This window comes from Mucilaginibacter sp. Bleaf8, from assembly GCF_018390515.1.
GTDB lineage: Bacteria > Bacteroidota > Bacteroidia > Sphingobacteriales > Sphingobacteriaceae > Mucilaginibacter.
Window position 1 is genome coordinate 576,161 of record NZ_JAHBBK010000003.1, and the last position, 230,686, is coordinate 806,846.

General features: G+C 44.9%; 206 protein-coding genes, 2 tRNA genes and 1 riboswitch (1 of these 209 only partly in view). Of the genes, 115 read left to right on the forward strand and 93 right to left on the reverse strand.

The genetic code is table 11. The annotated features are described in order from the left end of the window. A protein-coding gene (locus tag KHS38_RS16015; protein ID WP_213489552.1) for a 2-hydroxyacid dehydrogenase crosses the window boundary here: on the reverse strand, window positions 1–772 show its 5' portion. 155 nt of this gene lie to the left of the window's left edge; 772 of the gene's 927 nt are visible here — the first part of the coding sequence; it begins with the start codon at window positions 770–772; the stop codon falls past the left edge of the window. Between the two features lie 348 nt (window positions 773–1,120). Beyond that, window positions 1,121–1,903, reverse strand: a complete 783-nt coding sequence (rsmA, locus tag KHS38_RS16020) for a 16S rRNA (adenine(1518)-N(6)/adenine(1519)-N(6))-dimethyltransferase RsmA (protein ID WP_213489553.1) — start codon at window positions 1,901–1,903, stop codon at window positions 1,121–1,123. Window positions 1,904–2,117: 214 nt separating this feature from the next. On the opposite strand from rsmA, the gene pdxA reads away from it, so the two are divergent. From pdxA to pdeM, 17 genes are all read left to right on the forward strand, one after another. Then, window positions 2,118–3,173 carry a 4-hydroxythreonine-4-phosphate dehydrogenase PdxA gene (gene pdxA / locus KHS38_RS16025; RefSeq protein WP_213489554.1) on the forward strand — a complete coding sequence of 352 codons (1,056 nt, stop codon included), beginning with the start codon at window positions 2,118–2,120 and terminating at the stop codon, window positions 3,171–3,173. Window positions 3,174–3,276: 103 nt separating this feature from the next. Next, window positions 3,277–4,458 carry a DUF5009 domain-containing protein gene (locus tag KHS38_RS16030; RefSeq protein ID WP_213489555.1) on the forward strand — a complete coding sequence of 394 codons (1,182 nt, stop codon included), beginning with the start codon at window positions 3,277–3,279 and terminating at the stop codon, window positions 4,456–4,458. An 85-nt stretch (window positions 4,459–4,543) separates the two neighbouring features. Next, the gene (locus tag KHS38_RS16035; protein WP_213489556.1) at window positions 4,544–5,074 is read left to right on the forward strand and encodes a YceD family protein; all 531 of its coding nucleotides are present in this window, start codon (window positions 4,544–4,546) and stop codon (window positions 5,072–5,074) included. 6 nt (window positions 5,075–5,080) lie between these two features. Beyond that, the gene (rpmF, locus tag KHS38_RS16040) at window positions 5,081–5,272 is read left to right on the forward strand and encodes a 50S ribosomal protein L32 (protein WP_213489557.1); all 192 of its coding nucleotides are present in this window, start codon (window positions 5,081–5,083) and stop codon (window positions 5,270–5,272) included. 15 nt (window positions 5,273–5,287) lie between these two features. Continuing rightward, window positions 5,288–6,226 carry a phosphate acyltransferase PlsX gene (plsX, locus tag KHS38_RS16045; protein ID WP_213489558.1) on the forward strand — a complete coding sequence of 313 codons (939 nt, stop codon included), beginning with the start codon at window positions 5,288–5,290 and terminating at the stop codon, window positions 6,224–6,226. 12 nt (window positions 6,227–6,238) lie between these two features. Then, on the forward strand, window positions 6,239–7,228 hold the full coding sequence (locus KHS38_RS16050) for a beta-ketoacyl-ACP synthase III (protein WP_213489559.1): 990 nt from the start codon (window positions 6,239–6,241) through the stop codon (window positions 7,226–7,228). A gap of 74 nt (window positions 7,229–7,302) precedes the next feature. Further along, window positions 7,303–7,785 carry an acetyl-CoA carboxylase biotin carboxyl carrier protein gene (gene accB / locus KHS38_RS16055; protein WP_213489560.1) on the forward strand — a complete coding sequence of 161 codons (483 nt, stop codon included), beginning with the start codon at window positions 7,303–7,305 and terminating at the stop codon, window positions 7,783–7,785. Window positions 7,786–7,886: 101 nt separating this feature from the next. After that, window positions 7,887–9,227, forward strand: coding sequence for an acetyl-CoA carboxylase biotin carboxylase subunit (gene accC / locus KHS38_RS16060; protein WP_213489561.1), 1,341 nt, complete (start codon window positions 7,887–7,889; stop codon window positions 9,225–9,227). A gap of 78 nt (window positions 9,228–9,305) precedes the next feature. Further along, on the forward strand, window positions 9,306–10,181 hold the full coding sequence (gene tatC / locus KHS38_RS16065) for a twin-arginine translocase subunit TatC (protein WP_213489562.1): 876 nt from the start codon (window positions 9,306–9,308) through the stop codon (window positions 10,179–10,181). A 20-nt stretch (window positions 10,182–10,201) separates the two neighbouring features. After that, window positions 10,202–10,639, forward strand: coding sequence for a ribose 5-phosphate isomerase B (gene rpiB / locus KHS38_RS16070; RefSeq protein WP_213489563.1), 438 nt, complete (start codon window positions 10,202–10,204; stop codon window positions 10,637–10,639). Between the two features lie 89 nt (window positions 10,640–10,728). Further along, a complete protein-coding gene (locus KHS38_RS16075; protein WP_213489564.1) occupies window positions 10,729–12,276 on the forward strand; it encodes a M28 family peptidase in 1,548 nt (515 codons plus the stop codon). Between the two features lie 172 nt (window positions 12,277–12,448). After that, window positions 12,449–13,837, forward strand: coding sequence for a LutB/LldF family L-lactate oxidation iron-sulfur protein (locus KHS38_RS16080; protein ID WP_213489565.1), 1,389 nt, complete (start codon window positions 12,449–12,451; stop codon window positions 13,835–13,837). Between the two features lie 5 nt (window positions 13,838–13,842). Next, window positions 13,843–14,421, forward strand: coding sequence for a dihydrofolate reductase family protein (locus KHS38_RS16085; RefSeq protein WP_213489566.1), 579 nt, complete (start codon window positions 13,843–13,845; stop codon window positions 14,419–14,421). 102 nt (window positions 14,422–14,523) lie between these two features. Beyond that, window positions 14,524–15,849, forward strand: coding sequence for an APC family permease (locus KHS38_RS16090; protein ID WP_213489567.1), 1,326 nt, complete (start codon window positions 14,524–14,526; stop codon window positions 15,847–15,849). 19 nt (window positions 15,850–15,868) lie between these two features. Then, window positions 15,869–16,546, forward strand: a complete 678-nt coding sequence (locus KHS38_RS16095; RefSeq protein WP_213489568.1) for a hypothetical protein — start codon at window positions 15,869–15,871, stop codon at window positions 16,544–16,546. Window positions 16,547–16,617: 71 nt separating this feature from the next. Beyond that, on the forward strand, window positions 16,618–17,163 hold the full coding sequence (locus KHS38_RS16100) for a YciE/YciF ferroxidase family protein (RefSeq protein ID WP_213489569.1): 546 nt from the start codon (window positions 16,618–16,620) through the stop codon (window positions 17,161–17,163). A gap of 83 nt (window positions 17,164–17,246) precedes the next feature. Further along, window positions 17,247–17,903, forward strand: coding sequence for a ligase-associated DNA damage response endonuclease PdeM (gene pdeM / locus KHS38_RS16105; RefSeq protein WP_213489570.1), 657 nt, complete (start codon window positions 17,247–17,249; stop codon window positions 17,901–17,903). 72 nt (window positions 17,904–17,975) lie between these two features. Here pdeM and KHS38_RS16110 read toward each other — a convergent pair whose 3' ends face one another. After that, the gene (locus tag KHS38_RS16110) at window positions 17,976–19,115 is read right to left on the reverse strand and encodes a TlpA family protein disulfide reductase (protein ID WP_213489571.1); all 1,140 of its coding nucleotides are present in this window, start codon (window positions 19,113–19,115) and stop codon (window positions 17,976–17,978) included. 173 nt (window positions 19,116–19,288) lie between these two features. Here KHS38_RS16110 and KHS38_RS16115 point away from each other — a divergent pair, with 173 nt between their 5' ends. From KHS38_RS16115 to KHS38_RS16125, 3 genes are all read left to right on the forward strand, one after another. Beyond that, complete coding sequence (locus KHS38_RS16115; protein ID WP_213489572.1) at window positions 19,289–20,074, forward strand: succinate dehydrogenase cytochrome b subunit; 786 nt, start codon at window positions 19,289–19,291, stop codon at window positions 20,072–20,074. 32 nt (window positions 20,075–20,106) lie between these two features. Next, a complete protein-coding gene (locus tag KHS38_RS16120; protein WP_213489573.1) occupies window positions 20,107–22,041 on the forward strand; it encodes a fumarate reductase/succinate dehydrogenase flavoprotein subunit in 1,935 nt (644 codons plus the stop codon). A 93-nt stretch (window positions 22,042–22,134) separates the two neighbouring features. After that, window positions 22,135–22,932 (forward strand): succinate dehydrogenase/fumarate reductase iron-sulfur subunit, encoded by a 798-nt coding sequence (locus tag KHS38_RS16125; RefSeq protein WP_249665429.1) that lies wholly within the window; start codon window positions 22,135–22,137, stop codon window positions 22,930–22,932. Window positions 22,933–23,392: 460 nt separating this feature from the next. Here KHS38_RS16125 and KHS38_RS16130 read toward each other — a convergent pair whose 3' ends face one another. From KHS38_RS16130 to KHS38_RS16145, 4 genes are all read right to left on the reverse strand, one after another. Then, window positions 23,393–25,894: a TonB-dependent receptor gene (locus KHS38_RS16130; RefSeq protein ID WP_213489574.1), complete on the reverse strand. Its 2,502-nt coding sequence runs from the start codon at window positions 25,892–25,894 to the stop codon at window positions 23,393–23,395. 116 nt (window positions 25,895–26,010) lie between these two features. Continuing rightward, the gene (locus KHS38_RS16135; RefSeq protein ID WP_213489575.1) at window positions 26,011–26,499 is read right to left on the reverse strand and encodes a TlpA family protein disulfide reductase; all 489 of its coding nucleotides are present in this window, start codon (window positions 26,497–26,499) and stop codon (window positions 26,011–26,013) included. A gap of 1 nt (window position 26,500) precedes the next feature. Then, window positions 26,501–27,529 (reverse strand): Gfo/Idh/MocA family oxidoreductase, encoded by a 1,029-nt coding sequence (locus KHS38_RS16140; RefSeq protein ID WP_213489576.1) that lies wholly within the window; start codon window positions 27,527–27,529, stop codon window positions 26,501–26,503. Between the two features lie 123 nt (window positions 27,530–27,652). Next, complete coding sequence (locus tag KHS38_RS16145) at window positions 27,653–28,243, reverse strand: DUF4142 domain-containing protein (protein WP_213489577.1); 591 nt, start codon at window positions 28,241–28,243, stop codon at window positions 27,653–27,655. Between the two features lie 143 nt (window positions 28,244–28,386). Between KHS38_RS16145 and gcvH the strand changes: the two genes are divergently transcribed. The 5 genes from gcvH to KHS38_RS16170 all read left to right on the forward strand — a co-directional run bounded on the left by gcvH (window position 28,387) and on the right by KHS38_RS16170 (window position 32,363). Beyond that, window positions 28,387–28,767 carry a glycine cleavage system protein GcvH gene (gene gcvH / locus KHS38_RS16150; RefSeq protein ID WP_213489578.1) on the forward strand — a complete coding sequence of 127 codons (381 nt, stop codon included), beginning with the start codon at window positions 28,387–28,389 and terminating at the stop codon, window positions 28,765–28,767. Continuing rightward, complete coding sequence (locus tag KHS38_RS16155; protein ID WP_213489579.1) at window positions 28,767–29,156, forward strand: VanZ family protein; 390 nt, start codon at window positions 28,767–28,769, stop codon at window positions 29,154–29,156. The genes gcvH and KHS38_RS16155 overlap by 1 nt, the downstream gene beginning before the upstream one ends. 214 nt (window positions 29,157–29,370) lie before the next feature. After that, entirely contained in the window at window positions 29,371–29,589 is a 219-nt protein-coding gene (locus KHS38_RS16160; protein WP_213489580.1) for a FeoA family protein, read from the forward strand. A gap of 8 nt (window positions 29,590–29,597) precedes the next feature. Then, window positions 29,598–31,712 carry a ferrous iron transport protein B gene (feoB, locus tag KHS38_RS16165; RefSeq protein ID WP_213489581.1) on the forward strand — a complete coding sequence of 705 codons (2,115 nt, stop codon included), beginning with the start codon at window positions 29,598–29,600 and terminating at the stop codon, window positions 31,710–31,712. Window positions 31,713–31,748: 36 nt separating this feature from the next. Next, the gene (locus tag KHS38_RS16170; RefSeq protein ID WP_213489582.1) at window positions 31,749–32,363 is read left to right on the forward strand and encodes a SprT-like domain-containing protein; all 615 of its coding nucleotides are present in this window, start codon (window positions 31,749–31,751) and stop codon (window positions 32,361–32,363) included. Window positions 32,364–32,409: 46 nt separating this feature from the next. Here KHS38_RS16170 and KHS38_RS16175 read toward each other — a convergent pair whose 3' ends face one another. Next, the gene (locus tag KHS38_RS16175) at window positions 32,410–34,827 is read right to left on the reverse strand and encodes a S9 family peptidase (RefSeq protein ID WP_213489583.1); all 2,418 of its coding nucleotides are present in this window, start codon (window positions 34,825–34,827) and stop codon (window positions 32,410–32,412) included. A gap of 92 nt (window positions 34,828–34,919) precedes the next feature. Here KHS38_RS16175 and KHS38_RS16180 point away from each other — a divergent pair, with 92 nt between their 5' ends. The 5 genes from KHS38_RS16180 (at window position 34,920) to KHS38_RS16200 (ending at window position 38,706) form a co-directional block, all read left to right on the forward strand. Continuing rightward, window positions 34,920–35,432, forward strand: a complete 513-nt coding sequence (locus KHS38_RS16180; RefSeq protein ID WP_213489584.1) for a GNAT family N-acetyltransferase — start codon at window positions 34,920–34,922, stop codon at window positions 35,430–35,432. Between the two features lie 67 nt (window positions 35,433–35,499). Next, window positions 35,500–36,120 carry an HAD family hydrolase gene (locus KHS38_RS16185; RefSeq protein WP_213489585.1) on the forward strand — a complete coding sequence of 207 codons (621 nt, stop codon included), beginning with the start codon at window positions 35,500–35,502 and terminating at the stop codon, window positions 36,118–36,120. 209 nt (window positions 36,121–36,329) lie between these two features. Further along, window positions 36,330–37,022 carry an SIMPL domain-containing protein gene (locus KHS38_RS16190; RefSeq protein WP_213489586.1) on the forward strand — a complete coding sequence of 231 codons (693 nt, stop codon included), beginning with the start codon at window positions 36,330–36,332 and terminating at the stop codon, window positions 37,020–37,022. A 209-nt stretch (window positions 37,023–37,231) separates the two neighbouring features. Beyond that, window positions 37,232–38,014, forward strand: a complete 783-nt coding sequence (locus KHS38_RS16195; RefSeq protein WP_213489587.1) for an IclR family transcriptional regulator — start codon at window positions 37,232–37,234, stop codon at window positions 38,012–38,014. 32 nt (window positions 38,015–38,046) lie between these two features. After that, entirely contained in the window at window positions 38,047–38,706 is a 660-nt protein-coding gene (locus KHS38_RS16200; RefSeq protein WP_213489588.1) for a DUF1349 domain-containing protein, read from the forward strand. A 100-nt stretch (window positions 38,707–38,806) separates the two neighbouring features. On the opposite strand, the gene KHS38_RS16205 is transcribed toward KHS38_RS16200, so the two are convergent. After that, window positions 38,807–39,172, reverse strand: coding sequence for a DUF2200 domain-containing protein (locus KHS38_RS16205; RefSeq protein WP_213489589.1), 366 nt, complete (start codon window positions 39,170–39,172; stop codon window positions 38,807–38,809). A gap of 315 nt (window positions 39,173–39,487) precedes the next feature. Between KHS38_RS16205 and KHS38_RS16210 the strand changes: the two genes are divergently transcribed. Further along, window positions 39,488–39,964, forward strand: a complete 477-nt coding sequence (locus KHS38_RS16210; protein WP_213489590.1) for a VOC family protein — start codon at window positions 39,488–39,490, stop codon at window positions 39,962–39,964. 31 nt (window positions 39,965–39,995) lie between these two features. Here the strand turns inward: KHS38_RS16210 and KHS38_RS16215 are convergent, their stop codons facing one another. Further along, the gene (locus KHS38_RS16215) at window positions 39,996–40,928 is read right to left on the reverse strand and encodes an NAD-dependent epimerase/dehydratase family protein (RefSeq protein WP_213489591.1); all 933 of its coding nucleotides are present in this window, start codon (window positions 40,926–40,928) and stop codon (window positions 39,996–39,998) included. A gap of 79 nt (window positions 40,929–41,007) precedes the next feature. After that, a complete protein-coding gene (locus KHS38_RS16220; RefSeq protein ID WP_213489592.1) occupies window positions 41,008–41,613 on the reverse strand; it encodes a Crp/Fnr family transcriptional regulator in 606 nt (201 codons plus the stop codon). Window positions 41,614–41,756: 143 nt separating this feature from the next. On the opposite strand from KHS38_RS16220, the gene KHS38_RS16225 reads away from it, so the two are divergent. Continuing rightward, window positions 41,757–43,157 (forward strand): ATP-binding protein, encoded by a 1,401-nt coding sequence (locus tag KHS38_RS16225; RefSeq protein ID WP_213489593.1) that lies wholly within the window; start codon window positions 41,757–41,759, stop codon window positions 43,155–43,157. A 29-nt stretch (window positions 43,158–43,186) separates the two neighbouring features. After that, window positions 43,187–44,845 carry an NAD(P)/FAD-dependent oxidoreductase gene (locus tag KHS38_RS16230; protein WP_213489594.1) on the forward strand — a complete coding sequence of 553 codons (1,659 nt, stop codon included), beginning with the start codon at window positions 43,187–43,189 and terminating at the stop codon, window positions 44,843–44,845. A gap of 72 nt (window positions 44,846–44,917) precedes the next feature. Here KHS38_RS16230 and KHS38_RS16235 read toward each other — a convergent pair whose 3' ends face one another. Next, complete coding sequence (locus KHS38_RS16235) at window positions 44,918–45,916, reverse strand: hypothetical protein (RefSeq protein ID WP_213489595.1); 999 nt, start codon at window positions 45,914–45,916, stop codon at window positions 44,918–44,920. Window positions 45,917–46,138: 222 nt separating this feature from the next. Here KHS38_RS16235 and KHS38_RS16240 point away from each other — a divergent pair, with 222 nt between their 5' ends. Further along, window positions 46,139–50,047: a PAS domain S-box protein gene (locus KHS38_RS16240; protein WP_213489596.1), complete on the forward strand. Its 3,909-nt coding sequence runs from the start codon at window positions 46,139–46,141 to the stop codon at window positions 50,045–50,047. Window positions 50,048–50,139: 92 nt separating this feature from the next. Further along, on the forward strand, window positions 50,140–50,541 hold the full coding sequence (locus KHS38_RS16245; RefSeq protein WP_213489597.1) for a response regulator: 402 nt from the start codon (window positions 50,140–50,142) through the stop codon (window positions 50,539–50,541). 14 nt (window positions 50,542–50,555) lie between these two features. Here the strand turns inward: KHS38_RS16245 and KHS38_RS16250 are convergent, their stop codons facing one another. The 4 genes from KHS38_RS16250 to KHS38_RS16265 form a co-directional block, all read right to left on the reverse strand. Next, window positions 50,556–51,167, reverse strand: a complete 612-nt coding sequence (locus tag KHS38_RS16250) for an alpha-ketoglutarate-dependent dioxygenase AlkB family protein (RefSeq protein ID WP_213489598.1) — start codon at window positions 51,165–51,167, stop codon at window positions 50,556–50,558. Continuing rightward, entirely contained in the window at window positions 51,142–51,399 is a 258-nt protein-coding gene (locus KHS38_RS16255) for an Ada metal-binding domain-containing protein (RefSeq protein ID WP_213489599.1), read from the reverse strand. Before KHS38_RS16255 ends, KHS38_RS16250 begins: the two co-directional genes overlap by 26 nt. Next, the gene (locus KHS38_RS16260; RefSeq protein ID WP_213489600.1) at window positions 51,396–52,274 is read right to left on the reverse strand and encodes a bifunctional transcriptional activator/DNA repair enzyme AdaA; all 879 of its coding nucleotides are present in this window, start codon (window positions 52,272–52,274) and stop codon (window positions 51,396–51,398) included. The genes KHS38_RS16255 and KHS38_RS16260 overlap by 4 nt, the downstream gene beginning before the upstream one ends. A gap of 68 nt (window positions 52,275–52,342) precedes the next feature. After that, entirely contained in the window at window positions 52,343–53,206 is an 864-nt protein-coding gene (locus KHS38_RS16265; protein WP_249665430.1) for an AraC family transcriptional regulator, read from the reverse strand. Window positions 53,207–53,288: 82 nt separating this feature from the next. Between KHS38_RS16265 and KHS38_RS16270 the strand changes: the two genes are divergently transcribed. The 5 genes from KHS38_RS16270 to KHS38_RS16290 all read left to right on the forward strand — a co-directional run bounded on the left by KHS38_RS16270 (window position 53,289) and on the right by KHS38_RS16290 (window position 59,185). Further along, window positions 53,289–54,365 carry an SDR family oxidoreductase gene (locus KHS38_RS16270; protein WP_213489601.1) on the forward strand — a complete coding sequence of 359 codons (1,077 nt, stop codon included), beginning with the start codon at window positions 53,289–53,291 and terminating at the stop codon, window positions 54,363–54,365. A 132-nt stretch (window positions 54,366–54,497) separates the two neighbouring features. Beyond that, window positions 54,498–54,677 carry a BF3379 family histone-like protein gene (locus tag KHS38_RS16275; RefSeq protein WP_213489602.1) on the forward strand — a complete coding sequence of 60 codons (180 nt, stop codon included), beginning with the start codon at window positions 54,498–54,500 and terminating at the stop codon, window positions 54,675–54,677. Between the two features lie 192 nt (window positions 54,678–54,869). Next, window positions 54,870–56,477 carry a SusR family glycan utilization regulator gene (gene susR / locus KHS38_RS16280; RefSeq protein WP_213489603.1) on the forward strand — a complete coding sequence of 536 codons (1,608 nt, stop codon included), beginning with the start codon at window positions 54,870–54,872 and terminating at the stop codon, window positions 56,475–56,477. Between the two features lie 208 nt (window positions 56,478–56,685). Continuing rightward, on the forward strand, window positions 56,686–58,926 hold the full coding sequence (locus tag KHS38_RS16285; protein WP_213489604.1) for a glycoside hydrolase family 3 C-terminal domain-containing protein: 2,241 nt from the start codon (window positions 56,686–56,688) through the stop codon (window positions 58,924–58,926). Between the two features lie 184 nt (window positions 58,927–59,110). After that, a tRNA-Val gene (locus tag KHS38_RS16290) sits at window positions 59,111–59,185 on the forward strand. A gap of 123 nt (window positions 59,186–59,308) precedes the next feature. Here the strand turns inward: KHS38_RS16290 and KHS38_RS16295 are convergent. Both KHS38_RS16295 and KHS38_RS16300 read right to left on the reverse strand, forming a co-directional pair. After that, entirely contained in the window at window positions 59,309–61,732 is a 2,424-nt protein-coding gene (locus KHS38_RS16295) for a TonB-dependent receptor domain-containing protein (RefSeq protein WP_213489605.1), read from the reverse strand. Between the two features lie 87 nt (window positions 61,733–61,819). Continuing rightward, window positions 61,820–62,167 carry a hypothetical protein gene (locus tag KHS38_RS16300; protein WP_213489606.1) on the reverse strand — a complete coding sequence of 116 codons (348 nt, stop codon included), beginning with the start codon at window positions 62,165–62,167 and terminating at the stop codon, window positions 61,820–61,822. Window positions 62,168–62,282: 115 nt separating this feature from the next. Between KHS38_RS16300 and KHS38_RS16305 the strand changes: the two genes are divergently transcribed. Both KHS38_RS16305 and KHS38_RS16310 read left to right on the forward strand, forming a co-directional pair. Continuing rightward, window positions 62,283–62,840, forward strand: a complete 558-nt coding sequence (locus KHS38_RS16305; RefSeq protein ID WP_213489607.1) for an RNA polymerase sigma factor — start codon at window positions 62,283–62,285, stop codon at window positions 62,838–62,840. Continuing rightward, the gene (locus KHS38_RS16310; protein ID WP_213489608.1) at window positions 62,837–63,241 is read left to right on the forward strand and encodes a hypothetical protein; all 405 of its coding nucleotides are present in this window, start codon (window positions 62,837–62,839) and stop codon (window positions 63,239–63,241) included. Before KHS38_RS16305 ends, KHS38_RS16310 begins: the two co-directional genes overlap by 4 nt. A gap of 76 nt (window positions 63,242–63,317) precedes the next feature. Here KHS38_RS16310 and KHS38_RS16315 read toward each other — a convergent pair whose 3' ends face one another. The 7 genes from KHS38_RS16315 to KHS38_RS16345 all read right to left on the reverse strand — a co-directional run bounded on the left by KHS38_RS16315 (window position 63,318) and on the right by KHS38_RS16345 (window position 71,294). Beyond that, window positions 63,318–66,140 carry a bifunctional fucokinase/fucose-1-phosphate guanylyltransferase gene (locus tag KHS38_RS16315; RefSeq protein ID WP_249665431.1) on the reverse strand — a complete coding sequence of 941 codons (2,823 nt, stop codon included), beginning with the start codon at window positions 66,138–66,140 and terminating at the stop codon, window positions 63,318–63,320. Between the two features lie 179 nt (window positions 66,141–66,319). Continuing rightward, window positions 66,320–67,387 carry an SDR family oxidoreductase gene (locus KHS38_RS16320; protein ID WP_213489610.1) on the reverse strand — a complete coding sequence of 356 codons (1,068 nt, stop codon included), beginning with the start codon at window positions 67,385–67,387 and terminating at the stop codon, window positions 66,320–66,322. Between the two features lie 108 nt (window positions 67,388–67,495). Beyond that, window positions 67,496–68,089 (reverse strand): Crp/Fnr family transcriptional regulator, encoded by a 594-nt coding sequence (locus KHS38_RS16325; protein WP_249665432.1) that lies wholly within the window; start codon window positions 68,087–68,089, stop codon window positions 67,496–67,498. Further along, entirely contained in the window at window positions 68,090–68,680 is a 591-nt protein-coding gene (locus tag KHS38_RS16330) for an HPP family protein (protein ID WP_249665433.1), read from the reverse strand. A gap of 146 nt (window positions 68,681–68,826) precedes the next feature. After that, window positions 68,827–69,585 carry an SDR family NAD(P)-dependent oxidoreductase gene (locus tag KHS38_RS16335; protein WP_213489611.1) on the reverse strand — a complete coding sequence of 253 codons (759 nt, stop codon included), beginning with the start codon at window positions 69,583–69,585 and terminating at the stop codon, window positions 68,827–68,829. A gap of 16 nt (window positions 69,586–69,601) precedes the next feature. Next, on the reverse strand, window positions 69,602–70,348 hold the full coding sequence (locus tag KHS38_RS16340) for an SDR family NAD(P)-dependent oxidoreductase (RefSeq protein WP_213489612.1): 747 nt from the start codon (window positions 70,346–70,348) through the stop codon (window positions 69,602–69,604). A gap of 121 nt (window positions 70,349–70,469) precedes the next feature. Further along, the gene (locus KHS38_RS16345) at window positions 70,470–71,294 is read right to left on the reverse strand and encodes a helix-turn-helix domain-containing protein (protein WP_213489613.1); all 825 of its coding nucleotides are present in this window, start codon (window positions 71,292–71,294) and stop codon (window positions 70,470–70,472) included. A gap of 345 nt (window positions 71,295–71,639) precedes the next feature. Between KHS38_RS16345 and KHS38_RS16350 the strand changes: the two genes are divergently transcribed. Then, on the forward strand, window positions 71,640–74,132 hold the full coding sequence (locus tag KHS38_RS16350; protein ID WP_213489614.1) for a TonB-dependent receptor: 2,493 nt from the start codon (window positions 71,640–71,642) through the stop codon (window positions 74,130–74,132). 25 nt (window positions 74,133–74,157) lie between these two features. Beyond that, on the forward strand, window positions 74,158–75,447 hold the full coding sequence (locus KHS38_RS16355) for a PepSY-associated TM helix domain-containing protein (protein ID WP_213489615.1): 1,290 nt from the start codon (window positions 74,158–74,160) through the stop codon (window positions 75,445–75,447). A gap of 120 nt (window positions 75,448–75,567) precedes the next feature. Here the strand turns inward: KHS38_RS16355 and KHS38_RS16360 are convergent, their stop codons facing one another. Both KHS38_RS16360 and KHS38_RS16365 read right to left on the reverse strand, forming a co-directional pair. Then, on the reverse strand, window positions 75,568–76,431 hold the full coding sequence (locus KHS38_RS16360) for a DUF808 domain-containing protein (RefSeq protein WP_213489616.1): 864 nt from the start codon (window positions 76,429–76,431) through the stop codon (window positions 75,568–75,570). A 263-nt stretch (window positions 76,432–76,694) separates the two neighbouring features. Further along, window positions 76,695–76,769 (reverse strand) — tRNA-Val (locus KHS38_RS16365). A 168-nt stretch (window positions 76,770–76,937) separates the two neighbouring features. Here KHS38_RS16365 and KHS38_RS16370 point away from each other — a divergent pair. Together KHS38_RS16370 and KHS38_RS16375 are read left to right on the forward strand one after the other, a co-directional pair. After that, complete coding sequence (locus KHS38_RS16370; RefSeq protein ID WP_213489617.1) at window positions 76,938–77,174, forward strand: hypothetical protein; 237 nt, start codon at window positions 76,938–76,940, stop codon at window positions 77,172–77,174. 76 nt (window positions 77,175–77,250) lie between these two features. After that, on the forward strand, window positions 77,251–78,339 hold the full coding sequence (locus KHS38_RS16375; RefSeq protein WP_213489618.1) for an AI-2E family transporter: 1,089 nt from the start codon (window positions 77,251–77,253) through the stop codon (window positions 78,337–78,339). On the opposite strand, the gene recO is transcribed toward KHS38_RS16375, so the two are convergent. From recO to pepT, 4 genes are all read right to left on the reverse strand, one after another. Then, on the reverse strand, window positions 78,336–79,061 hold the full coding sequence (gene recO / locus KHS38_RS16380) for a DNA repair protein RecO (protein WP_213489619.1): 726 nt from the start codon (window positions 79,059–79,061) through the stop codon (window positions 78,336–78,338). The genes KHS38_RS16375 and recO overlap by 4 nt on opposite strands. Continuing rightward, a complete protein-coding gene (locus KHS38_RS16385; RefSeq protein ID WP_213489620.1) occupies window positions 79,051–79,419 on the reverse strand; it encodes a diacylglycerol kinase family protein in 369 nt (122 codons plus the stop codon). Before KHS38_RS16385 ends, recO begins: the two co-directional genes overlap by 11 nt. A gap of 5 nt (window positions 79,420–79,424) precedes the next feature. Continuing rightward, entirely contained in the window at window positions 79,425–80,201 is a 777-nt protein-coding gene (locus tag KHS38_RS16390) for an SDR family NAD(P)-dependent oxidoreductase (protein WP_213489621.1), read from the reverse strand. 97 nt (window positions 80,202–80,298) lie between these two features. Then, the gene (pepT, locus tag KHS38_RS16395) at window positions 80,299–81,546 is read right to left on the reverse strand and encodes a peptidase T (protein WP_213489622.1); all 1,248 of its coding nucleotides are present in this window, start codon (window positions 81,544–81,546) and stop codon (window positions 80,299–80,301) included. Window positions 81,547–81,624: 78 nt separating this feature from the next. On the opposite strand from pepT, the gene KHS38_RS16400 reads away from it, so the two are divergent. Further along, window positions 81,625–81,978, forward strand: coding sequence for an MmcQ/YjbR family DNA-binding protein (locus KHS38_RS16400; RefSeq protein ID WP_213489623.1), 354 nt, complete (start codon window positions 81,625–81,627; stop codon window positions 81,976–81,978). Window positions 81,979–82,025: 47 nt separating this feature from the next. On the opposite strand, the gene KHS38_RS16405 is transcribed toward KHS38_RS16400, so the two are convergent. The 8 genes from KHS38_RS16405 to pnuC all read right to left on the reverse strand — a co-directional run bounded on the left by KHS38_RS16405 (window position 82,026) and on the right by pnuC (window position 88,600). Next, entirely contained in the window at window positions 82,026–82,937 is a 912-nt protein-coding gene (locus KHS38_RS16405; RefSeq protein WP_249665434.1) for a helix-turn-helix domain-containing protein, read from the reverse strand. Between the two features lie 92 nt (window positions 82,938–83,029). Beyond that, window positions 83,030–83,848, reverse strand: a complete 819-nt coding sequence (locus KHS38_RS16410) for an SDR family oxidoreductase (RefSeq protein WP_213489624.1) — start codon at window positions 83,846–83,848, stop codon at window positions 83,030–83,032. A 214-nt stretch (window positions 83,849–84,062) separates the two neighbouring features. Continuing rightward, window positions 84,063–84,827 (reverse strand): TerC family protein, encoded by a 765-nt coding sequence (locus KHS38_RS16415; protein ID WP_213489625.1) that lies wholly within the window; start codon window positions 84,825–84,827, stop codon window positions 84,063–84,065. A gap of 88 nt (window positions 84,828–84,915) precedes the next feature. Further along, window positions 84,916–86,250 (reverse strand): hypothetical protein, encoded by a 1,335-nt coding sequence (locus KHS38_RS16420; protein ID WP_213489626.1) that lies wholly within the window; start codon window positions 86,248–86,250, stop codon window positions 84,916–84,918. Beyond that, a complete protein-coding gene (locus KHS38_RS16425) occupies window positions 86,231–86,797 on the reverse strand; it encodes a hypothetical protein (RefSeq protein WP_213489627.1) in 567 nt (188 codons plus the stop codon). Before KHS38_RS16425 ends, KHS38_RS16420 begins: the two co-directional genes overlap by 20 nt. Beyond that, complete coding sequence (locus KHS38_RS16430; RefSeq protein ID WP_213489628.1) at window positions 86,794–87,354, reverse strand: RNA polymerase sigma factor; 561 nt, start codon at window positions 87,352–87,354, stop codon at window positions 86,794–86,796. The genes KHS38_RS16425 and KHS38_RS16430 overlap by 4 nt, the downstream gene beginning before the upstream one ends. Window positions 87,355–87,420: 66 nt before the next feature. Further along, the gene (locus KHS38_RS16435) at window positions 87,421–87,954 is read right to left on the reverse strand and encodes an AAA family ATPase (protein ID WP_213489629.1); all 534 of its coding nucleotides are present in this window, start codon (window positions 87,952–87,954) and stop codon (window positions 87,421–87,423) included. Between the two features lie 37 nt (window positions 87,955–87,991). Beyond that, entirely contained in the window at window positions 87,992–88,600 is a 609-nt protein-coding gene (gene pnuC / locus KHS38_RS16440; RefSeq protein ID WP_213489630.1) for a nicotinamide riboside transporter PnuC, read from the reverse strand. A gap of 304 nt (window positions 88,601–88,904) precedes the next feature. Between pnuC and gmd the strand changes: the two genes are divergently transcribed. Further along, a complete protein-coding gene (gene gmd, locus KHS38_RS16445) occupies window positions 88,905–90,041 on the forward strand; it encodes a GDP-mannose 4,6-dehydratase (RefSeq protein WP_213489631.1) in 1,137 nt (378 codons plus the stop codon). A 20-nt stretch (window positions 90,042–90,061) separates the two neighbouring features. After that, window positions 90,062–91,693: a gliding motility protein RemB gene (locus KHS38_RS16450; protein ID WP_213489632.1), complete on the forward strand. Its 1,632-nt coding sequence runs from the start codon at window positions 90,062–90,064 to the stop codon at window positions 91,691–91,693. A gap of 51 nt (window positions 91,694–91,744) precedes the next feature. On the opposite strand, the gene KHS38_RS16455 is transcribed toward KHS38_RS16450, so the two are convergent. Beyond that, complete coding sequence (locus tag KHS38_RS16455) at window positions 91,745–92,080, reverse strand: hypothetical protein (RefSeq protein ID WP_213489633.1); 336 nt, start codon at window positions 92,078–92,080, stop codon at window positions 91,745–91,747. A 130-nt stretch (window positions 92,081–92,210) separates the two neighbouring features. Then, on the reverse strand, window positions 92,211–94,139 hold the full coding sequence (gene dxs, locus KHS38_RS16460) for a 1-deoxy-D-xylulose-5-phosphate synthase (RefSeq protein ID WP_213489860.1): 1,929 nt from the start codon (window positions 94,137–94,139) through the stop codon (window positions 92,211–92,213). Window positions 94,140–94,400: 261 nt separating this feature from the next. On the opposite strand from dxs, the gene KHS38_RS16465 reads away from it, so the two are divergent. From KHS38_RS16465 to KHS38_RS16480, 4 genes are all read left to right on the forward strand, one after another. Continuing rightward, complete coding sequence (locus tag KHS38_RS16465; RefSeq protein WP_213489634.1) at window positions 94,401–95,330, forward strand: hypothetical protein; 930 nt, start codon at window positions 94,401–94,403, stop codon at window positions 95,328–95,330. A 76-nt stretch (window positions 95,331–95,406) separates the two neighbouring features. Further along, window positions 95,407–96,156: a segregation and condensation protein A gene (locus KHS38_RS16470; protein WP_213489635.1), complete on the forward strand. Its 750-nt coding sequence runs from the start codon at window positions 95,407–95,409 to the stop codon at window positions 96,154–96,156. A gap of 31 nt (window positions 96,157–96,187) precedes the next feature. Next, a complete protein-coding gene (gene glyA, locus KHS38_RS16475; protein WP_213489636.1) occupies window positions 96,188–97,459 on the forward strand; it encodes a serine hydroxymethyltransferase in 1,272 nt (423 codons plus the stop codon). A gap of 14 nt (window positions 97,460–97,473) precedes the next feature. After that, window positions 97,474–100,602 carry a PAS domain S-box protein gene (locus KHS38_RS16480; RefSeq protein ID WP_213489637.1) on the forward strand — a complete coding sequence of 1,043 codons (3,129 nt, stop codon included), beginning with the start codon at window positions 97,474–97,476 and terminating at the stop codon, window positions 100,600–100,602. A 140-nt stretch (window positions 100,603–100,742) separates the two neighbouring features. Here the strand turns inward: KHS38_RS16480 and KHS38_RS16485 are convergent, their stop codons facing one another. The 4 genes from KHS38_RS16485 to rlmD form a co-directional block, all read right to left on the reverse strand. Further along, window positions 100,743–101,441: a ComF family protein gene (locus KHS38_RS16485; protein ID WP_213489638.1), complete on the reverse strand. Its 699-nt coding sequence runs from the start codon at window positions 101,439–101,441 to the stop codon at window positions 100,743–100,745. Between the two features lie 74 nt (window positions 101,442–101,515). After that, a complete protein-coding gene (locus KHS38_RS16490) occupies window positions 101,516–102,025 on the reverse strand; it encodes a phosphoribosyltransferase family protein (RefSeq protein WP_213489639.1) in 510 nt (169 codons plus the stop codon). A gap of 99 nt (window positions 102,026–102,124) precedes the next feature. After that, entirely contained in the window at window positions 102,125–102,514 is a 390-nt protein-coding gene (locus KHS38_RS16495) for a hypothetical protein (protein WP_213489640.1), read from the reverse strand. 100 nt (window positions 102,515–102,614) lie between these two features. Next, window positions 102,615–104,024, reverse strand: a complete 1,410-nt coding sequence (gene rlmD, locus KHS38_RS16500) for a 23S rRNA (uracil(1939)-C(5))-methyltransferase RlmD (RefSeq protein WP_213489641.1) — start codon at window positions 104,022–104,024, stop codon at window positions 102,615–102,617. A gap of 375 nt (window positions 104,025–104,399) precedes the next feature. On the opposite strand from rlmD, the gene KHS38_RS16505 reads away from it, so the two are divergent. Then, a complete protein-coding gene (locus KHS38_RS16505) occupies window positions 104,400–105,389 on the forward strand; it encodes a hypothetical protein (protein WP_213489642.1) in 990 nt (329 codons plus the stop codon). 3 nt (window positions 105,390–105,392) lie between these two features. Here KHS38_RS16505 and KHS38_RS16510 read toward each other — a convergent pair whose 3' ends face one another. From KHS38_RS16510 to kbl, 4 genes are all read right to left on the reverse strand, one after another. Continuing rightward, a complete protein-coding gene (locus KHS38_RS16510; protein ID WP_213489643.1) occupies window positions 105,393–105,974 on the reverse strand; it encodes a TetR/AcrR family transcriptional regulator in 582 nt (193 codons plus the stop codon). Next, the gene (locus tag KHS38_RS16515; RefSeq protein ID WP_213489644.1) at window positions 105,974–106,393 is read right to left on the reverse strand and encodes a Rieske (2Fe-2S) protein; all 420 of its coding nucleotides are present in this window, start codon (window positions 106,391–106,393) and stop codon (window positions 105,974–105,976) included. The genes KHS38_RS16510 and KHS38_RS16515 overlap by 1 nt, the downstream gene beginning before the upstream one ends. A 1-nt stretch (window position 106,394) precedes the next feature. After that, the gene (gene pheS, locus KHS38_RS16520) at window positions 106,395–107,429 is read right to left on the reverse strand and encodes a phenylalanine--tRNA ligase subunit alpha (RefSeq protein WP_213489645.1); all 1,035 of its coding nucleotides are present in this window, start codon (window positions 107,427–107,429) and stop codon (window positions 106,395–106,397) included. A 68-nt stretch (window positions 107,430–107,497) separates the two neighbouring features. Then, complete coding sequence (gene kbl, locus KHS38_RS16525; protein ID WP_213489646.1) at window positions 107,498–108,688, reverse strand: glycine C-acetyltransferase; 1,191 nt, start codon at window positions 108,686–108,688, stop codon at window positions 107,498–107,500. A gap of 133 nt (window positions 108,689–108,821) precedes the next feature. Here kbl and KHS38_RS16530 point away from each other — a divergent pair, with 133 nt between their 5' ends. From KHS38_RS16530 to KHS38_RS16540, 3 genes are all read left to right on the forward strand, one after another. Further along, window positions 108,822–111,338, forward strand: a complete 2,517-nt coding sequence (locus KHS38_RS16530; RefSeq protein WP_213489647.1) for a DUF5686 family protein — start codon at window positions 108,822–108,824, stop codon at window positions 111,336–111,338. 167 nt (window positions 111,339–111,505) lie between these two features. Further along, the gene (gene trhO / locus KHS38_RS16535) at window positions 111,506–112,465 is read left to right on the forward strand and encodes an oxygen-dependent tRNA uridine(34) hydroxylase TrhO (protein ID WP_213489648.1); all 960 of its coding nucleotides are present in this window, start codon (window positions 111,506–111,508) and stop codon (window positions 112,463–112,465) included. Between the two features lie 66 nt (window positions 112,466–112,531). Continuing rightward, complete coding sequence (locus KHS38_RS16540; protein WP_213489649.1) at window positions 112,532–113,335, forward strand: carboxylesterase family protein; 804 nt, start codon at window positions 112,532–112,534, stop codon at window positions 113,333–113,335. Window positions 113,336–113,338: 3 nt separating this feature from the next. Here KHS38_RS16540 and KHS38_RS16545 read toward each other — a convergent pair whose 3' ends face one another. The 3 genes from KHS38_RS16545 to KHS38_RS16555 all read right to left on the reverse strand — a co-directional run bounded on the left by KHS38_RS16545 (window position 113,339) and on the right by KHS38_RS16555 (window position 116,410). Then, window positions 113,339–114,400: a hypothetical protein gene (locus KHS38_RS16545; RefSeq protein WP_213489650.1), complete on the reverse strand. Its 1,062-nt coding sequence runs from the start codon at window positions 114,398–114,400 to the stop codon at window positions 113,339–113,341. Window positions 114,401–114,604: 204 nt separating this feature from the next. Beyond that, complete coding sequence (locus KHS38_RS16550) at window positions 114,605–115,330, reverse strand: YebC/PmpR family DNA-binding transcriptional regulator (protein WP_213489651.1); 726 nt, start codon at window positions 115,328–115,330, stop codon at window positions 114,605–114,607. A 123-nt stretch (window positions 115,331–115,453) separates the two neighbouring features. Then, a complete protein-coding gene (locus KHS38_RS16555; RefSeq protein ID WP_213489652.1) occupies window positions 115,454–116,410 on the reverse strand; it encodes an NAD-dependent epimerase/dehydratase family protein in 957 nt (318 codons plus the stop codon). 192 nt (window positions 116,411–116,602) lie between these two features. Between KHS38_RS16555 and KHS38_RS16560 the strand changes: the two genes are divergently transcribed. Continuing rightward, entirely contained in the window at window positions 116,603–117,610 is a 1,008-nt protein-coding gene (locus tag KHS38_RS16560) for an aspartate-semialdehyde dehydrogenase (RefSeq protein ID WP_213489653.1), read from the forward strand. Window positions 117,611–117,672: 62 nt separating this feature from the next. Here KHS38_RS16560 and KHS38_RS16565 read toward each other — a convergent pair whose 3' ends face one another. Next, window positions 117,673–118,818, reverse strand: coding sequence for a glycosyltransferase family 87 protein (locus KHS38_RS16565; RefSeq protein WP_213489654.1), 1,146 nt, complete (start codon window positions 118,816–118,818; stop codon window positions 117,673–117,675). 241 nt (window positions 118,819–119,059) lie between these two features. Here KHS38_RS16565 and KHS38_RS16570 point away from each other — a divergent pair, with 241 nt between their 5' ends. Both KHS38_RS16570 and KHS38_RS16575 read left to right on the forward strand, forming a co-directional pair. After that, window positions 119,060–119,953: a LysR substrate-binding domain-containing protein gene (locus KHS38_RS16570; protein WP_213489655.1), complete on the forward strand. Its 894-nt coding sequence runs from the start codon at window positions 119,060–119,062 to the stop codon at window positions 119,951–119,953. 106 nt (window positions 119,954–120,059) lie between these two features. Further along, a complete protein-coding gene (locus KHS38_RS16575; protein WP_213489656.1) occupies window positions 120,060–120,608 on the forward strand; it encodes a type 1 glutamine amidotransferase domain-containing protein in 549 nt (182 codons plus the stop codon). 486 nt (window positions 120,609–121,094) lie between these two features. Here the strand turns inward: KHS38_RS16575 and KHS38_RS16580 are convergent, their stop codons facing one another. From KHS38_RS16580 to KHS38_RS16600, 5 genes are all read right to left on the reverse strand, one after another. After that, complete coding sequence (locus KHS38_RS16580; RefSeq protein ID WP_213489657.1) at window positions 121,095–122,399, reverse strand: carbohydrate porin; 1,305 nt, start codon at window positions 122,397–122,399, stop codon at window positions 121,095–121,097. 131 nt (window positions 122,400–122,530) lie between these two features. Next, window positions 122,531–123,184: an HD domain-containing protein gene (locus tag KHS38_RS16585; protein ID WP_213489658.1), complete on the reverse strand. Its 654-nt coding sequence runs from the start codon at window positions 123,182–123,184 to the stop codon at window positions 122,531–122,533. Between the two features lie 44 nt (window positions 123,185–123,228). Next, on the reverse strand, window positions 123,229–123,504 hold the full coding sequence (locus tag KHS38_RS16590; RefSeq protein WP_213489659.1) for a helix-turn-helix domain-containing protein: 276 nt from the start codon (window positions 123,502–123,504) through the stop codon (window positions 123,229–123,231). Between the two features lie 106 nt (window positions 123,505–123,610). Beyond that, the gene (locus KHS38_RS16595) at window positions 123,611–124,117 is read right to left on the reverse strand and encodes a hypothetical protein (RefSeq protein WP_213489660.1); all 507 of its coding nucleotides are present in this window, start codon (window positions 124,115–124,117) and stop codon (window positions 123,611–123,613) included. Further along, window positions 124,118–125,290 (reverse strand): THUMP domain-containing class I SAM-dependent RNA methyltransferase, encoded by a 1,173-nt coding sequence (locus KHS38_RS16600; RefSeq protein WP_213489661.1) that lies wholly within the window; start codon window positions 125,288–125,290, stop codon window positions 124,118–124,120. A gap of 78 nt (window positions 125,291–125,368) precedes the next feature. On the opposite strand from KHS38_RS16600, the gene KHS38_RS16605 reads away from it, so the two are divergent. The 3 genes from KHS38_RS16605 to KHS38_RS16615 all read left to right on the forward strand — a co-directional run bounded on the left by KHS38_RS16605 (window position 125,369) and on the right by KHS38_RS16615 (window position 128,848). Continuing rightward, window positions 125,369–125,731, forward strand: a complete 363-nt coding sequence (locus KHS38_RS16605; RefSeq protein WP_213489662.1) for a DUF3127 domain-containing protein — start codon at window positions 125,369–125,371, stop codon at window positions 125,729–125,731. A gap of 214 nt (window positions 125,732–125,945) precedes the next feature. After that, window positions 125,946–127,298, forward strand: coding sequence for a M20/M25/M40 family metallo-hydrolase (locus tag KHS38_RS16610; RefSeq protein WP_213489663.1), 1,353 nt, complete (start codon window positions 125,946–125,948; stop codon window positions 127,296–127,298). 101 nt (window positions 127,299–127,399) lie between these two features. Continuing rightward, a complete protein-coding gene (locus KHS38_RS16615) occupies window positions 127,400–128,848 on the forward strand; it encodes a rhomboid family intramembrane serine protease (RefSeq protein ID WP_213489664.1) in 1,449 nt (482 codons plus the stop codon). A gap of 61 nt (window positions 128,849–128,909) precedes the next feature. Here the strand turns inward: KHS38_RS16615 and KHS38_RS16620 are convergent, their stop codons facing one another. Genes KHS38_RS16620 through KHS38_RS16630 form a run of 3 tightly spaced genes read right to left on the reverse strand, consistent with a single transcriptional unit; the run spans window position 128,910 to window position 130,809 of the window. Continuing rightward, a complete protein-coding gene (locus KHS38_RS16620) occupies window positions 128,910–129,695 on the reverse strand; it encodes an ABC transporter permease (RefSeq protein ID WP_249665435.1) in 786 nt (261 codons plus the stop codon). Window positions 129,696–129,703: 8 nt separating this feature from the next. After that, the gene (locus tag KHS38_RS16625) at window positions 129,704–130,603 is read right to left on the reverse strand and encodes an ABC transporter ATP-binding protein (RefSeq protein WP_213489665.1); all 900 of its coding nucleotides are present in this window, start codon (window positions 130,601–130,603) and stop codon (window positions 129,704–129,706) included. Continuing rightward, window positions 130,597–130,809, reverse strand: a complete 213-nt coding sequence (locus KHS38_RS16630) for a hypothetical protein (protein ID WP_213489666.1) — start codon at window positions 130,807–130,809, stop codon at window positions 130,597–130,599. Before KHS38_RS16630 ends, KHS38_RS16625 begins: the two co-directional genes overlap by 7 nt. 201 nt (window positions 130,810–131,010) lie before the next feature. On the opposite strand from KHS38_RS16630, the gene KHS38_RS16635 reads away from it, so the two are divergent. Further along, window positions 131,011–132,024 (forward strand): sensor histidine kinase, encoded by a 1,014-nt coding sequence (locus tag KHS38_RS16635; RefSeq protein WP_249665436.1) that lies wholly within the window; start codon window positions 131,011–131,013, stop codon window positions 132,022–132,024. 1 nt (window position 132,025) lies between these two features. Then, on the forward strand, window positions 132,026–132,763 hold the full coding sequence (locus KHS38_RS16640) for a LytR/AlgR family response regulator transcription factor (RefSeq protein ID WP_213489667.1): 738 nt from the start codon (window positions 132,026–132,028) through the stop codon (window positions 132,761–132,763). Window positions 132,764–132,856: 93 nt separating this feature from the next. On the opposite strand, the gene KHS38_RS16645 is transcribed toward KHS38_RS16640, so the two are convergent. Both KHS38_RS16645 and KHS38_RS16650 read right to left on the reverse strand, forming a co-directional pair. After that, on the reverse strand, window positions 132,857–133,600 hold the full coding sequence (locus tag KHS38_RS16645; protein ID WP_213489668.1) for a lysophospholipid acyltransferase family protein: 744 nt from the start codon (window positions 133,598–133,600) through the stop codon (window positions 132,857–132,859). Between the two features lie 79 nt (window positions 133,601–133,679). Further along, window positions 133,680–134,273, reverse strand: coding sequence for an NUDIX domain-containing protein (locus KHS38_RS16650; protein WP_213489669.1), 594 nt, complete (start codon window positions 134,271–134,273; stop codon window positions 133,680–133,682). Between the two features lie 154 nt (window positions 134,274–134,427). Between KHS38_RS16650 and gcvP the strand changes: the two genes are divergently transcribed. Then, window positions 134,428–137,337 carry an aminomethyl-transferring glycine dehydrogenase gene (gene gcvP / locus KHS38_RS16655; protein WP_213489670.1) on the forward strand — a complete coding sequence of 970 codons (2,910 nt, stop codon included), beginning with the start codon at window positions 134,428–134,430 and terminating at the stop codon, window positions 137,335–137,337. A gap of 83 nt (window positions 137,338–137,420) precedes the next feature. Here gcvP and treF read toward each other — a convergent pair whose 3' ends face one another. Continuing rightward, window positions 137,421–138,977 (reverse strand): alpha,alpha-trehalase TreF, encoded by a 1,557-nt coding sequence (gene treF, locus KHS38_RS16660; RefSeq protein WP_213489671.1) that lies wholly within the window; start codon window positions 138,975–138,977, stop codon window positions 137,421–137,423. A gap of 122 nt (window positions 138,978–139,099) precedes the next feature. Between treF and KHS38_RS16665 the strand changes: the two genes are divergently transcribed. Beyond that, window positions 139,100–139,696 carry a YceI family protein gene (locus KHS38_RS16665; RefSeq protein WP_213489672.1) on the forward strand — a complete coding sequence of 199 codons (597 nt, stop codon included), beginning with the start codon at window positions 139,100–139,102 and terminating at the stop codon, window positions 139,694–139,696. Between the two features lie 117 nt (window positions 139,697–139,813). Then, window positions 139,814–140,245, forward strand: a complete 432-nt coding sequence (locus KHS38_RS16670) for a response regulator (protein WP_249665437.1) — start codon at window positions 139,814–139,816, stop codon at window positions 140,243–140,245. Here KHS38_RS16670 and KHS38_RS16675 read toward each other — a convergent pair. Then, window positions 140,232–141,002 carry an MBL fold metallo-hydrolase gene (locus KHS38_RS16675; protein WP_213489673.1) on the reverse strand — a complete coding sequence of 257 codons (771 nt, stop codon included), beginning with the start codon at window positions 141,000–141,002 and terminating at the stop codon, window positions 140,232–140,234. The genes KHS38_RS16670 and KHS38_RS16675 overlap by 14 nt on opposite strands. Window positions 141,003–141,092: 90 nt before the next feature. On the opposite strand from KHS38_RS16675, the gene recJ reads away from it, so the two are divergent. The 3 genes from recJ (at window position 141,093) to KHS38_RS16690 (ending at window position 145,136) form a co-directional block, all read left to right on the forward strand. Continuing rightward, window positions 141,093–142,790 carry a single-stranded-DNA-specific exonuclease RecJ gene (gene recJ, locus KHS38_RS16680; RefSeq protein WP_213489674.1) on the forward strand — a complete coding sequence of 566 codons (1,698 nt, stop codon included), beginning with the start codon at window positions 141,093–141,095 and terminating at the stop codon, window positions 142,788–142,790. Window positions 142,791–142,871: 81 nt separating this feature from the next. Further along, on the forward strand, window positions 142,872–143,609 hold the full coding sequence (lptB, locus tag KHS38_RS16685; protein ID WP_213489675.1) for an LPS export ABC transporter ATP-binding protein: 738 nt from the start codon (window positions 142,872–142,874) through the stop codon (window positions 143,607–143,609). Between the two features lie 15 nt (window positions 143,610–143,624). Next, entirely contained in the window at window positions 143,625–145,136 is a 1,512-nt protein-coding gene (locus KHS38_RS16690; protein WP_213489676.1) for a GH3 auxin-responsive promoter family protein, read from the forward strand. Between the two features lie 68 nt (window positions 145,137–145,204). Here KHS38_RS16690 and KHS38_RS16695 read toward each other — a convergent pair whose 3' ends face one another. Next, a complete protein-coding gene (locus tag KHS38_RS16695) occupies window positions 145,205–145,696 on the reverse strand; it encodes a DUF421 domain-containing protein (protein WP_213489677.1) in 492 nt (163 codons plus the stop codon). A 141-nt stretch (window positions 145,697–145,837) separates the two neighbouring features. Here KHS38_RS16695 and KHS38_RS16700 point away from each other — a divergent pair, with 141 nt between their 5' ends. After that, window positions 145,838–146,182: a hypothetical protein gene (locus KHS38_RS16700; protein ID WP_213489678.1), complete on the forward strand. Its 345-nt coding sequence runs from the start codon at window positions 145,838–145,840 to the stop codon at window positions 146,180–146,182. Between the two features lie 19 nt (window positions 146,183–146,201). On the opposite strand, the gene folP is transcribed toward KHS38_RS16700, so the two are convergent. Continuing rightward, window positions 146,202–147,086: a dihydropteroate synthase gene (folP, locus tag KHS38_RS16705; RefSeq protein WP_213489679.1), complete on the reverse strand. Its 885-nt coding sequence runs from the start codon at window positions 147,084–147,086 to the stop codon at window positions 146,202–146,204. 63 nt (window positions 147,087–147,149) lie between these two features. Between folP and KHS38_RS16710 the strand changes: the two genes are divergently transcribed. From KHS38_RS16710 to KHS38_RS16720, 3 genes are read left to right on the forward strand one after another with little or no spacing between them, the layout of a single operon-like run. Continuing rightward, a complete protein-coding gene (locus KHS38_RS16710) occupies window positions 147,150–147,695 on the forward strand; it encodes a DUF1599 domain-containing protein (protein WP_213489680.1) in 546 nt (181 codons plus the stop codon). A gap of 23 nt (window positions 147,696–147,718) precedes the next feature. Then, window positions 147,719–148,924, forward strand: a complete 1,206-nt coding sequence (locus KHS38_RS16715) for a BT_3928 family protein (RefSeq protein WP_213489681.1) — start codon at window positions 147,719–147,721, stop codon at window positions 148,922–148,924. Between the two features lie 26 nt (window positions 148,925–148,950). Then, window positions 148,951–149,457, forward strand: coding sequence for a shikimate kinase (locus KHS38_RS16720; RefSeq protein WP_213489682.1), 507 nt, complete (start codon window positions 148,951–148,953; stop codon window positions 149,455–149,457). A 48-nt stretch (window positions 149,458–149,505) separates the two neighbouring features. On the opposite strand, the gene rlmN is transcribed toward KHS38_RS16720, so the two are convergent. Continuing rightward, complete coding sequence (gene rlmN, locus KHS38_RS16725) at window positions 149,506–150,573, reverse strand: dual-specificity RNA methyltransferase RlmN (protein WP_213489683.1); 1,068 nt, start codon at window positions 150,571–150,573, stop codon at window positions 149,506–149,508. Window positions 150,574–150,729: 156 nt separating this feature from the next. On the opposite strand from rlmN, the gene KHS38_RS16730 reads away from it, so the two are divergent. The 14 genes from KHS38_RS16730 to sov all read left to right on the forward strand — a co-directional run bounded on the left by KHS38_RS16730 (window position 150,730) and on the right by sov (window position 171,774). Beyond that, a complete protein-coding gene (locus KHS38_RS16730) occupies window positions 150,730–151,893 on the forward strand; it encodes an amidohydrolase family protein (RefSeq protein ID WP_213489684.1) in 1,164 nt (387 codons plus the stop codon). A 55-nt stretch (window positions 151,894–151,948) separates the two neighbouring features. Next, window positions 151,949–152,230 carry an acylphosphatase gene (locus tag KHS38_RS16735; RefSeq protein WP_213489864.1) on the forward strand — a complete coding sequence of 94 codons (282 nt, stop codon included), beginning with the start codon at window positions 151,949–151,951 and terminating at the stop codon, window positions 152,228–152,230. Between the two features lie 24 nt (window positions 152,231–152,254). Further along, a complete protein-coding gene (locus KHS38_RS16740) occupies window positions 152,255–153,739 on the forward strand; it encodes an oligosaccharide flippase family protein (protein ID WP_213489685.1) in 1,485 nt (494 codons plus the stop codon). A 2-nt stretch (window positions 153,740–153,741) separates the two neighbouring features. Then, a complete protein-coding gene (dut, locus tag KHS38_RS16745; RefSeq protein WP_213489686.1) occupies window positions 153,742–154,176 on the forward strand; it encodes a dUTP diphosphatase in 435 nt (144 codons plus the stop codon). Between the two features lies 1 nt (window position 154,177). Then, complete coding sequence (locus tag KHS38_RS16750; RefSeq protein WP_213489687.1) at window positions 154,178–155,890, forward strand: tetratricopeptide repeat protein; 1,713 nt, start codon at window positions 154,178–154,180, stop codon at window positions 155,888–155,890. Beyond that, window positions 155,868–156,656 carry a lipoprotein insertase outer membrane protein LolB1 gene (gene lolB1 / locus KHS38_RS16755; RefSeq protein ID WP_213489688.1) on the forward strand — a complete coding sequence of 263 codons (789 nt, stop codon included), beginning with the start codon at window positions 155,868–155,870 and terminating at the stop codon, window positions 156,654–156,656. The genes KHS38_RS16750 and lolB1 overlap by 23 nt, the downstream gene beginning before the upstream one ends. Window positions 156,657–156,676: 20 nt before the next feature. Continuing rightward, complete coding sequence (locus KHS38_RS16760; RefSeq protein WP_213489689.1) at window positions 156,677–157,993, forward strand: murein hydrolase activator EnvC family protein; 1,317 nt, start codon at window positions 156,677–156,679, stop codon at window positions 157,991–157,993. A 56-nt stretch (window positions 157,994–158,049) separates the two neighbouring features. Further along, window positions 158,050–158,373: a Sec-independent protein translocase subunit TatA/TatB gene (locus KHS38_RS22385; RefSeq protein WP_213489690.1), complete on the forward strand. Its 324-nt coding sequence runs from the start codon at window positions 158,050–158,052 to the stop codon at window positions 158,371–158,373. A 21-nt stretch (window positions 158,374–158,394) separates the two neighbouring features. After that, window positions 158,395–158,565 carry a Sec-independent protein translocase subunit TatA/TatB gene (locus KHS38_RS16770; RefSeq protein WP_213489691.1) on the forward strand — a complete coding sequence of 57 codons (171 nt, stop codon included), beginning with the start codon at window positions 158,395–158,397 and terminating at the stop codon, window positions 158,563–158,565. Window positions 158,566–158,656: 91 nt separating this feature from the next. Beyond that, the gene (gene gatA / locus KHS38_RS16775; protein WP_249665439.1) at window positions 158,657–160,096 is read left to right on the forward strand and encodes an Asp-tRNA(Asn)/Glu-tRNA(Gln) amidotransferase subunit GatA; all 1,440 of its coding nucleotides are present in this window, start codon (window positions 158,657–158,659) and stop codon (window positions 160,094–160,096) included. 55 nt (window positions 160,097–160,151) lie between these two features. Beyond that, window positions 160,152–161,480, forward strand: a complete 1,329-nt coding sequence (locus tag KHS38_RS16780) for a lytic transglycosylase domain-containing protein (RefSeq protein WP_213489692.1) — start codon at window positions 160,152–160,154, stop codon at window positions 161,478–161,480. 131 nt (window positions 161,481–161,611) lie between these two features. Next, complete coding sequence (locus KHS38_RS16785) at window positions 161,612–163,909, forward strand: NADP-dependent malic enzyme (protein ID WP_213489693.1); 2,298 nt, start codon at window positions 161,612–161,614, stop codon at window positions 163,907–163,909. Window positions 163,910–164,115: 206 nt separating this feature from the next. Next, window positions 164,116–164,700 carry a Holliday junction branch migration protein RuvA gene (gene ruvA / locus KHS38_RS16790; protein WP_213489694.1) on the forward strand — a complete coding sequence of 195 codons (585 nt, stop codon included), beginning with the start codon at window positions 164,116–164,118 and terminating at the stop codon, window positions 164,698–164,700. A 27-nt stretch (window positions 164,701–164,727) separates the two neighbouring features. Beyond that, window positions 164,728–171,774 (forward strand): T9SS outer membrane translocon Sov/SprA, encoded by a 7,047-nt coding sequence (gene sov / locus KHS38_RS16795; RefSeq protein ID WP_213489695.1) that lies wholly within the window; start codon window positions 164,728–164,730, stop codon window positions 171,772–171,774. Between the two features lie 38 nt (window positions 171,775–171,812). Here the strand turns inward: sov and KHS38_RS16800 are convergent, their stop codons facing one another. After that, window positions 171,813–173,588, reverse strand: coding sequence for a hypothetical protein (locus tag KHS38_RS16800; RefSeq protein WP_213489696.1), 1,776 nt, complete (start codon window positions 173,586–173,588; stop codon window positions 171,813–171,815). Beyond that, the gene (locus KHS38_RS16805; RefSeq protein ID WP_213489697.1) at window positions 173,578–175,488 is read right to left on the reverse strand and encodes a hypothetical protein; all 1,911 of its coding nucleotides are present in this window, start codon (window positions 175,486–175,488) and stop codon (window positions 173,578–173,580) included. Before KHS38_RS16805 ends, KHS38_RS16800 begins: the two co-directional genes overlap by 11 nt. 118 nt (window positions 175,489–175,606) lie before the next feature. Here KHS38_RS16805 and miaB point away from each other — a divergent pair, with 118 nt between their 5' ends. From miaB to KHS38_RS16845, 8 genes are all read left to right on the forward strand, one after another. Next, window positions 175,607–177,064 carry a tRNA (N6-isopentenyl adenosine(37)-C2)-methylthiotransferase MiaB gene (gene miaB, locus KHS38_RS16810; RefSeq protein WP_213489698.1) on the forward strand — a complete coding sequence of 486 codons (1,458 nt, stop codon included), beginning with the start codon at window positions 175,607–175,609 and terminating at the stop codon, window positions 177,062–177,064. A gap of 78 nt (window positions 177,065–177,142) precedes the next feature. After that, window positions 177,143–178,384, forward strand: a complete 1,242-nt coding sequence (locus KHS38_RS16815; protein ID WP_213489699.1) for a sigma-54 interaction domain-containing protein — start codon at window positions 177,143–177,145, stop codon at window positions 178,382–178,384. Further along, a complete protein-coding gene (gene lptE / locus KHS38_RS16820) occupies window positions 178,384–178,905 on the forward strand; it encodes an LPS assembly lipoprotein LptE (protein ID WP_213489700.1) in 522 nt (173 codons plus the stop codon). Before KHS38_RS16815 ends, lptE begins: the two co-directional genes overlap by 1 nt. Window positions 178,906–178,926: 21 nt before the next feature. Next, entirely contained in the window at window positions 178,927–180,069 is a 1,143-nt protein-coding gene (locus KHS38_RS16825) for a hypothetical protein (RefSeq protein ID WP_213489701.1), read from the forward strand. A gap of 8 nt (window positions 180,070–180,077) precedes the next feature. Then, a complete protein-coding gene (gene secG, locus KHS38_RS16830) occupies window positions 180,078–180,440 on the forward strand; it encodes a preprotein translocase subunit SecG (RefSeq protein ID WP_213489702.1) in 363 nt (120 codons plus the stop codon). A gap of 237 nt (window positions 180,441–180,677) precedes the next feature. Next, window positions 180,678–180,953 (forward strand): co-chaperone GroES, encoded by a 276-nt coding sequence (locus tag KHS38_RS16835; protein ID WP_158825270.1) that lies wholly within the window; start codon window positions 180,678–180,680, stop codon window positions 180,951–180,953. Between the two features lie 93 nt (window positions 180,954–181,046). Next, window positions 181,047–182,681, forward strand: a complete 1,635-nt coding sequence (gene groL / locus KHS38_RS16840; RefSeq protein WP_213489703.1) for a chaperonin GroEL — start codon at window positions 181,047–181,049, stop codon at window positions 182,679–182,681. 337 nt (window positions 182,682–183,018) lie between these two features. Next, window positions 183,019–183,864 carry a mechanosensitive ion channel family protein gene (locus KHS38_RS16845; protein ID WP_249665440.1) on the forward strand — a complete coding sequence of 282 codons (846 nt, stop codon included), beginning with the start codon at window positions 183,019–183,021 and terminating at the stop codon, window positions 183,862–183,864. 152 nt (window positions 183,865–184,016) lie between these two features. On the opposite strand, the gene KHS38_RS16850 is transcribed toward KHS38_RS16845, so the two are convergent. Genes KHS38_RS16850 through KHS38_RS16875 form a run of 6 tightly spaced genes read right to left on the reverse strand, consistent with a single transcriptional unit; the run spans window position 184,017 to window position 190,077 of the window. After that, the gene (locus KHS38_RS16850; protein WP_213489704.1) at window positions 184,017–185,363 is read right to left on the reverse strand and encodes a DUF58 domain-containing protein; all 1,347 of its coding nucleotides are present in this window, start codon (window positions 185,361–185,363) and stop codon (window positions 184,017–184,019) included. 3 nt (window positions 185,364–185,366) lie between these two features. Further along, on the reverse strand, window positions 185,367–186,344 hold the full coding sequence (locus KHS38_RS16855) for an AAA family ATPase (RefSeq protein ID WP_213489705.1): 978 nt from the start codon (window positions 186,342–186,344) through the stop codon (window positions 185,367–185,369). A 1-nt stretch (window position 186,345) separates the two neighbouring features. Further along, window positions 186,346–187,515, reverse strand: a complete 1,170-nt coding sequence (locus KHS38_RS16860) for a DUF4350 domain-containing protein (protein ID WP_213489706.1) — start codon at window positions 187,513–187,515, stop codon at window positions 186,346–186,348. Continuing rightward, the gene (locus tag KHS38_RS16865) at window positions 187,512–188,240 is read right to left on the reverse strand and encodes a DUF4129 domain-containing protein (protein WP_213489707.1); all 729 of its coding nucleotides are present in this window, start codon (window positions 188,238–188,240) and stop codon (window positions 187,512–187,514) included. Before KHS38_RS16865 ends, KHS38_RS16860 begins: the two co-directional genes overlap by 4 nt. Further along, window positions 188,241–189,131: a hypothetical protein gene (locus KHS38_RS16870; RefSeq protein ID WP_213489708.1), complete on the reverse strand. Its 891-nt coding sequence runs from the start codon at window positions 189,129–189,131 to the stop codon at window positions 188,241–188,243. Continuing rightward, complete coding sequence (locus KHS38_RS16875; protein ID WP_213489709.1) at window positions 189,115–190,077, reverse strand: stage II sporulation protein M; 963 nt, start codon at window positions 190,075–190,077, stop codon at window positions 189,115–189,117. Before KHS38_RS16875 ends, KHS38_RS16870 begins: the two co-directional genes overlap by 17 nt. Before the next feature lie 91 nt (window positions 190,078–190,168). On the opposite strand from KHS38_RS16875, the gene KHS38_RS16880 reads away from it, so the two are divergent. Beyond that, window positions 190,169–190,921: an RDD family protein gene (locus tag KHS38_RS16880; RefSeq protein ID WP_213489710.1), complete on the forward strand. Its 753-nt coding sequence runs from the start codon at window positions 190,169–190,171 to the stop codon at window positions 190,919–190,921. Here KHS38_RS16880 and KHS38_RS16885 read toward each other — a convergent pair. Both KHS38_RS16885 and KHS38_RS16890 read right to left on the reverse strand, forming a co-directional pair. Continuing rightward, window positions 190,911–191,306, reverse strand: a complete 396-nt coding sequence (locus KHS38_RS16885; protein ID WP_213489711.1) for a DUF2752 domain-containing protein — start codon at window positions 191,304–191,306, stop codon at window positions 190,911–190,913. The genes KHS38_RS16880 and KHS38_RS16885 overlap by 11 nt on opposite strands. A 3-nt stretch (window positions 191,307–191,309) precedes the next feature. Continuing rightward, entirely contained in the window at window positions 191,310–191,591 is a 282-nt protein-coding gene (locus KHS38_RS16890) for a CD225/dispanin family protein (RefSeq protein ID WP_213489712.1), read from the reverse strand. An 87-nt stretch (window positions 191,592–191,678) separates the two neighbouring features. Here KHS38_RS16890 and KHS38_RS16895 point away from each other — a divergent pair, with 87 nt between their 5' ends. After that, window positions 191,679–193,106, forward strand: a complete 1,428-nt coding sequence (locus KHS38_RS16895; protein WP_213489713.1) for an L-serine ammonia-lyase — start codon at window positions 191,679–191,681, stop codon at window positions 193,104–193,106. Between the two features lie 73 nt (window positions 193,107–193,179). On the opposite strand, the gene KHS38_RS16900 is transcribed toward KHS38_RS16895, so the two are convergent. The 3 genes from KHS38_RS16900 to dcd form a co-directional block, all read right to left on the reverse strand. Further along, window positions 193,180–193,461 carry an ATP-dependent Clp protease adaptor ClpS gene (locus KHS38_RS16900; protein ID WP_213489714.1) on the reverse strand — a complete coding sequence of 94 codons (282 nt, stop codon included), beginning with the start codon at window positions 193,459–193,461 and terminating at the stop codon, window positions 193,180–193,182. Between the two features lie 258 nt (window positions 193,462–193,719). Next, the gene (locus tag KHS38_RS16905) at window positions 193,720–196,446 is read right to left on the reverse strand and encodes a TonB-dependent receptor plug domain-containing protein (RefSeq protein WP_213489715.1); all 2,727 of its coding nucleotides are present in this window, start codon (window positions 196,444–196,446) and stop codon (window positions 193,720–193,722) included. An 88-nt stretch (window positions 196,447–196,534) separates the two neighbouring features. Beyond that, window positions 196,535–197,071: a dCTP deaminase gene (gene dcd / locus KHS38_RS16910; RefSeq protein WP_213489716.1), complete on the reverse strand. Its 537-nt coding sequence runs from the start codon at window positions 197,069–197,071 to the stop codon at window positions 196,535–196,537. 75 nt (window positions 197,072–197,146) lie between these two features. Here dcd and KHS38_RS16915 point away from each other — a divergent pair, with 75 nt between their 5' ends. Genes KHS38_RS16915 through KHS38_RS16925 form a run of 3 tightly spaced genes read left to right on the forward strand, consistent with a single transcriptional unit; the run spans window position 197,147 to window position 199,226 of the window. After that, window positions 197,147–197,788, forward strand: coding sequence for a 4'-phosphopantetheinyl transferase family protein (locus KHS38_RS16915; RefSeq protein ID WP_213489717.1), 642 nt, complete (start codon window positions 197,147–197,149; stop codon window positions 197,786–197,788). Between the two features lie 2 nt (window positions 197,789–197,790). Then, complete coding sequence (gene lipB, locus KHS38_RS16920; RefSeq protein ID WP_213489718.1) at window positions 197,791–198,522, forward strand: lipoyl(octanoyl) transferase LipB; 732 nt, start codon at window positions 197,791–197,793, stop codon at window positions 198,520–198,522. A gap of 59 nt (window positions 198,523–198,581) precedes the next feature. Continuing rightward, complete coding sequence (locus tag KHS38_RS16925; protein ID WP_249665441.1) at window positions 198,582–199,226, forward strand: SGNH/GDSL hydrolase family protein; 645 nt, start codon at window positions 198,582–198,584, stop codon at window positions 199,224–199,226. Window positions 199,227–199,293: 67 nt separating this feature from the next. Here KHS38_RS16925 and KHS38_RS16930 read toward each other — a convergent pair whose 3' ends face one another. Continuing rightward, on the reverse strand, window positions 199,294–200,355 hold the full coding sequence (locus tag KHS38_RS16930; protein WP_213489720.1) for a branched-chain amino acid aminotransferase: 1,062 nt from the start codon (window positions 200,353–200,355) through the stop codon (window positions 199,294–199,296). Window positions 200,356–200,479: 124 nt separating this feature from the next. Beyond that, window positions 200,480–200,547: riboswitch (Fluoride riboswitch) on the forward strand. 30 nt (window positions 200,548–200,577) lie between these two features. Here KHS38_RS16930 and KHS38_RS16935 point away from each other — a divergent pair. Then, entirely contained in the window at window positions 200,578–201,855 is a 1,278-nt protein-coding gene (locus KHS38_RS16935; protein ID WP_213489721.1) for a voltage-gated chloride channel family protein, read from the forward strand. Between the two features lie 79 nt (window positions 201,856–201,934). Further along, entirely contained in the window at window positions 201,935–202,417 is a 483-nt protein-coding gene (locus KHS38_RS16940) for a universal stress protein (RefSeq protein WP_213489722.1), read from the forward strand. A 52-nt stretch (window positions 202,418–202,469) separates the two neighbouring features. Here the strand turns inward: KHS38_RS16940 and KHS38_RS16945 are convergent, their stop codons facing one another. From KHS38_RS16945 to KHS38_RS16955, 3 genes are all read right to left on the reverse strand, one after another. After that, window positions 202,470–203,762 (reverse strand): HAD-IB family phosphatase, encoded by a 1,293-nt coding sequence (locus tag KHS38_RS16945; RefSeq protein WP_213489723.1) that lies wholly within the window; start codon window positions 203,760–203,762, stop codon window positions 202,470–202,472. A 106-nt stretch (window positions 203,763–203,868) separates the two neighbouring features. Continuing rightward, window positions 203,869–204,378 (reverse strand): hypothetical protein, encoded by a 510-nt coding sequence (locus tag KHS38_RS16950; RefSeq protein WP_213489724.1) that lies wholly within the window; start codon window positions 204,376–204,378, stop codon window positions 203,869–203,871. Between the two features lie 159 nt (window positions 204,379–204,537). Beyond that, complete coding sequence (locus KHS38_RS16955) at window positions 204,538–205,506, reverse strand: NAD-dependent epimerase/dehydratase family protein (RefSeq protein ID WP_213489725.1); 969 nt, start codon at window positions 205,504–205,506, stop codon at window positions 204,538–204,540. Window positions 205,507–205,578: 72 nt separating this feature from the next. Here KHS38_RS16955 and KHS38_RS16960 point away from each other — a divergent pair, with 72 nt between their 5' ends. Then, complete coding sequence (locus KHS38_RS16960; RefSeq protein WP_213489726.1) at window positions 205,579–206,766, forward strand: formimidoylglutamase; 1,188 nt, start codon at window positions 205,579–205,581, stop codon at window positions 206,764–206,766. Between the two features lie 62 nt (window positions 206,767–206,828). Then, window positions 206,829–207,983 (forward strand): TlpA disulfide reductase family protein, encoded by a 1,155-nt coding sequence (locus KHS38_RS16965; protein ID WP_213489727.1) that lies wholly within the window; start codon window positions 206,829–206,831, stop codon window positions 207,981–207,983. Between the two features lie 73 nt (window positions 207,984–208,056). On the opposite strand, the gene purD is transcribed toward KHS38_RS16965, so the two are convergent. Next, complete coding sequence (gene purD / locus KHS38_RS16970; RefSeq protein ID WP_213489728.1) at window positions 208,057–209,331, reverse strand: phosphoribosylamine--glycine ligase; 1,275 nt, start codon at window positions 209,329–209,331, stop codon at window positions 208,057–208,059. A gap of 233 nt (window positions 209,332–209,564) precedes the next feature. Here purD and secA point away from each other — a divergent pair, with 233 nt between their 5' ends. The 3 genes from secA to KHS38_RS16985 all read left to right on the forward strand — a co-directional run bounded on the left by secA (window position 209,565) and on the right by KHS38_RS16985 (window position 214,627). Then, a complete protein-coding gene (secA, locus tag KHS38_RS16975; protein WP_213489729.1) occupies window positions 209,565–212,864 on the forward strand; it encodes a preprotein translocase subunit SecA in 3,300 nt (1,099 codons plus the stop codon). Window positions 212,865–212,966: 102 nt separating this feature from the next. Further along, window positions 212,967–213,440, forward strand: a complete 474-nt coding sequence (locus tag KHS38_RS16980; RefSeq protein WP_213489730.1) for an SPOR domain-containing protein — start codon at window positions 212,967–212,969, stop codon at window positions 213,438–213,440. Then, window positions 213,437–214,627 carry a M20 metallopeptidase family protein gene (locus tag KHS38_RS16985; RefSeq protein WP_213489731.1) on the forward strand — a complete coding sequence of 397 codons (1,191 nt, stop codon included), beginning with the start codon at window positions 213,437–213,439 and terminating at the stop codon, window positions 214,625–214,627. Before KHS38_RS16980 ends, KHS38_RS16985 begins: the two co-directional genes overlap by 4 nt. A gap of 683 nt (window positions 214,628–215,310) precedes the next feature. Here the strand turns inward: KHS38_RS16985 and asnS are convergent. Next, entirely contained in the window at window positions 215,311–216,747 is a 1,437-nt protein-coding gene (gene asnS / locus KHS38_RS16990; protein WP_213489732.1) for an asparagine--tRNA ligase, read from the reverse strand. 235 nt (window positions 216,748–216,982) lie between these two features. On the opposite strand from asnS, the gene dnaG reads away from it, so the two are divergent. The 3 genes from dnaG to KHS38_RS17005 are packed head-to-tail and all read left to right on the forward strand — an operon-like array spanning window position 216,983 to window position 220,393. Beyond that, window positions 216,983–218,950, forward strand: a complete 1,968-nt coding sequence (gene dnaG, locus KHS38_RS16995) for a DNA primase (protein WP_213489733.1) — start codon at window positions 216,983–216,985, stop codon at window positions 218,948–218,950. Then, a complete protein-coding gene (locus KHS38_RS17000; protein WP_213489734.1) occupies window positions 218,950–219,318 on the forward strand; it encodes a YraN family protein in 369 nt (122 codons plus the stop codon). Before dnaG ends, KHS38_RS17000 begins: the two co-directional genes overlap by 1 nt. A gap of 10 nt (window positions 219,319–219,328) precedes the next feature. Further along, window positions 219,329–220,393, forward strand: a complete 1,065-nt coding sequence (locus KHS38_RS17005; RefSeq protein ID WP_249665442.1) for a glutaminyl-peptide cyclotransferase — start codon at window positions 219,329–219,331, stop codon at window positions 220,391–220,393. Window positions 220,394–220,498: 105 nt separating this feature from the next. Here the strand turns inward: KHS38_RS17005 and KHS38_RS17010 are convergent, their stop codons facing one another. Continuing rightward, window positions 220,499–221,080 carry a hypothetical protein gene (locus KHS38_RS17010; protein WP_213489736.1) on the reverse strand — a complete coding sequence of 194 codons (582 nt, stop codon included), beginning with the start codon at window positions 221,078–221,080 and terminating at the stop codon, window positions 220,499–220,501. A 48-nt stretch (window positions 221,081–221,128) separates the two neighbouring features. Between KHS38_RS17010 and KHS38_RS17015 the strand changes: the two genes are divergently transcribed. After that, the gene (locus KHS38_RS17015; protein ID WP_213489867.1) at window positions 221,129–221,986 is read left to right on the forward strand and encodes a transglutaminase family protein; all 858 of its coding nucleotides are present in this window, start codon (window positions 221,129–221,131) and stop codon (window positions 221,984–221,986) included. A 77-nt stretch (window positions 221,987–222,063) separates the two neighbouring features. Here KHS38_RS17015 and KHS38_RS17020 read toward each other — a convergent pair whose 3' ends face one another. The 4 genes from KHS38_RS17020 to KHS38_RS17035 form a co-directional block, all read right to left on the reverse strand. After that, a complete protein-coding gene (locus tag KHS38_RS17020) occupies window positions 222,064–223,173 on the reverse strand; it encodes a YbjQ family protein (protein ID WP_213489737.1) in 1,110 nt (369 codons plus the stop codon). Window positions 223,174–223,241: 68 nt separating this feature from the next. Beyond that, window positions 223,242–224,162 carry an alpha/beta hydrolase gene (locus KHS38_RS17025; RefSeq protein WP_213489738.1) on the reverse strand — a complete coding sequence of 307 codons (921 nt, stop codon included), beginning with the start codon at window positions 224,160–224,162 and terminating at the stop codon, window positions 223,242–223,244. Between the two features lie 303 nt (window positions 224,163–224,465). Next, window positions 224,466–225,558, reverse strand: a protein-coding gene (gene prfB, locus KHS38_RS17030; protein WP_213489739.1) for a peptide chain release factor 2 whose coding sequence is annotated in 2 segments (ribosomal slippage) — window positions 224,466–225,497 and window positions 225,499–225,558 — 1,092 coding nt in all. Because the reading frame shifts where the segments join, the coding sequence is not laid out codon by codon here. An 88-nt stretch (window positions 225,559–225,646) separates the two neighbouring features. Continuing rightward, window positions 225,647–226,030, reverse strand: coding sequence for a hypothetical protein (locus tag KHS38_RS17035; RefSeq protein WP_213489740.1), 384 nt, complete (start codon window positions 226,028–226,030; stop codon window positions 225,647–225,649). Window positions 226,031–226,338: 308 nt separating this feature from the next. Here KHS38_RS17035 and pgi point away from each other — a divergent pair, with 308 nt between their 5' ends. Further along, a complete protein-coding gene (gene pgi / locus KHS38_RS17040) occupies window positions 226,339–227,988 on the forward strand; it encodes a glucose-6-phosphate isomerase (protein WP_213489741.1) in 1,650 nt (549 codons plus the stop codon). 200 nt (window positions 227,989–228,188) lie between these two features. Here the strand turns inward: pgi and KHS38_RS17045 are convergent, their stop codons facing one another. Beyond that, complete coding sequence (locus KHS38_RS17045; RefSeq protein WP_213489742.1) at window positions 228,189–229,328, reverse strand: BamA/TamA family outer membrane protein; 1,140 nt, start codon at window positions 229,326–229,328, stop codon at window positions 228,189–228,191. Window positions 229,329–229,605: 277 nt separating this feature from the next. Here KHS38_RS17045 and KHS38_RS17050 point away from each other — a divergent pair, with 277 nt between their 5' ends. Next, on the forward strand, window positions 229,606–230,586 hold the full coding sequence (locus tag KHS38_RS17050; protein ID WP_213489743.1) for a deoxyhypusine synthase family protein: 981 nt from the start codon (window positions 229,606–229,608) through the stop codon (window positions 230,584–230,586). Window positions 230,587–230,686 lie beyond the last annotated feature (100 nt).

Consider the following 230,686-nt stretch of genomic DNA (forward strand, 5'->3'; position numbering starts at 1 on the left):
TTTCCAGCACGTCCAGCCCGGCACCTAAAATTTTACCTTGACTGATAGCATTCAATATGGCCTGTGTTTTTACTATTTTGCCACGGGCGGTGTTCAATAAAAATATCGGTTTTTTAAACTGCTGCAGGTACTCGTCATTTACCAGTCCGTTCGTTTCATCCGTTAATGGGATATGCAGGCTCAGGATATCACTTTGTTCAGTTATTTGCTGCATGGTGGCTTCGTGGGCGTAATTGTCGCTAAAACCGGTCTTGTATTTATCGTAGGCCAGTACATTTATCTCAAAGCCTTTGAGCTTACGGGCAAAGCTTTGGCCCATGTTGCCATAGCCTATAATACCCACTGTACGGCCTTTCAGTTCATAACCCCGGTTGGCTTCGCGCTGCCACAAACCCGCCCGTACCTCCGCATCGCCACGGTTCAGGTTGTTCATGAGCGATAACAGCATGCCAATGGCATGTTCGCCAACCGCATCGCGGTTGCCCTCGGGGGCATTGAGTAAAGTAATACCCTTTTGCAGAGCATAAGCCTCGTCAATATTATCCATACCGGCACCGGCACGGGCAATAAAGCGCAGGTTGGTAGCCGTATCCAGCACTGTTTTATCTACCTGAAACTTGGAGCGTATTACCAGTCCTTCGTAATCGGGCAGTATAGCTAAAACTTCGTCGAGCTTAATAGAGGGGCGATAATCGCAGGTATAACCCAGCGCTTCGGTTTGTTCTATAAAAATGGGGTGCAGGTCGTCAACAATCAGTAATCTGTTTTTCAACGTCTTTGTATTTGATTGGGCAAATGTATTGAATGCAGCTAATCTAAACAGTAAAACTGCGTAAGCTTTCTGTAAATTATATCAGTGTGCGTTATAATGCAGGTATTATTGTACACAGCATCACTATGGCGTTGAGTATCATGCCAATCTTATGAACCAAAGTCGATTTGTGCCTGAAGTAATCAATAAGCCATGCTATAGCGCCAATAGGTAATGTAAAAAACTCAACAAGAAATGATCCAGGTGGCGTATGGCTGTTACCGGAAAATCTTATACCTGCAATAATAGCCAGTGCAAAACATATAAAGTAAAAACTGTGATAAACAATTTCCCTGATGTTCATGACAATTAACGGTTTGCTGTTATCTTATTCGTCAGTTCTACAAAATCAGCTACCGTCAGTCGCTCGGCGCGCAAGTCCAGCATAGCCTCATTAGTCATCGCCTCTTTGTTAATTAAGGCCGATAACGCATTGCGTAGTGTTTTGCGGCGCTGGTTGAAACCGGCCTTTACCACCTGCCAAAACAGCTTTTCATCGCAAGGCAGTTCTTTTACCTCATTACGGGTAAGGCGTATTACGGCCGATAGTACCTTAGGCGGCGGATTAAATACACCGGCTTTTACGGTAAACAAATACTCTACTTTATAATAAGCCTGTAAAAACACGCTCAGTATGCCATACTCTTTACTGCCGGCTTTAGCCGAGCAGCGCTCGGCTACCTCTTTTTGGAACATGCCAACCGACTCTACTACCTGCTGGCGGTTATCCAGTATCTTAAAAAGAATTTGCGACGAGATGTTATACGGAAAGTTGCCGATGATGGCCAGTGGCCCGTTAAACACCTGGCCGAAATCCATTTCCAGAAAATCAGCATTAATAAGGCGTTCGCCCAGTTGCGGATACTTTTTTTGCAGGAACAGGTACGACTCGGTATCGATATCGATCAGGTAAGTTTGAAAATCTGTTTTTTGCAGTAAAAAATCAGATAACACACCCATGCCGGGCCCAACTTCCAGTACCTGTGTATAGGTATGTGCCGCCGGACGCAGGCTGTCCACAATTTTTGAAGCAATATTTTTATCGGTTAAAAAATGCTGCCCCAGGTGCTTTTTCGCTCTTACCAATGACATTATTTATGCAATTATTTGGCAAATTACGTCATATTTGCGCTTGGTTTGTAAACATTACTACCAAAAAATCTTTTTATTTGCATGAATTGATAAAAAGATCGGTGCTTGCTTGCGCTGATTTTAGAAGATTGATTTTACCAATGAAATTCAAATAGTATGGGAGTTGTAAAAGGCCTCAGCCAATTATTGGTAAAATCACAACACTGATGTAAACATGAGCGAAAAGCTAAAAATAGGTATCAGCATTGGCGATGTAAACGGCATCGGTCTTGAGGTAATTATTAAAACCCTGGCCGATAACCGCATATTTGATTACTGTACACCTATAGTGTACGGGCATACCAAAGTAGCCTCTTTTCATCGCCGTACAGTGCATGTACACGATCTGAATTTTAACGTAATTACCAGCGCGGCACAGGCTCACCATAAAAAAGCCAACATTATTAACTGCTGGGAAGAAGACGTAAAAATTGAATTGGGCATAGCCAACGAAACAGGTGGCAAATACGCCTTCCTGTCGCTTGAGCGCGCTACCAACGATTTACTGGCCGGTGAAATTGATGCACTGGTAACCGCACCCATCAATAAAGACAATATCCAAAGCGAAAGCTTTAACTTTCCGGGGCATACCGAGTATTTGCAGCAGCGTGACAATGCAGCTGACGTGCTGATGTTTCTGGTAAGCGATACTTTGCGTGTGGGCGTAGTAACCGGTCATATCCCTATTGCCCGTGTAGCCGAAAGCTTATCTGCCGAAAAGATACTGGCCAAGTTGCGGCTGATGGATGCCAGCCTGCGCAACGATTTCTGGATACGTAAACCTAAAATTGCGGTGTTGGGCCTTAACCCCCATGCCGGCGATAATGGTTTAATTGGCAGTGAAGAAAAGGACATTATTATACCGGCTATTGAAGAAGCCCGTGCTAATGATATACTGGCTTTAGGCCCATACGCTGCCGACGGCTTTTTTGCCAACAATACTTACCAGCAGTTTGATGCCGTACTGGCCATGTACCACGATCAGGGCCTGATACCGTTTAAACAAGTTTCGTTTGAATCGGGCGTAAATTACACGGCTGGGCTTAGCTTTGTGCGTACCTCGCCCGATCATGGTACCGCGTATGATATTGCAGGGAAAAATAAAGCATCCGAAACATCCTTCCGCGAAGCGTTGTTTGAGGCTATACATATCGTGAGGCGCCGCCGGGAAACTGCCGTGCTGAACGAGAACCCGCTGGCGTTTGCCAAACTGAGCCGCGACCGGGATTAATGACCAAAACATTGTTACCTGAAAAATAACAATGTTTCGGCTTTGCAGCCGTTACTTTATTACAGTAGTAGTTGCAGCATTTTAGTACATCTTCCAAATAATAATGAGTAATCCACTTCTCCGGGTACGGTCTATCGATGCGTTCCGCGCGGTTACCATGTTCCTGATGATTTTTGTAAATGATCTGGACGGCGTACCCGGCGTACCGAACTGGCTAAAACATGCCGGTGATACAGCCGATGCCCTGGGCATGGCCGATGTGATTTTTCCGGCCTTTTTGTTTATTGTAGGCTTGTCTATTCCGTTTGCTTTTCATAATCGCAAAAGCCAGGGCGGGCGTGTGCCTTACCGCATTGTAACGCGGTCGCTGGCCCTTATATTAATCGGTTTTTTCCATGCCAATATGGAAACTTACAATGAGGCAACTACAGCTTTGCCCAAACCGGTTTGGGAAAGCCTGGTTACCTTTGCCTTCTTCTTTATTTTTCTGGATTACCGCAACGTGGCATCGCTCAAAAGAAACCTGCTGCAAGGCTTCGGTTTTTTGCTGCTGGTGGCCATGTCGGCACTGTATCGCAGCAGCGATCCGGCGCATTCAACATGGCTGCATTTCAGTTGGTGGGGTATTTTGGGACTTATTGGCTGGTCGTACCTGTTCTGCGCACTTATCTATCATTACAGCAAAGGCGTTTTGTGGATACAGGCAGCCGCCTGGGTTATATTTGTACTCATCAACCTCGATTTTCATTTCGGCTGGCTGGCCTTTTTAAATAGCTGGCAAAGCTATATCTGGCTGGCAGGCAACGGCGCTATGCAGGCCTTTACCATGGCTGGCATTATGGTGTCGGTTATGTATATACGGTTAAAAGAAACCAATGAGTTGAAGCTGCTTTGGCCGGGCATGTTTTTGCTGGCCGTTATTCTGTTCAACCTCGGCTTTATTGTACGGTATGTAAGTGGCGGTATCTCCAAGGCTCATGATACGCCCTCATGGGTGCTTATTTGTACCGGTATCAGCCTGGTTGTGTATGCCCTGTTTATGTTTGTAGTGGATGTGAAGCAGCAATACCGCTGGTTTAAAATTATTGAGCCGGCAGGTACCAATACGTTTACCTGCTACCTGGTGCCTTTTATATTTTACCCGATTTACCAGATGACGGATTTAGGCTACCCCGAATACTTGAGCCAGGGAACAGGTGGCCTGATTAAGTGCGTACTCTTTTCGTTTGCAATGATATGGCTGGCGGGGCTATTAGATAAGATCAACGTTCGCTTAAAAATATAGCTTTCAGGGGCATAAATTTCTTATTTAAAAAAACACTTTACCATTACATAATAAATCCCTACATTTGCGGGCTAATTGTCGCTCATTGAAATCGTTAAGACCATATTCGATACCTTTTACCGGGCTGAAACTGGGCAAGCACCAGTTTGAGTATGTGGTAGACAGTGCCTTCTTCAGCGAGTTTGATTATTCGTTGGTGAAGAAAGCGAACTTACAATGCCAGGTGGAGTTGGATAAGCAGGAAACCATGCTGATCCTGAACTTCCACATCAGCGGTACGGTTGATTTAACCTGTGATCGTTGTGTAGCAGAGTATCCGCAGCAGCTTGACATACATGAACAGCAGATTGCCAAGTTCAGTGAAGAAGAGGTAGACGAAGACGCAGAAATAATAACCCTCAACAAAAATGATAATGAAATCAGTGTTGCAGGGCTCATATATGAATTTGTAACAGTTGCCGTGCCGTTTATTGCAAACTGCGGCAACGAGGGGAATACCCCTTATTGTGATAAAGATATGCTTGATCGTTTAAACAAACTTTCGGGCAGTGATGAACAAGAAAAAAGTGCAGATCCACGCTGGGATGCACTTAAAAATTTAAATGATTTAAAATAGGAAGTTATGCCAAATCCAAAACGTAAGTTCTCCAAATCAAGAACTGCTAAACGCAGAACGCATTATAAAGCTGAAGCGCCTTCATTAACCACTTGCGCTACTACTGGTGCAGTGCATTTGCCACACCGTGCTTATACTGTTGATGGTAACTTATACTACAACGGTAAATTATTAATCGAGAATACTGCTACAGCCTAAGCCTGATTTTCTGCAATGAAGATTGGCTTGGATATTATGGGCGGTGATTACGCTCCTAAAGCAGCGGTTTTAGGAGCAATCGAAGCTTATAAGGCTTTACCCGAAGAGCAAAAGTTGGTACTTATCGGTGATAAGGAAATAGCTGTTAGTATTCTTCAGGAAAACAATTTCAGTCCCGATCATTTCGAGTTTGTACACACAACCGAGGTGATAGGTATGGGCGAGCACCCTACTAAAGCCATTGCGCAAAAGCCTGGCTCAAGTATTGCTGTGGGCTTTAAACTGCTGAAAGAAGGATACATTCAGGCATTTTCATCGGCCGGTAATACAGGCGCTATGCTGGTGGGCGCTATGTTCAGTGTTAAAACCATTCCGGGCGTTATACGCCCTGCCATGACAGCAATTGTACCCAAACTGAAAGGCGGTTTGGGTATTTTGTTGGATGTGGGCGCCAATGCCGATTGCAAGCCCGAAGTGCTGATGCAGTTTGGCGTATTGGGCAGCCTGATGGCGCAATCCATATACCATATGGAAAGCCCGAGGGTTGGCCTGATGAATATTGGCGAAGAAGAGGAAAAGGGCAACATACTGAGCCTGGCTACTTACCCGCTGATGAAAGAAACACCGCTGTTTAATTTTGTAGGAAACGTAGAAGGTCGGGACCTGTTTACCGACACGGCAGACGTTTTTGTTTGCGATGGATTTACCGGTAACGTCATTTTAAAACTGGCAGAATCATTCTACGTTATTACACTCAAAAAAGGGTTCAAAGACGAGTTCTTTGATCGCTTCAATTATGAACAATATGGTGGCAGCCCCATTCTGGGCGTGAATGCCCCGGTGGTGGTAGGGCACGGAATCTCCAATCCCAAAGCCATCAAAAACATGGTGCTTTTATCCCGAGATGTGGTTGAAAGTGACCTGGTCAATAAAATCAAACAGGCTTTCGTATAAATAGATATAAGAATGCATAAAATACATGCTGCAATTACCGCTGTACATGGCTATGTGCCCGATTATGTGCTCACTAACCATGAACTGGAAAAGCTGGTAGATACGAATGACGAATGGATTACTACCCGCACCGGTATCAAAGAACGCCGCATACTGAAAGGCGAAGGCTTGGCTACCTCAGATTTAGCAGTACCCGCTGTTAAAACCTTACTCGAAAAACGCGGCATCGGTGCCGACGAAATAGACCTGATTATTTTCTGTACCACTACGCCTGATATGCCTTTCCCGGCTACAGCCAATATCTTAGCCGATAAAATAGGTGCAAAAAACGCATGGGGGTATGACCTCCAGGCGGCTTGTTCCGGCTTTGTGTATGGTTTGTCTACAGGAGCGTCATTTATTGAAAGCGGCAGGCATAAAAAAGTATTGGTAGTTGGCGGCGATAAAATGTCATCAATTATTGATTACAATGACCGCGCTACCTGCATCATTTTTGGTGACGGCTGCGGCGCTGCCCTGCTTGAACCTAATGAAGAAGGTTACGGTATTATGGATTCGGTATTGAAAAGCGATGGTTCAGGCCGCGAGTTTTTGCACATGAAAGCCGGTGGGTCATTACGCCCCGCTACGCACGAAACTGTATCTGCACGCGAGCACTATGCTTATCAGGAAGGTAAAACTGTATTTAAGTTTGCTGTAACCAATATGGCCGATGTTGCTGCCGAAATTATGCAGCGCAACTGCCTGGTAGCCGATGATATTGCCTGGCTGGTACCGCACCAGGCCAACAAGCGCATTATCGATGCTACGGCCAGCCGTATGGGCATCAGTGATGATAAAGTGGTTGTAAATATCGAGCGTTACGGTAATACTACCAACGGTACCATACCACTGTGCCTGTGGGAGTGGGAAAATAAATTTAAAAAAGGTGACAATATTGTGCTGGCCGCTTTTGGCGGTGGTTTTACCTGGGGATCTATGTATCTCCGGTGGGCCTATTAATTTGCAGCAACAATCTTTGTTCTATTTGTTATAACTTAGTTATTTAAAACATTTATCCAAACCAATTCACCATTATGGATATCAAACAAATTCAGGATCTGATTCGCTTCGTTTCTAAATCAGGTGTAAACGAAGTTGCTATTGAACAGAACGATTTCAAAATTACCATAAAAACCAACCAGGCGCCAACTATAGTTACTGCAACTATTCCGGGTCAGCAAATTGCTGCCGCTCCGGTTGCGCAGGCCGCCCCTATGGTTCCGGTGGAACATACTTCAGCTCCGGCCGAAGCACCAGCCGCTGCCGACGTATCTAAATACGTAACTATCAAATCGCCGATGATCGGTACTTTCTATCGCTCATCATCTCCTGACAAACCATCATTTGCTAACGTTGGCGATGAAATTAAATCAGGAAGCGTACTTTGCATCATCGAGGCTATGAAACTGTTCAACGAAATCGAATCTGAAGTATCAGGCCGTATCGTTAAAGTTCTGGTTGAAAATGCATCGCCGGTTGAATATGATCAACCACTGTTTTTAGTTGAACCTATGTAATTTGATGATTGCACCGGTTTTGTTTCTGTAATTAAGCGGATGGATTTATACCATCAGTTTGCACAGGAGCGTTAATCAGTGAAATCCCAAACACAAACTCTATGTTTAAAAAAATACTTATTGCTAACCGTGGTGAAATAGCCCTGCGGATTATCCGCACCTGTAAAGAGATGGGCATCAAAACGGTAGCCGTATACTCAACTGCCGATCGTGACAGTTTGCACGTGCGTTTTGCTGACGAAGCCGTATGTATCGGTCCGCCGGCAAGCCGCGATTCTTACTTAAACATTCCCAACATTATATCAGCAGCCGAGCTGACCAATGCGGATGCTATCCACCCTGGTTACGGCTTTCTGTCTGAAAACGCTAAGTTTTCGGCTATCTGTGCCGAGTATGGTATTAAGTTCATCGGCGCTACTGCCGATCAGATCAATGCCATGGGCGATAAGGCATCAGCCAAATCAACCATGAAAAAAGCCGGCGTGCCAACCATTCCGGGTTCCGAGGGTTTGCTTACCGATGTGAAAGAAGGTATACAGGTTGCCGGTAAAATAGGTTATCCTATCATACTGAAAGCTACTGCCGGTGGTGGTGGCCGCGGTATGCGTATTGTTTGGAACGATTTGGAGTTTGAACCAGCCTGGGATTCGGCCCGTGCCGAGGCCGGTGCTGCCTTTGGCAACGACGGTATTTACCTTGAAAAATACGTGGAAGATCCACGCCACATTGAAATACAGGTAGTGGGCGATCAATACGGCAGAGTTTGCCACCTGAGCGAACGCGATTGCTCTATCCAGCGTCGTCACCAAAAGCTGGTTGAAGAATCGCCATCACCTTTTATTACCGAGAAACTACGCCGTAAAATGGGCGAGGCTGCCATTAAAGGTGCTAAAGCCGTTAATTACGAAGGTGCCGGTACCATTGAGTTTTTGGTGGATAAACACCAGAACTTCTACTTTATGGAGATGAATACCCGTATCCAGGTAGAGCACCCGGTTACCGAAGAGGTAATCAACGTGGATTTGATCAAAGAGCAAATCAAGGTTGCTGCCGGTACACCAATATCAGGTAAAAACTACGAGCCTACCATGTGCGCTATTGAGTGCCGTATCAACGCCGAGGATCCGCTTAACAACTTCCGCCCGTCGCCGGGTAAAATCACCAACTTCCACTCACCGGGTGGCCATGGTGTAAGGGTTGATACACACGTATACAGCGGTTACGTTATCCCGCCAAATTACGACTCAATGATTGCGAAACTGATTTGCGTGGCGCAAACCCGCGAAGAAGCTTTGAACACCATGGAGCGTGCCTTAAGCGAATTTGTGATCGAAGGTATCAAAACCACTATTCCGTTCCATTTACAACTGTTAAAAGATCCGAACTTTAGAGCAGGTAACTTTACCACCAAGTTTATGGAGACTTTTGAGATTGTGGCTTAAGAAATATTTTACTACAAATAAAATTAAAATCAAATACCATTCGTATATCATACAGAATGGTATTTTTGTTTGCAATACATGAGCGATAATAAGATAGTAAAAGCAATAAAGGAAAAGAGTAAAGACCTGGAGGTCGAGATGTCGTTTTTTGACCATATTGAGGTTTTGCGGTGGCATCTGATACGGTCGTGCATAGCGATATTGGTATTCACTATTCTGGCTTTTGTTTATTATGATTTTGTTTTCGATCAGATCATCATGGGGCCCATGAAGCCCGACTTCTGGACCTATCGTATGCTGTGCAAGTTGGGTGATGCGTTACATCGTCCGGGCTTTTGTATCACATCCATTCCGGGCAAAATTATCAATACCGAAATGGCCGGCCAGTTTACCCTCGAAATAAATTCGGCCCTCATTATTGGTATTACCTTAGGTTTCCCTTACCTGTTATGGGAAGTTTGGCGCTTTATTAAGCCTGCGTTGCATGAAAATGAACGTAAAGCAGCATCGGGCTTTGTGTTCTATGCCTCATTCCTTTTTATATTAGGTATACTGTTCGGATACTTCGTGATTGCGCCCGAGTCGATCAGCTTTTTAGCTGGTTACAAAGTGAGCGATATTATTGAAAATACATTTACTGTTGATTCTTACCTGTCGTCCGTAGCTACACTTACCTTAGCAACCGGCGTGGTATTTCAGCTTCCTATTCTGGTTTATATCTTATCAAATATCGGCATCCTTACACCGAAGGTAATGCGGTCGGGCAGGCGTTATGCTGTTGTAGCCATATTGGTTATTTCTGCCGTGATTACACCAACGCCCGATATGATGACCATGATGATTGTGAGCTTACCGCTGTTTATATTGTACGAGGTAGGTATTAAAGTTGCAGCCGTGGTTGAAAAACGGAAGCTAAAAAAACACAATGAGCTGATGACCACCAGCAATAAATAATTGCATATCCTTTCTTCATCATGATTAATAAAGAACTCAAAATTGCTATTGGTTCAGACCATGCCGGCTTTAGCTATAAACAAGCTTTGCTGGAATGGTTGCCTAATGCCCTGGTAAAAGATTTTGGTACCTACTCAACCGATTCGACCGACTATCCCGACTTTGCCCATCCCGTAGCCGCTGCTGTAGAAAGTGGCGAGTTTGATTTTGGTATTTTGGTATGCGGAAGTGCCAACGGTGTAGCTATTACAGCTAATAAGCACCAAGGTATACGTGCTGCTATTTGCTGGCAGCAGCAACTGGCCAGCCTGGCCCGCCAGCACAACAACGCCAATGTGGTTTGTATTCCTGAGCGGTTCATTTCGTTGGATGAAGCCAAAAGTATTGTAGAAACCTTTCTGACTACCGAGTTTGAAGGTGGCCGCCATGCCAACCGGGTAAACAAAATGTCTTGCTGAATTTGATTTTGGCACATAATTGTTACGCCTGCATTAACAAATTAATTTGTATGTTGGCTACTGATTGAGATTATTGCTACGCAACCAAAATGAAGAAAACTTTTTTATGCAGTGCGGCACTGATAGCTGCGCTGGGGGCATGTGCCCAAAAAAATGCTACTGCCGTTAAATACGCGCAGTACATTAGTGTTGAAGACGCTAAAAAACACCTGAGCATTATTGCATCTGATGCTTTTGAAGGTCGCGAAACCGGTAAACCCGGTGCCGATAAAGCCGCCAATTACCTGGCAGCTGAATTCAAAAAAATGGGTCTGCAAGCCCCGGTTAACGGTTCGTACTTTTTAGACGTGCCTTTAACGGTAAGCTCTTTCAGCATCAAATCATTTGCCGTGAATGGCAATGCGCTGAGCTATGGTAAAGACTACCTGTCATTAGGTGGTGCAGGTACACAAACCGTTAATGCAAGTGAAGTAGTGTTTGTTGGTTATGGCAGCGAAGCTGAAGTAAACAACCTGGATGTAACCGGTAAAGTAGTGGTGCTGATTGGCGATGCCAAGCCCGGTGCCGAAGCTAACCCGCCTCAGCGCGGTGGCGGCTTTATCTCAGCAGCACAAAACCTGCGTCGTAAAAATGCAGGTTTGGTTATTGCTGTAATGAGCAGTAAACTGCAAGGCTCGCCAAGCAACAGCAGCGAGCGCATGACTTTAAAACAAGAGAACCCGCGCCCGATAGTTCCACGCCCGCTGATTGTAACCATCAATCCGGCTACTGCAAATCAATTACTGAAAAACAGCGGCAAAACCTACGAGCAACTGCAAACTGCTGCCGCTTCAACACAAGCGCCTCAAACTTTAAAAGCAGAGGTGTCTGTTAGTTACGAGTCGGCCAATAAAGATGCTAAAGCGGTAGATGTATTGGGCTTTTTACCAGGTTCCGATCCTAAACTGAAAGATGAAGTGCTGGTATTTTCGGCACATTACGATCATATTGGCATGCTACCGGAAGGTACTCCCGGCGACCGCATCAATAACGGTGCTGACGATGACGGATCGGGCACTACAGGCGTGCTTGAAATTGCCCGCGCCTTTACCAAAGCCAAAAAAGATGGCAAAGGCCCGCGCCGCAGCGTCCTGTTTTTGGGTAACGTAGGTGAGGAGAAAGGTTTATTGGGTTCGGAGTACTACTCTGAGCATCCGGTGTTCCCGTTAGCCAATACCATTACCGATTTAAATATTGACATGATTGGCCGCCGCGACCCATCGCATGATGGCAAGCCCGATTACTGTTACCTGATTGGTTCGGATAAATTGAGCACCACGCTGCACAAGATCAGCGAAAACGCCAATAATACCTACACCAAAATGGACATCGATTACAAGTACAATGATCCGAAAGATCCGGAACGTATTTACTACCGTTCAGATCATTACAACTTCGCCAAGCACAACGTGCCGATCGTATTTTACTTTAACGGTGTACATGCCGATTACCACGGTTTAGGCGATGAAGTAAGCAAAATCGATTTCCCGTTACTGGTTAAGCGTGCGCAACTGGTGTTTTACACCGGCTGGGATTTGGCCAACCGCGACGAGCGCCCGGCAGTGGATGTAAAAAACGACATGCCGTCAGAACGATAAAAGCAGGTACAATGCACCAACCATGCATTGATCAAATAAATGAAAGTTTAAAGCGTTATCCTAAATCAGGATAGCGCTTTTTTTGTTAACTGAACTCGTCATAGCTTGTAACTTCGCCTCGAAACAACAACTATGGATTATCAACTCAAGAAAAAACATTAATTTCGCCTTTATGGGAAGCACTGCCGAAAAGTTTTTAGCGGATTCAGAAGAGAAAGCATTTGATCAGGACCATCGCCGTATCATTAACTTTAATATGGGCCGTTATCATGCATCGGCAACCCGTGGCATTAACAGATTAACCAACCTGGAAAATGCCAAGCGTAAGGCGCACGTGAGCAAATGGCGGGTGATGGAAAACCTCGACAAATTTTTACTTGAATTTGAGGCCAACTTTCAGCGCCGTGGTGGTAAGGTGATCTGGGCTAATGATGTGGAAGAAGCCCAGCAGGAGATATTAAGTATTATTCAGCGCAGTGGTGGCCGCAAGGTGGTAAAATCAAAAACCATGGCTACGGAGGAAATTCATTTGAATGAGTTCCTGGAAAAAAACAACATCGAGTCGCTGGAGACCGATCTGGGCGAATACATTGTGCAGCTACTGGGCCAAAAGCCTTATCATATTGTAACGCCGGCCATGCACCTTTCCAAAGAAGATATAGCCCGCCTGTTTAACGAAAAGTTCGGTACCCCGATAGATGCCACACCCGAGCAGCTTACCCTCAAAGCCCGTGAACTGCTGCGCGAAAAGTACCTGCAGGCCGATGTGGGTATTAGTGGCGCTAACTTTTTAATTGCTGATACCGGCAGTATTGCATTGAGCGAAAATGAAGGTAATACCCGTTTGTGTACTACCTTTCCTAAAATACATATTGCGGTAGTCGGTATCGAAAAAATGATACCCTCCATTGCCGATCTGGATCTGTACTGGCCGCTACTGTCCACTCATGGTACGGGGCAAAACCTTACCGTATATAATACCATTTTGAGCGGTCCGCGCCAGGCCGATGAAACTGATGGCCCAGAGGAAATGTATGTGGTACTGCTGGATAATGGGCGTACTAATGTACTGGCCCAAAAGGATCAGCGCCAGGCTTTGTATTGCATCCGTTGCGGAGCTTGTTTAAATGCCTGCCCCATATACCAAAATGTAGGTGGCCATACGTATAACACTACCTACAGCGGCCCTATAGGTTCGGTAATTACACCGCACATGAAGGGTATGGAAGAGTTTAAGCACTTGAGCTATGCCTCCAGCCTATGTGGGCGTTGTACCGAGGTTTGCCCGGTAAAAATTGACCTGCATAAAATGCTGCTGCTTAACCGGCGCGATGCGGTGAAAGAAGGTTTAACTCCAAAATTGGAGCAGTGGGGATGGGCCGGCTGGAAAAAGGCCATGCTGAGCCGTAAGATTACCGATTTTTTTGGTGGTAAAACAAAGAATTTCCTGATGCAGCTTTTCTTTAAAAAAGCCTGGGGCAAGTATCGCGAAATGCCCGAAGTTGCCGAAAAATCATTTGCACAGCGCTGGGCCGAAGAGCAAAATAAAAAAGAAGACTAAGCCCGATGAGAAAAGTTATCCTGAACCTGGCCGTAAGCCTAGATGGTTTTATTGAAGACGCTAACGGCGCTTACGATTGGTGCTTTACTGACCAGGACTATGGCATGTCGGAGTTTTTCAGCAATACGGATACGATTTTCATCGGCCGGAAAAGTTTTGAACTCATTACCGGTATGGAGGATGAGTACTTTCCGGCTATTCAAAAGATATACGTATTTTCTGATACCCTGCAGGTAACCCTACACCCAAAGGTTGAAGTACTTAACCGTGATAATTGGGAAACCAAAGTTCGGGAACTGATTAATACCGACGGGCCGGATATATGGCTGTTTGGCGGAGCTGGCCTGGTGTCTTCCTTTTTGCAGAAACGTTTACTCACGGAGCTGTTGCTATCCGTGCACCCGGTGATATTGGGTGGCGGCAAGCCGCTTTTTAAGGATTTAAAAGAGCGGGTAAACCTCCTACTTACCGATACACAAACTTATGATTCGGGATTGGTGCAATTGCGTTATGTACTGAAACCGGTATTCGATTACAGTATTTTAAAAACCGATTACACCCACTCGGGAGAGGAAAGCGATTAACATAAAACTGTTTTATTGCGCTGCTTGGTGCATGTAAGCTAATTGCATATTTTATAGCAACGCTTTTACCCGAAGCCATCACATACAGGCCTATCACTTTTTATGCAACAAACCGGCATCCAAAAAAAAGTACGCCCTTTACAACTTATTGCCATCATCTTTTTCACGGTATCAGGCGGGCCATACGGCTTGGAACCGCTATTGAGCTATGCCGGCGAACATGCGGCTTTGCTGGTGTTGCTAATTACGCCATTGCTGTGGGACGTACCTGCCATCCTGACGGTGCTTGAACTGAACAGCATGCGGCCGGTAACCGGCGGCTATTACCAATGGGTAAAGCATGGCCTTGGCCGTAAGCTGGGCTTTTTTGAAGGCTGGTGGACGTGGATATACACTTTCGTTGACTTGGCTATTTACCCGGTATTGTTTGTGGAGTATGCCTCGTTTTTCTTTCCGGGCTTGCAGGCCTATAAAATACCGGTTTGCCTGGCTATCATCTGGGCTTCGGCCGGTTTAAATATATGGGGCATTATGCAGGTTGGCCGGGCATCCATGCTGTTAAGTGTACTGGTACTATTGCCGCTTATTATTTTGTTTATTGTGGCCGCTATGCACCATCAGGGTAGTTACAGCTTACCAGCACCGGGTTTGCACGGGGTAGGTTTCCCATCCTTAAGTATGGCACTGTATACCGTAATGTGGAACTGCTTGGGTTGGGACAATGTTACTACTTATGCACAAGAGGTTGAAAAGCCCGTACGTTCCTATTTGTTTTCGGTAACGGTAGCCTTTATACTGGTTATGGTAGTGTATACGCTGGCTATAGTTACTGCACAGCAATCCGGTATTAGTGCAGCTGCTTTTAACAATGAAGGTTTCCCGGCACTGGGCATGCGGATGGCGGGGTATTGGCTTGGTGCGCTTTTAGCTGCCGGCGGTATGGCCAGTACGCTGGGTATTTACGCTGCAGTTTTGTTATCCGTATCGCGCGTGCCAAAAGTTATGGCGGATGACGGATTATTACCCGCTATGCTCAATCGCACGCATCCGCGGTTCAAAACACCTTATGTATCTATCATAATATGCTCTGTAGTAGTTAGCCTGATGGTGCTGTGGTCATTTGCCGAGCTGTTGATTATCGATGTTACAGTTTATGGCGCAGGGCTGGCGCTGGAGTATGCAACGCTCATCAGGTTGCGTATCAAGGAGCCGCATGTTATCCGCCCTTTTAAAATACCACTAGGTACAGCCGGGCTATACCTGCTGTTACTGCTACCTGCAAGCGTATACCTGGTGGCACTGGCCGGTGCTTTTATATCCGAAGGGCAAGGCATTAAACCGGCCCTGTTTGCGCTCGGCGCACTGGCTACGGCAGAGGTAGCATGGCGTGTGGTGGTATGGCGTAAACCATTGCTCAAAAATTTTTAATTACAGCTATATTTGCGTCATGAAAAACCTTATCTACAGTTTGGCCGCCTTGTGCATGCTGCTGTTTGCATATAGTTCGGCAAGTGCACAATTTAATAGTCCGTTCAATAGGCCGTTCAATACCCCATTCAATGGTATGCCTCCCATAAGAGTTCCTCCAAACAGAAATATGCACGTCATCACGATCAGAGAAAGTGGCTTTTATCATGTTGCTGGTGGAGGGATTTCATATAGGTTTGAAGTTGAAATGAAAAACGGGAAAAAATTAAAAGTTAGCTCCCCCATATATACCGACACAGTTCGAAAGGCTACTTATTTAATTGTGCCTCGTGATTATGGCCTACCTAATGCCTACAAAGATCCTGAGAAGAGAATATACTGCAGGGAAACCAAAAGTATAGGCAGTGGTATAGCAACAGATAGCTGCTGGCTTTTTAAAGTTATTGAAGGTAAAATTAATGCTTACGGCCCTTTACCAGATGTTGACGTAAATGAATGTTTATTTGCCATACAGGCGGGTGATGGCCCAATTAAACAATTTACCGTACAGGCATTGGAAGAAATGATTAAGGATGATGCAGATGCTTGGAAGTACTTAAAAAAGAAGAAGTTCTCTGATGCTATTGGTACCTACAATTACAATCAGAAACGTAAGCAGGAGGAAGAGGAATATGCGGAAGCGACAAAAGGCTATTAACAAATGTTAACAATTAATTAAAACCTGTAAGCTGCCATCGTGTTAATCTCTTACATAAAACATCTACCATTATGGCAACTACAAAAGCAAAAAAAACAGAAAATACGGAGAACGTTGAAGAGTCGGCATTAAAAGAATTATTTGTTGACGAGTTAAAGGATATTTACTGGGCTGAAAAGCACCTGTCAAAAGCCTTGGTAAAATTAGCCAAAGCAGCTACTTCTGAAGAACTGCGTGCCGCATTGGAAACGCACAAAGAAGAAACTGACAATCAGGTAGCACGCCTGGAGCAGGTTTTTGAACTTATCGAAGAAAAAGCATCAGCTAAAAAGTGTGATGCGATGGAAGGTTTGATCAAAGAATCAGAAAGCATTGTTGAAGATACAGAAGACGGCAGCATGACCCGTGATGCCGGTATTATTTCAGCTGCTCAAAAATCAGAGCATTACGAAATTGCATCATACGGTACCCTGCGTACTTTAGCTAACACTTTGGGCTATACTGAAGCGGCTAAATTACTGGATGAAACTTTGGCCGAAGAAAAGAAAACTGACGACCTGTTAACCCAGTTAGCAGAAAGCGCTATCAATGTAACTGCTAAAGGCGAAAAAGCATAAGTAGCGTACAACTAATAATTTTAGCAAAAAGTCTGGCTGAATGAAGCCGGACTTTTTGTTTTTTATTAACTTTGCATTTACCGATGAGTGCAGGGTTGAACTTTAATTTATTGGGGCAGGAGCTGCTTTTACTGCCCGAAAAAGCCATTTACTGGCAGCAGCAAAAAGCCTTGATTGTAGCCGATGTGCATTTGGGTAAGGTTGGCCATTTCCGCAAATCGGGTTTTGCGGTACCGGCGCAGCTGGCCGGTGATGATCTGGTTTGCCTAACCCGCCTGATTGATAAGTGCCATCCTGAAAAGATATGGTTTCTGGGCGATTTGTTCCACAGCGATATGAATGCCGACTGGGATGCCTTTGCCGCTTGGCGCCGCCAGTATGATCACATCCAAATGCAGCTCATTGTAGGTAATCACGATATCATCGACGAAAAGCATTACCACGAGCTGGATATCTCCACGCACGATGAGTTGCAGGTAGGGCCTTTCTTAATGCTGCACCACCCGCAAAATTGCGATAGCCTTAATCAGCATAATCAATACGTGTTTTGTGGGCATATTCACCCCGGCGTAAAGCTGGTAGGGCGGGGCCGCCAGTCGGTTACGTTGCCATGCTTTGCTTTTGGTGAGCGACAGGTTATATTACCATCCTTCGGCAAGTTTACCGGCCAGGTATCCGTACGCCATGAGCGCACGGATAAAGTATTTGGGGTGTTAAAGGATCGGGTGATTGAGGTTTGATTGGTAAGAGAAAAGCCTGCGCTACTTTGTGTCAATGCTCAATCAGATTTACCATCAATCGGCGTATAAATATTAATGCTTCTTCACGTAGCTATCAATCGTAAACAGCAAGCGGTTATAATCCACATTGCGCTCAATGATATGCCATTGACTGTCTACTAAGTAATAAGATGGGATGGTAGTAATCATCCAATTTTTGGCATTTTCCGATTCGTCGCCTTTCAGGTCGGCGTACTGCGGCCAGGTCATGTTATCATCGGTAATGGCCTTGGTCCACCATTCGCGCTTGCTGTCTAACGATACGCTGATGATGCCGAACTGCCTGGCGTTCTTGTCTTTTTGCAATACATTAATCATGTCCTGGTGATTTACACGGCTCACCTGGTTGGCCGCCCGCCAAAAATCAATAATGTAACCTTTTTTGTTCAGGCCGGCTTTACTGAAAGGCTTGCCATCGGGTGTGTTACCTGCAATGGATGGCGCCTCGGCACCGGGTACCAGTTTAACCAGGCGTTGCAGTTTAGCGCCCAGCTCTTTACCATCATCAGTATTTTTGGCGGCAGCGCTTAGCTTTTGATAAATGTCGTTATACGCAACCGGGTCAACATCTACCTCCAGCTTGCTCATTAAATGGGCGGATGCCACGCTTTGCGGGTTTTTGCTTACAAAGGTTTTAAAGGCATTGATCTTAGCCTCTTCTTCGGCATCCTGTGCGGCATTCACCTTATCAATCAGGGCAATATATTCGTTTTTAGTTAGGGTAGTGGCCTTTTTACTGTTAAGCAGGGCCTCTGCTTTTAAGCGGTTCTCGTGCGAGGTAGCTACTACCTGCTCATAAATTTCATAATAAGCCGAAAGCTCTTTCTGTATGGATGATGAAGAAGTGATTTTAGGATAATGATCCAGCCGTGCCGCATCTGCTGCAATGGTATAAGCGCCCGACTCAAGATAAACCTCAAAATTGTTAGCCTCTTTACTGCCGTTTTTATTGATGGATAGCGTGCCGTAACCGGGGTTGTCCAGCTGGGCATCTACTTTAACGTTTCCGTTGTTTATATTTTCGGCTACAATGGTGGAGTCGGCAGCATCTTTCAAAAAGAAAGTTGCATCCGTAAGGCCGGCAATATTGCCGTTAAAAGTAACATGTGCAGGTTTGGTACAACCGGTAGCGGCCAGCAATGCGGCAGCCAAAAAAGTGTAATTGAATTTCATAAAAAGCGAATAAGGCTATGGTGACGAAGATAAAGGTTTCATTAAACAATAGTGTATGGGTGCAATCGATTTTAGAATGTTTCTAAATAGACAATTCCGTGACTATTGCGCCAAACTCGTGTTATCTTTTGGGTTATTATAAATATTTTTGCCTGATTTTAAATAATTATATAATGAGTGAATTAAAACAAACCTTTAACTCGTCGCTGGGAAAAAAGCTGATCATGGCTTTAACGGGCTTGTTTCTGTGTGTCTTTTTGATTGTACACCTGGGTGGTAACCTGCTGTTGTTCAAGCATGATAACGGTTACAGTTTTAATATGTATGCCAACTTCCTGACGCATTTTCCGCCGATTGAGGTTATTGCCTACATTTTGTACCTGTGCATTATCGTGCATGCTATCTACGCCTACATTTTAACCACCAACAACCGTCATGCCCGCCCGGTTGATTATGCGGTGCATACCAAATCGCCGGTGTCTTTTTCATCAAAAAACATGGGCCTGCTGGGTTCAATTTTATTGGTGTTCATTGTGATTCACATGGGCGATTTCTGGTACAAGTACAAGTTTACCCACAGCGTAGGCTACAAAGAGTACAGAACCAACCTGCTAACCAACCAAACCACCGTAACTGACTTTACACCGCAAACTGCTGATTTTGAACATTCGCAATCATTTGATGGTGATACCGAAATCATCCGGGTTAAAGATTTGCATAGCCGCATTGTTGCCAGCTTCAGTATCTGGTGGTATGTGTTAATCTATGTAATATCTATGGTGGCCTTATCGTTCCACTTAGTGCATGGTTTCCAGAGCGCGTTCCATACTTTTGGTTGGGTTCACCGTAAATACAAACCTATTTACGAGTTTATAGGTACCTGGCTGTTTGCCGTTATCATTCCGCTTGGTTTTGCCGCCATGCCAATCGTTTATTTTATTCAGAGTTTAAATAAATAAGCTGTACAGCTTACTAAATAAATATCATTCACATGATTTTAGATGCTAAAATTCCGCAAGGCCCATTAGCCGAAAAATGGAGCAAGCATAAATTCAATTTAAAGCTGGTTAACCCTGCCAACAAACGTAAATACAATGTTATCGTTGTAGGTACAGGTTTGGCCGGCGCGTCAGCAGCAGCATCATTGGCTGAGTTGGGTTATAATGTAACCGCTTTCTGCTTTCAGGATAGCCCACGCCGTGCACACTCTATTGCTGCACAGGGTGGTATCAATGCTGCCAAAAACTACCGTAACGACGGTGATAGTGTTTACCGTTTATTTTACGATACCATTAAAGGTGGTGACTACCGTGCCCGCGAAGGAAACGTTTACCGCCTTGCCGAAGTTTCTGTAAATATTATTGACCAGTGCGTGGCACAAGGTGTTCCATTTGCCCGCGAGTACGGCGGTTTGCTGGATAACCGTTCATTCGGTGGTGCGCAGGTATCGCGTACTTTCTACGCCCGTGGCCAAACAGGACAACAATTACTGTTAGGTGCTTACTCAGCACTTAACCGCCAGATACACGAGGGTAAAGTGAAAATGTATACCCGCACCGAAATGCTGGACGTTGTTGTTGTTGACGGCCAAGCCAAAGGTATTGTTACCCGTAACTTAAAAACCGGCGAAATTGAAACCCATGCAGGCCATGCCGTATTGCTGTGTACCGGTGGTTACAGCAACGTGTTCTACCTGTCAACCAACGCAGCTGGTTCAAACGTAACTGCAGCATGGCGCGCGCACAAACGCGGTGCTTTGTTTGCAAACCCTTGCTATACTCAAATTCACCCTACCTGTATCCCGGTAACCGGTACACACCAGTCAAAACTTACGCTGATGTCTGAATCATTGCGTAACGACGGCCGTGTGTGGGCACCAAAAACCGTAGAGGTTGCACAAAGACTGCGCAAAGGCGAAATTCGTATAGAAGACGTTAAAGAAGAAGATCGCGATTACTTCCTGGAACGTAAATACCCATCATTCGGTAACCTGGTACCGCGCGACGTGGCTTCACGTAACGCTAAGGAAATGGTTGACGATGGCCGTGGTGTAGGTGGTTCAGGTATCGCTGTTTTCCTTGATTTCCGCGATGCAATTGAGCGTTTGGGCGAAGATGCTGTAAAAGCTAAATACGGTAACTTGTTTGATATGTACTATCAGATTACTGATGAGAACCCATACAAACAGCCAATGCGTATTTACCCTGCGGTTCACTATACCATGGGTGGTCTTTGGGTTGATTATAACCTGAGCACCAACGTACCTGGTTTATATGCTTTAGGTGAGGCTAACTTTTCTGACCACGGCGCTAATCGCTTAGGTGCATCTGCACTGATGCAGGGCTTGGCCGACGGTTATTTTGTTATTCCTTACACCCTGGGCGATTACCTGGCTACCATCGGACCAAAGCCGGTTGATACCACTCACCCTGCTTTTGCGCAAACCAAGAAAGAAGTAGAAGCGCATGTAGCCCGTTTACTGGCACTGAAAGGTAACAAAACCACTACCGAATACCATCGCGAACTGGGCCACATTATGTGGGAGTACTGCGGTATGGCACGTACAGAAGAAGGCTTGAAAAAGGCCCGTGTACTAATTCAGGAACTGAAAGATGATTTCTGGAAAAACGCCATTGTAGTAGGTAAAAACGAAGAGATCAACAATGCGCTGGAGCGTGCCGGTCGTGTGGCCGACTTTATCGAGCTGGGCGCCCTGATGGTGGAAGATGCCTTGCATCGTCGCGAATCATGCGGTGGCCACTTCCGTTTGGAATCTCAAACAGAAGAAGGTGAAGCCCTGCGCCACGATGATGAGTACGCCTACGTTGCAGCCTGGGAATTTAAAGGTGAAAACCAACCCGAGGAACTGCACAAGGAAGAACTGGTGTTTGAAAATGTTAAGTTAACACAAAGAAGCTATAAGTAATAGAAGCAAGAACCAAGAGCCAAGAACCAAGACTTAGTAAGCATGGTTCATCTTGGTTCTTGTTTCTTGGCTCTTGACTCTAATTTCATAAATATGAGTAACGCAAACGGAACAATGAATTTGACGCTGAAAGTATGGCGTCAGCCAAATGCACAAACTGCTGGTAAGTTTGAAACATATAAGGCCGAGAACATATCGCCTGATATGTCTTTCCTGGAGATGCTGGATGTAGTGAATGAGAGCATTATTCATACTAAGCAAGATCCGATTCACTTTGACCACGATTGCCGCGAAGGTATTTGCGGTATGTGCTCATTATATATCAACGGCCGTCCGCACGGGCCAAAACGTGCTATCACCACCTGCCAGCTGCACATGCGTAGCTTTACTGATGGTGAAACCATCACTATTGAGCCATGGAGAGCTAAAGCTTTCCCGGTAATTAAAGACTTAGCGGTTGACCGTTCTGCTTTTGACCGTATTCAGCAAGCTGGTGGTTACATTTCGGTAAATACCGGTGGTGTACCTGATGCCAACGAGATCCCGATCCCGAAGGTAATTGCTGATGAGGCTTTCAACTCGGCTACCTGTATTCAGTGCGGTGCTTGCGTAGCAGCTTGTAAAAATGCTTCGGCTATGCTGTTCACCTCGGCTAAAATCACCCAGCTGGCGCTGTTGCCGCAAGGCCAGCCAGAGCGTTACCGCCGTGTACAAAGCATGGTGGCGCAAATGGATGCCGAAGGCTTTGGTAGCTGTACCAACACCGGTGCTTGTGAGGCCGAATGCCCGAAAGAGATAACATTGACCAACATTGCCCACATGAACTTCGATTTCTTCAGCGCGAAATTATTCCGCGAAGAAGAAGTACATGCTGAAAACCATGGTGGTTAATTAGTATCACGATACATGAAATAGAAAAGGCTTAAGAGAAATCTTAAGCCTTTTCTATTTTATCGTTTTCATCTATTCTCCCTACATACACTACTCATCGTCATGCTGAACTTGTTTCAGCATCCCACCGGACAAGTTAACTATAGGAAAGGCAAACGTGCCTCGAGCGATCTTAGAAATTTGCCATGGAAGCTATAGCGTGGTCATCCCATCTATGCTTAATATTATCTTCCTTACTCTGATAAAAGAAAACTACTGACAAGATCGTGTCACGAGTATAAATACCTGTACCAAACTGTTCCGGGTGTTCCGCTCTGTACCACTTATGCAAAAAGGCGTTTGCATGCTGCAAACGCCTTTTTAGCTGTACTAAAGTGTACCACCTGTACCGGAGTGTACCGGTTTGTTCCGCTTTGTGCCACTTCAAAAGTGGTACACCCGGGCGTGGTTATCATATAAATTACATACGCACATTAGGACCGCCCTGGCCGCCGCCCATATCATCAGGGCTGCCATTTTGGTCCTGCTGGCTGCCTTTGCGCTGGCGTTTAGGCTCTGAACTGCCGCCAAAGCGGTAGGACAGGGTAAACAAAATAGCCCGCGTAGCAAACCGGCGTTCAGATACCGAAGTGTATGGAATTCGCTGATTGGTATTGTTAATGATAGAACCGAATTTACGGGTATTAAATACATCGCGCACGTTCATGCTGGCATTCAAAGTTTTGGTGATATCATAGCGTAAACCGCCATCCAGGCCATACATGGGCTTACTGTACCCCTGCGCTATTACCTGCTTGCCCTGATAGTCGCCACGCAATTGTATGCCCAGCTTTTTAACCGGTTTAATGTTAGCCGTTAAGTTGCCGTTAAAAGCATAACCCGAGGTAGACTGTACACCAACCGACGGATCGCCATTGATGTTACGGTAGTATACATTCACGTTGGCCGTAATATCCCATAGTTGCGATGGCGACAGCTTGGCAATTAACTCATAACCTGCATTAGAAGCGTTTTTGATGTTTTGAAACTGGGTTAAGGTTGTAACCGAATCCAGCGCCAGGCGTACCTGCTGAATGTTATCATTGGTTAAGCGGTAATACACAGATGAGGTGAGCGTAAGCGCTTTCCAGTAGTTGATGTAACTCAGCTCAAATGAGTGGGTATCCTCTGGCAGCAGGCTCGGGTTACCCTGCTGGAAGTTCAGCGGGTCGCTCCGGTCCAGGAACGGCGACAGCTGCCTGTCACGCGGACGGCTTACCCGGCGGGTATAGCTCAATTGTAAAGTTTGGTTCTCCGTCAGTTTATCGGTCAGGAAAACGCTTGGATACACCCTCAAATAATCCTGTTTAAAGCGTTGTACCTGCGCTGTATCGGTAAGGCGGGTACGTATATGCGCATCTTCCAGTCGTAAGCCTACCTGTACGCCAAAATCGCCAAACTGCCGTTGGTAGTTGGTATACAAAGCATGTACCTGCTCCTGATAGTTAAAAATGTTGGATTGCATATTGTTACGTGTATACACCCCGCTTGATGCCAGCGTGTCTACCCGGTAATCGTTATTGTTGTTGTTGAAGGTGCTGCGGTACCCGGCTTCCAGCTTGCTGGTTTTGGACAAGGGTAGGGTGTAATCGGCCTGTAAGTTCCAGTTACGCTGTTTGCCATTGGTGTAGTTATTCTGCTCAAAAACTCTTGAGCGGTTATCGGTCAAAAAGCTATAGGTAGTTTTCAGGTTATCGGTACTGTTTTCCTTTTCTGATGAGTAACCCACGTTGGCTGTCAATTCTTCGCCTTGCTTCTTAAACTTGTGACTAAAATCGGCATTCACATCCAGGTTGTTGCCATCGTTGTACGATTGGTTGTTCTGCCCTACCGTTTGACTTAAAACCCCCAGCGGGCGTATGTTGGTGCTGCCATCCTGAAAACGGTCGCGCGAGCGCACGTTTAAGTTGCCTGATAAGCTCACAACCGTTTTAGGGTCCAGGTTATAATCAATACCGGCACGTATGTTATGCGAGTTGAATTTAAAAGTTTGGTTGGATATCTGGTCCTGATAGCTGGCGCTATCTGTACCCGGATACGTGATCCGGCTGTTTGAGCCATTGCCTATACGGTTGGCCCGGCGGTAGCTGTAATTGGTAAATACGTTTACTTTACCGGTTTGGTAGGCCAAATTCAGGTTGCCGTTCAGTGAGTTTTGATTACCTACCGATGCCGATGCCGAGCCGTTAAAGCCCACCTGCGCATTCTTTTTAAGGATGATGTTGATGATACCTGATTGCCCTTCTGCATCGTACTTAGATGATGGGTTGGTAATCACCTCGATGTTTTCAATAGCACTGGCCGGTATGGATTGCAGTATATCGCTCACACTACCGCCTGATATAGCTGAGGGCTTGCCGTTAACCAGCACCCGTACGTTGCTGGAACCGCGTAAGCTCACATTACCCTCCACATCTACCTGTATGGATGGCACGTTGCCCAGCAGATCGGTAGCCGAACCGCCCTGGCTCACCAGGCTCTGGTCAACACTGAATACTTTTTTATCTGTACTTAGTTTAATCTGGCTTTTCTGCCCGCTTATCACTACCTCTTTTAACAAGCTGGATTTGGAGGCGCGCATTTTAACGGTGCCTAACTGTATAGTTGATTTATTGTCGCTAATGCGGATGCTGTCTTTCATGTAGGTAAGGTAGCCTACAAAGCTGATGCGCAGCAGGTAATAGCCATTGCTGATATTGGTGAGTTTAAAATTACCGTCAAGGTCGGTTTGCATGCCTTTCACCGGCTTGTTATCGGCCTTGTTAACCAGGCTAACGCTGGCAAAATCGAGCGGTTTGCTGGTGGCAGCATCAATCAGCTTGCCTGATATTGTACCGTTGCCGGCAGGGCTTTGAGCAACAGCGTTAACAGCTGTTAAAAACAGAAGAGCAAATAGTAACTTGGTATATACCCGAAAATTCATCCGGCAAAAATCCGGCATTTGTAAGTTACATGCACTAAGGTACATGTAACTTTATTGATAGTGTGTAGCCTACAGAGGTAATTTTTTTATTACCAATATGAAACGGAGAGTGCCGGTTAGTTTAGCTTTTTTACCACAGCAATTAGTTCTTCCACCTTTGGCTGTTTAGGGAAGTCTTTCACCCAGTTACCTTTTTTATCGTAAATAACCACGTAAGGGGTGGTTTTTACATCATAATAGCGTTGTACGGTATAAGTGTACCCCTCAGTACCCACGGTAATGTTCGGGTAACGGGATATGCCAAAGTCGCGGTAAAAACCTTTAATCATGGGGTAGGAGGTAAAGGTGGCCATTACAATCTGTACATCGGCAAATTCCTTCATTTTGGGTTGCATCTCGTATATCAGGCGCTGGCAGTGGCCGCAGTCTGGCGAAAAATAGATCAGCATCACCGGCTTGTTCTTTTTCAATTGTGCCGGCGTTACGTATACGCTGTCGGTATTCAATAAGCGGTATGAAACCAGCTTTTTAGTTTTGGTGCTTTGGGCCTGTGTGCAGCCGGCTATTACAATGAGGCTTAAAAAAATGAATAGTAATTTTTTCATATCAGTTAGTTGCAGAGGCTTGCAGCAATTCCAGCTGCCATGCAATGTGTTCATGCGTTATGGGGTATAATGCGCCGTTAGTAAGGGTTTGGTAAACGGCTTCAAATAAGTGGGTATAATTGCCCTGATGGACAGGTATCAGTTCTGTTTGCTTTTGATTATTAATATCCATAATGGTCAGGCGGCCTTCGCAGCCTTCGGGCTCCTGTCCGTAAGCGGCATCTGTTGGCAGCAGGCCATTATCCAGCTGTGTTTCCTGTACATCGCAACGCGATTTGATATAGCTGCCCGCCGTGCCATGCACCACAAAGGATGGTAGCGGATCGGCCACCAGCAGGCTGGCGGTTACATAAACATTGAGCTGGTGCGGATAGCTCAGTTGATAACTGAAATAATCAGCAACTTCTGATGCGGGGCGGTGCGAAGCGGTTACTTTATGGTAAGCCAAAGGTCTGCCAAATAAGCTGATGATCTGATCCAGCAAGTGCGGGCCCAAATCATATACCAGGCCGTTTGCCTCATTCTTGCCGGTTTCTTTAAATAGTTTAGCGCTCAAAACAGGGCGATAGCGGTCAAAGCGGAAATGCACCTCAATCAGGTTGCCCAGCCGGCCGCTCTCAATCACCTCTTTTACCGATAGGAAATCACTATCCCAGCGGCGGTTTTGATAAATAAACAGGTGGCGGTTTGCCTGACTGGCCAAATCCTGTAGTTCCCTAAACTGCGGTAAGGTTGCAGTTGCTGGTTTTTCAATCAATACATGCTTGCCGGCCAGCAGGGCTTGCCTGGCATGCGCATAGTGCAGGTTGTTGGGCGTATTTACAACCACTAAATCAATTTCGGCATCGTTCAAAAGCTCGTCGATGCTGTTGTAGCTAATGATATCCGGGTATTGCAGTGCCGCTTTCTTTTCATGCCGTTCGGTTACGGCCTTTAACTTAAAGCCAGGATGCGTACTTAAAAACGGACCATGAAAAACACGTCCCGACATGCCGTACGATAATAAACCGGTTACTACAGGTGATGACATATATACAATTATAACAATTTACCACCGGGTACAATAACCGGCAAACGCAATTAAAACAGATTTTACAAAAAAAGGATCAGCCGTTGGGCCAATCCTTTTTATATAACGCTTTTTCAGCTATTCTTATTTCATGTTTTTCTGAAGCGCATCAATGTTTTCTTTGTGCATTTTAAGCACAGGCAAAGTTTTTGTAGCGAATGATTTTAATTCCGCATCCTTTGCATCGGTTGATGCTTTTTCGAACAATTTTACGTCTTTGTCGTGGTCAGTTACCATGGCATCAACATAACCTTTGTCAAACTCGGCGCCTGATTTTTTGCTCAGGTCGTCCATTACTTTTTGCTGGTCTGCACCTACGGTAGTAGGCAGGGTGATGTTTTTGGTTTTTGCCAAATCCATCAGCTCAGTGTTTGCTTTAGTGTGATCTTTAATCATCATGGCAGCAAACTCTTTTACTTTAGGGTTGGTTGCTTTGGTTTCGGCCAGTTTAGCCAGCTCAACTTCGGCCATGCCGCCGTTAGCTGCCTCAACGGCAAATTTTGAATCGTCGCTATCAACACCTATGCCACCGGTTGCAGCAGCGTTGGTTGATGTATCTTTAGTATAGTTGGCGCTATCGGCGTTAGCCTTGCTATCGTTCGATGCACCGCTGTTACATGCCTGGAATGTTAATGCGGCAGAGGCAATCAGTACTCCGGAAAATAATTTTTTCATAGTAGTTGTTTCAATATGGTTTAAAATTGATAACAATGTAAGGCCCTTATGGTTTTGTTTTGGTGATAATGCGCTATTTAGATAGTAAATTTGTACTAAACTTAAACGTTTTACTATTTTTGGGCACCAATAAAAAAGACGATATGAATTTTCCAGCCGAATTGAAATACACCAAAGATCACGAGTGGATCAGAGTTGAAGGTAACGAAGCCTACATTGGCATCACCGAGTTTGCACAGCGCGAACTGGGCGACATCGTGTACATCGATATCACCACTGTTGGTCAGGAAGTAAGCAAAGATGATGTGTTTGGCACTGTAGAAGCTGTTAAAACAGTTTCAGATTTGTTTATGCCGGTAACTGCTACCGTGCTGGAACTTAATCCGGCACTGGATACCCAGCCAGAGCTGGTAAACACCGATCCGTATGGCGATGGCTGGATGGTAAAAGTGAGCCTGAATGACGCTGCCGGTGTTGAAGGCTTATTATCAGCGGCAGACTACCAATCCTTAGTAGGCGCTTAATGAAATTATTTTTCAAATACCAAAAGCTCACATTATTGTGGGCTTTATTTGTTTTGGTGCTTTGCAACATGTCGTTAGGCGAGGTGGCCCAATCGCCCAGCTTTTTTCCTGGGTTTGATAAACTGGTGCATTGCGGCTTCTTTTTTGTGTTTACCACTTTGGCCTGCAATGGAATTATCAGGCAGCGTGGAACTTTAAGCTACTGGAATGCGTTTAAGGTACTGATAATAGCTATAGCCTTCGGCGCTTTGATTGAAATTTTGCAATCGCTGATTTTTACCTGGCGCAGCGGCGACTGGAACGATCTGTTTGCTGATACCGTAGGCGTATGTATGGCTATGTTTAGTGTATTGATAACGGTTTTAGCCATTAGAAATGAAAAAGCTTAAGTTTTTGAGTGTGTTGTTGATGAGTGTAGCGCTATCCTCTTGCGGAATTTTTAAAAAAGATTGCCACTGTCCGCATTTTGGCCAAGTTAAAACGTATACGCCGGTGCAGGGCAGGGCCTGATCATGCTTGGTCTGTTGCTTTAAGAAATGACAGAAAGGAAACATCTTCTTATTTGGATTTGTTTTAAATAAGCCCTATGTTTGCTGTCTATATATGAAGAAGCTCTCGCAACTGGAAATAGGTAAAAAAGCAATCATTAAAGAGTTTACCGATCTGGAAATGTCGGTAAAGTTGATGGAAATGGGCTGCCTTCCTGGTGAAGAAATCCGGGTTGAGCGTGTTGCCCCGCTTGGTGATCCTATTGCTGTAAATGTGTCTGGCTACATGCTGAGCCTACGCAAGCAAGAGGCTTCTACCATTATTTTACAGTAATTTGAACGTTGAAGGCTGAGATCAGAGTTGCGCTTGTAGGGAACCCCAACACCGGTAAATCCACACTATTTAACCTGCTAACCGGTTTAAATCAAAAGATAGGAAACTTTCCGGGAGTTACGGTTGATAAAAAGACCGGCTACTGCAACCTGCCCGATAATCGCCGGGCGCAAATTATTGACCTGCCGGGTACTTACAGCCTGTACCCCAAAAGCCGCGACGAGTCTATCGTTTTCTCCGTACTGGCCGATCGTGACAGCGAATTGAATCCCGATCTTATTGTTGTTATACTGGATGCTTCGAACCTGAAGCGTAATTTGCTTTTATATACGCAGGTGGCCGATTTGAAAATACCGGTTATTGTTGCCCTTAACATGATGGATGTGGCCAACAAAGAAGGCATCACCATTGATGTAAATGGCTTATCTAAAAAACTGGGTGTACCGGTTATGCCAATTTCGGCCCGCCGTAACGAAGGTATTGATGAGCTGAAAAAACAAATATCCTACGCCAATCAATTTGCCCTGCAACAGGATACTATCGACATTAAAGCCCTCGCGCCGCAATTGATTGACAGTATTGGCGAGGAAATGCAGGTGGACAATCCTTATTATGCGCTGCAACTGGCTCATCAGCACGAAACACTGAAGTTTTTGTCGCCCGATGAGAGTAGCCGTATCGAAGAACTGGAACTGCAGCACAGTTTCCACTCCCAAAAGGCGCAGGCTACCGAAACTATTGCCCGTTACAATTACATCAACGATTTGCTGTATGATACCGTTACCAAAAAGGCAACGGCTCATGAAGAGAATACCAGCAACCGGATCGATAAAGTTTTAACCCACCGGGTGTTTGGCTTTGTTATATTTTTTGCCATCCTGCTGTTTATGTTCCAGGCCATATTTTCGTGGTCGGAATACCCGATGGCGCTGATTGAGCAGCTCTTTATCTGGGCGCAGGAGGGGGTGCACAAATTGCTGCCGGCTGGCCCGCTTACTGATTTACTGGCCGATGGCGTTATTGCCGGGTTGAGCGGTGTACTGGTATTTATACCGCAGATTGCCATTTTGTTTGCCTTTATATCCATACTGGAAGACACCGGCTACATGGCCCGTGTTACCTTTATGATGGATAAGATAATGCGTAAGGTGGGGCTAAACGGCAAATCGGTGGTGCCATTAATAGGTGGTTTTGCTTGTGCCGTGCCATCCATCATGAGTACCCGTACCATCGAAAACTGGAAAGACCGAATGATAACCATCATGGTTACGCCGCTTATTACCTGCTCGGCCCGTTTACCGGTTTATACCTTATTGATTGCCCTGGTGGTGCCTAACCGTAATGTATGGTGGGTATTTAACCTGCAGGGGCTGGCCCTAACGGCTATGTATCTGCTTAGCTTGGTATCAGCCATTGTGGTAGCCTGGGTAATGAAACACATTTTAAAGGCGCGCGAACGTGGTTACTTCATTATGGAGCTGCCCGTGTACCGCATGCCACGGTGGAACAACGTACTGTTAACCATGTTTGACCGGGCCAAGACTTTCGTGCTCGAAGCCGGTAAGGTTATCATCGCTGTTTCGGTTATTTTATGGGTACTGGCATCTTACGGGCCGGGCGATCGCTTTAACCAGATCGAAAAAAAATATAACCAACCGCAATACGGGCAAAAAATGAAGCCCAGTGAAATCGAGCACGCCATTGCTTCCGAAAAGCTGGAAAGCTCCTACGCAGGCTACCTGGGTCATGCTATAGAACCCGCTATCCGCCCGCTGGGCTTTGATTGGAAAATAGGTATTGCGCTGGTTACCTCGTTTGCCGCCCGCGAAGTATTTGTGGGTACTATGGCTACCATTTACAGTGTAGACGGTAACGCTGATGAGATACAAACGGTGAAAGAAAAGATGGGCAACGCCCGAAATGCCAATACCGGACAGCCTGCATTTACATTGGCTGTGGCGCTATCTTTAATGATGTTTTATGCGTTTGCCATGCAGTGCGCCAGTACCGTGGCCGTGGTATACCGCGAAACCAAAGATTGGCGCTGGCCTTTTGTGCAGTTTGTTTACATGACGGTTTTGGCTTACCTGGCCAGCTTTATTACCTACCAACTACTGAAATAAACAAGCCTGCTGCTTATATTTGTGCTGAGGTAATTTGTGGATAAAGTAAAAGTTTTAGAGAAGTACCTGCCCGCCGAGGCCGCACCCCTGATTGGCCGCTGGATAGATCATTTCAAATGCGAATTCAAAATATCGCGTAGCCGCAACAGCAAGTTTGGCGACTATCGCCCGCCGTTTGCTGGCAAGGGGCACCGCATATCCGTTAATCACAACTTAAACCCATATGCGTTTCTGGTAACCACCGTGCATGAGTTTGCACACTTATACACCTGGAACCAGCACCAGCAAAAGGTAAAACCGCATGGTACCGAATGGAAAGATAATTTCAAAAAGATGATGCAGCCGTTTTTTGAGAAGCAGGTTTTTCCGCCCGATATTACCAGCGCTATTGTTAATTACCTGAATAATCCGGCTGCCTCCAGTTGCTCGGATCTAAACCTATATCGCTCGCTTCGCCGCTATGATCCTGTATCGACTACGGCAACTACGGTTGAAAAGCTGCCGTCCAAAGCGGTATTTAAAATTAAGGACGGGCGTGTATTCCGTAAAGAAGAGCAGCTGCGCAAACGCTTTAAATGTATCGAAATAAGCACCCGCCGGGTTTATCTCTTCAGCCCCGTAGCCGAGGTGGAGCTAATAGAGGTTCAGTAACTTAAAAAGCCCTCCCCGGAAGGGGGAGGGTTGGCATGGGCTGCCTTTATTTCAACGTTTCTTCAAACAGCTTAAATATTCGTTTATACTCATCCGTCCAGCTGCTGGGCTGTACAAAGCCGTGGTCTTCTACCGGGTACGATGCAAGTTCCCAGTTTTCTTTATGCAGTTCAATCAGCTTTTGGGTAAGCCGGATGATGTCCTGGTAGTTTACGTTCACATCTACCATGCCGTGGCACATCAGCAACCGGCCTTTTAAGCCGTTTGCAAAATTAATGGGCGAACTTTGCTGATAAGCTTTCTCATCATTAAAAGGTTCGTTGAGGATGTTGGCGGTATAGCCATGATTGTAATGTGCCCAATCGGTCACCGAGCGCAGTGCCGCGCCCGATGCAAATACATCAGGTTGGGTAAACAGGCCCATCAGCGTCATAAAACCGCCGTATGAGCCGCCGTACATGCCAACATGCTGCGGGTTAACACCATATTTTTCAACCAAAAACTTTACGCCGTCTACCTGATCGTCCAGATCCTTGCCACCCATATGGCGGTAAATGCCGGTACGCCAGTTGCGGCCATAGCCTGCACTGCCAGTATAGTCAATATCAATTACGGTATAACCGTTATCGGCCAGCATGTTGTTAAACATAAACTCGCGGAAATAGGAGCTCCACCAGTAATGCACGTTTTGCAGGTAACCGGCACCATGCACAAATACCACGGACGGGTGGGTAGCTGCTGGCGTTTTGGGTGCATATACGCGCGCATACACCGTGCTGCCATAGCGGTTTTTAAAGGTTACCATCTCCGGTTCGCGCCAAGGGTACGAGTTAAATTCGGCAGTGGTTGAAGTGGTAATCTTTTTAGCCTTTGCCCCCGGCTTATTGGGCTGTAAATACAGCTCCCAGGGTTTGTTGGCGTAAGAATAGCGTATAGCCAGCCATTTTTCATCGGGTGATAGCTCCACCTCGTTGCCGCCTTTCAGGCTGGTTAGCTTTACGGGCTGACCGCCGTTTACTGGCAGGCTGTAAAAATGCGATATGCCCGGATGCTCCATGTTGCCGGTAAAGTAAAAGGTCTTTTTATCGTTGGATAGCTGCAGGCCGCTCACTTCCCAATTACCGCGGGTAAGCTGCTTTTTAATGCCTGTATTTACATCAACCACATAAAGGTGCGAGTAGCCGGTAGCTTCGCTCTGATAGTAGAAGTGCGTGTTATCTACCCAGCCAACGCTACCGCCTGAATAGCTGCCGCCTATGCCAGGGCCGGCAATCCAAGCCTCGTCGCGCTGGCGATCCAGCAGGGTAAGCTGCCCGGTTAAGGGGTTCAGCTTCATAATCCAGCGGTCTTTATTATCCTGAGCGTTTACTACCACAACAGCCTGTTTGCCATCTTCGCTCCAGTAAGGACCCTGCACAATCACCTTGCGGTCTTCGTTCAGTTTGGTGCGGCTTTCCTGTGCTGCGGGGTAATCTTTCAGGTAGTCGGGCTGGTCTTTAATGCCCGGTATTTCTTTGGTGGATAGGGCATAAACCGTATCGAGTTGCCTGTCGAACACGTACGATTTGGACGAGGGCTGTGGGCTGCCCACCTTGGTGCGGTTCGGGATATCCTCGGTATAGCCCGATGCGGTTACATAGCTTGGCACTTGCGTGATTTTCGCTCCTTCGGCCATCGTAATCAGCCGATAAGTAACATACCGGCCATCGGGGCTCAACTGCACATAGCTTACCGACTGGTCGCCCACCGGTATTTCCTTCAATCGCTTAGGCTGCAGCGCACGGCGCTCAGATGCTGCAAATTGCTCGTCTTTTTCTTTCTGCCTGATTACCTCAAACAGCTCCGTTTGCTCTTTGCGCAACCATTGCTCCTGCGGGTCTCCCGAATTCAAGATTGCAGACTGCCCTCTGGCGCCGCTCTGTCGGTTGCCCCGCCCTGCAGATGGGAAAGACATACTGGCGGATAGGTGCGTAAAATTAGTAAGCTGCTGCAGTTCGCCGCCGTTCAGCTTAATACTGTACAGATTTTCGCTACGCATAAAAACAATGCGTGTTTCATCGCCATTAAAGGCGGGGTTGCTTTCCCGATCGGCGGTGTTGGTAAGCTGTATAACTTTACCTGCTTTAATATCGGAAAGGAACAGGTCGCCGTTCTGTTCAAATAGTTTCAATGAGTGTTTTTTATTCCAAACGCCATTGCCGGTTAAAGCCTTACGCTCCTGTAAAGTTATTTTTTGCGGTTGTGTGTTGCCGGTGGTTATACCGTATAGGCTGCTGCGTTCTGCTTTGTCGGGGTTCCAGGTAAAATATATCTTCTTGCTGTCATCACTCCAGCTAATGTTATCGGGCGAGGTCCCCATCCATTTTGGGTCGCTCATTATTTTTTCAATGGTTAGCTTTTCGAGCTTTTGCGCCTGGGTGCTTAGGCTGGCTGTAATCAAAAACAGGGTAAAGATTTTCTTCATATTTTGTACCGATGGGTAAGCGCCTTAAAGATAGTTGCATTTTTATAAGTAGCTAACATTCGCTTACTTTGATAAACCAATTGTTACACAACATGCAAATTGCCGGTGATGGATTTGTACTACGGGAGTGGTATCTGGAAGATGCTATATCCTTGCAGCAACAGGCCAATAACCCTAATGTGGCCGCCTGCCTGCTCGACAGGTTTCCCCATCCTTATACCTTAAGTGATGCAGTAGGCTGGCTCAACACCAAAATAAAGCAAAACCCTATGGTAAACTTTGCTATTGATGTGGATGGTAGCGCGGTTGGCGGCATTGGTTTGGAAATGCGGCAGGACGTTTACCGCAAAACGCCATTGCTGGGTTACTGGCTGGGCGAAGATTACTGGAGCCGTGGCATTATGCCTAAAGCTATCAGGTTGATTACAGAGTATGCTTTTGCGCAGTTGGATATCATTTGTATACAAGCCTGTATTCTGAGTAAAAATCCAAGATCTATGCGGGTGCTCGAAAAGGCCGGCTACCAAAAGCAAGGCATTCTGCAACGTTCGGTAATTAAGCACGAGCAGATTTATGATGAGCATGTATATGCCACATTTAAGTAAAGCCTGCGGCTTTTATCTGTAAAAGGTATGTACTTGCTATATGAATAGGCTACCTTTGCGCCACAATATGGACGCACTGAATCAACAAAAATATGATGCCCTGGTAAAAATAAGCCAGGATAATTTTAAAGCTTTTTTATACGATTGCGACGGCACCCTGGCCGACAATATGCAGGCGCATAAAGATACCTACATTCGCGTTGCCGCCGAGCAGGGCGTAGCTATTGAGGGAGATATTATTGACGAGCTGGCCGGATGGCCTATCATAAAGGTGGTAGAGCAAATTAACGAGCGTTACGGTTGCTCTTTTGACTCGGAAGAATTTAATGCCCTGAAATACAAGTTGTATTACAACGAATATATAGAGCGCACGCAACCAATTGAATATGTGGTTAATCACTTAAAAAACCATGCCGGGCAGGTTAGGATAGGCGTGGTATCGGGCGGCAGCCGCGAGGCTATACAGAAAACCTTGCAGGTGCTGGGAATTGACCACATGGTGGAGGTACTGGTTTGCGCCGGCGAAACTGAACATGGCAAGCCTTACCCGGATCCATTTTTGAAAGCGGCAGAGCAACTGGGCATAGCCCCCGAACATTGCCTGGTGTTTGAGGATGGCGATGCAGGCGTACAGGCTGCAGAGGCGGCCGGTATGCGTTGGGTGCGTATTGATAAGCTTATATCTTAGAGCCAGGAACCAAGAGCCAAGAGCCAGGAAGCAAGAGTTCGCATCAGAAGAGTATGGTTTTTTAATCTTGCTATCTTAGTTCTTGGTTCTCGGCTCTTGATTATATACTCTCTTCTTAAACTATTACCCTTTTTAGTTGTCAGATAGTTCAAATTGCCTGTTACACTTTGCCCCTTGGCATCGTCATGGCACATATAAACACAACGATCATGAAAAAACTATTGATGCTTGCAGCCTTCGTAACTTTAAACTTTGCTGCCTTTGCCCAAACCGTAGATTTACGCCGTAAAATTGAAGTAACCGGCAATGCCGAACAGGAAATAACTCCTGACATTTTGTATGTATCTATTTCGCTGAAAGAATACATGGATGGTAAAAATAAAGTGGATATTACCCAGCTGGAGCGCCAGCTGCAAAAAGCGGTTACCGAAGCCGGTGTGCCACGTGAGGATTTTACCATTAACAACGTATCGTCTTACAATCAGGTGGTACAAAAAAAGAAGAATCCCGACTTTTTAGCCAGCAAACAATACCGTATCAAACTGCACGATCTGAACAGTATCAATACTATTTTGAGTAAGGTAGATGACAAAGGCATCCAGTCAACCGGTATTGATAGCTACGATTACTCCAAGATCGACCAGCTGCGCCGCGAACTGAAAATTAAAGCCTTATTGGCCGCCCGCGAAAAAGCTACCTATATGTTAAGTGCCATTGGCGAAAAAGTAGGTGGCGCTATCGATATTCAGGATGTGGATAACGAACCTTTAGCACAGCCGGTATACAACACCCTGAGATTTAAAAGCGCTGTTGCCGATGAAGCAGCTCCGCAATCAGACATCGACTTTAAAAAAATCAAATTGAACTACCAGGTAAGAGCGGTGTTCGAAATTGTAAAATAATAAATGAAAGGCCCCGATGAAAATCGGGGCTTCTTTGTTTTATGTTAATTATTTCTCCTCAGTTATAACCTGCCCACTCCAGGTTTCAAGCTTCACAAAAGCAGTTCTTGCTTTGCAATTCACACAAAAAGAATATATTTGATACGCATATGTGCATTTAATTTACATATGTAAACATATATAATCGGTTATTCTTATTTGTGAATTTTATGGACAATGAAGAGTTAAAAGGCAACGCTTCCATGATCGAAAAGTCGATGGAAGTATTAGAACTGCTGGCTAATCATCCAAAGGGCTTAACCTTACAGGAGATGGTTACTTTGTTGGGCTACCCCAAATCATCCGTTTATAAAATTGCCAATACACTTTACAGTTTAAACTATTTGGGTAAGGAGCTGGATAGCCTTAAGTACTACCTGTCGCGTAAGCTGCTCAAGCTGGGCATATCGGCTGTGAGCGGCTATGATATTATTGAGCGTTCACAAGAACATATGAAACGCCTGCGCGACCAGATAGGCGAATCCATCATGATTGGCACGTTGCTGGATCAGGAAGCGCTTTTACTGAACCAGATTCAGGGCAGCATCGATTTTGTATTTACCCTGAAACAAGGTATGCGGTTTAGCCTGCACTCCACCGCACCGGGCAAAGTACTGTTGGCTTTTTTACACCCCGAAGCGCAAAAAGCCAAGCTGAACACCCTGCAACTGGATGCCATAAACGAATATACCATTACTGATAAAGAGCTGCTACGGCAGGAGCTGGATCGGATACTGGCACAAGGTTACGCCGCCGACGTAAATGAAACGGTAAAAGGCGTACACTGTGTGGCCGCACCCATTTTTGATGAAAGCAACCAGGTAATTGCCTGCGTATGGACATCGGGCCCTGCCGGTAGGCTACCCGAAGAACAGATACCGGCCATTGCCCGGTTAATAATGGATTGCGGCATGGCCATATCTTACAACATTGGCTACAAAAAAGAGAAATAATCAACCTTCAATTATATAATCAACCCAATTTCATGAAATCAACCAAAAAACTATTACTGAGTGCGCTTTCTTTATTTGCCGTACACCTGGCTTCGGCCCAAACCCTCGAAAAAATGCAGTGGTTTAACGAGCCCGAAAAATGGGAGATTAAAAATAATGCGCTTACCATGACCGTAACCCCGCAAAGCGATTACTGGCGCATATCACACTATGGCTTTACGGTAGATGATGCACCGTTTTTTTATACTACCTACGGCGGCGAGTTTGAAGCCAAGGTAAAACTAACCGGCAACTACAAAGTACGTTTTGACCAGATGGGCCTGATGATACGTGCCGACAACGAAAATTATATTAAAACCGGTGTAGAGTTTGTAGACGGTAAACTGAACGTAAGTACCGTAGTAACCCACCACACCAGCGATTGGAGCGTAACCAAACTGGATAAAATGCCGCCTTTTATCTGGATTAAAGTAGTTAGACGCCTGGATGCTGTGGAAATATTCTATTCGCTTGATGATGTAAACTACATCATGACGCGTAACGCGCCATTGAAAGACAACCAGCCGGTAATGGTTGGCCTGATGGCCGCCTGCCCTGATGGTAAAGGTTTTGAAGCCAAGTTTGAAAACTTTAAAGTAAAGCACCTGCCCGACCAGCGCCGGGTTGAATGGCTGAAGAAAAACGCCGAATAATTTAATAGGCCGGGGCCGGTTATAGAAATATAATCGGCCCTGCTTGTGTATACTGTACCCGGCTGGTAAATGAAAATTAAGTAGTCATTTATCCGTTACGCTAGGCAACCCGCATAATCTTCTCCAACTTACGCCCTTTTGCCAATTCATCCACCAGCTTATCTAAGTATCTTACTTGTTGTGTTAACGGATTTTCAATTACTTCTACCCTGTAACCGCATATTACACCAGTAATGAGGTGAGCATTGGGGTTTAATGCAGCCTTTTGAAAGAACGTTTCGAACGTTACTTTTTCTTCAATAAGTTGTTGCAAGGCTTGGGTGTCATAGCCGGTTAGCCACTCAATTACTTCATGCAATTCTGCTGTTGTTCTACCTTTCTTCTCAACTTTTGCAACGTAATGGGGATATATAGAAGCGAACGTTAAAGCTGCAATGCGCTCATCATGATTGTTACTGTTATTCATGCCAAGTATTTAACATTTAATAATACCCTTATCAGATAATTTTCTACCCATGCTTATGCAAAATTTCAGGTTAAGCGGTGGTGTATAACCCTGCATCAATTTATACATATAGATCAATGTGAAAATAAGGATAATTATTTAGTCAACAGTGTTTTAAGTGAAGATGAACATGTAGCGATTTTACGATATAATTAGCTGAGTATATGGTTTTAGATTAACCAATAAAGAGTACCAGCATTAGCACATAGTTGTAATGATTATAATTACAACGCATTCAAAATCAAAATGTATATTGTGTGGTATAAACCACCAATTATGAGAATGCTCCCCCAATTTACTAAACTTACTTTAAAAGCCACTGCCGGCCTGTTGCTTATTGGCACGCCGCTTATAAGCCATGCGCAAACAGTGGGTAAAGCAGTGTTTAACCATGCGGCGCTTTGTTCAAAAGATCTTAAAAGAAGCAATGCCTTTTATACTTCTGTTTTAGGCTTAAAAATTATACCCAATCCGTTTAAAGATACTATACACACCTGGTACAGCATAGCTCCCCATGTTACTATGCATGTTATACAAGGCAACTGCTCACCCGCGCCTAAGCTGATCGGCGATCACCTGTGCTTCAGCATGCCGTCAATCAATGATTTTGTTGCTATGCTAAAACAAAAGGGCATCGCTTACACCAACTGGAAAGGTGTACCCGGCCAGGTTGAACACCGTGTTGACGGCGTATCGCAGGTATATATTCAGGATCCGGATGGTTATTGGATAGAAATAAATGATGCAAAGTAAAGCATCAGCTTATTTCATCGTTTTTGATCACTCACTTGCCGGATTTAAACAGTGTTTGTGATAAATCCTTTACACCATCCTGGTAGGATGTTGGTTGCACGCCGAAAGCTTTTTCAAACTTGGAGGAGTTGAAGTTATAATTATGATCACATTGGTAATACATTTCAACGGTACCTTGTATTACTTTATTAAACATACCCGCCATACGCAGTATTAGTTTGTTTATTCTCATGTATTTAGCCGGTGCATCAAAAGTGCGGGCAGCCAGCTCAATAAACTGATGCCCGGTTAGGGGCGGGGCGGTAGGCAGGTGCCATATCTGGTTATCACTTTCGGGGTGCTGGCCCAGTATATACATGCCTCTGCCGCCATCGGGCACATAAGTAAAGTTGTGCAGTTTGTTAGGGTCGCCCATCCACTGTGCACGTTTGCCTTTTGAATAGTTGAGCAGTACCATGCTATCATAAAAGCTGTTCAGGCTTTCGGCACCGTAAAAATCGGCCGCGCGGGCTATACTGGCCTTCAAGTTGCCGGCTTTAACTTCATTCATTAAAGTGGTGGCTATCTGAGCACGCACTTCGCCTTTTACACTAATAGGGTTGTAGGGCGTGTCTTCCGTCATGGGGCCATCTACCAGGCCGTACATGTATACGTTATCGAAAAACAGTAGTCTGGCTTGGTGGTGTTTGGCTACATTGATTACGTTTTGCATAATAACCGGCCACTGCTGCTTCCATATGTCCTTATCATAAACCAGCCCGGCACACAGGTAAATAATGGTAGCGCCTTCGGTAGCCTGTTTCAATTGCTGGTAATTGAGCAGATCGGCCTTTTGCCAGTCCACATTTGGTGCGCTGATGTTTACCGGGCGGCGGCTCACCAGCCGGGTACGATGGTTATTGCTAATCAATTCGCGGGTAAGTGCATTGGCAATTGGTCCGCCGGCTCCTAAAATAGTGTGCATAAGCTTGCTTGTTTGTTGTAAGCAAAGCTACAGGGCTACCAAAAATAAAACCGTTAACAAAAGATAAGAAAACGGCCTGTTATACGGTTTGCAAAATGCGCTTGCGGATGCGCGATAGCGATACCGGCGTAATGCCCAGATAATTGGCAATGTAATGCTGCGGTATGCGCTGTAAAATGTTTCGGCCATTTTCGAGCAGTTGCATGTACCGCTCTTCTGGCGATTGCAGGATGAACGAGGCAACCCGGTCTTCATAACAGCAAATCAGGTATTCGGCAATCAACCGGCAAAAGCGATCAACCACATGGCTAAGCTGCGGCATGGCCTGCCATTGCTGCAACTGCTGGTAGGTGAAAGTAAGGATCATCGTATCTTCCAGAGCTTCAATGTAATTAAGGCTTGGCCTCTGTTTTAAAAAGCTGGTGTATGAGCTTACCCATTCATCTTCCATGCAAAAGTAACTGGTAATCTCCTCGCCATCTTTCATATGATAAAGCCTCACCGAGCCCGAAATAATATAGCCCACTGTTTTACAAACCTCTCCGGCTTCAATCCAGGTCGCTTTCTTTTTTAGCTTTTCGAGCCGCAGGCAGGGGCTCATCAAATCCCATTGCTCATCAGTGAGATTAATAAACTTACCCATCGCTTTACGGTAGGCCTCCAGATATTTGCCGGGAATTTCCATCTGCATAAAATTAAACTATTGCTTTATCATATCCAATTGCTGCAACCGCCGCGTATATTTTTTACCTTAGAAACGTTATTTATACAACGCGTTGCCGAATGTGTACTGCATTGTCAGCGTAATAAATGCTTAATTTACAAACCATGTCACAAGTAACAGTAGCGCAGCTGAAAGCTATGGAAACGCTAAAGGATGTTCCTGAAAGCCAGCTGCAATGGTTAATATCAGCAGGTACCGTACACACATTATCGGCAGGCGATGTGCTGCTTGAAATGGGCGCGCCTTTAAACATTACGCAGTTTATTGTAGAAGGTAAGCTGCGCATAGGTATAAAGCAGGGTAGCCAGTTTAAAGAAGCCGGTATAGCCGAAAGAGGCAAAGTATTAGGCTACCTGCCGTATTCAAGAGGTACCGAAGCAGGTGTACAGGTAGAGTGCATAACCGATTGCCTGGTGCTGGAAGTACCCGGCGATGAGATAAGAGGTGCTACCCGTACGCATTTTGAACTTACCGAAGCACTGGTACATACCATGACCAGCCGCGTGCGCTCTTTCACTACCCAGCAGCAGCAAATTGAAAAAATGGTGGCACTGGGTAAGTTATCGGCAGGGCTGGCGCATGAGCTTAATAATCCGGCGGCATCTATTGTGCGTAATGCGGCATTTTTAACCAAGTACTTTAACGAAAAGCCGGCGCTGTTTGAGCAGGTTGCCTCCTTAAACTTTGAGCCGCAACAGCTAAAACAGCTGCAACAAAAGTTACAAATTATTTTTACACGCCCCGAGCAACCGGCTTTGGGCATGATGGAAAAAGCCCAGCTGGAGGATGATCTGAACGATTTGCTGGCTGATAAAAATATTAACGATTATTGCCTGGCCGAAAGCTTTGCAGAAGAAGGACTACAGCTTGCCGAAGTAGAAGAGATCAGTGCGCTGGTACCGGCCGAAAGCCTGGCCGCCGTGCTGGGATGGATAAACAACCAGTTATCCATCAATAAAATGGTTAAAGATATTAAAGAAGCATCGGAGCGCATATCAAACCTGGTAAGCGCCGTTAAGGGCTTCAGCCATATGGATCAGGGTGCCGATAAACAGTTTGTAGATGTACACAAAGGTTTGGAAAACACGCTCACCATTATGGATTACAAGCTGAAAAAATCGGGCGTTGAGGTGGTTAAATCCTTTGATATGGAGCTGCCGCAGATTAAAGCGGTACCCGGCGAACTGAACCAGGTTTGGACTAACATTATTGATAATGCCGTTGATGCTATAGATGGTAAGCGTGGTGGCAAGCTCGAAATTATAACTGAGTACGATGCCCGCAATGTGTACATAACTATACGCGATAACGGGCCGGGCATACCAGAAGACATTCAAAGCCGTATTTTTGATCCGTTTTTTACCACGAAGGAAATGGGTAAAGGTACCGGCCTGGGGCTTGATGTGGTAAAGCGCATTGTAAGCCAGCACCAGGGAACGGTAAAACTTAAATCGGTTCCGGGTAATACCTCTTTTCAAATCTGTTTTCCGGTTAATGGTAAATAACAAACTATTACAAGCTACACTACACTGCAATGAAAGACCCTATCATATTTTTAGTAGACGACGATCAATTTGTACTTCGCGCTATCAGCCGCGATTTAAAAACGCAGTACCATGGCCGGTACCGGGTTTTAAGCACTACATCGGCTAATGAGGCGTTGGAGAACTTGCTGCAACTCAAAAATAAAGGCGAAGAGGTGGCCTTGTTTATATCAGACCAGCGCATGCCCGAAATGGAAGGTGTTGACTTTTTGTGCCATGCCGTTAACTACTACCCGCAGGCCAAGCGGGTATTGCTAACTGCCTACTCTGATACACCGGCTGCTATTAAAGCCATTAATGAAGTTAAGCTCGATTATTACCTCACCAAGCCCTGGGATCCGCCTCAGGAAAAACTTTACCCGGTGGTGGATGATCTGCTGGAAGATTGGCAGGCCGCCTATCGTCCGCAGTTTAGAGGTATCAAGGTAATTGGCTACAACTTTTCTCCCAAAACACACAATATAAAAGAGTTTTTAACCGGCAACCTGGTACCATACCAATGGATGGAAGCACACTCGGATGAGGGCAAGAAATTTATGCAAATCAACCAGTTGTGCAGTGCCGATTTGCCTGCTATTATTTTTGAGGATGGCAGCGTGGATAAAATGCCGGGCATCAGCAACATTGCACAAAAAATCGGATTAAGTCCGCAGGTTAAAAATGAGGTATACGATGTAATTATCATTGGTGCCGGTCCGGCAGGTTTGGCCGCTTCCGTTTACGGCGCATCCGAAGGATTAAAAACCCTGCTCATAGAGCGTAAGGCACCAGGCGGACAAGCGGGTACCAGCTCCCGTATCGAAAACTACCTGGGTTTCCCGACCGGTTTGAGTGGTGCCGATTTAACCCGCAGGGCCATTACCCAGGCAACCCGCTTTGGCACCGAGTTTCTATCACCGCAGGGGGTTAAGGAAATACGCCTGAAGGATGGTTACAAAACCGTGGTACTGGAGGATGACAGCACAGTAACCACTCGCGCCATTGTGGTTACCACCGGTGTGGATTACCGCAAGCTCGAAAACAAAGGGATAGAAGATTTTACCGGAGCCGGCATATATTACGGCGCGGCTACAACCGAAGCGTTATCCTGTAAAGATAAAGCCGTATACATTGTAGGCGGCGGCAATTCGGCAGGTCAGGCGGCTATGTATCTATCTAAATTTGCCAGGCAGGTACATATACTGATCCGCAGGGCCGATCTAACCTCTACCATGTCGGCTTACTTAATTGAACAGATCAAGCAAACCGAAAACATTAGCGTACATGGCGAATGTGAAGTAGCCGAGGCACAGGGCACCGAACGGCTGGAGCGCCTGGTAATCCGTTGTATTAAAGATGATACAACAGAAACGGTGGATGCAGACGCGCTTTATATATTTATTGGTACCAAGCCCTTTACCGAATGGCTGGGCGAAACCATTATCAAAAATGATAAAGGCTTTATTGAAACCGGCCGTGAGCTAAACCGCTACGACCACTTTAACGCCATCTGGAAAACCCAGCGCGATCCTTACCTGCTCGAAACCAGCTGCCCCGGCATTTTTGCCGCAGGCGATGTAAGGGCTGGAACCATGAACCGTGTTGCCTCGGCTGTAGGCGAAGGTTCTATGGCCATTAGCTTTGTACATAAGTATTTAGCTGAGGTGTAATACCTCGTTAGCATACTCACAAAAAAGGCAGCTCAAATATGAGCTGCCTTTTTTGTGAGTATGCCGAATAGTTTAATTGGTAAAACACTTAACTTTTAGCTTTAGCTTATAGTCGGGGTTAAGCGGCTCGTTGGTTTGAATAAGGCGCTGGGCACCGGTGTTGGCCGGGCAGGCAATAGCATTAGTGGCATCATACACCAGGCCGGGCTTGCTGTTGGCCAGTTCCTGTGGTACATATATCTGTGTTTTGGTAATGGCATAACCGCTTGGAATGTAACGGATATAATAGCCATCGGGATGCAATGACCACACGCCCGACGGGTACTCCCGGTCAATGGTGGGGGTTAAGCCCGCCAGCATAGCATAGCGCTCCATCTCTTCGTAAGTAGCCGTGCCGGATGCTGCCAGCCGGCGAATGTTATTTTCGGCCTCAAAAACTGCTTGTACTGGTGTGGGCAGTTGTGCTTTGGCTTTATCCATCAGGTTGGCCGGTAATATGCCCAGGGCGCCGCCTTCCAGTTTCATCAGGTCGGCAGGGCTTAACAGGGTTGTAGCAGTTAACTTAATCTCGGTGCCATAATCCACAAACCGGGTGCGCGCAATAATAGCCCAAAGCAGCATTTGTATATCGTGCTGCGTTACATTAGGGTGTGTTTCGGCGCTTTTTAAAATAGCAATTACCACATCTCTTTTAGGGCCTAATACAGGCGCAAGCATATAACCGTCGCCGTTGCTGGGGCCGCGGGTACCGGCATGCAGGCAATAGCTTTTATTGGTCATCTCATAAAAGCCGGCACATAGTTTATAACCGCCGCCTTGCGCCTTGGGTAACAAGTACAAAGGCTGGGCTGCTTCATCGGCATGAAAGGATGGCGGTTGTTTGCCTGTGCTGTTTACATCTTTAAAGCTGGTGGTAATGGCCCCAGGCTGCTTCAGTATTTTATTTAGCCCGGTGCTGCCGGCAAGTTCGCTGCCTTTTTCAAAAAGCGCTTTGCCCAAGCCGCCAAATTGTGCGTGTGAATGGTAAGCGATGCAAGTAAATATTGTTATCAATAATATTAGCTTCTTCATAGTGATAAGAAATGTGCGGCTAAATTATAAAAACGCAATTAACTATCCATTAAATACCATTTCAATTTGTTAAAAGGCAGCTGGCTGTTTTTAGGTAGTTGTATAATTATTTGTGTATGGGTTACTTGTATATAAGTACAACAAACCTGTTATATTTACGTATTACCGCTAACCAAGCAGCCCGACTATTTGTTAACCTGTTATATTTTTATTTTATAATTGATGCCTGATTCGCTGAACGAGCAAGGTAGATTACAAGCCTTGCATAGCTATAATATATTAGATACCCAACAGGAGAAGGAGTTTGATAAGCTAACCGAACTGGCATCCATCATCTGTAATGTACCTGTATCATTGGTAACCCTCATAGATGAGGACAGGCAATGGATCAAGTCAAAGGTTGGGCTTGATTTGAACGAAACCAGCCGTGAAACTGCTTTTTGTAATTACACCATACAGGGTACCGAACTGTTGGAGGTAGAAAATATGGCTGCGGATGACCGGTTTAAGGACAACCCATCTGTATCTGGCGAAGCGCATATGCGTTTTTATGCAGGTTACCCGATAACCGATCCGACGGGGCACAATTTAGGCAGCGTTTGTGTAATAGATTATCAGCCACGAAAATTAACTTCAGAACAGCGGCAATCGCTCAAAGTAATCAGAGATTTAGTACTTGACCTAATTGTTGAGCGCAGGCAACGGCAGGAACATCAGCACTTTGAAAAAATATTTAACCTTTCTAATGACCTGATTTGTGTAGCCACTACTGATGGCTTTTTAAAGAAAATCAATCCCGCATTTGAAAAGGTATTAGGATGGGATAAAAGTTTTCTGCTCGCCCATAGTTATTTTGAACTCGTGCATGCAGATGATCTGAACGCGTTAAAGGACGCGCTGGAAAAACTGGCTTCGGGTATTCCCATTATTAACTTTAATTTCAGGATGAAATGTGCAGAGGGGCAGTATAAAACCCTGCAATGGACGGCTACGCCCGAGCCTGCTACAGGAGCATTATTTGCCATTGGCCGCGATGTTAGTAATGAAAAAGAACAGGAAGCTTTGTTGCATCAGTCAGAAAGCCGTTTAAGAGCTTTTTTTGAAAACTCTAAGGGCTTGATGTGTACCCATAATTTAAAAGGCAAACTGCTTACAGTAAATACAGCCGGAGCCGCGCTGCTGGGTTATACAGCCGAGGAGTTAATAGGCCGTAATTTGGCAGATATTATTGTGCCTGAGTATCTGGACGACCTTAACTACTACATGCAAAGTATTTTGCAAACCGGTAAGGCCGACGGGCTGATGCATACCCGCCACAAAGATGGCCACATGATGATCTGGTTATACAATAACGTACTTGAAAAGGATACCCATGGCAACAGTTACATAATTGGTAATGCTGTGGATATTACCGAAAGATACGAACTGGAAAATAACCTGAAACGCACCCAGCAAATGCTGGAAGAAACGAATGAAGTAGCACGGATAGGTACCTGGGAGCTGAATGTTGATTATCAAACACTATATTGGTCGCCCATTACTAAGGCCATACATGGCGTTCCGGATGATTATGTGCCGGCGTATGATAAAGCCTTGGATTTTTACCAGGGGCACAGTCGGGAGGTAATCCTGAGTGCGGTAAGTAAAGCGGTAAATGAGGGTTTGCCTTATGATATTGAAATACAAATAGTAAATGCCAAGGGCGAAAAGATATGGGTGAGGGCTATTGGTAAACCTGATTTTGAGAATGGGGTCTGCAAGCGCCTGTATGGTATCTTTCAGGATATTAATGCCAAAAAGGCGGCCGAGCTGGAATTATTGAACGAAAAGCTGCGTTTGGCCGCCTTTGTAGAACATTCGCCCGCTGCAGTAGCCATGATGGATACCCAGTTACGCTATGTAGCCGTGAGTAACCGGTGGCGCGAGGGGTACAAGATTAGCGAAAATATAATCGGCAGGTCGCAGCATGAACTGTTTCCGCACCTATCCGGGCGCTGGACAGATATCTGTTTGCAGGCTTTACAAGGCGAATCGCATAAAGGCGATGAATCTAAATGGCGGCCCGATGGCTGGGATCATGATCAGTACCTGCGCTGGGAAATTGTGCCCTGGTATCAGTATGATAATACCATAGGTGGTGTTATTGTATTTACAGAGGATATTACCGAAAGCTGTTTACAACGCGAAGAGCTTCACCGGGCCAAATTGCATGCCGAGCAGGCCAGCATAGCCAAATCTGAGTTTTTGGCTAACATGAGTCATGAAATACGTACGCCGCTTAACGGCGTGATCGGCTTTACCGACCTGGTGCTGAAAACGGATTTAAATGCTACGCAGCATCAGTATCTTACTATCGTAAACCAATCGGCCAATGCCTTATTAAGCATCATTAACGATATTCTTGATTTTTCAAAGATTGAGGCCGGTAAGCTGGAGCTGGACGTAGACCAATGCGATTTGCTGGAGCTGAGCAGCCAGGCCGCTGATATGATTACCTACCAGGCGCAAAAAAAGGGACTGGAAGTGCTGCTAAACATAGCACCCGAGCTGCCCCGCTTTGTATGGGCCGATGCCGTGCGTATTAAGCAGATACTGGTAAACTTGTTGGGCAATGCCGTTAAGTTTACCGAACAGGGAGAAATAGAACTGAAAATTGCGCCGCTTAGCCCTATGCAAAACGATTATATTGATTTGCTTTTTGAAGTGCGCGATACGGGTATTGGTATTAAAGAAGAGAAGCAAAATAAAATTTTTGAAGCTTTTTCGCAGGAGGATGCTTCAACCACCAAAAAATATGGTGGTACGGGCCTGGGGCTTACCATATCTAATAAGCTTTTAGGGCTGATGGGAAGCCGTTTGGAACTTAATAGTAAACCAGGTAAAGGCAGCTGTTTCTTTTTCAGGGTGAGGGTTAAAGCCGAGCAGGGCGAGCCTTTGAAATGGAAAGACATCGACTACATTAAAAAAGTACTGATTGTTGACGATAATGAGAATAACCGCCTTATTTTAAGGCAAATGCTCTTGCTTAAAAATATTGAGGTTGACGAGGCCGTTAACGGCTTCGAAGCGCTGCAGTTGCTGGCAAAGCAAAATCGCTATGATGTGATTTTGATGGATTACCATATGCCTTATATGGACGGACTGGAAACCATCCGCAAGATACGAGAAAGCTTTTTTGATACTTTCGACGAGCAGCCCATCATTTTGTTACACAGCTCATCTGATGATGAACGTATTATCCGTACCTGTACTGAATTGGGTGTTGAACATCGCCTCGTGAAACCCATAAAACTGCAGGATTTGTTTAACAGCCTGCACCGTATGCGTTTGCATGAACCAGAACCAACCGGTGCCGGTACAGTTTCTCAAAACGAATTTGATCCTGCTGACTATACGATATTAATAGTTGAGGATAATATGGTAAACATGCTTCTGGCAAAAACCATTATCCAAAAAATAGCCCCAAGGGCTATTATACTCGAAGCTTTGAACGGGCAGGAAGCCTTAAGGGTATACGAACAGGCCGACTTGATTTTTATGGATATCCAGATGCCCGGCATGAACGGCTATGAGGCAACCCAGGCAATCCGGGCTAAAGAAACGGACCGGCATGTGCCCATTATTGCACTTACTGCCGGTAACGTAAAAGGCGAACGGGAAAAGTGCCTGGAAGCCGGAATGGACGACTTTGCGGTAAAACCATTTGTTGAAGATACCATCAGGCACCTGTTTGAGGTTTGGCTGAATACTCCGCAGCAAGGTTATGAAGCAGGCAGTAATTCTGCCATGAATACCGACGTGCTTTTTAATATAGAGGTGATTAAAAAATATGTGGGCGATGATAAAGATGTAATTGTGGAAGTTTTGAAGGTAACTTTACAGGAGTTGCGTAAATCGTTGGCTATGTTAAAGGCACAAACCGGCAACGCCGATTTAAGCGGGCTGAACGCCACCGGGCACAAACTGTACGGTATGGCTGCCAGCACAGGGTTACAGCAACTCACCGTTGCAGCTCATCGGTTGGAGGTATTGGATGGGTTGGAAAGCCAGCAGGCGTTTGAATTGCTTAACGATATGGATGCGCAAATCAACGCAAGCATCAAAGCAATTGAAGATTTTATAGGAGTTTAAGCTTTGTGATATAAGAGTTGCTGTCAATGCGTAATTGAGTGATTCTGTGGTACGGTAATTGAAAAAGCAGTAATACTAAATAGGAAGCCCGCATGTGTAAACTGGTGATGATTGATGATAACCCCTTAGAGCATTTGATAATTCAGAAGATGTGCGAGCGTTATGCGCTTTTTGAAGATGCCGTGCACCTTTATGATGGCAGAACAATGCTCAACATGTTGGGGAATAATGAGGAAGAAAGTTCACAGATACCGGATGTTATATTGCTGGATCTCAACATGCCTTCTTTCAGTGGATGGGAATTTTTACATGGTTTTGATGCTATATCCGCTAAATTGAAAAAGCCGATAAGTGTTTACATCCTGTCGTCTTCTATCGATCAGGTCGAGAAAGCTAAAACACAATCTTACCCGTTTGTAAAAGATTTTATCAGTAAACCCATTAAGAAGGAGACACTAAAATCGCTTTTTGATAAGCACACAGACGTGGCTTAGTTATGCCCTTCGCATTACGGTGTTATCATAGTGCGAAACGTAAGATTAATACGCGGCTGCGTTACGCGCTTTGATTTGGGTAAGGCATGCAACCAATGTGTTTGTGTGGTTCCCTGCATCATCAATAAACTACCGCTTTGCAGCATTAATGAAACGCCTTGTTTTGTAGCTTTGTGTTTAAAGGCAAACTTTCTTTCGGCACCAAAACTCAATGAGGCTATTGCGGTGTTTTTACCTAACGATTTTTCATCATCACTGTGCCAGGCCATGCCCTCGTTTCCATCATGGTACAGGTTGAGCAGGCAGGAGTTGAAGGTGACGCCTGATAAGTTTTCGACCAAGTGTTTAAGCGTTTTCAACTCCGGTGTCCATGATAATGCCTGTTTGGTGGTGTTGGAGTAAGTGTAAGCATAATCGCTGTCACCGTACCAGGCTACTTTGCGTTTGGTTATGATATGCCTGCCAAAAATTACCGCCTCGTCATTTTTCCAATGTATGGTATCCAGTAAGGTTTGGGCATAAGTAGCTGCTTCGTTAGCAGGCATAATACGGCCATAGTATAAAGCCTCGCCGTCATACGGTAACAGGTTGCTTGGCCCGTTAGTATGGTTGTTGAATAAATCCATTTCTCCAGTTTTTATATGCTGTTTTGAGGCAGTGCCCGCAAGGGCGATAGCCCATTTGAATAGCTTCCTGAACGGAGCTGAAAAATACACGGTTTGTTCGCCTCATCCGCTTGCCCGACGGGCATTTTAGCTGCCCATAAATTTTTAGCTTGCGGTTGCCGCCTAAAGTAACTGTTCCGTTTTTGATGAGTTTTCTTAATTCGGCGTCGCCCACAGTTGCATGGTCAATCATGGTTTAGCCACATCTGCCACTACTGCAATATCTTCATCGCCCAACACAAGGGCCGATTCCCACCCAATGATAGCTGTTTTGCGGGTTAAGCCCCAAAGGTAGCCGCCCATACTGCCCGTGCCGCGAATTACCCGATGGCAGGGAATTAAAAACGCAACCGGGTTGCTGCCAATAGCCGACCCAACCGCACGTGCAGCCTTATGATTTTCAATATGGCTGCAAATGCCTGCATAAGTTACCAGGCTGCCCATGGGTATTTTAAGTAAGGCCTCCCATACCTTTAATTGAAAAGCAGTGCCCTTGAGGTGAAGCTTTACTTTTTGCAGTTGGCTCCAATCCTGTGTAAAAAGATTAAGTGCCTGCTGCTGGTGCTGGTCTGCCATGTGCTGGTACCGTGCGTTAGGAAACAGCTTTTGCAAATCGTTCAAAGCAGTATCACTGTTCCCGGCAAAATGCATGTAGCATATTCCTTTAGGTGTAGATGCCACAATTACCTCCCCAAAGGGGGTTTGAGCAAAGCTATAGTTGATCTGTAAACTCTCGCCACCGTTCTTGTATTCGCCAGGCGTCATGCCCTCTATCTGTATAAACAGGTCGTGCAGGCGTGATGGGCCGGATAGGCCGGTTTCATAGGCCGTATCTAATAAATTAACCTGCTGCCTGAGCAAACCCTTGGCGTGTTCCAAACTCAGGTATTGTATAAACTTTTTGGGCGATACCCCTGCCCATTCCTTAAACAAGCGCTGAAAATGGAAAGGGCTCATATTAGCCTGTTCGGCAATAGTATTTAAATCGGGCTGGGCCTTAAAGTTGGCTTTGATGTATTCAATGGCCCTGGCTATCTGTTCGTAATGGCTCAACTCCTGTGCGTTCATAACTTATCCATTTAATATCACAAAAATAGGATTAGGGGAGGGGTGGTAAAACCCGTTTCTTGCGGAATTTACGTTAAAACCAATGCTCCGGTAAAGCGGGAGCGCCCCATGGTTGGGTTAACGCCAGTCATCTTTTTATAGAACTTATTAAAATGGCTCAGATCTGTAAATCCCAGTTCATTGCTGATCTCTTTAATAGAATAGGAACTATACTTAAGCCGGTTATCAATCAGGTGTAACTTATAACGGTTAACATAATCACGCAGGTTGGTGCCTGTACGCTCTTTAAAGTAAATGCCCAGATAATGTTTGGACAAACTAAATACCGAGGCTAGGTGGTCTGCCTGTGTAAATTCTGCGCAATTGATGTGCTCATGAATGTAATGCATAAGGTGTGTCGTCTTTGCATCGTGTTTGGTATTGGTTGTATGGGGGAGCACTGGCAAATTGCGTTTGAGTTGAGCAAACAGGGCTTGTATTAAAAAGAACAAAGCTTCATTCATCTCACTGCGGATGTCTGTCCACTCTTTTACAATCAGGTTAATGAGCATGGCTGCTTTTTCTGCTTCTACAGGTGAGTTAAACTTAAGCTCATGCTGCCTGCCGGTGTGTATAAGCAGGCTGTCAATATCCTGGTTCCAGCGGCGGGTTGCTGGTATATTTCCAATGCCTTTTAAATATACGTTAGTGAACTTAAGGAAAGTGAATTCAGTTTCTTCTTCAATTTCAAAATGGTGAATGTCGCATGGTGCCAGCAGGAAAACAGCGCTGTTTTCATAATGATAATGCATGCTGGATACGTAATGCTTCCCTTTTCCACGATGGATAAAGATGATTTCGAAATGATTGTGGTTATGTACCGGGTGCTCCCAGCGTTCGGCATTGAAATGCGATACTTTTAAGAATTCATGTTGTATATACTTCTTCACCATCCTTAACAAAGTACTATAAAACCATGAATATATACAAGTGATGCAATGGCTTGCTTAACGAGCTTTGGCAAAAAATAAAGGTATGGAACACAAAGCAGTTAATCAGTCCCGCAAAAAGGTAGCGTTGGTAGCAGGTGCACAGTGCATTATAGGCCGTAACCTGATCAGTTATCTGGAAACGCTCGATGAGTGGGAAATTGTCGGCCTCTCACGCCGGGAAGGCGTAAATACGAATAAAATCAGCTATATTTCAGTTGATTTGCTGAACGAGGCAGATACAGAAGCAAAGCTCAACCATTTAACTGGCATAACCCATATCTTTTATGCTGCCTACCAGGATAAGCCCAGCTGGGCCGAATTGGTAGCACCTAACCTGGCCATGTTGGTGAATGTGGTTAATGGCATAGAAAAAGCATCGCCGTGCTTGCAACATATTAGCCTGATGCAGGGATATAAGGTGTATGGCGCACATTTAGGGCCATTTAAAAGCCCCGCCCGCGAGAGCGATGCCGGGCACATGCCGCCGGAGTTCAATGTAGATCAGCAACAGTTTTTGGAGCAGCGGCAAATAGGAAAAAGCTGGAACTGGTCGGCCATACGCCCGGCGGTTGTAGGCGGCGTGGCTTTAGGTAACCCAATGAATTTAGCCGTGGCTATAGCGGTTTACGCAACGTTATCTAAACAACTCGGACTGCCTTTGCGCTTTCCCGGCAAACCGGGTGCTTATGATAAGCTGCTGGAATTTACAGATGCCGGTTTGCTGGCTAAGGCTACCGTATGGGCTGCTACCACACCACAGTGTGCCAACCAGGCTTTTAATATCAACTATGGTGATATTTTTAGATGGAGCGAAATGTGGCCTAAAATTGCCCGGTATTTTGAGCTGGAAACCGCACCGCCGTTGCCAATGAGTCTTAATGTAATTATGGCCGATAAGGAAGAAATGTGGCGCAAAATTATTGAGCAAAACAACTTAGCTTCGCATACTTATCAGGAGGTGTCATCCTGGGCTTTTGCCGATTTTGTATTCTCGTGGGATTATGATATGCTGGCCGATGGGTCTAAAGCCCGCAGGTTTGGCTTTCATGAATATGTAGAAACCGAACAGATGTTTTATAGCCTTTTTGATGAGTTACGGGTGCAAAAAGTGATCCCATAAGCAAATTAACGTTGGTAAACAGTGTAAAATAGGGGTATTTGTGCCCCATGTAGCGTTAAAATCACGAAAACTGTTTATAATAGCTGCACTTTAAAAACAATAATTTTATATTCGTGTGCTAAACCAAAAATTATGGAAAAATTTCAAGCTTTAAAAGAACTGGTAGAAACCGCAGAAAAAGATGCAGCGGCATTTTATGACAAAGGCAATAAAGCAGCTGGCACCCGTCTGCGTAACGCCATGCAACAATTGAAAAATGCAGCTACTGACATCCGTAAAGAAGTAACTGAAAAGAAAAACGCAGAAAAATAATATCTGCACCCATTGAAGAAGCCTGCACCTGTTGCAGGCTTTTCTTATACCTTTTAGTGTAGGCAACTCTCACCGTTTTTACTTCTCAAAGCATTAAAGGGCGCTGTTCAGTGCACTATTTATTATCTTTGCCTTTATCCAGAATTATAACCCTTAACGGTGAGGTATAAGCTATTGTTTCTTTGTTGCTTTATGGTTTTCGGCACCGTTGCTTACAGCAATGATGGTGCTGATTCAGCATTTCAGGTGCTTAGTCAGGCTATTAAAAATAAAAGCCTGTATACCCGGCAAAAAGAGGAGCGTATAGCATCGCTTAAAAAGCTTAAAGCCGGCGATCTATCTCTGTCTGAGCAATATGCTGTAAACGATAGCCTGTATCAGGAATACAAAAAGTTTAAAATTGATTCGGCTGTTTTTTATGCAGACCAAAATTTGCAGGTGGCCCGCAAACTGCAACGGCCAGAATTGGTGATTGCGGCGCAGTTGCAGCTATCTAACTCCTACTCCTCCTTAGGTAAGTTTCTGGAATCAGAACAGATCCTGAAATCGCTCAGCAGCAAAGCGCTGCCTAAGCCGATTTTAATGGACTATTATGATGCTTATATTCAATTTTATGAGCACTATGCAACCAATAGTTACAACAAAAACTATGTAAAGCTCATCCAGGCCTACCGCGATTCCCTCATTATTCAGCTCAACCCGGCATCGGTTCGCTATCAGATTAACCTGATTCAAAAGCAAATTTACCAGCGCGATTTAAAAACGGCTCAGGCTGGGTTGCTGCGCCTGCTGGCGTCGGCCCAAAAGCAAAGCGCCGATTATGCTATGATTACTTACCTGCTGGCATTTAGTAACCAGTTGCAGCATCATACTGATATTGCCCGGAAATATTACACGCTATCGGCTATAACCGACGTTAGGAACGCTATTAAAGATAATGCCTCGCTGCAAAACCTGGCGTTGATATTTTACGAAACCGGCGATTTGGATAACGCTTACATCTTTACCAAATCGGCCATTGAAGATGCCATTTTTTGCAACGTGAAATTCCGCACGTTGCGCATGTCGGAGCTGTACACCATTATCAATACCGCGTACCTGGAAAAAGAGGGCAGGCAAAAGAGCCAGCTAAAGCTGTATCTGGTATTAATCAGTGTGCTTACGGTATTTCTCATCATTGCCGTTATTTACGTGTATAAGCAGATGAAAAGGGTATCGCGAATTAAAGAAGAACTGCATGCCTCCGGTAAGCAATTGGCTGCGCTGAATCAGGAAATTAGCCATAGCAATGTGCAACTGAGCGACATTAACGCCCAGCTGTCAGAAGCTAACCAGGTTAAAGAGGCTTATATTGCCCAGTTCTTTGATCTTTGTTCAACCTATATTAACAAGCTGGAAGATTACCGCAAGACACTAAACAAAAAAGCCAATGAAAAACATGTGGATGAGCTGTTTAAAATGTTACGTTCAACCACTGTGGTAGATACCGAGGTGGAAGGATTGTACAAGGTTTTTGACAATATTTTTTTAAGCCTGTACCCCAACTTTATCCGGGAGTTTAATGCTCTGCTTTTGCCCGAAGAGCAGGTTACCGTTAAGCCCGGCGAGCTGCTGAATACAGAGTTGCGCATATTTGCGCTGATACGTTTGGGTATTACTGATAGTGTAAAGATTGCCGCCTTTTTGCGCTACTCCCTGAGTACTATTTATAACTATCGTACCCGTGCCCGAAACAAGGCCGCGGTATCGCGCGATGACTTTGAAAAGCGTGTAATGAAGATAGGTATATTGCCTGTTTAGATGTATTTTACCTCTCATATACTGCTACTTTTTTGCTGAATCAAGGCTGCCTTTGGTATTGTAAATCAAATAGATAGCTTGGGAAAAGGCTACTTTTTGCGTGTGATGCATTTCGCACACCGTTATATCGTGGTACATTTACCTCATGATAGGTATCGGTCAACCGCTGACTGGTGCTTGATTTATAAACCCAATATTTATTCGTGTTATGAGAAAAGCGTATACCAACGCATCAAGGATTATAAAAGTCCTTACGCTTGCCGTTATACTGCGTGTGTCTGGAGCTAATGCACAAAGCACCACGCCGGTATATATGGACGATACCAAGCCCATTAAAGAAAGGGTAGAAGATGCCCTGAAGCGCATGACGCTTAAAGAAAAAATTGCCGTGATACATGCCCAATCCAAATTCAGTTCACCGGGTGTGGCGCGTTTGGGTATCCCCGAAAACTGGACTACCGATGGCCCGCACGGCATACGCTCGGAGGTGTTATGGGATGAATGGTCGCAAGCCGGCTGGACCAACGACTCGTGCACGGCTTACCCCGCCCTTACCTGCCTGGCCGCTACCTGGAATAAAGATATGGCGCTGCTTTACGGTAAATCTATAGGCGAAGAAGCACGTTACCGTAACAAGAATATTTTGCTTGGTCCTGGCGTTAATATCTATCGCTCGCCGTTAAACGGTCGTAACTTTGAGTACATGGGTGAGGATCCTTACCTGTCGTCTAAAATGGTGGTACCTTATGTAAAAGGTGTACAGCAAAACGGGGTAGCTGCCTGTGTAAAGCACTTTGCCCTGAACAACTCAGAAGGTAACCGCCACACCGTTAACGTAAATGTTGACGACCGTACTTTGTATGAAATTTACCTGCCGGCTTTTAAAGCTGCCGTGCAGGAAGGTAACGCCTGGGCTATTATGGGTTCTTACAACCTGTATAAAGGCCAGCACTGTTGCCATAACGAATTCCTGTTAAATGATATCCTGCGCAAAGAATGGGGATTTGAAGGCGTAGTAGTGTCAGACTGGGGTGGGGTGCATGATACCCGCCAAGCAATATTTAACGGCTTGGATATGGAATTTGGCAGCTGGACCAACGGCTTAACCGAAGGTAACAGTAATGCTTACGATAGTTATTATCTGGCCCGCCCATACCTTAAATTAATTAATTCTGGTGAGGTAGGTACTAAGGAGTTGGACGAGAAAGTGCGCCGCGTATTGCGCTTAGCTTTCCTGACCACCATGAACAAAAACCGCCCGCTGGGATCGTTTGCTACTGAGGAGCATGCACTTGCTGCCCGTAAAATAGCGCAGGAAGGTATTGTGTTGCTTAAAAATAAGGGCAATGTGTTGCCTATTAACCTGAGCAAAACCAAACGCGTGGCTGTAATTGGCGAAAACGCCATCAAAATGATGACCGTAGGCGGTGGTAGCTCATCGCTAAAAGCCAGATATGAAGTTTCGCCTTTAGAAGGCATACGTAAAAGATTCGGAAATCAGGCTGAGGTAGTTTATGCACGTGGTTATGTGGGCGATACCAGCGGTAACTATAATGGTGTGAACACCGGCCAAAATCTGGCCGAAAAACGCCCGGCTGCAGAGTTGCTGGCGGAAGCTATCAAAGTAGCTAAAAGTGCCGATGTGGTGATCTTTATTGGCGGCCTGAACAAAAGCGACCGTCAGGATGCCGAAGGTTATGATCGCGAAAGCTTAAGCCTGCCTTATAACCAGGATAAGTTGATTGCCGAACTGGCGAAAGTGAACAAAAACCTAGTTGTGGTTAACATATCAGGTAACGCTGTAGCAATGCCGTGGGTTAACCAGGTGCCTGCCATTGTACAGGGCTGGTTCTTGGGTTCGGAAGCGGGTAATGCGCTGGCTGCCGTACTGGCAGGCGATGCTAACCCATCCGGTAAATTAACCTTTACCTTCCCGGTGAAATTGACTGATAATGGTGCACACGCTTTGGGTCAGTTTCCGGGTAACAAAGATGAGGTTACTTACAAAGAAGGTATTTTTGTAGGCTACCGCTGGGCCGATGCACATAAAATTAAGCCGCTGTTTGCCTTTGGTCATGGTTTAAGCTATACCACTTTCCAGTACGGTAAAGTAACTGCCGACAAAAACACAATGTCTGCTTCGGATAAAGTTACTTTCTCAGTAAACGTAAAAAACACCGGATCTCGGGAAGGCGAAGAGGTAGTTCAGCTTTACATCACCGATGTGAAATCATCCCTGCCACGCCCGGTAAAAGAGCTGAAAGGATTTGAAAAAGTATCATTGAAACCAGGCGAACAAAAAACGGTAAGTTTTACCGTTGATAAAACAGCATTGAGCTTTTTTGATGCCGCTAAGCACGAGTGGGTAGCCGAACCCGGCGATTTCCAAGCCCTGATTGGCGCTTCATCAGCAGATATTAAAACCAAGGCAGCATTTAAACTGCAATAAACGATTTATATAATCATAAAGGCTGTCTCTAAGATGAGGCAGCCTTTTTTATTCCAATAAACTATTCTAACTTTCCTTGTACTGAAAATTAAATACGCACAGAATCAATTAATTATACATAAAGTGAAAAACAAGTTTCACAAAACAAAAAATTAACATAAATTTGCATCGCAATAAAGAAAAAGGGAGCATAGCTCAGCTGGTTCAGAGCATCTGCCTTACAAGCAGAGGGTCACAGGTTCGAATCCTGTTGCTCCCACTAAAAAAAGCCTTCAGTTAGTTACTGAAGGCTTTTTTATTTTTTCTTTATAGTGTGCTTATGCTATAAACTTTTTTAGCCAATACAAAAACTACCATACTATCTTCAACATGAGTAATAGCACTAATTAGAAAGATCATCATTCTTGATGCCTCGTTTATTCTTTTTGATGGCTTCTTTAAGCTTGCCAAAGTTATAATTCAAGCTTAGTTTGAAAGATCTGAAATAATCCTGTCTCACATCAGTCTGTATAAAATCTGCACTGGTGGTTTCTGTTATGTTGTTCCTGAATTTCGTAAAAGGATTATTAACACTTGCTGAAAATGATAATTTATTTTTAATAATATCCTTATTGATAGCTACTGATGTACCGAAGGCGGGATTGACTACTTGCTGGAGATTAACCTGGTTACGGCCGCTATAGCTAAAGTTCGTATTCAATCGCCAGCCATTATTCCATTTATAGGCCGCCGAAATATAGAAATTTTCAGAAAACTTACCTGTACTTATCATTTCTCCATTGCTAATGCCTTCCATTTGAATATAGATCGCATTACCGTTCATACTTAGGTTAAGCGCTTTTGTAAGAGGATAGCTCATATTGAAGTTCACATTGTAAGCATTGCCTTTGCCAATATTTTCATAACTGGTGTAAGTGATTCTCGATACCTCGTCGTAATTAGAAATTTGCAAGGCTAAATCGCGCAGGAATGTATACGTGAAACCAACGTTGTAAGAAAGCTTATGCGAAGCATTATAGCTTACCTGCACATTATTAATAGCAGATGAACGCAAGTTAGGATTACCGGAAATAACATAATCAGGATTTGCACGGTTTACAAACGGATTTAGCCTGTTGATACCGGGGCGTTGTATGCGTTGCGAAAAGCCAATATTTAAACTGTTCTGATTTTTAAAATTGTGATTCACAGATAGTGAAGGTACCAGGTTAAAGTAATCCTGGTTTACTGTTGATGAAGTTGATAGAAAGTTGATGTCTGTATTGGTATGTTCCAGGCGCAAGCCGCCGCTAAAATCCCATTTTTTTAAGCTGAAGCGATAATTATTATATGCAGCTAATATGATTTGTTTATTTTCATAATTGTCAGACATGTTATCGTCCGGAATATATACGCCATTTGTAAGTGTTAGATAATCGTAATTGCTGTTGTTATGACGGGAAATAGCCTTTAAACCAGATTCTATAATTACTTTTTTCAAGGGATGTACATAGTCAATCTGTACGGTTTGTTCATCGGTAGTGCCTTTGTTGTTTTGTTGGTAACTGGGCTCGGTGAACTGAACCCGGCTAACAATGTCATTATTGTTGTAGGACGTATTTGTGCTTTTATAATAGCGGTAAGAGAACGTAAGCAGGCGGGTTTTATTAGATTTAAAACCTAACTGATAGTTTATGGCAGCATCTAAACCACTGTTATTGTTATTGGCACTATTCATTAAGTCATAGCCTTGTATAATGCTGTTACCACTTTGTAGAAGAGACGATTGCGTTCTATTGCCTGATGAGGCACTGCCATAACTGTTAAACTGAGCAGATAACAAGTTTAAACTGTCAATCTCATAACTAAGCTCGGTGCCAAAATAGCCAGAATGGCTATCAGGCTCATTTAAGCCATATTGGTTTAAGCTTGTTGGCTCGGCGCCTGTGGTAACGCGGCTGTTCGAGAATGAGGTTTGAGGCGCGTTGTATATATTTCCGCCGCCATAAGCAGCTATGCCGAAAGTTCCGAGCTTGGCATTTAATGAACCGCCGGCTCCCGGCCCTCCTACAGGGAAATTGCCATTGATATTTGCCGAACCGTTGTAGCCGTTAGTCATGGTTTTAGTAGTTATAATATTGATTATTCCTGCATACCCTTCGGCATCATATTTTGAGGACGGATTGGTTATTACCTCTATTTTTTGAATAGTAGAGGCAGGCATGCTTTTCAAAATGTTCTTCGGGTTATTATCCACCATGCCCGATGGTTTTCCATTGATGAATATCTTATAATCGCTCTTGCCCTTTAACAAAATATTTTCATTTACATCAACGCTTAAATAAGGCACCTTGCGTAGCATATCAAAAACACTGCTCCCTTTACTTTCCGGGTCGGCCTGCAAATCGTACGTTATACGGTCGGCTTCCTGTTTAATTAATGGTTTGGTTGATTGTACGGTTACTTCTTTCAACTGTTTCTGTTGCTGTCTCAAATAAATGGTTCCGGCGTTGAAGCTGCCGGAACCGGTTAGGTTAACCTGTATTTGCTTAGGTTCATAACCAATAAAAGCGACGCCCAGTTTGTATTTACCAACCGGTATATGAGTAAGTCTGAAAATGCCGTCTTGCCGGGTATAGGTGGCTTTACCTGAAGTATTATTGGCTCCAATTAAGGTTATGGTTACATAATCTACCGGTTTTTTCGTTAGGCTATCAGCAATCAGCCCGGTAATTTCGCCAGTGCCGGATGTGCTTTGTGCTGATGCGCAGCTAAAAGCGGCGGTGAGTATTAAGGATAAAATGAGTATAAGATGGATAGGTTTCATAAATGATAAGATTAAAGTTTAGGCAAAAGGATTCCTGTTTAAGTATTTTAATTACTTAAAAGAACGGTTATCAATTTAATTCAATGGTTACTCGGCTGTGTTGCGCTGCAGGTAGTGATAAAGTAAAAAGCCAAACGAAATAAATATAGCTTCAATGCCATAAGGCAGCGGCGAATCCAGATAGCTTGCACCGGGAATAAATTGATTTATAACAAGCCCTATACCACCAAACAGCAATAATAAGCCCCATTTCAGAGCCTCGGATTTATTAGCTTTTGACTCAAAGGAGTTAGTAAGCAACCTGATATAAATTTCGTCCTTAACGCCGGTATTAAGTACACGTAGCTTTAATATAAAGTTTAATATGGCTATCACTATAATAACCACTCCCGCAAAAAATGCTAATGGAACAAGCGTATGTTGAAGATCTATCATGATGATTTTGATTAAATGGTTTTGCTGCATTAGTCAGCATAACGGCGGCTAATGTTGCAGAAAAAATAATTTATTTTACTGCAACATTAAACAGACACAGCGGTCTAATGCCAAAATGTTTAACGAGGAAGACATAGTGCATCGAATCATCCGGGGCGACCTGCGCGCTTTCAGTGTGCTGGTCGCCCAGTATGAAAAGCTGGTGTTCCACGTTATAAACAGGATGGTTAACGATGAGCAGGATAAGGAAGATATTTGCCAGGAAGTATTTATTAAAGTACACCACAACCTGAGCAAGTTTCGTTTTGAATCCAAGCTTTCCACCTGGATAGCGCGCATTGCCTATTTAACCGCTATCAACTATCTGAAAAAATACCGCAAGCCTATGTTTGCCGACCAGGTGCAGGAGGTGGACAACTATTACTTCACACACGAGAACCCGCAGGAACTACTGGTCAAAAAAGACATGAATGCTTATGTGAATTTCCTGATCGGTAAAATGCCCGAGCAGTACCGCATTGTACTTACCCTGTTCCATTTGGAAGAGTTTTCTTACCAGGAGGTTGGCGATATAACCGGGATGCCGGAGGGTACTGTTAAAAATTACCTTTTCAGGGCACGTAAGCTATTAAAAGAACAATTAGAGATTTACTTTAGTAAAGAAGAACTATGAAAAAGTTAACGGACGATGAGATCCAGCAGTTGCTCGATGCCGGGAAGATGCCGTTAGATGATAACGACACGGAGCAAAAAATATATCAATCCTTATATGGCGCGCTAAAAAAGGAGCCGGCCTACGGTTTGCCTTACGGCTTTGCTACCAAAGTAACTACCCGCGTGCGTATCCTCAACGATAGCAAGCATACGTACCGGTTTTACCTGTGGGCATTTGGCGCGGGCCTGTTATTTGCGGCGCTGGTTTACCTGGGCGGGGCTATTTTCAGGCAACCCTACGCGTTTACCCTGTTCAGATATAAATGGGCCATCTTATTCAGTCTGGTTACCATCGTTGGTATTAAGTATGCCGACCACCGCATGCATTTGCAAATGCTTGCTAAAAGAAAGAGGATTTGAGCGTATGTTACCTGTAATCATCCCCACAACCACTGCCAGCCTTTTCAGTTGAGCAAGGGTTGTGGGGATTCCAAAATTAACTTCTTGATACCTGGAACCCGTTAGACGATACGGACCATTCTACAAAGCGGGCCCGGTTGTTTATCGGGTTGGCGTTAAGTATCTGGCGTATGCGTAAAGCCGCTTCCACATCTTTGGCAAACAACAGCATATACCCGCCGCCGCCTGCACCCAATAGTTTGCAGCTGATAATGTAATCCTGAATGCGATCAATAATAGCCTGTGTTTCGGGCGTGTTGGTGCCGCCGTCGAGTTGTTGGTTTAAATTCCAGCTTATGCCGGCTGCGATGGCTACCTGCTCCAGGTTGTTGTACTGAAAGGCCTCGTAGGTTTTAACGGCATGGTGATTCATCTCTTCCAGTATGCTCAGGTATTTATTACCGTTCAGGAACATGCCTTTCACAATCTCGGCCAGTATGTTTTTGGCTACACGGGTTATACCGGTATAGTACAACAGTACCGAAGCTGCGGCTGGTTCACGCAAAATCTGGTCGGGAGCCCAGCGTACGGTGGGTTGTTGAATAATTCCGGGGTTGCTTTCCAGTAGTTTAACGCCGCCAAAAACACCGCCGTACTGATCCTGCCAGCCGCCGCCGGTGGTCAGCATTTGTTCTAAAACCAATGTGCGCGAGGCAATGGTATATTTATCCCACTTCAAATCACAAAAGTCGCTCAAAGTACCCAGTACCGTACTGGCTAATATGGAGCTGGTGCCTAAGCCCGACCCTTTTGGAATAGCCGCAAGCAGCGATATTTCGATACCCATGCCAAATGATTTAAGATGATCCTGCAGGGAACTATATCTGTTTGCCGAAAAATCCGGACTAAAGCCTGCCAGGCAAAGGGCTGCTTTGGGTATGGAAAAGGCAGAGCCTACCGCATTATAATTGTGCAGGTCCTCGTAGGTGGTTACATCTTCTTTAACGCCCAGGTCAATAGAGCGGAGGGTGATGGTATATTCTGTCGATGGCTTAATAAACACCTGTAATGGCGGCTGCCCGTTAAGCTCTACGGCCAGGTTAAGCACTTTACCACCGTTGATAATGCAGTTGGGTGGAGTATCCGTCCAGCCGCCGGCTAAATCAAGGCGGATAGGGCTCCGGCCCCAAACAATCTGGTCGGGCTGTACATCCAGCAGGGGTTCGGTAAGTTCGGTTTTGGCCGTTTCGATGATCGTGTCACGGAGTAAACCAAATGCTTTGGCCTCATGGGCCTGTGCTGCTGCAGACTTATCGCCTCCGGTAACCAATACCTCACTCCTGAACATCTGGTCGTGCAGTTGCGTTAGCAGAGGCGCATTTGCTGGCAGTTCTGGAGGCAAAGGCAAACCTGCATTTTTGAAAACAGATGCTGCATGCTTTAAATCGAGCTGGTAAAACACGGAACGGTTCCAGTTGCGGGCCATGGCGGCCAGGTTTTGTTCCAGATAAGTGTTGCGTTGTGCGTATTGCCGGTGTAAATTCACCTCATCGGCAATGGCTGCTGCACTGATAAGCTTGCGGCCGCTTTCTGCATAACTAAAAGGGTTATCTATGAGGTACTGTATAGCTTCTTCAGTTAATTCATTTTTTGGGAATAACTGATAAACCGGTTCATTAAACCAATCGTCTGTATTATAGCCTTTATCTGCTCCCTGGCCGCGCTTAGGTAATTGCGGGTCATAAAAATCATAAACCCTGATGCACCATTCGTTATCATCGCCAACCGGTATAAAGTCCAGGCAGGTTTCGGCAGGCAGGGAAAGTGCCCAGTCGTTTTCGGGTACCCCGGTTATGATATGTTTTTTCTGCAATTGCCAATTTGCGCCAACGCAGCTATTTTCAATCCATATCTGGCAGTTACTACCGGTAAACTGAAATTGCGTAACCGCATTCTGCGTAAAAATATCGGCGCTGGGCTTAATTTTATTATGCCATATCTCTTCCTGGTTTTTTACGAGGTTCTGTAGCTTAGTAGTCGATTCTATCAGTTCAGCACTGGTACCAAAATGATAAAATTCGCCTTTGGGCAAAGGCACAATGGCTACAGTTAACTCGTTAATCGCTTTATCTATCAGTGTTGGGTTTTTGCCCAAGGCCTGCCCATAAGTGGTATACATATCGTAAAACGATGGTATACCGCCGGTAAAGTTGCCGGCAGTTTCATCCCATCCGCAACGCTCCAGCATTACCCGCAAAGCTTTCGGGCTAAAAAGCCATACGCCTATATCAATTAAAAAGAGGTGATCGGCCTGTAGCTCCTGTATTGTTTCGATGGATGGTTTTTGCAGGGTAAAAGCCAGTTCTTTGGGCGAACTCTTTTTAGCAAAAAAAACACCGTGTGCCGATGCCTTTTCAGCCTGTTCCCATAAGCCAAAACAAACAATATCGGCATCCGGTATTTCAGGCAGGGCGCCTTCCGTGCGGATCAGTACATCGCCGCTGGCTACCAGGTGGTTTAATCGTTCGGGCGCTTTATTGAGTATTTCATGAAATAACGGCGTTTGCAAGTCAATCAGCGACTGGTTGATTTTTTGTCCTCTTTTCCATCTGAAAATAGGCATCGGTGTAAAAACTTTACCTACTGGTGCATAAGCTGGCAACCTTCGGCTTTGTCCGCCGGCGTGTATAATCACCCTTTTTTCGCGGGGCAGCCAATCGGCCATGCTGCAGGCCGGCTCTTCATGCTGCCAAGCATCATACAGCAAATTGGCTGTACCGCCGCCCGAGCCAACTTTTCCTTCTTTTGGATCGGAACCGAAAAAATAATCTTCCTGAGCAAAATAAGTGTCACCAAAGTTTTTGAAGGCCGGAGGCGTGGTTAATAGTTTTTTCACAGATGGTATTGTTGCGTTATTCAAAAGGAGGCTGAATTTTGTGAATAAATATAGCCCTTGTTGTATTACATTGACAAAGATTTTGTGAATGAATTAGTATAACCTTACTTAACACAAAGAGATTGAATATTAATAATGCACAAAAAAAGCATCCCTTTTCAAGGAATGCCTATAGTAGATGTCTGAAAAACTCGGCTTATAGCTTACGGAATCAATCTTTCAGTACGTAGCTTTTCAAACAGGTCGTAGAACGACTCACGGGTGTCCTGATACACCGTAAAACCCAGCTTACGGCTTTTTGCCATATCGGTCATCACTTCAATAGGGCGGCCTAAGTCCAGATCGGTATGCCAGGCCGATGCTAACCGGTTTAGGTCAGGTTCTTTTAACTGATACTTTGCGGCAATTTCCTTCCATATAGGTGCATCAGCTGCCATCTCGGTTTCCAGGGGTTGAATGCTGCCATCAAAGCCGGCCGGCGTTATGTCAAACCAGCCAGCCAGCTGTTTCCACAACCAGCTCCAGCGAAACACATCTCCATTGGCCACATTAAACGCCTGGTTACGTGCAGCATCAGTAGTAGATGCCCAGATAAGGTGTTTGGCCAGCAACCGGGCGTCCGTTACGTCTGATAGCCCGTTCCATTGTGCAGCAGAGCCGGGAAACTGGAACGGTCTGCCGGTTTCTTTGCAAATACTGGCATATACAGCCAGCGTGGTACCCATATTCATGAGGTTGCCTACCGCTTTACCGATAACGCTATGCGGGCGGTGGATACTCCAGGTAAAGCCATCGCGTTCGGCAGCCGCATACACTTCGTCTTCCTGGGCGTAGTAAAAGTTTTCGATATCCAGGCGCGGGTGTTCTTCACGCACGGGCGTTTCGGGTAAAGTACCGGCCTGGGCGTAAGCCTCAAAAGGGCCCAGATAGTGCTTCAGACCAGTAACCAGTGCTACATGTTGTACCGTCTTTTTGGGCGACAATGCATTAAGCAGGTTGCGTACCATCAGGCTATTTACGCGAATGTTCTCAGCCTCGGTTTCATTACGCATCCAACTGGTGATGTATACATGAGTAGGTTGTATATCGGCCAAACTTTGGCTCAAACTTTCTGGGTTGAGCAAATCAGCAGCAACTGGGTAAAGCCCGGCAAGCTCCGTTTGCGGATTACGGGCCAAGCCATAGGTTATCCAGCCTTCGGCAATCAGCTTTTCAGCCAAATTGCTGCCGGTAATGCCGCTTGCGCCAACAACTAATGCAATCTTTTCCATATCTAAATTACCTCACTATTTATCAGTATGTTTTAAAAAGCAATAGTCGGGAGTAAATAAATGTAGGCAAAGGACATACCGCACAAAAAACAAGTGAGCTATATCACACTAACCAGCTGCCAAACGGCTTAGCGTTTCGCGCGATACACCCAGATAAGAAGCAATCAGCGCTTTGGGTAACCGTTGTAGTAAGGTAGGATACAATTGTGCAAACTGGTGGTAGCGCTCATCGGCGCTTTGGCTTAAAAGCGACAGGATTCTTCGCTGCAGGGCTATGTAGCCGGCAGCGGTTTTTTTCAGGAAAAAATATTCCATCTTTTGCAGCTCGGCACACAGTTGTTCCCGGCTATCAATCGAAATATAATACACGTCGGTATCTTCAATACAATCCACATGCAGTGTGGCCGGCGTGCGGTTATGAAAGGCCTGAGGATCGGATATCCACCAATCTTCCATTGCAAACTGCAGGATGTGCGTTTTACCGTCATCATCAATATAAAAGGATTTCAACAACCCCTTTACCACAAAATGGTCGTTGGGTGCCATATCGCCAGCTTGCACCACATACTGGTGCTTTTTGTAAGTGCGGAATGAAAAATACGAAAGCACCAGATGAAACTCATCATCCGTAAGTTGTACAATCTTTTCAATCTGGTGCCTGAGTAATTGCTCCATACCAGCTTTATATGCTGATGGTACCATTTAGTGGTGATGATACTTACGCTGCCATATTTTATACCAGCCTTTGTTTTTTGGATAACTGCGGTGCGGTGTAATGTTATTGCAAACCATAGCAACCAAAAACAAGATGAGCACGCCCGATAGCACCGGACTTAGCACATACAAATAACCCAGCGCCTGTATTTTGGCTGATCCTATATTGGCTATCAATGCCGTAGCACCGCCCGGCGGGTGCAGGGTTTTGGTGATCTGCATGGCTACGATGGCCAGCGCTACAGACAGTGCGCTGGATAACCACACCTCGCCGGGTATGAGTTTATGTATGGTAACGCCCACCAGGGCGCAAACTACGTGGCCACCTATGAGGTTTCGGGGCTGCGCCAGCGGGCTGTTGATGATGCCATATATGAGCACCGACGATGCACCGAACGAGCCTATCATGAACAGGTTATCGTAAGCGGTAAAGTACTTGCTGTTCAAAAACCCAATAATGGCAATACCTAAAAAAGAGCCGATAAAGGTCCAGAGGTGTTCCTTAAAATCAATGAGTGTTTCCTGGTAAATAATGTACTTTGCCCGCCGGGCGTGGTGCCGTATTCTGTGTCGCATCATTACCCGCAAAACTACGCGGTTTACAGATAAGTTAAAGGAACGATTTTAAATCAGGCAGCGGCTACAAACAATAAAGGGGCAAAGAATATTCTTTGCCCCTTCCTAAAACAACATATAAACTTACGACCTATGAGCCGAAAGTGCGTTTAGGCCTGCATGCCGCCGTCAATCACCTGCAGGCTACCGGTAATGAATTTGCTTTCGTCTGATGCCAGGAAGGCCACCAGGTCGGCAATCTCATCAGGTTGTGCATAGCGGCCCAGCGGAATGTTCTTTTCCAGTTCGGCTTTAGCTGCTGCGGCATCGGCCGAATTGAATCCGGCTTCGAGCGAGCGCATCATGCGGTTATCAACCGGCGACGGGTGCACAGTATTTACCCTTATTTTGCGAGGAGCTGCTTCCAACGCCACACTGCGCATAATCCCGATAACAGCATGCTTACTGGTGTTGTAAGCGCTGGTACCCGGCGAGCCGCTTAAGCCCGCTACCGATGAGGTAATGATGAGGCTGCCGCCATCGCTCATGTAGGGCAACACATACTTACAGCCCAGCCAAACACCTTTCACGTTAACGGCAATCACTTTATCAAATACTTCTTCGGGGTATTCGGCAATAGGTTTAACTACGCCTTCAATACCAGCGTTGTTAAAAAAGATATCTATTTTGCCTAAGCGCTCGGCAGCGGTTTTGGCATATTGTTCTACACTGGCGCTTTGGGTAACATCGGTCACAATATAGCTTGCATTGTCGGTACCTAAGGAGTTGATGGCTTTTTGCAACGCCTCTTCACTTAAATCAACCAGCACTACACGGGCGCCGCCATCCAGCAGCTTTTGGGCTGTTATTAAACCGATAGAACCGGCACCGCCGGTAATTACGGCAGTTTTATTTTCAAATCTTTTCATAATTATCTGCTTTAAATTATTGCGCCAGATAGCCGCCATCCACATTGTAATAAGATCCGGTTACGAAGGATGCTTTGTCTGAGCTTAACCACAGCACCAGCTCGGCCACTTCTTCGGGTTGACCTAAGCGGCCAATAGGGTGCAGGCCGGTTAGGGCATCGTAAGCAGCCTGGTCTAAATTATCTTTAACCAATGGGGTTTCAATATAACCCGGACCAACGGAGTTGATGCGGATGTTTTGCTGTGCATACTCTAAAGCCGCGGTTTTGGTTAAGCCTACTACACCATGTTTGGCAGCCACATAAGCTGCGGAATTTTTGGTGCCTACCTGCCCCAATATGGAGGCCATATTAATGATGGAGCCGCCACCGCTTTTCAGGATAGCCGGTATTTGGTAGCGCATGCCATAAAATACGCCCGAAAGATTAATAGCAATCACTTTTTCCCAACCATCAACCGGGTAGTCGCCCACATGGGCCAGCGGGCCGCCAATGCCGGCATTGTTACAGGTAATATGCAGAGCGCCATATTGCTGCAGGGTTTGTGCTACTAAAGCCTCATTTTCTTCGGGTTTTGACGTATCGGCTTTAATAAAAAAAGCATCGCCGCCGTTGGCTTTAATTTCGTCGACCACGGCTAAGGCTCCTTTATCTGCAATATCACTTACAATTACTTTTGCGCCTGCGGCGGCATATTTTAAAGCTATTTGTTTACCAATTCCTGATCCTGCACCGGTTACCAGTGCTACTTTATCGTTTAACATAAGCGTTATATTTTAGTAAAACATTCGCTATTAAAACGCCGGAACTGGATTTTTGAGTTGTGCAATCGACCGTACAATCGTCGCGCATATTAGCACAATCTGGAAATTGGACTTAGAGTGGTTAGCAAAAGGCATCGGCCCGGAACTGCTCGGGCGTAAGGCCGGTTTGCTTTTTAAAGAAGCGGCTAAAATAGGATTGGCCATTGAAGCCCAGATCAATAGCAATTTCTTTTATGGATTTGGCACTGTGGCAAAGTTCGCGCTTGGCTTCTAAAATCAGATAGGCGTAAATAAGCTGGCTCACAGTAATGTTGAGCCGCATTTTCACAATCTGGTTCAGGCGTTTGGCGGTAAGCCCAATTTTATCAGCGTAAAAATCAGTAAGCTTTTGCGTTTTGTAATGGGTGCTCACCAACTGGAAAAGCTTTTTCAGCCGCTCATCATGGTAAATGCCCGGCGTGTTGGCATCATTGCTAATGCGGTACAGGTGGGTTAAAAATGCTTCGGTATACCAATGCAATAGTTTTTGATGATTCTGGCCCCTGTTTTCGAACATCATCAAATCAAACAGCTGCTGGAGAGGTGTAAGCAAGTGATCGGGTATTTGTATGCCCTCGTTTTGGAAGGGGATGAAGAGCAGGCGCAGTTCATCCTCCTCAATATGGTCAAAAAAGTTGTTGTTAAAAATGATGATCCGGGAAGCCACTGCTGCATTGGGCAGTGCATGTACCTGGTTGCGGGCCAGCAGGTACACGGTATTGTTGCGGATGGGGTAAGGCTTAAAATCGATATAGTGTGTACCGGCATCTTCCAAAAACCAGATCATGGCAAAGAAGTCGATACGGTGACTGGCACTAAAATCGCCTGGCGCAATTTCGGATGATGGCGCAGCAAAAAAGGTAATATGATCTAAGCGGTGTACCGGAATGTTATTGCTGCTACTCAAACCATTAATAATTAAGTGAGCGGTTGCGTACCTGGCGTACCCTGCCTTCTTCTGCTTCCGGAAAGCAGCAGGTATGTACCGGCAAACAGTGCATCGGCTATTTGATACCTATAACCCGCTAATTCAAAACTTGTTCAGATAAATATAATACTGACTTCTATAGCCCATCCGCAGCTATAATGCATGTGCAAAGTAACAGTTAAACGTTTTATAAGTTCTTATTTGGATTAAGTCCAAATAAGGTTATATTTGTCACGGCAATATAAAATTGAGCCGCACAGCGGGAACTGTACGGCTCGTCCCAGCGGGAACTGGGATGCTTCTCAAAGTGTGATTTAAAAAGCAATGCAAGTTAAACAAATTCTGTTATTGGGTGCGTTCTGCACTTCTGCGTTTATTACAAGCGCCGCTCCGGTATCACTTATACCCGGCATTAATTCAAAGGCACATGGAAAAACTCTACTACGAATTCTGAAGGAAGAACAGTTTGGTACCATCCGCGGAAGAGTTACTACTTCTGATGGTAACGCTGCTTCATCAGTTTCTGTTTCATTAAGAGGTACGCATTTTGGCGCTATCACTAATGATAACGGTGAATACCAGATTAGAAGAGTACCTGTTGGTGATTATACCATTGTGGTATCGGCCGTTGGCCTGCATCCTAAAGAAAAACAGATCCACGTATCTGAAAAAGGCACCGTATATGCCGATTTTTCGCTGAATGAAAACCATTCTGAACTAGCCGAAGTTCAAATTCATTCCAACAAAAACAAGTATAAAGTAACCAAAGTTTCTCCTTCTTTAAGGCTGCAGTCTCCGCTGATTGAAGTGCCACAAAATATCCAGGTGGTTACCAGCCAACTGATGGCAGACCAGCAGACTTTTGATGTGGTAGATGGTATAACCCGTAATGTGAGCGGCGCATTAAGAGTAGGCCACTGGGATGCGCAATATGCGAACATTTATATGCGTGGTACCAGCATCCCGGCTTTCAGAAACGGTATGAACCAAAAAATGCCTTGGGGCCCGTTAGCAGATGATGCCGCAACTATTGACCGGATTGAATTTATAAAAGGCCCTGCCGGCTTTATGATGGCCAACGGCGAGCCGGGCGGCAGCTATAACATCGTCACCAAAAAGCCTACCGGCGAAAACCATAGTTCGGTAAGCCTGAGCGGTGGCGGCTATAACCTGGGCCGTGCTGCTATTGACTTGGATGGTAAGCTATCCCGTGATGGCAGACTGCTGTTTCGCCTTAACCTAGCCGCACAAACCAAGGGCAGCTACAACAAATACAATTATACCGATAAATATATTATTGCACCGGTTATCAGCTACCAGATTGATAGCAACACCGTTATTACGGCCGAATACACTACGCAACACGTAGAAGCGCAGGCGTTGGGTACTTACGGCTTTTCGCCAAAAGGCTTTGGGGATACTGACCCAAGCTTATTTATAGGCGACCCATCGCTGGATCCGGTAAAGCTGAGCGACCACAATGTGACGTTCTACTTGAACCATAGATTGAACAACAACTGGAAGCTTAACGGGCAAGTTGCCTATGTAAGATATGGTATGTTTGGTGGTACACCATGGCCTTCTACTATCGCGCCTAATGGCGATATGAGAAGATACCTGAACATCAGTGAAGAACTGGCTATTAATAAAAATGCCCAGGTGAGCCTTACCGGCGATATTGGTACCGGCCCAATAGTGCATCGCATACTAACTGGCATTGACATGGGCAACTTGAAAACCTGGGGCGATTTTTCGAGCGTGCAGCTGGCCGACTTGCAACTGGCTAACAATGCAACGTTTAACATATACAACCCGATTTATGGTATACCGGCAGCTAATATTCCAGTGTTTGACCGTTCCAGAAGCTTACAGGTACGTTCAGGCTCCAACACGTATGCTACCAATTTAACCTATACCGGCGCTTATTTACAGGATGAGCTGCGTATGCTGGATGGCAACCTGCGCCTTACACTGGCCGGCAGATTTACCCATGCCGTAACGGTTGGCAAAACCAATGCAGCACAAATTTCTGATGATGCTTTCAGCCCACGTGTAGGTTTAAGCTATTCCATAACTAAAGATTTTAGTGCTTATGGGCTTTACGACCAAAGCTTCTTGCCGGTGTCTAACGCCACTAATCTACCTAATGCTGCGCCATTTAAGCCAATAAGAGGTAACAACATAGAGTTTGGTTTGAAAAAGAACTGGTTTGAAGGCAGATGGAATACCACTTTTGCGGCTTACCAAATTACTAAAAACAATGTGTTGACCGCCATTTATGACGGCAGCAATATAGCTACCGGCAATCAAATACAGTTAGGTGAAACAAAATCAAAGGGTATAGAGCTGGATATTAACGGTGAAGTTGTAAAGAACTTAAATCTAGTACTTAATTATGCTTACACCCATGCCAGGGTAACCAAAGATAATAATCCTGTGCTGGTTGGTAATCCAATCCCTAATTCAGCGAAACACATCACTAATGGCTGGTTATCTTACCGGTTCCGCAGAGAAAGCTCTGCATTGAATGGCCTTGGCCTGAGCGGAGGTTACCAGATTCAGCTGGGCAGATATGCGGGCTCAACGTCGGTTCCGTTAACACTACCATCTTACTATCGCTTTGATGCAGGCATATCTTATGAAAAAGGAAGAGTTGGTGTATCCGCCGTAGTGAATAACCTGCTGGATCGCCGATTGCTTACACAAGGATCTTATAGCAAGCTAGCTAAAGAAACACCTACATCTGTTTCCTATTATACCTACATCTACGAGATGCCAAGAAACGGCAGGTTAACCATCACCTACAAGTTCAAATAATCGGACATTATTTAATACCAACACAATGAGACCCCAAACAAGGACACCCAAAAAGCCAAAGGACTCGCTTTTTAGAAAAATCAATAACTGGCTGCACCTATGGCTCGGACTGGTTTCGGGTATCATTGTGTTTGTTGTATGTATTACCGGTTGCATTTGGGTATTTAATGAAGAAATTACCGGCTTTCTGGAGCCCGAATCAAAAATTGCTTATCAGCAAAAGCCGGTAATTACACCTGCCGCGTTGCTGGATATTGCGCAAAAGAATCATCCTCAGCTGGTGCCTTCTTATGCCAACTATCAACAAGGCAAAGCTATTAACCTTTTTTTGCGCAAACCGGGCAAAGAAGTGCGCCGTGGTGGCGGTGGGGTGCTGCTTAAAATAGATCCGTATAGCGGCAAAATCATCAGTACCAAAGTGAGTAAAAAGGGAGAAACGGACTTTTTCAGGTTCATCCTGAACGGACACCGGGCGCTGTGGCTGCCTTATGATATCGGTCGCCCGATTGTGAACTACGCCACCCTTACCTTTGTGGTTTTACTGATTACCGGCCTGGTATGGTGGTACCCAAAAAAGTGGAACAAAGCCACGCGCGATAAAAGCTTTAAAATTAAGTGGGGCGCATCTTTTAAACGGGTAAACCTGGATTTGCATAACGTGCTTGGTTTTTATTCAATGCTGTTTTTACTGGCCATTGCGTTTACCGGCATGGTGATTGGCTTACGCTGGTTTAGCGATGGCTTGTACTGGGTTACTACTGGTGGCGACAAAATGACTGAATTTCGCAGGTTTCAGTCGGACAGTTTGCAACGCAGTGCCGCACGTGAGCCCAAGGTAGCCATGGATATTCTGTGGAAAAAGGTGCTTACAGAAAACCCACGTTCTATGGGCTTTTATTACACCTTTCCGGATATGGATAATGCGGCTACGGCCATTACCATGATTGTGTACCCAACGGCCGGTCAGTTTTACAATAGCTGCAGCTATACGTTTGATCAGTACACGCTAAAGCCCATTAAACGTAAAGATGCTTACGCCATGCCTTATGAGCAGGCCAAATTTGGGCAAAAGCTTCGTAAAATGAATTATGATATTCACGTGGGTGCCATATTGGGGCTGCCGGGCAAGATGCTGGCCTTCTTTGCTTCGCTGATTGGTGCGAGTTTACCAATTACCGGCTTTTTGGTTTGGTGGGGCAAACGTAACAAAAAAAGCCGCAAAGCCCCTGGCATTAAGCAGCCCGAGAGCAATCCCCATCCTGCAAAAATTTTATATCCTACAAAGACTATACAAGAACCGGTTACCGAGAGTTAATTATTCCTACTTTGATATTGGTTTAAGCCGGTAACTAAACGAGAGAAATGCGCCTAACAAAAAGAGCTGACCTTGGTAAAGGTCAGCTCTTTTTATTTTATTATGGTTATTCCTGGCTCGCTACTTAAATAACGACACTGCTTTTTTGCCACCTGTAATAAGGATTACCATAACTAAGCCGGCAGCCAGCCCAAAGGCAAACTCTTTAATTGTTGCTGGTATATTAGGAAGCAGGTGATGGAAAAACTCAATATTGTGAACAAAGATGCCGCCCGAAACCAGGATCAGCGCAATGGTGCCTACAACGGCCAGTATTTTAATAATAACCGGCAAAGCCTTTACCAGGAAAGAGCCGAGTGTTGATAGAAAACCTTTGTTGTTGGATTGCTTCATTAATTTATAACCGGCATCATCCATCCTTACAATAAGCGCTACAATACCATAAACACCCACGGTTGCTAAAATGGCAACAATAGAAACGGTGATGATTTGGATGACTAAGGTTTTATCCAGAACAGCGCCTAAGGCAATAATCACGATCTCAATAGATAAGATAAAATCGGTAGCGATGGCCGATTTGATTTTTGCTTTTTCGGCATCGTTGCCGTCTTGCTTAACCTCATTAACTACCTCATGCCCCGGCTTTGGTCGATGGAAAAAGTATTCGATAATTTTTTCCACGCCTTCAAAAGCCAGATAAAGTCCGCCTAAAATCAAGGCTATTTTTATAGCAATCGGAAAAAATACATTGAGCAGTAAAGCAATCGGAACAATAATCAGCTTATTGATAAAAGAACCTTTGGTAATAGCCCACAACACGGGCAACTCCCGTGACGACAAAAAGCCGGTTGCCTTTTCCGCATTCACAGCCAAATCGTCGCCCAGTATACCTGCGGTTTTACGGGTTGCCACTTTAGCTGTTACGGCAACATCGTCCATTAAAGCAGCTATATCATCTAAAATCGCAAAAAAACCTGATGCCATATTATCTTAATCGTACAGTTGCGGAATATAGGTTAAAAAGTTAAAAAACTACCCTCTTATAAATTGAAGTAGCTCCGTTAAGTTTTAAATAGCTGCAATTATTTGCCTGTAACCGGCAGGTAAGCCGTTGCATTGACAGTGATATAGAAAATCAAGCAGGCTGGCGTTACCCCAATTTATTTAAGCCTAGATATCTGCGTGTTTGCAGTGCTTAAGCGTGAAAATAAAAAAGCCTTCAGTAACTAACTGAAGGCTTTTCTTTGTGGGAGCAACAGGATTCGAACCTGTGACCCTCTGCTTGTAAGGCAGATGCTCTGAACCAGCTGAGCTATGCTCCCGTTGTTTTGGGACTGCAAACATAGGGAACTTTTTTATTTATCCAAAATAATTTTTAAAAAAGTGTTTCGGTGATTAAGAGTTTACTGTGGCTGAGCGGATAAACATATTTATGTTGGTGCAAACATCGGGCTGGCTTTAAATGTTATTGAGCTATAAACACTGCACTTATGACTAACACAACCGATAATAGCTCAAATGGTAAACAAGAGTTTACTATTAATTATTCAGAACGTGAACTGGCTTGCACGGTAGAGCGTGAAGGCGATACCCTGCATTTGCATATTGATAATAACATCAATGCCGATCTGGAGATTCAGCCGGATGGCTCATTGGTACAAACCTCAGGTCCGGAACTGCCACCGTCAAGCCTGGAGTTTATCAAGAAAGAGGTACTGGGTCAATAATCTATAAATCAGTTATATTTAATTGCAAAGGCAGGGTTATTAATTAGCCTTGCCTTTGTTTTTTCAACTTTTTGCTATGCCGCAATTATCCTATACGCTACGTTTACTTGCTCTCTTTTCGCTCTCTATTGCGCTGCTTTATGTAGCCGCACCGATATTGATACCACTTACTTTTGGCGCGGTACTGGCCATGTTGCTTATCCCGGTTAGCCGGTGGCTGGAAAGTAAGGGCCTCAACCGCGGGATATCATCATTTTTAAGCTTGTTTAGCTTTTTGCTATTGGTTGCTGCACTGGTAATGTTATTGCAATGGCAAATAGGCGACTTGGTTAAGGACTTTTCCAAAATAGAATCACAATTACGCGAACTGTTGGGGCAGGTAAAAGATTACGTGTACGAAAAGTTTGGCGTATCATCACGGCAGCAGCAAAAAATATTAAGCGAGCAGCAGTCGGGCGGAATGGAGAAAGCGGCCGGCGTAGCCTTCAGTACCCTCACATCGTTTTTTAGCTTGGTGGTAGATACCGTACTGGTGCTGGTTTACGTGTTTCTGTTCATTTATTTCAGGAGTCATTTCAAAACATTTATACTGCGCCTGGTTAGCGTAGAGAACCGCACTAACACCGAAAAAATTATTTTTAAAAGCAGCCGGGTAACCCAGCAGTACCTTACCGGTTTAGCAGCCATGATTGTGATGCTCTGGATAATGTATGGCATTGGGTTTACTATAGTAGGCATCAAAAACGCGTTGTTCTTTGCTATTTTATGTGGCATACTCGAAATAATACCCTTTGCCGGCAACATTACCGGTACTACCATTACGGTACTCATCGCCTTTGCGCAGGGCGGCAGCGGTACCATGGTACTGGGTGTCTTAATTACGTATGCCATTGTGCAATTCACCCAAACTTATCTCCTGGAACCGCTTATTGTGGGCAATCAGGTTAACATCAACCCGCTATTTACTATTCTGATTATTGTAGTAGGAGAGGCTTTGTGGGGTATATCGGGTATGGTGCTGGCCATACCGTTGCTGGGCATGTTTAAGGTAATTTGCGACCATGTAGAGCCGCTTAAACCATACGGCTACCTCATAGGTACCCAAAATGCTAAAGAGGATAAGAGTTTTTTCAATAAGCTTTTTGGTACTAAAGAGGATAATTAACTCAGCACCTCCTCCAAAATTTCATGCGATTGGATGTTGCCAAACCCTTCCATATGTAAGGCGTAGTAAGCCAGTAAGCCATTCAAGAGGTAGCGGCGCTCATCGTTTGATAGCTTAATATCAGCTAAGTTTTCAAACCCGTATGATAGCAGCCGGTAAAAATTTTGCGTATGCGGCGGCGAAAGGTACTGCCCGCTTTCGGGTTTATAGCGTTCAAAAATGCCGTTGCGCATGTCAAAGTAATCGGCGCCGGCGGCATTGCTGCCATCCGGATAAAAGCCCAGGTAGCGGGTAAGGCCAATCAGAAACAGCAGGTGAAAATTGGGTAAGCCTTCGGTGATGGTGTCCAGCAGTTCAATCCCTTTAAATACATATTCAAACAGTTGCTCGTCGGCTGTTTGTTGTTTAATGGCTTTGTACAATACCTCATTCAAAAACAGGGCAATACTGCTTTTGGTAACCTCGTAAGGGATGTGCAGCAGCAGCGGCGCATTCTTCAATTCGCGGATGCGCTGCACGGCACCTGTATTTTTGTAGTATACAATCAAATCCAGCAAATGCAGCGGCTGCAGCATGTTGCGGGTAATTTTTGCTTTGGGCTTTTTTACACCGTTAATGATGTAAGATTGCAGCCCGAACTTTTCGGTAAATATTTGTACCACTACGCTGGTTTCGCCGTAATCGGTTACCTTGAGTACAATTCCGCGGGTTTTATGCAGCATAATGAATGAGATTTAATAGCTTAGGCAAAAATATAACCAGCCCCGTTATCAAAGCAAATATAGCCGTTAGCAGCACGGCACCGGCCGATACATCTTTTACAATACCCGCTTTTACATGATACGTGGGCGACACCAGATCTGTAAGGGTTTCAATAGCGGTATTAATCAGTTCCACTACCAGTACCAGCGTAATGCACAGGCCAATCCATAGCCACTCATAATAAGAGATGTGCAGGGTATAACCCATAAATACCGCCGTTAGCATTGCCACCAGGTGCACCCTGAAGTTGAGCTGCGTTTCCGTTGCATACCTCAACCCTTTAAAGGCATAGCCAAACCCGCGTATAAATTTATTCATAACCGTTAATAGATATTGCGCCCAGCGCCACCATCAACCGGTATAGTAGTGCCGCTGATGTAGGATGCCTGCGCCGATGCCAGGAAAGCCACTAATGCCGCCAATTCTTTAGGCTCGCCAATGCGGCCTAACGGGATGCTGGCTGCGCGTTTTTGCAAGGCCTCGTCGGGATCAACATCTTTGGGCAGGGTGTGTTTAACGCGGTCGGTCAGGATAAGGCCGGGCGCTACGTTGTTAACCGTAATATTGTAAGGCCCCAATTCATCGGCCATCAGTTTGGCCATGCCTACAACGCCCATGCGCATACTGGTGGATAGTACCGAATTGGCCAGTACCGATTTTACCGAACCGCTGATGATGTTGATGATACGACCGCCACCGGCTTTTTGCATGTGCGGCAGGGCGAGCCGGCTCAGGCGGGCAAAGCTGAGCAAATTAAGCTCAAAAGCATTTTGCCACTGCTCGTCGTCAAAATGCTCAAATTTATCAAACGGCGGACCGCCGGCATTATTGACCAGTATATCAATACGCCCAAACTGACCAGCTACGTGGTTAATCAGTTTCTCTGCATCTTCGGCCTTGGATACATCGGTAGGCAGAGCAATGATCTGCGCGCCGGTGCTTTGCTTTATTTCGCTGGCAGTGGCGTTCAGTTCATCGGCGTTACGCGAGGCTATGATCACTGTAGCGCCCTCTTGTGCCAGCGTGGTGGCAATAGCCTTGCCCAGTCCTTTGCTGGATGCCAGTACCACCGCTATTTTATCGTTTAATTGTAAATCCATTTTGTACAGGTTACTAAATTAACATACTACAGCTACATAGGTTCATTAAACCATGCAAATCAAAAGCCTTCCCTACCGGGGAGGGTTAGTAGGGGCTTTAACTCCGTTCTTCCCAAATGGCGCAGAGGTGCAAAATGGTTTCCACCGCCTTTTGCATATCCTGAACCGATACCCATTCCTGGCGACCATGAAAAGCATGCTCGCCGGCAAATATATTTGGCGTAGGTAAGCCCATCAATGATAGTCGCGAACCATCCGTTCCTCCGCGAATGCTGCATAGCTTGGCTTCCAGTCCGGCGCGGCGGATGGCTTCCATGCCGTATTCCACTATCTGCGGGTGCTGATCCAGTACCTGTTTCATGTTGCGGTATTGTTCTTTAACCTGCAGCTGGTAAGTGGCGTTTGGAAAGTTTTGCAATACTATTTCGGCCGTTTGTTTAATAACGTTAGCATGCTGTTCCAGCTTTGTGTCGTCAAAATCACGGATGATGAATTCGATCGTGGCTTGCTCAACGTGACCCTGTACGCTTACGGGGTGTACAAAGCCCTGCATGCCTTCGGTGCCCTCAGGCGACAGTTCAAAAGGCAGGGCGGCTATAATCTGTCCGGCTATTTTAATGGCGCTCTCCATTTGCCCTTTGGCAAAACCAGGATGTGCGCTTACACCGTTGATGATCAGCTTGGCACCATCGGCCGAAAAGGTTTCATTTTCCATATTGCCGGCCGTTTCGCCATCCATGGTGTAGGCGGCAAAGGCGCCTAACTTTTGCAGGTCAACCTTATCAACGCCGCGGCCAATCTCTTCATCGGGCGTAAACAAAATTTTGATGGTGCCATGCTTAATTTCAGGATGATTGAGCAGCTGGTAGCAGGCGTCCATAATTTCGGCCACGCCGGCCTTGTTATCGGCGCCCAGCAGGGTAGTGCCACTGGCGGTGATAATATCGTTGCCTGTTTGGTTTTTTAGTTCGGGGTGGTTAGCCTGTTTCAATACCTGGGTGTTATCATCGGGCAGTACCAGATCCTGCCCCTGGTAGTTGCGGTGCACAATAGGTTTTACGCCTTCGCCGCTGCAATCGGGCGAGGTATCCATGTGCGAGCAAAAGCAAATCACCGGCACATCGGGCTTATCGGTATTGGCCGGGATGGTGGCGTATACGTAGCCAAATTCATCCAAATGCGCATCCTGTATGCCCAATGCTTGCAGTTCCTGCACCAGCACGCGGCCCAGGTTCTTTTGCTTTTCGGTAGAGGGGTAGGTAGTTGATTCCGGGTCGGATTGGGTATCGATAGTTACATAACGCAAAAAGCGTTCGGTAACGGTAAATTTCAACGGCGTGTTCATAATCGTTAATCTGTAATTACAAATGTGAAATTTTTATTTGGGGTTAGCCGCATCAAAAATAGCTTACCTTTAGGTGTTATGAACATTGAAGAACTGCGCGACTACTGCCTGCTGAAACCCGCCGTTGAAGAAAGCTTTCCGTTCGATAGCGAAACACTGGTTTTTAAAGTAGCAGGCAAGATATTTTTATTGATCGGCCTGTCATCCGGCAACCGGTTCAACGTAAAATGCGACCCCGAACTGGCCATACAACTGCGCGAACAACACAGCGAGGTGCAGCCCGGTTTTCACATGAACAAGATGCACTGGAACACCGTATATACGGACGGTACTCTTACCCGCAAACAGCTTTGCGATATGATTGACCACAGCTATGCAATGGTGGTAAAAAGCTTGCCAAAAAAGGTACGCGCCGAGTTAGCGGGAGAGTAATCGAAATCATCATTGAGCAATACCTGTGTTCCCAAACTTCCGGCCTGCTAATTTAGGTGCCTGAACTCGATAGGTGTTTTGCCAGTTTTTTGTTTGAACAGCTTATTGAAATATTGCGGGTATTCAAACCCGAGGGCATAGGCCACCTCACTAACCGATTTGTTGGTGTTGATGAGGCTGTTCTTAGCCGCTTCGATGAGGTAAAAGTGAATATGATCCTGTGTGTTTTTACCAGTTTCCTTTTTAAGCAGATCGCTCAAATAGCCGGGTGAGAGGTTTACTTTGCTGGCCAGGCTTTTTACGGTAGGCAACCCCTGTTCCTGCAGTTCGTGGTTGGTAAAGTACTCGCTCAAAAGCTTTTCAACCTGCGCCACTACCGGGCTGTGCGTGCTTTTGCGGGTAATGAACTGCCGCCCGTAAAAGCGGGTGCAATAGTTAAGCAGCAATTCGATATTTGATATGATGATGGTCTGGCTATGGTTATCAATGTTTTCCTGCAACTCATCATTCAGTTTTCTCACACACTCAAAAAAGATATTCCTTTCTTTATCTGACATATGTAGCGCCTCAGATACTTCATAGGTAAAAAAGGTGTATGCTTTCATCCTGTCGTAAAGCGGCGTGTTCCTGATCAGGTCGGGATGAAAGAAAATGCCCCAGCCTTCTTTCTCGCAATTCAGGTCCATGTCGCTCTCCAACTGTAAAACCTGGTTAGGGGCCAGGCAAATCAGGCTGCCGTTATTAAAATCAACCACCTTGCGGCCGTATTTCACGTTATTGCCATTGTACTTTTTAAAAAGTAAACAATAATAATCGCCCGATATCAGGGTGTTGCCCGCTGCCTGTTCGTTTACATAGCTAAAATCTACTACGGCAACAAGCGGATGCCTAAGCGGTTGATCTAGGTCAAAAAAACGGTATACATCGGCGATAGACTGCATATGGATAAATGTGCTCATACAGGTACAGGTTATTGTGCTATAAAGTTAAGGTTTTGATTGCGGTAACGGACTGTTGCAGCAATCAAAACCTGATGGTATTCTTGTAGCTATTAATCAAGTTTAAACTGCGCCCTTACACCGTTGAAAAATTGGTCGTCGGGTTGTGCCTTGCGTTGTGCAACCATGGCTTTGGCGTCTTCGCCCGCTGTATAGCGCAACTGGTTCGTGCCGTCTGTAGCTGCCTCGTAAATCACTTCGGCAACGGTGCTGGCGGGCGATGCGTTTTCAAAAAAGGCAGGCATACCTTCCTCAATTTTACCAACAATGTTTTGGTACTCGGTCATGGCGGCATCATTACTGAAATCGAGCGAGCGGCCTGTAAAGTCGGTAGCAATGGCGCCGGGTTCAATCAGTTTAATGCTGGCGCCGAACTGGGCAAGCTCGTAGCTCAAGGCCTCCGACAGGCCTTCAACCGCAAACTTGGTTCCGTGATATAAGCTGCCCAGCGGGAAGGCCATCTGGCCGCCAATGGAAGATATATTGATAACAATGCCGCTTTTGTTGCTTCGAAAGTGCGGTAGTATAGCACGGGTAACATCCAGCAAGCCAATTACGTTGGTATCAAACTGGCGGATTATACTTTCTCTTGAAAAAGCTTCAAGCGGACCAAACGCGCCATAGCCGGCATTGTTAACCAATACGTCAATTTTTCCGAAATGGCTGATGCCTTGTGCTATGGCTTGTTCAATAGAAGCGGTGTTGAGCACATCCAGGCGGGCAAGCAAAACATTTTCCGCATCCTTAAGTTCTGTTTCATTTTCTGGATTACGCATGGTAGCGATCACATTCCAGCCTTTGTTCAAAAACAGTTTTGCTGTGGCTTTGCCTATGCCGCTACTGGCGCCGGTAATTAAAATCGTGTTTTTCATTTGTTTGTTGTTTTACAATACAAAGGTGGCACTGAAAGCACAGCAGGCGGTAATACAAATCAAGGCAAGTTGTATACTTTTTACGGAATATATCCGGCTACCACATATACAAGGTGCACTGGAGCCCCTTGTATATACAGACGGTATCTTACCCGCAAACAAGCTTTGCGAAATGATTGACCACAGCTATGATATGGTAATGAAAGTCTACGCCCTACCGGGGAGGGGCTGTAGACTGCTTTTTGGATTTACTTTTCAAATTTAATACCTCAACCAAAATGGCAAAGGCCATAGAAAAATAAATGTAGCCTTTAGGTATTTCCTGGTCAAATGCTTCGGCCAGCAGCGATACGCCTATGAGTAGCAGAAATGCCAGTGCCAGCATTTTAACGGTGGCATGCTTGTTTACAAAGCTTGAAATTGGTCCCGAAGCCCACATCATAATGGCAACCGAAACCACCACGGCAGCTATCATCACCTCCACATGGTCGGCCAGGCCTACGGCAGTAATCACCGAGTCGAGCGAGAAGACGATATCCAGTATCATAATCTGCACAATGGTGCCCCAAAAAGAATGCGGTTTGGCATCGGTTTCTTCTTCCTCATCGCCGTGGTCAATCTTTTCATGAATTTCCTGTATGCTTTTGTATATCAAAAACAAACCACCTATTAGCAAAATCAGGTCCCGGCCCGAAATAGCCAGTTTTTCTACCCACTCGCCACTGGTAATATTAAAAACATGCGCCAGGTTAAACAGCGGTGCTTTCAGCTTCATAATCCAACTGATAGAAAGCAGCAGTAAAATGCGGGTAATCATGGCCATGGCCAATCCCATCTTACGGGCGCGGTTTTGCTGGTCGGCAGGTAGCTTGCCGGCTTGTATCGATATAAAAATGATGTTATCAATACCCAATACAATTTCCAGTATGGTTAACGTGGCCAGCGATATCCAGGTTTCGGGGTTGCTTAATATCTCCATGTTTCAGGTAAATGTTGTTTGCCCAATTAAACAACAAAACCCTTGCCGTAATGACAAGGGTTTGCTAAGTGCTCGCCACTTATATATACTAATCAAACTTGACGCTACCGTAATTTGAGCGGATAACAATCAGTTTATCCGAATTGCCTTTACCCAGTTTGCCTTTGTAAGTTTTGGTTGATGACCAGCCCCGTTCTTCATCGCCCGGGGTTTTGTTCACAATATTTACGGGGCGGTCGCCATAGCTAAAGCTGCCATAGTGTGTGGTGATGTCAAAGTCGGCGTTGTCGTTTTCGGCCATACCTAACTTAATGTTGGAGTAAGAGGAGTTAACAGACAGGCTTTTTAAATTCCGGCCCAGGTCGGCAATCTGCAAGCCGCCGCAGTATCTTACGTTGAGGTTGCCCGATGTTTTAAGCTTGCCTATTTTGGCCGAGCTATAGCTTACCGTGGCATTCAGTTTATCAGCCTCACCCAAATTCAGACTACCATAGGCCACGTTCAGTTCGCTGCCGCTAAAATTGTCAATAGTAGCACTGCCATATTTAACCACAATCTCGTTGCCCGCATTTGAGAGGCTTTTGGCAACCAAACTGCCATATGCATTGTCAATAATTACTTTGCCGGCCAAATCGGGCAATACGGTAGCCCCATAGCGGTTGGATACCTGCAACTGGTTTTTGGCGGGCATGTAAACCGTGTAGTTTACTTCTACGCGGCGTACGGTGTTTTTTTCGCCGCCAAAAAATATAGCCATAATTGAGCCGCGGTTTTCTTTATTGGTACTGTTAATGCTCGTTGTGAATGATACTACGTCGTTTTCCTTGCTATCCGTAATGTTTACGCCATCCAGCAAGCGTTGCGCTTCATTGTCTTCGTTGGCCATGGCTTTAACCTGTACATCAACCTTAACTTCGTTTTTGTTCCAGGTATTTACCGTTACCTTACCGTAGCGGTTACTAAGCTGTATTTTATCATCAGCATTAACGCTGTAGCTTTTGCTGTAGTTCTTTACTTTTTCTTTCAGCTCGCCGCTTTGTACTTTTTTACTGATAGCATCTTCACTGAAGTTGAAGTTGTTGGTGAGCGGTGCAACGTCAATATTGGGCGGTGTAACTACAATATTGCTCAGACCTTTCAAATCACCCAGGTCCGTTTTCAGGTCATTGAGCTTAAAATTATAGGTGAAAACCCGGGCGTCGCCCCGTAATTTCTCTGCTGATTTTTGCAGCTCTTTGGCTTGCTTTTCAAACTGTTTGCTTTGCAGCTTATTCATCTGCTTTTGCAGGTCGCGCATCTGGCTTTGCAGTTTGTTCATTTCCTTGCTGATGTCTTTATCATCAGCCTGGGCAAAGCTGCCGTGCGTGGCCAGTATAAGGGCGCATACAATAAGTGCTTTAAGGTTAAATATTCTTGATTTCATTGGATTGTTCTTTTTGGGGCTGCTTAAATTGTTCAATTACCTGTAGCTGCTGATTAAGTACCTGGGTTTGTATTTGCAAGTTCCGGATCATTGCACGTAAAACACGTTCCTGGTTAGGGCTGGTAGCTAAATCACGTTTTAATTTAGTGTATGAGGAATCCATTTTGGCCAGTTCGCTGCTAAACTCGCGGTATAGCTGCGGGTCGGCTTTGGTGAGTTCTTTCAGTTCGTTACGTTTGCTTTCAATCAGCGAAGCATATTGTACCTGCTGTTTGGCATATTGCGGGTTAATGGCCGCCAGGTTAACGCCGTTTTGCTTTTGGCTGCGCAGGTAAAACATGAAACCTATGCCCATTACCATAATTGTAATGGCGGCTACCCGCAGCACAAAGCCCAGTGAAAATGTTTTGGCTTCTCTTTTCTGTAGTGTTACAGTTTCATCGGCCGGCATTTGTGCCTCAATGCGGCTCCACAGATCGGCCCGTGGTTCTAAATCGTCAAATTCTTCGCGATTTGCTTTAATAAAGTCCTCTAATCTCTTGCTCATAACGCTACTCCTTTCATCTTTAACACTTCGCTTAGTTTTCGTTTTGCCCGCAGAAACTGTGTTCTGGAGGTGTTTTCGGCTATATTCAAAATCTGTCCTATTTCTTCATGGTCATACCCTTCGAGCAGGTACAGCGACAGTACCACACGGTAACCTTCGGGCAGCTCTTTCATGGCTTCTTTTACCTGGGCCACCCGGTACTGTACATCCTCATCGTCGGCACATTCCTCATCGGCAATGTTTTCCAGTTGTTCGCTTTCCATTTCTACCCATTCTATTTTGCGTTTGCGCAGCAAGTTAATGGAGCGGTTTACCACAATTTGCTTAAGCCACAGGCCAAAGGTGGTTTCCTGACGGAAATCCTTCACTTTGTTAAACGCATCTAAAAATGCTTCCTGCAATACATCTTCGGCTTCGTCGAGGTTGTCCAATATCCGGAAAGCTACGTTGAGCATAGCTTTTGAATATAAACGGTACAACTCATAGCAGGCTTTTTTACTGCCCTGCTTGCACTCAACCACCAGTTGATAATGCTTGTCAATGTATGCGGCTTCCAAAATTGTGATTAGCTTTCAATATACAAGACGCGGCGGTTAACGCAACGTTGCATCTAAGCCAATAAATTATGAAAATAATTTTAAGAAATCATCAACAGCGGCAACAGCATGGTCATAACGCTGCTGGCCCTGGCCCGAAATAACGGTATAGCGGGCGTTGAGCGCCTGCAGCTCGCGGTGCCAAACATCCATAAAATGCTCACGCATGGTTGGGAAATTGCGCAGCGGATCGTCTTCCCAGGGCAGGTCAATGTTTAAAAGAAGGTAAAAATCATAGGTGTGTTCGGGCAGTTTATCCAGAACTTCCTGCGGTGCTTTGCCAAACATCTCCTCGCTCCATATTTTAATGGTGATGAAGGTGGTGTCGCAAATGAGCAGGCGGTTGGCCTGGGGCAATAGTGCTTCTTCGAGCGCCAGTTGCCCATGGTACATGTTAATCTCATCCTGCCAGGTGCAATCGGCAGTCAGGTTTTCGCAATAGCCGCGGGCATACTCGGGCACCCACACGGTTTGATAGTGCTTGGCCAGGTAGGCCGACATGGCCGATTTGCCGGTAGACTCGGGGCCTACCACTGCTATTTTGAGGATTTTGTTGTTCATGTACAGCGCTTACAAAGATAAACGGTTGCCTTGCTTTTTATAATCTTTTTCGCCAATCCAGGTAGCCCATCAAGGCAATGATGGTGTAGATACCGAACATTAAGGCAAAAGGCTCCAGTCCTTTGTTGATGTAAATACCTACGTAAATAATATCAACAAATAACCACATCAGCCAGTTTTCGAGCACCTTGCGGGCCATAAATACCTGCGCCGTTAAACTGATTACCGAACAGAAGCTGTCCAGGTAAGGGTAGGCCGCAGGCTGATAATGTCCCACTTCTGATAGCTTAACCAGCAAAAAGCCCAATGCCGCTGTAACCAGTATGGTAATTGCTACGGCGGCAAGCAGTTGTTTTTGGGTGATACGCACCACAGGCAGTTTAGCCTCATTGGGCGGGCGTTTGCTCCAGTAATACCAGCCGTAAATATTGAGGCAAAACAGATAGGCATTCTGGCCCATATCGGCATACAACGCAGCTTTGGCAAACACGTAAACGCATATGGCCGTGTTGATGATGGCAAACGGCCAGTTCCAGATACTATTGCGGGCTGCCAGGTAAACACACAGCAAGCCGGTAACCAAACCCACCAATTCCAGCCAACTTTGCTGTTGCAACCATTGGGTAAGTGCATGAATGAGGTGCATAGTTCGTTGTTCCGGATGTTTGGTTCCGAAATTAGCTTTTTGAAGCGGAATTTAAAATGTGGTTAAATAGGATGTGTTTTTTAAGTTTCCGTCATGCCGAACTTGTTTCGGCATCACACATGCTAAGCGTATAACATGCATTGTTTCACCTGTCCTGAGAGATGCCGAAACGAGTTCGTCATGACGAGCGAAGTAATTTGAAGTAAGTCAATAATATAACATCCTCAATAAACATCGGCACCCAACAAAAAAGCGAATAAATTGTAGAACAAAAGATAATACCTTTGCTTCTGCAATTTATTCAATGAAAAAAGCTTTAATCACAGGCATCACCGGTCAGGATGGTGCGTATCTGGCTGAGTTTTTATTAAACAAGGGTTACGAGGTGCATGGCCTTAAGCGGCGCTCATCGTTGTTTAATACCAGCCGGGTAGATCATTTATACCATGATCCGCATGAAGCCAATGTGATGTTCAGGCTGCATTACGGCGATCTGACAGATTCTGTCAATATCGTGCGCCTGGTGCAGGAAATTCAGCCGGATGAGATCTACAACCTGGGTGCAATGTCACACGTGAAGGTAAGCTTTGATACGCCTGAGTATACCGCTAATGCTGATGGTATTGGTACCCTGCGCCTGCTGGAAGCTATCCGCATACTGGGCTTAGAGCAGAAGACCCGCATCTACCAGGCATCCACTTCGGAACTATATGGTTTGGTGCAAGCTGTGCCACAATCCGAAACTACACCTTTTTACCCGCGCTCACCTTATGCGGTAGCCAAGCTATATGCTTACTGGATTACCGTAAACTACCGCGAAGCTTACGGCATGTATGCCTGCAACGGTATTTTGTTTAATCACGAAAGTCCTTTAAGAGGCGAAACTTTTGTTACCCGCAAAATCACCCGTGCGGTAGCCAAGATAGCAAAGGGCTTACAGGATAAGCTGTACTTAGGTAATCTGGACGCACAGCGCGACTGGGGCCATGCCAAAGATTACGTAGAGGCCATGTACCTGATATTGCAGCAGGAAACACCTGAAGATTTTGTGATAGCCACCGGCGTAACAACAAGGGTACGTGAGTTTGTTCGTTTGGCGTTTTTGGAAGTAGGTATCGAAGTAGAATTTAGTGGCAAAGGTGTACATGAGCGCGGGGTGGTAATTGATATAGATGTCGAGCGTATGGAACAGCTGGGTCTGGACCCTGATAAGCTAAAATTTGGCCAAACCGTAGTAAAGGTTAATCCGCGCTATTACCGGCCGACGGAGGTGGAGCTACTGATTGGCGACCCAACCAAAGCCCGCGAAAAGTTGGGTTGGCAATCTAAATATACTTTGGAAGCGTTAGTTACCGATATGGTGCAGGCCGATCTGGAATTAGCCAAGCGCGACCATTTTTTACAACAGCAGGGCTATCAAACACTGAGCGGTTTGGAGTAGCACCTTTTAACTTTTAATCTATGAAAAAACTTTTAACCAGCCTTTTATTTGTTCTGGGGCTTACTGCCGCTACCTATGCGCAGTCGCAGTACCAGCCTTATTCATTCCAGTTTTATCAAAAGTTCAGCCACGATTTGTATTCCCCGCAAACGCGTGCACATACTTCTATCAAACCTTTTTTTGTAGATGATAGCTTGCTTGTGGACAGGTATGATTCGTTGATGAACTATGGTACCGGTAATGATGGCTTTGTGAAGCGTAGCTGGGTGCATCGCAAGCTATTCAATGAGCACCTGATTGATGTACGCAACAATGAGTATACCTTTTATGCCGACTTCCTGCCCGACCTGACTATCGGTCGTGACTTTTCGGGCAAGAACACTACCTGGTTAAATACACGCGGCTTTCAGGTAGGTGGTACTATTGGCAACAAGTTCTCTTTTTATACCAGTGGCTTTGAAAATCAGGCGCGCTTTCCTAACTACTATGATACCTACACCCAGCAGCAGGAAATGGTAAGCGGCCAGGGTAATCTTACCCTCAACTCGCTGAATAAGCGCACACGCGACTGGTCGTATGTAACCGCATTACTATCGTACACGCCGGTAAAATACCTGAATATCAGTTTGGGTATGGATAAAACCTTTATTGGCGATGGCTACCGCTCCATGTTACTGTCCGACTTTGCTGCGCCTTATCCCTTACTGCGCTTAACCGGTACGTTGGGCAATGTACGCTACATGGCCATGTGGACCTACATGAACGACCCTACAGCCAAGCGTTTTAACCCGGATGATTTCCGTAAAAAATGGGGTGCTTTCCAGTACCTGGATTGGAACGTATCGAACCGCGTATCGTTAGGCTTTTTCCAGTCGGTAACTTGGGCGGCGCAGAATGAGGACGGTTCGTCGCGCGGGTTTGATTTTAATTATATCAATCCTTTTATCTTCGTTCGTCCGCTTGAGTCGTCAGCCAACCGCTCGCCTGATAACGTAAACCTGGGCTTTACCGGTAAATACGAAATAAGCAATCAGATAACGGCCTATGCACAATTATCGCTGGACGAATTTGAGGCCAAAAACTTTTTTTCGAGCAATGGCAGCTGGCGTAATAAGTATGGCTGGCAGCTGGGTTTCCGTGGAGCCGATGTATTCAACGTACGGTCATTAAACTACCTGATTGAGTATAACAGCGCACGGCCATATACCTTTACCGAACGCAGCTCATCTATCATCAACTACGCTCATCAGCGCGAGCCTTTGGGGCACCCGTTCGGCGCCAACTTCCGCGAGGTGGTGGGCATTGTGAATTACAGCTACCAGCGTTTCGATTTTACCTTTCAGGGTAATTATGGCATGTATGGGTTAGATATGAATGGTTTAAACTACGGTAAAGATATCTTTAAGCCTTATAGCACCATAATCAAGGAACTGGATAACCGGATTGGTCAGGGCTTGCGTACCAACCTGTATTACTTCGAGCCGAAGGTGGCCTTTTTGCTAAACCCTAAATACAACCTGCGTATTGAGCTGGGTGGTATATTTAGGGTTGAGAAAAACGATGTGTTCAATGATAAAACATCCATGATCAGCTTAGGTTTACGCAGCTCGTTCCGCAATGTTTATAATGATATTTCGAGACTGAGGTTATAACCCTTTAACACAATAGAGGCTGCTATGTATTTATAGCAGCCTCTATTGTTATTAGTTGATTATAAAGCCATAGGTCTCCTGAGCAGGGTCGTTATTGAAGTAAAAACTATAGGAACCGCCGGCACCTTCGCTGCCAGAACCGGTTACAAACTTTAAACGCCCGTCACTGCCGCCTATCACATAAATGAGCTGGCTGTGATCATCCATTGAAGCATATGCCTCATATGTACCGGCGTAAGGCCCATACAATACTTGAAAAGTGCTCACATAATACCCCTCTGGTACCATCTTTTTTACTGTTACATGTGCCTTGTTTAAGGGTGAGGTAAAAGAGCTGAAGGAGGCAGTGCATACTGCCAGTGTAAGGTAAAAGCAGATCTTCTTCATGATAAATTGTTAAGTTATTTAAAATGAAGTTAATAAATTCTTTTGTTAAAAGCAATGTGAATCATAAAACTCACTAACTAAAAAGCCAATCTAGAAATAGATTGGCTTTTTAGTTAGTGGAATTTCATGTTTACGAAGCAATGATATGTTGCTTTTGCTGTACGCCCATGCTTTTTACCTGTTTGGCAATGCCGGCTGCATCATATCCGCATTCGGCCCAAAGCTCAGGTTGCTCGCCATGTTCAATAACAGCATCAGGGATGCCTAAGCGCATTACCTCGGCCTGATACTTATGGTCGGCCATAAATTCCAGTACGGCGCTACCGGCTCCACCTTCCAGGCAGCCGTCTTCAACAGTAATTACTTTGCTGTATTTGGTAAATACTTCATGCAATAATGCTTCGTCCAGTGGTTTCACAAAACGCAGGTCATAATGTGCAGGGTAGTATCCTTCGGTATTCAATTGTGCAGTAGCCTTAACCACCTCGTTACCAATAGCTCCTATTGATAGGATGGCAATTTCCTCACCATCGCATATCTTACGGCCTTTGCCTACGGTGATGGCGCGGAACGGGCGGCGCCAGTCAACCATTACACCGTTACCGCGTGGGTAACGAATTACAAATGGTCCGGCATTTTCCAGCTGTGCAGTATACATCAGGTTGCGTAACTCCTCCTCGTTCATCGGTGCTGATACCACCAGGTTAGGGATGCAGCGCATATAAGCCAAATCATAAGCGCCGTGGTGGGTTGGGCCGTCGGCACCGGCTAAACCGGCACGGTCAAGGCACAACACAACGTTAAGCTTTTGAATGGCTACATCATGCACTACCTGATCAAAAGCCCGCTGCATAAAGCTGGAATAGATGTTACAGAACGGCACCAAACCCTGCGATGCCAAACCTGCCGAAAACGTAACGGCATGTTGTTCGGCAATACCAACGTCAAAAGCACGCTCAGGCATGGCTTTCATCATCAGGTTAAGCGAACTGCCCGATGGCATAGCCGGTGTAATGCCCATGATTTTAGGGTTTTGTTCGGCCAGTTCTATCATAGTATGCCCAAACACATCCTGAAACTTAGGTGGCTGGGGCTTTTCGTAATGGGTCTTTTTAATTTCGCCGGTAATCTTGTCGAACAAGCCGGGCGCATGCCATTTGGTCTGGTCTTTTTCGGCCAGGGCATAGCCTTTACCTTTTACAGTAACGCAATGCAGTAACTTAGGGCCCGGTATATCACGCAAATCGCGCAACACTTTCACCAGGTGCTTTACATCATGGCCATCGGTAGGTCCAAAGTATCTGAATTTCAGCGCTTCGAACAGATTGCTTTGTTTCAGTAAAGTACCCTTGATGCTTTTTTCTATCTTCTTGGCATACTTCAAGGCATCAGGTCCAACGCTCGATAGCTTGGATAAAACATACCCAATATCGGCCCTGAAAGTATTGTAGGGTTTCGAAGTGGTAATATCGGTTAAATACTCCTTCAGCGCGCCTACGTTCGGGTCGATTGACATGCAGTTGTCGTTCAGGATCACCAGCAGGTTGCTGTTGGCAATACCCGCATGGTTAAGCGCCTCAAAAGCCATACCTGCGGTCATGGCACCATCGCCAATTACAGCTACGTGCTGGCGGTCTTTTTCGCCTTTGTAGTGCGATGCCACGGCCATACCCAGCGCTGCCGAGATGGAGGTAGAGGAGTGGCCTACCCCAAAGGTGTCGTACTCGCTTTCAGAACGTTTAGGAAAACCGCTGATGCCGCCATACACCCGGTTGGTGTGAAAATTATCGCGGCGGCCTGTTAATATTTTATGGCCGTAAGCTTGGTGACCTACGTCCCATACCAGTTGATCATAAGGGGTATTTAGCACATATTGCAGGGCAACGGTCAGTTCAACCACGCCCAAGCTTGCCGCAAAGTGCCCGCCGTTTACCGATACTACATCAATAATATACTGACGTAGTTCCTGGCATATCTGCTCTAAATCATCTTCGCTAAACTGCTTTAAATCAGATGGCGAATTGATTCTTTTTAATAAATCACCGGCCGGTACTTGCATTGACATTCGTTTCGGATAAATGAACTTACAAAGTAAGCTATTTTTGTTGGTAAATTGATTGACAAATTATAGCGCGCTGTTGTTTTCGCAAAGCGCTAAATTATTTAAACGCCATATAGCATCTCAAAGCAAGCTTTTGTATTGCTGCTAATATAATAATATAGTAATATCGCACCTGCAAATTGCACCCCTGATATGTACTTGATTAAACCTTATCTGCAAGCAGTTAAACTGTCTCTTTTATGCCTGTTCGTTCTTTTAATGCAGAGCTGTAGCACTGGCCCCGGTGTTTGGAAAAATGATGAAATAAGCAGCAGTAAGCGCGAAGATTTTCACGAGATGAATAAAGAATTGCTGGAGGCGCTTAAAGCAGGAAACCCGCAATTGCTGGAAAATATCATGTCGCATGAATTGCTCGAAGATCATTCCCTGAACCGCGAAGCGCACCTGATAAGCCTGCGCATGAAAAATGATAACTACCATATGCTGAATGAATACTATATGGTGCATGACCGCCGCGGGGCACATTCGGCCGGGGGCCACATAGGCAGCGATAAGTATACGCTTGAATACGATGCGGTAACTAAGGAAATGTATATGGCCTTTTTTTTACCCGAAAAAGCACAGGAAAAAATGATGATAACGGCCGTGTACTGTAAATATGAATATGGTTGGAAACTGTATTCGGTAAACATGGGCCGCTATGCGCAAAATGGTAAAAATATGCCCGAGCTATTGCGCCAGGCCGGGCAAAAGCTGGGCCGGCACTATCTGGTTGATGCGATAAACCTGAGCACGATGGCTGGCGAGTGTGCCGGGCCGAACAGCATGTGGCATTATGCCAATGAGCAGCTGGTGGGTATGATATGGAATAAGGCTACCAGCGAGGCCAGTAAAGAGTTTGTATATCCTTATATCATTAAGCAGGTACCTACCCATCCGCGCATTATCCGCATTATGAACAGGATTGAGCCCGAGGGGACGTTCCCGGTCATCTATTACCAGTCGGCTGTAAAAGTTACCGATACTGCCGCTATCAGGCGCGAGAACCAGGCTATACAGAAAGTAATCGGTTTGGCTATACCGGGTATGGATAAGGATAAAAAGTATATTTACTATACAGCTTATAATGAAATGCCCAATTACAAAAAGGAGGTTAACAGCATGGATATGGTGCAAAAGCTGCAATAAAATGTAGTTATTTTACTAGAGTAAACGGGGCTTTGCAGCCGCAATCCGCTAAGTAATCCCTATCTTTGAGCCGGTTATGGCTGCAGATAGTTTCGAAATCAGGTTGCCGCAGTTTGAAGGCCCGTTTGATTTGCTGCTCTTCTTTATTGAACGGGATGAGCTGGATATCCACGAGGTGTCCATATCCCGCATCACCGACGATTTTCTGGCCTACATACACCAGATGAACAGCCTCAACATGGAGCTGGCCAGTGAGTTTATATTTGTGGCCGCTACCCTGATGCGCATTAAGGCTAAAATGCTGCTGCCCCGCTTTGAGGCCGAAAGTGGCGAAACGGAGGCCGACTCTAAAGAAGACCTGATCCGTAAACTGATCGAATACAAAAAGTTCAAGGATATTTGCGAACAGCTGCGCCCGCTGGAAGATGAACGCTTTAAACAGGAGCGCCGCGGCAACATTGCCGATGAGCTTTCGCAGATAGAAGCCGTTGCCCTGCCGGGCGAGGAACTGGCCGAAATAAGCTTGTACCGGTTAATGCAGGTATACGAACGGGTACACCGCCGTTTTCTTAACCGTACCGAAGAGGTAAAGCATACCGTTGTACAATACCCTTATACCATCGAACAGCAAAAAAAAGTGATAGATGACCTGTTGCGCATTAACGGCCGTATGGACTTTAAGGCCATCAGCCAAAATTCAGAAAACCGGGTGCATTTCATCTATAGCTTTTTGGCCATGCTGGAGATGCTGCAGCAGGAATTAATAGATATACAATTAGGATTGGGCTACAATAATTTTTGGATTGCGCCGAAAACAGCCCATTGATTTTGACTAACTTAGGCGCTTGTAAAACATCATGAAAAAAGATAAACTGATTTTTAAGCTACTGGACGACGAGCAACAAAGACAGGAAGAGGGCCTGGAACTGATTGCATCCGAAAATTTTGTAAGCAAACAGGTAATGGAAGCGGCTGGTTCTGCTGCTACCAATAAATATGCCGAAGGCTTGCCGGGTAAACGCTACTATGGTGGTTGCCAGGTTGTTGACGAAATTGAAACCATTGCTATTGAGCGTGCCAAGCAACTGTTTAATGCAGAGTGGGTAAACGTACAACCGCACTCGGGCGCACAGGCTAATGCTGCAGTAATGCTGGCCGTTTTACAGCCCGGCGATAAAATTTTAGGTTTCGATTTGTCGCACGGTGGTCACTTAACACACGGTTCACCGGTAAACTTTTCAGGTAAACTGTATCAGCCATTATTTTATGGTGTAAAAAAAGAAACAGGTCGTATTGATTACGAGCAACTGCGCGCTACTGCCCTGCAAGAAAAACCGAAGCTGATTATCTGCGGTGCATCGGCTTATTCACGCGATTGGGATTATGCTTTCATTCGCCAGGTGGCCGATGAGATTGGTGCATTGGTGCTTGCTGATATTTCGCACCCGGCCGGCTTAATTGCCCGCGGTTTATTAACCGATCCGCTGCCGCACTGTCATATTGTAACTACCACCACCCACAAAACCCTGCGTGGCCCACGTGGCGGTATGATTATGCTGGGTAAAGATTTTGAGAACCCATGGGGTTTGAAAACGCCTAAAGGCGAAATTAAAAAAATGTCGGCCCTGTTGGATGCTGCCGTATTTCCTGGTACACAAGGCGGCCCGTTAGAGCACATCATTGCAGCTAAAGCCGTTGCCTTTTTTGAGGCCCTTAGCGATGATTATATGAAATATGTATTGCAGGTAAAACTGAATGCACAAGCTATTTCAAAAGCATTGGTGGCCCGCGGTTACGAAATCGTATCAGGCGGAACCGACAATCACCTGATCTTGATCGATCTTCGCAATAAGAACATTTCTGGTAAAGCTGCCGAAAATGCTTTAGTACAGGCCGATATCACCGTAAATAAAAATATGGTGCCGTTTGATGACAAATCGCCGTTTGTAACTTCGGGTATCCGTATCGGTACTGCCGCTATTACCACCCGTGGCATGAAAGAGAAGCAAATGGAACAGGTTGCCGAACTGATTGATGCTGTAATAAATGATCCTGAAAACGAACAAAATATAAAGAAGGTACGTAAAAGTGTACATGCTTTAGCGGAGAAGTTTCCGTTATACAGCTAAAGTAACTTTTAAATATGGTGGCTAACCGGATACCAGTTCCAGAAAATGAAAACGAGCGTTTAAAAGCACTAAAAGCATACGAGATACTGGATACCTTTCCGGAAGAGGAGTATGATGCACTTACACGCCTGGCTTCTTATATCTGTCACGTTCCGTTAGCCTTCATATCATTTATCGATGAGCACCGCCAGTGGTTTAAATCAAAGGTGGGCCTGCCGATAGACGAAATACCCAGAGCCGATGCCTTTTGCCGGTACACCATCATGGATGATGTACTGGTAGAAGTGCCGGACTTTACCGAAAGCGAAATTTTTGCCGAAAGCGAGTTTGTAAAAAGCGGCCCCATGCTGCGCTTTTATGCCAGCGCACCCCTTATAGACCCCGAAGGGCATCGCCTGGGCTCGCTATGCGTGTTCGACCAAAAGCCCAAGCACCTGTCGGCCGAGCAGCGCGACGCGCTGCAAACCCTGGCCGGTGAGGTGATTTCGCATCTATCGTTACGTAAGCAAAAAAAAGAGCTGGAGCGCAACCTCGAAGCGCATAAGGAGTTTTACCGCCTTTTTAATAATTCATCCGAGATACACTGTATTGCCGATGCCTCATCTGAAATTGAGATGGTTAACCATGCGGCCGAAAAGATACTCGGCTATCCGGCCGATCAGATTGTTGGCCGGTCGTTATGGGATTTTGTAGCCGATCATAACCGCGAACAGTATGTACCTCTTATTGAAAGCGGACAGCGCACCGGGCAATCATTCGAAATGGAAACCACCGTGGTAACCCAAAATGATGAGCGTAAATACCTGAGCTGGACCGCCATTTTTGATAACGGTAAGTGGTATGCCAGCGGCCGTGATGTTACGCAGCACAAACATGCACAGGATGAGTTGAAGCAACTTTCGCTGGTAGCCAGCAAGATTTCTAACGGGGTAGCCATCAGCAATGCCGATAATAAGATTATCTGGATTAATGATGCCTTTGAAAGCATTACAGGTTTTAACCTGGATGATGTACGTAACCACGAGCTTATCCAAGTGCTTAATTGCGGCGAAGTTGATTGTACAGTATACGCAAACCTGCAAAATCGGTTAAAAACGCATCGGGCATTTGAAATGGAATTTCATATCCTGCACAAGGATGGCCATCACATGTGGATATCGGTGCTAAACTCGCCGGTATTTGATAAAGCCGGGCAGGTTGAAAAGTATATTAAGGTTATCATTGATATTACCGACCGTAAACATGCCGAGCAGCAGCTCGAGATCATGTCCTTTGCGTCGCGCAAATCGCCAAGCGGCGTTTTGATACGCGACCGGGATAGTAATGTGATTTGGATGAATGAGGCCATGGAAAGTATACTGGGGTATACACTTGCCGAAATGCAGGGCAAAGCCTTTGGTCGTATACTTATTGGCGAAGAAACGGATTTGAATGTATTTACCAATGCTTTAAATGCCTATGCAGATAATAAGCCTTATGAAATTGAGATTAAGGTTTATAGAAAAGATGGCACACCGGTATGGGTGTTTTTATCCAACAGTCCATTATTTAATGAAGAAGGACAGGTTGAGCGCCAGGTAGCTGTTTGCCTGAATATTACGGAGCGAAAAAAAGCCGAGGAAGAACTGACACTGCTTTCGCTGGTAGCCAGCGCAACCGTTAGCGGGGTGGTAATTAATGATAACAACGGCAATGTTGAGTGGGTAAATAATGCTTTTGAAAATATAACCGGCTATGATTTAAGTTACGTACAGGGCAAGCGGCTGGGCGATGTAATTAAAGGCGAATCTACCGACTATACAAGCATTGAAAAGGCCCGGGAGCAATCGCGCAACAAACAATCATTCAATGTAGATATTGAGGCTTATCGTAAAGACGGCACACCTATATGGGTATCGGTTATCAACTCCGTTATACTGGACGAGCGGGGCGAGGTGAAAAAATACATTGAGGTATTGATTGATATTACGGCCAAGAAAAAAGTGGAGTGCGAACTTATTGCTGCCAGAGAAGAAGCATTACAGCTTAGCCGGGCCAAAGACATGTTCATATCGGTAATGAGCCATGAGATACGTACACCGCTTAATGCGGTTATTGGTATGTCGCACTTGTTGCTGGAAGACAATCCTGCAGAGTCGCAAAAAGAGAACTTGAGCATTCTGCGCTTCTCGGCCGAAAACCTGATGACCCTCATCAATGATGTGCTGGATTTTACTAAGATTGAAACCGGTAACATTGAGCTGGAGAAAACCAGGGTTGATTTGCGCGAACTGGTGCAAAGTGTTACCAGCTCCATGCAGTTTAAAGCGCAGGATAAAAAAATATATCTCCGCAATACGATTGACCCGGCTGTACCCGCGCTGATACTGGGTGACCGTACGCGTTTGGTGCAAATTCTGCTGAATATTGTAGGTAACTCCCTGAAGTTTACTGACGCGGGCGGCATTACCATTGATTTGAAAGTACTGGAACAAACGCCTGATGAAGTGCGCGTAAGATTTGCCGTAATTGATACGGGCATTGGCATAGCGCCTAACAAAATTAATACGATATTTGAATCGTTTAAGCAGGCCGAGGCTGACACTACCCGTAAATACGGTGGTACCGGTTTAGGCTTAGCCATCACCAAACGACTGGTTGAACTGCATGGCTCGCACATTAATGTGGATAGTGTGTTAGGGCAGGGCTCTACCTTTTGGTTTACGATTAGCTTTAAAAAAGCAGAAAATACATCTTTAACTATGAATAATACAACCGAAGCTGGTTTGAAGATAAACGTGCTGGTTGCTGATGATAATCAGATCAACCGCTTGCTCATCAGTAAAGTGCTCAAAAAGTGGGGCGTAACGCCTGATTTTGCTGAGAATGGTGCGCAGGCTGTTGAAAAAGTAGAAGCTAACCACAACTATGATGTGGTGCTGATGGATATCCATATGCCCGAAATGGACGGCTTACAGGCTACCCAGGCCATACGCAGCAAGGCGGACACCTACTTCAAAGAGTTGCCTATTATTGCGCTTACAGCCTCAATGCTAACTAACCAAATGCATGAGATTGAAGAGGCCGGCATGAACGATTATGTATTGAAACCTTTTGATCCGAAAGTATTATACGAAAAGCTGAGCCGTTACCAGCAGCAGTAAATAAAAACAGGGATAGCCCTCTCAAGCATATCCCTGTCAATTAATTAATGTAATCAAACGCTCCGAGTACTTGTACGGGTATAGTTAGCCGAAGGTTGTAATAAATAAAAACTTTTATCTGCTACACTTTATAGAAACTTTTAGGTAGCATAGGCAATAGTGGCAATACTTAATCTGATGTTAGGTATAGTTAACAATGCTTGCCCGCAGGCTTCTAATGTTGAGCCGGTGGTTACAATATCATCAACCAGTAATATATGTTTGCCGGCCAAATCCTGCGGCTGATGTATGGCAAATACCTCCTGCATATTCTCAAACCGGGCAAAGCGCGATTTATGCGTTTGCGTAGCTGTATTTACTTTACGAATTAGATTATGTTCAGATACCTGTGCATTCAGGCGGTTGGCTAAGCCTTGGGCAAAGTAGGCGCTTTGGTTATAGCCGCGTGTTTTAAGCCGCTTTTTGTGTAATGGTACCGGTACAATAACATCAACAGTATTATAAACGGGATTTTGTACCAGTTGTGTGCCGGCTATGTGGCCCAGCCTGGTACCAATTTGCGGCATATTGCTGTATTTAAACTGGTGCATCAGGTGCTGTACTTTACCGCCTTTTTCAAAATACAGCAACGCGTATGCTGCCTGCAGGTCTACCTTACCCCAAAACTGCTTGGCCACTATGTTATCAGGCTGGGTATGAAAGCTGGTGTAAGGCAAATGGTATAGGCAATCGGTGCAAATCAGCTCCTCGGTACCCACCAGGGTAGCCTTGCATGCCTGGCACAGCTGCGGAAACAGCAGGTTAATGAAGTTGCCCAGGAAAGTATTGCGAAGGTTCAAGGAGGATTAGTTTGGAGACAAGAAACAAGAGAGGCAGGAACCAGGATTTAAGGTCGCTGGTTCCGGAAAGTTTATTATCCTAAATACACGGCGTCTTCCTCACCGCTTTCGCTGAGCGATACGTAAACATGTTCTTTAAGCACGGTGGATAGTGCAATGCCCGAAAAGTCGGTATTTACCGGGAAGCTTTTATGGTTACGGTCAACCAGTACCACGGTGCGCAGCTTTTTAAGCGGTACGTCTAAAAACACACCTAGGCCATAAGCCAGGGTTTTCCCGCTGTTCAGTACATCGTCTACAATAATTACTACCTTATTGTTGCACTCGCCGATATCGGTATCCAAGCTAAACTGCAGGTTACTGCTTTGCTTATCCAGCTGGATGTTGATCATGGTGCAGCTAAATGGGGCTATGTTTTTCAATACCTGTTTTAGCCGCTGGGCAATCAGGTTGCCCTGAGGTAAAATGCCGGCAATTACAATTTCCTGCTCATCAAAATTGTCTTCGAGTATCTGGTAGGCAATACGATCAATTTTTTGCTGTATTTGCTGATGGTTAAGGATCAAAAGCTGTTTATCAGGCATGGGTGTTATTGTCAGTTGTAAGTTGTGTGTTGTCGGTTGTGAGTTGAGATGCTCTTGTCATGCAACTCAAAACCTACAACACAACTCAAATATAAAAGATTATTCTTTGCCGTAAGGGAAAAATACAAAGTTGGCGCCCTCTGGCACAATTACAAACACGCACATATAATCGTGTGCACTTTTGTAGTTATCGATAAAGCGTTGCTTCAATTCTTTTTTTACAATACCACGCTCTACAAACTCTTCTAGTGTAGAAGCATTTATGGTCCAGTCGGTATTCAACTCCTCTTTATCCAGTACCAGTTCGCCTAAGCTTACCTCGTGCTGGTGTGCCACAAAAATAGGGTAGGCCGATAAGCCTTCCACCATAATTTCAACAGCAACCTCGCGCAACGATTCGCTGTAAAGGCGCAGATCAACCTCCAGACTCTTCAGCGGGCTTTCGCCTTTTTTATTATTGTTATCGTTCAGTAATTCTTCCGGATCCATTCAGGTAAAAATTAAGTATTAACATCAAATTCTCAATAAAGAAACCTTGTCATTGCAAGCAATAGCGTAGCAATCTCCTCGCAATGACAAAATATGACGATTACTTTCTCAATTCCAGCAGTACCACGTTTTCCACATGTTGTGTGTGCGGAAACATGTCTACCGGTTGTATCTGCACCACGCTGTACTTTTCTTTTAATACAACCAAGTCACGGGCTTGTGTGGCTACATTGCAGCTTACGTATACAATTTTTTCGGCTTCAATTTCCATCAGGCGCTCAACCACATCGGCATGCATACCGGCACGTGGTGGGTCGGTAATAATTACGTCGGGTTTGCCATGTTCGGCTACAAACTCAGCGTTCAGTACATCTTTCATGTCGCCGGCGTAAAATTTAGTGTTGCTGATGTTGTTGATCTGCGAATTGATCTTGGCGTCCTCAATGGCCGACGGCACATATTCAACACCAATTACCTCGCGCACATGGCCGGCTACAAAGTTGGCAATGGTACCTGCGCCGGTATATAAATCGTATACCAGTTCGTTTCCTTTAAAGCCGGCAAAGTCACGGGCTATTTCGTACAAACGATGAGCCTGTATAGCATTAGTTTGATAGAACGATTTAGGACCAATGCGGAACTTAATCTCGTTCATGGCCTCGTGTATATATTCAGGGCCTTTCCAGGCAATTACTTCCTGGTCAAAAATAGTATCGTTCTTTTTCTGGTTAAGGATGTACAGTAGTGACGTAACCTCAGGAAATTCCTGCTCTACGTAACTCATAACCAGGTTCACTTCTTCTTCAGCTGCATAAGCAAATACCACAATTACCATCAGCTCGCCGGTAGCGGCTGTGCGGATAATAAGGTTGCGCAAGGCACCTTCATGCGCTTTTATGTTGTAAAAGCTGATGTTATGCTGTTTGGCGAAATCACGGATTTTAAGACGCAAATCGTTCGACGGATCGGCTTGCAGATAGCAGTGGTTTATGTCCAGGATTTTATCAAACCGGCCCGGAATGTGAAAACCCAAGGCATCCATATCCACGGTCTCGTCGGTACGGTTTTCGCCATCGTTCAGCCAGCGTTTGTTCGAGAAAGTGTATTCCAGTTTGTTACGATAATAACGGTCGGCAGGTGAGGGTACTATAGGCAGTGCGTGGCCTACCTCTACCTTAGCCAGGCGGCTCAGGGCATCGGTTACCGTTTTTTGTTTGTACAGCAATTGGGCCTCATAGGTCATGTGCTGCCATTTGCAGCCGCCGCAGGTGCCAAAGTGTTCGCAAAAGGGTTCGGTGCGGTGAGCCGACGCTTGTTTCAGGGCGGTTATTTTAGCTTCGCCAAAGTTTTTCTTTTTGCGGTAAACCTCTACATCCACCACATCGCCGGGTACGGCTTTTTCAACAAACAGTACAAACTCTTCGGCTTTGCCTACGCCTTTGCCTTCTTCGGCAATATCAATTATGGTTACATCTTCGAACCTTTTGTTCGGGGCAGAATTTCTCCTCATCAGGCTGCAAAGTTAACCCTAATTATTGAAAATTGCGGAATGCAACATCAAGGCAAAATGCAATCACGTACCCTGTGAACAGGATATGGAAATAACGAATGATAAGTAACGCTTACTGAAATATGCTGAGGATAAAAAGCCAAAGGTTTTCGGTATCCGCATCAGCTACTTCAAAGCATTCGTCAATTTGGTCTGAAAATTCGGTTAATTCACGGCTCATAGGATGTTGGTGTTGATTTAACCAAATATACCAACAAATTATACCAAAAACCAAATTGGTATACAGATTAAGTTTGTGAAAAGAATTTGTTAAGGGAAAGGGTTTGCCAAGCTAAATATGAATCACTTATCTTCGGCATGTTTAAACTTAAGCCTATGCGTATTAAATTATTTGCTTTATTAGTGTTTATGCTAACTGGCATCCATTCAAAAAGTCAGTCTATTAGTTATACAATACCTAATGGATATGAAGAAAACATCAGCAAAGGTGATTATAAAAAGCTTGTTGACCTTTCTATAGCTGTCATTTCAAAAAGATATGCTATTGATGAGGTGCAAGAGGGCAGCATACGTTTAAAGCCCAACGAAGATTTTAGCATTATTAATCTACATAACTTAATAGGTAAATGTGTTGCTGTTAGTGATAAAGCACAATGGGTAACTGTTATTAATAATCATTTTAACAGCATGTTTTCTTCTGCTCAAGAGCAAAAACAGTTCAATCCTGCTGATTTTGCGTCAATAAGAAAGAAATTGAGTGTCAGAGTTTATACGGAGGCCACTATGCTGCTACGTGGTGGCATAGATGGATTCATCGTAAGAAAAGATTTAGAGGGAACTTATACCGTTTTGATGCTTGATTTGCCAAGTGCCTTTACCCCTGTATCTGAGCAAAGTGCCTCAATTTGGCATAAGACGAATCAAGATTTGTTTGATGTGGCATTGCATAACATTAAAGAAGTTAGCGTCGAAAAAAAGACGCAAACGTTTAAGGTTAATGGCAAAGAGCTTGAAGTTAGCTTTATAGTAAACGAAGATTACGCTGCAAGCTTTGTGTTAGACTTGGAGCATAATGCTCCTGAGATGGTTGGTGAATGGGGAACAGTAATATCAATTCCTAATAAAGGAATAGCTGCGTTGTGTAAGGTAAGTAAAAGTCATCCGGTTGATTTTGTAAACTTTATTCAAGGGCTATACTCGACAGCCGAAAATTATTATACTAAATCGGATTATCCGGTTTCTAAACAATTTTTTTGGTATTATAAAGGACGATTTACGCCTGTGAACGTAACAACCGGCGCTAACGGCAGCGTCAATGTAATTGCGCCGGTAGAACTTTCTAAATTAATGACAACAAGTGATTAGCGGTTATATCGTTATAGCCGCTTTAACCAAATAAGGCAATATCTCTTTCTGGAAAGAAACGAAGTTTTTGCGCACGTCGGCATCGCTTACCGAGGTAAAGGCAAAACTGAATACAATGTTTTTGCTGCACTTGATGAGGAAGCGGATGCGCTGCTGATAGCCGTCGTGCTTGCGGATGCCGCCTACAGCCGTAAAGGAACTCACCAGCAAATCTTCCAGTTCGTTGGACAGGTTGCGCAAAAACTCCTGCGAGTTGGTCGATTCGCGGATGAAATCCCAGCCGATAAATTCATTGCACACGGTGTATGACAGCCGGCAGGTTTTCATGATGAGGTTGCTCAGGTGCGCTTCCTCGTCCAGCTCGGGGCTGTCGGTATGTATCAGTTCATCTACGCTCACTTGTATATAATCCATCAGCAGGGAATGCAAAATGGCTTCTTTACTATCAAAGTATTTGTAAATGGTAGCTTTAGCGATTTTAGCTTTTTTGGCAATTTCGTTAACGCTGGTTTTGTGGTAGCCAAATTTGCGGAAAAGCTCCTGGGCAGACCGTTTAATGCTTTCTTTTATTTTATCGGCTTCCATTAATTAGATACGGATAGGTAAAGGCCGTTTTGAATATATATACTGTAAGACCTTAGTGAACGTGTAGCCGGCGCTTTTACCGGCGAGCCGTCCGATAGCAGAAATTTAGAACCGCTGCAAGGGTCGGTAGCGGTAAGGCCGGTATCGTCAATATTTACGGCACATCTTTTTTCGGGCTGGTAGCTGCTACACCGGTCATACGCAGCCCAGCCTCCTGACGGGGTACGGCAAATAATCAGGCCGGCAACCCCATAGCCGTTAACAATCACCGCTCCGCCTGCACTGCCCAGCCTGTTAAGCCTCGGGTCAGTTAACGGAGCCTGAAAATTAACGGCTACGCTGGGTATATAGCTCTGGTCACCTTTTCCGCATCCCAACAAACCCATCATCATCACAAAAAGGTAACAGAGCTTTTTCATTTTATACAATCTCGGTTTTAAACTGCTTCAGGAACCGTACATCATTTTCCGAGAACAAACGTAAATCGCGTATCTCGTACTTGAGGTTAGTAATCCGTTCAATGCCCATACCAAAAGCAAAGCCGGTATATCTTTTAGAATCGATACCGCAGTTTTCCAGCACGTTCGGATCAACCATACCGCAACCTAAAATTTCAACCCAGCCGCTGTGCTTGCACATGTTGCAGCCTGCACCTTTACAGATACTGCATGATATATCCATTTCGGCCGATGGCTCGGTGAACGGGAAGTAAGACGGGCGGAAACGTACTTTAGTGCCTTCGCCATACAGCTCCTGCACAAAGTGAAACAGGGTTTGTTTCAGGTCTGCAAACGATACGTTCTCGTCGATGTACAAACCTTCAACCTGGTGAAAAAAGCAGTGCGCACGGGCCGATATGGCCTCATTGCGGTACACGCGGCCCGGCATAATGGCACGGAACGGCGGTTTGCCGCTCTCCATCATGCGTACCTGTACCGATGAGGTATGGGTGCGCAGTGCAATGCTGTCTTTACCATTATCTTTGCTGATAAAGAAAGTATCCTGCATATCACGCGCAGGGTGCTCTTCCGGAAAGTTGAGGGCCGAGAAGTTGTGCCAGTCGTCTTCAATCTCGGGGCCTTCAGCTACCACAAAGCCCAAGCGCTTAAAAATATCGATAATCTCGTTGCGTACCAGTGATAGCGGATGGCGTGAGCCTACGGCAAAGCCTTCGCCCGGCAGGGTAAGATCCTGCTGTGAACCGCTGGTGGTAAGCTGCGAGTCGAATTGTTCTTTCAGTTCCTGGAACTTGCCTTCGGTTAGCTGCTTAAACTGGTTCAGTACTTTACCCAGTGTGCGCTTCTCTTCCGGTGTTGTGCTTTTAAACTGCTCAAAAAGATCTTTGATGATTCCTTTTGTGCCCAAAAATTTAATGCGGAATACTTCCAGTTCCTCGGCGTTGGCCGGGGCAAATGTGTTTACTTCCGCTGTATATTGATTAATCAGATCCTGCATTTCAGGTTATAGTTCTTTATAGTATGGCGGCCATTACGGCTACCGCAAAGATAAAAATTTGTGGGGCGTTATTTAATAACGCCTAATTCTTTACCCACTTTGGTAAATGCGGCAATGGCTTTATCCAGATGTTCGGTTTCATGCGCGGCCGAAATTTGTACCCGGATACGGGCTTTGCCTTGCGGTACCACAGGGTAGTAAAAGCCAATCACGTAAATGCCTTCCTGTAACATACGGGCGGCAAATTCCTGCGATAGTTTAGCATCATACAGCATTACCGGTACAATCGGGTGTACGCCTGGTTTAATGTCAAAGCCGGCCTCGGTCATTTTCTCACGAAAATACTGGGTATTGCTTTCCAGCTTATCGCGCAGGTTGGTAGTTTCGCTCAGCATGTTCAGCACGGCAATAGAAGCGCCGGTAATGGCCGGTGCCAGCGTGTTAGAGAACAGGTAAGGACGTGAGCGCTGGCGCAGCATATCAATGATCTCTTTTCGGCCCGAAGTGAAACCGCCCGATGCACCGCCTAAGGCTTTACCCAAGGTGCCGGTAATGATATCAATACGCCCCATTACATTATGGTGCTCATGAGTACCACGGCCGGTTTTACCCATAAAGCCCGAACAGTGGCTTTCATCAATCATTACCAAAGCATTGTATTGATCGGCCAGGTCACAAATTTTATCCAACTGGGCAACTGTGCCGTCCATTGAAAAAGCGCCGTCGGTAACGATGATGCGGTGACGCAAATCCTGGGTGGCTTTCAACTTCTCTTCCAGATCGGCCATGTCATCGTGCTTGTAACGGTGGCGTTGCGCTTTACACAAACGTACACCATCAATAATAGAGGCATGGTTCAGCTCGTCAGAAATAATGGCATCCTGGTCGTTAAACAAAGGTTCGAAAACACCGCCGTTGGCATCAAAAGCAGCGGCATACAAAATAGTGTCTTCGGTGCCTAAAAATTCCGATAGCTTTTGTTCCAGTTCTTTATGAATATCCTGTGTGCCGCAAATAAAACGTACTGATGATAAACCGTAGCCGCGCTCATCCATAGCAGCTTTGGCTGCCTCAATTACTTTAGGGTGCGATGAAAGGCCCAGGTAATTGTTGGCGCAAAAGTTTATTACTTCCTGCCCGCCTTGTACGGTAATATCAGCGCCTTGCGGCGAGGTAATTATACGTTCTCTTTTATATAAGCCAGCTTTTTCAATTTCAGCTAATTCCTGCTGCAGAACTGGTTTCAGGGTATTATACATAAATAGTGGGTTAAAGTACAAAAGTAAACATTATCGGGCATTTGAGGTATGTAACTGAACATCAGAAATTAATTTCCCCGGCCTTACAAACATTTTAGCTATAAAAGCTATATGTATATATTGTACACACCCAATGAAAAAACACTTTTTACTGTTCCTGTTCATTACTGCCACCTTACAGGTATTTGCCCAAACCTATAGGTTATCGGGCAAAATAACGGATGGTGATAACCGTCCTGTTGCTTTTACTGCAGTTTACATACGCAATAGTACCTATGGCACTACCGCCAATGAAGAAGGTGAATATGAATTTAAACTATCGCCGGGTACTTACAATGTGGTTTACCGGAACGTAGGCCACCTGGAGCGGGTAGAAAAAGTAACGATCACCAACCACAACGAGGAGCTGAATATGCACCTGGTACGCGAGGAGTTTACCCTGGATGCAGATATCAGCAAAGAAGATTCGGCCGCGGTGAACCGTGCCAATGCCATTATGCAGAATGTAATTGCTAAGCGTGCGTATTATTTAAATGAGGTAAACGGGTACTCGTGTGTGGCTTATGTGAAAGGTGTGCAGCGCCTGGTAGGGGCACCCAAAAACCTGATGAACAAAAGCGTATCCCAGGTTATACAGGTAGATACCGGCCGCAGAGGGATGTTTTACCAGTCGGAGTCTTTATCTAAATATGACTTTCAGAACCCGGACAGGGTAAAAGAGGTGATGATTGCTTCTAAAACTGCCGGGCAAAGCGCAGCCTTTAGCTACAACAAGGCATCGGATCTGCAACTGAACTTTTACAAAAACAAGCTGGATATTACCGGTTTGAGTAACCGCTCGTTCTTGTCGCCTTTGGCTGATAATGCTATGTCTTTTTACGATTACAAGCTGGTAGGTACATCTATAAAAAGCGGGCATAAAATTGATAAGATACAAATCATCCCTAAACGCGAACATGCAGCGGCTTACCGGGGCTATCTTTATATTGTAGAGGGCGATTGGCGCATTTACAGCGTTGATTTTTATATTGTCAAAAAGGTGAATATCAATTTTGTGGATACCCTGCAAATTACCCAGCAGTACATCCCGGTTAAGGATAACATCTGGCTGCCTATTGCATCGCGGTTTGATTTTCAGGGCAATGTACTGGGCTTTAAGTTTGACGGTTACTACCTATCCCTGTATAACAATTACCAGGTTAATCCAGACTTTAAAAAAGGGCATTTTAACGGTGAAGTATTACGTATCGATACCCAGGCCAACACAAAAGGTAACCGCTATTGGGCAAATGAGCGGCCAATGCCTTTAACTGAATTTGAAGCACGGGATTACCGGTATAAGGATAGTTTGGCGAAGATACGATCAACCGAGCCATACCAGGATTCGCTTGAACGTGCGCGGAATGGTATCAGCTGGTTATCAAACACCATATTTGGTTACCAGTATTACAAGCGTAATACCCGCGAGTCGTTTTACCTGAACCCGCTGCACGAACTGGTTTTTTATAATACGGTCGAGGGTGTAGGTATTAGTTTAAGAGGCACCTATTTAAAGGGGCTGGATGATGGCAGGTACTTTACTATTAGTCCGGCGTTGCGCTATGGCTTTGCCAACAATACCTTTAACATGAATGTGGGCGCAACCTACAATTACAACCCGGCGAAGCAAGGCGTATGGATGGCCCGTGCGGGTACCGATGTGCTTGATTTGAACTACGTAAGTACGCGCTCGTTGTTTTTTAATACCCTGAGCACGTTACTTAGCGAGCGTAACTATATCAAATTGTACCGTACCAAATACGGACTGGTAGGCTGGCAGCAGGAAGTGGCTAACGGTGTGTTGCTGAACGGGCAGTTGTCTTACGCCGAGCGTCAGCAAATGTACAATACCTCATTTAATCACATCAAGAATAATCCGGATCGCCAGTATACGGCCAATAATCCTTTAGCCGAGCCTGATTATATAGAGTCGCAACTATTTCCAACCAACCAGGCGCTTACGCTACGGGCATCGGTTACTTTTACCTTCAGGCAGCAGTATATTACCCGGCCCGAAGGTAAGTTCTATGAACCGTCTATTTTCCCTAAGCTCCGGGTCAATTACCGGAAGGGTATAAACAAGGTATTCGGGTCTGACGTAAATTATGATTTTGCATCGGTTGATGTATTTGACGATCGTATGCGTATCGGCTTATTAGGCCACTCTGCGTTCAAAGTTACCGCCGGTACGTTCCTGAATCGCAAGAGCTTGTATTATGTAGATTACAACCACTTTTTGGGTAACCAGGGTACGGTGTTTAACCCTACCATCGGTAACTTCCACTTTTTGGATTTTTACAATTACAGCACCGACCGCTCTTTTGTGGAAGCGCACTATGAGCATAATTTCGGAGGTAGTTTGCTGAACCGTATTCCGCTTATCCGTAAGCTGAAACTGGAAGAACTGATAGGGGTAAACTACCTTACCCAGGCCAATCGTAAAAACTATTCGGGTGTGGGCGATAACCCGCTGATACAGCGTGGCCGTGGCAATTACTCCGAGTTTTTTGTAGGCGTGCAGCGTTTCATCTTCCGGGTTGATTACGGTTTCTCCTTTGAAGGCAGCCACAAGCTGATGCAGGGTTTCCGGATATTCTATGGTCTGAGATAAAAATTTGATTTAAATACTAAAATAAAGGCCTGTTGATCTCATCAGGCCTTTATTTATAACTGGCCTGTCAGTAATATGATTCCGCCAGCATAATCTATTCTTGAAAAAATTAAAATTAGTATCTTTGCGGCTCATTAAACGCTGTCTGAAGCAGTATCAATGTATTTATGGCAAAGTATCAAACCCTACTGTATTATTGTTATTCAACAATAGCTGATGCGGAGCAATTTGCTGCCGATCATCTCAAATTCTGTAAAAGTTTAGGATTAACCGGGCGTATCATCGTAGCAGATGAAGGCTTAAACGGAACCGTATCGGGTACACCCGAAGCTTGCAAGGCCTATATGGAAGCCGTACATGCCGACGAGCGCTTCGCAAAAACCGATTTCAAGATCGATGATGTAGAAGAGCCCTCGTTTGTGAAAATGCACGTGCGCTATAAGGACGAGATTGTACACTCCGGCCTGCGCAATCCAAACATCATCAACCCGCAAAAGCAAACCGGCAAGCATTTGGAACCGGCTGAGTTTTTGGCCATGAAAGATGATGAAGATGTTGTTATTTTGGATGTGCGATCAAACTATGAGCACTCGGTAGGCCGCTTTAAAAATGCGGTTACACTGGATATCGAGAACTTTCGCGACTTTCCGTCGAAGATCAACGAACTGGCAAAGTTTAAGGACAAAAAGATATTGACCTATTGCACCGGTGGTATTAAATGCGAAAAAGCTTCGGCGCTGTTACTGCACGAAGGCTTTGAGAACGTATACCAATTGCATGGCGGTATTATTAAATACGGTAAAGAAGTAGGCGGTGCCGATTTTGAAGGCAAATGCTACGTGTTTGATAACCGTTTAACGGTAGATGTAAACCAGGTAAACCCTAAAGTGATTTCTACTTGCTTTAACTGTGGTAACACTACCGATAAAATGATCAACTGTGCCAACCCAGAGTGTAACGAGCACTTTACTCAGTGCGAGGAATGCGGTTGGCAAATGGAAGGCTGCTGCTCGGACGCCTGCAAAACTCATCCGCGTAAGCGCGAATACGATGGTACCGGCTATTACGTAAAAGTGCCACAACCTGTTAATGTGAGCAAAAAAGCTAAAATTCAACTGGCTGAGTAATATATTGGATGAACAGGTAAAATAATTGCATATTCGTATGCCTGTTATTTTATCTGTTTATCATTGATGAAAAAGCTGACCCTTCTGGTTGTACTGATTGTTACCTTATCGGGCGTACAATCTCTTACCATTGCACAAACACTGGCCGATTACCGTAAAGAGGTATACCATGCCAAAGGCGATACCCTACCTTATCGCGTATTGCTGCCCGAAAACTTTGACGCTGCCAAAAAGTACTCTTTGATGCTTGTTCTACACGGTTCGGGTGAGCGGGGTAATGATAACGAAGCGCAATTAACACACGGCGGTAAGCTATTCCTGGATACGGCCTTTCGACAGAAGTTTGCGGCAATCGTAGTTTTCCCGCAATGCCCAAAAGATAGCTATTGGTCAAATGTGGAAATTCAGCCAGCTACGGCTACCCATCCTTCAAGAACTTTCAATTTTCGTAAAGGCGGCAAGCCAACTAAGGCTATGCATGCTTTACAGGGCTTATTGTCCAATTTGCTTCATCAATCTTATATAAATAAAGACCAGGTGTATGTAGGTGGCTTGTCAATGGGAGGGATGGGTACATTCGAGCTATTGCGGCGCAAGCCGAAGGTATTTGCAGCAGCTTTTGCTATATGCGGCGGCGGCAGTTCCGAAACGGTAAAGAAGTTTGCCAAACGTGTGCCTGTGTGGGTATTTCATGGCGCTAAAGATGATGTTGTACCAATTGCCAACTCCGAAACCATGGTGCAGGCTATAAAAGATGCCGGTGGCAATCCAAAGTACACAGTTTATCCTAATGCCAACCATAACAGCTGGGATAATGCTTTTGCAGAACCGGAACTATTCGGCTGGCTGTTTAGCCATACCAAAAAGTAATTGTTACTCCTGTTCTGGTGGCTTGGGTTTAATCATTTTAGGATTAAACCTGGGCTTGTAGGCAGGCTTGGCAACAGGTTCTGCTGCCGTTGGTGATTGCGGTGCCGGCGAGTTGTTTGCTGTTTCTTCCGGAGCAGATTCTTGCACTGCTGATGCAGCATCAGTTTCCTCAGCTTGGGGTGCTACATCTGTAGAAGTGATTTCTGCAGGTTGTTGTACAGGTGCAGGAGATACAGTTTCTTCCGGGCTTGACTGTTCTCCCTCAATCACCTTGGGTGGTGCCGATGCTTTAAAGCGGGGCTTAAAGCCCATCTTAGGCGCTACGGGTGCAGGTATTTCGGTTGAGTTATTGGCTTCTGTTTCTGCTTCGGCCTGTGGTTCTGTCTTTGTAGCAGGTATTTCCGATGGCTTTTCACCCTGCCCAGTGTCAGTACTGGGTGCAACGGGTTCGGTAGCTGGCTTAGGCTGCATGCTTTTTGCCTGGAAGCGCGGCTTGTAAGCAGGTTTGGCGGCAGGTGTTTCTGCTGCCGGTTGCTCTGCTAAAGTATTTGCTGCGGGTTCGGCCGATGCTTCCGGAGCTGGCTGGGTAGACTGCTGTTCTTCCGCTGGTTTGGTAACTCCGGCCTTGAATTTAGGTTTAAAGCCCATCTTAGGTGCCGGGGTTGCTGCCTGAGGCGTGGCGTCCTGTTGCTCAACCGGTGTTTCTGTTGCTGGTGTATTAGCGGCTACAGGCTCCTCGGCAGGTGTGGTCGTTGTTGCACCAGTCTTAAACTTCGGCTTAAAGCCCAGTTTCGGTGCTACGTCACGCGGTTTTGGTTCGGTAAGTGTATCCGATACGGTTTGTTCCGCTACCTGGTTTTCCATGCGCGGCTTTTCGGCTTTTACCTCGGGCGGCAATGGGTATAGGCGGCGCAGTTTATTGAACCAGTATTTTTTGGTATGGTCAAAACTCTTTTCGCCCATTTGCTCAAAGTGCTCTTTAAATTCCGAAAACAGGTCAGGCTCGCCTTGTTGTAAGGCAGCAAGGTCTATTTTCTTCTTTTTAAAAAATTCTTCGAACAACATGTAGAACGGTTTTGAATTTTGTGATGCGTATTACGTGCAAAGAAGTTGTCATTGCGAGCGATAGCGGCAATCTCGTGGCTTTTATTAAGCTATGCGAAGAGATTGCTTCGTTTCCTCGCAATGACATATCTGATAACTAATGAACAGGCAGAATGGTGTCTTTTTTACTGGCTCCTGGTTCCTAGTCTTAGTTCTAAAAAGAATTTACTCCGCCATGTTATGGTACACAGCCTGTACGTCGTCATCCTCTTCCAGCTTGTCAATCAGCTTCAATACATCGGCTGCATCTTCTTCACTGATCTCGGTGGTTGATAACGCAATGCGCTCCAGTTTGGCCGATTTTAATTCAATGCCCATGCCTTCCAGCGTTTTCTGCATTTTGCCAAAATCCTCGTAAGCGGCGTGTATTACGGCAACGTCTTTGCCTTCTTCGTCAGTTTCCACAAACAATTCTTCCAAACCGGCATCAATCAGGTCCAGTTCCAACTCTTCCAGGTCGCGTTCGCCCGGCTCAAAACGGAATACCGATTTACGGCTGAAAATAAAGTCTAAAGAACCGGTTTTGCCTAAAGCGCCGCCTACCTTAGTGAAATAGCTGCGCACGTTGGCTACAGTACGGTTAGTGTTATCGGTTGCTGTTTCAACCAATACAGCCACGCCATGAGGTGCGTAACCTTCGTATACTAATTCTTCGTAGTCTTTCTCGTCTTTGCTCGATGCACGTTTAATAGCGGCCTCCACACGGTCTTTCGGCATGTTTACGGCCTTAGCGTTTTGCATAGCCGTACGCAGGCGTGAGTTGGTTTCGGGGTTTGGTCCGCCATCCTTAACGGCCATTACAATCTCTTTACCCAGGCGGGTAAATTGTACGGCCATTTTAGCCCAGCGCTTAAATTTTCTTTCTTTACGGAATTCAAATGCTCTTCCCATCGTATAGTGAGTAGTTATTCGTTAATAGATACTAAGTTAATAATGCGTTAGTAAGAACACGAAACAGGGCTTTTGCATACTTGTTTGCTTGCAAATCTTACTAACGGCATCATGTTAAATATCTTACAAAACTAATGTATTCTGTAAGTTTTTCAACATAGTATCTGTAAGCGCGTTAAGATCGTATTCAGGCTGCCATTTCCAATCCGTTTGTGCCTGGCTATCATCTATCGATTGCGGCCAGCTGTTGGCTATCGCTTGGCGCGGGTCATTGTCGGCATAAGTAATAGTAAAGTCCGGTAAGCGTTGTTTGATTTGCTCGGCCAACTCTGTTGGCGTAAAACTCATACCGGCCAGGTTATAGCTGGAGCGTATGCTGATCTGTTCGGTAGGTGCATCCATCAGGCTGATGGTGGCCCGTATAGCATCGTCCATGTACATCATGGGCAGCCTGGTATCGGCTGATAAAAAGCTTTGGTAAGTGCCGGTTTTTAATGCTTCGTGGAAAATATGAATGGCATAGTCGGTAGTACCGCCGCCCGGAGCCGCTTTCCAGCTGATTAAGCCGGGGTAGCGAATGCTGCGCACATCCAGTCCGTATTTGGCATGGTAATACTCGCACCAGCGCTCGCCGGCCAGTTTACTGAAACCGTAAACTGTGTTAGGATCCATTACACAATATTGCGGTGTGTTTTGCCTGGGCGAATGCGGACCAAAAACAGCGATTGAGCTTGGCCAGAAAACTTTGGCAACCTTAAATTCCACCGCTAAATCAAGCACATGGATCAGGCCGTTCATGTTCAGATCCCAGGCCAGTTTGGGCTTTTGCTCGCCTACGGCCGATAGGATAGCCGCCAGCAAATAAACCTGCGTAGGCTGATGTTTCTGAAAAAGGGCATGCAGGTTTTCTTTATCCAGTACATTGGCAAACTCAAAAGGGCCGCTATTGCGCAGTGCCTCATTCGGATTGTTAATGTCTGATGCTATTACCTGTTCGGCCCCATATATGCCGCGTAGGGCCAATACCAGTTCTGTGCCAATCTGGCCATTAGCGCCAATTACAAATATTTTTTCGCTCATGCTAAATTTAACGGTTTCAGGGCGCAAATGTATTAAAAAACAAGTAAGTAAAACCTTTTACCAAACTGCACTTTTCACTTGTTTTAAAATATACAATTTTTCGGCCTGCAAACGCTGTATCAATAGGGCGTTTGGTAAAAAAATGTATATTTGAAATTCAAGTGTTTAAAAATTAAAACTATAAGTAAAACAATGAAAGTCGCAGTTGTAGGTGCTACCGGTTTGGTGGGCACTAAAATGTTGCAGGTTCTGGAAGAACGCAACTTTCCGGTAACAGAGTTAATTCCCGTTGCTTCAGCAAAAAGTGTAGGTAAGGAAGTTACTTACAAGGGTAAGCAATATAAGGTGGTTTCTGTTGAGGATGCGATAAAGCAAAAGCCCGATGTAGCTTTGTTCTCGGCGGGCGGCAGCACTTCATTGGAGCAGGCTCCGTTATTTGCCGAGGCAGGTATTACTGTTATTGATAACTCATCGGCCTGGCGTATGGATCCTGCCAAAAAATTGGTAGTACCCGAGGTAAATGCCGACGTGTTAACCGCCGAGGATAAAATTATAGCCAACCCAAACTGCTCAACCATACAAATGGTGGTGGCCTTAAAACCCCTGCACGATAAATATAAAATTAAACGCGTAGTGGTATCTACCTACCAATCGGTAACCGGTACCGGTGTTAAAGCGGTTGATCAGCTGTTTAACGAGCGTAATGGCATCGAAGGCCCTAAAGCTTACCCGTACCAGATTGACCTGAACGTGTTGCCGCACATCGACGTATTTACCGAGAACGGCTACACCAAAGAGGAAATGAAGATGATACTGGAAACCAAAAAAATTATGGGTGATGACAGTATCCGTGTTACGGCTACAACGGTGCGTATCCCGGTAATGGGTGGCCACTCCGAGTCGGTAAATATTGAGTTTGAAAACGATTTTGACCTGAATGAGGTACGCGATATCCTGAGCAATGCGCCGGGTGTAGTAGTGGTTGACGATGTGGCCAACCTTAAATACCCCATGCCGCTGGATGCACACGAAAAAGACGAAGTGTTTGTAGGCCGCATCCGTCGTGATGAAACCCAGCCGAATACTTTGAACGCCTGGATCGTATCAGACAACCTGCGTAAAGGTGCGGCCACCAATGCTGTACAAATTGCTGAGTACCTGATGGCTAAAAACCTGATTGGTCAGGCGGTAGAAGCGTAAATAGAATTTCCGACATAATTAAAGCAAAAACGCCACTGTTTAATAAGCAATGGCGTTTTTGCTTATACGGAAGTGATGAAACGGTGTTGTTTACCGGCTTTGCATCTAAACCACACGATCACCGCGCTTACAAACACCATCACCAACGTAATATAACAATACTCACGCAGCAAATCGGTCAGCGTTTGGCCAATTACGTCCTTAACCGTAAACTCGGTAAGCAGGCACAGCAAAACGGTTATACCCAGTAAAACCTTCTTATCCCGAATTAGTATAAACAGGTACGTATAAATAAAGCTGGTGCATACATGGTGATGCCCCCATACGCGCCCCGGCAATAGCAGGGTAATCAAAAAGATCAGGCAAAAGTCTGCGGCCGAAAACTCTTCTTTGCCCAGTTTATAACGGTCATAAACAAACTTGCTTGTTAACGTGCCCAAAACAAGCAATTGTATAGTTAAGGTAAGCAGTTTTAAACTGTGTGCATTGAGGTGCAAAATAGGAGGGTAACCCAGGGTGGCATTGCCTGTATTTAATTTATCCAGCAGGGCGGGTATACCCAGGCTGATGATATTCTGATCAACTTGGCCTTTCGAAAATGGTGCCACAAAGGCCGCATAATATTCCTGCCAGTCGTGTAGGCCCGTTGGTAAGCCGCGTAACAGCATGGGTACAACAATAAAAGGTAGTGTAAGGAGTATGATTTTGGGCCAATCCTTCGGTCCCCGTTTTATGGCGGCAAATACCAGGAACAAGGCGGGGGTTATCTTGAAGAATGTGCCGGCCAGAAAGAAGAGATAGCTGGCGGTAAAGTTCTTCTTCAAATAGCATTCTATCCCCAACAAGGTAAAGCACAACACAGGCAGGTTGGCATTCATCCACATATAATTATGCCAGTAAAAGCCTGCCGAAAGGAGTATGGCCAGTGTAAAAGGCAATGTAATCTCCCGCTGTAGGTATAGCCGGTTAAAAATCCGTTTTACCAGTAGCAGCGATATTATCCACAAGCCATAATTAACCAGAAAGCTGTACACAAATGCCGAGGTATGAAACGGCATCCACGAAAATAGGCTGAAAAACATAGCAGCAAACGGCGGATAGGTAAAGCCGCCATCAAGCAATCCCGGTGTATACAGGGTATGCCCGCTAATGAAGTGCTTACCCGTTTGCCAGTAAATGTGATAGTCGCCGTTTGCATCCGCTTTCATTCCCCTTTTATATGCGTTAAATAAAAAGAAGATAGTTGCGGCACTTATAAGTATAAGCACCAGCGTTTTGCTTGACCGTGTTTTAGATAGTTGCATTAAATATAGCAGGCTGAAAAATGTTGCTAAAGTAAGCATTCGCTTTATAACCAAAAGTTTTAGGTGGCATCATTTTAGTTATAATACATAAAACATTTACATTTGAACACAGCTTTTTATAAAACTATAACCGGATGCTGTATTTATGATATCTTTTGCTCACCGTGTATTTTTAGAAGTGGCTGCCAACCTTAGTTTTTCAAAGGCGGCACAAGTGCTATTTGTAACCCAGCCGGCCATCAGCAAGCATATTAAGGCGCTCGAGGATCAATACAAATTGCCCCTTTTTGAACGTAAAGGTAACAGCATCATCCTTACCGAAGCGGGCAAAAAGCTAAATGATTACTTATTGCAAGCCACCGAAATTGAACGGAAAATAGAATACGATTTATCCGTGCTCAGTAACCAATCATTTGCGGCGGGGCATTTGCGGTTAGGGGCAAGTACTACTATTGCTTTATATATTTTACCCTCCATATTATCCGGCTTTCAGCGGCAGTATGCCAATATTGGCGTACAGCTGGTAAACCGAAATTCAGAATATATATTGAATGCACTCTTAAATCACGAGGTAGATATTGGCATTATTGAGGTGGATAATAAGCTTACCAACGTATCCTACCAGCCTTTTATGAGCGATGAGGTAATACCGGTATGTTCGGCTAAAAGCCCTTTAGCCGGTAAGCCATTAACGCTTAAGCAGCTCATGAAAACGCCATTAGCTTTGCGCGAGCGCGGATCGGGTACGTTGAATGCCTTATTGAAGGCGTTGGCCGGGCAGCATGTAAAGCCGGCTGATCTGTCGGTAAAGATCAGGCTGATGGGTACCGAGGCGCTTAAAAACTTTCTACTGGCCGACCAGTGCCTGGGGTTTATGCCCCGCCCGTCCATCGTGCGCGAACTGGCCGAGGGCGATTTGGTGGAAGTGCCGATTGAAGGCTTAAAAATTACCCGTAATTTTTATTTCATTCGCCGTAAAGGCACCGAAGATTTCGGTTTGACCAGCAATTTCATGAATTACGCTTTACAGCATAAATAGATTGTCATTTTTGAAATGCAACAAAACTTTCCTTTTTGCCTGATGTAGTTTTTGTGTGCCGCAACCAATTGACGCGTGCACGTTAAACACTAAAAAGACGAACGTTATGGCAACATTGGATAACCGTAAGGTAGCTATACTTACCGAAGAAGGATTTGAGCAGGTGGAGTTAACCAGCCCGAAAGAAGCATTACTGGCTGCAGGTGCAACCGTACATATTATATCGCCGCAAAGCGGAAAAATTAAAGCTTGGGATCATGACCACTGGGGTATTGAAGTGGATGTAGATCAGGTGTTAAGTGAGGTAAGCCCGGATGATTACGATGCATTGGTATTACCTGGCGGTGTTTTAAACCCCGACAAGCTGCGCCAAAACAAAGATGCTGTGGCCTTTGTGTCCGCATTTTTAGATGAAGGTAAACCTGTGGCGGCTATTTGCCACGGCCCGCAAATGCTGATCGAGACGGGTATGATCAGCGGCCGTACACTCACCTCATACCCATCCCTGCAAACCGACCTGAAAAATGCGGGCGCTACTTGGGTTGACGAAGAAGTAGTAGTGGATAATGGCTTAGTAACCAGCCGTACGCCAGCCGACCTGGATGCATTTAACCGCAAAACCATTGAAGAGATTGGTGAAGGCGTGCATGAGTAGTAATTGAGCAGTTTTTAAAAACAACAGAGCAGAACCCATTGGTTCTGCTTTGTTGTTTTCTCCGCTTTTACGTTGGTTATTAGAAAATGGTATAGAAGTAGATATATGCTGGTGCTGCTATAATATTCATTACTACTAATAAACTTTCGTCAGTCCGCTCATTGCCGCGGAAGCTACTTACTTTGTCATTGCCACAAAGTAAGCAAAAGTCTATCTTTCGCAATCCCTGCCAACGCTACAGGCCATACTCCCGGCCGGGTGCGAAAGAAGCCCAACGCACTTTTGGAAATACTCTTAAAAGCCTGTCCTTGCGAGCGTTAGCGTGGCAATCCCATCACAAGTATTATTCAAGCGATAAGATTGCCGCGTCGCTGTCGCTCCTCGCAATGACAATGTAACACCCACTTAGCCACAAGCTGTCCTTGCGAACGTTAGCGTAGCAATCTCTTCACTTAAAAGCAAAGGCTGCGCAAACACTGCTAAGCATTAAAACTCAATGTGCGCTCTCAGTGAAAATACGTTCACCGGGCCGCGGTCTTTGTTGTAGGCAGGGTGCATGATGAACTGGTAATCGGGCGTAAGCCAGAACTTTTGCTGGAAAGCATCGAGCTTGTAGTAAAGCTCGGCAATCATTTCTGTACCGTAGTTAAGTTTTCCGTCGCCAATGATAAAGCCATAGCCGCCTGCTGCCAGGTAATCGCGGTGCGGGCCCGATATGCCATTGCCTACAAAGGCCAGGCCCAGTTCATCGTTCTGGCGTTTCCAGCCGGTGCCTTTCAGTACACCACCGAAGCTCAGGGAGCGGTCTATCTCGGTAAAGGCCCAGGTTTCGGTATGGCCGTCGTTCCAGCTGGCTTTGGCAAACACACCGAAATTTTTGGTGATGAATTGCTCAGCATTAATACCAAAACCATATTTATGATGGCCATAGCCTAAAACGGTATCAATCACAGGCGGATTGCTAAAGGCTAATGCATCGCGGTACTTGCCCATTTTACCATTGTTACGGAAACCTAATAAGCGCACCGCTCCCGGCTGATCATTAAGCGTATAGCGTTTTTCGTATTCCAGCGTTTGGGTGTTGGCTTTGCCAATGCGCTCATCCCAAATGGAGCCGTTGGCCGTGGTGGTGGTCATGGTGTAAGCAAAGCGCAGTGTCCAGGTGGGCATGCCCAGTTCGGTAAAAATGCCCATCACATAGCCACGGGTGTTGGCCGGATAGTCCCAGGCACCGTTGCTCATCAACGACCAGTTCATGAACTGGCTGCGTGGGTCATGACTGAAAGTGTTGGCATCAAAAAAATCAGACATACCGAACTTACCCACTGTAACCGAAAAATAGCGTTTGCTTTTGTAACCCGCCAACTGGTTTAAGTCGTCTTCTACCGTGTCACGATCTTTACCCCAGGTAAATGCCTGGCTCAGGTACAAGCGCGCTATATAAATTTTTGGCTCGGTACTGCCTACCCGGAAGGTTTCGCCATTCGGGAAACCGGCAACACCCAGTGTTTTACTAAAGCCGGATCCGCCTGCCAGTTCGGGATTGAAGTAAGCCTGTGCACCTTTCCATAAACGGGCGCCACCAAATAAAGTGGTTGTTAATGAGGTGGCTGTTTCTTTACCGGTTGATAAGCTATTCTGGCCGCTGTAATCTGCCCCGAATGATGGCTTATGCTGAGTAATAGTAGTTTGCTGAAAATGGAAATTAAAGCGTTGCTGCTTAATTGTATCCTGCGCAAAGGCCGATAGCCCGCATATTGCACATGCTATGAGCGTGTATATCTTCTTCATTCAAAAAATTTGAATAAAGATAAGTGGTTTTAATAGGCACTTAATCCCCTTACACTAAATTTCTAATGAGTTTTTAATAAGTTATGGTGTTACCCTCATTAAAATATCCTACTTGAGCTTTGCACAGGCGTTTAACGCTCTCCGTTCCATTCCGCATAAAACTGATCCAGGTAAGTTTCCATAAACCGGTGCCGCTCTTCGGCCAAGAGGCGGGCCGTAGGCGTATTCATTTTATCTTTAAGCAGCAACAGCTTTTCGTAAAAGTGATTAATGGTTGGGGCGGTCGATTTTTTGTACTCCTCTTTACTCATGGTAAGGTTAGGTACAATATTGGGGTTGTACAATTCCCGGTTCTTAAAACCGCCATAAGTAAAGGCTCTCGCAATACCAATAGCGCCTATAGCATCCAGCCTGTCGGCATCCTGCACAATTTCCAGCTCTTTTGAATGAAAGGTAACCGCATCAAAGCTAGCTTTGAACGACATATGCCTGATGATTTGCTGTACATGATGGATAATTGCTTTTTCAACGCCCTGGCTTTGCAAAAAGTCGCCGGCTGTTTTGGGGCCAATTTCCTCGTCGCCGCCATGAAACTTACTATCGGCAATATCATGCAAAAGGGCGGCCAGCTCTACCACCAGTAAATCGGCAGGTTCATCCTGGGCTATTCTTTTGGCATTATTCCAAACCCGTAATATATGCCACCAGTCATGCCCGGCTTCGGCTTGCTTAAGCGTGATTTGTACGTAAGTTGCTGTGTGGTTTATTAAGTTTTGGGGTAACATGGTATTGCTATATTTGCGTAGGGTAGCAAATATAGCAATATCAATTAACTGGCTACCTGTTGGGTGGTGTCCAGCGCTTTCAACAGATGTATATGATCGTTCTGTAACAAATCAACCATATCCACATCCAGTATGGATGCTATCTGAAATACCCGTTCAAGGGTGATTTTGGTATAACCTAACTCAATTTTGCTGTAGGCATTTTGTGAAATGTCCAGCTTCATGGCCAGGTATTCCTGTGTGTAATTGCGGTATTCTCTTACTTTTCGAATATTAATCGCTACGGCTTTAACTTTAGCTTCGAGCACGTCTTTCAACATAAGTATCGTTGTTGGTACACCTATACCTACGGAGAAAAACAACTACCGGTTTTACAACTTTATTTCAAGTTAATTTTATAACCTAATATGTTGTGCTGCGTTGGTTTTATTGCCCGTTAACATCATAGCTAACCGTTACCGCAGGCAGCAAGGTAGCCATATCCAGCGGAACAGGATTGTAAGCTAAAATAGGCTTGCGCTTTTGATAGAAAGCATACATGGCTTTTTGCAACGCCGGGTTAGTCTTATCTGCTGGTACGTTGATGTTCAAAGTAAAGTAGATAATGAAATCGTGCAGTTTCTCATCATCAGGAATTATCCACTTATGGTTGGATTTTTTCAGCGCTTCAATAAAAGGCAGGGTCAGTAAATAATCGTCAGCATAGTAAACGATAATTTTTTGTATGTCGCCGTTCAGGTTAGCCGTAAATTTAAATACGGCAGTACCGGTAGCTCTTTGGCTTATAATCTCGTTAGGAACAATAACGTTGGTTTTAAAAAACTGCGTCATTACATCCTTGCCTCCCTGAAACGGAAAAGCCATTTCTCGTTTCTGGGCTACGGCAAAAATTGATGTGAATACAAGCGCGGCTAAGATGATAATCTGTTTCATTTATTCTGCTTTGGGTTCGCGTTTACTGCCTTCGTATATGGTATATTCTAATAAGCGGCAATCCAGCTTACCATTATAAAATTCAATTCTGCGTGATGCCTGCAGGCCAATCTTCTTGGCCAGGTCAGGGTTACCGGTAAACACGTATCCGCGATACCCTTTGCATTGCTGCTTTAAGTAATCACCAATGCGCCGGTAGGTGGCTTCGAGCTTGGTATGCGTACCCAGGCGTTCGCCATATTCGGGGTTAAACATCACTATACCATGCTGTTCGGGTACTTCAGTATCTGCAAAATCACAAACAGCAAAATCAATCAAATGTTCTACGCCTGCGGTTCTGGCATTTTTGCGGGCTATATCTACCGCATCGTCAGATATATCGGTAGCGATGATTTTAAAACCGGTTTCTTTTTTTGCTTTATCCTTCAGCTTGCGGCGCTCTGTAAAAAACACCTGCTCATCGTACCCTATCAGGTGCATAAAGGCATAATTCATACGGAACAGGCCGGGGTGCTTATCGGTAGCCAGCAGGGCGGCCTCAATAGCCAGCGTGCCCGAGCCGCACATGGGGTTGATAAAGGTACTTTGCCTGTCCCAACCCGTAGCCATAATGGTTGATGCAGCCAATGCTTCCAGCATAGGCGCCTTGCCCGGAATTTTACGGTAGCTGTGTTTGGCCAGCGTTTCGCCCGAGGTATCCACAAACATTTCGGCACGGTTATCCTGCCAGTACAGGTGCAATACGGCCTTGTTCAGTTCCGGACCGGAATTTGGCCGGATGCCGATCTTGCTTTTTATACGATCAACCACGGCATCTTTTACCTTTACGTTGGCAAAAAGCGGGGTACGAATGTGCTCGTTATTTACATTGGAGGTAATGGAAAAATAGCCCGAAAAATCGATCAGGGTTTCCCATTCCAGCTGTACCAGCTGATCATATAACTGTTGTGGATCCTCGGCCTCAAATGTTTTTAACGAATACAGTATCTGGCTGGCGCAGCGCAGATTCAGGTTGAGCGGTATACAATCGTTAACCGTTCCTACAAGCTCCACCCCCGTCGGGAAGGCTCGTGTTATGGTATAACCCAGGGCCTCAACCTCCTGTTGCAGGTAGGATGAAAGGCGCTTATTGCAGGTTATAATGATTTTACTTTCTGTGTTGAAAACTTGCATTTTGTGTACAAATTTATGAATTAAATATGCCCGATTTACAATCTTAAACATTAACTTTACGTTTTATATAGAAGTATTATGGATATTAAAGGCAAAGTACATGAGGTGTCGCCTGTGCAGCAGGTTACCGACTCCTTAAAGAAGAGAGAGCTGATCGTAGAATATATTGAAAATCCGCAATACCCTGAATATATCAAATTTGAAGCTATTCAGGATCGTTGCAGCTTACTGGATAATGTACGTGTAGGTGATGACGTGGAAGTGTTTTTCAATCTGCGTGGTCGTCCATGGACTGACAGAACCGGTAAAAAAAGTTATTTTAATACCCTGCAACTATGGCGTATTAATGTAGTGAGTGGTGGTGCTGCAAGCGCTACTCCAGAGTACGCTCCACCGGTTGATATCAACTCGGCTCCGGATGATGACGATCTGCCATTCTAAGGCAATCTTATAAAACCCGCTAATGGGTTTTGTTATATAAAACATCGAATACTGATTGGAATGACAGGCATTAAGCTGGTCATTTTTATAGCAGGATTCGATGTTTTTTGTTTTAATGGGGATGTAGGATGTTTGTAGTGTAACAATCTTTCTATTATCCGCACCTGAATCAATTGTTTTGTATATTGGTTTACGCATCAATTACAGCAATTACATGAGATTTAAATTTCTACTTCCTCTGCTTTTTGCCGTGCCTGCAATGGCACAAACCACAATCATAAAGCAGGACGCATTCATCACTCAGATGAATGCCGAAGTATCCTCCAAAAATATTGAAGCTATAGTTCGTAAGCTGGTCAGCTTTAAAACCCGGCATACGTTAAGTGATACTACCAGCAAAACCCAGGGTATAGGTGCAGCCCGTAACTGGATCAAGGCCGAAATGGAGCGCTATGCGGCTGCCTCTGGCGGCCGCATGCATGTGGGGTTTGATATTTTTACCCAGCCGGCAGGCGGCCGTATTGATAAGCCAACAGTTCTTAAAAATGTGCTGGCGGTACTAAAAGGTACTGACCCTGCCGATAGCCGCATCTATATCGTATCGGGCCATTATGATTCGCGGGTGAATGATGTTATGGATACCAAATCATTTGCGCCGGGCGCTGTAGATGACGCCTCGGGTACGGCCGTTTCTATGGAGCTGGCCCGGGTAATGGCTTCGCGGCAGTTCCCGGCTACCATTATTTTTATGGCAGTTGCTGGCGAGGAGCAGGGCCTGAATGGATCAACCAACGTAGCCAGGCGAGCCAAGGCCGAAAACTGGAACGTGGATGCCATGCTGAACAACGATATAGTAGGCAATACGTATGGTATGGAAACCGGGCTGAAAGATAACCGCCGCATTCGTGTATTTAGCGAAGGTGTACCCTCCACAGCGGCAGGCAATGAGCGGGCACTGGCCAGCTTGATTGGTAATGGTGGCGAAAATGATAGTCCGTCGCGCCAGTTGGCCCGTTATATAAAAGAGGTGGGCGAACGCTATGTAAGCCAGCTGGATGTAAAGCTGATTTATCGTCGCGACCGCTTTTTGCGTGGAGGCGATCACACACCGTTTTTACAGAATGGATTTACGGCTGTTCGGTTCACCGAAATGAATGAAGACTTTAACCGACAGCACCAGAATGTGCGTAAGGAAAACGGTGTAGATTACGGCGATATGCCCGATTTTGCCGATTACGATTACATACAAAAAGTGGCCCGCATGAACCTTTCTGTACTGGCCAACCTGGCCCTGGCACCAGCCGAACCACAAAGTGTAGGCATAACCACCAGCGGCCTTACCAACAAAACGACGTTAAAGTGGGAGGCACCCAAAGCAGGCAAAAAGCCAGCCGGCTATTATGTACTAATGCGCGAAACAATCAGCCCGTACTGGGAAAAGAAATTTTATGTAACCGGTACGGAAGCCACGCTGGATTACTCGAAAGATAATTACTTTTTTGCCGTACAAGCCGTAGATACCGATGGGCACGAGAGCTTGCCAGTATATCCAAATCCTATCCGGTAAAATGATGTTAGGCAAAAGCGAACAGGTCGTCACCTGTACGCTTTTGTTTTAAGTCCGGTATTAGCAAAATTGCTTATACCTAAATTTCTACATTTGGCATCATGGCATCAGAGAATAACTCAAGTTTTGAACAGCAAATAGACCTCGGCGGATTACACCAGGAAAAGTTTGTTGTAATAGCGGCCGAAGCTGCAGTGCAGCTAAACTGGTCTGTTGAGTATGTGAGTAAAAGCGGGTTGGTTGCCACTCGTACTTCTGATGTGCTGCAGGTTATTGTACGGCCGGAAGGTGCAATGATCAGAAGTGAGTGTAATGAAGATTTGGAAGCAGGTGCGGAGAGAAGCCGGCGCAACGTTGATGAATTTATAAGTGCATTAGAAACGGTTAGTGCCACGGCTACGGAGCAACAGCTGCAGGAATGGTATGCTACGCATGAGCAGGCACTGAGTTCAACCGGCGTGGATTTACTGGCAGAACCGAATGCCAAAACATCTTTTAAGGATATATTATCCTTTTTTGTTCCACGTAAAAACTACTTTGTTACACCGTTATTGGTTGATATCAACATCCTGCTGTTTATCATCATGGTGGCAACCGGGGCTAACATACTTTCGCCCGATGGGGAATATCTGATAAAGTGGGGCGCTAATTTCCGTCCATATATTTTGGATGGGCAATGGTGGCGCTTATTTACCAATATGTTTTTGCACATCGGTATACTGCACCTAGTCATAAATATGTATGCGTTGGTTTACATTGGCTTAATGTTGGAGCCCTATTTGGGTAAATTACGTTTTGCCGTAGCCTATGTGCTGGCTGGTATTGCCGGTAGTGTGCTGAGCGTTTACTGGCATCCATTAACCCTTAGTGCCGGTGCGTCGGGCGCTATATTTGGTATGTACGGCGTGTTTTTATCGCTGCTTACTACCAATGTAATACACAAAGCTGTGCGTAACGCCTTGTTCTCGAGTATAGTCATATTCGTTGTTTTAAACCTGGGTATTGGCATAAGAGGAGGCATCGATAACGCGGCACACATTGGTGGTTTAATAGGTGGCATTATAGTGGGATACATCTTTTATCCGTCATTAATAAAGCCTAAGCTGACCTGGCTTAAATATATAACTGCAGGCACCGCCATGATTTTAATTTTGGTAGTGTCGGCAGTGGTTTGCAAAAGTATTCCGGATGATATACGGCAATATCAAACCAAAATGGATCAGGTAATAGCTAATGAAAAAATGGCTCTGCAGGTTTTTAAACTGCCCGGTCATACGCCCGCAAAAATCATTATAGAGAACCTGCAAAATAAAGGCATTGCTGTTTGGCAACAGAGTATCCGTTTATTAACCGAAGCCGATAAGCTGGACATACCGGATGAATTACACGAGCGAAACAAGCAATATCAGCACTATTGTGAGCTGCGTATAAAAAGCTACCAACTGATTATGAAAAAGGTAAGCGAGAATACCACGCGTTATGATGCCGGGATTGAAGCTTGTAACAGTGAGATAGAGCAGGTAATTAATGCTATTAAAGCAGAAAAATAGTGTAAAAAAACGAGACACCCTTAAAAGTGTCTCGTTTTTATGGATGTATGATAGGGTAGGCTTATTTTACACTTTTGCGTTGCACAATAAAGTAACCGCAAATAAAGATTACAAAACCGATAGCCATACTTGCGCAAACCTCTTTTGTAAACAGATCAATGCCTGCATTAGCCTGCCTGCCCAAGCTCATGATAGATAGCAATGGTTGAGAGAATGGTACCAGATAAGCATGTTCCCATTTGGCATTGCCTGCCAGTATACCGCCTATAATAGTACCCACAAAGCCTACGCCCATTGGTTTCAAAAAATCAACCCAAAGCAGGCTTAATAAAAATTGCAGCGAGAGAATGCTTAGTGAAGCTAAAAAAAGCTTAAAATAAATCTGAAATAAAGCCTTTTCCATGTGGTAATCGCTAAACTTCAATTCGGGTTTCATAATGCTCAGCAAGTTGCCAAAGCCTAAAGTTAAAATGGCAAACAGCAGCATGCATAATAAAACAAGCAGCATGGCATATACATATTTAGCACTGTACATAGCCCATTTGGAAATGGGCAGCGTAAACAGCATCTTCCAGGTATCGGCTTTATGTTCTACACTATTTACCGAGTAGGCTATAAAAACTACAAACATGGGCAGTAAAAATGAGCCCATCATGCCTAATGGTATACCGGCAAACTGTATCCATAAACCCATTGCAGGCGTTGCCGAAAACTTGGCGCTTTTCAGGAAAAAGCCAAGCGTTACCAAAGCAGTTATTAACAGGGGTAAAAGTATGGCGCTCCAAAAGCCTAAGGTTTTCCGGCTTTTATAAAATTCGGATTGCAGGGACAGGAAAAATCCTTTCATGATAAGGTTCAGGCTTGTTGTGTAATGTTCAGGAAGAGTTCTTCCAGGTCTTTTTGTACTTTAAATATGCTGTAAACCGGATGTTCGTTTTCGTTAAGCCGGGCATTAATAGCAGCCATCTCCTGTTTGGAATTATAAGGTAAGGTGAGGTAATCGTTGGTTACGTTCGAAATAGGGTAGCCCTGAGCTTTCAGAAAGTTGGCAGCATCTGCCGTGTTTTCGGTTTCGATTTGGACCTGCGGCTGGCTGATGGCACCCAATTCACTGATACTACCCTGAAACAGCATACTGCCTTGGTTGATAATACCCACATGCGTAGCCATGCGCTCCATTTCGGCCAGCAAATGGCTGGATATAAAGATGGTTTTGCCTTGTTGTTTTGCCAGCTTAATAATCAGCTCGCGCATTTCAATAATACCGTTTGGGTCCAGGCCATTAGTAGGCTCGTCCAGCAATAAAAGCTGCGGATCGGCCAGCAGCGCCAGAGCTATACCTAACCGCTGTTTCATACCTAATGAGTAATTGCCGGCTTTTTTATGGGCGGCATCGCTCAGGTGTACCAGCTTCAGCATGTCGTCAACACGGTTGGTGTTAACGCTTAAAAGACGGGCACGGTTAATCAGGTTCTCTTTTCCGGTAAGGTGGGTATAAATGGCAGGTTGCTCAATCAATGAGCCTACGTTGCGCAGTATATGAATACGGTTGCCGGGTAAATCCTGCCCGAAAATGCTGATGCTGCCTTGCTGTATTTTCAGCAGGTTGAGCAGTAATTTTATGGTGGTGGTTTTACCTGCACCGTTGGGGCCCAAAAAGCCGAATACACTGCCTTCGGGTACCTGTAATGATAATGATTTAACTACTGTCTGATTGCCAAAGTGGTAGGTTAAATCGTTGGTGCTGATTACCATAGGTTTTGTTTAGATACCGAACATACCGCTTTTACCAGATGCACACCTTTATGAAACAGCGATTCTGTTTGCGATACAGAGGCTAAGCCGTTGGCAGAATAAGCTTTAGCTTGCTTAAACTGGTAGCTTATACCCATTACCAAGGCAAACAGCACCGGGATCAGCAGCAGGATAAAAGGATTAAGGTTAAGTACTAACTTTTTCATTGTGATTGTTTTGATGAAACAAAGGAATACTAAATAATCAACCCCCTAAAATCATTTAGACTAACTGCCTGCATTTATAGATGAACGGTCTAAATAGAGCCCTAACCCGTTCGTAGATAATTTTAGCCGATTCATCGGTAAAAATGAGGCATGCATATATCTGCACCGCTGTATTTAATTCTAAATATTAATTTAGATGCGATGAAAAAAGGCTGGCAGATATTCTGGCATGTGGTGTTTTGGGCCATTATGTTTTCGTTTTTTATTGCTGTAGTACATAGCAATATGAAAGTAAGCGCGGTAAGTTTACTTATTACCTTTGGTGTGTTCGGGCTGGCTAATGTGGGTTTATTTTACCTCAATTACCTGTTTTATATACCACGGTTTCTGGATACCAAGCAATACCGCAAATACATTACGGCATTGGTTTTAACCATTCTGTGTATTGGGGTAAGTAAATATGGCCTGCGGGTGGTGTTACACCCATACATTGTATCGGGTAGCGAAAAGGAACAACTGCATTTTTGGTCGTACTTTTTAAGTACTGTATTTACCAGTGTACTTTTTATCTTTTTGAGTATTGTGCTGCAGTTTACGGTTGATTGGTTTTTGAATGAACGCATACAGCGTGATCTGGAGAACCAGCGGCTTACAGCCGAACTGGCTTTATTAAAGTCACAGATCAATCCGCACTTTTTGTTTAATTCACTGAACAGCATCTACTCTTTGGCTTACCAGCGGGCCGATAACACGCCTGATGCCATCCTGAAACTATCGGAAATTATGCGTTACATGTTGTATGAGTGTAATGATAACAAAGTGGATTTGGCTAAAGAACTGCAATACCTGCAAAACTATATTGATATGCAGAAAATACGCTTCGGTAAAAATGCTTATGTTGATTTTGAAGTGAACGGTGTTGTAACCAATCAGCGTATTGTGCCGCTGCTTTTAATATCGTTTATTGAAAATGCCTTTAAGCATGGTGTAGCAAATGATGCAGAATCACCTATTGTGCTCAAGATTAATATCAATGATGGGCACCTCGATTTTTACATGCACAATAAAAAGCATTTGCTTAACCGCGATGCCGCCGGTGGTATCGGTTTAAGTAATGTTAAGCGGCGTTTAAATCTGCTTTACCATAATAAATATAATTTGGTAATAAACGATACGGCCGATACTTATAGTTGCGAATTATCCTTAATTTTATAACATGATCCGTTGTTTGGTAGTTGATGACGAGCCCCTGGCTCTGCATATTATTGAAGATTATATAGCCAAGGTGCCTTTTATGGAACTGGTTAAATCAACCACCAGCCCTATTGAGGCGCTTACCCTGGTACAGGACGGCGGCATCGACCTCGTTTTTCTGGATGTACAGATGCCCGAGCTGACCGGTATACAGTTTTTACGTATTGCCAATGGTAAAGCCAAGGTGATACTTACCACAGCTTATCCACAGTATGCACTGGAAGGTTATGACCTGGATGCGGTTGATTATCTGTTAAAGCCCATTGCGTTCGATCGTTTTTTCAAAGCGGCTCAGAAAGTACAGGCAGTTTTGCAACCTGCAGCAAAAATAGTTGAGAAAGAAGAGCCTGCACCTGTACAACAGCCACAGCAAGACTTTGTGAATGATTTCATTTTTGTGAAAACCGAACACAAAATACAGAAGGTTTACTTGCACAACATTCTGTTTATTGAAGGCTTAAAAGATTACATATCTATATTTACACCTACCGAGCGCATCATTACCCTGCAAAATATGAAGAAGGTAGAGGATGCCCTGCCCGAACCGCATTTTATACGGGTGCACCGGTCTTATATTGTAGCGCTAAACAAAATTGATAGCATTGAGCGCAGCCGCATTTGTATAGGCGACAAGATTATCCCCATAGGCGATACTTATCGCGATGAATTTTTTAAGGTGATCGAAGAAAAGAATATTTAGCCCCCGGCCCCCTGAAGGGGGAGTAGTAAATGCAAAAGGCCCGCTTGTTTAGCGGGCCTTTTGCATTGATATGGGGTTTTTAAAAACTCCCCTCTATGGGGCCAGGGGGCTAACCTTTTTCCTGATTTCTTCTTCAACTTGGCTCACTACGGCATCAACGGGCTGGCCATTGGGCTCAATAGGGGCAAGTATTTCAAATTTAAGGTGTTCAAAGGAGCTCAATGGGTAAATACCATAGCGTACCATTTTCCAGGCGTTGTTAATAGCCACCGGAACCAGCAGCGCGTTGGGGCACTTTTTTAAAATCGTAGCTACTCCGGCCGATTGAAACTTGCGTACATGGCCGTCTTTAGAGCGCGTGCCTTCCGGGAATATCACGGTAGACCAGTTATTGCTTTTCATGCGTTCGCCCAGTTTTACCAGCTCCATAATAGATTGGCGAGGATCCTTACGGTCTATGTTAGCGCCGCCGCCTACTTTAAGGTTGTACGATATGGATGGGATACCTTTGGTTAGCTCAATTTTGGAAATGAACTTGGCATGGTACCGGCGCAGGTGAAAAATCATGGGCGGTATATCGTACATGCTTTGGTGATTGGCAATAAATATGATGGGCCGGCCCTCGGGAAGGCTTTGACGGTTAATAAAGCTTACACGGTTGCCCAGCAGGTAATAAGTGCTGGTCAAAAAGTAGTTCAATATATCAACCGAGCGTTTGTGTGCAGCATAACCGAAAAAGCGGTAGCATATCCATTGTATGGGCTGGAAAATAACCAGCAGTAAGCCGAAGGCGGGATAATGTATGGCAGATAAAATATAACCGAAAAACTTCTTCATGAACCGGCAAAGTTAAAAAAGAGAGCTAACACTCAATAATACAGATTGCAGGAAATCATTCACGCTAAAACCTGTTTTGTTACAATTGTAAGGGCTGGCCTGCCTGGCCGGCTTGTATCTTTCCTTCCAGTATCAGTAATTGTACGCGCAATATAGCTGCTACGGCAAGCGAGTCGGTAATTTCGCTGTTGCATACCATTCTATAGGCTTCGCTGAATGGCATTTTACGAATCTCTATCTGCTCCGTTTCTTCGGGTTCGGCTTCAAATTGCTCCAATCCCTGAGCCAGGTAAATATGGCCAAACTCATCGCCCACCGAGTTGGATAGGTGGAAATCATTTAGCTTGGTCCAGTAACGGGCTTTCAGGCCGGTTTCTTCCAGCAACTCACGTTTGGCCGAATCGAGCGGGGCGGTACCCAGCGGGCCGCCGCCCTCGGGTATTTCCCAACTGTACTGGTTCAGTACAAAACGGTACTGGCCTACCAGGTAGGTGTTCAGCTCGTCATCAAGCGCTATCACGCCTATTGCCCGGTTCTTGTAATGAATTTTACCATAAATGCCCGGATTGCCTGATGGGTTGGTTACCTCATAATGCGTTAAGTTTATCCAGGGGTTATCGTAAACTTCCTTTTCCGAAGTTATTTTCCACGGGTTATGATCGGTATTGTGCATAGGTGTGGTAAATGTAATAATTGGAGGCCAAAAGCATGCTAAAATTTAGCATTAAAAAGGCAGTTGCAAGGCAAGTGTAAGTATTTGTTTACGCATTGTTAGTCAATTGTTAAAAGCGTACCTTTGCAGCAAAAAACAGAGGGTCTCCCGTTTCATGAAACTGAATATCGATTACCAGGAAAAATTTCAAGCCCGTCACATTGCCCCAAATGAGGCCGATACGGCTAAGATGCTGAAAACTGTTGGTGTAAATTCATTGGATGAGCTGATTGAGCAAACCATTCCGGCTAAAATCAGGCTGCAAAAACCATTGAATCTGCCCGCTGCAAAAAGCGAGTTCGATTATCTGAACACCCTGAAGCAAACCGCTTCAAAAAACAAAGTTTTCAAATCATTTATTGGCCAGGGCTATTATGATGTGATTGTACCGGGCGTTATCCAGCGCAACATACTGGAAAACCCGGGATGGTATACGCAATATACGCCTTACCAAGCCGAAATTGCACAGGGCCGTTTACAGGCGCTGTTAAATTTCCAAACCATGGTGATCGACCTGACCGGTATGGAAATTGCCAACGCATCATTGCTTGATGAAGGTACGGCTGCTGCCGAGGCTATGTTTATGCAGTACACGTTGCGTAAAAATCAAAAAGCCAACGTGTTTTTCGTTTCTGAGGAGCTGTTTCCGCAAACTATCGATATCTTAAAAACCCGTTCAGAACCTTACGGTATCCAATTGGTAATTGGTGATCACCGTACGGTTGAACTGACCGAGGATATGTTTGGTGCTATTGTGCAGTATCCGGCAAAAGATGGCGCCGTATATAACTATGCCGATTTTGCCGCACAAGCCCACGCTAAAAATATTAAATTAACTGTTGTTGCCGACCTGCTGAGCTTAACCTTGTTAACGCCTCCGGGTGAGTGGGGCGCCGATATTGTGGTGGGTACCAGCCAGCGTTTTGGCGTGCCAATGGGCTTTGGCGGTCCGCACGCAGCATTTTTTGCTACTAAAGAAGAGTATAAGCGCTCAATGCCGGGCCGTATTATCGGTGTTACCATTGATAGCGCCGGCGATTATGCCCTGCGTATGGCACTGCAAACCCGCGAGCAGCACATCCGCCGCGATAAAGCAACTTCCAACATTTGTACCGCACAGGCATTGCTGGCTATTATGGCCGGTATGTATGCCGCATATCATGGCCCTAAAGGTTTAAAACTGATTGCCGAGCGTGTGCACGGCTTATCTATCCTGTTAGCGCAAAGTCTGGAGCAGTTGGGTTATCAGCAACTGAATGTGGCTTACTTTGATACCGTTAAATTTGATTTAGGTATTTTGGCTGGCCCGGTACATGCCGAAGCTCTGAACAACGAGATGAACCTGAACTACAATGGTTCAATGGTAACCATCTCGCTTGATGAAACTACTTCGGTTGAAGATATCAAAACCATCATCCGTTTCTTTGCCAAAGTAAAAGGCAAAAACCTGAATGATGTAGGTTTTGACGAACTGAAAAATAACGTAGAAACGGTTATTCCTGCCGAATTACAGCGTCAGTCAGCTTACTTAACGCACCAGGTGTTCAACGCACATCACTCTGAGCATGAGATGCTGCGTTACATTAAATCGTTGGAAGCAAAAGATTTATCTCTTTGTGATTCCATGATTCCGCTGGGTTCATGTACCATGAAACTGAATGCAACCACCGAGATGATTCCCGTTACCTGGGCAGAATTGGGTCGTATGCACCCCTTTGCACCGGCCGACCAGACCGGTGGTTATATGCAACTGTTTGATGAACTGAACCAGTGGCTGAGCGAAATTACCGGCTTTGCCGCCATGAGCTTACAGCCAAATGCTGGTGCACAAGGCGAGTACGCTGGCTTAATGGTAATCCGCGCTTATCATCAGGACAGGGGCGATCATCACCGTAATGTGGCCCTGATCCCGGCTTCGGCCCACGGTACCAACCCTGCATCAGCAGCGATGGCCGGCATGAAGATCGTAGTTGTAAAATGCGACGAAAGCGGTAATATCGATGTTGCCGATCTGAAAGCGAAAGCCGAACAATATAAAAACGAATTATCGTGCCTAATGGTAACTTACCCATCAACCCACGGTGTTTATGAAGAAGCGATCATCGAAATCTGTGAGGTTATTCACCAGAATGGCGGACAGGTTTACATGGATGGCGCTAATATGAATGCACAGGTAGGCTTAACCAGCCCGGCCAATATCGGTGCCGATGTTTGCCACCTGAACTTGCACAAAACCTTCTGTATTCCGCACGGTGGCGGTGGCCCTGGTATGGGTCCAATTGGTGTGGCTAAGCACCTGGTGCCTTACCTGCCCGGCCATGCTGTGGTGAATATCGATCAAGGTAAATCTATCCCGGCTGTATCCGCAGCACCATGGGGTTCAGCATCTATTCTAGTCATTTCGCACGCTTACATCGCCATGATGGGTGCTGATGGTTTAACCAATGCTACCAAATACGCCATCCTGAATGCTAACTATATCAAAGCCCGTTTAGAGAAGCATTATCCGGTACTGTACGCAGGTGCTAACGGCCGTTGCGCGCACGAAATGATTTTGGATTGTCGTAGCTTTAAAAACTTTGGTATCGAAGTAACTGATATCGCTAAACGTTTAATGGATTATGGTTTCCATGCGCCAACCGTATCGTTCCCGGTAGCGGGCACGCTGATGGTGGAGCCAACCGAATCAGAACCTAAGCACGAGCTGGATCGTTTTTGCGATGCCATGATCTCTATCCGTCATGAAATTGAGGATGTAGAAAAAGGCCTGTCAGACAAAGCTAATAACCCGTTGAAAAATGCACCGCATACCGTAGCCGTAATTACCGGCAATGAGTGGGCGCATCCATACACCCGCCAAAAAGCAGCCTTCCCGCTGCCTTATGTAGCGGCTCACAAATTCTGGCCATCCGTTGGTCGGGTAAACGACACCTACGGTGATCGTACCCTCATCTGCTCTTGCCCACCGCTAAGCGAGTACGAGTTTGAAGAAACAGAAGTGAATACCCCTGAGTGGGGTACCTGATTCTGAATCGTCATTAAAAACAACAAAGGCTCCTTTTAGGAGCCTTTGTTGTTTTTACAGGAAGTCGCTGCAAATAAATACTCTCATTTCATCCCGTACAAATTCATTAGTTTCAATAACACCCCATTCGTCCACCCGAAGCCGTCCTGCAAAGGATATTCACCGCCGCCTGCTTTGGCATTCTGGTTTTCGGTGTCATACTTTTCCAAAAGTTTGCCGCTGCGGTTAAATTCGCTGATGTTAAGTTTTATCCAGCGTTGGGCTATGGTTTGTGCAAGTGCAGTTTGTTTGTAGTTACGCAATCCCATAATAGTAACGTATTGCAAAGGTGCCCAACCGTTGGGGCGGTCCCATTGCTGGCCGGTTTTACTTAGGGTGGTGGCTACGCCGCCTGCCATCGCAAATTTGTTTTTAATTATCGCAGCAACTTTAGTGGCTTGCTGGCTGGTAGCTATATTTAAAAATAACGGATAAGCGGTAGCTATAGTAGGCTGTGTAGCCTGTTTCTGTTGCTGCCAGTTGTAATCAACAAAAGCATTTGCCTGGGCGCTCCAACAATATTTCAATATGGCGTTTTTACGTTTGGCTGCCTTGCCGGTATATTCGGTAGCTGCCTTTGTATTACCGCTTGCCTGGTAGGAGCGGGCAATGATGTTTTCCAGTTTGTACAACAAGCAATTTAAATCAACCGGTACAAAGCTGGTGGTTTGTATGGTTTGCAGCGTTTTGCCATCGGCCATCCACCGGCTGCTAAAATCCCAGCCTGATTCGGCCGCTGCCCGTATGTTGCGGTAAAAATCAGCAGACTTTTGTTGGCTGGTTTTGGCAGCCAGCACGTCCTCCCGGTACGATTCTTCGCGGGGCTGCGTACTGCTATCCCAATAGCGGTTCAGCAAACTGCCATTCGGTAGCCGTACTGCATGGGCATAAGCCTGGTTGCTTTTCAATGTATTACTGCCCTGCATCCAAAACTGATATTCTTTTATAAGCTGCGGCCGGTATTTGATTAAGGCTTTGTTGCCCTGATGTGAAGCCAGCAATTCAACCATTAAGGCAAAGTAAGGTGGCTGAGAGCGACTCAGATAGTAGCTGCGGTTCCCATTAGGTATGTGCCCGTACGTGTCAATCAGGTACGCAAAGTTTTTTACCATGTTTTCAATGGTAGTGTACCGTTTTGCTTCGTTCAGCCCCAGCATAGTAAAGTAGGAGTCCCAGTAATAAATTTCGCGAAAGCGGCCACCGGGTACAATATAGCGGTTGGGTAAAGGTAACAGCGAAGTGCCTTTGGCCGTGTCGGCTACGTGCTGCAGTACCGTCCATAAGGTATCAATATGTTGTCTGATGCCGGCTTTAATATCACTGCGGTAAGGCGTGCCGCTTTCGGCAGGTGCTGTAAAATTGTATCTTACAAAATCTTTGAGGTTAAACCCGGCTACATCTTTCTGACTTTGATAGTCCTGCAAAATTATCTCCGGCTTCCTTTTAGGTGTTGCATCCGGAAAAGTTTTGCCATCAGTGTAAACTTGTTGCATCTGTACGGTGTCAAACAAGTCTGGATATAGTTGGGCAGGTGTTTTTATTTGTGCTACAGCAGGTAGTACAAACAAAATAAATAGAGGAATAAAAACGATTCTTTTCATAGTATCAGATCAGTTATTAAACTATTAACATTTAAAATTGTCAGAATAAAGCAAAGAAAATATATATGTTTAAACATGTAATTTTAATAAGTATATTTGCATCCATAAATCAGAAACAGAAAATGAAAAAGATCACAGCCCTTTTCACAGCAGTTATGGCGGTTGCCTTAGTTGCCTTCAAACCTATCGCTCCGGTAGCTTACAAAGTTGATACTCAAAAAAGCAAAATTGAGTGGACCGGTAAAAAAGTATTAGGCTCACATAGTGGTACCATCAAATTATCATCAGGTACAATTACTGCTAACGGTAAAGTGCCAACCGGCGGTACATTTGTTATTGACATGAACAGTATGGAAAATACCGATTTGCCAGATGCTGAAAGCAAAGGTAAATTGTTAGGTCACTTAAAATCTGATGATTTCTTTGGCGTGTCTAAATATCCAACTGCAACTTTCGTAGCTACTAAAATTGCACCTGCAGGTGGCAACAATGTGAATGTAACCGGTAACTTAACCATTAAAGGCAAAACTGAAGCTATTTCTTTCCCTGCTAAATATGTACAAGCAGGTAATACTATAACTGTTACTGCTAATGAGGTAAAAGTAAACCGTACTAAATATGATATTAAATACGGTTCAAAAAGCTTTTTCGAGAGCATTGGCGATAAAGCTATCGATGACGACTTTTTATTGAATATAAATTTGGTAGCTACCCGCTAACTTTTCATATTTACCAAGCGTATACAGAGATCCTGGTTGTGTTGAACGCAGCCAGGATTTTTGTTTTAGAACTATTTGGAGTAAAACATTTGAATTTAAGTTCCGTATAAGTAGAGTATGATGACGAACCCAGCCAAGCCTTTGAGTATTTTACTCGTAGATGATGACGAAATAAACAACTTTATCTCAATTAAACTGATTAAGAAAGCGCTGGCACACACAGAAATTAATGCCTGTTTGGATGGTAGCTATGCAATAAACCAACTAATTGAGATACAGCGGGAAAACCCTGAAAATTTGCCCGACTATATCCTGCTCGACATCAATATGCCTATCATGAACGGCTGGGAATTTTTGGACGAATACAAACGCCTGGGTATCGATCCGCTTGGCAAATCCAAAATTTACATTATCTCCTCATCCGTTTTCAGTAACGATATCAATAAAGCTAAATCTTACTCCCTGGTAAAAGATTTTATTTCCAAACCATTAAATATTGACCGCATAAAACAGCTTTTTGCTGTTGACAGCGAAGCTACAAGTTCGTAATATTAAACGTATCCTGTTGGTGGCTTACCCTGCCAACGGCAACTGTTTTAGCATGATAAAATAAGCAAATCCAGCCTTCGTCAGCTGCTTTTTTGCCATATTCGTCACGCAGTTCCATGGCTTTGCGGCCGTCATAGTCATATTTGGCGGCAAACCTGCGTAGCAATTGTTCCGGCTCGGGTAATTCATCCCCGCCAAAAAAGCATTTATCGCCGCCCTCTTCCATCCAGAACACCTGGTGATACTGGGTGTGGCCGCCAGATAATTCATAACGTATGCCAGGCCTCACTTCGCCCGATCCTTCTACAAATTCTATTTTAGCTGATTTTTGCAGCGTTTCACATATAAACTGATGATAGGATGTGGATTGCCCCGACATGGCATAATCCCATTCGCCTTTTTGTATAACATGTACTGCCTGCGGAAAGCTGGGCTCCAGTTTACCGTTACGTTCAACTACTAGTCCGCTTGCATGGTCATTGTGCAGGTGCGACATCAGTACCAGCGTAACCTCGCCTGGTGCGAAGCCGGCATCACGAATATGCTGATGCAGTTGCAGTTCGCCCTGCTCATCTTTCATGCCCAGGCCAGCATCCAGCACCATTAAATCGCGCTCGGTTTTAACTAAAAACGGGTTAACGTGAATAAAGAGCGAGCCCGGGCGGTCTTTTGCATTATCGGTAACCGGATTAAAAGGAACAAACTTTTTAGAAGAGTCAACCGAGTATGAGCCTTCACCTAATGCAAAAATTTCCATAATAATATGATGTATGCGTATGTTTAGAAATGTAACTTTGTTGGTTTAATAAACCTGTATTATATATTTACTGTTTCAGAATACAAAAATATGCAAAAACGTTGGGCACTCAAGCAAAGTCCGGATAATGATGCGGTAAGGCAACTGGCTGCCCAGCTGAATATTGATACAGTATTAAGTACGATGTTGCTGCAACGGGGTATAAAAACCTTTGATGAAGCCAGGTACTTTTTCAGGCCCGACCTGCGCCACCTGCACGATCCGTTTTTAATGACGGACATGGAAAAAGCTATTGCACGCATTGAAGCGGCTATTGCAGCCGGTGAAAAGATCCTGATTTTTGGCGATTATGACGTGGACGGTACCACAGCGGTATCTTTAGTATACAGCTTTTTTAAAAAGTACCATTCTGCGCTGGAGTATTACATCCCTGACCGTTACAAAGAAGGCTACGGTATATCCCTGCAAGGTATTGATTATGCTGCAGAGCATGGCTTTAGTTTAATAATTGCTTTGGATTGTGGTATTAAAGCCACCGATAAAATTGCTTATGCCAATGAGCGGGGTGTGGATTTTATTATCTGCGATCACCACATGCCTGGTGATGATTTGCCTGATGCTGTAGCCGTATTGGATCCTAAGCGCAGGGATTGCAGCTATCCCTATAAAGAATTATCCGGCTGTGGCATCGGTTTTAAACTGATACAGGCCTACGCCGAAAAGAATGACATACCCTTTGAGGAGGTAACACAATATCTGGATCTGGTGGTAACCAGCATTGCCTGTGATATTGTGCATATAACCGGCGAAAACCGTGTGCTGGCTTACTTTGGCCTGGAGCGGTTAAATAACAACCCGAGTACCGGCATTAAGGTGTTGATGGAACTTTCGGGCAAAACCAGTAATTACAGCATATCCGATATTGTATTTTTACTGGGCCCTCGTATCAACGCGGCCGGGCGTATTGATGATGCCAAGCATGCAGTAGAACTGCTGATAGCTCCCGATGAAGCTATTGCCAACGAAAAAGGAGCGCTGATTACCGTTAAGAATACCGAACGCAAGGGCCATGATTTAGCCATAACCGATGAGGCACTGAGTATGATCGAGGCCGACGCAACGGCAGGCAGCCGCAAATCAACCGTGGTGTTTAATGAGAACTGGCATAAGGGCGTTATCGGTATCGTAGCATCGCGCCTTACCGAAAAGTATTACCGGCCTACCATCGTACTAACCCGGTCAAACGGGCATGTGGCTGGCTCGGCCCGCTCAGTAATTGGGTTTGATTTGTACGAGGCACTGTGTGGTTGCAGCGATTTGCTCATACAGTTTGGCGGCCACAAATATGCCGCCGGCCTAACCCTTCAGCCCGAACAGGTAGGCGCTTTCGTAGAGCGTTTTGAGGAGGTTGTAAGTGCTACTATTACCGACGATCAACTCATACAAGAAATACTGATTGATGCCCAGCTTAATCTTAAACAGGTTACACCAAAGTTTTTCAGGGTACTTAACCAGTTTGCGCCTTTCGGACCCGAAAACATGTCGCCCGTGTTTGTAAGCAAGCAGGTGCGCGCTTACGGTGGTGTAAATTTAGTAGGTAGCAATCACATCAAAATGACCGTGTATCAGGAAGATTCGCCATTGTTTGATTGCATTGCCTTTAACCAGGGCGGGTGCCTGGACGACATACGTCAGGGTCAGCCTTTTGATATCTGCTACAGCATTGAAGAAAACATTTGGCGCGATAAGCGTTCTATACAATTAAATATAAAAGGAATTCGTTGTTAACCGGGAGTTGTAAGTTGTGTGTTGTTTGAAAAATACTTACAACCTATAACTCACAACCCGTTCACAACCCACAACTAAAATATGAATCTACGTGCCGACCATCTGATAAAGAAATATAAACAGCGTACTGTGGTGAACGATGTATCGTTCAACGTGTCGCAGGGCGAAATTGTGGGGTTGCTGGGGCCTAACGGTGCCGGGAAAACCACATCGTTTTATATGATTGTGGGGCTTATTAAGCCCAACGAAGGCAAGATTTATTTGGATGACGATGATATAACCAACGACCCGATGTACCGCCGTGCGCAAAAAGGCATTGGTTACCTGGCGCAGGAGGCATCGGTGTTTCGTAAACTATCGGTTGAAGATAATATCAAGGCTGTGCTCGAAATGGGGCAGATGAGTAAAGGCGAGCAAAAGGATAAACTGGAAGAGCTGATAGACGAGTTTAGTTTGCACAAAGTGCGCAAAAACCGGGGCGACCTGCTTTCGGGTGGTGAGCGCCGCCGTACCGAGATTGCCCGTGCGCTGGCTGCCCAGCCTAATTTTATTTTGCTGGATGAGCCTTTTGCCGGGGTTGATCCTATTGCGGTTGAAGAAATTCAAAGCATGGTGGCCAAGCTTAGGCACCGTAATATCGGTATTCTTATTACCGACCACAATGTGCAGGAAACGCTATCTATCACCGATCGCGCTTACCTGCTGTTTGAAGGTAAGATATTGGAATCGGGTGTGCCGGAGGTATTGGCCGAAAATGAGATGGTGCGTAAAGTATATTTAGGGGCCAACTTTGTGTTGAAACGCAAAACCTTTGTTTAATTTCGCCATCTACCTATGACGATTATTAACTCTGTTTTTACCTGGTTCATGAAAAAGCGCATTCACCAGATTGAGCTTTTTATGAAATACCCCAATGAAGTGCAGCAGGAGTGGCTTAACCGCCTGATTACCGATGCCGAGGACACAGAGTGGGGTAAACAGTATCATTATAATAGCATCAAAACATTCAGGGACTATCAGGAGCGCGTGCCGCTGCAAACTTACGATACGCTGAAGCCTTATATTGAGCGGATGCTCGAAGGTGAGCAGAACGTACTATGGCCCTCCGAGGTGCGTTGGTTCGCCAAATCATCGGGTACCACCAGCGACAGGAGCAAGTTTATACCGGTAAGCCCCGAAGCTTTAGAAGAATGCCACTTTAAGGGTGGCAAGGATATGCTGACGCTTTACTGCAACAACCGGCCCGATACCCAGCTGTTTACCGGCAAAAGCCTGACGCTGGGCGGTAGCCATCAGATTGGTCAGCTGAATGCCGATATATCTTTTGGTGACCTCTCGGCCGTTATTATGAAAAATCTGCCCATGTGGGCCGAATTTTACCGTACGCCTGACCTGGACATAGCCCTGCTCGAAAACTTTGAGGAAAAGATTGAGAAAATGGCGCATGCCACCAAGGATGTGAATGTAACGGCGCTTAGCGGTGTGCCAACCTGGAACATATTATTATTTAAGCGCATACTTGAAATTACCGGCAAGGACAACCTGTTGGAGGTATGGCCAAATTTGGAACTGTACTTTCACGGCGCTGTTAACTTTACCCCATACCGCGAGCAGTTCAAAAAACTGATACCAAGCGAAAGCATGTATTACTTGGAAACCTATAATGCATCCGAAGGCTTTTTTGGTATACAGGATTTGGAAGAGCCCGGCGAGATGTTGTTGATGCTTGATTATGGTATCTTTTACGAATTTTTGCCGCTCGAAAACCTGCACGATGAGCATCCGCATACACTCTCGTTGGACGAGGTGGAGTTGAATAAAAATTATGCACTTATCATCAGTACCAATGCCGGATTGTGGCGGTATATGATAGGCGATACCATACGCTTTACCTCGCTTAATCCTTATCGTATTCAAATTACCGGCCGTACCAAGCATTTTATAAATGCCTTTGGCGAAGAGGTAATCATTGATAATGCCGAGCGGGCGTTGGATGAGGCTTGCCGACAAACGGGAGCTATTATTCGCGATTATACAGCTGCGCCAATTTATTTCTCGGACAGTAAATCGGGCGGGCATGAATGGATTATTGAGTTTGAGAAAAAACCGGCCGAGTTTGACCGCTTTGTAGATTTGCTTGATGAAACCTTGCGCAAAGTAAATTCCGATTATGATGCCAAGCGGTTTAAAGATATGGCCTTGTGCCGCCCGTCGGTGCATGATGCACCATCGGGTACTTTTATAAGCTGGATGAAAAACCGGGGCAAGTTTGGCGGACAAAATAAAGTGCCGCGTTTAGCCAACAACCGCGAATATGTAGATAGTATTCTGGAAATGATGGAATAGCCGTCAGCTCCTTTATTATACACAAAGCAACAAGGCCCGGATCAAGTCCGGGCCTTTTATCATAGAGGTTACTTATTTTTCTTGATTACGCTTACCTCACCGCTGGTTTCCATATTAATCTCATCTACATCGGTTAGCGAATTGGTGTTGGCTTTTAATCGTAAATCGCTCATAATGTCTTGCCGGCTTACCAGGCTGCGCGATAGATTATCCTGCTTTATTTCACCGTCTTTATAAAGCGGGATGGTATCGCCTTTCAAAAGCCTGTTTATCCATTCATTTTTAACACTTAACCAGGCCAGTAACCGATGTAATAAAACCAATAGTAAGCTGCAGCAAACGGTTGGTATAAATGGCGATGCTCCGGCCACCGCACGACTTAAAACAGCGCCTAAAATAATAGCCAGGGTATTATCAAAGGCAGATCGCTTACCAAAGGTACGCCTGCCCGAAAGCCTGATCAATAGCAATGCAATAAAGAATACCATCAACGCCCGGCTGCACATTTGCAGCACATTCAAATCTTTTCCCTCGCCAAATAGTACATCAATCCATTCCATAAACAGATAATTATATATCTATATTATGTAATAGTTACACTAATGTTAATAAAGTGTTTTCTTAAAGTTAATCCGTTATCATCGGTGTTGTTACAAAACTTATAAGAATCTTTTTCTAATTTGGTGTAAACCAATTATCAAATGAAGAAGATATTGTTTGCATTGTGCATATTATTCGGTATGTATTCTGTAAGCTTTGCACAGCAGGACAGTGTGGAGCAGTATTGCGAAATGGCTATAAGCAGAAGCATTTTCGGCCAATCAGTTAGTGCAAAAATAATTTATGGTAAAAACAGCTTAATCATCTCCTCCGATCAGGTAAAGGAGAAAAAGGAGTTTCCCACCTTGCCCGATGCATTGAACTATATGGGCGCGTTAGGGTGGAAGTTAGTTACAACTAACGAACCCCAAAACGATTCAGGCGATTGGCGATTCATTTTTAAAAAGCTGTTTGTCAGGAAACGGGAAAACAGCGCTGGGAAATAAAGCCTGTGTTAAAGGTGCTTTATGGTATCCGGTTTCCCGTGTGGTTACCAATGTTTGTGATCTGGTGCCAAATTTTTACCGCCTCCACAGCCTCCTTTACATCATGCACACGCAGAATGTTAGCGCCTTTGGTTAAGGCAATGGTATTTAAAACACTGGTGCCGTTCAGCGCATCCTGAGCGGTGCCACCCAGTAAGCCATATATCATCCGCTTACGCGATATACCTGCCAGTATGGGCAATTGCAGCATATCAAAATCCTGCAGGCGGCTCATCAGTGTGTAACTGTGTTCGGCTGTTTTGGCAAAGCCGAAGCCTGGGTCGAGTATCACATCATGCACGCCCATTTGGCGTAGCTGCTCGTAACGCTGTACAAAGTAATCGAACACCTCGCCAAACACATCTTCATACTGTGCCAGTTTGGTCATGGTTTGCGGGGTGCCTTTCATGTGCATGAGTATGTAAGGCACCTGCAGGCGGGCAACGGTATCAAACATGGCTTCGTCCAGTTGTCCGCCGGCAATATCATTAATGATATGAGCGCCGGCTTTAATAGCCGCTTCGGCAACTGGTGAACGGAAGGTATCAATTGATAAAACAGCTTCAGGGTAAGTGGCAACAATAGCCTCTACCGCAGTTAGCAAGCGGTCAATCTCTTCCTGAACAGAAATATCTTCGGCACCAGGGCGCGATGAATAAGCCCCCAAATCCAGAAACGTAGCGCCATCAGCCAGCATACGGCCAGCCTGGGCTACGGCATCTTCAACAACAGGCTTGCGGCTGTCCGAAAAGAACGAGTCGGGCGTTAAATTGATGATGCCCATTACACGTGGCGTGTTCAGGTCAATCAGTGTACCGCGTGCATTGATGGTTGCCTTTTTCTGAAAAAACGTATCTTTAGCCATTTCCGGGCAGCTGTTTGTTGAAGCCGCTGCGGGCAAATATCGTAAATTTTAAATACTACCGTTTTGAACCATACTATAACCGAATATGAAGCTGTAATTAATACCTGTAAAAGCCTGTTCATTAAAAAAACGCGCGATTACGGTACTGCCTGGCGCATTTTACGGCCATCGTCCATCACTGATCAGATTTTTATCAAAGCCCAGCGCATCCGTACGCTGGAAGAAAAAAAAGTATCTATGGTAGGCGATGACATCAGCGGCGAGTATGTAGGTATCATTAACTACTGCCTTATTGCTATGATGCAGCTGGAATGCGGCCCCGAAACTCCGCTGGAGTTATCGGTAGATGAGGTAAACGAACTGTACGACAAATACGCCACGGAAACTAAAAACCTGATGCTGGCCAAAAACCATGATTACGGCGAGGCGTGGCGCGATATGCGTATAAGCTCATTAACTGACCTTATTTTGATGAAGCTTTTACGCGTAAAGCAGATTGAAGATAACGAAGGGCAAACACTGGCATCCGAAGGGGTAAAGGCCAACTACCAGGATATGCTGAACTATGCTGTATTTGCATTGATAAAATTAAGCTCCTCAACCCTATAAAGGCGGGAGCAATTATTGAAAATATGACTTACTCTCAAAATAAATCATCATATCCTAATAGCACTTCCCCTTTAGGGGGGCGGGGGGCACTCGTATGGTTTTGCCGGATAGCTGTAGGCCTGCTGTTTATATTTTCGGGCCTGATTAAGGCTAACGACCCTTTGGGTTTTTCTTACAAGCTGCAGGAGTATTTTGAGGTTTTTCACCTTACGTTTTTAAACGGACTGGCGCTTACCATGGCTATTGTACTATGCGCGCTGGAAATGATATTGGGCTTTGCCTTAATATTAGGCTTGCGCATCAATAGCGTGGCATGGGGCTTGCTGCTGCTCATTATATTTTTTGGTTTTTTAACCTTCTACTCTGCTTTTTTTAAGGTGGTGCAAACCTGTGGTTGCTTTGGCGATGCTATTCCGTTAACGCCATGGCAATCGTTCGGTAAGGATATGGTGCTGCTGGTGTTGGTGCTGGTTCCATTCTTTAACCGTAAAAACATGCGTCCGCTGGTGAGTGCCAAAGCAGAGATGCGCTGGCTAATAGCAGCTACGGCTATTGCTTTAGGTGTAGGGTTGTATACGTATAACTTTTTACCGGTAATTGATTTTTTACCGTATCGTATTGGCGCTAACCTGCCCGACGAGATGAAGACGCCCCCGGGCGCTCAACCCGATGAGTATGAACTAACCTATGCTTTAAAAAATAAAGCAACTGGCGCTACCAAAACTATAAGTGATAAAGCGTATTTAAAAAGCGGTATCTGGAAAGATAACAACTGGCAAATACAAGGCGATCCTGAAAGGCGTTTGGTGAAAAAAGGCTTTACGCCCAAAATTCAGGATCTGGTAATTCATGATGGCCAAGGGAACGATTATACACAAGAGCTGCTGGCAAATCCCTTCTATAACCTGGTAATTGTAGCTTACGACCTGGAGCATACCAATGAGGCTGCATTGGGGCGTTTAAACGCACTGGCCGTAAACCTCACACAGAATTACAACATCCGTACCGTGTTGCTTACATCGGCATCGCCTGTGCAGGCCGCTGCTTTTGCTAAAGCGTATAAACTGGTACCCGAAATCTTTTATGCCGACGGCGTACCGCTCAAAACCATGGTAAGGGCAAATCCCGGTGTATTGCTGCTTAAAGGCGGCACGGTAATCAATAAATGGCATTACCATACCATGCCCGAGTACGATGAGCTGGTAAAGCAATACCTGCAAAAGCAATAAAAATTTAAAAATCCTCTACTGATAAAATGGCGCGCATCTTTTTGATCGGCTTCATGGGCTGCGGTAAAACTACTTTGGGCCGCAAATTGGCTGCCCGGCTTAATTATTCTTTTTTCGATTTGGACCAGTTGCTGGAAGAACAGGCGGGCATGAGTGTGGCCGAATATTTTTCGAGCTTTGGCGAAACGGCTTTCCGTGTAGCTGAGTCTGAAATATTGAAGCAGACAGCCTATCCTGAAAACGCTATCATATCAACAGGGGGCGGCTTGCCCTGTTACTTTGATAATATGGCGTGGATGAACGCCAATGGCAAAACGATTTATATCCAATTGTCGGCCAAGGCGCTGGCAAGTCGGCTGGAAAAAGGTAAAGACGAGCGGCCTCTATTGCGCGATAAGCAGGGCGATGAATTGGTGAACTTTATTGCTGATAAACTGGCCGAGCGTGAAAGCTACTACAAGCAAGCGCAGATTATTGCCGATGGGTTTGGCCTGACGGCCGAAAAGGTAACCGATTTGCTGCATATATCTTAAAAAAGAAAGCCGCTCAAGTTAGGGCGGCTTTCTTTTTAATGTTATCACTTAAACCGTAGCTGCAACGGCCTTGTCTTTTACGGCCAGCTGGCCACAGGCTGCGTCAATATCTTTACCCCGGCTGCGGCGTACATTGGTAATAATGCCTTGTTTGCGCAGGTAGGCAGCAAATGCCTCAATTTTATCCTCGCCGGCATTTAAAAAGCTGGCAAACGATATCGGGTTGTATTCAATAATGTTAACCTTACAAGGGAGGTGCTTGCAGAACCTGGCCAGTTCCATCGCATCCTGTATATTGTCGTTCACGCCATCAAATACAATGTATTCGTAGGTAACCGGGTTCTTGGTTTTGTTGTAATAATACTTCAATGCCTCGGCCAATGCTTTTAATGAGTTTTGCTCATTGATAGGCATTATGGTATTCCGTTTTTCGTCGTTGGCCGCATGCAGTGACAGGGCCAGGTTAAACTTCACCTGGTCGTCGCCCAGCTTTTTAATCATTTTGGCAATACCGGCGGTAGATACCGTGATACGTTTGGCCGCCATGTTCAGGCCGTCTTCAGACGTAATACGTTCAATCGACTTTAATACGTTCGCATAGTTCAGCAGGGGTTCGCCCATACCCATGTATACGATGTTGGTTAGCGGGATGCCGTAGTTTTGTTTAGCCTGTTGGTCTAACAGCACCACCTGGTCATAAATCTCGTCGGGATTGAGGTTACGTTTACGCTCCATATAGCCGGTAGCGCAAAATTTACACGTTAAACTACAACCCACCTGTGATGATACGCAGGCCGTCATACGTTCAGTGGTAGGTATTAAAACACCCTCAATCAGGTGATTATCATGTAAAATAAAAGAATTTTTTATAGTTTTATCCGCGCTAAACTGGGAGTTGTTTATCCGGACGTTGTTGATGGTAAAGTTTTCTTCCAGCTTTTTGCGGAGTTCTTTTGAAATATTACTCATGTCATCGAACGATACACATGATTTTTTCCAAAGCCACTCATACACCTGCTTAGCACGGAAGCCTTTTTCTTCCATGCTGATAAAGTGTTGTTGCAGAGCTTCTAAGCTCAGGCTGCGGATGTCTGTTTTACCTTTACTGCTGTTCACAGTACAAAGGTAGTTATTTTTGTTTTTTTATAATTTATTGCTTGGTTTTTGAATTGTAAAATTAAAAAACAACAACTATAAGTTAATTGTATCAATACCGAATATAGAGACTATATGCCTGAAGTTTGGGCGGAGTTGATGATAAATTTCATTTAAATGAAAAGTTTTAGAGCCGATTATGTTTTTCCTGTAAATGCCGATCCGATAAAGAATGGAATTGTCACTGTTGATGAGTATGGCAAAATAGTCTCTGTTGAAAATCATGCGCAGCCCGGTATACAAGTTGAACAGCTGAGCGGCGTTTTGTGTCCCGGCTTTGTAAACACCCACTGCCATGTTGAGCTTTCACATTTGCACAACCAAACCAGCCGCAGTACCGGCCTGGTAAATTTTATAAAAGAGGTACAGCAGTTCAGAAATGCAGATACGCAGTTGGTTGCCGAAGCCGCTGCCCGTGCCGATGAAGAAATGTACACTAACGGTATTGTAGCCGTTGGCGATATCTCCAACAGTGCGGCAACCATTCCCATTAAAGCTACAAGCAAGCTTAAATACCATACTTTTATTGAAGTGTTCAGCTTTTTGCCTGAACGTGCCAGCCAGGCATTTGAAAACGCGCTGCAATTGTTACAGCAGTTTAAGCCGCTTTCTGCCTCCATTACGCCGCATGCTCCTTATTCGGTATCTAAAGAATTGTTCAGGCTCATTAAAAATTATTGTGATGACCATGATAACCTGCTGAGCATTCATAACCAGGAATCGGACGAAGAGAATAAGTTTTACCGTTATAAGCTGGGTAACTTTCTTGACCTGTATGAGCACTTTGGTATGGATATCAGCTATTTTAAGCCGCAGGCACGTAACTCCATCCAGTCAATGGTGCCGTTGCTAAGCAACCGGCAGGAAGTTTTGCTGGTGCACAACACCTGTACCAACCTGAAAGATATCTACTTTGTTAAACGTTTTGACCGTAAGATAAACTGGTGCTTTTGCCCCAACGCCAATCTGTATATTGAAGGCAAATTGCCTAAGGTTGATCTGTTTGTTGATGAAGGCTTTAATATCACCCTCGGTACCGATAGCTTGGCCTCAAATAGTTCATTAAGTATACTAAGCGAAATGCAAACCATACAGCAGCATTTTCCATCTCTTGGCATTGGTAAATTGTTGGAGTGGGCCACCATCAATGGTGCACGCTTCCTGAAAATGGACGATGACCTGGGTACGCTGGAGCCAGGCAAAACGCCGGGGCTTAACCTTATCACCGGGCTCGACGGATTAAAGATAACGCCCGAAACCAAGGTGAAACGATTAGTATAAAATCTGCCTTTTTTGCTGCATAAGCCGTATTATTGTATTTTATACTACAGCTATGATAAAGCATTTAAATATTACCGTTAAGGGGAAAGTGCAGGGTGTGTCTTACCGGGTCACCACTAAAGCCGTTGCCGACCAGCTGGGTATCAGGGGCTTTGTAAAAAACGAACCTGGCGGTGGTGTTTATATCGAGGCCGAGGCTGAGCCCTCACTGCTGGAAATGTTTTTGGACTGGTGTAACGAGGGTCCCGACAGGGCCCGCGTGGAGGCTGTTGATACGGCGGAGGGCGAGGTGAGAAATTACCGCAACTTCGAGGTCGTGAAAAAGAGTTTGCTGTAGTATTTACCTTAACGATACAATCCTTTGTCAACTGCTAAAAAATTTGCCGGGCAAACGGCAATCTACGGTTTATCAACTGTTGTTCAAAAGCTGCTCAGTTCGTTACTAACCCCGCTGTATACCTATGCTTATAATCCTAAGGTGTATAGTATCTTCAGTACCATGTTCAGTTATGCCGCTGTATTTCAGGCATTGCTTACTTTTGGTATGGAAACTACCTTTTTTAGGTACCTGAACAAGTACCAGGACAGTAAAGGGCAGGTTTACAATAATAGCTTTTGGGTAGTTTTTATGGTAAGCATTGTGTTTCTGCTGTTCACAATGCCATTTACCCATACTATAGCAGGTTTAATCAAAATCGGTCGGCATACATCGCAGCAGGAATTTGAGCTCTATGTAAAATACTTTGTTGCCATACTGGTTTTGGATGCCTGGTGCTCCATTCCGTTTGCCAAGCTTCGTGCCGATGGCAGGCCGGTAAAGTATGGTGCCATAAAGCTGGTCAACGTCATTATTACCGTAACCCTTAACTTGCTGTTTATCATATTAATACCCTACTGCATCAAAAATAACTTAGTTGCGGATGCCTGGTTACGTAGCTGGTTTGTGCCGGGATGGGTAGGATATGCATTCTTATCCAATTTGATAGCAAGCTTTATCACCTTACTCATGTTACTGCCAGAGTTGTTAACACTGCGCATAAAGTTTGATAAGGAGATGTTTGCAGATATGCTTAAGTACAGCTGGCCTGTAATGGTAGCCGGGTTATCTTATATCGTTAATGAAAACCTGGATAAAATATTATTAGGTAAACTACTGCCTGATACCATTAGTGAACGCGAGGTGGGTATCTACTCCGGCTGTGCCCGTATTTCCATATTCCTGAGTTTGTTTAATCAGGCATTCAGGATGGGGGCCGAGCCGTTCTTTTTTAGTCATGCTAAAAATAAAAATGCAGGTACAACCTACGCCCGCATTATGGATTACTTTGTCATTACCATGTGTGTAATGTTTGTGGGCGTAATTGCTAATATCGAAATACTAAAATATTATGTACGCGATTCGTCGTATTGGGTGGGGTTGGGCGTGGTGCCGCCTTTGTTGCTGGGGTATGTAAGTCTGGGCATCTACACTAACCTTTCCATATGGTATAAGCTGTCCGATCAAACCCGGTACGGATTTTATATTTCAGGGATCGGGGCTATTGTTACCATTGTACTGAATGTTTTGTTCATCCCTAAATACAGTTATATGGCTTCGGCCTGGGTATCGTTTCTGGCCTACTTTAGTATGATGGTCATGTCATACGTATGGGGGCAAAAACATTACCCAATTCCGTACAATGTCAAAAAAAACCTTGTCTATATAATTAGTTCGGTCATAATCGTATTTTTATCATTCAGCGTTTTTAAAAAGAACCTGATTATTGGTAACGCGCTTCTGGTATTATTTGCCGGCGCTGCTTTTATGGCCGAGCGTAAACAGTTAATGGCTATACTTAAAAAATAAACATGATTATCCGCATTATCAATAATTCAAAAAACAACCTGCCAGCTTACGAAACCTTGCACGCCGCCGGGATGGACCTGCGCGCCGATGTTGAAGCAACCATCGTATTGCAGCCAATGGAGCGCAAGCTAATACCTACAGGTTTGCATATCGAGCTGCCTGAAGGTTATGAAGCGCAGATACGCCCGCGCAGTGGTTTGGCGTTTAAGCATGGTATAGGTATTGTAAACTCGCCCGGTACGGTAGATGCCGATTATCGTGGCGAGATCAAAGTACTGCTTATCAACTTTTCGGATGTGCCTTTTGAGGTAAACACCGGTGATCGTATTGCCCAAATGGTGGTTGCCCGGCATGAAAAAGTGGAGTGGGAGCAGGTAGAAGTTTTGAATGAAACATCCAGAGGGATGGGTGGTTACGGACATACAGGGATAGGATAAGATGAAATTTAAACATGCACTTTTAGGTTTATGCTGGTTGTCGGCCGCTGCCGTTGCCCAAAGCAATATGCCGGGCCGGAAACCACTTACGTCTGTAGACAGCCTGATGGTGCAGCAGCTTTATTTTTCGGCCCTGCGCGAAAAAACGATTGAGAACCTGCCACAGGCAACGGAGCTGTTCAGCAAGGTACTGCAAACCGATGCCGGTAACGATGCTGCCATGTACGAGCTGGCCAATCTGCTCAAATTACAAAGCAAGCGTGCCGAAGCACAGCAGCTGTTAGAACGCGCAGTTACCGTAAAGCCCGATAACGAGTGGTATTGGGTATCGCTGGCCGAAAGCTATGAAAAGACCAATAACATAGGCCGGTTACAGCATGTTTTCGATGAGTTAATCCGCATCAATCCGGATAAGCCGGAATACTACTTTGATAAAGCAAACGCCTTATATCTGGAAAAGAGATATGACGAGGCACTGAATACCTATAGCAAACTGGAGCAGCTTACCGGCCCTACCGAAGATTTGGTAGCTGCACGCCGCCGGGTATATTTACGGCAGGGCAAGGTTGATGGCGTAGCTGAAGAGTTGGAGCGCCTTATTGTTGCCAATCCTAATGAGACTAAATTCTATTTGCAGTTAGGTGAATTGTATAATGCCAACAACTTTCCCGATAAAGCGCTCCATGTATTGCAGCGCGGCGAAAAGGTAAGTCCGCAGAATGGCATGTTGCAATTGGCTCTGGCCGATAGTTATCGGGCTAAAAAGGATAATGAAACCAGCTTTACCCATCTGGAAAAAGCCTTTGCTGCAACCGATTTGGATGTGGATCAGAAGGTGCGCATAGTATTGGGCTATTTACCTAAGTTTCCTGAGCCAAATGCCAAAGCCAGCGCTACCGCTTTGAGTAAAATACTGGCTGATACCCACCCTAACGATGCCAAGGCCCTGGCGGTTTACGGCGATATGCTGTTACAAAGCGAAAAATACAAAGAAGCCAAAGTTGCTTACAAAAAGGCCATACAGTTAAACAATGGTATTTACGCTATACAAGAGCAGTTGGTGCGCCTGGAGCTAGGTGATAATGAGGTAAACGAAGCCATCAAAGACGGAGAAAACTCCCTGTCTATGTTCCCTAACCAGGCCTGGATGAATTACCTGGTAGGTGTAGCCTGGCTGCAAAAAAAGGATCCGCAAAAAGCTGTAGCTTATCTCAAAAACGCGGCAGATCTGGAAACACAGGATAAAGAACTGTTAGGCCAGGCTAATGCGGCCTTGGGCGATACTTATCATGAATTGAAAGACAATACCAAATCGGATGCTGCTTATGAAAAAGCACTTAGCTATAACGCTGATAATGCTTATACATTAAACAATTACGCCTATTACCTGTCAATAAGAGGAGAGCAGCTGGATAAAGCCGCACGGATGTCAAAGCGCAGTAATGAGTTGCAGCCCAACACGCCATCGTTTGAAGATACCTATGCCTGGATATTGTTTAGGCAAAAAAAGTACAGCGATGCGAGATTGTGGATGGAAAAAGCCCTGCAGCATGATAAGAAACAGAGCGCTGTGCAAACCGAGCATTACGGCGACATTATGTTTTACTTAGGTGATACCGAAGCTGCTGTACAAAACTGGAAAAAGGCAAAGCAAAACGGCGCACAATCGCCGGTATTAGACCGTAAAATAAATGAGAAGAAATATATTGAGTAAACTGCTGGTAGTATGTTTAGTAGTAGCAGCAGGCTGTAAAACTAAGAAACAAGTAGTGGCACGTACACCAGTAAATACAACAAACAATGCCGATGCCGGCAAGCTGTCAAAAATACAAGCCATACAAGGCAAGCAGGTTAGCTTCAACACCTTTTCGGGTAAAGCCAAAACCAAGCTGAATATTGATGGCAAAACAAATGATGTGACACTGAATATCCGTATCCAGCACGATCAGAAAATATGGGTTTCTATTACGGCCCTGCTGGGTGTGGAAGTAGCCCGCGCGCTGATAACACCTGATAGCATAATGGTGATAAACCGCTTACAAGGCGTTTATATAAAGAAACCATTTAGCTACATACACACTTATGCCGGCCAGCAGGTAAACTACAAAACAGTGGAGTCGCTGCTTATTGGTAATGTGATTCCAGATTTATTAACGCCGGCAGCAATCTACCAGGAGGGTGCAAACGGGGGCGTGAGTGTTAAAGGCAGTTTGCAGGGCATAGTTTATTCGCTGCTTATCGGGGCCGATCTGAAAGTTACACAAACCAGTTTGGCTAATCAAAGCGCTGCCCAATCGTTACAGGTTACCAACAGCGAATTTATACAGGCCGACGGCAAGGTGATTCCTTCCCAAATCAACATCGCATCGGCGGTAAAGCAAAAAAATATACAGGCCGATCTACATTACAATAAAGCCGAGTTTAACCAGCCACTGGAATTTCCATTTAGTATCCCCGACAGATTTTCACCAGCCAATTAAAAAGCCTATTTTTGGAACTGATGAAATTTGTAAGAGTTGTTGTACTGTTTTTAATTTTTGCTTTCGGAACGCTGGCCGTAAAGGCGCAAAGCAGTTCTGAACTTAAACGCCGCCGCGCAGAGCTTACTGCCGAGCTGGAAAACCTGAATCGTGAGTATCAGGAAACGTTAAAAAATAAAAAATCAACACTCAAACAGCTTAACCTGCTCAAAGAGCAGATTAGCCTGCGCGAAGAGAAGATCAGCACCGTAAACTCCGAGATCAGGGGGCTGGATAACCAGATTACCGAAAACAGCCACACCGTACGCACGCTGCAAGGCCAGCTTAATCAGCTTAAAAAAGAGTATGCCGCCATGATTGTGTTTGCTTACCACAATCAAAGTGCCTACAATAAGCTGATGTTTGTATTTGCATCCAAAGATTTTAACCAGGCTTACAAACGTTTAAAGTACTTACATCAGTTTGGCACCTACCGTGAGCGTCAGGCCGCATCCATACAGGGCACGCAGCAAGACCTGCACGTGAAGATCAATCAGCTCGACCGTACCAAAAAAGAAAAGAGCAGTTTACTGCAGGAGCAGGAAAAGGAGAAAGAAACCTTAGGCAAGCAAAAAAGCGAGCAAGATCAGGTAGCGCAAAGTTTATCGCAGCAAGCCGGTACGTTGCGTAAGCAACAACGCGAAGTACGCAATCGTATAGCGCTTGCAAACCGTCAGATCGCTTCTGCTATCAGACGTGAAATTGAAGAAGCGCGCCGTAAGGCCGAAGCAGAGGCCCGTGCTGCTGCCGCCCGTGCCGCCGCGCAGGCTGCCGCACAGGCCCGTGCCGAAAATAAATCGGCAAGCGAGGTGGCTGCTGCCGCTAAACCAAAAGCTATCGCCCGTTCATCAGATTCGCAGGTGCTGTCGGCTACGCCGGAAGCTGCTAAATTATCAAACGACTTTTTGGGTAATAAGGGCCGGCTGCCATGGCCGGTAAGCAACGGTTTTGTTACGCTCGATTTTGGTATCTACATGCAGGAAGGTATTAAGAACGATAATCGTGGTATTGATATCCGTACCAGTGGCGGTGCCGCTGTAAGAGCCGTATTTGAAGGTACTGTAGCCAGTGTTAATGATGTAAGCGGCAGCTACCTGGTGGTAATACGCCACGGTGAGTACTTTACAGGTTACTTCAATCTGCGTTCGGTAAGCGTGAGTGCAGGGCAAAAAGTAAGTACCCGCCAAACTATTGGTACTGTGGCAACTGATCCTACAACTGGCGAGCCTTCTGTGCACTTTGAGCTTTACCGTGGAAAAAATGTCATAAATCCAAAAAGCTGGTTAGCTGCGCAATAGTTTGAACTTTATGCAGTTATAATTGTATATATTTGTACCTTATAAACTAATTACATATGCACAGTGCGGTTTTGTTGTTCCTGAACATCGGTACGCCCGAGCTTATTTTAATACTTTTTGTAGCCTTACTGCTGTTTGGCGGTAACAAGCTGCCTGAGTTGGCGCGCGGCCTGGGTAAAGGCATTCGTGAATTTAAAGATGCATCAGACGGGGTTAAGCGCGAGATACATAATCAAATAAATAGCTTTGATGAAAAACCGTCAGAGCCTGCAGTACGTAATGAATATATAGCCAGTACGCAAACAGATGTTGCATCAGCACCCGTAGTGGATACCACGCCGGCTACTGAACCGGTTATAACAGAAAAGAAAGAATATTAATTTATATAAATTCAAGCAATCATGGGATTAGGAGCACCAGAAATTATTCTGATTATCGTTGCGATTTTAATTTTATTCGGAGGGCGCAAAATTCCTGAACTAATGAAAGGTTTAGGCCAGGGCGTTAAAGAATTTAAAGACGCATCGAATAATAAAGAAACGAGAGAAGAGAAAACAAACGTGCATCCGTAACCGGATAGATTTGCTTTTATCTTTTGCATTTTAAACTTATCATTTGGTAATTGTTATTATCAAGTGATAAGTTTTTTTATTTTAGCACTCTATGATGAGATGCTATGCAACTTTAACTGATATACAGGAAGACCTGCGCAACGGAAGCCTGACGGTTGAAGCCCTGGTGAAAAGCTATCTGCAAAAAGCTGAGCAATTTGCTCACCTGAATGCTTTGAACGAAGTATTTGCCGACGAAGCGCTGCAAAAAGCTACAGACCTTGATATCCGTTTAAAAGCTGGCGAACCTGCCGGCAAACTGGCGGGTATGGTAATTGCCATAAAAGATAATATCTGCTACAAAGGCCACAAGGTTAGTGCCTCATCCAAAATCCTCGATAATTTTACATCCATTTATTCATCTACCGTTGTAGAGCGCTTGCTTGCAGAAGATGCTATCATTATCGGCCGCTGCAACTGTGATGAATTTGCCATGGGGGCATCAAATGAAAGTTCATACTATGGCCCGGTAAAAAACATGGCCGATGAAACCCGCGTTTCAGGTGGTTCATCAGGCGGCTCGGCTGTGGCGGTGCAGGCAGGGATGTGCCATGCAGCTATCGGTACCGATACCGGCGGCTCAGTAAGGCAACCCGCTGCATTTTGCGGCGTAGTTGGTTTAAAACCAACCTATGGCCGTATATCCCGTCATGGTATCATTGCTTATGCCTCATCGTTTGATCAGGTTGGCCCCATCACCAACTCGGTTGAAGACGCAGCTCTACTGCTGGAGGTGATGGCCGGCGCTGATGAGTACGATGGTACATTGGCACGCGTACCTGTTCCGGCTTATAGCAGCAGCCTGTCGCAGGAGCCGGGTACTAAAAAAATAGCTTATATAAAAGAAGCGCTTGATAGCCCCGGACTTGATGCAGAAATCAAGGCGGTGCTATTGCAGTCTATAGAAAAGTTAAAAGCTGATGGCCATGTGGTGGAGCCGGTATCTTTCGAGTACCTGGACTATGTGGTGCCTACTTACTATGTACTTACCATGGCCGAGGCGTCATCCAATCTTTCGCGGTACGATGGCGTGCATTACGGCTATCGTAGCCCGGCTGCGGTTGATTTGCAAAGCACATATAAACGTTCGCGGTCAGAAGGTTTTGGTAAGGAAGTGAAAAGGCGCATAATGCTGGGTACATTTGTACTAAGTGCCGGCTATTACGATGCCTACTATGCCAAGGCACAAAAAGTTAGGCGCTTAATTAAGCAGCGTACGGATGAAATTTTGCAGCAGTACGATTTTATCCTGACACCTACTGCCCCTGAGCCTGCCTTCAAAATAGGACGGCAGGAAAAAGATCCCGTAGTTACCTACCTGGAAGATATATATACTGTACAGGCTTCATTGGCCGGAATTCCGGGCATATCTTTGCCGGTGCAAAACAATAGTGAAGGTTTGCCGTTAGGTATTCAACTCTTGACAAAAAGCTTCGCAGAGGCCGATTTGTTAAAATTTTCGAAATATTTCCAAAAATTATTTAAAAGTTAATAACTTAGTGTTTACGGAAATCGTAAAAGAAGAGAATTCTTTAAACCCCTAAATAATGAAGAAACTATTTACCATTGTTGCCTTCCTTATCTCGTCGCAATTTGGCAAAACGGTATTTGCACAGGGTCCCATCGCTGATACTACTATTGATGAACAAAATCCGGGCCAAAATATTAATTTCCTGCAAGGGTACCGGCACAATGCAATGCCTGTAGCGGTAGCCAAACAGCTGCAGCAAAATGCATACGAAAATTCAACGTTTAAAATTCGGTTGGATTCTATTCAAAAAGACGTGCAGCTGGATTATAATGAGTACGTTCAGTCATTCATAAATTCTTATACATCCCCAAACCGCCGTGCCGAAATGGCGCGCATTATGGGCTTGTCTAAATACTACTTCCCTATTTATGAAAAAGCTTTCCGCGACGCGGGGGTTCCGGAAGAAATCAAGTTTTTATCTATCGTTGAGTCGGCTTTAAACCCGAATGCTATTTCGCGTGTAGGCGCAGCCGGTCCGTGGCAGTTTATGTACTCAACGGCTAAGCTTTACGGCTTAAATATCAATAACTATGTAGATGAGCGCCGCGATCCTATCCAGGCCAGCTATGCAGCTGCTGCCTATTTAAAAGATGCTTACCAGGAGTTTGGCGACTGGCTGCTGGCCATTGCTTCTTACAACTGTGGTAAAGGCAATGTAGAGCGTGCCATGCAACAGGCTAATGCTACCGATTTCTGGTCAATACGTGAGTATCTGCCTGTAGAAACCCGCGGTTATGTGCCGGCTTATATTGCTACTGCTTATGTAATGAACTATTATAATGAGCATGGCATTATGCCACAGGCCTGCAATATGAAACTGAAAACAGACACCGTGCTGGTAAACAAGTTTGTTTCGATTAATAACATTGCCCGCGTGCTGGATATAGATGCTAATGAACTGGCACTGCTTAACCCGGCATATACCAAGCGTATTGTAAACGGTACGCCATCGGCACCTCGCCGTATGGTTATCCCGCAGCTGGAAAAAGCGCAGTACAGTACTTTGTACGATGCTTTAAATTCAGATGCAGCAACCGTAAGAAATGCACAACCGGTATACGCTGCTCTGCCAGACGATCAGTCGGCCGCTGCAGCGCCTAAGCTGCCGTCATTCCACACCGTAAAACGCGGCGAAACCTTATCGGGCATTGCTGATAGATACGGTGTCGAAATTCAGGATTTGAAAGACTGGAACCATTTGCGCAACAGCAAGGCTATGCCCGGGCAGCGTTTAAAAGTAAGTGCCGGCAACTTGTCGGTTGGTAAAACCAAACAGAGCAGCAATAAAGATTATATAACATACAACCGTACTGCCGCTGATAACAGCGCAGTTATGGCCAACTAAAATTTTTTATATCCCGGTAATTTGAAAAGCAGCTCGTCATGAGCTGCTTTTTTATTTTATCCTATTTAAAATCAGGCTTTATAGTAGCAGTTTAAAAAGAATTGTAATTTTGCCTGCTTGAACTTGAGAAGATGAATAATACCAATCGTAAACAGGATGCGCTTAACTACCATTCAAAAGGCCGTCCCGGAAAAATTCAGGTTATACCCACAAAACCAACCAATTCGCAGCGCGATTTAACCATGGCCTACTCGCCGGGTGTGGCCGAGCCCTGTATGGAAATTGCCAACAATACTGATGATGTATATAAGTATACGGCCAAGGGTAATTTGGTTGCGGTAATCAGTAACGGTACGGCAGTATTAGGCTTAGGTAATATCGGCCCCGAGGCCAGCAAGCCGGTAATGGAAGGTAAAGGTTTGCTGTTTAAAATTTACGCAGATATTGATGTGTTCGATTTAGAGCTTAATACCACGAATGTGGATGAGTTTGTGAACATCGTAAAAGCCATGGAACCCACCTTTGGCGGTGTTAACCTTGAGGATATATCGGCACCAACCTGTTTTGAGATTGAGCGGCGTTTAAAAGCAGAAATGAACATTCCCGTAATGCACGACGACCAGCACGGCACGGCAATCATTTCGGGCGCGGCGTTAATGAATGCTTGCGAAATTCAGGGCAAAAAGCTCGACGAAATTAAAATGGTGGTAAACGGTGCAGGTGCTGCTGCCGTTTCCTGTACCAAAATATATTTAAACCTCGGTGTAAAAAGAGAGAACATCGTGATGTTCGATATCGGTGGTTTGATTACACCGGAGCGTACCGATCTGGATGAGATCCGGTTGGCATTTGCTACCGATCGTAAAGATATTACCACGCTGGCTGATGCCATGCGGGATGCCGATGTATTTATTGGCCTATCGGCAGGTAACCTGGTTGATGCCGATATGTTACGCAGCATGGCACCAAACCCAATTGTGTTTGCCATGGCCAACCCTACGCCAGAGGTGTCTTATGATATAGCGATAGCTGCCCGCGAGGATATTATTATGGCTACCGGCCGTTCCGACTATCCTAACCAAGTAAATAACGTATTAGGCTTTCCGTACATTTTCAGAGGTGCATTGGATGTACGTGCTACTGCCATTAACGAAGAAATGAAGGTGGCAGCCACCCAGGCTATTGCCGAGCTGGCTAAAAAGCCGGTACCTGAGGCAGTAAACCTGGCTTATAATACCAAAAACTTAAAGTTCGGTAAAGATTATATCATCCCTAAGCCTATGGATCAGCGCCTTATCACCGAGGTATCCATAGCGGTGGCCAAAGCGGCTATCGAGTCGGGGGTTGCACGGAAAGAAATTACCGATTGGGATGCTTATGCCGAAGAACTGCATATGCGTATCGGTTCGGATGATCGTTTAATGCGCTCTTTAACCGGCAAGGCCAAGCAGGCACCTAAACGTGTTGTGTTTGCCGAGGCAGATAACTACAAGATATTACGCTCTGCCCAGATTGTAAAGGATGAAGGTTTTGCCATTCCGATCCTGCTGGGTGATAAAGAAAAGATCAAGCAAATTATCAGCGAAAATAATCTGGAACTGGGCGAGGTTCAAATTATTGATCCTAACTACGATACAGAACGCATTGATGAGTATGCCGACTACCTGTACCAAAAGCGCCAGCGCAGAGGTATAACACCATATGAGGCCAAAAAGCTGATGCGCGACCGTAACTATTATGGTGCCTGCATGGTACATTTTGGAGAAGCCGATGCGCTCATTTCCGGCCTGACTAAAAACTACGTTAGTACCATTAAACCTGCCCTGCAAATTATTGGTACGGAGCCGGGCGTGCCTAAAGTAGCCGGTATGTACCTGATGATTACCAAAAAAGGTCCGTTGTTTTTTGCTGACACCACCGTGAACGTAAACCCAACAGCACAGGATCTGGTAGACATTACCTTGTTGGTGGAGCGCTCTGTTAAGCAGTTCAATGTAACGCCGCGTATTGCCATGTTGTCTTACTCCAACTTTGGCTCAAATGAAGGGGAGGTGCCCGAAAAAACGCGTCAGGCGGTTAGCATTCTGCACCAGTTGTACCCCGATATGATTATTGACGGTGAGATGCAGGCCAACTTTGCCATGAACCGAGATCTGTTGGCCGATAATTTCCCATTCTCTACCCTGAACGGTAAGCCAGCCAATACACTGATTTTTCCTAACCTGGAATCGGGTAACATTGCTTACAAGTTACTGCAGGAAGTAGGTGGCGCCGAGGCGGTTGGTCCTATTTTGCTGGGTATGAAAAAACCGGTTCACGTGTTGCAGCTGGGCAGTTCCGTGCGCGAGATTGTAAACATGATTACCATTGCCGTAGTTGACGCACAGCAAAAAGAACAAGATGCTGTAGGTATACAACCGGGTATTTAAACGGTTTTTTAAAAAAAGCCCTTAATATATAACCTCAAGAATTAAATTTCGTATAAAATCCTTCTTTGCCACAAGTTGAAGAAAACTTAAGGTAGGGGAGGATTTTATTTAAGTAACCATTTTAACTGAACCTTACCCGCCTTGCTAAGAGATATGTGAAACTGCGCGGAAGGATTTAGTGATGCTATTAAATAAACTAAAACTACATGTACGCTTATATTGATGGAAAACTGGTGTTTAAAAGCCCGGCTTATGTAATAATTGAAGCTGGTGGCATAGGTTACCAGATCAACATATCATTAAACACATTCTCAAAACTGGGTGATGCCGAGCGGTGCCGCCTGTATGTTTGGCTGCACGTTAAGGAAGATGCCCATACGCTGTACGGCTTTGCCGACGAAGGTGAAAAACGACTGTTTCTGCACCTGATATCTGTATCGGGTATTGGGCCCAATACCGGCCGCATGATGCTGTCGTCTATCACGCCTGAAGAAGTTCAGGCGGCTATAGTACAAGGTAATGTTACACAGATACAGCGAATAAAAGGCATTGGCCCTAAATCGGCCCAGCGGGTGATACTTGAACTGCAGGATAAACTGCGCAAAGAAGGACCGGATACTTTAATTACGATGCCGGCCAACAATACGGTTAAAGAAGAGGCGCTTTCGGCCCTGGTAATGCTTGGTTTTGCACGCAATGCAGCCGAGAAGGTGATTGACCAGGAAATGAAGAAAACAGCCGATAACTTAACCGTAGAGCAACTGATAAAACATGCTTTAAAAAGCTTATAATTATAGCTAATAAATTAAACTGTACGATTGGTTAGAAAATTTACGTCAAGAATAATTGGGGTAATCTTGCTGTGTGCTGCCTTGGGTGGTTTTAATAACCTGTATGCCCAAAAGCGGCCGGCAAGCGGTAGGGCTGATTCATTAAAAATTACAGTTCCCTACAAAAATCAGAAGTCTAAGAACCGTAGGCTAAGGGAAGGTATTTTAGATACTGATCCGCCTAACCTGGTTCGTGTTATAGAATATGATGCGGCCACCAACCGGTATGTGCTTATCGAAAAAGTGGGTAACTTAATGTACCGGGCGCCCCGCTATCTGACTTTTCAGGAATACCTGCAGTTATCGCAGCAGCAAAACCAGCGTGATTATTTCAGGCAGTTGACGGATAATTATGCTTACCAATCGCAACAGCCGGGCTTTGTGCCGCAAATTAAAATCCGGAGCCGTACGTTCGAACAGATCTTCGGCAGTCCGAATATCGACATCAGGCCGCAGGGATCGGCGCAGCTGATTTTTGCCGGTCAGGTAAACAGCAATCAAAACCCGCTTTTCAACACCCGTCAGCGTAAGCAGTTCAACTTTAATTTTGACCAGCGCATACAAATGAACCTGACGGGTAGCATTGGCGATAAGCTGAAGATTGCTACCAATTACAATACAGATGCCCAGTTTCAGTTCGAGAACCAAATAAAACTGGATTATACCGGCCGGCCCGACGAGATTATCCAGAAGATAGAGGCTGGTACGGTAAGTATGCCGCTCAATACACAGTTAATTCGGGGTAGCCAGGCTTTATTCGGTGTAAAAACCAAATTGAAGTTTGGCCGGCTGGATGTAACCAGTATTTTCTCGCAGCAGCGTTCGCAATCTAAAACCATTACCATCACCAATGGTACCCAGCAGGGCGAGTTCAGGCTGCAACCTACCGATTATGAGGCCAACCGCCACTATTTTTTGGCCCAGTTTTTCAGGGATAATTACAGCCGAGCCCTGCGCAACCGGCCTCTGCTCAGCACTAACGTAACCATTACCAAAGTGGAGGTGTGGACTACCAACCGTACCAATACCACAACCGATTCGCGCGACATTGTGGCGTTATTGGATTTGGGAGAAAACCGTCCGTACAATACAACACGTGTACAGGGCGGTGCAGGTTTTTCAGCCTTGCCTGCAGGTTTTCAGGGGCCTGGGTTTACCCAACAGTCTAACTCTTTGCTGCAAAACCTGCCTACCGGGGCGCGTTTAACCAACAGCAACGATCTGGCAAACTTTTTTCAGGGAGCAGGCAATACGGATAACTATGCCAAGCTGCCTTATGCCCGCAAACTTACCAGTCGGGAGTTTACCTTAAACCCGCAGCTGGGCTATATCTCATTAAATTATCCTTTGAATAATGACGAGGTACTGGCCGTAGCTTTCCGTTATACTTACAACGGGCGCGAATACCAGGTAGGTGAGTTTTCTAATGATTTACCGGTTGATCCGGCTAATCCGCGTTCATTATATGTAAAACTCCTCAAGAACGAGATACTGAAAACCAACCTGCCAACCTGGGATCTGATGATGAAAAACATCTACTCCTTAGGCGCCTATCAGGTAAGTCCAGTGAATTTCAGATTAACCATATCACGTTTGGATGACAAATCAAACGTAGAGAAGCAAACTATTGACGAAGGTGCAAACATAAAAGGTAAACGCTGGCTGCAGTTAACCCAGCTGGATACCCTGAACCAGCAAAACGACCGCCTGCCCGAGGGCGATGGTTATTTCGACTTTCTGGAAGGTGTTACCATTGATTCACAGAACGGGCGTATCATTTTCCCGGTAGTTGAACCTTTTGGTAGCGATCTGGCCCGGCGCTTTACTGCCGGAGAGCAGGACCTGGCCCGGCGTTATGTATTCCAGCCCTTATACGACTCTACCCGCACCATTGCACAGCAATATTTTCCGCAACTCAACCGCTACCTCATTAAAGGTACCTACTCATCCCAGTCGGGTTCGGAGTTCCAGTTAAATGCAGTAAATATTCCGCAGGGCTCCGTGGCAGTAAATGCCGGTGGCTTGCGCTTACAAGAGGGTACCGATTATACGGTTGATTACAACATTGGTCGTATTCGTTTACTCAATAGCTCCTTGTTGCAATCGGGGCAGCCCATTACGGTGAATATCGAGAACAACGAGCTTTTCGGTATCCAGCAAAAATCACTGTACGGCTCCCGGTTTGATTATCGCGCCAGTAACAAGCTGGCTTTAGGTGCAACTGTTATGCACCTGAGCGAACAGCCGCTTACCCAAAAGCAGGTAATAGGCGAAGAATCAGTATCGAACACCATTATGGGCCTGGATGCTAATTATAGCTCAGAGTCGCGCTTTTTAACGCGTATGGTCGATAAGCTGCCATTCATTAATACCAAAGCGCCATCCTTTGTAAATTTTAACGGCGAGATTGCCCGCCTGATACCCGGATCGCCAAGTGCCCTCAATTTTGCCGGTTCTAAAAAAGGAACATCTTATTTAGATGATTTTGAAGGCAGCCAATCGGTTATCGATTTAAAAAGCGCGCTGGGCTGGCAGATATCGGGTACGCCTCAGTTGTTTTCAGAATCACGGTTGCTTAATGACCTGAGCTATGGCTACAACCGCGCCCGACTTGCATTTTACAACATCGACCCGATATTTTACACCTCTACCTCAACCTTTGGCTTAAATCGTAATGATCTGTCAAACCATTACGTGCGCCAGGTGCTGGAAACCGAGGTGTTTCCGTACCGTCAGTCGGTTACCGGTCAGCCTTTGATTTTACCAACGCTCGATCTGGCTTTTTATCCAAATGTGCGTGGTCAGTATAACTATAGTACCGCCGGCGTAAATAATGATGGTACGCTGCAAAACCCTCGCTCGCGCTGGGGCGGTATTTTCCGCAAGCTCGAAACCAACGATTTTGAATCGCTCAACGTGCAGTACATTGAGTTTTGGATGATGGATCCATTCATTTATAAACCTAATGCGCAGGGGGGCGATATGTACCTTAACTTAGGCAGTGTATCTGAAGATATTTTGAAGGATGGTCGCCGTTCGGTTGAAAACGGTTTGCCGGCAGATGGCGATGCTACCAAAACCGATGAGACCGCCTGGGGCCGCGTGCCTAAATTGCAGCCGGTTATCAATGCCTTTGATAACAACCCGGATGCACGCCGCCTGCAAGACGTAGGTTTGGATGGCATGAACGACCAGGGTGAGCAAACTAAGTTTTCGGGCTTTGTACAGCAAATGCGTGCGCAGTTGAATCCGCAGGCTGCCGCTGCCCTGGCCACCGACCCTTCTTCAGATAACTACCAGTACTACCAGGGGCCGCTGTTGGACCAGGCACGTACCGGTATTTTACAACGCTACAGCCATTACAATGGTACTGAAGGCAACTCTAAAACGGCAGCACAATCACAAGCCGAATTAGGTATATCTACATCCGCCTCTACTTCCTTACCCGATGGCGAGGATCTGAACCGCGATAACAGCATGAGCCAGGCTGATGAGTATTTCCAGTACAAAGTATCTGTTCGTCCGCAGGATATGGTGGTAGGCCAGAATTTCATCAGCGATAAGGTAACTGCGCAAGTTAAAATGGCTGATGGTACCAGCCAATCGGTTAACTGGTATCAGTTCAGAGTACCTATTGTAGGTTATCAATCTAAAGTAGGCAACATACAGGATTTTAAAGCCATTCGCTATATCCGCATGTTCATGACCAACTTTGCTGATACCTCCATAGTAAGGTTAGGTACCCTGCAACTGGTAAGAGGCGAGTGGCGCAGCTACAATGCCGAAAATAATACCAGCAAAGTAATTACGGATAGTGCACTGGTAAATGCCCCGCTTGATAACTCTACCTTAGATGTACAGACGGTAAACGTAGAGGCTAACGGTAACCGCTCGCCTATTCCTTATGTTGTGCCGCCGGGCATAGAGCGCCAGCGCGATTATAACAACCTGCGTACCGATACGCGGTTAAACGAGCAATCGTTGGCCGTAATTGTGAAAAACCTGCGTACCGGTTATTCAAGAGCCGCATACCGTACCTTTTATAATGATTTGCGTTCATACAAACGCATACAAATGTTTATCCATGCCGAAGGCGAACAGCTAACGGATAATGACATGAGTGCCTTTATCCGTTTAGGTGCCGATTATCAGGATAACTACTACGAATACGAAATTCCGCTTAAAATTACCCGCCCCGGCAGTACCGATCCTAATTCGATATGGCCCGAAGCGAACGCGCTTGATATGGAGCTGGAATTACTAACCCGTGCCAAGCTGGCCCGTAACAGCGCAGGCTGGCCGGTTGATAAGCCATACACTTTAGTTGATGGTAATAACAAGGTAACTATTAAAGGCCAGCCGGATTTAAGCCGTTTGCGTACCATTATGCTGGGTGTGCGTAACCCTTACAAGGCTACCGGCGGTTTTGATAAATCGGGTACAGTATGGTTTAATGAATTGCGCCTTACCGATTTTGACCAGCGTGGTGGCTGGGCCGCAACTGCCCGTTTAAATGCCCGCCTGGCCGACTTTGCCGATGTTACCGTTGCCGGCAGTAAAACTACTGTAGGCTTTGGTTATATTGACCAGCGGGTGAGCGAGCGCAGCCGCAGCGATAACCAAACTTATGATATTGCGGCCAGTATGGAACTGGGTAAGCTATTCCCGGAGAAAAGCGGCATGCACATACCGATGTATGTAAACGTATCATCGCAGGTAGCTACGCCGCAGTTTGACCCGCGCATGCCCGATGTGGAATTGAAAGAAAGCTTAAAAGCTGCCAAAAACGATGAAGAGCGTAAGGCTATAAAAGAGGTATCGCAGGACTATACCATGCGCAAAAGCATCAACTTTACTAATGTGCATAAAGCCCGTACTAACCCGGCGGAGCCAACCCACATCTGGGATGTAGAAAACTTTACCGGTACCTACGCTTACTCAGAGTATGAGCACCATGATTTTATTACCCAGAACGATTACCAGAAAATATACAAAGTAGCGTTGGCCTACAACTATAACAGCCAAAACACCCGCTTTTACACGCCGTTAGATAAGGTGATCAAAAGCAATATGCTGGCGTTATTCAGGGATATTAACTTTAGTGTGTTACCATCAAGACTGAATTTCCTGATCAGCTTTGACAGGTTTTATTCAGAAAATACTTTGCGTGATAATAACGATCCGAATAATGCTATTCCGCTATTATCCGGTAATACCACGTTCAACAAAAACTTTAACATTACACGTGTTTATGGTATTGGCTGGAACCTCACCAAATCCTTACAAATGGATATTGATGCCACCAATCTTTCGGTGGTTGACGAGCCGGCCGGCCGCGTTAACGGGCTGAAACGTGATACCCTTTGGAACAACCTGAAACGTTTGGGCCGTACTACCAATTACAATCACACGCTTAATTTTAACTATAACGTACCGCTCAATAAAATTCCGGGATTGGATTGGGCCAGCATGGTAGCACGCTACAGCACGCACTTCAACTGGCAAACCGAGCCTAAATTTGCTATTGATGATCCGGGATATGATGTAGGTAATACTATTCAAAACTCACGTTCAATACAGCTTAACCCAACGCTTAACCTAACATCGCTGTATAATAAGTTTGCTTACCTCCGTAAATTCAGTAACCGGGGTACCGATCAGGGTCAGAGCAGTGGCAGTAAGTTTTTGGTAAGCTTGTTAACCAGTATTAAAAACCTGAGTGGTACTTATACCCGCAGCGAGGGTACTTTTTTACCGGGCTATTTACCGCAAACCAATTTTGCCGGGCAGGATTTTAGCTACAACGCGCCGGGCTTAGGATTTTTGCTGGGCAGCCAAGCCGATATACGCTACAAAGCAGCAGCCAACGGTTGGTTAAGCAGGGACAGCTTGCAAAATCAGTTATATTCTACCACACTGAACGAAGATATTCACCTGCGGGGCATCATCGAGCCAATCCGTGATTTGCGTATTGAGCTAACCGCTTTCCGTACGCAGGATCGTAATTTTCAAACCAACTTTAAATATAACGAAGCTGCGCAAAGCTTTGAGAGTTTAAGCCCGGTTACGTCAGGTAGCTATAGCGTATCCTATATGTCCATCAAAACGGCATTTGAGAAGGCAGCTGGCATCGAAAACTTTTCGAGTACCTTCCAAACCATGCTCAGCAATCGTGGTATAGTTTCACAACGTTTGGGGCAGCAAAATCCTAACTCGGCAGGTGCCGGAGCCAATGGTTACCGTGATGGTTACGGCCCAAATCAGCAGGATGTGTTGGTGTCATCGTTTCTGGCAGCATACTCTGGCAAGAGCGCTCAGAAAGTGAGCCTTAACAGCTTCCCGCAGATTCCTATTCCAAACTGGCAGTTAACTTACAACGGTTTAAGCCGTATCCCTTTACTGAATGATATATTTGAGTCGTTTGACTTACGGCATGGCTATCGTTCTACATATAATGTGAACAGCTATAGCTCGCTTATACGCTATAAGGAAGTGAACGGGGCCAGCAGCGAGCGCGATGTGAACCAGGACTTTCTGCCGTTTTACCAGTTTTCGCAAGTGAGCTTGTTTGAGCAGTTTGTGCCGCTGATAGGTATGGATATGCGCTTTAAAAACAGCATGACGGTAAACGCCGAGTACCGTAAAAGCCGCGCCATGAGCCTGAGCTTGCTGAACAGCCAGCTGGCGCAGCAAAACGAAAATATTATTGTGCTGGGCTTTGGTTACCGTACCCGTAATTTCAGGATGCCGTTTGGCCTGTTGCCACGCATTCGTACCAATAATGAGGTGAACTTTAAATTCGATGTGGCTGTACGCGATAACAAAATATTGATTTACCGTGCCGATGTAGAATCGGCCGAAATATCGTCGGGTGCACAAAACATAACGCTGCGTCCGTCTATCGATTATGTGATCAATCAGCGGTTTAACCTCAACTTGTTTTACGATAGTAACATCACTAAACCGTATACTTCGCAAACCTTCAATACGGCCTTTACCAACTTTGGTATTAACCTGAAGCTTTTGCTGCAGTAACAATAAAAAAGCTTTTAAGAGATCTCTTAAAAGCTTTTTTATTTGTGGCGATACGTTCGGCGTTTTAAGCGTAACGCTTTTTGTGCTTCGTGTTGCTGCTTATTGGCCGTGTGCCGCGCAATGGTGCTTTTTATTCTTTTTTCGGTAGCCGGGTCATACCCAGCGGTTGATTTGATGCCGATAGCTAATGTTTTCCAAACGCTTTTAAAAAAAGGTGTGTCGGGTTGTCTTACATAACTTACCTCATAGCTACGCGGCTTTGCTCCAATGGTGTCGGGGTTGTTATGTTTGATGATCATTGCGTTGGCCATCATAGAGATAATAGCACGCTTGCGATACCTCATGCTGTCGGTTTTAAGCAAGCGTATCCGCAAATCATTATATAGCAAAGTAACTCTGCCGTGCGATAAGGTTTTGTTGCCGGTAATGTCAAAACTAAAGTGCTTAAGTTTACCCGACGCTATTTTTACCAAGGCGAAAGGCATGGTCACAGAGTTAAGCTTTTCGAGATTCATGGCGCCGAGGGTGCCATTATAAGCATATGACCTGGCCGAATCAGTAAGGTTGAAAGTGGCATTTGTGCTTAATGGGCCCTCGTTCATCAACTGCGATGTAAATTGCATTTGGCAAAGGTTGTTATGCTGTAATGCTGCCGGGTGGTTAGTAACATTCAATATCAGGCCGCTGGTATTATTTAACGTGATGTGCCCGGGCTTATGTGAGCGTTTGCCGTAACCTTTATAAGTAACATCTACATGCCGTAGGGCTATCGTGTCAATTTTGATGGTGTTGCTCATTTGCTGAATAGCAACGTTAGGGAAGCTGCGCAGGCGGTTGCCTTTGGATACAGGTGCAGCTGTATTGGTAAGCACACTGAATATACCATGATTGATGAGCACTTTTGAACTGTAGATACTGCGGTATTTATTGTATGTTTTAAAATCGAAGCTGTCGGCCTGTAACGTATCGGCAGAAAAAGCGTAACGGTTGCGTATGTTACGGCTCATAAACACAGCCTCGTCTGCCGGTAATATGCTTAATCCGTTAGCTTGCAGCCGCGAAGTAAGCGTCGAGAATTTAAGCTGTTTTACTTGATAATAATACAAGCCGCTACCGGCTGAGCGTTTAAAATTATTTAGTTCAATCTGAACATCTTTAAAGTAAAAGAAGCGCGATTTATCGTTTTGTGTCGTTGAGTCAATCAGCAGATCATTGCAGGTTAAGTTCATTTCCTTCAACTCCGAAATCTCCAGCTTATGACCCGAGTAGTCATCATACTTGAATTTTACATCATTAAGCATAACCTGCCCAATGTGGATAGATTTGAGCATTGATTTTATGCGCTGCCAGGTTGTAAGATGATCTTTAGGCAGGCTGTCGGTTTTATGGTTTAGCCGGTAAGTTACCTGCAGTTCGGGAGCGCTCAAAATAATTTGCCCGATATCCAGCTTGCCATCAAAGTACAGGCGCAAAGGGTGCATGCGCTTAATCACCAACCGTTTTACTTTAAGGCGATATAAGTTATTGGGCGCAAAATTTAGTTTGGTATTACGGTTGTAAACCGCCATGTTGGGTTTTACGGTAATGTTGTGAATTACCAGCTTGCCTTGCAGTATATGAAAATCAGCATCTTTAAAATCGGCCTCGTATAAGCTGTCAGTGCTGGTTAGTACCGTAGCTTTTACTTTTTGGGCCAGTATGGGCGACCAGTACCGGTTTACAAAGTAAGCTGCAATAATAATTACAATTACAAGAATCAATACAATTTTAGCCAGCGCTTTTTGCCATGCATATTTTAAAAACTTAACTGCCATTAGTTGTCTGCGCTTCTTCCTTTTGCTTTTTTTCGGCGGCTTCGGCTTTTTTCTTTTCTGCTTCTTTTTGGGCCTTACGCTCTGCACGTTTTTTACGGCGATCTTCCCGGAACTGTTTAAAATCCGATATCAGGCCGTTTACTTTTTCTACCGTTTTGGTAACCGTCTCAACGGTTTTGTTTACCCGGTTTTCTGTCTTTTCGTCAAAGCCTACGCTTGGCTTCAAGCCATCCAGCAGGTTTTTATACAAAAAGCTGAAAAAAGACAAGGTGGGTTCCCGCCTGAAATTGATAGGTCCGGGCCTGAAGTTGCCTTTTTTGTCGGGGTTGCTATCCTCAATAATTAATGTGTTAGCTATTTTGGATATCAGCCCCTGCGTTTGCAGTTGCTTTACACCTTCTTCTTTTTTTAATAACTGAACATTCAGGTTCTTATAGTAGAACTTCAGATTACCTCTCCCAAAATAATTATTTGCACTCACATTAAAAACTAATTTTTGTACATCGGCCGATTGTACATGTACCAGCGCCAATGGCTTAACCAGTTTGTCGAGCACACGCCCGTCAAACCGGCCCAGTACGCCCGAGTAGGTGAAGCCGCCTTTAGGGTCATTCAGATTAAACCTGAGGTTTAGTTGCAAATCACCAGCGTTCATAAAGCGGGTGCGCAGGTGTGCCGACATGTAATGGTTTTTGGCCTTGGCAGCCGGATCGTTAGTTACGTTGGTAAGGTAGCCGCTGGTATGTTTAAAAAGTATGGTGCCCGTAAAGCCGGTGCGGGCATCAGCTTCGGCATAGGTAACATCGGCATCATAAATATTAAGGCGGGTTAGTTTCATATCCAGTGCTACCCTTTGCAGTGCTTGGTGCGGGTCTTTGCCTATTTTGCTGGTTTTTACATGTTTTTTGTAAGCGTTGTTATTGTAAATTTCAACAAACGGTTTATTAATGTTTATGGTACCTGCATATAACTGCTGGTTGCGTAAAAAGCGCTGCAAATCAATGTCATTAATGGCTATGCGGTTAAAGCGCAGGTCATAGCGCTCTTGTGGTCGGCGTATTTTGTCGTAAAAGGCTTTTTTGCTATAGCGGGGTTGCAGCGCTACTTTATCCAAAATAAGATTTCGCTGCGCGGTTGAAAAGCTGATTTGTTTAGCTACAGCATAGTACAGGCTATCAGGCGTAGCCAGCTTATAATCATGTACTTTTAACTGCACACCACGGGTATAGTAGAAACGGCTGCTGTCTTTTTCAGAAAGCGAGTCAATGTAAACATCAGATATACTGATATCTACATGCTTTAGCGTGTTCTTTTTAGGTAAGCGGTAATTCTTATTCACATATTTAAGGCTGATATCATTCAGCGCAATGGAATCTATACGCAGTTGTTTAAAAATCTTTTTAATAAGCTGATAGGGCGTTTTGGGCTTGCCCACTTTAACGCTGTCGTTAAAATGCAGCCGCTTATTAACAATAAGCAGGTCCGGGTTGTCAATAATAATCCGGTTTATATTCAGGATCTTTTCCTGATAGGCTTTGCGGGCGCCTACATTTTTAATAGTTAGCTTTTTTACCCGGAGAGCGTAAATATTATCGGGTGCTTTTTTCTGCGCTACCAAACGGTTGTATACGTTGGTGTCGGGTATCAGTTTAAAGTCGCTCAGTATGGCATCGCCCGATGCCAGGTTAAGATCAAAGTCAGAGTATTGGATATGATAAAGACTATCGCTTGAGCTGATGATAGCTTCCTGTAATTGTTGTTGCAGGTAAGGTTTCCAACGGTCTTGTGCTATGTACTTGTTATAAAAGTAATATCCGGCACCGCCAATAAGCAGCAATATGGCCAGTACGATGAAAGGCCATTTTGGAAATTTTTTTCTTGGGCGTTGCTCATTATCCATTACCGTGCGGGTTAAATCTATTACCTTAACAAGCAAACTTAAATTTTGTTAAATGCTGACAAACTGTCATTCATGTAAATAAAAATTATGTATTTTTGCAGCTCTAAAAAATTTGATAATGATGGATTTGCTTATTCCGGATAAAACACATGATGAAAGCAGGCAGGGTGAGGCATTGATGCTGGAGCAGGCTGAAAACAAATCTGATCCTAAATATAACGGCCGCAAACTATATATTGAAAGCTATGGCTGCGCCATGAACTTTTCAGACAGTGAAATTGTTGCCTCAATTTTGCTGGATAAAGGCTTTGAAACCACTACAGATTACAACAACGCTGATGTGGTTTTCATCAACACCTGTTCAATCCGTGAAAATGCAGAGCAGCGTGTGCGTAACCGTCTGAAAGAATTTACAGTGGCCAAGGTGAAAAACCCCGGCCTGATTGTAGGCGTGCTGGGCTGTATGGCCGAGCGTTTGAAATCAAAGTTTTTAGAAGAGGAAAAGCTGGTTGACGTAGTAGTAGGCCCTGATGCCTACCGCGACTTGCCCAACCTGATTGACCAGGTAGATGACGGTGCCCGCGCCGTGAACGTGCTCCTGTCGCGCGAAGAAACTTATGCTGATATTAATCCGGTTCGTTTAAACAGTAATGGTATCAACGCCTTCGTGTCTATTATGCGTGGCTGCGATAACATGTGCTCATTTTGCGTGGTGCCGTTTACCCGTGGCCGCGAGCGTAGTCGCGATCCGCAATCTATAGTAAACGAGTGCCAATCATTGTTTGACCAGGGGTATCGTGAGGTTACCTTACTGGGCCAGAACGTAGATTCGTACAAATGGAAACCAACTGCCGAAGGCGATAGCATATCAATTGACGAAATTAAAGGAACCAACTTTGCGCAGTTGCTCGAAATGGTGGCTTTGATTCATCCTGATTTGCGCGTACGCTTCTCTACCTCGCATCCTAAAGATATTACCGACGAGGTGCTGTATACCATAGCTAAATACGATAATATCTGTAAGTATATCCACTTGCCGGTACAATCAGGCAATAGCCGTGTACTGGAACTCATGAACCGTACTTATGACCGTGAATGGTATATGGACCGCGTGAATGCCATTCGTCGCATCATTCCCGAGTGTGCTATATCAACCGATGTAATTGCCGGTTTCTGTTCAGAAACGGAAGAAGAGCACCAGGAAACACTAAGCATGATGGATTTTGTGCGGTATGATTATGCTTACATGTTTATGTACTCCGAGCGTCCGGGTACGTTGGCTGCCAAGCGTTATGCAGATGATATTCCGGAAGCGGTTAAAAACCGTCGTTTGAAAGAGATTGTGAACAAGCAGCGTGAGCATTCGTACGAGCGTTTACAGGCACAGGTAGGTAAAGTGCAAAGAGTTTTGATCGAGGGTTTCTCTAAGAAATCGGACAAAGATTATTGCGGTCGTAACGACCAGAATGCCATGGTAGTTTTTCCGGTAAGTGAAAACTATAAGCCCGGCCAGTATGTAAACATATGGGTTGAAAGGTGCACTACCGCCACCTTGCTTGGCAAAGTGGTTGATTAAAGGCATTATATAATATACGGTTAAGAATCTCTTAGCCGTATATTGTTATGTCCTGTATTTTACATCTAAATCTACAACATGGACGTACAAGAAATTAAACAACGCTTTGGGATCATCGGCAATTCGCCGCTGCTAAACCGGGCTATAGATATTGCAAACCAGGTAGCGCCTACCGATATTTCGGTACTCATTACCGGCGAAAGCGGTAGTGGTAAAGAGGCGTTCTCGCATATTATACACCAACTTAGCTCGCGCAAGCACGGGCCATTTATTGCCGTAAACTGCGGGGCTATACCCGAGGGTACTATCGATTCGGAACTTTTTGGTCATGAAAAAGGCGCTTATACCGGCGCTGTTGGCGAACGTAAAGGTTATTTTGAAACTGTTAACGGCGGCACTATATTTTTGGATGAGATTGGCGAAATGCCTTTAGGTACGCAGGCTCGCTTGCTGCGGGTTCTGGAGTCGGGTCAGTTTATTCGGGTGGGCTCATCCAAGGTAGAAAAAACTAACGTGCGCGTTATAGCCGCCACCAACGTAGATGTGTATGAAGCTGTAAAGGCCGGCAAATTTCGTGAGGATTTGTACTATCGTTTAAATACCGTTCCGCTACGGATACCACCGCTGCGTGATCGCCGCGAGGATGTGTACCTGCTGTTCCGCAAGTTTGCGGCAGACTTTACCGACAAATATCGCACGCCTCCTATGCAGTTGGATGAAAGTGCTCAGCAGGTGCTTACAAATTATAACTGGCCGGGTAACGTCCGTCAGTTAAAAAATATTGCGGAGCAACTGGCCGTATTAGAACGCGACCGTACTATTACTGCTGCAACGTTGCTAAATTATATTCCGCATGAAGCCGGCCGCAGTAACCTGCCCATGCGTGTTGAAAATCAATCGCGCGAGGATTTTTCCGAAAGAGACATCCTTTACAAAGTGCTGTTTGATATGAAGCGTGATATGGTGGAGCTTAAAAAGCTGGTAGCTGAAATCATTGAGCATGGTGCTGCACCGGGCAGCTATGCGCATAATCCGCAGGTGTTAAACCAGTTGTACCATGATATCGAATTACCCGATCATCAGGAAACACAATTTACTTTGCAACAGCCCGTTGTTAATACAAATAACAGCAAAATTAACGAGCCCATTATTACACCTCACGCCGAGGAGGTAGAGGAGTCGTTGTCGTTGGTTGATAAAGAGTCGGACCTGATACGTAAGGCCCTTAAAAAGCACAAAGGCAAACGTAAGCTGGCGGCCCATGAGCTGGGTATTTCTGAACGCACCTTGTATCGTAAAATTAAAGAACTGAATTTATAATGCTGCTAAAACGAGCAACGCTCACTATTGTACTGATTTTGGCCACCGTTGGCCTTTTTTCATCATGTTCAGTAACCCTGAACGGCGCTTCTATACCGCCTGAGATGAAAACTATTAATGTGGAATTTTTTGAAAATAATGCGCCGCTGGTAGTGAACAACCTGAGTCAGCTGTTTACCGAGTCATTAAAGAATCGTATCCGTTCACAAACGCGATTAGCTATTGTGCGGGGCGAGGCCGATGCGGTTATATCAGGCGCCATAACCGGTTATAGCATAGCGCCGGTTGCGGTTCAGGCCACACAAGGTAATCAGGCGCCTATTGCCTCGTCATCCAGATTGACCATTACGATAAACGTAAAATACGTGAACGAGAAAGACAAGAAGCAGAATTACGAGCAGTCTTTCAGCCGTTATACCGATTTTAGGGGTGATTTGGCAGGGCAGGAGCAGAACCTGATCCAGGTAATCAACCAGCAGTTAACCGAAGATATTTTTAATAAGGCTTTTGCCAATTGGTAAGCATTACTTAGTTCAACCTACGTGGAAGAGAATCAACTTCAGCAATATCAGGATATATTTCAGCAGGTTTTGGCACGGCCAAATCAGCCGGATAGCGCTTATTTGAGCCAGGCAGATGCGCTGGTGAAAGCTTTTCCGCAAAGCGGTTTGCTTCGGGCTTTGATGGCTACAGAAAGTGATACGGCCAGTTTAAAGGCAGCGGCAGCATGGTTTGCCGGTAGTTCGCTTTATCAAGTGGTAAATGCACCGGCTACTTTACCGCAGGTATCGTCTGCGCAAATCATAGTTCAGCAAACAAAAGTTGCTGAATCGCAGGCTGAAGCTTATGAGCCGGAAGTGATTAATGAATCGGTTGGAGAGGTTGGCAGCACAGTTTCGGTATCTGCAGAGCAAGTTGCCGAGAAAAGTGATAGCTACTATGAGGTTGTTGAAGATGTACAGGAACAGCCGGTAGTTGAACCTGTTCAGGTTCTTAAAGAAGCGGAACCGGATACAGTTGAAGCAACATCTTTGCAAACGGTAAACGAAGAGCCGTCGGCACCGCTGCCCGAAACGCAAAAGCTGATTATTGAAAATATTGCGGCCAGTAACTATTTTGTGTTCGATCGTTCGTTTATTGATCGGAATAGGCCCGATGCTGCGCCCGAAGGCTATATCAACCAGCAAAGCAACAAGCCGCCGTTTGTTAAGCCTGTTAACCAACCCGCTGTTGCGCCCAACAAAGTAACCCGGTATAATGATGATACCATGCCTTACAGTTTTATGTGGTGGCTGGACAAAACCCGTAGAGAATACAGTGGTATATATCAGCCTTTTGCTTCGCAGCAAACAGGTACTACTGCTAATGCTTCTGACAGGCAGCCGGATACAGAACCGCAAACTTTGGAGAGTCGTAAGCGTGAAGACCAGATCATAGAACGTTTTATTAAAGAAGAGCCCCAGATAAAGCCGCCAAGCAGCGATAAGCTGGATAATGAAAATAAGGCCCGCTATAGCGCCGAGGATGATGAGGAGATGATTACCGAAACGCTGGCCCGCATTTATGCCGATCAAATGCTATATGCAAAAGCCATAGCTGCTTATAAAATTTTAATATTGAAAAATCCGGAAAAAAGCAGTTACTTTGCAAGCCAGATTGAAGTTTTAGTAAAAAAGATTAATTAACATAAACAATGTACATCGTATTATTAATTGTAGCCATTTTGGTTTGCGTACTGTTAGCCATTATTGTATTGATACAAAACCCTAAAGGTGGTGGCTTGTCATCTAACTTTTCAAGTTCTTCACAAATGCTGGGCGTGCAAAAAACAGGTGATATTTTAGAAAAAGGAACCTGGGTTTTAGCCATCTCTTTAATGGTGCTGTCATTAGGCATCAATATGGCAGTGAAAAGCAGCAGCGGAGGCAGCGATGCATCCCAGTACCGCGATCAGATTCAGAAAGCATCAAAACCAACGGGCGCAGTTAACAGCACCATGCCGCCACCGGGCGCGCCTGCTGCACCGGCAAAACCAACAGATACAACTAAAAAGTAATTTAAATATACAGAGGCTCCGGTACGCAACCGGGGCCTTTTTTGTTTTCAGGCATTCTGCCATCATGGCATTGTCATGCCATTGTAAGCCCTGCTCTCTTTTCCCTACTTAGTTTTAAACTGACATTACATCAGCCCGTAGCTGACAAATTTTGCTTGTATAACGGTTGGCATAATTGCTGTTACTGAGTATGCGTAAAACCAACATTTACACTTTAAAAATATAAAATCTATAATTATGTCATTAAACATTAAGCCTATTGCAGACAGAGTAGTAGTAGAAGCTGCTCCTGCCGAAGAAAAGACTGCATCTGGTATCTTTATCCCTGATACCGCTAAAGAAAAACCTCAAAAAGGAACTATTGTAGCTGTAGGTGATGGTAAAAAAGATGAGCCTTTAACTGTTAAGGTAGGTGATCAGGTTTTATATGGCAAGTATGCCGGTACTGAAATTACTTACGAAGGCAAAGAGTACTTAATTATGCGTGAATCTGATATCTACGCAGTTCTGTAATTATTGAAGGTTTGATGAACCGAAGGATTAATTTGACATCCTGTTCAGCATTTAATCATTCTCTCACTCAACAAAACAAAACTTAAAAAAGACATGGCAAAACAAGTAAAATACAATGTTGAAGCACGCGATGCTCTGAAACGCGGTGTGGACACTTTAGCAAACGCAGTTAAAGTAACTTTAGGCCCTAAAGGTCGTAACGTAATTATCGACAAGAAATTTGGTTCACCGGCTATCACTAAAGACGGTGTCACTGTAGCTAAAGAAATCGAATTAAAAGATTCTTTAGAGAACATGGGTGCACAAATGGTGAAAGAAGTAGCATCTAAAACTGCTGATATTGCAGGTGACGGTACTACTACCGCTACTGTTTTGGCGCAGGCTATCATCACTGCAGGTATCAAAAACGTAGCAGCTGGTGCTAACCCAATGGATTTAAAGCGCGGTATTGACAAAGCTGTTGCAGCTGTTGTGGCTAACCTGCGTGAGCAATCTCAAACTGTTGGCGAAGACAATAACAAAATTAAACAAGTAGCCAGCATTTCAGCTAACAATGACGAAGTTATTGGTACCCTGATTGCTGATGCTATGGGCAAAGTAGGTAAAGATGGTGTAATTACCGTTGAAGAAGCTAAAGGTACAGAAACTGAAGTAAGAACTGTAGAAGGTATGCAGTTTGACCGTGGTTACCTTTCTCCGTACTTTGTAACCAATGCTGATAAAATGGAAGCAGAACTGGATAGCCCTTATATCCTGATCTACGATAAAAAGATTTCTTCAATGAAGGAATTGCTTCCAATCCTGGAAAAACAAGTACAAACCGGAAAACCACTGGTTATCATCGCTGAAGATTTAGACGGTGAAGCTTTAGCTACTTTGGTAGTTAACAAAATCCGTGGTTCACTGAAAGTTGCTGCTGTTAAAGCGCCTGGCTTTGGTGACCGTCGTAAAGCTATGCTGGAAGATATCGCTATCCTGACTGGTGGTACTGTGATTTCTGAAGAAAGAGGCTTTAAACTGGAGAATGCTGACTTAAGCTTCCTGGGTACTGCTGAGAAAGTAGTTATTGACAAAGACAATACTACTGTAATTAACGGTTATGGTGATGCTGAGGCAATCAAAGCCCGCGTTAACCAAATCAAATCACAGATCGAAACCACTACTTCTGACTATGATAAAGAAAAACTGCAAGAGCGTTTAGCTAAATTATCTGGTGGTGTAGCTGTATTGTACGTAGGTGCTGCTACCGAAGTAGAGATGAAAGAGAAAAAAGACCGTGTTGATGATGCTTTACACGCAACCCGCGCTGCCGTTGAAGAAGGTATCGTAGCTGGTGGTGGTGTAGCCTTCATCCGTGCGGTTGCTGCTTTAGCAAACGTTGAAGGTGCTAACGAGGATGAGAAAACTGGTATCCAGATCATCCGCCGTGCTATTGAAGAGCCGTTACGTCAAATCTGTCAAAACGCAGGTATCGAAGGTTCAATCGTAGTACAAAAAGTAAAAGAAGGCACTGCCGACTTTGGTTACAATGCCCGTACTGATAAATACGAAAACTTAATCGGTGCTGGTGTAATTGACCCTACTAAAGTATCACGTGTAGCTTTAGAGAATGCTGCTTCAATCTCAGCGATGCTGTTAACCACCGAGTGTGTGTTGGCTGATGATCCGGAAGATGAAAAAGCTGGTGCTGGTGCCCCTCCAATGGGCGGCATGGGCGGTATGATGTAATCAAACCATACATCGTATTAAATTGCATACAAATCGAACCCCTGTCTGATTTTCCAGACAGGGGTTCTTGTTTTTGCGACCTAATATTTACGTAAAAACGGCTTTTAGGTTATATTTTATTAATCAAATGATTAATAAACGCCCAGATGTTGCTGGGCGTATGTTATATTTTTGCATAAAATTTCGAATTTATAGTTACAGGCATATAGTTTGATATTTTGTAAGCGATATGAAACACATTACCCAGAGAAAGAGACAATTGCAGACAAGGATATTTGAGTGGGTAGTACTTAAAGGTCCTGAATTATTTGTGAGCTTAATGTCGTAAACTTGCTGAATGAATTTTCAGCTACTGACATTAATTAATTTAATGCTTGCAGCCAAGGCCCCAGCTTCGCCTTCGGTTACCGATTTATATGACAAAGCTTATTCATGGGTAGTTAACAACGGCCCTAAATTGCTGATAGGTATCATTGTATTTTTCATAGGCCTGTCACTTATAAGCTTTCTACGCAGATGGATGACACGCCGCATGGCACACAAGAAAGTCCATTCATCATTACAACCATTTTTTCTAAGTTTATCTATTACTGCCCTGCACCTGGTGCTGATTATTGTGGTGATGGAGATAATGGGCATTGAGCTCACTATCTTTACAGCCATTCTGAGTGCGGCCACGGTGGCTGCAGGTTTAGCTTTATCGGGCACGCTGCAAAATTTTGCCGGCGGTGTAATGATCTTGCTGCTTAAGCCCTTTGAAATAGACGACAATATTATTGCACAAGGCCAGGACGGCGTAGTTACTTCCATCCAGATATTTTATACTGTTGTGCTTACCTATGATAATAAAACGGTGATTATACCTAACGGTAAACTGTTTAATGAGGTAATTGTGAATGTATCGCGTCAGGGTAGCCGCCGGTTGGATATCGAACTTAAGCTTAATTTTGCTGCAGATATCGATAAGGTAAAGAGCGTAATCAGTAAATCGATCGATTCTACCGAAAATATCTTGGTGCAGCCTTCCAAATACCTTGGTATCTCTCAAATTGATCCCGATGGGTACCGCTTTACTATACGTGTATGGGTGCAACCGGGTAACTTCCTATCTGCCAAATTGAACCTTCAGGAGCGCATTATCAAAGACTTGAAGGCATCGGACATTAAACTGCCGGGAATGTAGGTTGATAGGTAAGATCAGCCGTTATACATTTAAAGACTATTCCTTTAAAATTCAGCTGTCATCTTAAACGATAATGAGAGAATTATACCATAATTAGCAAGGTATAATATCTCTTATTATCATTCGAGGTGGCATTTTTTAGTTTTAAGACCTTAAATCTTTTGTCTTGCTTTTAGTTCCAGATACCGGTTTACGGTATTGACTGTCAGATTTTGCGGTGCCGTAAGGATGGATTGGATACCATGTTTGGCCAGTTCCTTTACCATCATCTTTTTATCGTAAGCAAATTTTTCGGCAATGGTTTTTATGTATACGCCTTCCACATCAGTAGCAGGCTGCTCGCTTACTTTTCTAAGCTCTGTATTTTCGAAAAACACCACTAACAATAAATTAAAGCTGGCTATACGTTTTAAAAACGGAAGGTGGCGCTCTAAAGCCGGCATGCTTTCATAGTTAGTGAAAAACACCACCAGGCTGCGCTGTTTTATTACGCGTCGAGTAGTGGCATAAAGCAGCTCCATGTTGGTTTCCAGATAGCGGGTTTTCTCCTTATACAATACCTCCAGTATTTTATTGATATGTGCCGGTTTCTTTTCGGCTGGTACAATAGCGCCGATCTTTTCTGCAACGGTAATTAGGCCCGCTTTATCTTCCTTAAGCAATGCTACATTAGAGAGTACCAGGCTGGCGTTAATGGCATAGTCCATCAGGCTTAAGCCTTCGAATGGCATTTTCATCGACCGCGACTTGTCGATGATGCAATACACCTGCTGCGATTTTTCGTCGGTGTAGTTGTTGGTCATCAGGCTGCCATGCCGGGCCGAGGCCTTCCAGTTGATGGTGCGATAATCATCGCCGGGTACATAAGCTTTAATCTGCTCAAATTCCATACTGTTGCCCAATCGCCTGATCTTCTTAATACCCACTTCGTTCAAGCGGTTGGATATAGCCAGCAATTCATACTGGCGCATCTGTAAAAAGGACGGATATACGGGCAAAACCTCGCTTTCTGCAAAGTTATAACGCCTGCTGATTAACCCCAGCGGCGATTGCGCAAACACTCGGATTAAACCAAACTCATATTCACCGCGCTTTAAGGGTTTCAGCTGGTAAGAGATCAGCTTATGCTGTCGCGGTTTTATGCTGGTTTTAAACCATACATCACGTTTTTGAAATTGATAAGGAATCTCATCTATAATACCGGCGGATAGAGGGAACGTATAGAAGTTTTCGATGTATACGCCCAGTTCATTATCGTCGCCGTTACTTAACCTTTCGGGAGCCTCACGGCGGGCAAATACGCCATTGCGGTTGCTGTATAGCATTACAATATCTATAAGCAGCAAAATGATCAGGGCCCAGAAAGCCAGTTGCGGTAACACGCCCAACCATTCAAAAAAGAAACGGAAAATAAAGAATACCGAACAGCCAATTAACCCGGCCAGCAGGCGGGTAGTTAAAAACAGGTTTTTGTAATATAAGCTGATGAAGTTTTTCACGTATTAGCGTGGTATTTCTATTTTTTGTATAATTTGAGCCACTACCTCGTCAGGTGTAACGCCTTCCATCTCTTTATCGGGCGTAAGCATAATGCGGTGCCTTAATACGGCCGGTGTAATCCATATAATATCTTCAGGAGTTACAAAATCGCGCCCTTTCATGGCCGCCAGTGCCTTAGCACCGTTGATGATAGCCAATGAAGCGCGTGGTGAACCACCGAGGTACAAAGATTTATTCTGACGGGTTTCGTAAACAATTTTCGCTACAAATTCGAGCAGTTTAGGTTCTACAAAAAGCTCGCGTACCTGCTTTCTTACAGCTACAATATCTTGTGCCGATAATACGGGCTGAATTTGGGTAAGCTGCTCGATTGTTTTTTGCTGATGCTGTTGGGTAAGTATGGCAATCTCGTCTTCCAAAGTTGGATATTTTACTTCGATCTTGAACAGAAAGCGATCCAGCTGCGCTTCGGGCAGGCGGTAAGTACCTTCCTGCTCAACGGGGTTTTGTGTAGCCAGGATAATGAAAGGTTCATCCAGTTTATACTGGTGCCCGTCAACCGTTACCTGGCGCTCTTCCATTACCTCAAACAGGGCCGATTGCGTTTTAGCCGGGGCTCGGTTCACCTCATCTATAAGTACGATATTGCCAAACACCGGGCCGGCCTTAAATTCAAACTCAGTGGTTTTAGGGTTAAATACCGAAGTACCGATCACGTCAGACGGCATCAGATCGGGGGTGAACTGTATACGGGAGTAACGGGCATCAATAGCACGTGCAATTAGTTTAGCTGTGAGTGTTTTAGCTACGCCGGGTACGCCTTCAATCAGTAAATGGCCATCTGCCAGTATACCGGCAATCAGCAGGTCAACGGTTTCCTGCTGGCCTACCACAATTTTAGCAATGGTAGCTTTAATTTGCTCAACCGCGTAACTGAGCTTGCTCAGATCGGTGCGCGATTCAAATACTGGGTTTTCCATATTATCTGGATTTTGCATAAAACTCTTCTATCAATTGATTTAATTTAATCAGTTCCTGGTCGGATATTTGGGTATGGTTGTGCAGGTAATTCAGCATGTAAACCAGCTCGGTGGCCAGTTCGTGGTCTATACCTGTCTTTTGAGTAAGGCCATCAACAAAATCTTTATTGAGTAAGCCGGTTTTTAGGTTGTACTTACTACGAATATGCTCTAACAGGTAAGTTATCTTTTTGAGCGTAATGTCAAAGTTATTGCGCTGCTCATAGTATACCCCGCCAACTACACTTACAAATTCGAGCGTGGTGTTTTGCAGTGGCTCAATTACCGGTATAATGCGTTGGCGACGCTTCATCTGGTATAAAACGAAGAACAGCGTTGTTAGTAAAGCAATATAGTAAGCCCAGCTTAAGCTCTCGTTACCGAAGATGACACGCAGGGGCGAGGTATCCTGCGGTATATCCTTATTCTGGAATTGATCCCAGTAAATGTTTTTGGTAACAGGCAGATAAGATAGCGCTTTGGCTGCATATTCGGCCCCTTGCGGGTTCAATAAGCTATAGTTGGTAAACAAATGCGGGCCTGCACACAAGTATAGATTACCCTTGCCAAATTTGAACTGCAGGTAGTTGCTGTGCCCTAATGTGTTTTGGCTTAATACCACGGCATGGGCGGTATCAAACGAACTGAAATACTGGTTACTTACATCGTGCTTAAACGTATAATAGCCCGGCCGCTTTAAACGCGGGTTGGTAAAGTTTAGGCCGGCATTGGCCTGCTTATATTCAGAGCCCATTTGCAGCTTCAAGGTATCTGCCAAAAAGCCCTGCCATACAAAGGCCGACATAAATACATTATTACCCACCTTGATATACTTTACCAACCGTTCATAATCGTACTTGTCGGTTTCGATAGTTTTGGCAACAACCATGTAATTGCCTGATAAGCTACTGTCCTGAAATACTTTATTGAGCGTACTATTGGTATGTGTAACAGCCGCTCCCGGAAATATTTGATTTAATTGCTGATGCAATATGGCTGTACCAAACGGAATCTTGTCCTTGTAATACAGCGTTGATATCCAGTTAACCGGCTTGGGTTTGTTATACTGGGCTACTAAATAGATAACCAATGCACCAACGCAAACCAGCATCAGAAGCTTAAAATCTTTCATGCCAGTGTTTGCTTAAAGTGGGTGAACAAAGTATTGATATTTTGGAACGTTTGGCTGTTGATGCTGAATTCACCGTACCATACATATTCAAACTGGCGGGTAAGCACAGCAAAGGCATCGCGCTGCTCCATGTTTTTCAATTCGTCGATATAGGCACTGTTGGTTTTATCTAACTGCCAGTTAATCAGGTTGGCATCACTTAGTTGCTTTAATGATTTTAAGTATAGCAGGCGCACCGCCAGCCGGTAATTATGTTCATTAATTGCCTGTTCAATCGCCGTATTAAAATCAATTTCATGTATGTTTTCCAGGCTTTCGGTATAAGGCACTTCCGCCTCAGCAGATTTTTTTCGGAAAATGTTCTTGATACCCGCCAATCGTAATAGAATAAATATGAGTGTGGCTAAGCCAAGTGCTATAAACAGGTACTTTAAAAAAATGGCTAAATAGTAATAAAATGAATGCGAATTTTTAACCTTAAAACCATCAAACAAGTGCCAGAACCAGCGCCAGAAACGCGTCCACAAAGACGGCTTTTGCTTTAAGTCTTCGTAATGATACTCCGGCAGCTTACGGCATTCATCCAAATAGGCTTTGTCAAAATAACGGGTTTGTATCCGCGCCGTATCGGTACGCAGTACCAAGGCGGGCTTGGCATTAGGCAGCGCCCTGGCGGGGGCACCAAGTAGCATAAGCACAATACCTAAGTATAGTACGTTTCTCATTTAATATTCTTCAGCAGGTAAGTCGGTATCAGGCTGCTTGCCAAAGCTATTAATACGATCCATTAAACCAGTGCCTTCTTTTTTCTCATTTAAATTAAAGTAGCAAAGGGCTAACGTAACGATGGGCAAGGCTGCAAGTACAAACCCAAGTGTTTGTAGTACCGACATAATAATAGTAAGTGGTGTAAACAGAGATGAAGCGTCGTGTAAGTGTGTTAATGAAAGTGCTGCTGTTACTATCATGCCGGGTACCATTAAAATACCTACACCTAAGGATATGATAAGCAACATAACGAATAGTGCCCCGAAAGTAGCCCACCAGTTATCCTTGATTAAGGAAAAGCTGCGGTTGAATGCATATCCTAAACTGGTGTTTTCAAAAATGATAATGGGGAAGATAAGCGAAAGGATAGGCGATAACCATATACCAGGAATAATACATAATACAAAGCCCAGCCCCATAAGAATACCAATAACAAAAATGCTTCCGATTATACGAAGAAAATAGTACTTAATGTATCCCCAAACTTCTGCAGGAGACGGGGCAATGTTGCCTTTGTCGCGATACAGGGCTATATAGCTTAAAACCGTAGTAAGCAGAATGGTTTGTGTTAAATAGCTAAATATCAAGGTTAGAAAGTATTCAACACCAAAAAGAGATGGAACATCAAAAGACGCAGCCGCCTCCGGGTCGTTTTGCATACGCTGTTGCAAGCCCAAAATTTTAGCTTGTTGAAGATATTGAAGAACAATGAGTGCTAACAAAAAGAAGCTGCAGAAAGTAAGAATGATCTTAAACAGCGGCTTAAAATTTTGCTTCACAAACATAAAAGTGTCGTTGATGATTTCTCCAAAATCGCGAGCCTTGGCCAATTCAATCTTCTGTTGCATATAAGGTGTTGTTTTTATATAATTTATTGGGGTAAATAACCACGTACCATATCATAAAAGCCAAAGATGACCCTAAAATAAGCAGGCTCAGCCAAACGGGCATTTGGGTATGGCGGGTTACAAAGCTTTCGAAAAAGGCAGCAATAGCAAATATAGGCACCAAGCCAATAATAATTTTCAGGCCATCTTTGGCGCCACGTTTAAATGATATAATGCGCTTATAAGTTTTAGGGAACAACAAGCTATTTCCTAAAATTAAGCCTGCACAACCGGCAATAATAAGGGATGATATTTCAAGGGTGCCATGTATCCAGATAACCAATATAGATTGCCAGCCCAAACCTTTACTAAAAAAGAAATACTCGAACGAGCCCAGCATAACAGCATTCCTGAACATAAAAAAGATGGTGCCGGCACCACAAAATACACCGGCCACATAGCACACGAACGATACATAGATGTTATTCATGCCAATTTGAAAAAACATCGTAAACTCATTCTGGCTTTTATATATGCCGAATGGGTCGCCTTTGGCAATGTTGGCATTGGTCATGGCTACATATTCGTGACCCAAAATCAATTCCACAAACTGGTCATCGTATTTGGCCGAAAGGGCGCCCATCAGGCCGAATACGGTAAAAAGGATAAATGAATACAGTAATTGTTTTTGATACTGCTTAAATACCGCAGGCAATTCATACTTCCAAAAGGTGATAAAGCGATTGCTTTTAACCTTTTTGTTTTTGTAGATAGACTGGTGTAACCTGGCAGCGAGGCCGTTTAGGTAAGCCGTTGTTTTAGAGTTTGGATAAAAAGTTTTGGCATAAGCCAGATCGTCCGTTATTTGTATAAAACGGTCGGCAAGCTCATCGGGGCTCTGTGTATAAGCCTCTTCAAAGCTTTTCCATTTACCTGAATTTTGTTTAACAAACAGGGGTTCGCGCATGGCTTAGGCTTGTAAAATTTACCGGCTCAAATTAAATAGAAAAATTTAGTTTTCAATTAAAAATGTTCAGCAGGCAATTATCTTTGCCATTATGCAAACCGTCAGGATAACCACATCACAAAACATTACCATTGATTATGAAGTAGCCGGCCTGGGCGAACGTATGCTGGCTTATCTGGTTGACGCAGGTATTTTTATAATCCTGTATCTTTTAGGTATTCTCATCGGTGTAGGTGGTGCAGTAGCGGGTGGTAGTGGAGCAGGACTAATTGTTCTTGTTATTATATATTTCGCCTTGTTCGTTTTTTACGATTTAGCTTGTGAGATTTTTATGAACGGACAAAGTTTCGGTAAACGGGTCATGAAAATTAAGGTAGTTAGCTTGAATGGTGGCCAGCCTTCAATAGGTCAATACCTCCTGCGGTGGATATTCCGGATTGTAGATATGAGTTTAACATCCGGCGTTTGTGCAATTGTTACCATAGCCGCATCCGGAAAAAGCCAGCGCCTGGGCGATATAGTAGCCGGTACCACACTTATTAAAACCGAGCCGCGGAGCAAAATGGATCAGATTGCTCACATGCCCGTTGCTGATGTTAATTATGAACCTGTTTACAAGGAAGCAGGTAATTTAACAGATAAAGATGTTGCGCTGATACATGAGGTAATTCAAACCTATATGCAAACGGGTAATACTGCGGTTGTTTATAGTATGGCAAACCAAATAAAACAGCATTTAAACATAAGTATCCACAACGGTATGGATGAGTTGTTATTCTTACAAACTGTTGTTAAAGACTACAATCATCTTACTGTAAGTAGCAGCTATAACTTTAATGCTTAAATGGATAATATGGGGTGTTTCTGACGATCCAAAAGGCAATTACAATAACGGCCATAATGCGTGGTGTTAATGGATGGTATAACAATGCCCATTTATACTTTTTGCCTTTTAACGCTGAAGTAAGCACATAGCCAAAATGGATCAATAAAATAGGTAGGCTCAGTACCAGAAGTAAGTTTTGACGTATTGCATCCGCAAGGTTTGCATGTAATAAAGCATGAATGGCTCGCTGAGAGCCACAGCCAGGGCAGTCAAGCCCGGTTAAATAATGGAACGGGCATTTTGGAAAAAAGCTATATTTTGTCGGGTTGTATGTAAAGTAAATGCCAATAAAACATAGCACCAATACACATCCTGCCGTAAAATATAGCTTTTTATATTTCATTGATTAACCACGGCCTAACATAACCACGAATATGCCGTAGAGAACGCCAACTACTATTCCTCCAAAGAAACCGATTTTTGTCCATTTGCCAGCTTGCTCTGAAGCTTTAAGGGCACCATTATAATCCCCAACGTCATAACGGCTGTTTACACTTGCTGCATTAATGATACCTACAATACCTAAAGGCAAGCAGCAAAATAGAGTAACTAAAATTGATTCTACCAGCCAATTTTTTGGACGAGGCATCGGTGGTTGCGAAAAAGGTTGTTGCTGTTGAAAATCCATGATTTGTTTAAGTGAAATTTGGTTAAAGATAATACAATTTTACAATAACAATAACGTTGCCAATTATCTGTATATCTTTGTCATAGCATGCAAAAAGAACAGTTATCCGTATTCGATATATTTAAAATAGGCATAGGCCCCTCAAGTTCACATACTTTGGGCCCCTGGCGTGCTGCACAGCAATTTGTATATACCCTGCAGGAGCAGCAGGTGCTGGATAAAGTAGCTCAGGTGAAAATTTTGCTTTACGGCTCACTGGCTAAAACAGGTAAAGGGCACGGTACAGATGTGGCTATTCTATTAGGGCTAAGCGGTTATGACCCGGTTACGTTTGATGTTAACCAAATTGATAGTGAGATAGAAAGCATTAACCAACAGCATAAATTAAACCTTGGCGGCGAGCAACCCGTTAGCTTTTTTGCGGAGGACGATATGTTGTTTTTGTTCAGCCAGAGTTTGCCTTTCCACCCCAACGCGGTAACTTTCCAGGCATTTTTGAGTACCGGCAAGGCCATATCCGAAACTTATTACTCTATAGGGGGCGGTTTTGTAGTCAAGGAGGGGGGCTCCAGTCAGCAAAAAGCTGATGTAGATTTACCTTTCCCGATAGATACTGCTAATGATATATTACACTGGTGCCGTAAAACGGGCCTCAAAATATCAGAGGTGGTACTGGAAAATGAGCAGGCCTGGCGACCCGAAGCTGAAACCCGCAAAGGTGTGCTTGATATTTTTAGGGTAATTAAAGAGTGCATGTACCGCGGTTGCCATACCAAGGGCTACCTGCCTGGCGGCTTAAATGTGGCCCGTCGCGCTGCTGACCTGAACCGCAGGCTTACCAAAAATGCACCGTACAGTAACTTTGATGAATGGGTGAATGTAATACGCCAAACCGGCAACAGCTTTCAAAATATTCTGGATTGGGTAAGTTGTTTCGCCTTGGCAGTTAATGAGGAGAATGCCTCATTCGGTAGGGTGGTAACAGCGCCAACCAATGGCGCGGCTGGTGTTATACCGGCAGTGCTGCAATACTTTATTGTATTTTGCGATGGTTACTATGAAGACCGCATTATGCAGTTTTTATTAACCGCATCCGAGATTGGTTGTATCTTCAAAAAGGGAGCTACCATATCAGCAGCAATGGGTGGTTGCCAAGCCGAAATTGGGGTGTCATCAGCCATGGCGGCAGCGGCTTTAACTGAATGCCTGGGTGGTTCGCAAAGGCAGGTGTTGATGGCGGCTGAAATTGCCATGGAACACCACCTGGGCCTTACCTGCGATCCAATTGGCGGTTTAGTACAGGTACCGTGTATTGAGCGGAATACCATGGGGGCTATTAAGGCAATCACAGCCTCGCAATTGGCGCTGCAAAGTAACCCCGACAAAGCAAAAGTAAGCCTTGATGCCGTAATTAAAACTATGTGGGAAACCGCACTGGATATGAATTCCAAGTACAAAGAAACATCAGACGGTGGCTTGGCTATCAATATTCCGATCAGCTTACCTGAGTGTTAACTCAGGGCTTAATACAAAAAACGTCCTGCGTTCATCAACGCAGGACGTTTTCTGTATTATATAGGGGCCGAAATTATTCTACCGTAACGGTAAGGCCTTCCTGTTGTAAAATTTTGCGGTAAACTTCCATTTCTGTAAATGATCCTTCCAGTACGGCGCATTTACCTTCGTTATGTACTTTCCAGGCAATTTTTTCGGCTTGCGATTCTGAGTAATCCAGATATTTCATCATGCAATAAATCACATGTTCAAAGCTGTTTACATCGTCGTTCCACAAAATCAGGCGGTGCATTTCTTTCAGGCTCGCCAGTATTTCTTCAAGCGTAAGCGTTTCTTCCTGTACTTCAGTCGGCATATCACAGCAAAGTTACCTAAAAGCTGCAATAAAAATCAAGTCCGGTTGTTAATTCTCCAAATTCATTCCCTTGGTCATGCAATAGCTAATCTTAGTTTCAGCATTGCTGGTGCCGCTGCCCACATGCACACCTCACTAAGCCACCGCCTGCGCCGCCATAGCGAAAAAACCTAAATGGCTAAAACGGTATATCTCAGAAAAGTTCTATCTGTACCAACGCGAGCAGAACAGATAGAACTTACATATTCAATACTGCTCTTACCGTACCGTATAGCGATATACCCGGCGGCCCAGGTTACCATCGGCATCAATACCTTCAACTACTACCCGGTAAGTGCCCGGGCTGCCGGCATTGTAATATTCAAACGATGCTTGTCCGCTTTCGTTGGTTACAATGTTAGGTTGCCAGAAAATGGTTGTGCGCAGATCGGCAATTGCCTTGTTGGTTTTAGGATCATCGTATTGTGGCGAATAAAACTCGCGGGCTTTGTAATAGCCTTTAGGTGTATACGTGATTACCCCTGGCGCATAAATTTGCGCAGCATTGTAGGTATAACTGCCACCACGCTTGGTGTTGATAATCATTACGCCACCGCCGCCACGACCGCCGTAAATAGCCGTATGAGCGCCCGAGCGTAATATTTCAATACTGGCAATATCAAAGGTATTGAGCGAAAACAGGTAATCGGGTTCTATATATACACCATCTACAATAATTTGCATAGGCTGGTTAAAGCTGCGGGTTGAATACGGAATACCGTTGCGGAATACCACGCCTACCAGCCGGCCCTGCAAACATTGGTCAATAGTGGTACAGCCCATCTGTGTAAACAAATCACCCATAATTATCTGGTCGGCATTGCCCGGCCCGTTCAGGTTAGATGAGTTTTCCAGCGCAGCTTTTTTCTTTTCGGTAATCGTTACCTCTTTCAGCACAATAGTATGGTTGCCTAAACCAAACCGGGTTTGGGTATCATATAGTTCCTTGTTGTGTTTCAGGTAGGCCGTTAGCCGGCTGTCTGTATTGGCATCAATTGTGGTTATATTTCTGCTTTTGGTAATGGCAGCTGGCCCGGTAGACCGGTCTAATATAATTTCAACATTCTTGCCGTTTTTGGCAGTTCGTGCCTGTAAAACAAAGCGGATGCTATCTTTAAATATTAGGTTGTTAAAGGCAAAGCGGCCCTGCGTATCAGCAACCGTATCTAATATAAACGTGCCCCCTGCAGTAGTAAACAAAGTGATTTTGGCATTGGGTACAGGTTTGCCGCCTGATGTTTTGATGGTACCGGCTATCTGCAATGATTTTTCGGGTTGATAAACAGGTACCGGGAAATTGCTCGCCAATAGCGGCTTCCACTCAAAGCGGCGGTAGCCCTGGGTAAGCAGCAAAACATCCAGATCAGTTTGCGTTGTTTCGTTTACCTGGCTAAAGTAATAATTGGGCTGTTCAATAAATCCCTTCAGCTCTGATGTGAGTAAAATGCTGGATAAAATGGATGTTTCAGTTGCCTCATCGGTTTTTATCTTGCTCTCATCAATTACCGCTGCCGAAAATAGGCCAACTACCGGTTTACTGGCATTATTAGTAGCATTTAGGTTAATCTTAACCTTTTCGCGTACGCCCGAAGCTGATTGTGCTGCGCTTACATTTAAATTTAATTGATCGGCCCTGTTTTGTATAAACACTAATCGCTCGTTCAGCGGTTCGCCGTTTGCAGAAAATAAAGTGAATTGCGTAATGCCCGACGGAAAACGGCTTTTAGGTATTAAAGTACCAAAAGTATTGCTACCATTGTTGTTTTTGGCCACAAACTTAACAGCGCCACCCGACTGGGCCACAACATAAACCTGATTGCTGCCGGTCTGGTTAGCGCTGCCGGTTACCCGGATGCTGATATTGGCCGAATCGGTTTGATTAATGCTCATCACATAACCCTGCGCTTGCACCTGTGGTAAGCTAACGGTGCTTTGCGAGCCATCGGGATAGGTAAGTTGCGCGGTATAGGTTTTACCCGCTTGTGGGGCCAGGGCAAAGTAGCCCATGCCCAGGTGCCGGGTACTGATGGTGGCTACCTGCTGGTTATCATTGTCGGTAACAGTACCCTTAATATCAACGCCCAAACCGTCAGCTCCAACAGCTTTGAACGCTACTTTTGAACGTATGCCGTTAACCAGGTACCCGCTTTCTGGAAAGAACTGTACGCTTACACGATTGGACGTAGCTGTTACCGGTATGGTTTTATTGATGGTCTTTTTGTCGGCTACTTTAATGTCGGTAATAATGCGGCCCAAAGTAAGCAGTGCTGGATTGGTGTTTTCGAATTCAACCCGGATGTTACCCTGATTGTCAGTTATGCCGCGGCCGCGGGTTATTTGCCTGTCATTAAGCTGTACTTTGTAGCTTACTTCTTTGCCCGTATAGGGTGTACCATTCAAGCTGTTGTAAGTAATCAGGGCGGTTACCTTTTGCTCGTTATTTACTGTACTGTAGGTAAAGCGGGTTTGGGTAAACACCGTATTGGTTGCTGCATTGCCAATGGCGATGGTTTTATTGAAAAAGTAATCTTCGCCTGCATTACGCATCCAGTTGGTATAGGCCCTGATGCGATAGGTGCCTTCACGAAGAGTATCACTCAATGCAAAATCGCCCCAGGCAATGCCACTGGTAACAGGTAGTTTAACATACTGTTTTACAGAGTCGCGGTCGTCAATTAATTCTACATTCAATGAACCGCTTAATGCAGATAATTTGTGCTCGGTACCAACGGTTATATAAGCTTTAAACCAGATATCATCGCCAACGGCATAATAAGGCTTATCCAGCTGCAAATAAACTTTCTCCTGCGGATTATCATTTGTCCATTTTTCCAGCACGGAGGTAATACGGGTTATTACGGGATCGTCGGCAACCCATACAAAGCCAGCCAGCCCCAGTACCAAGCCAATAGTACAGGTATATAAAAGTGTTTTTCTGAAATTCATTTGAACCGGTTAATGCTATTTTAAATATACTATCAAGCAGCCCAATAAGTTTTATTAAGCTGTTGGCATATAGCTATTAACGGTAAATTTAGAATTTATTTTTCCACATCATGCTCTCAACCGGCCGTGTAGTAGGATTGTTATATTTAGCGTTTTCTTTAGTGTTGTAAAGTGTGCTGATTTCGCCTTCTACTACAAAATAAATAAGCTGGCCAATAGGCATACCGGCGTAAATGCGTACCGGTTGGGCTGCTGATATTTCCAGCGTCCAGGTGTTGCAAAAGCCTACATCGCCTTTACCGGCAGTGGCATGTATGTCAATGCCTAATCGCCCGGTGCTCGACTTGCCTTCCAGAAATGGTACGTGTTTATGTGTTTCGGTATACTCCATGGTTACGCCCAGGTATAGGGTGCCGGGCTGTAGTACAAAGCCTTCTTTCGGAATTTCAAAAGAGTCGATCTCGTTATGTACACGTGCATCCAGCACGCGGTTGCGGTAAGTAGCCAGGTATTTGCCTAAGTGCACATCGTACGAGTTAGTGCCCAGGCACTCTCTTCTGAAAGGCTCAACAATGATATTACCTTTCTCAATTTCCTCTAATATTCGCTTGTCCGATAAAATCATATTGCCTTCCGGAATGGGTGGACTAAATTAGATTATTTACACTAATTTTGTTTCCTATGTTCGCAATTTTATTTTATGGCCATCGCATATAGAAAGCAAATTGGCAGCGATACCGAATTTGCGCTTTGGCGTATTGAGGAAGATGCAGAAACGCTGCTTGGGCAACTGCAGCTTAATGATGAAGAGCAGGCTTTTGTTGAACAGCTGGCCAGGGGCAAGCGCAGCCTGCAATGGCTGAGCACCCGCGTGTTGTTACGTACCATGCTCAATACCGACGAATACATTGACTGTAGAATAGATGCGCATGGAAAGCCTTACCTGGTTAATTTGCCTTACCATATATCTTTAAGCCATTCATTTGATTATGCGGCGGTTATGATTAGCCGGTCAAAGCCGGTGGGTATTGATATTGAACAGATAAAAGAAAAGGTAGAGCGGATTGCACATAAGTTTATGAAGCCCCGCGAGATGGACTTTATTGATCCGGCCCAAAAAATTGAGCAGTTATACGTATGCTGGTGCGCTAAAGAGGCTGTATACAAATGCTATGGCCGCAAAGAGGTTTCGTTTGCAGACAACATTGCCTTAGATGCTTTTGATGTTGCTGCCGAAGGTAGCCTGAATGCGCATTTACGTAAAGACGATGTAGCGATAGATTACCAGGTGGCCTACATGCAGTATGAAGATTATATGATTGGTTACGTTAAAGAAGAGTAACGATGAAGAACAAAAAAGTTGTTTTTCAGGACTGGGGCCTGATTGATTATAAAGAAGCCTGGGACAGGCAGGAAACCCTGTTTGGCCAAACTGTAAGATTAAAGACCGAACTGCGCAACCGCCAGTTGGCTGCACCCGCCGGTGGTGAAGCCGATGAGGATATATTAACGCCTAATTACCTGGTATTTTGCCAGCACCCTCATGTGTATACTTTAGGCAAAAGCGGTAAACCCGAGCATTTGCTGCTGGACGAAGCCGGTTTGAAAGAAAAAGAAGCTGTTTATTATCCCATTAACCGTGGTGGCGATATCACTTATCACGGGCCTGGCCAATTGGTAGCTTATCCTATTTTGGATCTGGATAACTTTTTTACCGATATACACCTGTACCTGCGTACGCTGGAAGAGGCCGTGATAAATACCCTGGCCGAATACGGTATTACTGCCGGCCGGTACCCGGGTTATACCGGTGTTTGGCTGGATGCCGATAATGAGCGCGCCCGCAAAATATGTGCTATGGGCGTACGCTGCAGCCGCTGGGTAACCATGCATGGGCTGGCCTTTAATGTAAATGCCAACCTGGACTATTTTAACAGCATTGTGCCCTGCGGTATTGATGATAAAGATGTAACCTCGCTACAGCGCGAACTGGGGCGTGAGGTTGATTTAAATGAAGTAAAAGAAATCCTGAAACGCCATATTTCCGTACTGTTTGGTATGGAGATAGTGGAATGAAGATAATAGCATTAACCTTATGGATAACGGCTGCATTAAGCAGTTGTAAAACCGTAAAAATGGATAACCAACCAGATACTGCACAAACCGTTGTTGCCGGTAATATTACCTGTTTAGCACTTGGCGATTCCTATACCATCGGCGAAGCTGTGCCTCAGCAGGAGAGCTTTCCTTACCAGCTCACTGCGCTACTCCACCAGCAGGGCTATGCAACGGCTTCACCTGTTATCATTGCCCGTACCGGCTGGACAACCGATGAACTGATTGCGGCAATAAACACGCAGGCGCTTACCCAAAAGTTTGATATTGTTACTTTGCTGATTGGGGTAAATAACCAGTACCGCGGGTATGAGAGTAATACGTATCGTACAGAGTTTGTACAGTTGTTGAATACCGCACTCACTTATGCCGGGGGTAATAAAAGCAGGGTATTTGTAGTGTCGATACCCGATTGGGGGGCAACGCCTTTTGCGGAAGGTCGTGACCGTGCACAGATTGCTGCTGAGATTGATCAGTACAATGCCATCAATAAAGCTGAGACTGAAAAGGCTGGTATAAGTTATACTGATATTACGCCTGGCTCCCGATTAGCAGCGCAGGATCGCTCCTTAATTGCCGCCGATGGTTTGCATCCTTCCGGTAAGATGTACGCACAATGGGTGCAGGCTTTGATAGGAAAAGTAACCGCAGGGTTGAAAAAGTAATCAGGTATTATAAACAAAAAGCGCCTCATGGTTTTCATGAGGCGCTTTTTGTTTAAGTAGTATTTATTTAAACCACATAGTTCCAACCATGGGTGTCGGTAGCACGACCATAGCGTATATCATTCAGGTGTTTGAATAGCTTGGTTGAAAATTCGCGGTTATCGCTCAATGTATATTCCTGATCCTGGTAAGAAATTGAGCCAATCGGTGCAATGGTAGCAGCTGTACCGGCGCCAAAGGCGTCGGTTAAAGTGCCATTCTGCGCAGCCTCTACAATGTCAGAAATGGCAACTCGGCGCTCTTCAACCGGCATGCCCCAATCACGTGCAATGGCCAGTACGGTATCACGGGTTACACCGTCCAACACGGTATCGCGGGTTGATGGGGTGATGAGTTTACCGTCAATTACAAACATTACGTTGGCTGCACCCAGCTCTTCTGCATATAAATGCTCTTTAGCATCGGTCCAAATCATCTGGTCAAACCCTTGCTCTGCGGCATGGCGGGTTGGCAGCATGGCACCAGCATAATTACCGGCCGCTTTGGCAAAACCAAAACCACCTTCGGCAGCACGGGTATATTCGGTTTCTACCTTAACACGCAGCGTTTTTGAAAAATAAGGGCCAACCGGGCAGGTAAGTACAATAAATTTATAAGTTTTAGAGGGTACCACACCCAGGTAAGGGTCGGTAGCAAACATAAACGGACGGATGTACAGTGAATGGTTATCAGCAGTAGGAATCCAGTCGCGGTCTACATCAACCAAAGCTGCAATGCTCTGTATAAAAATGTCAACCGGCAGTTCGGGCGCGCATAAGCGTTGTGCCGATTTATTGAAACGTGCAGCATTTTTATCCGGGCGGAAAACTGAAACGGTGCCATCTTCGTGTTTGTAAGCTTTTAAGCCTTCAAAAAAAGCCTGACCGTAGTGCAGTGATGATATAGCCGGACTAAGGCCTATTTCGCCGTAAGGTACTATCTGAAAGTTTTTCCATTCGCCATCGGCATAGTCGGCCACAAACATGTGGTCGGCAAAAGTATGCCCGAATACCAGGTTACTGAAGTCGGTTTCAGCCAGGCGCGAATGTGTAGTTTTAGTTATTTTAATGTCAAGCGTTTCGGTTGTCATAGCTCGATTAGTTTTGAAAAATGGCAAGTTAAGGAAATTTTGAGGCAATTGATAGCCGATGAGAAAATTGTACAGGCATCAATTTGAATTGATAAATCTAAAAACTTATCTCATATTTGCTTTATACCAAACAGGTGATGGTGCTCCACCTAATTGAACCGCTTGCAAAAAGCTGATGGCGCCTGCTCCAAATAAGTTATTAATTTATTTAATTGCGGGCTCATGTTTAAAGATTACTTTTCTAAATCATACACTGTTCTTCACTACATTATACGTTGGGTGCTCATTACGGTGCCGGTAGCTGTGGCCATAGGCAGCATGGTTGCCTTGTTTCTGTGGCTGCTTAACTGGGCTATACATTACCGTTTTGCGCATACGTGGCTGCTTTACCTGTTGCCGCTTGCCGGGGTAGTTATCCATTTTTTATATAAACTGTACGGACAATCAGCCGAGCGGGGTAATAACTTAATTATTGACGAGATACATAAACCGGGTGCCGGTGTTCCGCGCCGTATGGCTCCGTTGATACTGCTTACCACCGTTATTACCCATCTGTTTGGAGGTTCGGCCGGGCGAGAGGGAACGGCCGTGCAAATAGGCGGCAGTATAGCTAATTTGTTTGCAGGCTGGTTTAAGCTGCAACCACCCGATAAGCAAGTGATTTTAACTGCCGGTATAGCCGCCGGTTTCGGGGCTGTTTTTGGCACCCCGCTGGCCGGAACCATATTTGCCATGGAGGTAATAACCATCGGCCGCATTCAGTACAATACTTTACTGCCTTGCCTTATTGCCGGGCTGATAGGGGATGCAACCGTAGCTGCCTGGGGTGTGCAGCATACCCATTACCATATCAGTTATGTGGCAACAGTGCAAAGTTTTTATGGTCATCATCTTAGTGTTGATTTTTGGCTGCTATTAAAAGTAGTACTTGCCTCAGTTTGCTTTGGTTTAGCTGCGTATGCTTTTGCTGCCACAGCACATGGTGTTAAAAACATAACTACCCGATTTATAAAAACTACCTGGCTAATACCGGTTTGTGGCGCCCTGGCAATTATTGCTTTAACATTCATATTAGGAAAGCCTGATTATCTAAGCTTAGGTGTTGAACCGGAATACCCGGGCGCTGTAACCATTGTATCGGCATTTCAGCAGGGTGGGGTACATGCGATCAGCTGGTTTTGGAAGCTTATTTATACTTGCATTACGCTCGGAACAGGTTTTAAGGGCGGAGAGGTAACGCCGCTGTTTTATATTGGTGCCACATTGGGTAACACCTTAGCCGAGGTGTTAAACGCCCCGGTAAGCTTGTTTGCTGCCTTAGGATTTATAGCCGTTTTTGCCGGTGCCACCAACACGCCTTTGGCTTGTACTATTATGGGTATTGAGTTGTTTGGCAGCGAACATGCTTTGTTATTTGCCGTAGCCTGTTTTGTAGCTTATTACTGTAGCGGTGATGTTGGTATTTATACGGCCCAGCGTAGGGATGCCGGAAAGATTTAGCCCTTATAGTATGAACTAACAGCCGCAAAACAAATGGCTTTTCATCTGTTATATCATTACAACACAAAACCTATATAAAATGGAAATCTCAAGAATTTTAATCGGCATAGATAACAGTAAATATGCAGATCATGCAGCGGCTTATGGTTTTGGCTTAGCACGTAAATTCAATGCTTCGGTAGGTCTGGCCACCATCATTGAACCCGTGCCAACTACCGGTTCGCCCATGAACGATACTACGTTTGGGTTGCCGTTCGAGGGAACAGCTGATCTGGTAAATGTGGAGATGATGAACGCGCAGAATGATGCAGCCGATACGATACTGAATACTACCATTCAAAAATACGGTAGTGATTTGAATGTTACCCAGTTTACCGATTTTGGTTCCAGCGGCGACGGTATTTTGAGCTGTGCTGCACAATTCAATGCCGACCTGATTGTAATAGGTACCCATCACCGCAGCGGCATTGACCGCTTACTGATGGGCAGCGTAGCCGAAAGCGTAGTTCGTAACGCCACTGTACCCGTATTGGTAGTGCCGCTGGAAGGGGAAGAGGAATAAGCCTCTATCCCCCTAAAGAGGAAATGTCTATCCCTCTTTAGAGGGCGAAGATTTAATAAAGCAACCTGAATTTGATTGTAAAATGAATTGCTTTTAATTCGCTTAATACCTGTTCGTCATAGCCGGCGTTTACGTCGGTTATAACATATCCTATTTGGCTGTTGGTTACCAAAAACTCGCCTACAATATTGATTTCATGCCGGGCAAATACATCATTTATTTGCGCCAGTATGCCCGGTACGTTTTTGTGAATATGAATTAAGCGGTGTGCATTATTAATACGTGGTGGCTGCAGGTCGGGAAAGTTGCTGCTCATGTGTGTTTTGCCCTCGTTCATAAATGCCATTACCCTTTTCGGTATAAAATCGGCATTGCGCGGGTTGTGCTTTGGGTCATCAAAAATAATGATACCGTTTTCGCAGGCCACTTCCAGCGTTTTGCGGTTGTTAATTTTGCCAAAGCAGCCAATTACTTTCAGCTTACCGGCATTCTGCAGTTGCTCGGGCGTGGGCTGGTTCTGCTCATCGCAAAACAAAATACCGGCTTCCTGCAAATACTCTTCACGTATGGTATCCTGGTGGCGTATGTTGTAGCCCTCTTTACGCATTTGCGATAAAGCTTCATCTTCCACTTCACCAACCACTAAACATTTAATACGGTTTTTAGGGTAAGAGATAGCCCTGGGCAGGCGGTTAATGTATAAAAACTCATCCAGGCTTGGGGTTACGTGATCGGCTTTTTCTACTACCGATTTACGCTCGATGTTCTCCGTAAAGGCAAAGAAGGTTTTAATCAGTCCCGATTCTTTTAACTGAAAGTCGGAATAACCATCGCCTATACCATAAATATCACCCGGCAGGTTTAGCTCCTGCAATAGTTTTACCTTGCCGCCTTCCTGTGATAGCGGATTGGCACGATCGTACCCAATAATATGGCCTTCTTCATCAAACTTGAAGGTGTTGGCGTATATGTTTTCTTTTTTGATGTAGTACTCGGTAACTACCGGCGTGATGAACTCCTTGAAACCGCCCGATACGATCAGCACTTCATCAGCATGCTCTTTAAAAAACACGCTGTTACGTAAAAATGAAGGCGACACCTTTTTGCGCAGATGCTTGATCAGCAGGTTCAGATGGTCGCGGTTGGCCTGGAGCAGTTTTACGCGGCCTTCCAAACTATCAGCAAAAGATAACCGGCCTTCCATCGAGGCATTGGTAAAATCTTCAATCTGTTTGTAAATACTTTCGCGGTCGGGATGGTCTTTCAGCGATATGCGTGCCAGTTCGTCAAGCGCCTCTACCTGGGTAAAGGTACTGTCAAAGTCGATAATATAATACTGCCCCATGGTTGGGCACAAATATAGGTTTTATTATGATGTTCATTGGTGCGGTTGTTCATTAGTTCAATTGCTTTATCGAACAAGAAATGCTCCTGTTTTTATATCTTCTAAATTACATTGTGTTGAACTGTCCGGTAAAATGAGCTGGATATAATACTTCATAAAACCAATCGTCCTGTTTAGTCATTACTCGGCGTGCAATGATGGTGTTCTTTGAAAGATGTCTGGCTCCTATTGCGGATAGTACAATTGTAAGCGCCGAATCGATGTCATACACTGTAAAAAGCATATTAGCGCCGCCTGGACCAAGATCGGATGCCATCCATTCACCCAATTGCTCCTTTTCTAACTCGGTTGCAATCTCGTCTTCAAGATTACCCTTTAAGTCAAGCATAGTTAGGTCATCTTCAAGTGGTTGAGGAGTTATTTGTACAAACAGCAATTTATCCCCATCGTAAGGAATCCAGTTGTAGCTGGACGACCGTAGTTTTAATTGCTCTAAGTCTTGCTTATCAGCTGTAGTTTGTTTTATGAATGATTGCTTACTTGCTTCAGCTTCACTAATATCTATTTGATAGTATTCTATAACATGATTTTGATGGTTAGCTGTAGCTCTGATCACATCAATTATTTTGTCATTCTTGCTATATAAGGTGAAGACGCATTTGTATCATTCGCGTTAACTATCGGTCTCTTAGGCTTCATAAGCTTGTTAATTATGAAAGCTATAAGATTGATGATTAGTCTTATCATTAGTTATGCTGTAAGTAGTAACAAAGCTTCAATTCTTCAACACCGCACAAATCTCCGCAATAGTATCGGTTACCGGTTTAAAAGCAATCCCGGTAGCTTGCTTAATCTTCGCGTTATCGTAATTCTGCACAACGGTAGCCGATTGGGCGGCAATTTTATCAAGCGAAGGGGCGGTGCCAGTCACGCTGGCCCAAAATGAAGCGGCACGCCAGGCAACGGCCAGCATCCAGGGCTTGGCTTCGGTGGTAGGAGGTTTTATGCCAAAGCATTGAGCAATGGCGGCGGTAAGGTCTTTAAAATACCAGTTTTCGGCATTGATGATGTAGCGCTCAGCGGTATAGCTGCTGTTCATCAAGGCAATGATACAGCGGGCTACATCTTCCACATCAACCAGCCCGCAACTGCCACGGGTATAAAATTTTAGTCCGCGGCGTACGGTTTCAAAAATCTGTCCGCTGCCATCGGTACCAGCGGTTGGCCCTATAATTACAGACGGGTTTACAATTACAGCGTCCAAGCCTTCGGCAATGCCGCGCCATACCTCCATCTCGCTTTCCAGTTTAGATATGGCATAGCCATTATTGGCCGGCGTTTCTTCCAAATGGTGCTTTTCGGTAATCAGTTCCCCCTCTTTCGCCGCGCCAATGGCCGCAATAGAGCTTACATGTACCAATCGGGCGCCATACTGCAGGCATAGTTCCACCACATTGGCCGTACCGGTAATATTGGTGCTGATCATTGATTTCTTATCAGCCTCCTTAAATGATACCCATGCTGCGCAATGATACACTTGCGTAATGCCTTCAAATGCATCCTCCAAAGCAAAAATATCCAACATGTCTGCCTCGGTCCATTCAATCAGGTGCTGGTACGGTGTTAATAAGTCGGGGATTACTGATGTGCTTCGCTTAATGCAGCGCAGGCGGTTGTTTTGCTCAGCCAGTTGCCTGGCCAGTATAGAGCCTAAAAAACCTGTTGCACCAGTAACCAGAATCATGGAGTGAGTTTGATAAAAACAGCGCAATTTAATTTAAAATAATGGATATTTGAACTTTTGTAGAATACGGATATGTCGTTAGCGGATTTCTTTACCCCGGTTGATATTAATAAAATAGTACCCGGTCAGGGTTATAACCCTAATCATTTGGGTAGTAAAATAGAGGTGTATACCCATGCCTTTCCTGACTTGGATGAGAACAAGCCCGACCTGGTGATTTTTGGCGTGCAGGACGACCGCAATGCTGTTGGCAACCCCGGCTGTGCCCTCGGTCCCGATTACATTCGCGAAAAGTTATACCGCCTTTACCAGGGCGATTATGCTACCAAAATTTATGACTTGGGCAATATCAAACAAGGCGCCAGTGTATATGATACGTACTTTGCCTTAAAAACGGTTTTGTCTGATTTTGTAAAGAAAAACATTGTAGCAGTCATACTTGGCGGCGGTCAGGATTTGACCTATCCGCAGTATCTGGCTTATGAAGATACCGAGCAAAAAGTGGATCTGGTAGTGATCGACTCGCATTTTGACCTGGACGAAAGTGCCGAGATGGAAGAAACCGATGCCACTACATCCAACTCCTACCTCAATAAAATCTTTCTGCATGAACCCAACTACCTGTTTAACTTCAGTAATCTGGGCTACCAAACCTATTTTGTAAGCCAGGAAAGTTTGCGGGTAATGGATACCTTGTTTTTTGATGTGCACCGCCTGGGTGAACTGACCGGGCAAATGGGCGTAACAGAACCCATCATTCGCAATGCAGATATGATCAGTTTTGATATTGGCGCCATTCGCTCATCTGATGCGGCAGCTAATGCCAATGCTACACCCAACGGTTTTTATGGCGAAGAGGCTTGCCAGATGTGCCGCTATGCAGGTTTTAATGATAAGCTAACCTCGATAGGTTTTTATGAGTTTAACCCGGCTTATGATAGTAACGGCCAAACGGCCACCCTGCTGGCCGAAATGATATGGTATTTCATTGACGGCTTTTATAACCGCAAGCAGGATTTTCCGTTGCAGCCTAAAACACAATACCTGGTTTATAAAACAACCCTTACGCACGATGACCACGAAATGGTGTTTGTGAAAAGCAAAAAATCAGACCGTTGGTGGATGCAGGTACCTTACCCGGCCGGTGGTTCCATGAATGAGCGTTATCACCTGGTGCCCTGCCGTTACGAAGACTATACCACCGCCGTAGCCGGCGAAATGCCCGACCTGTGGTGGCGTACTTATCAAAAACTGGCCTAAAGCGTACCGCGCTGATACTTAAAAAGCGGGTTTGCCGTTAATGTTATTTGTTTAAAATATCGATGTTCAAAAAACTGTTATTCCTAATTGCTGCAGCTTTACCTTTTGCGGCTTCTGCCCAGTACTCGGGCACTTTTACCGTAAACGGCAAACTGGCTAAAGTAACCAAGCCGCTCAAAGCGTTTTTAATTTATCACCAGGGTAACGAGGATTTTGTTGATTCAACTATGTTGCTGGATGGTAAATTTCAGTTTAGCGGGCAGATTACTATGCCGCTTATTGCCTCTGTGGCCATCGATCATAACAATAAAGGCTTACAAGGGCTGAGTGAGAAAGATGATATCATGAATCTTTACCTCGAAAAGGGTAACATCTATATCAATGGTATTGATTCTTTATCGCATGCTACCATTACCGGTTCTGCTTTGAATGAAGACAATCAGGTAATTGCGCCTAAAATCAATAGCATCAACAGCCGGGCCGCCGCCTTATATAAAACGATACAAGCTGCCAAGCCGGATGAGCAGCAGTCTACCGTTTTTCAAAACAGCATGCAGGATAAATTCAAGGCCCTGCAACAGGAACGTGAAGGCGTAATCCGTGATTTTATAAGTAATCACCCTAATAGCTTTTTGAGTGTGCTGGCGCTTAATTCGCTTACAGGACCATCTGCTAATCCGGTTACCATAGCATCATTATATGGCGGCCTGTCGGCCGACTTGAAAAATAGCGATGCCGGTAAGCAGCTGCAGCAAAAAATTGATATGCTGAAGGTGACCGGCATTGGTGCCATGGCTCCTGACTTTACGCAAAACGATGTGAATGGTAAGCCGGTAAAGCTATCGTCATTCCGCGGTAAGTATGTATTGCTCGATTTCTGGGCATCATGGTGCCCGCCCTGCCGCCAGGAAAGTCCGAATCTGGTACGCGCTTACAATAAATTTAAGGACAAGAATTTTACCATCCTAAGCGTATCGCTTGATAAGCCTGATGCCAAAGCGGCATGGCTGAACGCGATCAAAGCCGACGGGCTGACCTGGACTAATGTATCCGACCTGAAATTCTGGAGCAACGAGGCGGCAGCTTTATACTATGTACAATCCATCCCGCAAAATTTCCTGATTGACCCAACAGGTAAAATCATTGCCAAGAACCTGCGCGGTGCAGATCTGGAAGGTAAACTGATTGAAGTTTTTATAAAAGCGGATAAGAAGTAATAAGTCTCAGTATAAAACAAAAACAGCCGCAAGATCAATTCTTGCGGCTGTTTTGTATATAGTAGTTTTGATATTATATCAAATCAAAGCCAATGTCTTTTCTAAAATATTTGCCATCATAATAAATACGGCTGGCATCCAGCGTAGCCTGCTGCAGGGCATCAAACATATTATCTTGTAAGGACGTGATAGCCAGCACGCGGCCGCCATTGGTAATCACATCATCGCCTTGCTGGCTGGTGCCTGCATGGAATGCTATAGAACCGCGCACGTTTTCCAACCCGCTAATTACTTTATTTTTCAGGTATTCACCAGGATAGCCCCCTGCTACACATACAACAGTAGCGGCTATCTTGTCCGATATTTTTAATTCTTTTTCATGCAGGTTGCCTTCGGCCACGCCTTGCAGTAAATCCATAAAGTCCGACTCAATCCGTGGCATTACGCTTTCCGTTTCCGGATCGCCCATACGGCAGTTGTATTCAATTACATAAGGTTCGCCGGCGCAATTCATCAGGCCAATAAAAATAAAGCCTTTGTAAGGAATGCCTTCCTGCTTTAAACCTTCAACCGTTGGTATCACAATGGTTTGTTCTACCTTTTGCATAAAGGCAGCATCGGCAAACGGTACTGGCGATACGGAACCCATGCCGCCGGTATTGAGGCCGGTGTCGCCTTCGCCAATGCGTTTGTAATCTTTGGCTTCCGGTAGTATTTTGTAGGTATTGCCGTCAGTAAGTACAAATACAGATAGTTCAATGCCTTGCAAAAACTGCTCAACAACTACTTTAGAGCTGGCATCGCCAAATTTGGCCTCGGTAAGCATTTCAACCAGTTCCTGCTGCGCTTCCTGCAGGGTAAGGCAAATCAATACGCCCTTGCCGGCTGCCAGGCCATCTGCTTTTAATACAATAGGCAAGCCGGCTGTAGCCAGGTAGGATAAGCCATCCTGCAGCGTATCGCGCGTAAAAGTGCGCGAGGCGGCGGTTGGTATATGGTGCCGCTGCATAAATTGCTTTGAAAAATCTTTACTACCCTCTAATTGAGCGCCATATTGTTGCGGGCCAATTACCGGTACTTTTTTCAGCCCTTCATCGTTCAAAAAGAAATCATGAATACCTTTTACCAAAGGTTCTTCGGGGCCAACCAATATCATGTCAATGCCGTTGGCCAGCACAAAGGCCTTGATGCCTTCAAAGTCGGTCACCTTTAAATCAACGTTGGTGCCGTACTGTGTGGTGCCGGCATTGCCCGGCGCAATAAATAACTGATTGCATTTGGGGCTTTGTGAAAGTTTCCAGGCGAAGGCGCTTTCACGTCCGCCTGAACCGATGAGCAGGATATTCATGGCCGTAAAGATAGGAGTTTTTGAGTATCAAGTATCAAGTAGTTGGTATCAGGCGCGCAGAACACCGTAAAGTAATTGACAGTAAAACCCGGTTAAAGTGTCAGATTAATGTCTGCTTACTTCATACTAAATACTTGATACTCCATCTAAAAACTGTAACTTTACCTGCCATAATGGCTTTTAAAGCCTGTTGGCGTAATTGTTGGGATAGAAGTATTATATCAAATTAAAACATGTTAGGATTTATTAGTAAGCTTTTTGGTAACAAATCAGAGCGCGATGTGAAAGGCATACAGCCTCTGGTTGAAAAAATAAAAAGCGAGTTTGCCAAGCTCGATACATTGAGCAATGATGAGCTGAGAGCAAAAACCACAGATTTTAAAGAAAGAATACAGCAAGGCCTGGCCCAGATTGATGAGCAAATCAAAGCTATTAAAGATGAGGTAGAGGGTAATGGTGATATAGATGTTAATGAGAAGGTAGAATTATATACCCGTATCGATAAACTTGAAAAAGACCGCAACAAAGAACTGGAAGTGATATTGATGAATATCCTGCCGGAAGCATTTGCTGTGGTAAAAGAAACTGCACGCCGTTTGGCTAACAACCCAACGCTTGAAGTTACTGCAACTGAATTTGACCGCGTACTGGCTGCACGTAAGCCTAACGTGGTAATTAGCGGCGATAAAGCAACGCATAGCAATACCTGGAAAGCGGCTGGCAACCAGGTTACCTGGAATATGGTACATTACGATGTGCAGCTGATTGGCGGTATTGTACTGCACCAGGGTAAAATTGCCGAGATGGCTACCGGTGAGGGTAAAACCCTGGTGGCTACCCTGCCTGCTTACCTGAATGCACTTGCCGGGCAAGGTGTACACATTGTAACCGTGAATGATTATCTGGCCCGTCGTGACTCGGAGTGGATGGGGCCACTGTATGAGTTCCACGGGTTATCGGTTGATTGTATTGATAAGCACGAGCCTAACTCAGAGGCGCGCCGCAATGCCTACCTGGCCGATATTACCTTTGGTACCAACAACGAATTTGGTTTCGATTACCTGCGCGATAACATGACCCGCAGCCCCGAAGAGCTGGTGCAGCGCAAGCAGCACTTTGCCATGGTGGATGAGGTTGACTCCGTATTGATTGACGATGCCCGTACGCCACTGATCATTTCAGGCCCGATTCCGCGCGGCGATCAGCATGAGTTTTACATGCTGAAACCACGTATCGAGCGTTTGGTAAATGCGCAGAAAGCATACATCAACACCGCTTTGAATGAGGCGAAGAAACAGATATCCGAAGGTAAAGTTGGTCCTGAGGATGGTGGCATGGCACTATTACGTGCGCACCGCGGTTTGCCTAAAAGCAAGGCTTTAATTAAGTTTTTGAGCGAGGGTGGCAACAAAACCGTTCTGCAAAAAACTGAAAATTACTACATGCAGGATCAGGGCAAGGAAATGCCTAAGGTAGATGCTGACCTGTACTTCATTATTGATGAGAAAAATAACTCAGTAGAACTTACTGAAAAAGGTATTGAGCTGATTACCGCTTCGGGCGAGGATCCTCGTTTCTTCGTGATGCCGGATGTGGGTACAGAGATTGCCAATATCGAGAAGTCGAGTTTAAGCGCCGAAGAGAAAGTTACGCAGAAAGATGAGCTGATGCGCGATTTCTCTATCAAATCTGAGCGTATCCACTCTATCAACCAGTTGCTGAAAGCCTACACTTTGTTCGAGAAAGACGTAGAGTATATTTTGGACGAAGGCAAGGTGAAGATTGTGGACGAGCAAACCGGCCGTGTGCTGGATGGCCGTCGTTATTCTGACGGTTTGCACCAGGCCATTGAGGCTAAAGAAAACGTAAAGGTTGAAGATGCAACCCAAACGTTTGCTACCATTACGCTGCAAAATTATTTCCGTATGTACCACAAGCTTTGCGGTATGACGGGTACTGCCGTAACTGAGGCTGGCGAGTTCTGGGAAATTTACAAATTGGACGTGGTTGAAATTCCAACCAATACACCAATCAGTCGTGATGACCGCCAGGATTTGGTTTACCGCACCATGCGCGAAAAATATAATGCCGTGGCCGACGAGATTGTGAAACTAACGCAAGCCGGTCGTCCGGTGCTGGTAGGTACCACCTCGGTTGAGATTTCGGAATTACTGAGCCGTATGCTGAAACTGCGCGGCATTAAACACAACGTACTGAACGCCAAAATGCACCAGAAAGAGGCAGATATTGTTGCCGAAGCTGGTCAGGCCGGAACGGTAACTATTGCTACCAACATGGCTGGTCGTGGTACGGATATTAAGCTGGGCGCAGGCGTTAAAGAAGCCGGCGGTTTAGCAATCGTAGGTACCGAGCGCCACGAGTCGCGCCGGGTTGACCGCCAGTTGCGTGGTCGTGCTGGTCGTCAGGGTGATCCGGGCTCTTCTCAGTTCTTCGTGTCGTTAGAAGATAACCTGATGCGTTTATTCGGTTCTGAGCGTATCTCAAGCCTGATGGTGCGCATGGGTATTGAAGAAGGAGAAGTAATCCAGCACTCTATGATTACCAAATCCATAGAGCGTGCACAGAAGAAAGTAGAAGAGAACAACTTCGGTATCCGTAAACGCCTGCTGGAGTATGACGACGTGATGAACTCACAACGTACAGTAGTTTACGCTAAACGTAAAAATGCCTTGTTTGGCGAGCGTTTGGATGTAGATATCAACAATACCATTTATGATGTAGTTGAAGATGTGGTAACCGAGTACAAAGAGGCCAACAACTATGAAGGCTTGCAAATGGAGATTATCCGCCTGTTCTCGGTAGATATCGAACTGTCGCAAGATCAGTTTGCCGCTACCAACCTGAACCAGTTGGTTGATACCGTTTATAACCACGTAAATGATTTCTATCACCGTAAAAAAGAGGTGATTGCCGAACAGGCCTTCCCGGTATTGCAGGATGTGTATGAAACGCGTGGTGAGTTTGTAGAAAATATCATTGTACCATTTACTGATGGTGTACATGGTATGCAGGTTGCCGTACCGCTTAAAAAAGCGGTTGAAAACCATGGGCATGAGGTTTTCAAATCATTCGAGAAAAACGTGATTCTGTATCATATTGATGATGCGTGGAAAGAACACCTGCGCGAGATGGACGAATTAAAGCAATCTGTACAAAATGCCGTTTATGAGCAGAAAGATCCGTTGCTCGTCTATAAATTTGAAGCATTCCAACTGTTCCGTCAGATGCTGACCAATGTGAACAAGGAGCTGGTAAGCTTCCTGTTTAGGGGCGGTATCCCAATGCAGCAAGCACCTGAAGAACTGCAGGAAGCACGCCCTGAACCTAAAACCGATATGCGCCAGATGAAGGTGTCAAAGCCTGAACTGGTTGCCGAAAGTAACGGCGTACCTGTTGAAGATCTGCAGGAACTGCAAAAGCCAACACCGGCAAAAGCCGAACAAAGAATAGGTCGTAATGACCCATGCCCTTGCGGTAGTGGCAAGAAGTTTAAAAACTGCCACGGCGCATAAGGCCATTCTTAAAATATAACTCATGCCATTGCGAGGTACGAGGTTGTTACTGCATTATGTGTAGAATGGCCTTGTATCTCGCAATCATGTTATAAGGTATACATGAACGAATTAAAGAAGACAGGACTTTTAATAAGTAACAAGGGGGTACGGCTCTCGGCTATTGCTTTTTTATTGGCAATAAACTTTGCTGCCAAAGCACAAACACGTGGCCGGCTCGAAATTATTAAAGACCCGCGCCTTGACTCACTCATTGCCCGCCGAAACAGCATTGGCAAATCAAGAGGAGGACGTGCAGGTGGCGGCATTTCGGCTTACGGGTACCGCGTGCAATTCTTTTCAGGTTCGGGCCGTAAAGATGCATTCAATGCGCAGAATAAATTTCAGCAATTGTACCCCGAAATACGTACCTATATCACTTATCGCGAACCGAATTTTAAAGTGAAGGCGGGCGATTTTCGTACGCGTTTGGAAGCTGCAAAAATGATGGAAAGCCTACGTGGCAAGTTTATCAGTATGTTTATCCTGTCCGAAAAAATTAACCCACCCAAGTTAGAAACCAATCCTCAGCCATGATCAAAGAAAGAATACAGGAGTTATCTAAAAATATATTTAACGATGTGGTAGCTAACCGCCGCCATTTGCATGCACATCCCGAATTATCTTTTCAGGAGATAGCTACCTCGGCTTACGTGGCAGCTAAGCTGGATGAGTTGCAAATACCTTACACCCGTATGGCTGATAATGGTTTGGTAGGTTTAATTAAAGGCAATAAACCGTCAGCCAATGAGAATGTAATTGCATTGCGGGCCGATATGGATGCATTGCCCATTATAGAGGCTAATGATGTAGCATACAAATCGCAAAACCCCGGTGTAATGCATGCCTGCGGACATGATGTGCATACCTCTTCGCTATTGGGTACGGCTACTATTTTAAGCCAGCTTAAGGATGAGTTTTCCGGTACGGTGAAGCTGATATTCCAACCGGCGGAAGAAAAGCTGCCCGGTGGAGCCAGTTTGATGATTCAGCAGGGCGTGTTGGAAAACCCGCGGCCGCAGGCCGTGATCGGTCAGCACGTAATGCCGTTGATTGATGCCGGTAAAGTGGGGTTCCGTGCAGGTAAGTACATGGCCTCTACCGATGAGATATACGTAACCGTAAAAGGCAAAGGCGGCCATGGCGCGCAGCCGCAGCAGAATATTGACCCGGTAATTATTACTGCACATATATTAACTGCCCTGCAACAGGTGGTAAGCCGTTTTGCCGACCCTAAAAGCCCGTCCGTATTATCATTCGGTAAAGTAATTGCCAATGGCGCTACCAACGTTATTCCGAACGAGGTATACTTGGAAGGTACCTTCCGCACTATGGATGAGCAGTGGCGCAAGGAAGCGCACATTCGCATGAAAAAGATGGCCGAAGGTATTGCTGAAAGCATGGGCGGTAGTTGCGATTTCAATATTATGCATGGCTATCCTTTCCTCATCAACGAAGAAAAACTAACCGCCGCTGCACGTGGCTACGCTGAAGATTATTTAGGTAAAGAAAATGTAGTTGACCTGGACATTTGGATGGCCGCCGAAGACTTTGCCTACTACTCACAAGTTGCCGATAGTTGTTTTTACCGCCTGGGTACCCGCAATGAAAGCCGTGGTATCACCTCTGCCGTACATACGCCAACATTTGATGTAGAGGAGAATGCGCTAAGTATTAGTACAGGCTTAATGGCTTATATGGCAGTTAAGCAATTAGGGAACTAAAATTCACAAAAAAGGCTTCTAATTATTTGGAAGCCTTCTTTGTGTTCTGTTCTGTGCTTCGTTAGGATAGGGGGGCGATTTTACCACAGCCTGTGGATGTTACTTTTATTTTACCGCAAAAGAAAAGTAACCAAAAGAAAACTCCCGGCCGCACCTTCTTTCTACTCAAGACAATGCCGGTACTTTCTGTAGTAGCTACCGAAAGAAGCTGAATGCCGGTTTTGTTTTGGCTTGTTCGGGCAGTGCTTTATCTGTAGTAATAAAAATCTCTATTTATAACCTCTCTGGAATTGTTATGGCGAGCGATAGCGTGGCCCTCTCTTCGCAAGCTTATGACAACCGACGTGATGGCCACGTCGCTATCGCTCCTCGCCATGACAACCTGTTGTATATCCACTAGAACTATACGAAATTAATTCACGAACGAGCGTGGGGCTTCTTTCGCACCCGGCCGGGTGTATGGCCTGCAGGGTTGGCAGGGATTGCGAAAGATAGGCCTTTTGGTTACTTTGTGGCTATGACAAAGTAACTGGCCTCCGCGGCCAAGAGCGGACGAAGAAGGTAAACCTCCACTTAAGTAAGTTTAACAGCAAAACAAAACCAAACCGCATAAACCAAAGCCATAAAACAAAAAAAGGTCTTACCGAAGCGATAAGACCTCTTTCTATTATGTATCAGATTGTTTAAAACTCTGCATTTTTAGGGAACCTTGGGAAAGGAATCACATCACGGATATTACCCATACCGGTAACAAACAGTACCAAACGCTCAAATCCTAAACCAAATCCCGAGTGCGGACAAGCACCAAAGCGGCGAGTGTCCAGGTACCACCAAAGCTCTTCTTTCGGGATGCCCATCTCGTCCATGCGTTGTTCCAGTCTGTCCAGGCGCTCTTCACGTTGCGAGCCGCCAACAATTTCGCCAATGCCCGGGAACAGGATATCCATAGCGCCAACGGTTTTGCCGTCGTCATTTTGGCGCATGTAAAAGGCTTTGATTTCTTTCGGGTAGTCGGTTAATATTACCGGCTTCTTAAAGTGCTTTTCTACCAGGTAGCGCTCATGTTCTGATTGCAGATCGGTACCCCAGCCTTCAACAGGGTACTGGAACTTTTTCTTTTTGTTCGGTGTAGAGTTGATCAGGATATCAATTGCCTCAGTATATGTTAAACGTTCAAAGTCGTTGTTCAAACAAAACTCCAGCTTCTCGATCAAAGTCATTTCCGAGCGCTCGTTCTGCGGCTTGTTCTTTTCTTCTTCCAGTAAACGCTGGTTTAAGAACTCCAGATCCTCGCGGTTATGTTCAAGCGCATAGCTAATCACATATTTTAATAAACCTTCGGCCAGGTTCATGTTGTCCTGCAGGTCGTAAAAGGCCATTTCCGGCTCAATCATCCAAAACTCAGCCAAGTGGCGGGTAGTGTTGGAGTTTTCGGCACGGAAGGTAGGGCCAAAGGTGTAAATGTCGCTCAAAGCCATAGCACCCAATTCGCCTTCTAACTGGCCGGATACGGTAAGGTTAGTGGCTTTACCAAAAAAGTCTTGCTTGTAATCAATTTGTCCATCTTCGGTACGTGGCGGGTTAGCCAGGTCAAAATTGGTTACTTTGAAAGCTTCACCGGCGCCTTCCGCATCTGATGCGGTGATAACCGGCGTATGCAGATAAACAAAGCCCTGGTTCTGGAAAAACTGGTGCACCGCAAAAGCCAGGCTGTTGCGTACCCGGAATATCGCGCCAAAGGTTTGGGTACGGAAACGCAGGTGTGCAATCTCACGCAAAAACTCCAAGCTGTGCTTTTTAGGCTGCAGCGGATATTTTTCAGGATCACTATCGCCCAGTATCTCAATGCTGGTAGCTTTTACCTCTACAGTTTGGCCTTTACCCAGTGAGGCTACCAGCATACCGGTAGCACTGATGGCCGCACCGGTAGTAATGCGTTTAAGCAGGGCCTCGTCGGTGTTCTGAAAATCAACTACGATTTGCAGGTTATTATTGGTTGAGCCATCATTTAAAGCAATAAACTGATTGTTACGGAAGGTACGAACCCAACCCTTAACGGTTACTTCAACATCGGTTTGTGTACTTTGCAGTAGTGCTTTAATTTTAATTCGCTGACTCATATGTAAAATATAGTTTGAATAGCAAAAATACAATTATTTAGATATTTAGAGCCAAGAAACAAGAGCCATGGAACAAGACAAATAAAGAATTATATACGCCAGGCAGCAAAAATGTTAATAACCTGTGGAAAGTTATTGCGGCCGATATTCAAGCAATAATGCTTATCTTCAAGTTATATAGGTGCCAGCTACAGTAAATGTTTATTTTTGCAGCCCGATTTGAGCAGAGGATGATATGATTACCAAACAAACCATCGACAAAATAATGGAAGCTACCGACATTGCCGAGGTAATTGGTGATTTTGTGCAGCTCAAAAAACGTGGGGCTAATTTTATCGGCCTATCGCCGTTTGCTAACGAGAAAACGCCGTCATTTACAGTATCGCCTACAAAAGGTATTTTTAAGGACTTTTCGACCGGAAAAGGTGGCTCTGCCGTCACTTTTTTAATGGAGCATGAAAAGTTTACCTATCCTGAGGCGCTTAAATGGCTGGCCAAAAAATACAATATCGAGGTTGAGGAGCTTCATGACAAGCCCCAAAACATAGAGGCCGAAAACCGCCGCGAAAACCTGATGGTAGTAACCAGCTACGCTGCCAAGTTTTTTCAGGAAGCGATGTGGGATACGGCCGAGGGTAAAAGCATCGGTTTAAGTTATTTTAAAGAACGCGGCTTTACTACTGAAATTATCAAGAAATTTGAGCTGGGTTACTCTCCCGATAATTGGGAGGCATTTACCAGCTCGGCTATCAGCAAAGGTTACCGGCCCGAGTTTCTGGAAGAAAGCGGCTTGTCGGTAAAGCGCGATAACGGTACGCTGTATGATCGGTACCGTGGCCGGGTAATGTTCCCGATACATGGCTTTACCGGCCGGGTAATTGCCTTTGGCGGCCGTACGCTTAAAACTGACAAAAAGGTTCCGAAATATGTAAACTCGCCCGAGTCGGAGATTTATCACAAATCTAACGTACTGTACGGCCTGTTCTTTGCCAAAAAAGGCATTCGTGATGAGGATAACTGCTACCTGGTAGAAGGTTACGCCGATGTGCTATCGGTACACCAGGCCGGTATCGAGAATGTGGTAGCTTCATCAGGTACCTCATTAACGGTAGAGCAGATTCGCCTGATAGGCCGTTTTACCAAGAACATCACCATTTTGTATGATGGCGATGCTGCCGGTATCAAGGCTGCCATACGCGGGTTAGACCTTATTTTGGAAGAGGGGATGAACGTGCGGGTGGTAACTTTTCCGGATGGGCACGATCCGGATTCCTACGTGCGCGAGGTAGGTAGCACAGCCTTTAAAAGCTACATCGACCAGAATAAGAAGGATTTTATCCTGTTTAAAACCAGTATTCTGCTTAAAGAAGCCGGTAATGATCCTATCAGGCGGGCCGATGTGATCCGCGAGATTGTGGAGAGCATTGCCAAAATACCTGATTCTATCAAAGCATCCGTATTTATCAGGGAGTGCAGTCATCAGTTACAAATCGATGAGCGGGTATTGCTTACCGAGCTGAATAAAATGCGCCTCGGTAAAGCCAAAAAGGATAACCCGCAGCAAAGTTCTTCATCTGCACCGGCGGGCTACGAAGAAATGCCACCGCCCGATGATCCGGCTTTTTTGGCCGCCATGTATGGCGAGGAAGCCGTTGGTACCAAGCCCGAGGCGGATACAACCATTCCGCAGGAGCGGGAAGTGGTGCGCCTGCTGCTGCTGTACGGCAATCGTATAATTAACTGGGATAACATCGCCAATACGTATATCGGTCCGTTTATGATTGCCGAGCTAAGCGATGTGGAGTTTGATAACCCCGCATGTAAAGCCTTTGTGGATATTTACAAGCAACAGGTAGAAAACGGCGTACTACCCGAAGAGCAGTTCTTTATTCACCATCCTGATAAGCAGATTGTGGATATGACAGTGGATTTACTGACTACCCGTTATACCCTGAGTGAAAACTGGTACGAAATGCATCGCATTTACGTGAGCGATGAAACGGATAACATGAAGGCTACCATCCTGGGCGCTATCTTCCATCTAAAAAAGCATAAGGTGGCCAAGCTGCTGGATAAGTTGCGTACTGACTTGCAAAACGCCCAGAACGAAACAGATCAGGATATATTGATGGGCCAATACCTGCAAATGAAAAAGATCGAAAAGTATATATCTGATTATCTGGGCTCGGTTATACTCAAATAATGGCGCAGCATCTGGATTTAGGCAGGCATGGCGAGGCGCTGGCCAAAGCTCACCTCGAAGCAGCCGGTTATGGAATCATGGACGAGAACTGGACCCACGGTAAAGCCGAGGTTGACCTAATTGCCTATAAAGACCGAATGATTATATTTACCGAGGTTAAAACGCGTACCGGCAATGGCTTTGGCGAACCTGAGGATTTTGTAGATAACCGTAAGCAAAAGCTGCTGGCTGATGCTGCAGACGAGTATATTTACCTCATGAACCATCAGGGCGAAGTGCGGTTTGATATTATAGCCATACTTTTTAACAAGCAAGGTACGTTTACCCTGAAACATATTGAGGATGCATTCTGGCCATCGGCCACTTAATAAGCTATTGATGAAAAATAAAGTATTGATACTGTTGTCGGCTGCATTTATTGGCTTGTACAGCTGTAAGGAGAAACCTAAAACCGACGAATTTACCCTAACACCCGAAAGCGGAACCACTTATAAACAAGGCGAAAAAGTTAATATACATCTTACTTATGCTGCCGATAAAAAGATTGATTCGGTAGTATACCTGCTTGATTCGGTAAGGCTGGCTGCTAAAACAGATTCATCGGCCTTAACGCTGGCTACCGATACCATGCCCTTAGGGCCGCGTTTAATTACCGCCCGCATTTTTAACGGTGGCCAGGTACAGGAATACAGCGCCAATATTACATTGCTAACAGCCAAAGCGCCGGAGTTATATACCTTTAAAGTTGAAAAGACTATTCCGCACGATACCGCTTCTTTTACCGAAGGGTTAGAATATAATGGCGGCATTTTTTATGAAAGTGATGGCGGTTACTGTGAAGAAGGCGAGCATTCCAGCTTGCGTAAAACCGACGCTAACGGCAAGATCCTGCAAAAGATAGATATTGACTGTAAGGTGTTTGCTGAAGGGCTCACCGTAATCGATAATAAAATTATTCAGCTAACCTACCACGAAAAAGTAGGCTATGTGTATGATAAGGCATCCTTAAAGCTGTTATCAAATTTTCAATACACGCAAGGTGCCGAAGGTTGGGGCTTGTGTAACGATGGTAAATATCTTTACAACACCAGTACTGGTACCAACCAGATATTCGTGATGGATAAGAACGATTATCACACCGTAAGAGAAATAGAAGTGTTTGACGATCAGGGGCCGGTCAATAACCTGAACGAACTGGAGTATATAGACGGTTTGCTATATGCTAACATCTGGCAAACTGATAACATTATAGTGATCGATCCTAAAACCGGCGCCGTATTGCGTAAAATTGATTTAACAGCGTTATATCCTCAAAGCGAGCGGGCACCACATGCCGATGTGCTGAATGGTATTGCCTGGGATGCTGCCGGCAAGCGCATGTTTGTTACCGGCAAAAAATGGCCTTTAATGTATCAGATCAAGATCATGCCCAAGGGCGTATAGAGCAATGCCAAATCTGTAAGGTCTTCTCCTGTCCTCAAATACTATTGGGATACAATGTGCTTGAACTTTCAAACGCGTTGTATCCCAATATCTTTTTAGAGCGTTTTAATACCTGATCAGAAAATCCTCACGCACCTGCCCTTTGCGAAAATAAACCAGCGTTATCCAAAACAGATCAACCGTAACGGTAACTTGTGGGTGAGCTTTGATGCGATGCCACGCTTTTTGCGCAGCATCATTGCTATGGATGTTCAGGATGAGCAGCATACTGTTTTCATGTATAGCGGTTAGGCTTTCTTCAAAATGTTGGTAAAGATTTTGTGAATGCTGCCGGGCATCAAGTATAATCAAATCAGCTTTTGCACCATTTGGTGATTGTGCTGCCTGTATAGGAGCCAAAGGCGCTGCTGTTTTAATGATTAACTGTTCGGTAGCCGAAATTTGATTTACAAGTACAACATGTTGCGGTGCATAGTCATGTACAAGCCGGTATAGCAGTTTTTGTACCCGGTTCAGCTTCTTGTCATGCTGGTTTAAGTTTTGAATATCGGCATATACTTTTTTGTCGGTATAATCGTAAATTACTTTATCAACCATGCGGTAAACAAAAGGGGAGTGCAGGCCGTGCCGGTTAATGGCTTTAAAACGATGTAAAATATAGCGGGCTGCAAACTTTAAGCTAAACATGGTTGTAAAATTAGACAAAGCTTTATTATTTTGAAGAGAGAGGAAGGTATGATTAACGAAGCTGAAATAAAATCATTGATACAATTGCTGGATGATCCCGACAGGGAAATATTTGAGCATGTACATGATAAGCTGCTCAGCTACGGCGCACCTGCTGTTGAATATTTAGAAGGTGCCTGGGAAAATGCGTTTGATCCGCTGATGCAGGAACGTATAGCAAATCTGGTACATGAGATACAATTCGGCATGGTTAAAAACGAGCTGGAGCTGTGGTATCAAAGCGGTGCTTTTGATTTGCTGCGTGGTGTGCTTATCATTAATAAATATCAATACCCCGACCTGGACGAGCAAAAAGTGATTAACCAGATTGAGGCCATTAAGCGCGACATTTGGTTGCAGATGATGTTTGAGGGCAGTCCGTCCGATCAGGTTAAGCTTATTAACCACGTATTTTATAACATTTATGGGTTTACAGGTAACACCACCAATCACCAGGATCCGCAAAACAGCTACATTAACCAGGTATTGGAAAACCGTAAAGGTAACCAGATATCGCTGGCTATCATTTACTCCATTGTGGCCCAACGGCTGGATATCCCAATCTATGGCGTAAACCTGCCACAGCACTTTATACTGGCCTATCTGGACGAATCGACCAAATCGGAGTTTGAAAGTGGCGTACTATTCTACATTAATGCCTTCAACAAAGGCTTCATTTTTGGCCGACGCGATGTAGATATGTTTTTGAAGCAATTGAACTTAGGTGTGGATAAGCAATTTTACGAACCCTGCTCAAACGAGGATATTGTGCGCCGCGTTCTGCGCAACCTCATCAGTGCTTATGAACAGTTAGGCTCAATGGAAAAAGTGCGCGAATTGAATGAGCTGTTGCAGATACTGGGTTGATTAATTTAAAAATCCCTACATCTATTACTTGCTTAAGTAATAGATGTAGGGATATATACAGTATTTCCTAAATACTATTAATTGGTAAGCTCTGAAATTAACATCATTTTATTATTGATAGATTTAACAGCGATCTCAGGAGAAACCTCGTTTCTGGCAAATCCATAAATATCTTTAGAACAACTCTCGCAGTAAGGTGCATTAAAACTGTTCACATCATTTGTTTTGCCGCATTCGCAAACCCAAATAGCCTTTTCTTTGGATGACAGCATTTGTTTCTTAGTTGTATACGTGCCTCTCTCTTTGAATCTTGGAACAATGTCTTCTTTCAAAAGTTCAAATGAACGTATATCATCATTGTTGTAATAAGGCTTATCAAAAGTTGCGATCAATAGTGCCCGCTTTTGTTTTTGAAAATCTGTATGTTGTAAAAGTTTTGAAAGATAAATAAAGTCGAATAACTGTAATTTTCTTATAAGTTCGCACAATCCCACAGATAATGGTTCGTCTGTCTCGGCGAGTACAGCTGTATATAAAAGCTCCGTCGTTTCGTTTGGTGGCAATTCATTCAGAAAAGCAGTTATCCTATTGTTCCACTGTTTATAGTCTTCGGCTGCTTTATCCATTTTAACCATGCGTTTCAGATATTTCTGTACAATAAAAGGAAATAACTCTTTTACTTTATTTTGTGTAACGAAGTTCCAGGTTTGATTATCAAGTTCAAAGTGAGCGTTGGTGCTTGCCTTATCTAAAATATCTTTCTTTTTTTGAAGTGTTTTTATTAACTCGCTTGATATATTTTTTAATTTTCCTTCAAATTCGGGTTTCAAATCCCGACTTGTACTTGCTTCGAGGATAACAGCAGTTCCAATAGCTGTAAGCATAAACATAGACTTATTTTTACCAGAAATCTCATCCATATCTATACTAAAGCCAACTACTGCATTGGCACCAAGTTCATAGGCGGCAAGTTTTATTTTGTCAATTGCCTCGTTATATAGTGATGTAAGTTGCTTTTGATACGAGCTTGAGCGGCCGCCAAAAAAGTCACTAAAGTCTGCAAGGATATCACTAAATATATTAGTGCCAGCAACCAAGTGTGCAGTTACAGGTTTTAGATGCTGTTTGACTGTTCTGCCTTCAATGGTTGATGTTGTTACAACCAGGATGTTTTTAGGAATTATCATAAGGTTAGGAAAGGTGTTGACTGGCCGCTAGTGAGGCCAATGTTTATCTCTTTATGTCGCGATTAGCTTTATTTCGCCAACCAGCCATTAGCCGTCATCCAGTTTAGGCAACGGTCAAACCACTGGTCGGGCGTGGTTTTGTTATTTAACCCAAAGCCATGTCCGCCCGCCGGATATAGGTGTAACTCGGCTTTTACGCCCGCTTGGGTAAGTGCGGTATAAAACATTAAGCTGTTTTGTACAGGTACAGCTTTATCGTCCTGGGCATGCACTAAAAATGCAGGCGGCGTGTTTACGTTTACCTGCTTCTCGTTCGAGTATAAATCAATCAGTTCGCGGGTTGGCGTTTTACCAATCAGGTTTTCACGTGAGCCGCGGTGAGTAAGGCTATCCATGGTTATAACCGGATATAGCAGCACCATGAAATCAGGCCGCAGGCTAATGTGTGCTTTGTTGGCAATTTCTTCCTGTGCATAATGCGTACCCAGTGTTGATGCCAAATGCCCGCCGGCCGAAAAGCCGATGATGCCAATTTTATGCGTATCAATTTTCCATTCGGCTGCCCGCTCACGCAGCAGTTGCATGGCGCGTTCGGCATCCTGCAGGGGGGCAATGGTGCGGTTGGGCGAAATGCGGTCATCAGGCAGGCGGTATTTTAATACAAATGTCGTTACACCTGCATCGGCAAACTTCTGTGCAACATCATATCCTTCATGGTTAATGGCCAGCCCTGCATAGCCGCCACCCGGAATCACAATGATAGCCGCCCCGGTTGCCTTCCCTTTTTCAGGAAAAAAAGGCGTAAGGGTTGGTTGGCTTACCATCGTAAGCCAACCTTTACCGCTTTTTTCTACATAGTCGGCAGGTGCCGGTATGCTGTTAGGCACGCCGTTAGGATATAGTTTTATGGGCTGTGCTTTTTGGGCACTTACGGCCCCTGTAATAAGCATCGCTGCAATTGTTACCTTGATGTCTTTAATGATTGACATAATAGATACAGATTTTAAAACAAGCCGGAAAAAAGAGGTGTGATCCAGATTAAACATGCAGTGCCGTGCATGGCCATTGCAAATTTACCCCTGCGGTTTTTAACGTATAAATAAATACTTCTTAACAACAACACAAAAGCGGTAGGGCCAAAAAGTATTAATGAAAAAACATCCAGATTAGGTGTGCAAGGCCCGGATTTAAATCCCGGCAATATATTGAATAACACAATTAAAAATAGTGCTATTGCATATAAGGTCGGGGCTTTGGAATTTTTGATTTTCAGCATTTTGCTTGTGGTTTCACTAACTTTTCGGGCCGCCAAACTCCATCAGGTACGCTTTCAGGAACTCGTCAAGATCCCCGTCAAGCACGGCCTGAGCATTTGATGTTTCATAATCCGTACGTAAATCTTTCACCAGCTTGTACGGGTGCAGTACGTAGTTGCGTATTTGCGATCCCCACTCAATTTTCTTTTTGGCACCTTCAATGGCGTTGCTGGTTTCCATGCGCTTGCGCATCTCAATCTCATACAACTGCGATTTAAGCAGGCGGATGGCATTTTCTTTATTCTGCAATTGTGAGCGCGATTCCTGGTTTTTAATGACAATGCCCGACGGTTTGTGGTATAAACGCACGGCAGTTTCTACCTTATTCACGTTTTGGCCACCGGCACCGCCCGAGCGGAAGGTTTCAAACTCAATATCGGCAGGGTTTACTTCAATTTCAATGGTGTCATCCACCAGCGGGTACACATATACAGAAGCAAACGAGGTATGGCGTTTGGCATTGGCATCAAACGGTGATACGCGCACCAAACGGTGTACGCCATTTTCGCCTTTCAGGTAGCCATAGGCAAAATCACCTTCAAATTGCAGGGTAACGGTTTTTACACCGGCCACATCACCTTCCTGGTAATCCTGTTCGGTTACTTTATAGCCGTTTTTTTCGCCCCACATAATATACATACGCATTAGCATGCTGGCCCAGTCGCAGCTTTCGGTACCACCAGCACCGGCTGTGATCTGTAATACCGCATTCAGCTGGTCTTCCTCGGCCGATAGCATGTTTTTAAATTCCAGCTCTTCCATCTCTTTGGTGGCTGTATTGAACTGTTCCTGCATTTCGGCCTCGGTGGCATCGCCGCCCTGGTAAAATTCGAATAGTACGCCGGTATCCTCAACCGTGGAAGCTACTTTCTGGTAAGCGTCTGTCCATACTTTTTTAACCTTGATGGATGCGAGTACTTTTTCCGCATCTTTCGGGCTGTTCCAAAAGTCGGGGCTAATAGTTATTTCCTGTTCTTTGGCTAATTCATCGAGTTTCTTGTCGATGTCAAAGATGCCTCCTCAGGGAAGCTGTTCTATCCCTTAAATCCTGAATTTGTTCTTTAGTCATGTTGCAAATATAATTAATTGGGCTATGCAGAAGCCAACAAAAAAGGCCCGTCTTTGTGTGACGGGCCTTTTGTATATCAGTTAGTTGCTTAAGCCACCATTAAGTGGTTTACCAGGGAGCTTAAGTCGGCACGGTTACCGGTTAGCTGTGACAGCATATTGTTTAAGGCAAATTCTTTGTGCTGTTTGCTGTTGGTTTGCTGTACCAGTTGTTTCATTACGGTCGGGATCAGCGAAGCTGCGGTAGCATGGGCTGATGCCATATCAATATTGTAAAAATTGTTCAGCTTGTTTGCAAACTTATTCGTGACGCTTGTAACCAACGATTCGTTATAGCCCGACACCTGGAAAAACTTGATCAGATCATTGATACGACCAATTTCCAACTGATTCTTCAACACTTCAATAATTGAGCTTGAAGCTTCGTTAATCACTGCCTCACGTGAGTTTGCAGGAATAACGGGATTATTCATAACAGCCGCCCCGGCGTTACTTTTTACAAGCAAAAAAAGTTTTTCAAACATACACTAAGTCCTTTAAGTAGATATTGGTACAAAACTGAATGATTTTCCCGAATCGGTTATCATTTAACCAAATATAATGAATAAAGTTTTAAACTTTGCAAGTAAATGGTCAAAAAAATTAATAATATCCTAACATGTATGTGTATCTGAAACACTAAGTATTTTAGGTGTAGTCAGAACACTAAGTAGGGTGCCTTGTGAAATTCGGGCTGGCAAAAGCAAACATTTCGTTTACTTTTGGGTAAACAATTTCAATTATGCTGCCAAATATCAATTTTACTACTACGCAAGCGTATCAATATTTAACCGATTACTTTTCCGAACTGGAGTCTAAACACTTAAAAGAGTTGTTTGATGCTGATAAACAGCGATTTGAAAAGTTTTCTGTCCAGTTTGAAGACTTTCTGTTTGATTATTCAAAAAACCGGATTGATGATAAAGCTATAGCCCTGTTAGTACAGTTGGCTAAAGAGTGTAGGCTAAATGAGGCAATCGAGGCAATGTTTAGCGGACAGCCCATCAACGTAACCGAAAATCGTCCGGTGCTGCACACAGCACTGCGCAATCAAAGCAATGTGCCGGTTTACGTGGAAGGCAAAGATGTGATGCCCGATGTAAATGCGGTATTGCAGCACATGAAAGAATTTAGCAATGCGGTAATAAATGCAGATTGGAAAGGTTATACCGGCAAGCCTATTACCAATGTGGTGAATATTGGTATTGGTGGATCTGATTTAGGTCCGGTTATGGTAACCGAGGCGTTAAAAGCTTACAAAACCCGGTTAAACCTGCACTTTGTATCTAATGTGGACGGTACGCATATCACCGAAACATTAAAACGCGTTGATCCGGAAACTACCCTGTTCCTGATCGCATCCAAAACCTTTACCACGCAAGAAACCATGGCCAACGCCAATACGGCCCGCGAGTGGTTTTTAAACAGCGGTGCAAGCGAGGCTGATATTGCCAAGCACTTTGCGGCGTTATCAACCAATGCCGCTGCGGTTGAGAAGTTTGGTATTGATACGCAAAACATGTTTGGCTTTTGGGATTGGGTAGGCGGCCGCTATTCGTTGTGGAGCGCCATTGGCTTATCTATTGCCCTGAGTATCGGGTTTGATAATTTTGAGCAACTGCTGGCAGGCGCTCATGCCATGGACAATCATTTCAGAACTACCGATTTTGAACAAAATATTCCGGTGATTGCCGCTTTGCTGGGTGTTTGGTATAATAACTTTTTTGGTGCCGAAAGCCATGCCATTTTACCATACGACCAATACCTGCACCGCTTTGCTGCCTATTTTCAGCAGGGCGATATGGAAAGCAACGGCAAGTATGTTGACCGCAACGGCGAGGTGGTTGATTACCAAACCGGCCCTATTATTTGGGGCGAGCCCGGCACTAACGGACAGCACGCTTTTTATCAGCTCATCCACCAGGGGACTAAGTTAATTCCGTGCGATTTTATTGCGCCGGCGCAAACGCATAACCCGGTAGGAGAGCATCACACCCTGCTGTTGTCTAACTTTTTTGCACAAACCGAAGCGTTGATGAACGGCAAAGCTTATGACGAGGTAGTAGCCGAATTAAAAGCAGCCGGCAAGAGCGAGGAGGAAATCGAAAAGCTGGCGCCTTTTAAAGTATTTGAAGGCAACCGCCCAACCAACTCTATTCTGGCTAAAAAAATTACACCAAGAGTATTAGGCTCGCTGATAGCCATGTACGAGCACAAAATATTTGTACAAGGCGTAATATGGAACATCTATAGTTTTGACCAGTGGGGCGTAGAGTTGGGCAAGCAACTGGCCGGCAAAATCCTTCCGGAATTGCGTACCGAAGATGAGGTGAATAGTCATGATGCATCAACCAATGGCCTGATTAATCAGTACAAGGCCTGGAGAAGCTAATAAACTTCCATCTACTTAAATAAACAAGGTAGCCCAATTTGGGCTACCTTGTTTATTTAAGTACCTATCTGTCATGCCGAACTTGTTTCGGCATCTCACTTGCTAAGCAAACAGCTAGGAAAATAACCATGCAGGTGAAATGCTCTGTCCTGAGGGATGCTGAAACAAGTTCAGCATGACAGATTGTGGGTGCTGTCAAACTAAAACGCTTCGCCCAAACTCATGTAAAACCCACTTTGGCGGGGCTCGCCGGGGCGCTTTTCGCCAATGCCATAGTCTACACGCATGCTCAGGCCTTTCTCTGTATCAAAAAAGTAGCGTAAGCCACCGCCGTAGTTTGGTTTTAGTTCATCCCAATTAAAACTGCTCCTGAAAACGGTACCTGTTCCTGCAAAAGCTGCAAGTCCGAAACGGTCACTCAACCGAAAGCGAAGCTCGGCCTGGCCGGCAACCATATTACGGTCGCGGTAACGGCCGTTGTAGTAGCCGCGCATCATCTCATCGTTACCCAATTCGGGTAATAAATAAAATGGTGTATTGCTGCCCAACAGGCTTTGTTCCTGCACATTCAATCCCAATACTAAGCGTTTGTGAAGCGGGATGAACTGTGCATACTCAAAATCAAAAAAGCTGCCTTTATAGCTATTGTTGGCATAAAGCCCGTGCATTACATTTAAGTAAGTGTTGATGATGATGCCGCGTGTGGTATAGGTATTGTTGTTTCGGTTATCAAAAGTAAGCGTTGGCCCTGCGTATATGCTGGCCCCGCCGTTACGGTCTTGCGCCGGTATTTGCGCCTCAAAGCGTTTGCCGGTATTGTTAATCTTGTAGCGGTAATCGAGCCCGCCTAATACATAGCCAGCATAAATGTATTTGCCAAAACGCTTTTCGCCGGTAAAACTTATTTTAAAACGTTTTTCGCCTATGCGTTCTTCATCAACTTTGCGGGTATCATTACCAATGCCGTAAAAATCGAACGGAAAGTTTACGTAGCTGATAGCTCCCGAATAATGGTAACGGTTTTGCGGCAACCAGTAGCTGCTGCTCAGGCTTACGCGTTGCTGCCCTTTAGTGGTAAGTGTACCATAAGCAAAGATGTTAGATACGCGTGTGCTTGGATCCGTCTTATCTGTATAAAAAGAGTAAAGGGCCGATGCACCACCTTCTAAACCTGTTTCGGGGGCCGAGCTGATAACCGGAAGTAAAAAAAAGCTGGCGCTGCGGCTGCTGTCTTTTTCAAAAAGCATACGCCTCACAAACTTGGGTAAAAAGTTTAGCTGTGCCTGTGCGGCTGATATGGTGGTAAATAAAACGAGAAGTAGGAGCTTGTATTTTTTCATGGATAGAAGTGCGGCTGTATAAGTGCAAAGGTAGAGGTATTGTTTGCGCGTGCAAAGTAAAGTAATACTGATTAAATAAGATGAGAATGATATGAGGTTGCTATATATATACTTAACCTGCTGATGTGTGATGTAGTAAGTGGACCATATCACAACAATAGAGGTGTTTAAATCTTTGACAGATTATTACAGTACGTACATAATCAAACACATTATTGCAGCTATATTTTAAATCAAAATACCTACCTTTGCGCCTGATTTTTAATTGATTGAATTGATGAGCATTACAAGAGGACCTATCTCTCAGTTTATTGAGACAAACTACCGACATTTTAATGCGGCTGCGTTAATGGATGCGGCTAAAGGCTACGAAACTCACCTGCTTGAGGGTGGTAAAATGATGGTAACGCTGGCTGGTGCCATGAGTACTGCCGAGCTGGGTATTTCATTAGCTGAAATGATCCGTCAGGATAAAATTGCGATTATCAGCTGTACCGGTGCCAACCTGGAAGAGGACATCATGAACCTGGTAGCGCACTCACACTATAAGCGCGTACCTAATTACCGCGACTTGAGTCCGCAGGATGAGTGGGATTTGTTAGAGAATCACTATAACCGTGTAACTGATACCTGTATTCCAGAAGAAGAAGCTTTCCGTCGCTTACAAAAACACATCTACCAGATCTGGAAAGATGCGGATGATGCAGGCGAGCGTTACTTTCCGCACGAGTACATGTACAAAATATTATTGAGCGGCGAGTTGGAGCAATACTATGAAATAGATCCGGCTAATTCCTGGATGCTTGCTGCAGCGCAAAAGAACCTGCCTATCGTAGTGCCGGGTTGGGAAGACTCAACCATGGGTAACATCTTTGCATCTTACGTTATCAAAAACGAGATCAAAGCATCAACCATGAAAAGCGGTATTGAGTACATGGCATGGTTGGCTGATTGGTATGTAAAAAATTCAGAAGGTAAAGGCATCGGTTTCTTCCAGATTGGTGGTGGTATTGCCGGCGATTTCCCTATCTGCGTTGTACCTATGTTGTACCAGGATATGGAAATGGAAAATATTCCGTTCTGGAGCTATTTCTGCCAGATTTCAGATTCAACCACATCATACGGTTCTTATTCCGGTGCGGTACCAAATGAAAAGATTACCTGGGGTAAGCTGGATATTGATACGCCTAAGTTCATCGTCGAGTCAGACGCTACCATTGTAGCACCTCTGATCTTTGCCTGGATACTTAAACAATAATCATCCTGTGTAATCCTGCAAGTGCGTCATTTAGACGTATTTGGTACACTAACACGAAAAATGCCCTTAAATAATAGTTTAAGGGCATTTTTGCGCTTTG

Coding starts and splice junctions, on each gene's coding strand:
- rpiB (WP_213489563.1), top strand. CDS start 10,202: ATGATTAATAAAGAACTCAAAATTGCTATTGGTTCAGACCATGCCGGC.
- KHS38_RS16495 (WP_213489640.1), bottom strand. CDS start 102,514: ATGGATCCGGAAGAATTACTGAACGATAACAATAATAAAAAAGGCGAA.
- KHS38_RS16435 (WP_213489629.1), bottom strand. CDS start 87,954: ATGAACAACAAAATCCTCAAAATAGCAGTGGTAGGCCCCGAGTCTACC.
- KHS38_RS16530 (WP_213489647.1), top strand. CDS start 108,822: ATGAAAAAACACTTTTTACTGTTCCTGTTCATTACTGCCACCTTACAG.
- secA (WP_213489729.1), top strand. CDS start 209,565: ATGTTAGGATTTATTAGTAAGCTTTTTGGTAACAAATCAGAGCGCGAT.
- KHS38_RS16490 (WP_213489639.1), bottom strand. CDS start 102,025: ATGCCTGATAAACAGCTTTTGATCCTTAACCATCAGCAAATACAGCAA.
- kbl (WP_213489646.1), bottom strand. CDS start 108,688: ATGTATAATACCCTGAAACCAGTTCTGCAGCAGGAATTAGCTGAAATT.
- KHS38_RS16980 (WP_213489730.1), top strand. CDS start 212,967: ATGAACGAATTAAAGAAGACAGGACTTTTAATAAGTAACAAGGGGGTA.
- KHS38_RS16615 (WP_213489664.1), top strand. CDS start 127,400: ATGGCATCAGAGAATAACTCAAGTTTTGAACAGCAAATAGACCTCGGC.
- KHS38_RS16310 (WP_213489608.1), top strand. CDS start 62,837: ATGAAAAAGTTAACGGACGATGAGATCCAGCAGTTGCTCGATGCCGGG.
- KHS38_RS16140 (WP_213489576.1), bottom strand. CDS start 27,529: ATGTCATCACCTGTAGTAACCGGTTTATTATCGTACGGCATGTCGGGA.
- KHS38_RS16375 (WP_213489618.1), top strand. CDS start 77,251: ATGCCGCAATTATCCTATACGCTACGTTTACTTGCTCTCTTTTCGCTC.
- KHS38_RS16370 (WP_213489617.1), top strand. CDS start 76,938: ATGACTAACACAACCGATAATAGCTCAAATGGTAAACAAGAGTTTACT.
- miaB (WP_213489698.1), top strand. CDS start 175,607: ATGATGGATTTGCTTATTCCGGATAAAACACATGATGAAAGCAGGCAG.
- secG (WP_213489702.1), top strand. CDS start 180,078: ATGTACATCGTATTATTAATTGTAGCCATTTTGGTTTGCGTACTGTTA.
- KHS38_RS16110 (WP_213489571.1), bottom strand. CDS start 19,115: ATGAAATTCAATTACACTTTTTTGGCTGCCGCATTGCTGGCCGCTACC.
- KHS38_RS16305 (WP_213489607.1), top strand. CDS start 62,283: ATGTTTAACGAGGAAGACATAGTGCATCGAATCATCCGGGGCGACCTG.
- KHS38_RS16585 (WP_213489658.1), bottom strand. CDS start 123,184: ATGTTACCCCAAAACTTAATAAACCACACAGCAACTTACGTACAAATC.
- lipB (WP_213489718.1), top strand. CDS start 197,791: ATGAAGAACAAAAAAGTTGTTTTTCAGGACTGGGGCCTGATTGATTAT.
- KHS38_RS16610 (WP_213489663.1), top strand. CDS start 125,946: ATGAGATTTAAATTTCTACTTCCTCTGCTTTTTGCCGTGCCTGCAATG.
- KHS38_RS16890 (WP_213489712.1), bottom strand. CDS start 191,591: ATGGATTTTCAACAGCAACAACCTTTTTCGCAACCACCGATGCCTCGT.
- lolB1 (WP_213489688.1), top strand. CDS start 155,868: ATGAGAAGAAATATATTGAGTAAACTGCTGGTAGTATGTTTAGTAGTA.
- KHS38_RS16275 (WP_213489602.1), top strand. CDS start 54,498: ATGGAAAAATTTCAAGCTTTAAAAGAACTGGTAGAAACCGCAGAAAAA.
- KHS38_RS17020 (WP_213489737.1), bottom strand. CDS start 223,173: ATGATAATTCCTAAAAACATCCTGGTTGTAACAACATCAACCATTGAA.
- KHS38_RS16690 (WP_213489676.1), top strand. CDS start 143,625: ATGACGATTATTAACTCTGTTTTTACCTGGTTCATGAAAAAGCGCATT.
- KHS38_RS16405 (WP_249665434.1), bottom strand. CDS start 82,937: ATGAGCACATTTATCCATATGCAGTCTATCGCCGATGTATACCGTTTT.
- KHS38_RS16730 (WP_213489684.1), top strand. CDS start 150,730: ATGAAAAGTTTTAGAGCCGATTATGTTTTTCCTGTAAATGCCGATCCG.
- KHS38_RS16100 (WP_213489569.1), top strand. CDS start 16,618: ATGGCAACTACAAAAGCAAAAAAAACAGAAAATACGGAGAACGTTGAA.
- pdxA (WP_213489554.1), top strand. CDS start 2,118: ATGAGCGAAAAGCTAAAAATAGGTATCAGCATTGGCGATGTAAACGGC.
- KHS38_RS16835 (WP_158825270.1), top strand. CDS start 180,678: ATGTCATTAAACATTAAGCCTATTGCAGACAGAGTAGTAGTAGAAGCT.
- KHS38_RS16955 (WP_213489725.1), bottom strand. CDS start 205,506: ATGATTCTGGTTACTGGTGCAACAGGTTTTTTAGGCTCTATACTGGCC.
- KHS38_RS16540 (WP_213489649.1), top strand. CDS start 112,532: ATGAAAAAGCTGACCCTTCTGGTTGTACTGATTGTTACCTTATCGGGC.
- lptB (WP_213489675.1), top strand. CDS start 142,872: ATGAATCTACGTGCCGACCATCTGATAAAGAAATATAAACAGCGTACT.
- KHS38_RS16925 (WP_249665441.1), top strand. CDS start 198,582: ATGGATAACCAACCAGATACTGCACAAACCGTTGTTGCCGGTAATATT.
- KHS38_RS16415 (WP_213489625.1), bottom strand. CDS start 84,827: ATGGAGATATTAAGCAACCCCGAAACCTGGATATCGCTGGCCACGTTA.
- KHS38_RS16600 (WP_213489661.1), bottom strand. CDS start 125,290: ATGCAAGTTTTCAACACAGAAAGTAAAATCATTATAACCTGCAATAAG.
- pdeM (WP_213489570.1), top strand. CDS start 17,247: ATGAGTGCAGGGTTGAACTTTAATTTATTGGGGCAGGAGCTGCTTTTA.
- KHS38_RS16090 (WP_213489567.1), top strand. CDS start 14,524: ATGCAACAAACCGGCATCCAAAAAAAAGTACGCCCTTTACAACTTATT.
- KHS38_RS16175 (WP_213489583.1), bottom strand. CDS start 34,827: ATGAAGAAAATCTTTACCCTGTTTTTGATTACAGCCAGCCTAAGCACC.
- KHS38_RS16190 (WP_213489586.1), top strand. CDS start 36,330: ATGAAAAAACTATTGATGCTTGCAGCCTTCGTAACTTTAAACTTTGCT.
- KHS38_RS16455 (WP_213489633.1), bottom strand. CDS start 92,080: ATGAAGAAGATCTGCTTTTACCTTACACTGGCAGTATGCACTGCCTCC.
- ruvA (WP_213489694.1), top strand. CDS start 164,116: ATGTACGCTTATATTGATGGAAAACTGGTGTTTAAAAGCCCGGCTTAT.
- KHS38_RS16340 (WP_213489612.1), bottom strand. CDS start 70,348: ATGTTAAACGATAAAGTAGCACTGGTAACCGGTGCAGGATCAGGAATT.
- KHS38_RS16560 (WP_213489653.1), top strand. CDS start 116,603: ATGAAAGTCGCAGTTGTAGGTGCTACCGGTTTGGTGGGCACTAAAATG.
- KHS38_RS16785 (WP_213489693.1), top strand. CDS start 161,612: ATGAATAATACCAATCGTAAACAGGATGCGCTTAACTACCATTCAAAA.
- KHS38_RS16085 (WP_213489566.1), top strand. CDS start 13,843: ATGAGAAAAGTTATCCTGAACCTGGCCGTAAGCCTAGATGGTTTTATT.
- tatC (WP_213489562.1), top strand. CDS start 9,306: ATGAGCGATAATAAGATAGTAAAAGCAATAAAGGAAAAGAGTAAAGAC.
- KHS38_RS16555 (WP_213489652.1), bottom strand. CDS start 116,410: ATGAGCGAAAAAATATTTGTAATTGGCGCTAATGGCCAGATTGGCACA.
- KHS38_RS16880 (WP_213489710.1), top strand. CDS start 190,169: ATGCAAACCGTCAGGATAACCACATCACAAAACATTACCATTGATTAT.
- KHS38_RS16565 (WP_213489654.1), bottom strand. CDS start 118,818: ATGAAAGCGGATGCAAACGGCGACTATCACATTTACTGGCAAACGGGT.
- KHS38_RS16350 (WP_213489614.1), top strand. CDS start 71,640: ATGCAAGTTAAACAAATTCTGTTATTGGGTGCGTTCTGCACTTCTGCG.
- KHS38_RS16330 (WP_249665433.1), bottom strand. CDS start 68,680: ATGATGCGACACAGAATACGGCACCACGCCCGGCGGGCAAAGTACATT.
- KHS38_RS16780 (WP_213489692.1), top strand. CDS start 160,152: ATGAAGAAACTATTTACCATTGTTGCCTTCCTTATCTCGTCGCAATTT.
- dcd (WP_213489716.1), bottom strand. CDS start 197,071: ATGATTTTATCGGACAAGCGAATATTAGAGGAAATTGAGAAAGGTAAT.
- KHS38_RS16155 (WP_213489579.1), top strand. CDS start 28,767: ATGAAATTATTTTTCAAATACCAAAAGCTCACATTATTGTGGGCTTTA.
- pnuC (WP_213489630.1), bottom strand. CDS start 88,600: ATGCACCTCATTCATGCACTTACCCAATGGTTGCAACAGCAAAGTTGG.
- KHS38_RS16595 (WP_213489660.1), bottom strand. CDS start 124,117: ATGAAACAGATTATCATCTTAGCCGCGCTTGTATTCACATCAATTTTT.
- KHS38_RS16260 (WP_213489600.1), bottom strand. CDS start 52,274: ATGAACGCACAGGAGTTGAGCCATTACGAACAGATAGCCAGGGCCATT.
- KHS38_RS16650 (WP_213489669.1), bottom strand. CDS start 134,273: ATGCACAATACCGATCATAACCCGTGGAAAATAACTTCGGAAAAGGAA.
- KHS38_RS16270 (WP_213489601.1), top strand. CDS start 53,289: ATGGAACACAAAGCAGTTAATCAGTCCCGCAAAAAGGTAGCGTTGGTA.
- KHS38_RS16245 (WP_213489597.1), top strand. CDS start 50,140: ATGTGTAAACTGGTGATGATTGATGATAACCCCTTAGAGCATTTGATA.
- KHS38_RS16095 (WP_213489568.1), top strand. CDS start 15,869: ATGAAAAACCTTATCTACAGTTTGGCCGCCTTGTGCATGCTGCTGTTT.
- KHS38_RS16630 (WP_213489666.1), bottom strand. CDS start 130,809: ATGAAAAAGTTAGTACTTAACCTTAATCCTTTTATCCTGCTGCTGATC.
- KHS38_RS16255 (WP_213489599.1), bottom strand. CDS start 51,399: ATGATTGACCATGCAACTGTGGGCGACGCCGAATTAAGAAAACTCATC.
- KHS38_RS16940 (WP_213489722.1), top strand. CDS start 201,935: ATGGAAATCTCAAGAATTTTAATCGGCATAGATAACAGTAAATATGCA.
- folP (WP_213489679.1), bottom strand. CDS start 147,086: ATGGCTAAAGATACGTTTTTTCAGAAAAAGGCAACCATCAATGCACGC.
- KHS38_RS16205 (WP_213489589.1), bottom strand. CDS start 39,172: ATGAATAACAGTAACAATCATGATGAGCGCATTGCAGCTTTAACGTTC.
- groL (WP_213489703.1), top strand. CDS start 181,047: ATGGCAAAACAAGTAAAATACAATGTTGAAGCACGCGATGCTCTGAAA.
- asnS (WP_213489732.1), bottom strand. CDS start 216,747: ATGAGTCAGCGAATTAAAATTAAAGCACTACTGCAAAGTACACAAACC.
- KHS38_RS16605 (WP_213489662.1), top strand. CDS start 125,369: ATGGATATTAAAGGCAAAGTACATGAGGTGTCGCCTGTGCAGCAGGTT.
- KHS38_RS16145 (WP_213489577.1), bottom strand. CDS start 28,243: ATGAAAAAATTATTTTCCGGAGTACTGATTGCCTCTGCCGCATTAACA.
- KHS38_RS16815 (WP_213489699.1), top strand. CDS start 177,143: ATGGACGTACAAGAAATTAAACAACGCTTTGGGATCATCGGCAATTCG.
- KHS38_RS16135 (WP_213489575.1), bottom strand. CDS start 26,499: ATGAAAAAATTACTATTCATTTTTTTAAGCCTCATTGTAATAGCCGGC.
- plsX (WP_213489558.1), top strand. CDS start 5,288: ATGAAGATTGGCTTGGATATTATGGGCGGTGATTACGCTCCTAAAGCA.
- KHS38_RS16470 (WP_213489635.1), top strand. CDS start 95,407: ATGGCTGCAGATAGTTTCGAAATCAGGTTGCCGCAGTTTGAAGGCCCG.
- rlmD (WP_213489641.1), bottom strand. CDS start 104,024: ATGAGGAGAAATTCTGCCCCGAACAAAAGGTTCGAAGATGTAACCATA.
- KHS38_RS16250 (WP_213489598.1), bottom strand. CDS start 51,167: ATGGATTTATTCAACAACCATACTAACGGGCCAAGCAACCTGTTACCG.
- KHS38_RS16325 (WP_249665432.1), bottom strand. CDS start 68,089: ATGGTACCATCAGCATATAAAGCTGGTATGGAGCAATTACTCAGGCAC.
- rpmF (WP_213489557.1), top strand. CDS start 5,081: ATGCCAAATCCAAAACGTAAGTTCTCCAAATCAAGAACTGCTAAACGC.
- KHS38_RS16355 (WP_213489615.1), top strand. CDS start 74,158: ATGAGACCCCAAACAAGGACACCCAAAAAGCCAAAGGACTCGCTTTTT.
- KHS38_RS16160 (WP_213489580.1), top strand. CDS start 29,371: ATGAAGAAGCTCTCGCAACTGGAAATAGGTAAAAAAGCAATCATTAAA.
- KHS38_RS16930 (WP_213489720.1), bottom strand. CDS start 200,355: ATGACAACCGAAACGCTTGACATTAAAATAACTAAAACTACACATTCG.
- KHS38_RS17010 (WP_213489736.1), bottom strand. CDS start 221,080: ATGTTTAGCTTAAAGTTTGCAGCCCGCTATATTTTACATCGTTTTAAA.
- KHS38_RS16635 (WP_249665436.1), top strand. CDS start 131,011: ATGAAAAAAGGCTGGCAGATATTCTGGCATGTGGTGTTTTGGGCCATT.
- KHS38_RS16115 (WP_213489572.1), top strand. CDS start 19,289: ATGAGTGAATTAAAACAAACCTTTAACTCGTCGCTGGGAAAAAAGCTG.
- KHS38_RS16570 (WP_213489655.1), top strand. CDS start 119,060: ATGATATCTTTTGCTCACCGTGTATTTTTAGAAGTGGCTGCCAACCTT.
- KHS38_RS16805 (WP_213489697.1), bottom strand. CDS start 175,488: ATGGATAATGAGCAACGCCCAAGAAAAAAATTTCCAAAATGGCCTTTC.
- KHS38_RS17050 (WP_213489743.1), top strand. CDS start 229,606: ATGAGCATTACAAGAGGACCTATCTCTCAGTTTATTGAGACAAACTAC.
- KHS38_RS16865 (WP_213489707.1), bottom strand. CDS start 188,240: ATGAGAAACGTACTATACTTAGGTATTGTGCTTATGCTACTTGGTGCC.
- glyA (WP_213489636.1), top strand. CDS start 96,188: ATGAAAAAAGATAAACTGATTTTTAAGCTACTGGACGACGAGCAACAA.
- KHS38_RS16075 (WP_213489564.1), top strand. CDS start 10,729: ATGAAGAAAACTTTTTTATGCAGTGCGGCACTGATAGCTGCGCTGGGG.
- KHS38_RS16845 (WP_249665440.1), top strand. CDS start 183,019: ATGAATTTTCAGCTACTGACATTAATTAATTTAATGCTTGCAGCCAAG.
- KHS38_RS16935 (WP_213489721.1), top strand. CDS start 200,578: ATGTTTAAAGATTACTTTTCTAAATCATACACTGTTCTTCACTACATT.
- KHS38_RS16855 (WP_213489705.1), bottom strand. CDS start 186,344: ATGGAAAACCCAGTATTTGAATCGCGCACCGATCTGAGCAAGCTCAGT.
- recJ (WP_213489674.1), top strand. CDS start 141,093: ATGCAAAAACGTTGGGCACTCAAGCAAAGTCCGGATAATGATGCGGTA.
- gcvH (WP_213489578.1), top strand. CDS start 28,387: ATGAATTTTCCAGCCGAATTGAAATACACCAAAGATCACGAGTGGATC.
- accB (WP_213489560.1), top strand. CDS start 7,303: ATGGATATCAAACAAATTCAGGATCTGATTCGCTTCGTTTCTAAATCA.
- KHS38_RS16285 (WP_213489604.1), top strand. CDS start 56,686: ATGAGAAAAGCGTATACCAACGCATCAAGGATTATAAAAGTCCTTACG.
- KHS38_RS16900 (WP_213489714.1), bottom strand. CDS start 193,461: ATGCCGACTGAAGTACAGGAAGAAACGCTTACGCTTGAAGAAATACTG.
- trhO (WP_213489648.1), top strand. CDS start 111,506: ATGGCAAAGTATCAAACCCTACTGTATTATTGTTATTCAACAATAGCT.
- dnaG (WP_213489733.1), top strand. CDS start 216,983: ATGATTACCAAACAAACCATCGACAAAATAATGGAAGCTACCGACATT.
- KHS38_RS16750 (WP_213489687.1), top strand. CDS start 154,178: ATGAAATTTAAACATGCACTTTTAGGTTTATGCTGGTTGTCGGCCGCT.
- KHS38_RS16760 (WP_213489689.1), top strand. CDS start 156,677: ATGAAATTTGTAAGAGTTGTTGTACTGTTTTTAATTTTTGCTTTCGGA.
- pepT (WP_213489622.1), bottom strand. CDS start 81,546: ATGAACACGCCGTTGAAATTTACCGTTACCGAACGCTTTTTGCGTTAT.
- KHS38_RS17025 (WP_213489738.1), bottom strand. CDS start 224,162: ATGTCAATCATTAAAGACATCAAGGTAACAATTGCAGCGATGCTTATT.
- KHS38_RS16885 (WP_213489711.1), bottom strand. CDS start 191,306: ATGAAATATAAAAAGCTATATTTTACGGCAGGATGTGTATTGGTGCTA.
- KHS38_RS16700 (WP_213489678.1), top strand. CDS start 145,838: ATGAAGAAGATATTGTTTGCATTGTGCATATTATTCGGTATGTATTCT.
- recO (WP_213489619.1), bottom strand. CDS start 79,061: ATGCTGCATAAAACCCGCGGAATTGTACTCAAGGTAACCGATTACGGC.
- KHS38_RS16210 (WP_213489590.1), top strand. CDS start 39,488: ATGAGAATGCTCCCCCAATTTACTAAACTTACTTTAAAAGCCACTGCC.
- lptE (WP_213489700.1), top strand. CDS start 178,384: ATGCTGCTAAAACGAGCAACGCTCACTATTGTACTGATTTTGGCCACC.
- KHS38_RS16400 (WP_213489623.1), top strand. CDS start 81,625: ATGAACATTGAAGAACTGCGCGACTACTGCCTGCTGAAACCCGCCGTT.
- pheS (WP_213489645.1), bottom strand. CDS start 107,429: ATGCAGGATCTGATTAATCAATATACAGCGGAAGTAAACACATTTGCC.
- accC (WP_213489561.1), top strand. CDS start 7,887: ATGTTTAAAAAAATACTTATTGCTAACCGTGGTGAAATAGCCCTGCGG.
- KHS38_RS16385 (WP_213489620.1), bottom strand. CDS start 79,419: ATGAATAAATTTATACGCGGGTTTGGCTATGCCTTTAAAGGGTTGAGG.
- KHS38_RS16670 (WP_249665437.1), top strand. CDS start 139,814: ATGATGACGAACCCAGCCAAGCCTTTGAGTATTTTACTCGTAGATGAT.
- KHS38_RS16180 (WP_213489584.1), top strand. CDS start 34,920: ATGCAAATTGCCGGTGATGGATTTGTACTACGGGAGTGGTATCTGGAA.
- KHS38_RS16505 (WP_213489642.1), top strand. CDS start 104,400: ATGCGTATTAAATTATTTGCTTTATTAGTGTTTATGCTAACTGGCATC.
- KHS38_RS16030 (WP_213489555.1), top strand. CDS start 3,277: ATGAGTAATCCACTTCTCCGGGTACGGTCTATCGATGCGTTCCGCGCG.
- KHS38_RS16695 (WP_213489677.1), bottom strand. CDS start 145,696: ATGGAATGGATTGATGTACTATTTGGCGAGGGAAAAGATTTGAATGTG.
- KHS38_RS17035 (WP_213489740.1), bottom strand. CDS start 226,030: ATGAATAATCCCGTTATTCCTGCAAACTCACGTGAGGCAGTGATTAAC.
- treF (WP_213489671.1), bottom strand. CDS start 138,977: ATGAAAAGAATCGTTTTTATTCCTCTATTTATTTTGTTTGTACTACCT.
- KHS38_RS16465 (WP_213489634.1), top strand. CDS start 94,401: ATGCAGAGCTGTAGCACTGGCCCCGGTGTTTGGAAAAATGATGAAATA.
- KHS38_RS17045 (WP_213489742.1), bottom strand. CDS start 229,328: ATGAAAAAATACAAGCTCCTACTTCTCGTTTTATTTACCACCATATCA.
- KHS38_RS16450 (WP_213489632.1), top strand. CDS start 90,062: ATGAAAAAACTTTTAACCAGCCTTTTATTTGTTCTGGGGCTTACTGCC.
- rsmA (WP_213489553.1), bottom strand. CDS start 1,903: ATGTCATTGGTAAGAGCGAAAAAGCACCTGGGGCAGCATTTTTTAACC.
- KHS38_RS16320 (WP_213489610.1), bottom strand. CDS start 67,387: ATGGAAAAGATTGCATTAGTTGTTGGCGCAAGCGGCATTACCGGCAGC.
- KHS38_RS16905 (WP_213489715.1), bottom strand. CDS start 196,446: ATGAATTTCAGAAAAACACTTTTATATACCTGTACTATTGGCTTGGTA.
- KHS38_RS16265 (WP_249665430.1), bottom strand. CDS start 53,206: ATGGTGAAGAAGTATATACAACATGAATTCTTAAAAGTATCGCATTTC.
- KHS38_RS16895 (WP_213489713.1), top strand. CDS start 191,679: ATGCAAAAAGAACAGTTATCCGTATTCGATATATTTAAAATAGGCATA.
- KHS38_RS16335 (WP_213489611.1), bottom strand. CDS start 69,585: ATGAAAAGATTTGAAAATAAAACTGCCGTAATTACCGGCGGTGCCGGT.
- KHS38_RS16915 (WP_213489717.1), top strand. CDS start 197,147: ATGGCCATCGCATATAGAAAGCAAATTGGCAGCGATACCGAATTTGCG.
- KHS38_RS16575 (WP_213489656.1), top strand. CDS start 120,060: ATGGCAACATTGGATAACCGTAAGGTAGCTATACTTACCGAAGAAGGA.
- KHS38_RS16360 (WP_213489616.1), bottom strand. CDS start 76,431: ATGGCATCAGGTTTTTTTGCGATTTTAGATGATATAGCTGCTTTAATG.
- KHS38_RS16550 (WP_213489651.1), bottom strand. CDS start 115,330: ATGGGAAGAGCATTTGAATTCCGTAAAGAAAGAAAATTTAAGCGCTGG.
- KHS38_RS16515 (WP_213489644.1), bottom strand. CDS start 106,393: ATGAAAAAGCTCTGTTACCTTTTTGTGATGATGATGGGTTTGTTGGGA.
- KHS38_RS17005 (WP_249665442.1), top strand. CDS start 219,329: ATGAAAAATAAAGTATTGATACTGTTGTCGGCTGCATTTATTGGCTTG.
- KHS38_RS16200 (WP_213489588.1), top strand. CDS start 38,047: ATGAAATCAACCAAAAAACTATTACTGAGTGCGCTTTCTTTATTTGCC.
- KHS38_RS16390 (WP_213489621.1), bottom strand. CDS start 80,201: ATGGATTTACAATTAAACGATAAAATAGCGGTGGTACTGGCATCCAGC.
- KHS38_RS16715 (WP_213489681.1), top strand. CDS start 147,719: ATGACTTACTCTCAAAATAAATCATCATATCCTAATAGCACTTCCCCT.
- KHS38_RS16545 (WP_213489650.1), bottom strand. CDS start 114,400: ATGTTGTTCGAAGAATTTTTTAAAAAGAAGAAAATAGACCTTGCTGCC.
- dxs (WP_213489860.1), bottom strand. CDS start 94,139: ATGCAAGTACCGGCCGGTGATTTATTAAAAAGAATCAATTCGCCATCT.
- KHS38_RS16665 (WP_213489672.1), top strand. CDS start 139,100: ATGAAAAAGATCACAGCCCTTTTCACAGCAGTTATGGCGGTTGCCTTA.
- KHS38_RS16645 (WP_213489668.1), bottom strand. CDS start 133,600: ATGAAGAAGTTTTTCGGTTATATTTTATCTGCCATACATTATCCCGCC.
- KHS38_RS16425 (WP_213489627.1), bottom strand. CDS start 86,797: ATGAGCAAGAGATTAGAGGACTTTATTAAAGCAAATCGCGAAGAATTT.
- KHS38_RS16860 (WP_213489706.1), bottom strand. CDS start 187,515: ATGAAAGATTTTAAGCTTCTGATGCTGGTTTGCGTTGGTGCATTGGTT.
- KHS38_RS16620 (WP_249665435.1), bottom strand. CDS start 129,695: ATGAAAGGATTTTTCCTGTCCCTGCAATCCGAATTTTATAAAAGCCGG.
- KHS38_RS16185 (WP_213489585.1), top strand. CDS start 35,500: ATGGACGCACTGAATCAACAAAAATATGATGCCCTGGTAAAAATAAGC.
- KHS38_RS16410 (WP_213489624.1), bottom strand. CDS start 83,848: ATGAAAAACACGATTTTAATTACCGGCGCCAGTAGCGGCATAGGCAAA.
- KHS38_RS16130 (WP_213489574.1), bottom strand. CDS start 25,894: ATGAATTTTCGGGTATATACCAAGTTACTATTTGCTCTTCTGTTTTTA.
- KHS38_RS22385 (WP_213489690.1), top strand. CDS start 158,050: ATGCACAGTGCGGTTTTGTTGTTCCTGAACATCGGTACGCCCGAGCTT.
- KHS38_RS16420 (WP_213489626.1), bottom strand. CDS start 86,250: ATGAAATCAAGAATATTTAACCTTAAAGCACTTATTGTATGCGCCCTT.
- KHS38_RS16050 (WP_213489559.1), top strand. CDS start 6,239: ATGCATAAAATACATGCTGCAATTACCGCTGTACATGGCTATGTGCCC.
- KHS38_RS16215 (WP_213489591.1), bottom strand. CDS start 40,928: ATGCACACTATTTTAGGAGCCGGCGGACCAATTGCCAATGCACTTACC.
- KHS38_RS16300 (WP_213489606.1), bottom strand. CDS start 62,167: ATGATAGATCTTCAACATACGCTTGTTCCATTAGCATTTTTTGCGGGA.
- KHS38_RS17015 (WP_213489867.1), top strand. CDS start 221,129: ATGATTAACGAAGCTGAAATAAAATCATTGATACAATTGCTGGATGAT.
- gmd (WP_213489631.1), top strand. CDS start 88,905: ATGAAAAAAGCTTTAATCACAGGCATCACCGGTCAGGATGGTGCGTAT.
- KHS38_RS16720 (WP_213489682.1), top strand. CDS start 148,951: ATGGCGCGCATCTTTTTGATCGGCTTCATGGGCTGCGGTAAAACTACT.
- KHS38_RS16225 (WP_213489593.1), top strand. CDS start 41,757: ATGTCACAAGTAACAGTAGCGCAGCTGAAAGCTATGGAAACGCTAAAG.
- pgi (WP_213489741.1), top strand. CDS start 226,339: ATGCTGCCAAATATCAATTTTACTACTACGCAAGCGTATCAATATTTA.
- KHS38_RS16960 (WP_213489726.1), top strand. CDS start 205,579: ATGTCGTTAGCGGATTTCTTTACCCCGGTTGATATTAATAAAATAGTA.
- KHS38_RS16590 (WP_213489659.1), bottom strand. CDS start 123,504: ATGTTGAAAGACGTGCTCGAAGCTAAAGTTAAAGCCGTAGCGATTAAT.
- KHS38_RS16875 (WP_213489709.1), bottom strand. CDS start 190,077: ATGCGCGAACCCCTGTTTGTTAAACAAAATTCAGGTAAATGGAAAAGC.
- KHS38_RS16230 (WP_213489594.1), top strand. CDS start 43,187: ATGAAAGACCCTATCATATTTTTAGTAGACGACGATCAATTTGTACTT.
- KHS38_RS16125 (WP_249665429.1), top strand. CDS start 22,135: ATGAGTAACGCAAACGGAACAATGAATTTGACGCTGAAAGTATGGCGT.
- KHS38_RS16120 (WP_213489573.1), top strand. CDS start 20,107: ATGATTTTAGATGCTAAAATTCCGCAAGGCCCATTAGCCGAAAAATGG.
- KHS38_RS16870 (WP_213489708.1), bottom strand. CDS start 189,131: ATGCAACAGAAGATTGAATTGGCCAAGGCTCGCGATTTTGGAGAAATC.
- KHS38_RS16295 (WP_213489605.1), bottom strand. CDS start 61,732: ATGAAACCTATCCATCTTATACTCATTTTATCCTTAATACTCACCGCC.
- KHS38_RS16195 (WP_213489587.1), top strand. CDS start 37,232: ATGGACAATGAAGAGTTAAAAGGCAACGCTTCCATGATCGAAAAGTCG.
- KHS38_RS16220 (WP_213489592.1), bottom strand. CDS start 41,613: ATGGAAATTCCCGGCAAATATCTGGAGGCCTACCGTAAAGCGATGGGT.
- KHS38_RS16800 (WP_213489696.1), bottom strand. CDS start 173,588: ATGGCAGTTAAGTTTTTAAAATATGCATGGCAAAAAGCGCTGGCTAAA.
- gatA (WP_249665439.1), top strand. CDS start 158,657: ATGATGAGATGCTATGCAACTTTAACTGATATACAGGAAGACCTGCGC.
- KHS38_RS16965 (WP_213489727.1), top strand. CDS start 206,829: ATGTTCAAAAAACTGTTATTCCTAATTGCTGCAGCTTTACCTTTTGCG.
- KHS38_RS16625 (WP_213489665.1), bottom strand. CDS start 130,603: ATGGTAATCAGCACCAACGATTTAACCTACCACTTTGGCAATCAGACA.
- dut (WP_213489686.1), top strand. CDS start 153,742: ATGATTATCCGCATTATCAATAATTCAAAAAACAACCTGCCAGCTTAC.
- KHS38_RS16580 (WP_213489657.1), bottom strand. CDS start 122,399: ATGAAGAAGATATACACGCTCATAGCATGTGCAATATGCGGGCTATCG.
- susR (WP_213489603.1), top strand. CDS start 54,870: ATGGTTTTCGGCACCGTTGCTTACAGCAATGATGGTGCTGATTCAGCA.
- purD (WP_213489728.1), bottom strand. CDS start 209,331: ATGAATATCCTGCTCATCGGTTCAGGCGGACGTGAAAGCGCCTTCGCC.
- KHS38_RS16510 (WP_213489643.1), bottom strand. CDS start 105,974: ATGGAAGCCGATAAAATAAAAGAAAGCATTAAACGGTCTGCCCAGGAG.
- KHS38_RS16945 (WP_213489723.1), bottom strand. CDS start 203,762: ATGGGGCAGTATTATATTATCGACTTTGACAGTACCTTTACCCAGGTA.
- KHS38_RS16985 (WP_213489731.1), top strand. CDS start 213,437: ATGATCAAAGAAAGAATACAGGAGTTATCTAAAAATATATTTAACGAT.
- KHS38_RS16770 (WP_213489691.1), top strand. CDS start 158,395: ATGGGATTAGGAGCACCAGAAATTATTCTGATTATCGTTGCGATTTTA.
- KHS38_RS17000 (WP_213489734.1), top strand. CDS start 218,950: ATGGCGCAGCATCTGGATTTAGGCAGGCATGGCGAGGCGCTGGCCAAA.
- KHS38_RS16480 (WP_213489637.1), top strand. CDS start 97,474: ATGGTGGCTAACCGGATACCAGTTCCAGAAAATGAAAACGAGCGTTTA.
- KHS38_RS16235 (WP_213489595.1), bottom strand. CDS start 45,916: ATGAAGAAGCTAATATTATTGATAACAATATTTACTTGCATCGCTTAC.
- KHS38_RS16080 (WP_213489565.1), top strand. CDS start 12,449: ATGGGAAGCACTGCCGAAAAGTTTTTAGCGGATTCAGAAGAGAAAGCA.
- KHS38_RS16240 (WP_213489596.1), top strand. CDS start 46,139: ATGCCTGATTCGCTGAACGAGCAAGGTAGATTACAAGCCTTGCATAGC.
- KHS38_RS16640 (WP_213489667.1), top strand. CDS start 132,026: ATGATCCGTTGTTTGGTAGTTGATGACGAGCCCCTGGCTCTGCATATT.
- KHS38_RS16675 (WP_213489673.1), bottom strand. CDS start 141,002: ATGGAAATTTTTGCATTAGGTGAAGGCTCATACTCGGTTGACTCTTCT.
- gcvP (WP_213489670.1), top strand. CDS start 134,428: ATGAAACTGAATATCGATTACCAGGAAAAATTTCAAGCCCGTCACATT.